This window comes from Roseobacter sp. YIN89, from assembly GCF_057219365.1.
In genome coordinates, this window is the sequence record NZ_JBXVVD010000001.1 from 391,687 (window position 1) to 616,298 (window position 224,612).

Below are 224,612 nucleotides of genomic sequence, written 5' to 3' on the forward strand. Positions count from 1 at the left end.
ATGCCGGCACGCTTAGATTGCTGCAGGTCCCGTGTTTGCGCCACTGGTGCCATGCAAGACCCGACGTGCCCATAATATCAGCCATCGCACGTGTCAGGCTGCGCGGCGGTGGCCGCTTGGCCGTCTGGCAATACGCAGGATAACCACGTTCGAATTGCGGCCATAACCCGTGCAATATCCAACCATGATCGTGTTTTGGATCACACTGGTCGGAACCTTTGGCGTCGCCTTCCAGCGCGCACCAGTTCGGAGACCAGCTGAGACTAAGCACGTAGTAGTCGAACTCTCCGGCGACGTCGGCGGTACCTGCCGTGGACCATGCCAAAAAGAGGGCGGCGACAAGCCTTCGCATTGGGTCTTTCCTTATCCGGACTTCCAGCTTATAACCGCGCGCAAGTTCCCCCACAATGGTAACCCGTTCCGGACCACCGGGACCGCCAATTCAGGCGAAGCTAAAGGCGTGGGGCAAGAGATGCAAAAGGAGTAGCGCAATGGCGAAACCAATTATGGCGAAAGCCACCGCCGTCTGGCTGGTCGACAACACCACGATCAGTTTCAAGCAGATTGCGGATTTTGTCGGAATGCACGAGTTGGAGGTTCAGGGGATCGCCGACGGTGATGTTGCGCAAGGGGTCAAAGGGTTTGATCCGATTGCCAACAATCAGCTGACACAAGACGAGATTGATGCAGCGCAGGCAGAACCGCTGCACAAGCTGAAGCTCAAATTCAACGCCGCCGCGCAGGGCGAGGAAAAACGCCGCGGTCCACGGTATACACCACTGTCAAAACGGCAGGATCGTCCGGCATCCATTCTCTGGCTGGTGAAGTTCCATCCGGAGCTGAGCGACGGCCAAATCAGCAAGCTTGTTGGTACGACCAAACCCACGATCCAGGCGATCCGTGAGCGTACACACTGGAACATTGCAAACATTCAGCCGATCGATCCGGTTGCATTGGGCCTGTGCAAACAGTCCGAGCTTGATGCCGCTGTACAAAAGGCAGCCGCTAAAAAGGCGGCAGACGCACCTGTCATGAGCGACGATGAACGCCGCAAGCTGGTCAGCACCGAGCAAAGCCTTGGCATGGACGCAGAGCCGAAAATCCCGACAGCGATTGAGGGGCTCGAGACCTTCACCTTGTCCGGAGAGGAAGACACCGAGGAAGACGAAAAAGAAAGCGCCGGCGATTTTTCCGACGCAGACAGCTTCTTTAACTTGCCAGACGGTGCGCATGGCGACGAGGAAGAAGATACCAAGCCCTAAGGCGCGATCGAGAGCGATTAATTCACACCCCGGTGCGCGCGCGCCGGGGTGTTTTCGTTGCGCCCGATGCATCCGAAAAATCACATGTTTGGCGCGCATAAAGAATTCGAAACTCTTTTGAAGAATTTTCTTGCACGAATCCAAAATGAGCGTAAACGCCGCGTAACAGACGCCAACGCACGCGCCTCTGGCCGGTCAATCCACACCTGACTGACCCGCGTTTATGTAGCGACGGTAACGTCTCTTGAAATGACTTTGGGGTCCTTGCGCCCCACTTGCTCTTTGGAGATGACCATGAACGCTACAAACTCGGGCGCACAGCGCGCCGCGTCACCTGTTTTTGCTGATCAAGCGGCGGCTTTCATTGCCGCTAACGCCTTTGACAAACCAACGCTGGTCATTTCGCGCAGCCGTGTTGCTGCGCAGTATGACGCGCTGAACGCCGGCTTGGGCAGGGCGCAAATCCACTATGCGGTAAAGGCGAACCCCGCGCCCGAAATTATCCGCATGTTGGTCAAGAAGGGATCAGGCTTTGATTGCGCATCGCGTCAGGAAATCGAATTGTGCCTCAGTCAAGGTGCGCGCGCGGAAAACATCTCTTTCGGAAACACCATCAAGCGCGCATCTGATATCTCTTTTGCCTATTCTGCTGGCGTGAGCCTGTTCGCGGCGGATTGCGAAGCCGAACTGGACAAGATCGCCCGTCATGCGCCGGGCGCACGGGTGTATATCCGCCTGATCGTGGAAAACAGCCTCGCGGATTGGCCTTTGAGCCGAAAGTTTGGCTGCGCTGCGTCTTTGTTGCCGGCGCTGCTGGATCATGCCGCAGCGGTTGGGCTGCGTCCTCATGGTCTGTCATTTCACGTGGGATCGCAGACGAAAAACGCCGCTTATTGGAACCCGGTTTTGGATCAGGTTGCGCCGCTTTGGCATGCTGGTCGGGCCGCTGGTCACGATCTGAAGTTACTCAATATCGGTGGAGGGTTTCCGGCATTCTACGGGCAGGTGGTACAGGCACCGCGGGCCTATGCCGCGGCGGTGATGGCCGCTGTCGCTGAGAGATTTGGAGATGTGGCGGAGATCATGGCCGAACCGGGCCGAGGCATGGTGGCAGAAGCGGGCCACATTGTGGCGGAGGTAATGCTGGTTTCAAAGAAATCTGCCGACGATCTGCATCGCTGGGTATATTTGGATATCGGTCGTTTTTCCGGACTGGCCGAAACCGAAGACGAAGCAATCCGCTATCAGTTCACAACCGCGCATGATGGGGGCGAGACCGGTCCGTGCGTACTGGCAGGGCCGTCTTGTGACAGTGCTGACATTTTGTACGAAAAACGCCCCGTGCAGTTGCCGTTGGCGTTGCGCGACGGAGACCGCATCGTGATCCGCAACTGTGGTGCCTATACGTCGAGCTATGCTTCTGTAGGGTTTAATGGTTTTCCGCCGCTTGATGTGATCGTCTTGTAGCCGCGATCCTGTCACGAGGAAAAGAGCCGCCTGCCTTGGGAGGGGTAGGCGGCTCGAATTTCAAGTGGCCGGAGCTTGTGGAGGGCGGGCAAGGTGGCCACGCTTGACCCAGACCTTGGTACCCGCGTCGCTGGCAACAGCGATGGATTTTGCCGCCTTGGGCAGGCGCAGCCAAGATTGGGCGCCGTAGTCTTCGCCGCCTTCAGAAAACCCACCTTCCAACACCAGAACTTCCAATCCGTCGGGCGCGTCCAACGTGACCTCGGTGCCGGGCGCCCAGTGCTCTGTACATACTTCTTCGTTGTCATCTTTGTGCAACGGCAATCGGGTGACGCCCGGTTGATCCGGTACGTCGGCATAGTCCCCGTTATTGGTGTCTACGCTAAATTGCGTACGATCATCCAAGTCGAATTGCCACAGCTTTACAAAGATTGTGCAGCCTGCGTCCGAACCGGGTGTGTGGCTGGTGGTTGGCGGATTGCGCACATAGGTTCCAGCTGGAAAATCGCCATGTTCATCCTGAAAGACCCCCTCCAACACTAGAAATTCTTCGCCACCAGTGTGGGTATGCGCCGAGAATTTGCTGCCCGGCGCGTAACGGACGATAGATGTTGCACGCGCGACTTCGTCTCCGATGCGGTCGAGCATGCGGCGGTCGACGCCTGCCATAGGCGACGGTTTCCACGGTATCTTGGCACCATGGACGACCGCGCGCTTGGTAAAATCTGCATTGAGTTCCATAACGTGCTCCTCAGGCGGCAATGCTTGGGCGCTCGGACACCCGTGCGCGCCATTCGATGAGATTACCGTATTCAGGGGGAATGTCGATTTGCGCGAAATCTGCAAAAATCAGCCCTGCAAACGCGGTGATGTCAGCCATGGAGAACGCGTCACCTGCAACGTATTCCTGAGCGGCGAGCAGGGTGTCGAAGTAGCGCATGCCAGCCAAAGCGCGTTGCTTTTGCATCTCGCCCCATTCGACGCACTGTTGCTTTTCGATATCTGGTCCAAGACCGGGTGTGGCGTGATGGAAGTATGCCGCGACTGCATCGAGCAGGTCTGCCTCTGCGCGCCTTTGCATCATGTGTATGACGGCTCTTTGCTTCGTGGTTGTGCCTGTCAGGGTCGGTGCGCCATCAATGCCGTCGATATATTCGGTGATCGCTGTGCATTCCGCAATGACTGTGCCGTCCTCCAACTCTAGTGCGGGCACCAGCCCGTTTGGGTTTTTGGCCCGATAGGCTGCTGATTTGTGCTCGCCATTGGGTACGTCGATGCTGATGAATTCAACCTCATCAGTCATGTTCTTCTCCGCTAAAGCGATGCGAATGCGGGCAGGGTTCGGGAACCCTTCATACTCATAGACCTTCATAGTAAATCCTCTATTTACCTATCTAGTGATAGATAGTTGGTAATCTTGACGAGCGCATGTGTCAAGCCTATCTGTAGGTAGGTAGGGTCACGAAAGGGTGATGGAATGGCGGGGACGAAAGATGCATTGCTGGACGCAGCGGAGGCAGGCGTTCGCAGAAACGGCTATAATGCGGTCAGCTTCCGCGAGCTTGCGGATACATTGGGGATAAAAAGCGCGAGCGTACATTACCATTTTCGACGCAAGGAAGACTTGGGAACAGCTCTGGTTGCGCGCTACGCGGACGGTTTTTTCGACGCGCTAGCGCGAGAAACAGCGCAGGCGCAGTCGCCGCGCGCAAAAATTTCTGGCTATTGCGCGACCTATCGTGCGGCCTTGCGTGCGTCGGACGCGATGTGTCTGTGCGGGGTTCTCGGCGCCGAGATTTCAAGCTTGCCCGATGCGATCGCACGTTCTGTAGATGATTTTTTTCAGCGCAATATCGCGTGGCTTGAAGCTGCTTTGCCACGGGACTGGACCGCAGAAAAAAGACGTTCGCAAGCCGTTCACATCCTTGCCGCAATGCAAGGCAGCATGATGCTCAGTCATGTGATGAAAGACTTGGAAATTCTGGATCGGACCGCGGCTGAGATCGTATCCGGAACCGCTGATTAATGGCTATACTGACTTGCGCGCACGCATGGCAGCCGAGATGGTTCCGTCATCGAGGTAATCAAGCTCTCCGCCAATGGGAACGCCTTGCGCAAGGGACGTAAGTTTTACCTGACTTTCAAGCTGGTCTGCGATGTAATGTGCGGTGGTCTGGCCATCGATAGTAGCATTCAGGGCAAGGATCACTTCGGTGATGCTTTCTGCTGGTATGCGATCTATCAGTCTTGGAATGCGCAATTCCTGTGGGCCAACGGCATCCAGCGCGGAAAGCGTTCCGCCCAACACATGATACCTGCCCTTGAAGACGCCAGAGCGTTCCATCGCCCAAAGGTCGGCCACATCTTCAATGACGCATAGTTCGCCATTGGCACGTTTTTCAGACGTACAGATATCGCAGATATCCGTGGTGCCGACGTTGCCGCAATTGAGGCATTCTCTGGCGGTCTCTGCGACGGTTCTGATTGTATCCGCAAGCGGCATCAGAAGCAGGCTGCGCTTGCGGATGAGGTGCAGCACCGCGCGGCGCGCGGACCGCGGCCCAAGCCCTGGCAGTTTTGCCATGAGATCGATCAGAGCATCTATGTCCTTGGTGCTGCTCACGCCGGATCCTTGCTGAAGGGCCCCGCCACTGGATTTGCGGCCTCCGGCGGGGACGTTTGGAGGTCAAAGGAAAGCCCTAGAAGGGCAGTTTCATATCCGCGGGCAGGCCCATGCCTTCAGTCAGTTTTGCCATCTCTTCCTGCGCGCGCTCTGTGGCCTTTGTCTGGGCGTCCTTGATTGCGGCGAGGATCAGGTCTTCGACAACTTCCTTGTCGTCGGAATTGAAGATGGACGGATCAATGTCGAGCGACTTCAACTCGCCTTTGGCCGTGCATGTGGCTTTGACCAAGCCGGCACCGGATTCCCCGGTCACCATCAGGTTTTGCAGCTCTTCCTGCATTTGCGCCATCTTGCCTTGCATTTCCTGCGCTTTTTTCATCATGCCGGCCATATCGCCGAGTGCGCCAAGTCCTTTGAGCATCTTGCTGATCCTTATCTATGGGTCGTTGGTGTGGATATGCGCGTTCACGCGCGGGCAGGCAAGGGCGTCAGTCATCCTCAAACGGATCCCATTCGTCCTCAACCTCCGGCAGCGCCTCTTCGGTGGCGGCCGCTGCGATATCTGCGGCCGTCCGGATACCGGTGATGCGTGCCTTCGGGAAAGCGTTAAAGACAGCCTGAACCAGTGGGTGATCTTCGGCAGAACGGTGCAAGGCAATTTCTTGCGCATCGCGAACTTCGGCGATTGTCTTGGTGCCACTGTCGTTCACGACCGTGATGGCCCATCGGTTGCCGGTCCAAGCCTGCAGGCGCTGGCCAAGGATTTGCGCGAGGTTCGCCGCGGCGTTGTCCGTGGGGGTGAATTCGATCCGGCCCGGGCGGTAGCTGGCAAGCCGAAGGCAGGTTTCAACTTCGATCAGCAGCTTGCCATCGCGGTTGGCGCGGATCAGTTCCACCACGTGGTCGAAAGTTGGGAACCTTGCCAGAGCCGTTTCGGCATCTACGGCCGGCGCGACCGCTTGTGCCCCTGCATGTCCGGTGGAGGATGTCGGGGATTGCACGGTGCCGGATGCGCGGGCGCTTGTACCTGAACCCTGTTGCCCTCCGGTCGGACCAGGGGCCGGCGGTGGTGTTGGCGTTGGCCCACCATTCAGTCGGCGAACAAGCTCTTCGGGCGAGGGTAAATCGGCTACGTGCGTCAATCGGATAACGGCCATTTCTGCCGCCATCATCGCGTTTGGGGCATTGCCGACCTCTTCAAGCGCCTTGAGCAGCATCTGCCAAAGGCGCGTCAGCACGCGCATCGCCAACTGGTCGGCCATTGCCAGCCCGCGGCTGCGCTCGTCCGGCGATATTGTCGGATCGTCCGCGGCTTCCGGAGTGATCTTTACGACAGACACCCAATGAGTGATCTCTGCGAGGTCGCGCAGGACAGCCATCGGGTCGGCGCCTTCTGCGTATTGTGCAGACAGCTCTGTCAGGGCGCTCGCCGCATCGCCCTTGAGGATCATGTCAAATAGATCGAGAACGCGCCCACGATCCGCCAACCCCAGCATCGCCCGGACTTGTTCGGCGGTCGTCTCGCCTGCGCCGTGGCTGATCGCCTGATCCAACAGCGAAGTTGCGTCGCGTGCCGACCCTTCCGCGGCGCGGGCGATCAGCGCCAACGCGTCATCGGCAATCGCCGCACCTTCGGAGGAGGCAATGCGCTGAAGCATGTCGATCATGACTTCGGGTTCGATCCTGCGCAGGTCGAACCGCTGGCAGCGCGACAGGACCGTGACCGGAACCTTGCGGATCTCTGTCGTGGCGAAGATAAACTTTACATGTTCTGGCGGCTCTTCCAGCGTCTTGAGAAGCGCGTTGAACGCGCCAGTTGACAACATGTGCACCTCGTCGATGATGTACACTTTGTACCGGGCCGATGCTGCGCGGTAATGCACCGAATCGATAATTTCGCGAATATTCGCAACCCCGGTATTCGAAGCGGCGTCCATTTCCATCACATCGACATGGCGGCCTTCCATGATTGCTGTGCAGTGTTCGCAGATGCCGCAGGGCTCTGTAGTCGGCCCGCCGGAGCCATCGGGCCCGATGCAGTTCATTCCTTTTGCGATGATCCGTGCTGTGGTCGTTTTACCGGTGCCACGGATACCCGTCATGATAAAGGCTTGCGCGATACGATCGGCTTCGAACGCGTTTTTCAGAGTGCGCACCATCGCATCCTGGCCCACAAGGTCGGCAAATGTCTCAGGGCGGTACTTTCGGGCAAGCACCTGATATGGCGCGGAGGGGGCGTCGTTCATTGCTGTCCTGTTGAGCCAAGGATTCGGGGCGTGGTCAGCCTAGGCGGTACACGCAGATAGGTAAACTAGAGCCACCACAGAATAATGCCCGTGGCAACCGCAGCGATGCTCAGAAAAATGCTCAGTCGCGTGAAATAGTCCGAAGACTGAGCCCTCGCGTCGTGTTGCTCAAGCCGATCAAGTGTGTTGCAGGCCTGTCGCCTTGCTGACCAGAACACAAACACCGCAATACCAATAAAGGCCGAGGCCACCAGCTTGGGCACCCAAGTCGGCTCGAACGGACCGAAAACCGCTTTGAGACCGAGCGCCAGTGCAACCGAAGCCATGCCGGTGCGCATCCAGCCTGCGAAGGTTCGTTCGTTCGCAAGGGTTGTGCGGTCTTCCGCCCAGTCCGTACGATCCTTGGCCATGTCATTATTGTTGGGCATGAAACCAACTTGTGCTTTATTCGTTGTCCTACAGCAAGGAGTTTGCCGTCAGGAGGTTCAAATGCGATTGCGTGGTATCAAATCCAGTCGGAATGTCAGTGTTCGCCGAGGCGGCGGCATGCGTCGCGGCGGTGGGATTGGTCTGGTCGGCGTTTTGGCGGTCCTTGCGTTCGGCTACTTTACAGGCATCGACATCACGCCGCTGCTTAACGAGCAAGGCACAGGTGTGCAGCAGCAGTCTACACCGGTGACTGCTGAGGATGAGCAGGTGATTCAGTTCGCTTCGCGTGTATTGACGACAACCGAAGAGGTCTGGGGAGGCATTTTCCCACAACAGGTAGGAAAACCGTACGAGCCGCCACAGCTCATCATTTTTTCCGGTGTAACCCAAAGCGCTTGCGGAGGAGCCTCCGGTGCAACAGGACCGTTTTACTGCCCGGCCGATGAAAGCGCTTATCTGGACACTCAGTTTTTTGTTCAAATGGAACGACAACTCGGTGCAGGAGGGGATTTTGCTGCAGCTTATGTGATTGCGCATGAGGTGGCGCATCACGTCCAGAACGAGCTTGGCATCCTGGGTCAAGTCAGCCAGCTGAGGTCACAAGTGTCGCAAGTCGAGTCGAACCGGTTGACTGTGCGTCTGGAATTGATGGCCGACTGCCTGTCCGGTGTTTGGGCCCGATCGGTGCGTGGGCTGATGGAGCGCGGCGATCTGGAAGAGGCGCTGAATGCGGCGCGGATGATTGGCGATGATCGCCTGCAGCGCCAAGCCGGGCGCGTGCCACAACCACACACATTTACTCACGGCACATCCGAGCAGCGCGCCCGCTGGTTTGAGCGCGGTTTTGACAGCGGCCAGATTAATAGCTGCGATACCTTCGGCACCGACAATCTGTGATGCGCCATCCGATCCAGAGGGAGGTGGTGAGAGGCTGGACAACGACCCAAGCGGGGCTCGTTACGGCTGCTTCCTTCCGGACCTGACCGGGTTGGCGAGGCGCTCACCCGCGCCAACCTCTCAGAGCTGCATATAGTCGTAGCACAATCGGTGTGCAAGCCCTGCCAAGCGCATCAAAAGCGGAGTCTTAGGCGAAGAAACCCGTCTTCTGTTTCACCCGTCGGTTCGGGGTGCAGGTGTGCGATGTCGTCAAGATTTTTGATCGCTTCGGGTGCGGTTAGTAGATCCGCTGCTGCGCCCTGCGGATGCACCAGGCGCCATGGACGCACCCCGCGAACGGCATTGCAGTCTGGGTTCTTTAGATAATTGATGAGCGCGTCTTTGATCGGCGCGTGGCCTTTGACCACCACTTGATGTGGGGAAAATTGCTGGTACAGGCCGCCGCCGCCCACCCGGTGATCTGTCGTAGCAACCAGAAATTCTGCATCCGGATCCAGTGGCGCGCCTTGCCACATGACATTTTTGACCCGCCGTTGTGCTGTTTCCCGTTTACGACCCGACACGGTATAGGACGCCTCCACAGCGAGGTCGATTTCGTATTGCAGCCCGTAGAAGGCATCAAACCGGAACCCGGGGATATGTGGGTTTGTAAGCATTTGCCCGTCCGCGAACGGTTGGAGCTTGTTGAAGATAACCGCCGACCGTTCCAGCCAGTCCAGCAGGCGCGCGCCGCGTGTCCGGACAGCCCAGACCTGATTTGCGTATCGCGTCATGCCGGCAATATGACGCGACTGTATCTCGCCTTCATTCAACGCGATGAAATTTTCCGGACCATCGAAGCCGCCGGTCAGGGTTGCTGATGCCACAGCGAGCAATGGTAGCTCTGCAAGCGAAGTGCCTGCGACGGCCCCTGCGATGGCTCGATGCTTTGCAGCAGCCATAAGCGCCACGACAGGGCTGGGGTCGGCCAGCGCAAAATAGGTGTTCATAGGGCGTCTGAGGACTGCTTCCGGCTTGGCAAGATGGCGCCGCACACAGCTTTGGGCCGAGGCCTGAATTTCTTCGACGTGTTTGTCCGCCGCCGAGCAATTGGCCGGAACGAGCTGTGCTGATGCCAGCGACACCTGCCAAGGCGTGTCTGGTGCCGTCTGTTCTATTGTCAGGTCAATCTGCCCCAGATCGGACCCCGAAGCACCGGGTTGCACCACCGGAACATTCCAGACGAAACCACGGTCGTTATCGACGCCACCGATTCCATCATGGTCGGGACCGGGAAATCGCAGATGCGTATGACCGCCGACAACCGCGTCGATGTCATCGAGCTTGGCAACCTCTGAAATGAGGTTTTGCGCGTCGTCACCTTCGTCAAAGAATGCGATACCCATGTGCGCCAGCACAAATATCAGGTCGACACCCGATGTCTTTAGCCGCCGGGCTTCAGCCTTCAATGCCCCAATAGGGGGATGCAGCCTCGCCCTGCCCGAAAGGTGATGACGGCTCCAGGCGGCGGTCTTGTCCGGCAAGCTGGACACCACGCCGATCTTAAGCTCCACCGACGAGCCATCAGAAGCTATGATCTCTCGCGACAGAACAACGCTCTTTTTCACGTCCTCAAGCTCATTACAGTCCAGGTTCGTGCAAATCACTGGCATTTTGTGTTGCCGCAGGCATTGGCCCAGATACGTCAGCCCGAAATCGATGTCGTGATTGCCAAGACCGCCCGCGTCATAGGAAAGAGCATTCATGCAGGCGACCATCGGATGACTTTGGGCGAGATTTTCCTCTGCAAGAACATCAGCCATTGGATTTCCCTGAAGCGTGTCCCCGTTATCGAACAGCAGGCAAAGACGGTTTTCGGCTTCGGCCTCGCGACGCGCATGATCGATCAGCGTTGCCAGTCGCGCGAGACTGCCGCCATCGCTTTGCTTGTCCTGAATGTAGTCGAAAGAAGTGATTTGCATGTGCAGATCACTGGTGGCCAGCAGGCGCAAGTTGGCTGTGCGACAGGTCGCAAAGGTGGAGACGGAGGCGTCGATATCTTTTACCTCTTGTTGGACTTCGGCAAAGCAACCATCGGATGAGTCCAATCCCATCAGATCACGCAAGGGTTGGCAAGGCTTGCCCCGATAAAATCCTTGTCTATTTGGTTGTGGCACCTGCCAATCCATGGCACGGCTATTTGGCAGGCAGAACGGGGGACTATGAAACACGCAGAAACAGTCACCTTCGGCGGCTCGGCGCTGGATCGGGCTGGTGAGATACGAGCCGATGCTGACGCCGTTGCCGCCGCCCGAAGCGATCCCGAGGCGCGTGCCATCCTGTTCTGGAAGGGCAAACCACTTATTGACCCGGAGAACCCTGCCAGCTTAGTGCGCCTCGCTCTTGATCATCCGGTACTGGACGATGCTGCTCCCGATCCAATTTTGTTGGGGCGCGAAGACGGCGCGGCGCGGTTTGCATATGACTTGTCGCTCTGGACACCTTCGGATGTGGATATGTCGCAACTGGGCGGTTTTCTGGACACCACCGAACAGCAGCACCCGCACCTGCCTGAAACGATGATTTTTGCAGAGCTGCGCCGGGTGATGACATGGCTCTCGCCGCGCGACGCGGAATTGGCGGCCACCGGCAAGGCAATTCTGGGATGGCATGAAACACACGGGTTTTGTGCGAAATGCGGTGCCGCATCTACCATCACCCAAGCTGGCTGGCAGCGTGTGTGCCCGTCCTGCGGCGCGGGCCATTTTCCCCGAACCGACCCGGTAGTGATCATGTTGATTACACACGGCAACTCCGTCCTGATGGGGCGGTCGCCAGGCTGGCCGGAAGGAATGTATTCTTTGCTGGCAGGGTTTGTGGAACCGGGCGAAACGTTAGAAGCCGCTGTGCGGCGCGAGGTATTCGAAGAAGCTGGGATCAAGGTTGGCGAAGTCGAGTATCTTGCGAGCCAGCCTTGGCCCTTTCCCGCATCGCTCATGTTTGGCTGCGCAGGACGTGCCCTGAGCACCGACATCACCATCGATCCGGTCGAGATCGAAGCCGCTATGTGGGTGACACGCGAGGACATGATGGCTGCCTTTGCAGGTGAACATCCTGTAATCTTGCCTGCGCGAAAGGGTGCAATTGCGCGCTTCCTGCTGGAAAACTGGTTGGCTGACCGGCTAGACTGAACCAAAGATGAGATAGGGCGCTCCTTTGAGCCGCAAGACTGGGGCATCGATGAAGTTTTCGACACGAGAGGACATTGAAGCGCCCATTGGGGACGTGTTCGACATGCTTTGCGAGTTCAACAAGTTTGAGCGCGCCGCGATGCGCCGAGGTGCCGAGGTGCGCCGGTTGGACACGCTGACAACTGCGGGCGAGGGCGCAGAATGGTTTGTCCGGTTTATGCTGCGCGGAAAAGAGCGGGAGATGAATTTGACCATCTCGCAATTCAACCGCCCCGAAGAGATGGTTGTGAATGTTTCGTCGCAAGGGATTCTAGGCGAGATGACCTTCGAGCTAATCGCCCTGTCGCTTCGGAAAACGCGGATGATCGTAGCGTTGGAGCTCAGGCCCCTGACACTGCCCGCACGCCTATTACTGCAATCCTTGAAGCTGACCAAAACAACCCTGAACCGGCGCTATAAAGAGCGGGTGGCAGAATACGCATCGACCTTGCAGCAGCGGATATCGGACAAAGCCTAGTGGCGGTCGGGATGCGCAGGATACACGCCTAAAATTTCCAGCATGTTCGTGAAATAACCCAATTCTTCCAAAGCGAGTTGGACACCGGGGTCGTCGGGATGTCCCTCGATATCGGCGTAGAACTGCGTTGCAGTGAAAGAGCCACCAACCATGTAGCTTTCGAGCTTTGTCATGTTGATTCCGTTGGTCGCAAACCCGCCCATTGCCTTGTAAAGCGCAGCCGGAATGTTGCGTACTTCGAATACAAATGTGGTGATCATGCCGTGCGCGCCGCGTCTTGAGTGATCGGCATGCGGCGACATCAGCAAAAAGCGAGTGGTATTGTTGCCCTGATCCTCGATGTGTCGCGCCAAAAGGTCGAGGCCGTAAATTTCACCGGCCAGTTCGCTGGCCAGAGCAGCCATGCGAGGATCGCCTGCAGCCGCCACTTCACGCGCAGATCCCGCGGTGTCGGCCCCGGTGACACGTGCGATGCCATGCTGCGCCAGAAAGCTGCGGCACTGCCCCAACAATACAGTATGGCTTTTTGCAGATTTGACCTGATCTATCGAGACACCGGGCAGACCCAACAGGTTGATGTGTACCCGCACAAAGGCTTCTTCGATGATGTGCAGACCCGAACGTGGCAACAGCGAATGAATGTCGGCGACCCGACCGTAGGTCGAATTCTCGACCGGAAGCATCGCGAGTTCCGCGTCACCTGAGCGCACGGCTTCTATGGCACCTTCAAATGTCGAACAGGGTACAGGGGTCATGTCCGGGCGCGCCGACCGGCATGCTTCGTGGCTGTAGGCGCCCAATTCACCCTGAAAAGCGATACGGGCTTGGCTTTGCTCTGTCATAAGGATTTCCTAACGGCCAAATGCGACAAAAGAGGCGTTTCGTCGCGGTAACTACACCTTGCCACCGCCAAGGTGAAGACGTAGATAGCCGTGAAACAACACAGCAATGGACCTTTGCCATGTTCGATACAATGACATTCACCAAGGCAGCTGGCGGCATTTGCGGCGCGCTGCTTGTGTTTCTTCTGGGTAAGTGGGCTGCCGAAGAGCTGTACCACGTGGAAAGTTATGGTGAAGCGTCATACGTCATCGAAGTGGCGGATAGCGGCGAAGCAGAAGAAGTCGAAGAGGTGGACTTCAACACTGTTCTGGCCTCGGCAGACATCGACAAAGGCGCGCGTGTTTTCCGGAAATGTTCTGCCTGCCACAAGCTGGAACCAGGCGCGAACGGCGCTGGCCCGTACTTGCACGGTGTTGTCGGTCGCGACATCGCTGCCGCCGATGGCTTTGGTTATTCCGACGCGCTTGCATCGAAGGACGGTGTTTGGACGCCCGAAGAGTTGAACGGTTTCCTTGAAAAACCGTCTTCTTATGCGCCGGGCACGTCTATGGGCTTTGCTGGTCTGCGCGATGTACAGGAACGCGCCGATGTCATTGCGTACATCGACAGCATTGACGACTAGGATTTACCGGATTTTAACTCAAAAAGCCGCTTGCTTGGTCGCAGGCGGCTTTTTTGTTGCGCAAATCACTCTGGGCGGACGTGGATCACATTTTCGCAACTTGTATCTTGGCGCACAGTCCCTTTAGCTTACATCAGAGCATATTCACGAAGAATTCGGCCGTATACAGGAGGACCCCCCGATGAGAGAACCCCGCTGTCGCGCGCGTGCAGAACACATGCCTTTGCAAAAGCTTTGGGTCGGCTTGTCTGGGCTGATGATGCTAATTGCGCTTATTTGGGCCAGCCCGATACTCGCGCAGGACAATATGGTTGTCAGCCACGGGTACTCGTTTTACGGCGATCTGAAATACCCTGCCGACTTTACGCATTTTGACTATGTAAACCCTGACGCGCCCAAGGGCGGTGAAATCGCTCTAAGCGTCGTTGGCACCTTCGATTCCATGCATCCTTACACGCGGAAAGGTCGCGCAGGCGCTCTGTCTACCGTCATGTACGAGAGCTTGCTGGGAGACGGCACAGGCGGGGCATCGGCACCGGCAGATGTTTATGGTGAGTCCTACTGCCTGCTATGCGAACGCCTCGAATACCCGGAGACAAAAGACTGGGTCATCTTTTACATGCGACCCGAGGCGCGGTTCTCGGACGGAACACCGGTAACTGCACATGACATCGCATTCAGCCACAACCTGCTTCTTGATGAAGGGCTGAAGTCTTACGCTGATGCTGTGCGCAAACGCATCCCCAAAGTCGAAGTCATCGATGACTACACGATCAAATTCTATTTTACCGAAGGGATTTCGCGCCGCAGCCTTATCGATCAGGTGGGTTTTGTGCCAGCGTGGTCGAAAAAGTGGTATGAGGAAACTGGCGCGGGACTCGATGAAAGTCGCCTTGAAATTTCACCCGGATCGGGCCCCTACATGGTCGATAGTGTCGATGTAAATCGCCGGATTGTCTACAAACGCAATCCCGATTACTGGGGCAAAGACCTGCCTTTCAATGTCGGACGCAACAATTTCGACGAGATTCGCATCGAGTACTTTGGTGATGACACAGCCGCTTTTGAGGCTTTCAAGGCAGGCGAGTACACCTTCCGCAGCGAGGGCGACTCCAAAAAGTGGGCGACCGGGTATGACTTCCCGAAAACGCGGGAAGGCCTAGTCGTGACAAAGGAACTGCCCAACGGTTCGCCTCCCACGCCCTCAGGGATTGTATTCAATCTTGGCTCAGAAGTGCTGCAGGACCGGCGGGTGCGCCAAGCCATTGCACTTGCATTCAATTTCGAGTGGACCAACGAAAGCTTGCAGTACGGATTGTTCAAGCAACGCGCGTCCTTTACGCAGGATACGCCCCTGATGGCGATGGGGCTGCCAGAGGGAGCCGAACTTGAACTATTGCAAAGCCTTGGTGATCTGGTCCCGGCGCCGATGTTGTCAGAGCCTGCTTTGGTGCCGCATACATCTCGCGCCGAAAGGCTGCTGGACAGGCGCAACGCGCGCGCTGCGATGAAGTTGCTGGACGAGGCCGGTTGGGTCGTGGGGGATGATGGTGTGCGACGCAAGGATGGCCAATCGCTCAAGATCAACTTCCTGTTCAACAGTGCGTCATCGCCGACCGCCAGCGCGGTGATGGAAAACTTTGTGTCGAACGTCAAAACGCTAGGTGTGGACATCACATTTGAGAAGGTTGACCCGGCGCAGTACACGACCCGTGAACGTGATCGGGATTATGACCTCGTGTTTGACGCCTATGGCGCGTTTTTAGGCACTGGTACCGGATTGATGCAACGCTACGGGTCAGAAGCGGCGGCATTCTCGTTGTTCAACCCCGCGGGCCTTGCCAGCCCGTTGATCGACGAAATTATCAATCGATCCCTGAACGCATCCACTCGGGAAGAAGAGCAGGCATCGCTGATGGCGCTGGACCGTGCGTTGCGGTATGAATTCATTATGGTCCCGGTGTGGTACAATCCCAGCCACTGGGTCGCATTCTATGACCAATACGAGCATCCAGAAGAGATCCCGGCGTTCTCGCTCGGTCAGTTGGATTTCTGGTGGTACAATCAGGACAAGGCAGACGCTCTGCGCGCGGCGGGGGCGCTGAGATAAGCCAATGGGCGCCTATATAATCAGACGGCTGCTGCTCATTATCCCCACGCTTCTGGGCATAATGCTGATCAACTTTGCACTGGTGCAATTTGTGCCTGGAGGACCGGTCGAGCAGGCCATCGCGCGCATTCAGGGCGGTGGTGACGTGTTCGAAGGTTTTGCCGGAACCAACAATGACGCCGGTGCTGCTGATTTAGGCAGTAACGAAACTGAATATATCGGTGCACGTGGATTGCCACCGGAATTCATTGCCGAGCTCGAAGCCGAATTTGGTTTTGACAAACCGCCAGTCGAGCGGTTCCTGACAATGATATGGAATTATATGCGGTTCGACTTCGGCGAAAGCTATTTCCGGTCGATTTCAGTGATTGATCTGATCAAGGAAAAGTTGCCGGTGTCGATCACTTTGGGTCTGTGGTCGACCCTGATCGCCTATCTGGTTTCGATCCCTTTAGGAATTCGCAAGGCAGTGCGCGATGGAACCCGCTTTGACACTTGGACATCGGGGGCGATTATTGCCGCCTACGCTATTCCCGGGTTCTTGTTCGCGATCTTGTTGCTGGTGCTTTTCGCTGGCGGCTCTTACTACCAGATTTTTCCACTACGCGGCCTAACCTCCGATAACTGGGAAGAGCTTTCCGCATGGGGCAAGGTCATAGACTATTTCTGGCACATCACGTTGCCGGTGCTCGCCTCCACCATCTCAGCTTTTGCAACGTTGACCTTGCTGACCAAGAACAGTTTTCTTGATGAGATCAAGAAACACTATGTGATGACGGCGCGCGCCAAGGGCCTGTCCGAAAGCAAGGTTCTGTACGGCCACGTCTTCCGCAATGCGATGCTGATTGTCATTGCAGGATTTCCGGCTGTGTTCATCGGCGTTTTCTTTGGCGGATCGCTGATAATCGAAACAATCTTCAGCCTTGATGGTCTTGGGCGTCTTGGCTTTGAGGCCGCTGTCGCGCGGGATTACCCGATCGTGTTTGGCACCCTGTTCATATTCGGCCTTATCGGTCTGATCGTCGGCTTGTTGTCGGACCTGATGTATGTGCTCGTGGATCCGCGTATCGATTTCGAACGGCGGGAGGGTTGAGGCAATGGCGTTGACAGATCCTTTGCCAGAACCGATGCCCGGTCAGGATGCACCGCCTGCGGTTATTGAGACAGAGCGCAAGTCGCGGTTGTCACCGCTGAACCAGCGTCGCTGGCGCAACTTCAAACGTAACCGTCGCGCATATTGGTCGCTATGGGTTTTCGCAATTTTGTTTGGCCTGTCACTCTTTGCTGAGTTTCTGGCGTATGACAAACCGATCCTGGTGCAGTACCGCGGCGAGTTTTACACGCCGATTTGGAACTTCTACCCGGAGACGGAGTTTGGCGGCGATTTTCAGACAGAGGCGGTCTACCGTGACCCAGAGGTAAAATGCCTGATTGCCACCGGCGGGATGGATCTGTGTTTCGATGATCCCAAAGGATATATCGAAGATGCGCAAGATGGTGAAATCGACGGCGAACAGATTCAAAAGGGTTGGGCGATCTGGCCACTGATCCCTTATTCTTTCAACACAGCGGTTGATCGTCCGGGTGCCGCGCCTTTGCCCCCAAACGGTGAAAATCTGCTAGGTACAGACGGCACCAAGCGCGATGTGCTGGCGCGGGTCATTCATGGCTTCAGACTGTCAATCTTTTTCACGCTGATTGTGACAGGGCTGTCGAGCATCATTGGCATCATCGCAGGCGCTGTGCAGGGGTTTTTTGGCGGCAAGACAGACCTTATTTTTCAGCGCATCATCGAGATTTGGTCCTCCACGCCATCGCTTTACATCATCATCATCATGTTTGCGATTCTGGGGCGCAGCTTCTGGCTCCTTGTGTTCCTTATGGTGCTGTTCGGTTGGATGTCGCTTGTTGGCGTGGTGCGCGCCGAGTTTTTGCGGGCGCGGAATCTGGAATACGTGCGTGCGGCGCGGGCGCTCGGGGTTAGCAATCTGACGATCATGTTCCGGCATATGCTGCCCAATGCGATGGTCGCCACGCTGACCATGTTGCCCTTTATTGTGACGGGCACGATTGGCACCCTTGCAGGTCTCGATTTTCTTGGCTTTGGGTTGCCGTCTTCGGCACCCTCTCTTGGTGAACTGACGCTGCAGGCAAAACAGAACCTTCAAGCGCCGTGGCTGGCATTTACGGCCTTTTTCACCTTCGCGATCATGCTGTCGCTGCTGGTTTTCATTTTTGAAGGCATCCGCGACGCGTTTGACCCCAGAAAGACCTTCTCATGACCGCATTACTGGAAGTGACTGACCTGCATGTGGGTTTTCGTCAGGATGGCAGGCTGACGCCTGCGGTAAAGGGTGTCAGTTTTTCGGTTGAAAGGGGCGAAACCGTTGCACTTGTGGGCGAGTCCGGATCGGGCAAGTCCGTATCCGCTCTTTCGACGGTGTCGCTGCTAGGGGACAGCGCAGAAGTTTCCGGATCGGTAACTTATGACGGCCAGCAAATGATTGGTGCCGACGAAACCTTGTTGCGCAAGGTGCGGGGTAACGACATCAGTTTTATCTTTCAGGAACCGATGACGTCGCTAAATCCGCTGCACACAATTGAAAAGCAGCTGGGCGAAAGCCTTGCCTTGCATCAGGGCGTTGTAGGCTCGGAGGCGCGCGCACGCATCATCGAGCTTTTGGAGCAAGTGGGCATCCAAGACGCAGAAACCCGGCTGACAAGCTATCCACACCAATTATCCGGGGGCCAGCGTCAACGGGTGATGATTGCCATGGCATTGGCCAACAAGCCGGATGTTCTGATTGCCGATGAGCCGACCACCGCTCTGGACGTGACCATTCAGGCGCAAATTCTGGACCTTTTGAAAGACCTGAAAGATCGCCTCGGAATGGGGCTTTTGTTTATCACGCATGATCTGGGTATTGTTCGCCGGATCGCCGACAAGGTCTGCGTCATGCAGCATGGCGAGATCGTCGAAAGTGGCCCCACGCAGGAGATTTTCGGAAACCCGCAACACCCTTATACGCAAAAGCTGCTGGGTGCCGAACCATCGGGCGGCCCAACACCGGTGCCGGATGACGCAGACACGATTGCGCAGACCGACAATCTCAAGGTCTGGTTCCCGATACAGGCGGGCTTGCTGCGGCGAACTGTCGGCTACGTAAAGGCGGTCAATGATTCCAGTTTGAGCGTGCGTGCCGGAGAGACGATCGGCATCGTCGGCGAATCCGGTTCTGGCAAAACCACGATGGCGCTAGCAATCATGCGGCTTATCTCGTCCGAAGGCCAGATAACCTTTATGGGCGATGATGTGCGCCGCTGGTCTACACGGCAACTGCGCAGCCTGCGCAAAGACATGCAGATCGTCTTTCAGGATCCGTTCGGCTCTCTCAGCCCTCGGATGACCTGTGCACAGATCATTTCCGAGGGTCTGGGCATCCACAATGTCGATCCGGAGCGCGATCCCCGTGATCTGGTGCGCGATGTGATGGAGGAAGTGGGGCTGGACCCCGCGACGATGGATCGCTACCCGCATGAATTCTCGGGCGGTCAACGCCAACGCATCGCAATCGCCCGTGCGATGGTCCTGCGGCCCCGCCTTTTGGTGCTGGATGAACCGACATCCGCACTGGATATGACAGTGCAGGTTCAGATTGTTGACCTGCTGCGAAAGCTTCAGGAAAAATACAAGCTGGCTTACATCTTCATCAGTCACGACCTGAAGGTCGTCCGCGCGATGTCGCATCAGGTGATTGTCATGAAGCGCGGTGATGTGATGGAATCCGGCCTGGTCGATCAGGTCTTTGATGCGCCACAAAATGACTATACGCGCAGCCTTTTGCAGGCCACTGCATAGCCGTCAAATAGCAGATGCGTGCCCTGCGCTCGACATATCATAGGCGTCGAAATGGCGTGCGATGATGCGGGTCAGAGGTTCGCCCTGCGGCAAAATGCGAAGACCGACCTCGTTCAGTTCCACGAGGTCGCCAAAATAGGCAGCGGCGCCTGACAGCAAGCCTCGTATATAGGTTTCACGCGTTGGAAACTGCGCTACCATCTCGTGCAGGTTGACGCGGAAATCGCACATCAGTGCTTCGATCAGGCGGCCACGTAAAAGATCGTCTTGGCTGAATGTATGGCCGCGCACCGTGGTCAGTTCCCCCGCACGTACCGACTTGGTATATCCCGACGTCGCAGCGTTATTCTGGGCATAGCCTTGCGGGAATTTTGAGATCGCGGACGCACCAAGACCTATCAGAACATCTGCCGTGTCGTCGGTGTACCCTTGGAAATTGCGGCGCAAACCGCCGCTCTGCGCTGCAATCGAAAGGCCGTCATGCGGGACCGCAAAGTGATCAATGCCGATCTGCCGATACCCATCCCATTCGAATAACTGGCGGGCTGTCTCAAACAGTCTGAGCCGCTCTTCAGGCGGTGGGAGCGTGTCTGACGGAATCAACGACTGTCGCCGCGCCATCCATGGCACATGTGCGTAACCGTAAAGGGCAACGCGGTCCGGGCTGAGGGTTAGCAGTTTCTGGACCGATGCAGCAATTTTTTCGGTGCTTTGATGCGGTAAACCGAACAAGATATCCGTGTTCAGCGACGTTATACCTGCAGCGCGTAGCATGTCTGCCGCAGCGCGGGTGACTTCAAAACTCTGTAGCCGACCGATTGTGGTTTGAATTTCGGTGTCAAAATCCTGTACGCCGATCGAAGCACGCGTCATGCCTGCTTTGGCCAGGGCATCAATCCGCGTCTGATCCACTTCATTTGGATCAATCTCTACCGAAAATTCGCCATTAGGCGCCAGCGGCGCAAGATCGAATACTGTGTCGGCCAAATCGGCAATCATATCGGCACTCAAAAGCGTCGGCGTGCCACCTCCCCAATGTACCCGGCTAAAGCGCACTCCGGTCGGCAACAACTGCTTCACCAGACGAATTTCGTCTTTTAGAGTAGACAGATAGGTCGCGACCGGTTCAATATTGGAGGTGCCTTGAGTGCGACAGGCGCAGAACCAGCACAGACGACGGCAAAATGGAATGTGCAGATACAGCGAAATGGCGGAGCCGGGCTTGATCGCGGTAAGCCAGTCGCGCATTTGGTCCGCGCTGACGTGCGAAGAGAACTGAGGCGCAGTTGGATAGCTGGTGTAACGCGGTACTTTCGCGTCAAAAAGCCCCAGTTTGGCGAGTTTGGATGTGACTGTCATAAGGGCGATATATAAACGTCCGTGTCAGGAAACCTTGACACAGATCAAGCAGGGACAATTTTGATGCAGAAAGAAATCGCGCCAAACATCAACGACTGTAGTGATTGCCCCATTCGACATCGGGCAGTTTGTGCAAAGTGTGATGCGGACGAACTGGCGCTTTTGGAAGACATCAAATACTACCGCAGCTTTTCCGCTGGTCAGACGATCATGTGGGCTGGCGACCGGATGGATTTTGTCGCCTCTGTTGTGTCCGGCGTGGCATCCTTGACGCAGACAATGGAAGACGGTCGCACACAAATGGTCGGTCTGTTGCTGCCGTCTGATTTTGTTGGTCGACCCGGACGAGATAACGCGGCCTATACAGTGACTGCGACCAGCGACCTTGTGATGTGCTGTTTCCGCAGAAAACCATTTGAACAGATGATTTCGACCACGCCGCACATTGCGCACCGTCTTCTTGAGATGACGCTGGACGAACTGGACGCTGCGCGCGAATGGATGCTTGTCCTCGGCCGCAAAACCGCCCGGGAAAAGATTGCAAGTTTGCTCGCGATCATCGCGCGCCGTGATGCGGTGATCGGTATGGTGCCTGAAGCAGACACATTAACCTTTGATCTGCCTCTCACACGCGAGGCAATGTCGGACTACCTCGGTCTCACTCTGGAAACCGTCAGTCGCCAGATCTCTGCATTGAAAAAAGACGGGGTTATCCGATTGGAAAGCAAGCGCCGCGTTGTCGTGCCGGACATGAGCCGCCTGATGGAAGAAGCCGGCGACGACAGCGATGGCGGATTTCTTTCATGATGTGATGCCGATGCAGGGTATCAGTGCGCCATCAAGACGGGCACGGCTGCGTGTTCCAACATGTCGCGGGTTGCGCCGCCCAATATTGCTTCGCGAAACCGGGTGTGACCGTAGCCTCCCATGACCATCATGTTGGCCGATTTCTCACGCACATGTTGCGCCAGACGCTCACTGACTCTGAGATCGCCACTGTTCAAGACCTGAATGTCGCTGGAAATCCCATGACGCGACAGAAAGACGGCGAGCGGGCCACCGGGATCCGATCTCTCAGGGCCATGAGGCGAAGGATCAATCACAGCGATATGAACCAGATCAGCCGACTTGAGCAAAGGTAAAGCCGCGCGGACTGCGCGCAGCGCTTGTGCGCTTTCGTTCCAACCGATCACCACGCGGCTCGCATTCTTAAAGGTAGCATTTGGCGGCACGATAATGGTTGGGCAATCCGCCTGAAACAAAAGCCCTTCCAGCATCAGCGCCTCTTCAACCCGTTTGGTTGGTCCATAAGGTTGGCCGATGATCGCAAGATCGGTAAATCGCGCCTGGTTTGCAACTGAATGCCCAATGCCGGACATCGCCCAGATGCTGGAAAACACGTCCCAGCGCAGGCTTTCACGTGAAAGCCGTTCCGACACGCGCTGGGCAAGAGCGGCTGCTTTTTCATCCGCTTCTTCCAGCGCGTTCTGGACGATCATCGCGTTCGCCCCGACCTCATAATAGTTCGACTGAATGCGATCCAACCCAATGCACATGACGTCCAGATGCGCATCCTGCGATGCGACACAGGCGGCCGCATATTCCAACGTATTCTCGTCATATTGGGTCATTGCAGTGAAAACGGTCTTGTAGGCCATCAGAGTTTCCTTCCACGTCAATCGTATCTTGTTGAGAAGGTGACACAAACGAACCCGTCCTACCTTGATCCGGGTCATCAAAAAACCTTCGGTAGCTTGATGCAGATCAAGGAATCGTCACGCGAGTTGGATGAAATAGCTGATATAAAAACAGCTGTGCGCGGGAGAAGTCCGTCTGCTGCGCGTGTCGACGACGGAAGGGACATCGTAAAAATGAATAATGAAACATCCGGTTATGCAAAGCTAATCGGCTTTGGCCTGATTACGCTCTTTGCGATGATCGCTGCGAGCTACGCCCGCGATCTGGCATATCAGGTTCACATGCTGATTTTCATGGTCGTCGCAGGCGGCCTCTTTTTGGTTACGCTGCGGTCGATTGACGAGCCAGTGACACCTGTCCGAAAGGACGAGTACTTCGACAGTGTCGTACGTGCCGGCGTGATCGCAACAGCCTTTTGGGGCGTGGTCGGCTTTCTCGTAGGTGTCTACATCGCCTTTCAACTGGCCTTTCCGGCGCTTAATTTCCAATGGGCTGAGCCATTCGGAAACTTTGGGCGTCTGCGTCCGTTGCATACATCGGCTGTGATCTTTGCCTTTGGTGGCAACGCGCTGATTGCGTCGTCGTTCTTTATCGTGCAGCGGACATCCGCAGCACGGCTCTGGGGCGGCAATCTGGGATGGTTTGTGTTTTGGGGCTATCAGCTCTTTATCGTGCTGGCGGCAACGGGTTACCTGCTGGGCGGCACGCAATCCAAGGAATACGCCGAACCTGAGTGGTACGTCGACATCTGGTTAACCATCGTCTGGTTGGCATTTCTGGCTTGTTTTCTCGGAACAATCATCAAGCGCAAAGAACCGCACATTTACGTGGCAAACTGGTTTTTGCTGTCGTTCATCGTGACCGTTGCGATGCTCCACGTGGTGAACAATATCTCTATCCCAGTATCGATCTGGGGCAGTAAGTCCGTTCAGGTCTTTGCCGGTGTTCAGGATGCCATGGTGCAATGGTGGTATGGCCACAATGCCGTAGGATTTTTTCTGACCGCGGGCTTTCTGGGAATGATGTACTATTTCGTGCCCAAGCAGGCTGAACGGCCTGTCTTCAGCTACAAGCTGTCGATCATCCACTTCTGGGCGCTGATCTTTCTGTACATCTGGGCCGGTCCGCACCACCTGCATTACACTGCGTTGCCCGACTGGGCGTCGACACTGGGCATGGTCTTTTCGATCATCCTGTGGATGCCAAGCTGGGGCGGCATGATTAACGGTTTGATGACGTTGCAAGGCGCGTGGGACAAACTGCGGACCGATCCGATCTTGCGGATGATGGTCACATCCCTGGCGTTCTACGGCATGTCCACCTTCGAAGGTCCGATGATGTCGATCCGCTCGGTCAACTCCCTGTCACACTATACTGACTGGACGATCGGACACGTGCACTCGGGTGCCTTGGGCTGGAACGGTCTGATCACCTTCGGCGCGCTTTACTACCTTGTGCCGGTCCTGTGGAAACGCGAACGCCTGTACAGCCTGCGATTGGTCAGCTGGCATTTCTGGCTCGCGACCATTGGTATCGTGCTCTACGCCGCTTCGATGTGGGTCACCGGTATTATGGAAGGGCTGATGTGGCGTGAGGTCGATGCAAACGGCTTCCTCGTGAACAGCTTTGCCGACACCGTCAGCGCCAAATTCCCCATGTATGTGGTGCGTGGCCTGGGTGGGGTTCTGTTCCTCGCCGGCGCGTTGATCATGTGCTACAACCTGTGGATGACTGTCCGCGCGGCCCCTGCCAAGGCGTCGCTCGGCACAGCTGTCCCCGCTGAATAAGGAGGGGTCGACATGTCTTCTATCCTGAGCAAACACAAACTCATTGAAACCAACGCGACCCTCTTGCTGATCCTCAGCTTTCTCGTGGTAACGATTGGTGGGCTGGTGCAGATCGTACCGCTCTTCTATCTCGAAAACACCATCGAGAAAGTAGAGGGGATGCGGCCTTATTCGCCGCTGGAACTGACCGGGCGCGACATCTACGTCCGTGAAGGATGCTATGTCTGCCATAGCCAGATGATCCGTCCCATGCGCGACGAGGTCGAACGTTATGGTCATTACTCGCTTGCGGCGGAATCGATGTACGACCATCCGTTCCAATGGGGTTCTAAGCGTACCGGGCCTGATCTTGCCCGCGTGGGCGGACGCTACTCGGATGATTGGCACATTGTTCACCTGCGTAATCCGCAATCGGTCGTGCCGGAATCCATCATGCCAGCGTACGGGTTTTTGGAAGAGACGCTGATCTCTCCGGAATACGTCGAGGAGCTGATGGCGACGCACCGTATGGTTGGCGTTCCCTATACCGACGACATGCTTGCCGAGGCGCGCGCAGACTTTCGTGCACAGGCCGATCCTGACAGCGACTTTGACGGGTTGCTGGAGCGCTATCCCGGTGCCCAGGTGCGCAACTTTGACTCGCAGCCTGGGATCTCGGAGGCGGATGCTCTGGTTGCCTATCTGCAGATGCTCGGCACGCTGGTCGATTTTTCGACCTTCACACCTGATGCAAGCCGCTAGAATTGGAGGAACGATAGATGGAAACCTATTCCTTCCTGCGTGAGTTTGCGGATAGCTGGATGCTTTTGCTGCTGTTCTGCGTTTTCATCGGCATCTGGTTCTGGGTGATCAGGCCCGGATCCAGTGCCGTGCACGACGAAGCCAAGAACATGATTTTTCGAAACGATGAAAGACCCGCCCCGACCGAGGAGGCAGAAAAATGAACGACAAGGTACCACCAAAACAAGAAGGCGATCCGAATACCACCGGCCACAGCTGGGACGGGATTGAGGAATTTGACAACCCAATGCCGCGCTGGTGGCTGTGGACCTTCTACATCACAATCATCTGGGGCATCGGATACACGATCGCCTATCCAGCCTGGCCTTTGGTCTCTTCTGCTACTGCCGGGCTGCTCGGCTATGCGACGCGCGATGAAGTCGCGCGCGAAATCGAGGCGGTTGCGGAAGCCAACGAAGGCATCAACATGCGTCTGGCCAGCGCGGAGCTGACAGAGGTACCAGCTGACCCCGAATTAAACGGCTATGCGGTTTCGGCGGGTGCTGCCGTCTACCGGACATGGTGTACACAGTGTCACGGTTCCGGTGCTGCTGGTGTTCAGGCTTCGGGCTACCCGAACCTGCTGGACGATGATTGGCTGTGGGGCGGTGACGTAGAGGCGATCTACACGACCGTCGCGCATGGTATTCGCAACGAAGATGATCCGGACGCGCGGTTTTCGCAAATGCCCGCCTATGGCGACATTTTCGAAACTGAAGAGATCGATGCGGTCGTGAACTACGTTATGCAATTGTCCGGCCAGGAGCCTGCCGACGCATCTGCCGCTGCCGCCGGAGAGGAGTTGTTCCTCGACAACTGTGCCGCGTGCCACATGGAAAACGGTTTGGGCAACACCGATCTTGGTGCGCCTAGTCTGGCCGATGCCATCTGGCTTTATGGGGGCGACTACGACACGCTGATCGAAACGGTCACCTACTCGCGCTATGGCGTCATGCCACCGTGGACGACGCGCCTATCCGAGGCGGAGATTCGCGCGGTTGCGCTGTACGTTCACCAATTGGGAGGCGGTGAATAATCGTCGCAGTTTGCTGAATAGGTCGCGCGCCTGAGTGTCTCTTTGGGCGCGCGACCCTACCTTTGTAAGATACTTCGTAACCGCTCTTCTGAAAGGCAGTTTCTTGTCTGATCAAGTAGACCCTCCCAGCCTCTACGCCGCGCGCGAGCCGATCTTTCCGCGCCGCGTGTCGGGGTATTTCCGTAACCTCAAGTGGGTCATCATGGCGATCACGCTGGGCATCTACTATGCGGTGCCGTGGATTCGCTGGGACAGAGGCCCTGATCTGCCCGATCAAGCGGTGTTGCTCGATCTTGCGAACCGCCGTTTCTACTTCTTCTGGATCGATATCTGGAGCCATGAGTTCTATTTTGTAGCCGGCCTTTTGATAATGGCAGGTCTGGGCCTTTTCCTGTTCACCTCGGCATTGGGCCGGGTCTGGTGCGGGTATGCTTGCCCGCAAACCGTTTGGACGGACTTGTTTATCCTTGTGGAGCGTTGGATCGAAGGGGATCGAAACGCCCGGCTGAGGCTGCACCGTCAAAAGAAGATGGATTTCCGCAAACTACGGCTCAGGCTCACCAAGTGGACGCTTTGGCTTTTGATTGCAGTGGCAACTGGCGGGGCGTGGGTGTTCTATTTCGCCGATGCTCCAACGCTGTTTGTCGACCTGTTTACCGGTCAGGCAGCGGCTGTTGCGTATATTACGGTCGCAATTCTCACAGCGACGACCTTTGTGTTCGGCGGGTTCGCGCGCGAACAGATTTGTGTCTACGCGTGCCCATGGCCGCGCATCCAGGCCGCCATGATGGATGAAGACACACTGACCGTGGCGTATCGTGAATGGCGCGGTGAGCCACGCAAGCACTCTGAGGCCGTAAAGCAAGGCGCAGAGATGGGAGATTGTATCGATTGCATGGCCTGCGTGAATGTGTGCCCCATGGGGATCGATATTCGCGACGGGCAGCAGCTCGAATGCATCACCTGCGCGCTTTGCATTGATGCCTGTGATGACGTGATGGAAAAGATCGGAAAACCGCGCGGGCTAATCGACTACATAGCTCTGTCTGATGAAGAATTGGAACGCGGCGGCGCAGCGCCAAGGCCAACCTGGAAGCATATTTTCCGGCCGCGGACAATGCTCTATACTGCTCTGTGGGCTGCTGTTGGTCTTGCTCTTTTGGTCGCATTGTTCGTGCGCGCGGACATCGAGGTAACCGTTGCTCCGGTAAGAAACCCGACTTTTGTAACTCTGTCTGACGGATCGATCCGCAACACGTACGACATTCGGGTGCGCAACAAGAACAACGATCCACGCCTGTTCCGACTGACCGTGCAGGGCGACCCGACACTGCGCATACAGCTCGAAGGCACTCCTTACGGGTCAGTCGAGGTTCCTGCGGATCAAAGCCTGGCGCAGCGCGTATACGTGATCGCGCCCCCCACGTCCGCCCCTGCATCAGGTGGGTTGACGGATGTGCGTTTCTGGATCGAGGATCTGACCAACGGTGACCGGGCCTATAAGGACAGCACATTCAATGGCACAGGAGGCTGAAATGACAAAGCAACTGACAGGGCGCCACGTGGCAGCTATCTTTGGCGGTGCATTCAGCATCATTATCGCGGTCAACCTCCTGCTCGCCTATAGCGCTGTCAGCACCTTTCCTGGTCTGGAGGTGAAGAATTCCTACGTGGCGAGCCAGAGCTTTGATGTAGATCGATCCGCGCAGGAAAGCCTCGGGTGGTCGGTCAGTGCGCAGGCACAGGATGGTGAGGTCATTCTCAGTCTGACAGACGCCGCGGGTGCGCCCGTAGAGGCAGCAAAGCTGCAAGCTACTCTTGGCCGTGCCACGCATGTGCGTGACGACAGCACGCCTGATTTCAGGTTCGATGGGCACCGCTACGTGGCCAAGGCAGCCTTGTCGCCCGGAAATTGGAACATCCGCATGCAGGCGGAAGCAAGTGACGGGACGATTTTCCGCCAGCGTGTCGTGTTGCACGTGGTCAAGGACAAGTCTTGAACGCACTGAGCACAAATACGACAGCGGGTTGCCCGGGATGTCTTGCAGCACCAGCGCAACGGGTCGAACCGCCTGTCGTTGATGCGCAGATCGCGCTTTCCTTGCCCACAATCCACTGCCAGTCCTGTATCGCAAAGGTCGAAAAAGCGTTGCTCGCGCAGCCCGGCGTGCAAGCTGCACGGGTCAATCTGACACGCAAGCGGGTGATGATCGACGCCGCACCCGAGGTGACGGCCGCGGAACTGATCGCATGTGTCAGCCAAGCCGGGTTCGAGGCGCATGAACTGGATACAGGCGCGCTGAACCAGACCCGTACCGATGCTGCAAGCCGCGATATCCTGATGCGTCTGGCCGTTGCCGGATTTGCTGCGATGAACGTCATGCTGCTGTCAGTTGCGGTATGGTCGGGTGCGGCAGATGCGACGCGCGATCTATTCCACTGGATTTCAGCGGCGATTACGCTGCCCGCGCTGGCGTTTTCCGCACAGCCGTTTTTCCGCAACGCGTGGCACGCTCTACGCGTTGGAAAGCTGAATATGGATGTCCCGATCAGCCTTGCGATTGCATTGGCCGTCGTCACATCGTTGTGGGAAACCGGCCTGTCCGGTAAACACGCATATTTTGATGCCGCCATGGCGCTGACGTTCTTCCTGCTGGCGGGGCGTTGGCTGGATGCGCGGGCGCGCTCTGCTGCGCGGTCGGCTGCCGAAGAACTCACCGCACTTGAAGTTCCGCGCGCGCTCAAGCTGGTTGACGGAAAGCCGTCAGAAGTGGCTTTGGCAGCACTCCGCGTCGATGATCTGGTGCTGGTGCGCCCGGGCGCTCGTGCGCCCGTCGACGGGATGATTGTCGAAGGGGCCTCCGAGGTTGACCGCTCAGCCCTGACCGGGGAAACGATGCCGGTGTCCCGTGCGCAGGGCGATACCATGAGCGCAGGCGAGATCAATCTGACCGGGCCGCTGACGCTGCGCGCGACCGCTGTCGGCAGGGACAGTTCTTTGCACCGGCTGAGTGCGCTGGTCGCCATCGCGGAAAGTGGTCGGTCGCGTTACACCTCCCTCGCTGATCAAGCAGCGAAGCTTTATGCGCCCGGTGTACACATTCTGTCGGCACTGGCCTTTCTTGGATGGCTTATATGGTCAGGAGACATGCGCGTCTCGCTGAATATCGCGGCTGCGGTTTTGATTATCACGTGTCCATGTGCGTTGGGCCTTGCTGTGCCAGCGGTGACAACCGCTGCATCGGGCCGGCTTTTTGCCAAGGGGCTTCTCATCAAGAATGCAACAGCGCTTGAACGTCTGGCAGAGGTAGACACCGTCGTTTTTGACAAGACCGGCACGGTCACCATGGGCGCACCAAAGGTGACCAATTGGCACACGCTGCCAAAAGAGGCGCAACGCATCGCGGTCGCGTTGGCGCAAGGATCATCACACCCTCTGTCGCTGGCGATCGCCAATTGCGGCAGGGATGCCGGTGTTACGCCCGCGGTTTTGGACGAAGTAACCGAGCAAGCGGGTTTCGGCACCCGAGCACATTTCGAAGGTCGCCAAGTGCGATTGGGTCGCGCGAGTTGGATCGATGCCGCGCCGCAGACACCCGGCGTGAGCAGCGCGCTTGATCTGGGTGATGGCCGTGCCTTTACCATCGCGTTTCAGGACAGTTTGCGGCCGGGTGCGCGCGCGCTGGTCGCACGGCTGACCGCGCGAGGTATAAAGGTGATGTTGTTGTCGGGAGACCGCAACAGCCCCGTAGCGGATACTGCCAAGACGCTGGGAATTGGCAGCTTCAAGTCAGACATGCTCCCGGAAGAAAAACTTCGCTACATCACAAAGTTGGCCAAGGATGAGTGTCGCAAAGTCCTGATGGTGGGGGATGGTTTGAACGATACCGGCGCGCTCGCGGCGGCACATGTATCAATCAGCCCTGCTCAGGCACTTGATGCCGCGCGGGCTGCCTCAGACATCGTGTTGCTTGGAAATGATCTGGAGCCGGTGGCCGACGCAATGGATCTGGCGCGTGTGGCCCGTAAACGGATATCTGAGAACTTCAGAATCGCGACGATTTACAACGTTGTGGCGGTCCCGCTGGCGGTAGCCGGGCTCGCCACTCCGCTGATTGCGGCATTAGCGATGTCGGCGTCATCGCTCACCGTTTCGCTCAATGCTCTGCGACTGGGGCGCAAACGCACATGAATGTATTGGCCTACCTTATTCCGATTTCGCTTGTTCTTGGCGGATTGGGCCTATGGGGCTTTGTATATACCCTGCGAAGTCGTCAATATGACGACCCAGAAGGTGACAGCCGTCGCATTCTCAGCGATGAATTCGACGACCGCCCAAAGCCGGACTGATCGAAACTACGAAGGTCCGACAGTAGAGCATTCGATGTTTCGCGCGACCAAACGGCGACACGCCAGCTGCGCACTTTCCTCGCTCATACCGAGAAAGTTGGCATCAAACCCTGTCGGGCGTTTGACCACTTTGCGCAACGTGCCGTCGAGGGTTGAGATTTCTGCCAGCGCTGTTTTCAGCAAAGCTTTTTCCGCCAGATATCTGCTGCTGTACTGGCCAACGTTGACGCCCCATTGGCGGCCGCCCGACGTCGACAAGCGCGTCACGACTTCGTTTTGAACAGGGACAGCGCCGTTCTGGGCGGTTTCGTCATCTTGGCCGGGCCTGACCAAAGGCCTCAGAGACACCAGCACCCCCTTGCCCGCAGTTGATGCGGTTGGCTTCGCCACGGATTGCGGATCGGCTTTTGGTTCTTGTGCCGCTGTCAGAGCCGAAGTGATGTCGGTGTCAAGAATGCCACTTGTGCTGGCGGCTGCGGCTGCCGGGACTGCGGCGGGCTTTTGTGCTGCTTCCACAGCGGCCACGATGTCGCGGGCGTCCACGGATGCAAGGCGCGGAGCGTCAACCGGGCGTGCCTTTGGGCGTAGGCTGGCTGTCAGAACCTGCGTAAACCGGACGCCGCCGCCGGGTGAATACGCAGGTTTTTTGGGCTTGCGCAGGGCCACCCGCGAAGGTGCCCTTTGGAACCCCATGTCCAGCAGTTCGGCAATGCGTTTGTTGCGCGCGGATGTTGATGTTCCGCCAAAAACCGTTGCGATGATACGCTCGTTGCCGCGCTCTGCCGAGGACACAAGGTTAAAGCCTGCCGCGCGCGTGTAGCCTGTCTTGATCCCGTCTGCACCGCGGTAGTTTGCCAGCAGGCGCCGGTTGGTGTTGGCCACGTTACGTACACCTGCATGTGTCGATCTGCGCGAGAAGAGATTATAGTATTGCGGGTAGTCATACAGAACATGCCGACCGAGAATGGTCATGTCGCGGGCCGTCGACATATGGCCTTTTTCAGTGAGGCCATGAGCGTTTTTGAATGTGGTGCGCGACATGCCAAGTGCCTTGGCAGTGCGGTTCATACGGCGGGCAAAGGCTGCTTCAGACCCTTCCAGCGCCTCACCGATTGCCGTGGCGGCATCGTTCGCCGACTTCACCGCAGCTGCACGGATCAGGTAGCGAAAAGCGATGCGCTGTCCCGATTTCAAACCCAGTTTGGAGGGCGGCTCTGACGCGGCGTGTCGGGAAATCTTAACTTTCGTGTCGAGAGAAATTTCGCCGTTCTCAACCGCCTGAAAAGCAATGTAGAGCGTCATCATCTTGGTCAAAGATGCAGGGTGCAGACGTGTATCTGCGTTGCGGGAGTGCAAAATTTTGCCGTTTCTCGCGTCCATCACGACTGCGGCGTAGGGTGCCGCTGCTGCGCTGAGTGGGAGGATAACCAGCATCCAGAGTGCTGCGAATACAAATAGCCCGTACCGGGCCGGCCAAGAGCGCCGTGCCTTCATGATTTCCGCCTTTTCTGCCTCATGCCGCCGGATTTGCCCAGCGTGCTTTATTAGCGAGAACGCTAGCACAAGTATTTTATGCAATAAAGCGTAAGATTAGACCGGGTCTCATTAAGTTTCCGTGAAGCAACACCAAGCTTAATTATTGACACCCTTTAGCTGTCAATTTCAGCAATCAGCTCTTGCAGGCCGGATAGGTTTTCCAAAGCACGATACCGTCGCGCCATACGGGGAGCAGGGGCCGCCTCGATCTCCCATTCCAGACCATGCGGAACAAATACGCCCCACCCGCCGGCCTCGATCATGGGAAGTACATCAGATTTCATAGAATTGCCGACCATCATTCCTCGGTCTACGCCGTCTCCCAGCCGTGAAAAGATGGTGTGATAGGCGCCTGCCGTCTTGTCCGATACGATTTCAACACCGTCGAATAGTTCACCCAGTCCTGATTGTGCCAGTTTGCGTTCCTGATCGAGCAGGTCGCCTTTCGTGATTAGAATAACGCGATGGGTTCTTTTTGCTGCTTCAACAGCTTCGCGCGCAAAGGGCAAAAGATCCACCGGATGGCGGAGCATTTCTCTGCCCGCCGACAGGATTTCGGATATTTCCCGACCGGTAACGCATCCGTCGGTCACTTCGACTGCCGTTTCGATCATCGACAGCGTGAAGCCTTTGATTCCAAAGCCATAGTGACCCAGATTACGACGCTCTGCTTCGAGCAGGCGCGCCATCAGTGTCGTTTCGTCGGTATACTCTGAAAGCAGTTCAGCAAAGTGCGCTTGCGTAAGTTGAAAAAATCGCTCGTTATCCCACAAAGTGTCGTCTGCATCGAAACCAATCGTTGTAAGATGTCGCGACATGCAAGCAGACCCTTCCCTAATCGCCTTGAGAGGTTATATAGACGCTCTAACGGAATTCCATGTAGCCAATCCAGGATCAGCAATGAACCTAGACGCCCTGATTATGTCCAGCAAGTCAGAGGATGACGGAGACGCGTCAATTCTGACGGCGACCAAGCCCAAGACCAAGCGACCCCCGCTTTACAAGGTCTTGCTGCTTAATGACGATTTTACGCCAATGGAGTTTGTCGTGCATGTGCTGGAGCGTTTCTTTGGCCTCAATCACGCTCAGGCGTTCGAAATCATGTTGACGGTGCACAAAAAGGGCGTCGCGGTTGTTGGCGTGTTCAGTCACGAAATCGCCGAGACCAAGGTCGCGCAGGTAATGGATTTTGCACGACGGCATCAGCACCCGTTGCAATGCACAATGGAAAAAGAAGAATAACTGCGTGATAGATACGCGACTGGCCTTGGCCCTAGAAGAGCACGCGCTGGCGCTGCCACGCGATGGCGTTATCGCCGTGGTGAACCCACCGGCCGATGCCGTGCTTGATATCCTGAAAGACTATGACATCGAGATTGTTGATGGGTTCAAACCCTCGCATGACGCGTGGCGCGCGCGGGGTTTTAACGCGACTGTCTCTATGGTGAATGAATATAGCGCGGTGCTTGTTTGTTTGCCTCGTGCCAAAGCAGACGCTCGTGCAATGATCGCAGACGCAATGCATGCGACTGCCGGGCCGGTGTTGATTGACGGTCAAAAGACCGATGGCGTGGACAGCCTGCTTAAGAATATGCGCAAACTGTTGCCTGTATCGGGTCCGATCTCGAAGGCGCATGGAAAGCTATTCTGGTGCGCGCACCCCATGCCGGATGCTTTTGAGGACTGGCGCGCCGGGCCACAACTGACAACTGGGGGCTTCTGGACCGCACCGGGCGTATTCTCGGCGGACGCGGTTGATCCTGCATCTGCCCTATTGGTCTCGTCACTGCCAGATACGCTCGGGCGTCAGGTTGGAGATTTTGGGGCTGGGTGGGGCTATCTCTCAGCACACATCCTGACGCGCGAAAGCGTCGAGGCAGTGCATTTGGTCGAAGCAAACCACATGGCGTTAGAGTGCGCCCGCCGGAATGTCACTGACCCGCGGGCGCATTATCACTGGTCGGACGTTGGCGCATGGCATCCGCCGCAAAAGCTGGATGCTGTGGTTATGAACCCCCCGTTTCACAAAGGCCGCGCGGCCGATCCCGGTTTGGGACAGGAGTTTGCCAGGGCTGCGGCTGGTGCGCTGACCACGGGCGGGAGCCTATGGATGGTTGCTAACCGTCACCTGCCCTACGAAGAAACGCTGCAACGTCACTTTGCAAAAGTACTGGACGTGGGCGGCGATAATCGCTTCAAGCTCTTTCACGCATCTCGTCCGGTACGCACTGCGGGTCGCCGCGGCTGACGGCAGAGCAGCCGGAAGAAAGGAAGACCATGTCATTTTCGATTAACGGTAAAACCGCGATTGTCACCGGTGCCGCAAATGGTATCGGGCTGGCGATCGCGCGCCAGTTCGCTGACCGTGGCGCCAACGTTATGTGCGCGGATATGGATGAAAAGAAGCTAAGCGAAGAGTGGCGTGATGTTTCTGATGACGGAAATTTGCGCTATTTCGCAGGCGATCTGCGGCAAAGGCTGACCATAGCCAATCTTGTGTCAGCCACGATCGACGGATTTGACCGCGTTGATATTCTGGTGAACGCGTCACGTCAGGTGATGGAGACAGATGCACTGGATGTCGAAGACACCTCTGTTGCACTATTGTTGGAGCAAAATCTGATGACCGCGCTCCATCTTACCCAGCAAGTTGCAAAGCGCATGATCAAGCAAGGCAGCGATCAGCCAGAAGGGCAGCTTGGCTCGATCATCAATCTCAGCTCGATCGCTTCGCGCAATACGCGCCCTGAATTGATGGGATATTCGATTGCCTCTGCTGCGCTTGAACAGATGACCCGCTCGATGGCGCTGGCGCTGGCACCAGAGCGGATCAGGGTCAACGCCGTTGCGTTTGGCTCGGTGATGAGCGCCTCTTTGAAGTCATCGGTCGTGGAACATAGTGACTGGCGCGAAGACATCACGTCGCATACGCCGCTGGGCAGAATTGCAGGCCCCGCAGAGCTTACCGATGCGGTGCAGTTTCTTGCGGCAGAAAGCTCGGGCTTTATGACGGGTGAGGTAATTACCGTCGACGGTGGGCGCAGTTTGCTGGATGTTGTCTCCGCACCAGCACATTGAGAATTCTGCTTTGCCAGTCTTCTCAAAGCTGGTTAAGACTGGGTGTCAGAAAAAAATGACACTTTAGGCCTGCTAATGACTCAAGAATTTGCCACTGAAAAACGCCGTGCCGCTGCATGGTTTCGCAGCTTGCGCGACGACATCGTCGCGGCCTTCGAAAAATTAGAGGATGACCATGCGCAGGGCCCCCTGTCGGACGCCGCGCCTGCGCGCTTCGAAGTCACGGAAACAAAAAGGCATGCCGATGACGGGTCTGACGCTGGTGGCGGGTTGATGAGCGTTATGCGTGGCGGCCGTGTTTTTGAAAAAGTCGGTGTCAACGTGTCAGAGGTGTATGGCACCTTGGGTGAGCGCGCTCAGATGGCGATGGCCGCACGAAAAGGTATTCCGGGGATGAAGGAAGATCCTCGGTTCTGGGCATCTGGCATCAGCCTTGTCGCTCACATGCAAAACCCCCATGCCCCAGCCGTTCACATGAATACGCGCATGTTCTGGACGCCGCACGCCTGGTGGTTTGGTGGCGGGTCGGATTTGAACCCGTGCATTGAATACGAGGAAGATACGCAACACTTTCATGCCACGCAGCGCGATCACCTGGATCCTCACGATGCAGAACTCTATCCCAAGCTCAAGGCATGGGCGGACGAGTATTTTTATGTGCCACATCGCAACCGTGCGCGTGGCGTTGGTGGCATTTTCATGGATGACCACAACAGTGGTGATTGGGAGGCGGATTTTTCGCTGACGCAAGACATCGGCCGGGCGTTTTTGCCTGCCTATATTCCGCTAGTGCGTAAACGCAGGACGCAGGAATGGGATGGTGCTGACAAGGATGCACAGTTGGTTCACCGCGGGCTTTATGCCGAATACAACCTCGTTTATGACCGCGGGACAAAATTCGGCCTTGAAACCGGACATGATGCAAATGCGGTTCTGATGAGCTTGCCACCATTGGCAAAATGGATTTAGGCGGCCTTGCCGCCGGCCTTTCAGGCTTCCCCATAAATATTTTCAAGACAAAGAAGCTGCGGTCAGTGCCAGTCGAAGAAGTCAGTCGAAGCGCGTGACAAAAGCTCCTGTGCGAGATCGCGCCCCATGTCGGCGCCATCGCTGACCGGACCTTGGCGCGCACCTGACAATGCCTCGGACCCGTCCGGCCGCAAGACCTCTCCGCGCAGCGTGAGTTGGTCACCTTCAAGGGTGGCAAGCCCGGCGATTGGGGTTTCGCAAGAGCCATCGAGTTCGAGTAGAAAGCTGCGCTCAGCCGCGAGACGTTTTCCAGTCTCGTGATGATGGATCGCGGCCAGCAAGCCTTGGGTATTCTCGTCGTCGAGACGCCTCTCAATCCCAATTGCGCCCTGTGCCACAGCAGGCAGCATATCGTTCGTATCGATGGGGGTGGCTGGCACGTCGTCCATCGCCAGACGGTTCAGGCCGGCTGCCGCCAAGAAGGTACATTCGGCCACCCCATCGGCGAGTTTTTTCAGGCGGGTTTGGACATTCCCGCGAAATTCGACCACCTGAAGATCCGGGCGGCGATGCAGTAATTGTGCGCGACGTCTCAGGCTCGAAGTGCCGACAACAGCGCCCTGCGCAAGCTCCGTCAATGCAGAGAGCTTTGGTGAGACGAAAGCGTCGCGCACATCCTCACGGGGCAGATAGGTATCGAGGATCAGGCCGTTGGGCTGGACCGTCGGCATATCCTTCATCGAGTGAACCGCGATGTCAATTTTTTCTGACAGTAAGTCTTCTTCGATTTCGCGGGTAAAAAGCCCTTTGCCGCCGATGTCCTTGAGGGGACGGTCCTGGATTGCGTCGCCGGTGACTTTGATGACGATAATCTCGAAGGCATCTTCGCCTAAGTCGTGCGCCTTGCACAGTCTTTCTCGGGTCTCGTAGGCTTGGGCGAGCGCGAGCGGTGAGCCGCGCGTTCCAATCTTGAGGGGCGTGTCGGGGGTCGGAAGATGCACTGTCATGGGTTTATCTTTTAAATGTGTCAACTTAAACTGACAACTGGAATGATTGAGAATCTCACGGTAGAAGCAAGTAGGGCGACATGAAAGACGGAAATCACGCGATGAGCCAGACCAAAACAATCCTGCGTGCACTTGCTGGTGAGCGCCAAGCGGTGCCGCCCATCTGGATGATGCGCCAAGCCGGGCGTTACCTGCCAGAGTATCGGGCCACGCGAGCGCAGGCGGGAGACTTTTTGTCCCTGTGCTATAATCCCGAACTTGCCGCCGAGGTCACGCTGCAGCCCATCCGCCGATACGGGTTCGACGCTGCAATCCTGTTCGCTGACATTTTGCTGCTGCCGCAAGCGCTGGGCGCGGAATTGTGGTTTGTGACCGGTGAAGGGCCGCGGCTGTCGACGATTACCGAGCAAGCAGATTTCGACAAGCTGGGTCCGGTTGACGACATCGACGAGACACTGGGCCCGATTTACGAGACGGTGCGCATCCTTCGACGCGAGTTGCCAAGTGAAACGACACTGATCGGTTTTGCCGGTGCGCCGTGGACAGTTGCCACCTACATGATTGCAGGGCGCGGCACACCGGATCAAGGGCCCGCACATGCTCTGAAAGATGAAAACCGACCGCTCTTTGAAGCTTTGCTGGACCGGATCACACAAGGCACCATTGCTTATTTGTCCCGGCAGATCGATGCAGGAGCGGAGGTCGTCAAGATCTTTGACAGTTGGGTCGGATCTCTGAAGGGGGACGACTTTCGCAAATATGCAGTCGAACCAGCGCGGGTGATTACTGCGGCGTTGAAAGAGCGCCACCCCGGTATTCCGGTGATCGGGTTCCCTCGGGAAGCGGGCGATGGTTATATTGGTTTCGCCAAAGCGACTGGCGTGGATTGCGTGGCTCTGGACAACTCCGTGTCAGCAGAGTGGGCTGCCAAGCATGTCCAAAATGACGGCTGCGTTCAGGGAAACCTTGCTTCAAGCCACATGGTCACGGGCGGAGCGCCTTTGGTCGCCGAAACCAAGCAGATCGTAAAAGCATTCTCCGGCGGGCCGCATATCTTTAACTTGGGCCACGGGATCACGCCAGATGCGGACCCTGACAACGTGCAGCGCATGATTGACGCGGTTCGCGAGCAATAATCGCTGTTTCGGTCTTGACGTACCAGCGTGCCTGTCATAGTGCACGCTCCGATGGCGTTATAGCTCAGTTGGTTAGAGCGAACGACTCATAATCGTTAGGTCGGTGGTTCAAGTCCACCTAACGCCACCACCCTCCTTCCTCCCCGAGCCACTGTTTGCAAATCGCAGTGGCTGGCTCTGCCTGATAGTTACAAACACGGGTGACAACGGCAGCGTCTTCGCTTAGCAATTTAAGCAGATTTCAGAGTCAGAGACTGCGGATTACGCAGCGTGACCAGTTTCAGGGAGGAAACGCAAATGATCTCACGCAAAGGTTTTTTGAGTATGGCCGCGAGCGCCGCGTTGGCGGTCGGCATCGGGTCGACACCTGTTGCAGCGCAGGACGTGACGCTGACACTTCACCAATTCCTGCCGCCGCAAGCCAACGTACCCAAGCTGGTGCTGGACGTGTGGGCGGACAATGTCGAAAAGGACAGCGGCGGTCGTATCAAAGTTGATCGCTACCCGTCCATGCAACTGGGTGGCAAACCTCCGGAGCTGATGGATCAGGCAATCGACGGTGTTGCCGATATCGTTTGGACAGTTGTCGGGTACACGCCCGGCCGCTTCCCCAGCACCGAGGTATTCGAACTGCCTTTCATGATGACCAACGCGCGTGCCGCATCTCGCGCGTATTGGGAAATGTTTGAAAAGCATATGAAGGACACCGAATTCAAGGACGTGCATATCCTTGGCACATGGGTTCACGGACCTGGTTTGATCCACGCCAACAAGGAAATTCGCACGCCATCTGACATGGAAGGCATGAAAATACGTGGCGGCTCGCGATTGGCGAACGCCCTGCTTGAAAAAGTCGGTGCCACACCGGTTGGCATGCCTGTACCCGCGGTTCCCGAAGGGCTGTCCAAGGGGGTGATCGACGGCACAACGATCCCGTGGGAAGTCACGGCTGCGCTGAAGGTGCCGGAACTTGTGACCAACCACACAGAGTTCACCGGCAACGCTCTTTATGTGCTCACTTTTGTTTTGGCGATGAACAAGGACCGCTACGAAAGTTTGCCCGATGACCTGAAAAAGGTGATCGACGACAACTCTGGGCTGGAGTTTTCGGTTTTCGCAGGTGGCACGCAGGCCGATAGTGACGGGCCGGCACGCAAGTTGGCAGCTGACCGCGGTAATAATATCGTGACGCTCAACGAGGAAGAAACCGCAGTCTGGAAGGAAGTTGCACAACCGATCTACGACGAGTGGGTTGCCGAGATGAACGAGAAAGGCATCGACGGGCAGGCGCTGATCGACGAAGCCCGGATGTTGATCGACAAATACACCGAGTAAGCTGAAAGAACCCAAGCCTGCGGCCAAACCCGGCCGCGGGCTTTTTTGCACCCAACCGCCGGAGCGCGTGAATGCACAAGGCCATGATACTACTTGCGCGGGCCACTGCGATTATTGGTGGCCTCGTTCTGGTTGGGCTCATTCTTCTGACGACCGCTTCGATCATCGGCCGATCTGTCAACAAATGGCTGCATGGCGATTTTGCACAGTCCGCTTTCGGCAGCGTTTCGCAATGGCTGCTGGATCTGGGGATAGGTGAGGTGAACGGCAGTTATGAACTGCTCGAAGCAGGTGTGGCCTTTGCGATATTTTCTTTTTTCCCGATCTGCCAGCTCTATACCGGGCATGCGACGGTGGATGTGTTCACGTCTCGCCTGCCAATCCGCATTACCCGTGCGATCATGTGTTTTTGGGAATTGGCGCTGACCGCGGCCCTGTTACTGATCACGGTTCAATTGTTCGGCGGCGTACAACGCTATTACGGCAATGGCGAGACCACATTGTTTTTGCAATTCCCGGTCTGGTGGGCTTACGCGGCCAGCTTTGCGGCCTCGGTGGTGACCTGTATCGTTGCGCTCTACTGTGCCGCCATGCGTTTGGTCGAAGCTGCGACCGGCCGCGTGATCCTGCCAAACATGTGATGCGGCAATGGACCTGATACTCGATCTTTTACCCTTTGCGGACATGAGCCGGCTTGAGCTTGGCTTCTGGTCTTTTGCGGTATTGCTCGTAATGGTTTTTCTTCGGGCCCCAATCGGCTTGGCCATGCTATTGTGCGGTTTCGGTGGTTGGTACTACGCGATGAACGGCAATCCGACACCGCTGCTGGCCAAGCTGAAATCCGAGACCTACACAACATTTTCAAGCTACTCGCTCAGTATCATTCCGATGTTCCTGCTGATGGGTCAATTCGCGACTCTGTCCGGTATGTCGTCGTCGCTTTTCCGTGCGGCAGAAAGCTTTCTGGGCCACCGGCGTGGCGGGGTTGCGATGGCCGCTGTTGGCGCCTGTGCCGGTTTCGGGGCCATTTGCGGGTCGTCACTCGCAACTGCCGCCACCATGTCCAAAGTTGCGCTGCCTGAACTGCGCCGATACGGCTATTCCGGTGGCTTTTCGACGGCCACGCTCGCTGCGGGCGGTACCTTGGGCATACTGATCCCGCCCTCTGTTATCCTCGTGATCTACGCGATAATCACCGAGCAGAACATCGCCAAACTATTTCTGGCGGCCTTTATTCCGGGTATTCTGGCCGCGCTCGGGTATATGTTGACGATCTCCGTCTATGTGCGCCTTTACCCTGCCTCAGCCGGCACGCGCGCCGCTGTCCCCATGGCCGAACGCTGGCGTGCACTGGGGGCAACATGGCCGGTGCTCGTGATCTTTGGCGTTGTGGTCGGCGGTATCTACCTTGGCTGGTTTACACCTACGGAGGGGTCCGCCATTGGCGCGGCGGGAACTGGCCTCGTTGCGCTGCTTTCAGGTAGTTTGAACCGGTCAGCCTTTGTCGAAGCGCTGCTAGGCACGGCCCGTACGACCGCGATGATCTTCTTTATCGTTCTCGGTGCGAGCTTCTACAACGGGTTCCTTGCACTGTCCGGGGTGCCGCAGTTCATGGCGGACTGGGTTCTGGGCCAAGGCTTTAGCCCGTGGTTTGTGCTCTCTGTCATACTGGTGTTTTACCTGATTTTTGGCTGCCTGATGGATAGCCTTTCAATGATCCTTTTGACGGTCCCGATCTTCTTCCCGGTTATTTCGGCGATGGATTTCGGCCTGACGACTGAACAGGTGGCAATCTGGTTCGGCATCTTGGTGCTCATCGTGGTTGAAGTGGGCCTGATCACGCCCCCTGTTGGAATGAACCTTTTCATTATCAATGCGATGGACCGCGAAACCCCCATGACGGAAACCTACAAGGCAGTCCTGTTCTTCGTGGGGTCTGACATTCTGCGGGTTGTTCTCCTTGTTGCGTTCCCCGCCATCACGCTGTTCTTATTACCCTGACGCCTCGCGTATTGGCATTAAAGTGCACAACTGGCGCTGATTGCTTGCGGCGTGAAATGCCTCATGCAGGATGGCATCGGTGTCGTCCGCTGAATCTTGGGAGGGATTCGTGACCAGCATCGCCGAAAACGCAGCGAGCTATTTTGTCGACCGCCATCTGGAGGAGAGGCGCGGAGACAGGATCGCGTATCGCGAAGCCGGGAGCGGACGTACACTTTCCTATCACGATCTGGCCAAAGGGGCGGCGCAGTGTGCAGGTAGCCTGCGCCGCGCCGGTGTTCGCCGCGAAGAACGCGTCGCTGTGCTGGTCCATGATACGCTGGAGTTTCCGCAGATTTTTTTCGGTGCGCTGAAAGCAGGGGTTATACCGATCCCGGTGAATACGTTGCTTACGGCGTCTGTTTACGATCACATTTTGAGAGACAGCCGTGCGGTTTGTCTCTTTGTTTCTGCGGCTCTCTACGAAACCGTTGCGCCGATCCTTAATGACAATCCCTATCTGCGCCAAATTATCGTCATTGGTGGCGGGGATGAGCCTGAAACAACGCAGTATGACGCTTTCGTCAAAGGCGCGGAGCGGTTGGATACGCAGCCCGTGTCCGCCGACGAGGTGGCATTCTGGCTGTATTCGTCCGGCTCCACCGGTCAGCCCAAAGGTGTTGCCCACGTTCACGCCAGCTTGCGCGCGACTGCTGATACCTACGGCGCTCATATTTTGCAGTTGTCGCAAGAGGACACCGTCTTTTCAGCAGCCAAGTTGTTTTTTGCCTACGGCTTGGGGAACGCACTCACCTTCCCGCTCGCCGTTGGTGCCACGGCTGTGCTGTTTCCGGGGCGCCCGACGCCGCAAGACATGCTTGATACGTTGAACGCCGAGAAGCCAACCGTGTTTTACGGCGTGCCAACACTTTTTGCTGCGATGAACGCGGAAATGGATAAATCCGGGCGCCCCGATGCGCCCTTGCGACGTGCGGTGTCCGCGGGTGAGGCATTGCCGGAGGATGTGGGTAAGAGATGGCAGGACCACACTGGCGTGCCGATCCTCGACGGCGTTGGATCCACGGAGATGCTTCACATCTTTCTGAGTAACGCACCGGACGACGTTGTCTATGGAACATCTGGCACGCCGGTACCCGGTTACGAAATGCGCCTCGTGGGTGATAACGGCGAAGAAGTCGAAACCGGAGAGATCGGTGAGTTGGTCGTCAGCGGCGCGTCTTCTGCGGCTTGCTACTGGAACCAGCGACGCAAGTCGCAAGCAACATTCGAAGGTGCCTGGACCCATACGGGCGACAAATACGAACAGAGGCCCGACGGGCGTTATATTTACTGCGGCCGCACCGACGACATGTTCAAGGTATCGGGCATCTGGGTGTCGCCGTTCGAAGTGGAGCAGGCTCTGTCCAGTCATCCCGCCGTTCTTGAAGCGGCCGTCATCGCAAAGCAGGACGAGGATGGTCTGGAAAAGCCAAAAGCTTTTATTGTTCTTCGTGATGCAAGGTCCGAGGGGCTTTGCAGCGCGTTACAGGAATATGTCAAAGAACGTGTCGGCACGTGGAAATACCCACGCTGGATCGATTTTGTGGATGACCTGCCAAAGACCGCGACCGGAAAAATCCAGCGGTTCAAACTGCGCGAGGCAGAAGAATGAGTTTTGAATGGACTTCCGCACCGGGATTGATGCTGCGCGCCGGTGGTCACAATCTGGAATACGCCTGTTACGGGCCTGCCCCAAAAGACGCGCCGACGATTGTACTTTTGCATGAAGGCTTGGGCTGCATCGCTCTGTGGCGAGATTTGCCGCAACGCCTTGCCGATGAAACAGGTTATGGCGTGCTGGTCTATTCTCGCGCGGGGTACGGCGGTTCCGATCCTGCGCCGCTGCCCCGGCCCTTGGACTACATGACCCGTGAAGCAACAGTCACCTTGGCTGACGTTATCAATGCGGCGGGCTTGGACAATGTTGTTCTTATGGGACATTCAGACGGGGCCACGATTGCTGCCATTTACGCAGGATCGGTCAGCGATCTCCGAGTACGCGGGCTGGTTCTCATTGCACCGCACTTCTTCACCGAAGAAGGTGGATTGCAAGCGATCCGCGAAGCCGGGCGCGCGTTTGAAGAGGGTGATCTGCGCGCCCGTTTGGAGCGGTACCACAGCCATGTGGATGTGGCATTTCGCGGCTGGTACGATGCGTGGACAGCACCGGGTTTTAAAGACTGGAACGTCGCTGATTGTATCGACCATCTGCGCATCCCCGTTCTGGCAGTGCAGGGTAACGCAGATCCGTATGGTACGCTGGCGCAGGTCGAAGAAATTGCAACGCGTATCTATTCGCCGCTCGAGACCGCCATTCTCGAAGGCTGCGGACACGCACCACACACAGAAGCGCCCGACGCGTTAATGGCTGCGGTTGTGGAGTTTACGGCGCGATTGCGCAGGATCGAACAGGTCGAGGTCGTCCTTGGCTGATCTTTCAGACGACATACCCCTGCCGCCGCACGTCTACGTGCCGGGGCGTAGTCCGCGTCATCCGGATGCGTGGTTTGACGAGATCAAGGCGTCGGTCACGCCGGACGTCAAGCCGGCGGAACTGGATCGCACGCGGGCGTTCAAGGCCGGTCTGAAATATCTGGAAAATGGCTATTACTGGGAGTGCCATGAGGTTCTCGAGGCTGTCTGGATGCAAACCAAGGACCCTAGTCCCGAACGTGACATGGTGCTGGCGATCATTCAGCTTGCAAACGCACGTCTCAAGATACTCATGGGGCTGCCCCGCGCCGCAAACCGTTTGTGCGAAATGGTCGAAACCCACCTTTCCCGTTGCCCGCAAGCCGAACCGACGCTTGGTCAGAAAGTGTCCAGCATACTCGATAAGGTTAATGAAACGCGCGAAATGGTGAGAAGTGCAATTTAATGCGCCTATTTGAAAGCGCATACGCGTTAAATTGCAATTTTTGGCCCGTCGTGGCCATAGTGCCGAAAGCCTGATGCGCTGCGCCGGAGTTGAGTAATGCCAAGCCGAATAGACTTTCAGGTCGATCCTGACGCAATGCGCCACTGGCGCGTTTCGGTTGAGGGCAGCGTTGCTGATGTCACGATGGACGTCGACGAAGATGGCGGGTTGTTCGACGGATATGCTCTCAAGCTGAACTCATACGATCTCGGGGTGGATATTGAGCTTGCGGACGTGGTCCAGCGTCTGCGTTTTGAGCACCCCGAAGTCAGCGTTGTTGTATTGCGCTCTGGCAAGGATAAGGTCTTTTGCGCCGGAGCAAACATACGAATGCTGGGTGGTGCGAGCCACGCGCACAAAGTCAATTTTTGCAAGTTCACAAACGAGACGCGCAACGCATTCGAGGCCGCGTTAGAGGACAGCGGCCAGATGTATGTCGCGGCAGTTCGCGGGTCATGCGCCGGAGGAGGATATGAACTTGCACTTGCGTGCAACCACATCATTCTGACCGACGACAGCACCTCGTCAGTGGCCTTGCCAGAAGTCCCTCTTCTGGCGGTACTGCCGGGCACCGGGGGGCTGACGCGGGTCACGGACAAGCGCGGCGTGCGCCGTGACCTCGCGGACGTGTTTTGCACGTTGGAAGAGGGCGTAAAAGGCAAGAGAGCGCAGCAATGGCGACTCGTTGACGAAGTGGTGCCCAACGCAAAGTTCGAAGATGCTGTGGCCGCGCGCGCACAGGCATTTGCCGCGCAGGCGAACAAGCCGCGTGACCTGCAAGGTATTGCACTGAAACCGCTGCAAAGAGATTTTTCTGCGGACGGCGTTGTGTATTCCACCGTCGAAGTTCTCATCAACAGGCCGGCTGGCACTGCGACCGTGCGCATTAGCGGGCCCGGCGATGATGCTGCTGACACAGTGGCTGAATTTCATGCGCAAGGCGCTGATGCATGGCTGCTGCGATGCGCCCGAGAGTTGGACGACGCGATTTTGCATCTGCGCAGCAACGAGCCGGAAATCGGGTTGCTGATCTTTGAAAGCCAAGGAAATCCCGACAAGGTAGCGGCGCATGAGGCGTTGTTGCTGGCCAACGATGATGACTGGCTGGCGAATGAGGTTTTGTGCTTGTGGAAACGCGTTTTGAAGCGGCTCGACATGACCGCGCGCAGCACCGCCGCCTTGGTCGAACATGGTTCGTGCTTTGCCGGCGTACTGGCAGAGATTCTCTGGTCGGTAGACCGCAGCTATATGATGCTGGATACGTTTGACGACGATGACCGCCCGCTTGCAACGGTTCTACTGACGCAGGCCAATTTTGGGCGGTATCCGATGGGCAATGGGATAAGCCGTCTGGCAACGCGGTTTTGGGGCGATCCTGATGCGCTGAGTTCCATTGAAGCCGAGACTGGCAATGCTCTCGCAGCTGAAGCAGCCGAAGAATTCGGATTGGTCACCTACGCGTACGACGACATCGATTGGGAAGACGAGGTCCGCCTGTTTGTCGAGGAAAGAGCGAGCTTTTCGCCCGATGCCCTCACCGGAATGGAAGCCAATCTGAGGTTTGCGGGGCCAGAAACAATGGAAACACGCATCTTTGGCAGGCTGACCGCTTGGCAGAACTGGATATTCCAAAGACCGAATGCAGTAGGGCCGGAAGGGGCACTGCAACGCTACGGTACCGGCTTGCGCGGGCAATACGACAAGGGCCGCGTCTGAAGATAACCGAAATCCGCACCGCCTGAATGCGGCGGCACTTGTGAAAGGACATGAAATGCTCGACCTGATCAATGTCAGCTACGACAGTCAAATCCCAAACAACGTTGGCCTGTCATCCGACAAAAAGGTGCTGAAAGCGTTAGAGAAATGGCATCCGGGGTACATCAACTGGTGGAATGATCTGATTCCGCAGAATTTTCAGGAAAGCATGGTCTATCTCCGGACGGCGGTGTCGGTCGACCCGAAGGGTTGGGCAAAATTTGATTACGTTAAAATGCCGGAATATCGCTGGGGCGTGTTGCTCGCGCCCGCGGTCGAAGACCGCAAAATCCCGATGGGCGAACACTGTGGCGAACCGGCATGGCAGGAAGTGCCGGGAGAATACCGGAACATTCTCAAACGCTTAATCGTCATTCAAGGCGATACCGAGCCGGGATCGGTCGAGCAGCAGCGCTTTTTGGGTCTCACAGCGCCTTCGCTCTATGACATGCGTAATTTGTTTCAGGTAAACGTAGAAGAAGGCCGCCACCTGTGGGCCATGGTTTACTTGCTTCAGAAATATTTTGGGCGGGACGGTCGTGAAGAAGCGGATGATCTGCTTGTCCGCTCATCCGGTTCGGAAGAAGCACCGCGTATGCTGGGAGCATTCAACGAAGAAACACCAGACTGGCTGTCTTTTTTCATGTTCACGTACTTCACCGATCGTGATGGAAAGATGCAGCTGGAAAGCCTTGCGCAGTCAGGTTTCGACCCGTTGTCTCGGACCTGTCGGTTTATGCTGACGGAAGAAGCGCATCATATGTTTGTGGGCGAAACCGGTGTTGGTCGGACGATTCAAGCGACATTGGAAGCGATGAACGCCAATGGCATCAGCGATCCATATGACATTAACAAGATACGTGACTTGGGTGTGATTGACCTGCCAACAATCCAGAAAAAGTTAAACCTTCACTACACCCTCAGCCTCGACCTCTTTGGCCAAGAGGTATCGACCAACGCGGCCAATGCGTTCAACGCAGGGATCAAGGGGCGATACATGGAATTGCGTATAGATGACGATCATAGGCTGGAAAGTGACACGTATCCTGTGACATCGATCACCGATGGCCAAATTCTCACCCAAGACGTGCCCGCTCTGACCGCCATCAACATGCGCTTGCGTGACGATTACATCCGTGACGCGTCGGGCGGTGTGGGCCGCTGGAACAAGGCGATTCAAAAGGCGGGCGTATCCTTTGAGCTGAAACTGCCGCACGAAGGGTTTCACCGTCAGATCGGAGTATTTTCCAGCGTTGCCGTCGATCCTGACGGCAACATCCTGTCGTCCGAGGAGTGGGAAAAGCGCCGCGATGAATGGCTTCCGACCAAAGCTGACGGCGACTTTATCCAGTCGCTGATGCAGCCTTGTTTCGAACCGGGAAAATATGCCTCGTGGATCGCACCACCCAAAGTCGGTATCGACAACAAGCCGGGTGATTTCGAATACGTGAAACTCCACATGGCTTGATCCAGATCAAAGAAACTTCGCCGTGTTGGCGCATACTCATGCGTCAACGCACTTCGCAACGACTTATCAGGAGATCGGATCAATGCATCATCAACCGCAAAATTCTGCGCGTGAGCAAACCCTGAACTGTCTCGGCTGTGCGGATTGCAAAGGACTGTGCCAAGCACTGTTCGATCTTGCCCTGTTGCCCGAGTTGGTGCTGCAGCGCTCCGCAAGAGGTTCATGACAGCACCCGTCAAGCAGCACCTTATAGACCCAGAAATCTGCATTCGCTGTTACACATGCGAAATGACCTGTCCGATCGGCGCGATCGAACACGACGACCAAAATGTGGTTGTCGACCCTGACAAGTGTAATTTCTGCATGGATTGCATCCCTGTTTGCCCAACAGGGTCAATCGACGAGTGGCGTGTCGTTGAAACGCCATACAGTCTCGAAGAGCAATACGCGTTTGAAGAGCTTCCTGAACAGGAAGATATCGACTTCGCAGCTGAGGCTGAGCAGGGGGACGGGATCGAGGCGCATGATGACGCCGTAGCGCAATTACTGGCCGAAGCACACAAAGGAGCAGGCGGGAAAGCAATGGCGCCCGCAAGTGCGTCGAAACCGGTTATCAATCTGCATTCGCTGGCGCATCCTGTTACGGCGACGGTGCAGGGGAACTACCGGCTGACCGATCCGGCGACGGATAACGATGTTCGGCACATCGTGCTGGACTTCGCGCAAGAGCCGTTTCCATTTCTCGAAGGCCAGAGTATCGGGGTCATTGCCCCCGGCGTTGACAAGGAAGGCAAGCCGCACCTTCCGCGATTGTATTCGATTTCCAGCCCGCGCGACGGCGAAAGACCTGGTTTCAGCAACCTGTCGCTTACTGTAAAACGTGAAGCCGAGGGCGTTTGTTCGAATTACGTTTGCGACCTGAAAAAGGGCGACAGAGTTCAGGTGACGGGCCCTTTCGGCTCTACCTTTCTGCTGCCGTCCGATCCAGATGCGCATGTCCTGATGATTTGTACCGGTACCGGTTCGGCGCCGTTCCGCGCTTTCACAATGCGGCGTCAGCGTGAGATGCCCGCTGCGCGAAACAGCATGACGCTGTTCTTTGGCGCGCGCAGCACGCAGGATCTGCCGTACTTTGGCCCGTTAAAGAAAGTACCGGATGCTTTTCTGAAGAAGGTATTCGCATTCAGCCGCCAAAAGGAGGCTGAAAAGCAATATGTACAGGACCAGATGCGCCTGCATGCTACGGACGTTGCAGCACTTTTGCAGGCACCTAGAACACATCTCTACATCTGTGGGCGCAAGGACATGGAAGAGGGTGTCGAAGCGGCATTAGTTGATATTGCAAAGGGCGTTGGCCTGTCATGGGCCGAAAAACGCAACGAAATGCGCGAAGAGGGCCGATTTCACGTAGAGACCTATTAGATGCGAAGTTCTGCAAAATAGTGCGAAGCAGAGTGTTGCCGAGCCACGGTAGCCGCCTAAATCCGCAGTATAATGAAATGGAACTGGCCCAAATGACCGCGCCCTTTAATCAGAGCGATCCGTCCAGAAATGTTATGTCGCGGCTTGCCGTGCGCGTGCGCGAAATGCGCAAGGCACGAAAAATGCCTCGGCGTGTGCTGTCTGAAAAGTCCGGTGTCTCGCCGCGGTATCTGGCTCAACTTGAAGCCGGAGAGGGCAATATCTCCATCGCTTTGCTGCAAAGGGTGGCGGCCGCCTTGGATACCCGTGCCGAAGACCTTATCGCCGATGTGCCATTACCGGGCAGCGAGGCCATGCAGATCGCCAACCGATACCAAGCGGCGCCCGAGACGGTGCGGGCGGAGGTGCGGCGTTTGTTAGTGACGCCGGGAAGCCCGCGTTCGCGGGCAGGGCGCATTTGCCTTGTCGGCTTGCGCGGTGCCGGCAAGACGACGCTTGGGCGCATGGCGAGCGAGGCACTCGGACTTCGCTTTGTCGAACTGACATCCGAAATTGAAGCTGCCAACGAAATGCCGGTGCCAGAAATATTGGCTCTATATGGAGCCGACGGGTACCGGCGGTTGGAGGCAGAAGTGCTGGAGAAGGTGTTGTCGGCACATGACCGGTTTATCCTGGCCGTCGCTGGCGGGATCGTCGCTGCGCCAAAAACATACGAAAGCGTACTGAAATCCTGCCATACGATCTGGTTGCGCGCTACACCGGGTGAACATATGGAGCGGGTCCGCGCCCAAGGTGATCTCAGGCCAATGGCAGGTAATCCCAAAGCGATGACGCAACTGCGCGAACTGCTTGTTACCCGATCCGCTGATTACGAGCGCGCCGAAGCGCAGCTTGATACCTCGAACCGCTCTGCAAGCACATCGCTAAACGATCTTTTGGCTGTAATCGCATCGCACGGCTTTCTGGATCAATGACCGCAGGTATGACGGTTCAGGCGCAGCTCTGGACGGCAATCACTGATATACTTTTTTATCACGGCTCGCCTTGGGAACTGGATGATGCGCTGTTGGCGTCCGGATTGTTTTGCCCGCCCTGCCTGACCATGGACCAAAACGGTCTGGATGGGGTCGCCGCGATTGTCACGACGGCGACGGCCAAAAGCGTACTATCGCGTATGGTTGCGGAAGGCAGACTTGGCCGCAAGACAAGCTGGGGATTTTACCGCTATACCCAGAGCGGCGGCGCGCTGGCTGACCCTCTGATCGAAGACCTGATCCGCGAAGAGACGTATTTCGCGGGGCAGACCCGCGATGAGTTGGACGAAGCCGGGTTGGTGGCAAAAACCAAAGCCGCATGTCGCACTATTGAAGCGCGCGGATCAGATGGTGCCGACGAGCGAAGTGAAATTCTGGTCGCGCTGCTTGGATGCAAAAGGCCAGATTGGTGGCGGCGTTAATTGCCCTGAGCCAGCAGGATCAGTGTGCCGATGCCCCACAGGGCCATCTGGTAGTGTGTATTTTGCGCGCCTTCGTGACACAACCAATAACAAAAGTAGTTCCCGACGATGAGCATGCCCGCCCAAACCGCAAGAAACGCACTTGCGCCCAAGATAGCGACGGTTCGCGCGGTGTCAGGCGCAACTGCCGCAAACATCGCCAAAAACAGAAACAGCGCGCCGACCCAGAGTAGTACCGAAGCGACAAGCTCTATCGTGATGACGGCGCGAAAAGCTGTTTGCTGAACTTTTCGGTCCGATATTGCCCTATGAGAGACCTGTGCGAATACTTCAGGGTATTCGGTGCGCATGCGGGTCATGTCCATGACTTCCGCGGTATACGTCTCGTTGATCGAAGGGTGCAGGATATTGTCTCTGACACCCAGCGTGAGCCATCCCGCCAAGGCACCGGTGCCAATCAGTTGCGCGAACAAAAGTGCGGTTTCCATCCTGTTTCTCACCTTCCAGACGTAAAAAGGGCCGCAGTTTCCCGCGGCCCAATTTCATGCAGTGATCAGGTCCAGGCGATCTCGGCTGGGCGGATCTCAAAGCTGATGTGGTGGCCGCCGCCAACCAGACCTTCCTTGGTGTGGTTGTAAAGCGAGCGCCAGTAAGGCTGAATCGTAACACCCTCTTCCTGGATCATCGCGGAACCAGTCTTGACGATCTCGGCGCGCTTGGCTGTGTCGGCTGTTGCGAGCGCTTCGTCCAGCAGTGCGTCAAACTCCGCGTTCGACCAGCCAAACTCGTTCCACGCTTCACCTGAACGGTACGCGAGCGCCCAGATCTGAACGCCCAGCGGGCGGTGGTTCCAGTTCGTCGACGAGAACGGGTACTTGACCCAATCGTTCCAGAAGGTCGACCCGGGCAGGATTGTCCGTTTTACCGGAATACCCGCATCACGCAGTTGGGCTGCCACCGCGTCGGTGGTGTCCTTGCGCCACGCATCGTCGATCGAGAACAGCTCGTGTTCAAAATCGCCCATGCCCGCTTCGTCCATCAGAGCCTTGGCGGCCGCAGGATCATGCGGTTGTGCGGGCAGTTCTGCGTAGTCAGGGTGCATCGGGCCAACATGGTGGTTTTCAGCCACAATGCCACGTCCGGCATAGCCGAGTTCAAGTAGAACCGCATTGTCGACGGCCATTTGTATCGCCTTGCGAACACGCTTGTCAGCGTAGGGCTGCATACCGTCGACTTCCGCCAGCTGGTTCGGGCGGATGACGATGGTCGCGGCGGTCGCGATCGAGTTCTCGACCCAGCCATCCAATGTGCTGAAGATGTCGATGAAGTCGCCTTCGATCGAGTATGTCATGTCGATCTCTTCGGCTTCGGCTGCGGCCACAAACGCCGACGGGTCGGTGCCGTAGTCGATGAACTCGATGGTGTCGAGATACGGACCACCATAAACCTCGGTGCCCCACCATGTGTGCTCGTTGTTTTTCACCAGTACGGCTTTTACACCGACTTCGAGCATCTCTGGCAGGTACGGACCTGTGCCGACCGGGTTGGCCATCGGGTCAGCGGCGTCGTAAGACGCAGGCACGATAGCGGCGGGGTAGTCTGCCATGCCGGGGATCAGTGAGATGTCGGACTTTGGCAGCATCAGCTTGACGGTGTGGCTGTCGACCACTTGGATCGCGCCGTCGATCGCCTTGCCGGTATTCTCGTCAATCAGCGTGCCAAAGCGGCCCGCCATGGAGTTACCTTCAAGATCCTTCTCGCACCAGCCTTCGATGTTGCGGGCAACATCTTCGGCAGTAAAGTCGGCGCCATCGTTCCACTTGACGCCCTTGCGGACATTCAACGTGTACTCTGTCGCATCGTCGTTGATTTCCCAGCTTTCAAGCAGGGATGGACGGAAGGTACCGTCGTTCTCGTAGGTGACGAGATACTCAAGCCAGCCACGGCTGAAGTTCGCAATTTGCGACCAGTCATAGGTGCGGGGATCTTTCAGAGCGCGGACCTCTTGCTGGATACGGACGGTGCCGCCAGCCTGATGGCCGCCAGCGCGGGCCGCAGGGGCTGTCATGCCCAGCATTGCGTAGGCTGTCGCCGCGGTGGCGCCGAATGCGCTTGCTGTCGCAAGAAACTCACGACGTGAGATCGCGTCGTTTTCAATCTTGCTGGCCGAGTCGACCACAGCTTGGGGCAGTGGCTTCCCGGTACGGTTTAGAAATGTCATTTTCTTCCTCTCTGTTGGGGCGAATTTCTTTGAATACGCCGACGGCATTTTTGCCGGTTTTGGTGTGCGCAGTTATCCTGCTTTTTTCTGTGCCCTTTCGGGGACGCGGTGATACTCAAACACTCAGGCGCATGGCGTCAACCCCATCTGGCGGCGTGCATGATACACAAATACTCGAGAGTTTCCGTGGTAAGGTATAATTCCATGGCGTGGCGCGGTGCAGAACTGCGCGCTGATCCCAGATCAGCACGTCACCCACCTCCCATTTGTGGCTGTAGACATACGCAGATTGTGTCACAAATGACGTTAAAACGTCAATCAATGTCGCAGATGAACCTTGATCCAAGCCATCGATTTTGAATGCGTGACTGGCGATATACAGCGCTTCGTGACCGTTGACAGGGTTCATCCAGACGGATTTCCAATGCTGATCCGGCCACTTGTGAAACATTGGTAATTTTGACAATTCCTCGGAAATTTTCGCCCGAGAGTGCGCATATCGGTGCCAGATACCCTTTCCGCGAATCTTTTCGCGCAGTGTTTCAGGCATGTCCGCCCACGCCGCGCGCGTCGACGCAAGCTGCGTTTCGCCGCCTTTTTCCGTGACCACCCGCCCGATCAGAATATTGGCCAGCGCAGGCACTGGCAGAAACGTGCTGTCTGCGTGCCACAGCATATTCGCCTTGAGGTTCAGGGTGTGCAAATCCATCCCGTCGGCCGTACTGCCATCTTCGAGGATATTTGAGACCTCGGGCACTTCAAACGCTTCGCCGGGTGCCCGTTCATCCGCTTTGCGGTCCTCTATGGGGCCGAACATCTTGGCCAGTCGCATGTGATCTGCGTCATTAATCTGCTGATTTCGAAACAGCAATGCCGAGTGGTTTTCAAAGGCCGCGCGGATATGCGCAAAATCATCCTCGGTCAGCTCGGCAAGCTGAATGTCGTGAATCTCAACACCGAAGGTGGCGGAAAGCGGAGTTGTCTTCATCATCATTCACCTGTCGCTTTCGCTGCGATTTCTTCCGGGGTGAGATGCTTGACCCCATCCCAAGCCGCCGACTTCGCCGCATTTAACAAACCTTTTGGATCCAGCCGCTTTTTCATCGCCAAGTGGCGGTAATCGGCGTTCTTCAGACCGCCCCCTTCGACTTGCCACGTATGCGCATCGTAAACAGGAAAGCCGTTCGCCTCGTAGGTTGCATTGATTTCTGCCAGCCGCTCTTGGCTGGAAAACCAGATGATCGGCAGGTCAAAGGTCACGATCTCGCCACCGACACGCGCAAATTCATGGTGCATCCAGACATCTTCGCCAAGTTTGGGCCGCAGATCGGCAATCGCTGCAGGGTCCGGAGGGATTGGGCAGCCCACCTGTTGGTAGGTGGCGCTGCGGTCGGCTTTGAGTACCTGAAGCGTGGTGTGGTTATAGGAAAAGTCGAAAACATGCGGCAGTTTCGCAGCGATGCGTTCTTCTTCGGTCAAAGTAAGATCGACATAGCCGCCAGCAGCGTCGATCAGCTCCTTGAAGCGGCTTACGTCTTCGCGCGGCACCAGCGAGACGACGAGGTGTTTGTCTGGCCTGATGTGCCCGTCTAGCTTTGGAAAATAGGCGCAGATGCGTGCGTCCACCGTCGTCAGCAGTTTGCGTCCGACGTCATCGGCTTCTGCGATGGAAAGCGCCGCTGCGTAAGCTGCTGAATAGTGGTCAAACGTGGCAAGACAACCGACCCAGTCGCGCGTAGGCACGGTCCGCAGGGTCACCTCGGTAATCACACCATTCAGGCCCCACGCATGATGGATTTGCAGCGTTTCAGCCCCCTCGAAAACGTGTTCTTGCGGGGTGGCTTCCACCGACTGCACCTTTAGCGCGATGATATTGCCCGGATCGCGCAGCGCACCGTTCGCGATGGAGCCGATACCGGCTGAGCCGCCCGCGACAAAGCCTCCGACTGTGGCGATGTCCTGCGTCGACGGAAACATTGCCATCTCCCAGCCTTGCGGGATCAATGCGGCATTGATGTCTGCCATCAATGCACCCGCCTCCACGCGCACGTAGCCTTCTCCGATTTCCAATATCCGTTTCATCCCTGTGGTCTCGATGATGAGACCGCCCTGCATCGGTACGGACTGGCCATAGTTGCCGGTGCCGCCGCCCCGCAATACGATCGGTGCGTCATGGGCATAGGCCACTGCGAGTACGTGGCGCATCTCTTCCGGCGTCGTGGGGCGCGCAACAAGATCGCCGAAAGCGCGGCGCAACTCGGCATTTAGGATCGGGCTGTACCAAAAGAAATCCCGGCTGCGTTTTTTGACCAGAACGGGCTCGTCAATGATCTCTACTGGTGCGAGTTCATTGGCGAACGCGGCCCAGTCGATGTCAGTTTTTCCTGAAATAGATGTCATGGGGTCAACTCACTGAACAAGGGAAAGAGAAAGAGGAAGAAGCGGCGCGCGACCTGCAATCAGGTCAGCGGTGGTTGCGACCGCGCAGATGCGAAGCGCCGACGCAGGCGCGGTATCGACATACTGGGGGTCAGTGCCCAGTGCTGCGGCAGCATGGGTTGTGATTGCGGGCAACCATTGCGCGGCGGGCGGGTCCAGATGTGCGGCGAGCATCGCAAGATGCAGCGCCGCGCGCGGATCATGTTGTCCTACCGGACAGAAGGCGTCATCCACGTTGTCCGAGGCCACCACGATAGGCACGCCTGCTGCGTGCAGCTCCAAAAGACGTGTCAGCCCGCGCCGGTCTGGTGTGCCGTGGCGCCGCCCCTGCAGATAAAGGTTCGTTGTCGGCAGCGCACAGACTGTCGCCCCCGTTTGTGCCAGCTTGTCTGTGATGCGTTCCAAGTCTGACGGGGCTTTATCGATCAACGCGACCGCGTGTCCGCACATGATCGGGCCATCAAAACCGGCGGTGATTGCCGCATCGCAAACATGCTCAACGCCGTGAAAGTCACCCAAGCCTTCGTCGACGTGAAAATCCACAGGCAAGTCATACTCTTTTGCGGCATCAAAAATATTGCGCAGGCCAGCCTGCGTCTGTTCATGGTGCAGAACAAAGCTGCCCAGCACGCCGCCCGGGGTCTCTGCCGCATGGCGCGCAACTTTGAAACAAAACTCGCGGTCGGCAAACTGGTCAATGCCGGTAAGCGGGGACAGCTGAATGTTCATTTCCGGCATGTCCGCTGCCGTTTCACGCAATACGTGCCACGCCAGTGGAGGGGCGGCGTCGTCCCCCCAGTCGATGTGGCTGCGCACCTGCCGGCAACCTGCCTGCATCAGATCATCGAGACCACGGCGTATCCGGCGGCGCAGGTCTTCTTCTGTCCAGTTTTTCTTGTCGGCCATCTGCGCGTTGATTGCCGCGCTCAGATCACCACCGACGGGGCCAAGCCTCGGCCCGCTGTGACACTTATCCAGATGGCAGTGCGCTTCGACGGGCGCGGGGATGACCATGCGCGGGGCATCCGTTGGCGTTGACTTGGCCAGCCGGCAGGTACCGCCAGGCGTAAAGGTCAGATCACCGCGCATGCATTCGCCCGCCGCAGTACCGCCAAAGCGTACGGAGTCGCGTACCACCTCGCGCGGCACAAGGATATCGCGCAACACCGTCATAAGGACGTGCACGCCATGCAAAGGTAGCAGATAGAAAGTGGTTTATCGTACACGGTCGCCTCCTTTATGCGTAAAGGATAAGAGTGGCGGCCCTGAGAGATCCGAGATCTGTGCCCAAATATCCCCTAAAGGGTTTCAAATTTGCGATCGATGCGCAAGGCTTAAATGACCCAGCGACAAGGAGCCACAGGATGCGCGCATTGAACCCGCCTCGGATTTTTCCGCCGTTTGCACGCTATTCCCACGGGGTAGAAGTGCCAGCAGGTGCGCGGTTTGTGCGCACGTCGGGCCAGCTTGGACTTGCCGGAGATGGGGCAATTCCGGAGGGCGCGCGCGCTCAGGCTGATATTTGCTTTGCCAATATCGCGCAGATACTTGGCGACGCTGGCATGAACGCCACAAACGTGCTGCATGTTTCCGCCTTTGTCACGGATCGCGCCCATATGGCGGGCTACATGGCTGCGCGGGATGCGTTTCTGGCAGACGTAACCGTTTTGCCCAGTTCGACACTTGTGATCGTTTCGGGCTTTACGCGGCCGGAATTTGTCGTCGAAGTCGAGCTCTGGGCTGCTGGCTAGTCACTGTCACGTGCGGCGCGGTCGATTTTGCGCAGCTTCAAAATGCTCCACACAAAAGTGCCGCCAAAAAAAGCCCCGGCGATGCCGATAACCTCGAACATGGCGGGGCCTTTCGGCATACCGCGGTAAAGCACTGCTGCAACCAGCAGGGCCAGACCGGCAATCGAGACCCTCAACCGAAAAACGATCTCTTGGCGCGACGGGCCAAATTTGTCAGATGAGCCCACGTCAGGTTTCGCTGCTATCTCGGTCCTGACCGTCTTTGGTCTTTTTCCGCTTTTGCAGCCATCTAAAGCCGTAAAAGAAGACGACAAAGACGACGACCCAAAACAACAGTTCGGTGAGTGCTTCGCTCATTTCGTGCCTTTCGTTGCCCGGTTGGGTGTAAGTGTAGCAGCCGACCCGAGAATGGCCAGAACGAGAGATGGACCGCAAGCGGGTCTTGTAGTTTACCTCAAGGCGCGATTAGTTACATTTGCAACAGTCAGCGGAACATCGATGCCTGAAGAAATCGAATTCGATCTGCAGGATTTCCTGCCCTACCTTCTGAACCAGGCTGCGGAAGTCTCCAGTCTCGAATTCCAACAGGTCTACAGGGATCGCTATGGAATGCTGCGCACGGAATGGCGCGTGCTGTTTCACCTTGGTCTTTACGGGACAATGACTGCGGCGCAGATCGGCAACAGGGCAAAGATGCACAAGACCAAGATCAGCCGCGCGGTTCAGCGTTTGGCAGAACGCCGGTTCATTTCGCGCCACCGCGACGCGGGCGACCGCCGGGTCGAGCATCTGGCCCTGACAGCGCAGGGGCAATCCGCCTACCGCGATCTGAGTGCGATTGCACGGGACTACGACGCAGCGCTTGCGGCCAAGCTGACAGAAGCGGAACTCAAGGCATTGCGGCGTGCGCTGCGAAAACTGGCGCGGTCGTGACGCAATCACTTTACAGATGTTGCCGAACCGGTCACCGCTGATCCCATGAACACGCAAACCAAAGGATTATTGATCACGACGCTGGGCGTCCTGCTGGTGGTGCCGGATTCGCTCTTTGTGCGCCTGATCGATGCAGATGCATGGACCATCGCATTTTGGCGCCAGCTTCTTGCCGGCGGATTGCTGATGCTGCTTCTCTTCCTCTGGCAGGGCGCGGCCCCTTTCCGTGCGGTCGCTGCAACGGGGCGTTACGGTGCGATATATACTGTCGGGGTCGGTGCCAGCGGGCTGACATTCACACTGGCTGTCAGCCTGACGTCGGTGGCCAACGTGGTATTCATCATTGCGTCACTGCCGGTTTTTGCCGCGGTTTTCAGCCGTATCTATCTGTCAGAACCGCTGCGCCCTCGGATGGTTTTCACCATGCTTGCCGTCGCCGCGGGCTTGGCGGTGATTGCCTACGGGTCATCCGAGACGGAAAGATCAAGCTTTACCGGCGATGCACTGGCGCTTGCCACGTCGGCAATGTTCGCCGCGGCGCTGACCGCGGCACGCAAGGTTCGCGCCACCTCAATGGTGCCCGCTGCCGCGATGGGGTACGTCGGCTGTTCCGCCCTCATCCTGCCGTTCGCCGCGCCGCTGTCGATCGCGCCGGATCAGGTGTGGCTGGTGGGCCTGCACGGGCTGTTCATCTTGGGCAGTTCGGCGCTGTTGGCCATCGGGCCGCGCTATATCACCTCGGCCGAGGTCGGGCTGCTGGTGCTGTTGGAAAGCACGCTCGCGCCGCTGCTGGCGTGGATCGTGATCGACGAAAACCCCGGCAAATATGCAGTTGCCGGCGGGATTATCGTCATTGGTGCATTGTTTATCTCTAACCTGATCGCGCTGCGGCGAGCCCGCCTCAGAAGTCCGGCGTCACGCCCGGCAGATTGAGCGCTTTCATCAGGTCGCGCAGTTCCTGCCGCGCAGCCACATTCGATATGTTCAGCTGCTTGACCCCAATGTCTTTCAGATCAAGCAGCGTGAGGCCGCGCGGAAACAATTCGCGAAAGACGACGCGCTCGGAAAAACCCGGTGCGATCCGGAAACCGATCCGCTTTGACAGGTTCTTGATCGCGCGTTCCATCTTTTCTTTGTTCACCATGCGCTGGGCGCCCATGCGGTTGCGCACGACGATCCAGTCGATTGGAGTAAGACCGGCTTGTGCGCGCAACTGCCGCGCGTTCCACACCATTTCAGAGTAGACGGACGGGCCAAGTATCTCTTCTCCGGTAGGGTCGGTGCGTGCCAGCAGGTCGAAATCGACAAAGCTGTCATTCAGCGGGGTGATCAGCGTATCAGCAAGGCTGTGCGCGACCTGGCTCAGCCGCGTGTGAGATCCGGGGCAGTCGATCAGAATGAAGTCATTATGCGGCTCCAACTGCGCGACGGCGGCGGACAAGCGGTGATCGTAGATGTTTTCGCCCGGTTTCAGCGTTTCCGGGGCGATTTCAGGCAGCGCATGCGTGCTCGGGCTTGGCAGTGCGAGACCGGATTTCTTCATAAAAGCCGCGCGGTTTTCAGTATAGCGCCCGAAGGTGCGCTGCCGAAGGTCCAGATCCAGCGCGCTGACCTTATGGCCGAGCCGTGCCAGTGCAGTGGCCACGTGCATCGATACTGTCGATTTGCCCGCGCCGCCTTTTTCGTTGCCCACAACGATGATATGCGCCATTCGCCCGATCCTTTGCCCCGACTGCTTTGTCGCAGCCTTTTCGTTGCGCAGACTATAAGGGCTTGGCCTGCCTTTGCAAAGCGTGGATCAGTCAAATCAGTCTCTATATTGCCCAATATGGCAGATTTGCAGCGCGACGGTTTTGCATTGCATCTTGGCAACGGAATACGCAGGCTGAGCGCCGATAAAGGGAGATACCGATGCCTCAGTCATCACAGAAAAACCGCCGTATCGTGCTTGCCGAACGACCAAAGGGAGAGCCGGACGAGAACACCTTGCGGCTGGAAACCGCGGATGTGCCAACAGCCGAGGCGGGTCAGATGTTGCTGCGCACAGAATACCTGTCGATCGACCCCTATATGCGCGGGCGGATGAACGACGCGAAATCCTATGCCGAACCAGTGGCGATTGGCGAGGTGATGACCGGGCAGGTGGTGGCCGAGGTCGTGGACTCACACCTTGACGGGTTCACGCCCGGCGACAGGGTGCTGAATCTGTCGGGCTGGCAGGATTTTGCGGTGTCTGACGGTCAAGGCGTAATGAACTTGGGGCCAGCGCCTGACAATCCCTCTTGGGCGCTGGGGCTGCTTGGGATGCCCGGCTACACGGCCTATGCCGGATTGCTCAAAATCGGTGAACCGAAAGAAGGCGAAACGGTCGTGGTCGCCGCAGCCTCTGGCCCGGTTGGGGCCACAGTGGGGCAAATCGCCAAGATCAAGGGATGCCGGGTGGTCGGTGTCGCGGGCGGACCCGACAAATGCGCCCATGTCGTCGATAATCTCGGCTTTGATGCCTGCATCGATCACCGTGCCGATGACTTCAAGGATCAGCTTGCCGCGGCCTGTCCCGATGGCATTGACGTCTATTTCGAAAATGTCGGCGGCAAGGTGCTATTCGGCGTGCTGCCGCTTTTGAATCCCTTTGCGCGGATACCGGTGTGTGGCGTTGTTTCGTGGTACAACCTGCCCGGCTTGCCCGACGGCCCCGATCGTAGCGCGATGATCATGGGCACCATCCTGAGGATGAAGGTCAAAGTGCAAGGCTTCATCATTTTTGACAGCTTTCCACCGGAAACCTACAAAGCGTTTCGCCGTGATATGACAGAATGGCTGGAGGCGGGAAAAATCCAGTACAAAGAACAGATCGTTGACGGCTTGGAAAATGCGCCAGATGCTCTGTACGACGTGCTGGCCGGACGCAGTTTTGGCAAAATGGTGGTTAAGGTAGGGTAGCCTGAACAATGAGCATTGCAGACAAGAGCATAGAAGTTCTTGGCAGCCAGATGGCCTATTTCGAACAGGGGGAGGGGCGGCCCATTGTGCTCTTGCACGGCAATCCCACCTCTTCGTACCTGTGGCGTGCCGTGATCCCTGAACTGGCCGGAATGGGGCGGTTGATCGCACCCGATCTGATTGGCATGGGCCGGAGCGACAAGCTGCCGGACGCTGGCCCGGACACGTACACTTTCGATACGCATTCCAAGTACCTTGCGGGTTTTATGACGGCCATGGGTCTGGACCGGGATGTGGTTCTGGTGATCCACGACTGGGGGTCGGCGCTGGGGTTTGATTGGGCCAATGCGCACCGCGAGGCCGTGGCGGGGATCGCCTATATGGAAGGGATTGTGCGGCCTTTCCCTAAGTGGAGCGACTTTTCTGCTGCGGCGACCCCGCTGTTTCAGGCGTTTCGGTCGGAAGCGGGTGAAAACCTGATCCTCGACAAGAACGTGTTTATCGAAAGAGTGCTGCCGGGGTCGGTGCTGCGCGGTCTCTCGGAGGCAGAGATGGGCGTCTATCGTACGCCGTTTGAAAACCGCGAGGACCGCTGGCCGACGCTGACATGGCCGCGCCAGATACCCATCGAAGGCGCGCCGGCTGAAGTTGTGGAACGGGTGCAAGCCTACGCCGACTGGATGGCGGAAAACGAAATGCCCAAGCTGTTCATCGACGCCGACCCGGGCGCGATCCTGATCGGACCACAGCGCGACTTTTGTCGTGGCTGGAAGAACCAAACCGAAACGCAAGTCGCGGGCAGCCATTTCATCCAAGAGGATTCCGGCCCGGAAATTGGTCGTGCTATTGCGCAGTGGCTGACACAGCAACAGGTGTGAACTGGCCTGACGCCACGTTTGCATTATCTTGAGCAAAAAGCTGGAAGGAGGATGGCGATGCCGCTGTCTCGTCGTCAATTCATCGCTGCCGGATCGGCCAGCCTTGGTATGCTCCGCGCAGGGTCTGCTGCTGCGCTCGGTCTGACGACCCTGCGCGCGGAACCCGTTACCGCGCAAGTTCTGCCTGAAGGCGACGGCGCAACTGCGCTTTGGGGGTTCAACGGCTCCAGCCCGGGCCCGGAATTACGGTTCCGCAGGGGCGACACGCTGTCGGTGCGCTTTGAAAACGGAATAGACCAAGGATCGGCGGTGCATTGGCATGGCATCCGGTTGCAAAATGCGATGGACGGCGTACCGTACCTGACACAACCGATGGTCGAGAGCGGAGACAGCTTTGACTACAAGTTCGTGCTGCCGGATGCAGGCACCTACTGGTACCACTCGCATAACCGATCATGGGAACAAGTGGCGCGCGGTTTGTACGGCCCCTTGATCATCGAGGAAGAGACGCCGCCCGAGGTGAACCACGACATTACCGTCATGATCGACGACTGGCGGATCGAACGCACCGGCGAGATGATCGAGGACTTTGGCAACCGGCACGATTTTTCTCATGCCGGGCGGTTGGGGACTTTTGCCCGTATTCTGGCGCCGCGCGACTCGGTGCAGCGCGGGGACAAAGTACGGCTGCGTCTCATCAACGTCGCTACGGCGCGCGTCTTTCCGTTGCAGATAACAGGGCTTGCCGGGAAAGTCGTGGCGCTCGACGGTATGCCCGTGACAAAGCCGCAAGAGCTTGGGCAGACATTTCTGGCACCCGCTCAGCGCATGGATGTCATCGGCCACGTGGATGACACGCTGCGCTTTATATTTCCCACGCGGGGCGAGCCCTACGAACTGGGAGAGATTGCTGTCAGCGGGTCAAACCCTTCCCCGCTCCCACGGGAAATCGCTGCGTTGGCGTCACCCGATCTTCCCCGCCCGAATGCCGCCCCCGACCGGGAACTGACGCTCGCCATGCAGGGCGGCGCGATGGGCGGGGCGCATGGCGGTGACGACATCTGGAGTTTTAACGGCATCTCCGGCTTGTCGGATGCGCCTTGGGAACAGGTTGAACGCGGCCAGACGGTGCGGATTACCCTGAAGAACGAGACCAGCTTTCCGCATGGTATCCACCTGCATGGACACCACTTTTACGAAGTAGACGCGGATGGCACACTGGGGGCTTTGCGTGACACCACGCTGCTGCAAAGAAATGAGCAGCGCGATATCCTGTGCGTCTTTGACAATCCGGGCAAGTGGTTAATGCATTGTCATATGCTGGGCCATCAGGCGTCCGGCATGAAAACCTGGATAGAAGTCACTTGAGCACCTCCGGTCGGGCGTGCTCGCTGCGAAGAAAGAGACCACATGCCGTCATCTGATCTGCTGATCGCCTTCGTGCTTGCCACCAGCATATTTGCCTACATGCCCGGTCCTTCCACGCTTTATGCCGCGGCGCGCACCATCGCGGGCGGGCGTCGCGCAGGATGGTTCGCTGCCTTGGGTATACATGTGGGCGGCTATGTTCACGTGCTTGCAGCGGCCGCCGGACTGGCCGTTGTCTTTCAGGCGATCCCCACGCTCTATCTGGCGGTCAAACTGGCTGGTGCGGCGTATCTGATCTGGCTTGGGGTCTCTATGATCCGCGGCGGCGGCAAAGCCGTGGCGCTGCCTGACGGTCCAGCACCGCAGAACCCGCACCGCGCGTTCTGGCAAAGCGCAGCTGTCGAAATCCTCAACCCGAAAACTGCGCTTTTCTACGTGGCGTTTCTGCCCCAGTTCGTGGACCCGGCCGCCACGCTGTCGGTCTGGCTGCAACTGGTGGTGCTGGGAACGGTGGTCAACCTGATGTTTTCAAGCGCGGATGTGATCTGCGTACTGTTGGCAGACCGCGTGGCACGCTATTTTCGGTCCTCGAATGCGGCGGGCCGATGGGCGCAGTGGTTCGGTGGCAGCGTGCTGGTTCTGTTGGGCCTTCATCTGGTGCTTGACCGTCGCTAGACCCGCTTGAAGGCAACAAAAAAAGGCCACGCGATCTGCGTGGCCTTTTGTTCGGTCAAGAGGCGGCTGATTAAAAGCCGAGACCTGCATATTTGTTTTTGAACTTGGATACGCGGCCGCCGGTATCCATCAGGCGAGACGAACCGCCTGTCCATGCAGGGTGCACGGATGGATCGATATCCAGCGACAGCTGGTCGCCTTCCTTGCCCCATGTGGATTTCATCTGAACCACGGTGCCATCGGTCATTTTGACGTCGATGATGTGATATTCGGGATGTGTATCTGCTTTCATCGTATCTGTCCTTATGCGCCGGCGAGCGGTTTGTAGTTGGAATTCTCTGCGATACGTGCGGATTTGCCCCGACGGGACCGCAGGTAGTACAGTTTGGCGCGACGCACACGGCCGCGGCGGACCACGGTGATGCTGTCGATATTGGTGGAGTGCAGCGGGAAAACACGCTCAACACCTTCGCCAAAGGAAATCTTGCGAACAGTAAACGAACCGGCAATGCCAGCGCCATTCTTGCGCGAGATGCAAACGCCTTCGTAGTTCTGCACACGGGTACGTGTGCCTTCTGTCACTTTAAAACCAACGCGGACGGTATCGCCTGCGCGGAAATCAGGGATATCTTTCCCCAGAGCGGCGACTTGTTCCGCTTCAATCTCTGCAATCAGATCCATTGGATCATCTCCTATGATGCTCGTGGTATTCCACGAAGTTTTTGCGCGACCCAAGAGCTTCGGTTTGTGCCGGGACTTCGCGATGTGCGGCCCGCCGGAGGTAGCATCGTCATTCCTTGTCTGCTGCGCATAGCACAACACACCGCAACCGCTTGCCGCGATTCCGGTTGCGCGGGGTATAGGGGGGAAATCTGCTTGGATCAAGCCTGATTTGGCACAAACCCGACCCGCCTAGTGATCTGTGTCTGACGGGGACGCGGGAAAGACATTATAAGGTTGTTTCCCGGTCCAGTCATGGTGGCCCCGGGCGTTCATGATCGACTTCATGCAAAAGCGGTTGTCATGGATACGCAGGAGTGCCGAAGAGGTGTAGGGGGCTGTTGCGCGCGCACCGCGACTGAGCAAATTGGTTTCGTAGGTGCCAATAAAGCTGCCGTCCTTGCAGTCTTCCAGACTGATCGGGGTGCGGTAGATGTCATCAAGACGCATGATCGTACAGGCCTGAAGATAAAGGCCGAAGTTTTCCCGCGCCTCCGGTTCGCTGGAAAGTATCACCGGCCCCTGAGCCGTAATAAGTGACATGGGATAGATGATCCGCCTGTCCCACATCGCAAAGTCATGCTCGATGAAACATCTGGAGATGTCATCAAGGAAGTCTGTGAACATCTGGTCATGCTTGAGACCCATAACCCGCTCCGAGACAAATGTGGCCTCAAAATAGAGGTGGTACGCGATCATTACGAAGCGCGCGCGTAAATCATAAACAGTGCAGCATACCGGGGCCGCCAGTTCGTATCATCAGTACAGGCACACAAGGTTGACGATGCGTTGGGTCTTCTGTGCCATCACTCGCTTATTGAAAGACAAACTCGTCTTCTTCTTTTGGCATCTCGGCGAACCGTTGCGGCAACGCTTTTTGGAATACCCAAAGCGGGATCTGATTGCTTGCGTGCAGATGCGCGTTTTCGTTGATCCGCGCTTTTGGCTTGGCCGTGCGCTGGACCGGTTGCTTGGTGCGCGCGGTTGCAGGCTGGCGCACCTGCGCGTGGTGTTGCTGGTGCTGCGGTTGCGCAAGCGGTTGTTGCCGGTGCTGCGGTTGCGCATGCGATTGTTGCTGGTGCTGCGGTTGCGCGTACGATTGTTGCTGGTGCCGCGCTTCCGGTTCCGGCTGAGGCTGCGGCGCAGGTGCGGCGTCCACGGGTGATTGTGTCACGCGCGGGGGAACAGGTTTTGGTTCGAACCGCGTCAGAGGTTCGCTGTCTTCCATCATGATGCGGTGCGAACTATCCGGTTCGAACCGTGTGTAGGATATCGATAGGTCCGACTGCGCGGATTCTGCTGCCGTTTTGTCAGATGACTTGAATAGCCCGAACATCTGCTGCTCCCGGTTGTGTCCGAATTCTTAATTATTGGTGAAAGAATCTGTCTATTTTTGGCCAAAAGCAATATAAATTGTGGCAATTACAACCTGTGGGTAATTTACCAGAAAAGATACTCGCATGAGTATAATTTTTAGGGATGATTCACGGTAAATGACCGATTTTTCAGCTTTTGCCGTCAGCAGTATCTTTTCGCTTTTGCCACAAATCCGGGCGGCGACTGCGTGTGAGCGCCTCTGACATTTCACGGCGCCAACGCGCAATCTCTGCGTGATTGCCCGACATCAGGACATCCGGTATCGCGCGATCTTGCCATGTCGCAGGGCGGGTATATTGCGGATGCTCCAACAGACCGTCCGAGTGGCTTTCTTCGATCATGCTTTCCGCGTTGCCCAGAACACCCGGCAACAAGCGGACGGTTGCGTCGAGCATGGCCTGAGCGGCCAGTTCGCCGCCGGTCATGACAAAATCGCCCAGCGAGACCTCGGCTATGCCGTAGTGTTCAAGCACCCGTTCATCAACGCCCTCAAAGCGACCGCAGAGCAGGGTAACCCCGTCGCAGCGGGCCAGATCGCGGGCCATGGACTGTGTAAAGGGACGCCCGCGCGGCGACATGTAAAGCACCGGCCAGCGGCCTCTAGCATGCGCTTGCGCCGCCTCGATAGCCGGACCGACCACATCGGCGCGCAGGACCATGCCGGCACCGCCCCCCGCTGGCGTGTCGTCTACGTTGCGGTGTTTGCCCAGACCGTGCGCGCGCAGGTCGTGCGTGTGCAGTTGCCACTTGCCCTCTTGCAGGGCCTTGCCGGTCAGAGAAAGACCCAGAACGCCGGGAAAAGCGTCTGGAAACAACGTGATGACGCGCGCCTGCCAGACGCCTGCCAATTCTTCCCCGCCGTCCATGAGCGACCGTGGCTTGAGCGTCGGGCGGATGGTCTTGCGCCCGTGACTGCGGGGGGTATCGCTCATGTCAGAACAGCCCGTCCGGCGGGTCTGCCACGATGCGACCCGCCGCAAGATCGACTGTCGGAACTGCGGCAAGGGTAAAAGGCAGCAGCACGGTTTCGGAACTGCCGGGGCGTTGGACTTCGAGAATGTCGCCGGCACCGTGATCGAGCACAGTTTTGACCCGGCCGAGCGGAGCACCGCCGGCGTCAAACACTTCAAGTCCGATGAGGTCGGCGTGGTAATACTCGTCATCCGGCAGGGTGGGAAGCTGCGACCGCTCGGCGAAAAGCTGGGTGCCCTTTAGCGCGTCGGCTTCTTCCTTGGTGGTCACCTCGACAATTCGCGCCACAAAGCCGTTCTTGATTGTATGGATCAAGGCGAGGTGAAACTGGCGGCTGCCGTTCTCGTCGGTCAGCGGGCTGTAGGATTCGATGTCTTCGGGTGTCGCGCAGAAGCTTTTGATGCGCAGTTCGCCGCGCACGCCATACGCGCCTCCGATTGCACCGACGCAAACCTTCTGTGTGCTCATTCCTCGACTCCCAAACAGAGGCCTTCCGACATCTCGCCGCCGCGCGCGTTGCAGTTTTCCTTGTGCGCGGCCCGCTCGTAGACGACACCGGCCACAAAGACAATCAGGGTCAGGATGATCATGCGCACGGGGCGGAACATGTCAGTCTCCGGCTCTATGGGCGCGTGCCCGTTCCTTGCGGCAGGGTCTGTGTCCCCGCGGGGACAACAGGCCGCGCCCTGTAGAGCGCGGCCCGAACGCGGTCATTATTCCGCGGTTTCTTCGGCTGCCGGCTCTTCGGCGGGTGCTGCGGCTGCTTCTGCAGCGGCTGCGGCCTTGTCGGCTTTCTCTTGTGCGCGTTCCTGCGCTTTCTTGCCGGGCATGCCCTTTTTAGGGTTGTTGCGCTCGGCTTTGTCCATGACGCCTGCTGCTTCGAGCATGCGGGCGACGCGGTCTGTAGGCTGGGCGCCCTTGGAGATCCATTCCTGGATTTTCTCGACGTCCATTTTTACGCGCTCTTCGCTGTCTTTTGGCAGCAAGGGGTTGTAAGTGCCCAGTTTTTCGATGAAGCGGCCGTCGCGTGGCATGCGGCTGTCCGCAGCAACGATACGATAGAAGGGGCGCTTTTTGGAGCCGCCGCGGGCGAGACGAATTTTCATAGCCATGGTGTGTTTTCCTTTGTTGATATGTCGGACCTGCCGGTCCTCAAGACTGGTGTTGTTTGTGGTGCTGAATCACTTCAGCGATGATGAAGTTGAGAAACTTCTTGGCGAATTCAGGGTCCAGTTGGGCCTGACGCGCCAAATCTTCGAGCCGTGCGATCTGCGCCGCTTCGCGGCCTGGATCGGACGGGGGAAGGTCGTGTTCGGCTTTGAGTTTCCCCACAGCCTGTGTATGGGCGAACCGCTCGCCCAGCGTGTAGACGAGGATCGCGTCGAGCCGGTCGATGGAGGCGCGATGTTCCTTGAGCACCTCGGCGGCGCGGGTAGCGGCATCTGTCATGCGGGGTCTCCGAAAAGCGGTGATTTCAGCGTCGGTATCGCGTCGGTATCGCATCGGTAAGACGTCGGTGCGATGCGCGCGGTGAGGTAAGGATCAGTCAAGCGCCCATCCTTTCGGTTTGAACTTCGGATCGGCGTAGTAACCGATCTCCATTTCGATGGCGTCGTTCAACTGACTGCCGGCAAGCGTGGCAGGCGCAGGGTGGCGGTATACCGCGTCGTTGCCATCGATGGAGGGGGCGGACGGATCTTTGAGCGCGCCGAGCCGCTCTGCCAGCCGGATACTGTCGAGGTTCTTGGGGTCGATGTAGCTGACCGCTCCGTCCCAGCCGCCGGTTGTGTAAAGGTAGTGGCGCACGGCGTGGGTCGCTTCGAGCGCGTAGCCGTGGCCTGCCTTGTCGGGCCAGATCACCCAGGCGATTTCGGCCTCTGGCCATTTGGCGGGTTTCCACCCGCCTGCCATGCCGTAGGTTTCGTCGGTGGTGCGGTCATGGATCATCCACATGCCATAGCCGCGGATCTGCCAGTGGCCGATCTCGGCAGCGTAGAGCATCCATGCCTCGTAGGCGTTCAGCGGCCCGCCCATGAAGCGGGCGCGGTAGCTGGTAAAGGTCGCCTTGAAATCCGGGTAATCATCGGGTTCCGGGCCACGCAGGACCAGCCGCTTTGTCTGCAGGGTGGGGATCAGCGTATCGGTCATTGGGCGGACCTTGCGCTTGTGGCCGGCTGCGCGAGCGGCCGGCGGGGAAAATTTGGGGACAGGGAACGCCGGGACGTCATGCGCGGGCCTCCTGTGGGTGGTGGCGGAACACAAGGCAAGGTGCGTCTGGAGTCGGCTGTGCCGCCGCATCGTCGCGGGTCGCGCCGAGGCGTTGGGCAAGGCGCACCGAGGCGTCGTTGCCCGGTTTGATGTAGCTGACCACGGTGTCCCACCCCAGCACGTCCCACGCGTGGGTAATGCAGGCACGGGCGGCTTCTTGGGCATAGCCCTTGCCTTCGCTGGCGGGGTCGAAAAGGACCCAGCCCACTTCGGTTTCGGGCCAGCCGTGGGGATACCAGTGGCCGACGATGCCCAAAGGCGTGTCGTCCTCTTGCCGGGTCACGGTGAACATGCCGTATCCGCGCAGTTCCCAGTGACCCAGTTCGGTACCAAAGAAGTTCCACGCTTGCCGCGGGGTCATCGGGCCGCCGACGTATTGTGCGCGGTCGGTGGCGTAAAAATCCATGAAGGCGTCGATATCCGCAGCGACGGGTTTGCGCAGGGTCAGCCGGTCTGTGTGCAGGGTTGGTGTCATGCGGCCAGCTCCCGGTGCGTATAGCGCCAGACCTGTGCGCCATCCACCGTGCCGTCGGGTTTGCCGCCAAGGGCTGCGGCGAGCGTCGCGGCGCGGGTGTTGGCAGGGTCGATGTAGCTCACCAGCGAAGGCCAGCCCAATTCGCCAAAGGCATGGGTCAGCGCGCAGGTAGCGGCCTCAAAGGCGATGCCTTTGCCTTCGGCGCTGTCCGTCATCATGAAGCCCAGTTCGGGCTCAAGGTCGCCCGGCTCGAACCCCAGCACGACAAAGCCCGCAATGCCGCCGCCGTGTCCGATCGTCCACAGGCCGTGGCCGTGCAGCAACCATGTCGAGGTCATCTGGGCGAAGTCCGCCCAAGCCTCTTCGCGGGTCATCGGGCCGCCGAAGAAGGTGCCGCGCGCGGAGCAGGCGATATCGGCATAAGTGTCGAAATCGCTGACCCGGGGCGCGCGCAGGATGAGCCGGTCGGTTGTCAGCGTCGGCAGTTGCCTTTGCAGGTTCAGCGCAAAAAGCGCGGCAGCCCCGTCACGGGGTGTTTCGCAGGCGTGCTTCATTGTGCCGCCTCCGGGTGGTGCCAGATGCGGGCGTCGGGCTCGTGCGCCGGCGCTTCGCCAAGGGTGGTTGCGCCGAGGCGCTGGGCCACCCGCTGGGATTTGACGTTGTCGCGGTGGATGTAGCTGACGAGCCTGTTCAAGCCGAGGCTTTCTGCGGCCCATTCCTTGACGGCGCGCGCCGCCTCGGTGGCAAAGCCTTTGCCTTCGGCACCGTCAAAAAGATGCCATGCGAGTTCTTCTTGGGGCCAGTCCACGTGCTTGAGGATGCCTGCGCGTCCGACCGCAGTGGCGTCATCTGCCTTCAGCGTAATCGTGAAAAAGCCAAAACCGTGCCACTGCCAGTGGCCGACGCCCGTCATGAAGGCGTACCACGCCTGTGGCGCAGTGGCCTCTTCGCCTTGCGCTTTCATCCGCGGGCTGTCTGTCAGAAATGCCGTGAACGGCGCAAGGTCCGCGCGGTGCGGACCGCGCAGGATCAGCCGTTCTGTTTCCAGACGGGGCGCGTATGTCAGCGCAGTGTTCACTTTTTCTTGCCAAAACCGGACAGGCCGGGCGGCAACGGCATGCCGCCGCCGGGGCCACCCATGCCGCCAAGGCCGCCGGGCAGTTTGCCGCCCATCTGCTTGGCAGCAGCTTCGAGCGCTTTTGGGTCCATGCCTGCGGCCATCTCTTCGGGTGACGGGCCGCCTTTGCCAAACATGCCCTTGAGGGCCTGTTTCATCATGCCGCCTTTGCCCATTTTGCCCATCTTCTTCATCATGTCGCCCATCTGGCGGTGCATCTTGAGAAGCTTGTTGAGCTCGGAGACTTCCATGCCCGCGCCTTTTGCAATGCGTTTTTTGCGGGAGGCTTGCAGGATTTGCGGATTGGCGCGTTCGCGTTTGGTCATCGACTGGATCAGGGCGATCTGACGTTTGAGGATGCTGTCGTCAAAGCCCGCTTCCTCGACCTGTTTGGCCATTTTGTTCATGCCGGGCATCATGCCCATCATGCCCTGCATGCCGCCCATCTTTTGCATCTGTTCCAACTGCATGCGCAGGTCGTTCATCGTGAACTGACCTTTCATCATGCGCTTGACCATCTTTTCGGATTGCTCAAGCTCGAGCGTTTCCTGTGCTTTTTCGACAAGCGCCACGATGTCGCCCATGCCGAGGATACGGCCGGCGATGCGGTCAGGTTCGAAGGTTTCCAGCGCGTCCATCTTTTCGCCCAGACCGACGAACTTGATGGGCTTGCCGGTGACGGCGCGCATCGACAGTGCGGCACCGCCGCGGCCGTCACCGTCCATCCGTGTCAGCACGACGCCGGAGATGCCGATGCGGTCGTCGAAGTTTTCGGCGGTGTGCACCGCGTCCTGACCGGTGAGGCCATCGACCACCAGCAGGGTTTCGCGCGGGTTGGAGACGTTGCGAACGGCCTCGACCTGCGCCATAAGCTCTTCGTCGATGGACAGACGGCCCGCGGTGTCGAGCATGTAGACGTCATAGCCGCCCAGACCTGCCTGCGTTTTGGCTCGCTTGGCGATGGCCACGGGGTCTTCGCCCTTTACGATCGGCAGCGTATCGACGCCGATCTGGTTGCCAAGGATTGCGAGTTGCTCCATCGCCGCGGGGCGGTTGACGTCGAGGGAGGCCATGAGCACCTTTTTGCCGTCACGCTCTTTCAGCCGTTTCGCCAGCTTTGCCGTGGTGGTTGTCTTGCCACCGCCTTGCAGGCCGACCATCAGGATCGGGGCGGGCGGGTTGTCGACCTTGAGCGTACCGGGTTCGCCTTCGCCTTTCAGCACATCAATCAGCGCGTCGTGCACGATCTTGACGACCTGCTGGCCGGGGGTGATTGACTTGGTAACGGCCTGACCGGTTGCCTTTTCCTGTACGACTTTGACGAAGTCGCGCGCCACGGGCAGCGACACGTCGGCCTCGAGCAGGGCGACACGCACCTCACGCAGGGCGGTCTTGACGTCCTCTTCGGACAGCGCACCCTGTTTCGTCAGACGGTCAAAGACACCTGACAGGCGTTCGGACAGATTTTCAAACATGGGCAAAAGCCCCCTTCTGGTCGGTTGCGGTTGCCGTCGAGATAAGGGCAGACCGCGCGCATTGCGATGTTCCCGGCGACCGGCGAAACGAAAAGCGCCCCCGTGGGCGCAACGCGCTGACGGAGGGCGATCCCGCTAGTGTCGGGACCGGAAGGACTGAGCTTCCGGATGTTGGCGGTCGTTTAGGCCCTGAGACCGCGGCTGTCAAGCATCAGACGCGGTGCGCTGCTGTGCCAGCCAGCCGTTGATCCGGTCAACAAGTGCGGCGGCGGCTGTGCCAGATGCGTAGCCTGTCGTCAGGGGGTGGCGGTGGTGCGGGCCGCCCGGATTGATCTCGAGTGCCACGCGGTGCGCGCCTGCCGCGTCAGAGGGGCCCTTGTGCGTCTGAACCAGAGCGCGCTTGACCGCCCCCAGCGGATGCATCTCGGAGGTCGTTCCGGCAAGCGTGCGCGTATCAATCGTGACGCTGCCGGACCGGGCATCGAAGCGCACATCGACCCTTTCGGCGGCGAACCAGAGCGCGGGTGCAAGCAGGCCCAGCGTGCAAAGCGCGCCCAGCCCGGCCTTGAGCCAGTCGGCATTGCCGAGGTTCCACACGGTGACCCCGGCGAGAAAAAGCGTACCTGCAAGCAAGACGGTGCAGAGCACGACGGGCCGATGCAGTAGGATCAATTCGTCAGAGGAGTGGCGCAGCATCTTCATGCGGTAGAGATTACGCAGCGATGGGACGATTGACCAGTTGCAGGGCGCGCCGATGCGCCGCGGGGCGGCGGCACACCGGTTGCGGATGTCAGGCGGCGAGCGCGTCGATGGCGCTGTCTGCACGGGCAGCGGCGGCTTCGCCGTCGACTACCTGACGATCTGCGGCGACGATTTCGACATCGTGGATGCCGATGAAGCCCAGGAAGTGCTTCATGTAGCCGGTGGCAAAATCGATGTCCGATCCCATTTGGGTGCCGCCGCTGGTGACAGCGAGAATGGCACGCTTGCCTTTCAGCAGACCTTCGGGGCCGTTTTCGGTATAGCGGAAGGTGACACCGGCGCGGGCCACCAGATCGACCCATGCCTTGAGTGCGGCGGGCACCCCGAAGTTGTAGATCGGCACGCCGATCACCAGTACATCCGCCTTCCTGATCTCTTCGATCAGTGCGTCAGAGAGGGCCAGCGCCTCTTTCTGTTCATCGGTTCTGTCGTCTGCCGGGGTGAAATTTGAATTGACCCAGGTCTCGTCGATCTGGGGCAGCGCCATGGCGAGGTCGCGTGTGACCACCGTGTCGCCAAGCTTGTCCGCGATGCGTTTGGTGAGGGCGCGGCTGGTTGAACCGGTATGCCGTGCCGATGCGTCGATGTGCAAAACAGTCTGAGTCATAAGTGCCTCCGCGAGGGTAAAGTGTTTAGCTGTGCGGTAGATTTGGGAATTGCAAAAAAGAACGCAATATGCCAAAATGAACGTGTTATGTGCGTAAATGCGAAGGGGCGCGCGGGGCGGTGCCGCGGTCGGTCTGGCAGGCGCGGTGAGAATTGCACCAAACCTGAGGGCAGTGAAAAGATATCGGGTTTGCAGGGTTGCAACGGTGGCGCAACTGGTCGACCGTTGGAATGGTATTGCAAGAGAGTTTCGCCGGGTACGAGATGGATAACTGGGACGAGATAAAAACAGCCTACCAAGTCGCGCGCATGGGGACTGTCAGCGGTGCGGCAGAGGTTTTGGGCGTGCACCATGCGACGGTCATCCGACACATTGACGCGCTGGAGGGGCGTCTGGGCGTCAAGCTGTTTCAGCGCCACGCGCGCGGCTACACGGCAACTGAAGCGGGGCAGGATCTGCTGCGTGTCGCGCAGGCAACTGACGACCAGTTCAGCCAACTGGCCGGTCGTATCCGCGGTCGCGGCAGCGAGGTTTCTGGCGATCTGGTTGTCACGTCGCTGATCGAAATCACACCGATGCTGGCGCCTGTACTGGTCGCTTTTCAGGAGGCCTATCCCGCGGTCACTGTGCGTTACCTGACGGGCGAGCGGCTTTTCCGGCTGGAATACGGCGAGGCCCATGTGGCGGTGCGGGCCGGATCCCCGCCGGATCAGCCTGACAACGTGGTGCAGGAATTTCACTATGAGCGGTTTGGCCTGTTCGGGTCGCGCGCCTATGTGGCGAAACACGGCACACCCGAGACCGAGGCTGATTTGGCCGACCACCGGTTTGTCTGCTTTGACGGTGACGACAGTCGCGCCCCGTTTGACGTATGGCTGCATAACGTGGTGCCCGAGGTCAATCTGAGCTTTCGCAGCAATGACACGCGGGCAATCCATGATGCCGTACGTGCCGGTGCCGGGCTGGGCTTTATGCCGGCGGTCGAGGCGGCGCGCAGCGGTGATCTGGTCGAAGCCTACCCGCAGCAGCAGGAATGGAGCGGACCGCTGTGGCTGGTCACCCATGTGGACCTGCACCGCACGACCAAGGTGCAGACCTTTCTCAGCTTTCTCAAGGACGCGGCGCGCGATTGGGCGGAGTGAGCCCGCGCCTGCAAGGGCATGCCGCAATGCTTGCGTTTTCTGCGCTGGTGGCGGGTTCTTTTGCGCTGGGTGCTCTTGTGGCCAACGACATCGCGCCGACGGCGCTGAATGCGCTGCGGTTCTGGCTGGCGGCTGTGATCATCGGGGCGGTCGCGCTGGCCACGGGCGGGCTGACCCGCACCGCCTTTGCCGCACCGTGGCGGTACGTGGTGCTGGGTGGGCTTTTTGCGATCTACTTCGTGCTGATGTTCGAAGGGTTGAAGACCGCCGCACCGGTCAGTGCTGCGGCAGTATTCACCCTTACCCCCGTGGTGGCGGCGGCATTCGGCTGGATTTTGCTGCGTCAGGTAACGACCCCGCGTATGGCGCTGGCGCTGGCCATCGGAGCAGCCGGTGCGCTTTGGGTGATCTTTCGCGGTGATCTGGCTGCGCTGAAAGCCTTTGAGATCGGCCGTGGCGAGATCATTTACTTTTGCGGGTGTGTGGCGCACGCAATCTACACACCGATGGTGCGCAAGCTGAACCGTGGAGAGCCTGCCGTCGTGTTTACTTTTGGCACCCTGATTGCCGGAGCCGTCTTGCTTACGCTGGTCGGCGCGCGAGATTTGGGCGCGGTCGACTGGGGTGGGCTGTCGCCACTGGTCTGGGTGACGCTTGTGTATCTGGCGGTATTCGCTTCCTCCGCCACTTTTGTCCTGCTTCAATTCGCAACGTTGCGCCTGCCATCGGCCAAAGTCATGGCGTACACCTATCTGACCCCCTCTTGGGTGATCCTTTGGGAAGTCGCGCTGGGAAACGGGGCGCCGGGGGCGATCATACTGGGAGGCGTGTTGCTCACTATTGTGGCGCTGGGCATGTTGCTGCGTGACGACGAGGCGACATCGTCAAGGGAACCACTTTCGCAGACAGCGCGTTAATATCCTGAACAACAAAGTAGGAGATTAACAATGAATAGCGTAATTTACATCGTTGGCCTGATCGTCGTTGTACTGGCAATCCTGAGCTTTCTTGGCATTGCCTGAGCCGTCTCAGGTCTTGGCGGGGTCTGTCTTTGGCAGTTCCTGTGCCAGAAACCTTTCAAATGCATCGAGGTTCACAGGCTCGAACTGCCCGAACCCCTGCATCCAGACTGAAGCCGCGCGCAAGGCGTCCGGCTCCAGTTTGCACCATTTTACCCGACCGCGCTTTTCCTGACTGATCAGACCGGCAGCGGTCAGCACCCCCAAATGTTTTGAAATCGCCGCGAGCGACATCTCGAACGGTTCGGCCACATCGGTGACCGCCATGTCGTCTTCGAGCAGCATTGTCAGTATTTCGCGCCGGGTCGGGTCGGCGAGGGCTGCAAAGGTCTGGTCAAGATCGCGGGTCATGGCCTGTCATACCCGTCAGAGCCGCCACTGGAAAGGTTTTGCGTTGTCTTGACCTGTTGCTGCGACAGGCTCTGCACGGTCGCGGCTTTGGCGCGTCGCGCAGTGTTTGAGACGTCGCGATACGCGGCCTCAGATCGGACGTGGCGGAAAATCAACCAAACGGTTGAATATGGATTTTGCCGGAAAACCAGCCCGGACGGGCCTGCGACAGGGTGACCCGCATCCAGTGAAAGATAAATAAATGATTGTAAAGCAATCACTTAATCAGGTTTGCGCCGTGGTGTGCGTGCTGTTGACTCAGGCGATGCTGCGACATAGCAACATGCCAACACCGCAAAGGGGTGAATTCGTGTGACCGATCCCGACCAAAAGCAGCAACTTGAGCAGCTAGAGGCACGGATCGCCGCCGCGAAACAGGCGCAAGAGCCAGCCCCCCGCGCGGACGAGCATTATTCGCAGGCACAGCTTGCATGGCGGATGGTGATCGAGCTTGTGGCCGGTCTGGGGATCGGCTTTGGCATGGGATACGGGTTGGATGTTCTGTTCGGAACGATACCTATTTTCCTTGTCATATTTACATTTCTGGGCCTTGCCGCCGGGGTGAAGACGATGCTCCGCTCGGCACAGGAAATCCAGGAGAAGAAGCTGGCCCAAGAGGCCGAAGATCGAAGCGAGGGAGCCTGAGATGGCGGAAAAAGGCGAAGAAGGTTTGGTGTTCAAGCCAATGGACCAGTTCCTGATCAAGCCAATTTTTGGCGGTGACGTGACATGGTACACGCCAACGAACGCAGCGCTGTGGATGGGGCTGTCCATCGTTGCCGTTATCCTGCTGCTGGTTGTTGGAAGCGCAAAACGGTCCGTCGTACCGAACCGCTCGCAATCGATCGCCGAGCTTGCCTACGGCTTTGTTTACAAGATGGTCGAGGACATTTGCGGCAAAGAAGGGCTGAAATTCTTCCCCTACATCATGACCCTGTTCATGTTCATCGTCTGCGCGAACTTTCTCGGCCTGATCCCTGCGTCCTTTACGCCAACCTCGCACTTTGCGGTAACGGTTGTTCTGGCGCTGGCAGTTTTTATCACCGTGACGGTCGTCGGTTTTGTCAAGAACGGCGCAGGGTTCCTCAGCCTGTTCTGGGTATCGTCGGCACCTCTGGCGCTGCGCCCGATACTCGCGATCATCGAACTCATTTCCTACTTCGTGCGCCCTGTCAGCCACTCCATTCGTCTGGCGGGCAACGTCATGGCGGGCCACGCAGTTATCAAGGTGTTTGCAGGCTTTGCCGCGCTGACGGTTGTCAGCCCCGTGGCGATCCTTGGCATCACGGCGATGTATGGCCTCGAAGTCCTCGTGTCTTTCATTCAGGCATACGTCTTTACCATTCTGACGTGCGTCTATCTCAAGGACGCGCTTCACCCGCATCACTAATTCGGACGGAAACGCCCGTTCAAATACTCAACTTCCAATCGTAAGGAGAATTCACATGGAAGGCGAACTCGCACACATCGGCGCAGGTCTGGCAGCTATCGGTTCTGGTGCCGCGGCTATCGGGGTTGGTAACGTTGCCGGTAACTACCTCGCAGGCGCACTGCGTAACCCATCCGCTGCTGCAAGCCAGACAGCAACTCTCTTCATCGGCATCGCGTTTGCCGAGGCTCTGGGCATCTTTGCCTTCCTCGTCGCGCTGCTGCTGATGTTCGCCGTCTAAGACACCCGACGACGATCCTTACGCTCGGGGTGTGCAGATGTTTTGCGCACCCCGATGTAGGCCCCGAGCGGGCCACAGCCCTTTTTCGTTCAGGAGACGAACATGGCAACCGAAACAAAAGGCGCAGAAGCCGCAGCCTCCACACCGGGCATGCCACAGCTGGATTTCTCGACCTGGGGCAACCAGATTTTCTGGTTGGTGATTACGCTTGTCGTGATCTACTTTGTCCTGTCGCGGATCGCGCTGCCGCGCATTGCGGCCGTTCTGGCGGAACGTCAGGGCACCATCACAAATGATATTGCTGCCGCCGAGGACCTGAAGGCCAAGGCGCAGGAAGCGGAAGCCGCCTATGACAAGGCGCTGGCGGATGCGCGTACTGAAGCGCATCGCATCGTGGCAGAGGCCAAGGCGGAAATTCAGAGCGGGCTGGACGCAGCCATGGCCAAGGCAGACGAAGAGATTGCAGCGAAATCTGCGGAATCCGAGAAAGCGATTGCTGAAATCCGCGCCGGTGCAACCGAGGCGATCCAGCAGGTTGCCAAGGACACCGCACAAGAGATTGTGTCAGCGATGGGCAGTTCGGCGGATCCGGCCACCGTTGATGCCGCTGTTAACGCCCGGCTGAAGGGGTAAGACCATGCGCAACTTCATTCAGACCACAACAGTTGCCGCAGGCGCCGTGATCGCGGCATCCCCTGCGTGGGCCGCTGGCGGTGGCATCTCGCTGAAGAACACCGACTTTGTCGTGCTTCTGGGCCTGCTCGTCTTTATTGGCATCCTGCTGTATTTCAAGGTGCCCGGTATGATCGGCAAGATGCTGGACAGCCGCGCCGAAGGTATTCAGGCCGAATTGAACGAAGCGCGCGCGCTGCGCGACGAAGCTCAGAGCCTGCTGGCCAGTTACGAACGCAAGCAGCGTGAAGTGCAGGAGCAGGCAGACCGCATCGTCGAGGCCGCCAAGGAAGAGGCCAAAGCCGCAGCGGAAGTCGCCAAGGCCGATCTGGAAGTATCGCTGGCGCGCCGCATTGCCGCCGCCGAAGAGCAGATCGACAACGCGCAAGCTGCCGCGATCAAGGACGTGCGCGACCAGTCCATCGCCGTGGCGATAGCAGTTGCGCGCAGTGTGATTGCAGACAAGATGTCTGCCAGCGAAGGCAACAACCTGATCGACGCGGGCATCGCGGAAGTCGACGCCAAGCTGCACTGATCAGACCAGCGCACCACAGTTTTTGTAAAACGCCTCGTCCTGTGACGGGGCGTTTTGCGTTTGATGAGGCGGTATAGGGTTCTGTCAGGTGTCAGGGGCGACGTGGTCGAGGCGCAGTTTTGCCACCTTTTCGTTGGCTTCGGCGCGCACCTCGTTCTGCAGGCAGTCCGCGACGTAGTCGAGATGTGCCTCGACCGCGGCCCGTGCCCCGGCCGGATCGCGCGCCTGCAGTGCGGCGTTGATCGCCCTGTGCTGATCCAGAAGATGCGCGCGCGTGATGCGGTGCTTGAACATCACCTTTCGATTGTAAAACACGCCATCCTGCAGCAACTGATACATTGAGCGCATCATATGCAGCATGATGACATTGTGGCTCGCTTCGATGATCGCCATGTGAAACTGCGCATCCAGCTGTGCTTCTGCTTCGGCCTGCCGTGTCGTCGCGCTGGCCGTTTCCATCTTGTCAAAGATTGTCTGGATCACCGTGAGGTCGGTGTCAGAGGCTTGTCGCGCGGCGCGTTCTGCGGCCAAGCCTTCCATGTCGCGCCGAAACGACAGGTAATCAAAGACTGCCTCACGGTGGTGGGCAAACAAATCCATCAGGGCGGGAGAGAAGGCCGCGCCCAGAGCTTCGTCTATATAGACCCCGGCCCCCGCACGTGTGCTGAGCAGACCCTTGGCCTGCATCTCTGACAGCGCGTCGCGCAGGCTGGGGCGTGAGACCTGCAACCGGTCGGCCAGTTCGCGCTCTGATGGCAATCGCTCGCCCGGTCGCAGAACACCGCGCAGGATCAACTCTTCGATCTGTTTGATAACGGCCGACGACAGTTTCTCGGCCTGAATGGGGCGAAAGGGCATAAACTCTCCTATTGGTCAAAATATATGACCACTTTCCCCGCCTCGCAATGATTTCCGGTAAGGGGAGGTTTACCAATATCCAAGAAGGTGGCGGGATGAGACGGACACGCGCGACTTTACCCGTAAGGATGCTGTTACCGGTGTGCACGCTGGCGGCCTGTAACGCGGCCGGTCCGCACTTTCGGCACCTGCCTGCCACGCAGATCACCGTTGAGGGATCGGTGTTTGATGTGAGGGTCAACCGGCGACTGGCCGAAGCCATTCGGGTAACGCGCGAATACGCACCGCGCCTTGGGCCTGTGGCGGGGCGTGCGGCGCTGGCGATGGAACTGGTCAGCGGGTGCGAGGTGACGCAGGTCCGCGGGGACGCGGCCCAAGTGACAGGGTTGCTGGATTGTGGCGCGGGGCCGCCCCCACCGATTCTGGTGCCCGACTATTCCTATGAATGCTATGCGGACAGCCGCTATGTCCGGCCGGACGACGATGATCCATTTGAAGATTACACCTGCGACCCGGTGGCGTACTGAGCCTTGCGATCAGGTAGCGGGTGCTGCGCGCAACCGCCGTGCGATCAGGCCCGACCCCAGCGCCATGGCCGACTGCGTCACACACAGCCCCAGCAGGTAGCCTGCAAAGGCTTCGACAGCGGCACCGCTGCCTTGTGACACGATTGTCGCGCCAAAACCTGCGCCGTAGAGCAGCCCCAGACCGGCAAAGAACATGGCCAGCAACAGGCGCGACAAACGCCGCTGAGAGGCCACGATCACGCACAGGCTGATTACAGCGAAACCCACGAGCATTTCCTGCACGGGCAATCCGCTGGGCAGACCGATCAAAAAACAGCCCAGCATCATTGCAGCAATGGCTGCGAGTGATCCTGCGAGCAAAACGCCGGAAAGCGCGGCTGCGGCTCCCATGGCAAGGACGAAGATAAGATGATTGACGCCTAGGATCGGATGCCCGATGCCCGAAAGCAGTGCCTGCTCGAAACTGCCCAAAGAAAGCCCGGGCACTGCGTGGTGCGCGATGGCGGGGGCAGACAGAATAATTAATAAAACAGCCCCGAGAGCCAGTGTTGTCGCGCGCATGTCCTGTGACCTGAAGGTAGTGCGCACCTATCGGACGATGCACCGCCCGGATTGTCAACGCGCACCGTGACGCAGGGGGCAAAAATCACAATATCTTGTGGATAAAGCCGCCTATGCGCGCACATTGTGGGGCTGATCTGTTGACACAGCAGGGTGCGGGGCGCAACGCTAGGGGTCTCATGGGAATCACGGGAGCGTCCAGTGCGCTTTTCAAAACTCAGGCTCACCGGCTTTAAAAGCTTTGTCGATCCCACCGACCTGATCATCGCGGATGGTCTGACCGGTGTGGTAGGCCCGAACGGGTGCGGCAAGTCGAACTTGCTGGAGGCGCTACGGTGGGTGATGGGCGAAAACCGCCCGACCGCGATGCGCGGCGGTGGCATGGAAGACGTGATCTTTGCCGGCGCGGCCACCCGGCCTGCGCGCAACTTTGCCGAGGTGTCATTGCACATCGACAACAGCGAGCGGCTTGCCCCTGCCGGATTCAATGACAGTGACACCTTGGAGATTGTGCGCCGGATTACCCGCGACGTGGGCTCTGCCTATAAGGTCGGTGCCAAGGACGTGCGGGCGCGTGATGTACAGATGCTATTTGCCGACGCCTCGACCGGGGCGCATTCGCCTGCGCTGGTGCGGCAGGGGCAGATTGCAGAACTGATCAACGCCAAACCCAAGAGCCGCCGCCGGATCCTCGAAGAAGCCGCGGGTATCTCGGGGCTTTACCAGCGCCGCCATGAAGCAGAACTCAAGCTCAAGGGGGCCGAGACGAACCTCGCGCGTGTTGACGATGTGATCGAGCAGTTGGCCAGCCAGTTGGCGCAGCTTGCGCGTCAGGCACGGCAGGCTGCCCGGTACCGCGAGATCGGCAACGAGTTGCGACGGACAGAGGGCATGTTGCTGTACCGCCGCTGGCGTGAGGCGGATGATGCGCGTGCGAGCGCCGAGGAAGTGCTGCGCGAGCGGGTTACAGCGACCGCGCAGGCCGAAGCGGCGGTGCGTGTAGCGGCCAAGGCTCGCGGATCTGCAGAGGAAGGCCTGCCGCCGCTGCGCGAGGAAGAGGCCATTGCCGCCGCCGTTGTACAGCGCCTGCTGGTGCAGCGTGACACGCTGAGCGATCAGGAGGCCCGAGCGCTGGCGCTGATCGAGACGTTGACGGGGCGTATCGCGCAGCTTGGCCACGACATCGAACGCGAGGGTGGGCTGAACCGCGATGCGGGAGAGACCATCGAGCGGTTGGAGTGGGAAGCGCGGGAACTGGAAAAGGCCGGTTTGGGGCACGACGAGAAGCTGGCCGAAGCTGCCGAGGCGGCGCGAGAGGCGGCATCTGTGCTGGAAGAGCGCGAAGGCGACATGTCGCGCCAGACCGAGGACGTGGCGCGGCTGGTTGCACGGCACGGTTCGGCGCAGCGTCTGCTGGACGACAGCCGCAAGACGCAGGCCAAGGCGGAAAGCGAGGCAGAAAAAGCGCGCGAGGCCGTCGCACGGTCGCAGGAGGCGCTGGCCAAGGCTGCGACGGATTTTGCGCAAGCGGAGGCTGCAGAGGCCAAGGCGGTCGAAACTGCCGCTGATGCCGACAAAGCACTCATAGAGGCGGACGAGGCCCGTGGAGATACCGCGGCGCTGGAAGCCGAAGCGCGTGCCAACCGGTCAGAGGCCGAAGGCGAAGTGAACGCATTGCGCGCAGAAACCGGCGCGCTGGCCAAGCTGGTCGAGCGGGAAACAGCCGAGGGCGGGCAAATCCTCGATCAGTTGCAGGTGAACGCGGGGTTTGAGAAAGCGCTTGGCGCAGCACTGGCAGATGATCTGCGCGCCCCGCAAGTGTCGGCTGACGGGCCATCGGGTTGGGCGGTGCTGCCGGGGTATGACGCGGATCAGGCGCTGCCGGCAGGGATCGTGCCCTTGTCGCAACACGTCACCGTGCCGCCCGCGTTGATCCGTCGGATCAGCCAGATCGGTTTGGTTGATGCCGACGAAGGCCCCGGCTTGCAAGCGGCGCTTAAACCGGGACAGCGGCTTGTATCGCTCGAGGGTGATCTGTGGCGGTGGGACGGGTTCCGTGCATGGGCCGAAGACGCGCCATCAGCGGCGGCGCTTCGGCTGCAGCAGTTGAACCGATTGGAGGAGTTGAAGCAGTCGCTGGAGCAGGCGACCGCACGGGCCGACGGTGCGCGGGCGGCACATGACACGCTGACGGCGCGCTTGGCAGACCTCACGCGGGCCGATGCCATGGCGCGGGATGCGCGTCGCGCCGCAGACCGGCTGGTGGCCGAAGCCGGGCGTGCGCTGTCACGCGCAGAGGCCGACCGCAATCTGGCAGAGGGGCGGCTGGAATCTCTCGGGCTGGCTGTTGCGCGCCACGAAGAAGAGGCGATGGCGGCACGTACCCGGTTGAAGGAAGCAGAACGCGCCCTTGAGGAACTGGGTGACCTTGACGAGGCCCGTGCGCAGGTCGAAGCGGTGCGCATGGCGGTCGAAGCCGCGCGCATCACGATGATGTCGCGCCGGTCCGGGCATGATGAATTGCGGCGCGAGGGCGAGGCACGTGTGAAGCGCGGGCAGGAGATCGTCAAAGAGATCAGCGGCTGGCGGCACCGGCTCGAGACGGCAGAAAAGCGCAGCGCGGAACTGGTGGAACGCAAGGCCGCGGCAGAGGCGGAGCTTGCGCAGGCCACTTCGGCGCCCGAAGAGATCGCTGCCAAACGCGCCGAGTTGAGCGAAGCGATTGATGCCGCAGAAGCGCGCAAGGCCGAGGCATCTGACGCACTTTCCAAGGCCGAAGCAGTGTTGCGCGAAGCCACGGCAGCAGAACGCGAAGCGGAGCGCGAAGCCTCAGAAGCACGCGAAGCACGTGCGCGCGCCGAAGCCCGCAGCGATGCGGCCCGCGAGACGGTCGCCGTGGCGGCAGAGCGGATTGCCGAGGAAAGTCAGGTCACGCCCAGCCAGCTCTTGGCGCAGCTTGATGTGTCGCCGGAGTCCATGCCGCGCGCGGAACAGTTGGAGGCGGACGTCAACCGGCTCAAGCGTCAGCGCGATGCCTTGGGTGCCGTGAACCTGCGTGCCGAAGAAGACGCGCAAGAGGTTCAGCAAGAGCATGATACCCTGACGAAGGAGAAGAACGATCTCGAAGAGGCGATCCGCACCTTGCGCAGCGGGATCGCCAGTCTCAACAAGGAGGGCCGCGAGCGTTTGTTGACGGCATTCGAGCAGGTCAATACGAACTTTTCCATGCTGTTCCGCCACCTTTTTGGCGGTGGTGAAGCCAACCTCGTTATGGTTGAAAGCGATGACCCGCTTGAAGCGGGGCTAGAGATCATGTGCCAGCCACCGGGCAAGAAGCTGTCGACGCTGAGCCTGTTGTCGGGCGGAGAGCAGACGTTGACGGCCATGGCGCTTATCTTTGCGGTATTCCTCGCCAATCCAGCGCCGATCTGTGTGCTCGACGAGGTGGATGCGCCGCTGGACGATGCGAATGTGACACGTTTCTGTGACCTGCTCGACGAGATGTGCCGCCAGACCGAGACGCGCTTTCTGATCATCACGCACCACGCCGTGACGATGTCGCGGATGGATCGGCTGTTCGGTGTAACCATGGCAGAGCAGGGCGTGAGCCAGCTTGTGTCGGTTGACCTGAAAAAGGCTGAAACCCTCGTCGCCTGATCGCGGGCGGCTCACTCAATCGTGTCGTGCAAGGTCGTGCCGTGTCGCGGTAGTGTCGGGTATGTACCTGCTGACCTTTATGCTTTTGTACGTTCTATCTGGTGCCGCGATGGCCGACGGCTGGGCGCTGCGTGACAGTGACCGCATTCTCGACCAGGCCGAGGTGGCAGCGCTCACCAGCGGGCAGACGATCGAATTCTACGATGACGGGCAATCACGCTATTTCGAGGATGGTGGATACTCTTACACCTACGCCTCTGGCGCACAGGCCTTCGGGCAATATAACATCGCCGAAGACGGGACAGTTTGCATCGACTACCGCAACGGGTTTTCGCGCTGCGACCGTTATATTGAGGCCGACGGCCGTATTGTGCTGCTGACCGAGAACGGCTTGCGCTTTCCCGTTCGCCCCGCGCGCAAATAAGACACTTTGCCGGGCACGGATGTGCGAGGTTAAGTGGCGGAAACAAAATTGAAAAATATTTCAGCGGCGACTTTTGCTGCACGCGCGTTACAATGGTTAACAGCGCCCGTTACAGCTTGGACAGGAGCGCCGGGGTCGGCCATGCATCGGCGGGAAGCCCAAGGCGTTTTTGCTCCTTCTGCACCGCGACACGGGTTTTGGCTCCGAGGATGCCGTCGACCTTGCCGACGTCATGACCCCGCGCGCGCAGCTTTGTTTGCAAGGCTTCCATCTGGCTTGGGCTGAGACCCTTATCCGGCTTGCCTGCATTGAACCGCGGTGCGCCTTCGATGCGCGTGGCAAAGTAGGCGGCGGTGACAACATAGGTAAAGCTCTGGTTCCAGTCGAAATAGACGTTGAAGTTCGGGTAAGTCAGGAACGCCGGCCCCTTATGCCCTTGTGGCAGGATCAGTGAGGCGGGCAGGTTGCTGGGCAGGTTTCCTGACCGTGCGCGGACGCCCATAGCCGCCCATTCGCGGACCGGTTTGGTGGTGTCGATCCCCGATTGCGACCAGTCCAGATTGGCCGGCACAGTCACCTCCTGAAGCCATGGCTCTCCGGGGCGCCAGCCAAACTTTGACAACATGGCCGCGCCGGACAAAAGCGCATCGGGCGCGGAAGTTTTCAGCCGGACATGCCCGTCGCCATCGCCGTCCTGCCCGCTTTCAAGGATGTCGCGCGGCAGTTTCTGCAACATGCCGATCTCGCCTGCCCAAGCGCCTGTGGTGGTGGCCGGGTCAAAATCACCGTTCTCATAGAGTTCGATCGCGGCAAATACCTGTGGCCGGAACAGATCAGGCCTGCGGCAGTCATGCGCCAGCGTGACGAGGGCGTTGGCGGTGTTGAAGTCTCCCTGATAGGAGCCATAAGCCGTCTCGAAGGCCCAGAACGCCAAGAGGACGCCACGGTTGACCCCGTACCGGCGGTCAATCAAATCGAACATCGCGTCGTACTGGCGACCGAGTTGCTGACCCTTCTTCAACCGCGCATCCGAGATCAGGTTGCGGGCGAAGTCCAGAAACGGCTTTTGAAACACGCCCTGGCTGCGGTCTGCGCGCAGCACGCTTTGGCTTTGCCGGACGGAGGCGAAAAAACGATCTACCGCCGCCTTGTCATGACCGCGCGCAACCGCCTCGGTCTTGAGGCCATTCACAAAACCCGAAAAGCTGCCGCCGCAGGCTGCATTTGCGGTCGACGGGGCCATCAGAACGCAGGCAGCACAGGCCAGAACGAAATTGCGCATTGTTACTCTCCTATATCAACGTGGCGGCAGCCAAGGCCGCCACCAGCACCAGCATGACCCCCCACGCTTGCCACAGAATGGCGATACTGGCGTCGATGTCCACTGTCTTCAGGTGACGCCGCCCGTCGGGATTGACCCACGGAAAATGCTGAAGCCGCCCGTCGTAAGAGCGCGGCCCCGAGAGTGCGATCCCCAGAGCGCGCGACATTGCAGCTTCTGGCCATCCGGCATTGGGAGACCGGTGCAAACCCGCATCTGCCGCAATACCACGCAAATCCCACACACGGGCAGGCAGGGCGATCATCAGTGCGGTGAGCCGTGCGGGGAAGATATTGAGCATGTCGTCAAGCCGGGCCGCGGCCCAGCCAAAGTCGCGGTAGGTTTCGTTACGGTACCCGATCATGCTGTCGGCAGTGTTGATCCACTTGTAAACGACCAGAGCGGGCAAGCCGCCCAGCAGAAACCAAAACGCCGGGGCGACAACGCCGTCCGACATGTTCTCGGCAGCGCTTTCAATCGCACCGCGCGCCACTTGGGATTCGTCCATCTGTGCGGTTTCACGGCTGACGATCATCGCGACGGCAGCGCGGCCCTGATCCAGCGAGCCACGCAACCCGCTGGCAACAGCGGCCACGTGGCTGACGAGGCTGCGGTGCGCCAGCAGGATGGCCGCCGCGATCACCTCGGCAACCGGTCCGGCGAGGCTGATGAGCCAGCCCGCCGCCCACCCGGCGCCCATCAGTACAGCGACCGTGGCGATGCCGTTGCGTGTCTTGTGCCGGCCACTGTTCAGGCGGTTGTCGAGTGCCGAGACCAGCCGGCCCATGAGCACAGCCGGATGTGGCAGGCGCGACCACAGCCAGCGCGGTTCGCCCAGTGCTGCATCCAGCAGTAAGGCCAGAACGAGCAGTGCGGCAAAGCTCATGCGAGCGCCGCCGCAAGCCGGTTCCAGCCGTCTTCAGGCGGCAGACCCAGTCTCAGCCAGCGCGGGTTGTAGGGGAAAACGCGTGACCAGATATGATGTCGTGCCAGCCTGTCTTGCCAGTCAGACGCGCTTTCCACGTCGTATAGGCGAAACAGGCTGGTTCCGCCGGCAACAGCTGCACCTGCCTTGGTCATCATCTCGTCAAGCCGGGCGCTGTCCTGCGCCAGCCTTACGCGGGTTGCATCGGCCCATGCCGTATCGTCGAGCGCTGCTGCGCCAATTTCCAGCGCGGGGCCCGATACGGCCCATGGCCCCAGACGTTCGCCCAGCAGATTGACCAGCGCAGGATCGCCAATGGCAAATCCGAGACGCAGTCCAGCCAGCCCCCAGAACTTTCCAAAACTCTTCAGGATGAGCGTGCCGGGCCGTGTGGCGGCGCTGATGCAGGAGTGCTGCGGCATCACATCGCAAAAGCTTTCGTCGATGACAGTCAGACCGGCCTGTTCTGCGGGCAGGGACTGGATGGACCAGCTATGCCCGTCTGGATTGTTGGGGTGAACGACGACCTGCGCATCAGCTTGCGCGCCGCTTTCTGCCTGCTGCCAGCCGTGATGGGCGAAGGCGGCGGCGTGTTCGTTGTAGGTGGGAGCAGGGATCACCACCGTTCCGGCGGGGATCAAGGCGGGGATTTGGGCAATGATGCTGGACGCACCGGGCGCGGCGAGCACGCTTGCGCCCTCTGGAACGTTCCAGAATCGTCGCGCGGCTGCGATCAGCGTTTGCGAGGCGGCCTTGTCCGGCAGCGCGGCCCACGCGTTGGCACTTGGATGCGGCGCCCTGAACGGGATTGGATTGATCCCCGTGGACAAGTCCAGCCAGCCGATTCGCGTGCCCCCGTATTCGGCTACCGCCAAATCGAGCCCGCCGCCGTGGTCGCGTCCGGGCTTCGTCACCAATCCGTTCATATTTGCACCATTTGGCACGATTTCGCGTTTTCTCTCGCACGACAAAGCGGAAAGCCGCCGGTAATTCAAGCCGGATCAATGCTTTTAAGCGTTGAGCTAAAACATTAACCCTTTGTTAATCAATACGGCAGACCACAGTAGGATCGGAATTAAACCCAGTGCGCGCCAGAACGGAGGCAATATGAGAGTTCTCATTGTCGAAAGTGAAAATGGACTGGCGGATTTGTGGCAAAAGCACCTTGAGCGTTTGGGCATGGAGGTCAGCAGATGCGGGGGGCAAACAGACGCCATATGGCATCTGAGCAGCCGCCCGACGGACATCATCATCCTTGATCTGGTGCTTAGTGACGGTTCTGCTCTTGCTGTCGCAGATTATGCCAGTTATCGCTTGCCCGAAGCGAGAGTGATTTTCGTGACCAGCACGTCATTTTTTTCGGATGGTTCGATTTTTTCCTTCGCTCCGAACGCCTGCGCGTTTGTCCGCACAGGCACGCGGCCCGAAGACCTTGCTGCCATGGTCGAACACTACGGGTCGGAGAACAATCCGCTGGATGCGCACCCGGCGTGATCCAGTTGCGCGCCTGACGGCGCATGACATTCAGGAATATGCAGCTGGCGCCGGTCGGGTCTTTGTACCCGGCCGGTGCATCAGTCGCGGCCGTGCGGCGCGTCAAAATCGAGAATTGGGTTGGTCGGGATGATCCGGTGCGGATTGATGCTTTCATGGCTGTAATGGTAGTGGCGCACAATGTGATCAAAGTTCACCGTCTCTTTGACACCGGGCACTTGATACAACTCGCGCGTAAATCCCCAGATGTTCGGGTAATCGATAATCCTGCGGCGGTTGCATTTGAAATGCAGATGGTAAACCGGGTCAAACCGGACAAGGGTCGTGAACAGCCGCCAGTCCGCCTCGGTCTGGGTATCGCCCATCAGGTAGCGGTTGTCTGCCAGCCGTGTCTCCAGCCAGTCCAGCGTATCAAACAACGGGCCGACCGCCTCGTCGTATGCGGCCTGCGTGGTGGCGAAACCGCATTTGTAGACGCCGTTGTTCAGCGTGTCGTAGATGCGGTCATTCACCGGGGCGATGTCATCGCGCAAAGCTTCGGGCCAGAAATCACGTTCATTCCCTGTCAGCCCGTCGAAGGCGCTGTTGAACATTCGGATAATTTCGGCGCTTTCGTTTGATACGATCGTTTCACGCTCCTTGTCCCACAGGATCGGCACCGTGACGCGTCCGGTGTAGTCGGGTTTGGCCTTCACGTAGAGGTCGCGGGCAAAGGGGAAATCGTAAAGGTGATCGCCGGTTGCGCCATGTTCGTCCGTCTCGAACGTCCAGCCCTCCCCAAGCATGTCCGGATGCACGGCAGAGATGGAAATGTGGTCTTCCAATCCCTTTAGCGCGCGAAAGATCAGCGTGCGATGTGCCCAGGGGCAAGCATAGCTGACGTAAAGGTGGTAGCGCCCCGAATCGGCTTTGAAACCACCCTCTCCAGAAGGGCCGGCGCTGCCATCAGCGGTGATCCAGTTACGGAAACCGGCATCCTTGCGTACAAATTTTCCGCCGGTTGACTTGGTATCGTACCATTGGTCATGCCAGACGCCATCGACAAGCAAACCCATGAGCAGCTCCTTATTTCCTTAGGTGAATCTATACATGGCGCGTTTGCACAGTAAGGCCAGTCACCGCGCAGAAACCGTGCATCGCCGCACAGCGGCGACCGGCGCATCATAAAATCTTGTCTTGCTTTTTGCGAAAATGCGGCCATTTCTGGGCGTAGGGGATGAAGGAGTTTGGTATTGTGGAAACGGTTTTTTCCAAGGAAATTCAAGCAGGTTTGGATCACGCACGGGTAGAAAGCCTGAAGAAGTCTTCGCGGTTGCGCGTCGACGTTGATGGTAAGATTTATCCAGTGCTTCGGCTGTGGAAAACGGGGTTTTCGATGGCGGCAGATGCGCCATCGCTGCGCGGCTTTGTCGATCTTTACGATGGCGCGGTTCACCTGTTCCAGTGCCTGATCGTGGCCAGCGACGACGAGACCGCGGGCGAGCGCGTTTACGAATTCAAACGTGCAACCGCCGTGGCGCAAAAACCCGCGCTGGATTTCGAAAAAGCGCCCGACGCGCCGATTGCGTTGATCGAAACCGGCCGTAGGGCCTGATTACTGCAAATCGTCGAAGGCCGCGACGAGGCGGGCGCAAGCCTCCTCAACCGTGGCGCGCTGCGTTGCCAGATTGAAGCGGATAAAGCTTTCTCCTCCGGGCCCGAATACAGGGCCGGGCGACGGCGCGATCCGTGCGGTTTTTCGGATGCGCTGCGAGACTTCTTCATGTGACATTCCGGTGCCGGAAAAATCCACCCAAGCCAGATAGGTGGATTGCAGCGGCAGCGATTTGGCGCCGGGGATCTTGTCGATGGCGGCGTCAAAGAGGGCCTTGTTCTGGGCAAGATGTTCCATCTGCGCGTCAACCCAAGCAGCACCTTCGGGGGAGTAGGCCGCAGTGATCATAAACAATGCAAGGCTGCCGGGCTTGTAATCCAGCGCATTCAACCGATCCTGCATCGCGCGCCGCAGTTTCGGGTCGGGGATAATGAGGTTGCCGGTGCGTTGGCCCGCGATATTGAATGTCTTTGATGCAGCCGTAAGCAGCACCAGACGGTCGCTGTATTCCGGTGCGGCCACATGCATCGGTACAAAGGTTTCACCAGAGTAGACAAGGTCCTGATGAATTTCGTCGGAGATCAGGATCAGGTCGTTGCGCTTTGCAAAGGCTGCCAGCGCACGTAACTCCTCTGCGGTCCAGATCCGGCCGGATGGGTTCTGTGGAGAACACCAGATCAACATGACCTCATCGCCTGACAACTGATCCTGCGCGGCGTCGAGATCGAGCTCGTAGCGCCCGTCCTTGAGCGGCAATTCAATCTGTACCGCTGTGCGTCCTGCCTTTTCGATCTTTGCCTGAAATTCCATATACACCGGATTGAAGGTCACAATCCTGTCGCCGGGCTGGGTATAGACATCGAGACACAGAGCGACGGCATTCCCCAGCCCCTGCGCTGTCAGTATCCAGTCTTTTTCGATTTGCCAGCCGTGACGGTTCTTCATCCACCACTGAATGGCGGACAGGTAGTCGTCGTTGATGTGAACATATCCAAAGACGCCGTGATCCGCCGCGCGGCGTACCGCGTCGATCACGCATGGTGCTGTGGCAAAGTCACTGTCGGCGGTCCACATGGCCAATCCGTCGTCCGGTGATACGCCGTATAGTGCCTGCATCTTGTCCCATTTTGTTGAATGGGTGCCGCGCCGTTCGATGGGGTCGTTGAAACTCATAGATAATCCGCCTCTGTGTTGCACGGCAACTTAGCCGTGCGCGCGGCAGGTACAAGGGCTGAGTTCTGTTGCACGCGCGCGGGCTTTCACCTAAATCACAAGGTATGAAACGCACTATTCTATTGCACCCCGATCCAAGACTGAAGAAGGTCGCAACGCCCGTGGATGATCTGAGCGACGAGCTTCGGACGCTGGCTGATGATATGCTGGCGACGATGTATGACGCGCCCGGTATCGGGTTGGCCGCGCCGCAGGTTGGCGTGGGCAAGCGGGTGATTGTGTTGGACTGTGTCAAGGAAGAGGGTGCCGCGCCGCGCCCGCTGGTGATGTTCAACCCGCAGATTATCGCCGCGTCAGACGAGACAAGCGTCTACGAGGAGGGGTGCCTTTCCATCCCCGATCAATACGCTGATGTGACCCGGCCCGCCGAAGTCGAGGTGGCGTGGATGGACCGCGACGGGAATCCGCAGCAAGAGGTGTTTACCGATCTCTGGGCCACCTGCGCACAACACGAGATCGACCATCTCGAAGGCAAGCTTTTCATCGACTACCTCAAACCGCTCAAGCGGCAGATGATCACGCGCAAGATGGTGAAGCTCAAGCGCGAGATGGCACGTTCATGAGCCTGCGCGGTATCCTGCGCTGGCCTGATGCTCGGCTTGGTGCGATCTGTGCGCCGATAGCTGCGGTCTCGCCCGAGATCGAGGTTCTGGCACACGATATGATCGAGACGATGTATGCAGCGCCGGGGCGCGGGCTTGCGGCGCCGCAGGTCGGGGAACTTGTGCGGCTCTTTGTGATGGACGCCACCTGGAAAGACGGGGCGGACCGCGCGCCTGAAGTTTTCATCAATCCGCAGATTGTTGACCGGGACGACGCGGAGACCACGCGTGCAGAAGGCTGTCTTTCCCTGCCCGGGATCACGGTGCCTGTCAGCCGCCCCGCGCGTGTCGAGACGGTGTGGCTGGGTCTTGATGGTCAGTCGCGGCGTGCTTGGTTCGAAGGTTTTGCCGCCGCCTGCGTGCAGCACGAAATCGACCACCTAGATGGCGTCGTGACGCTGGACAGGGTCGACGCAGACACCCACGCGCGCGTGCTCAAGGCATATAGCGAGGCCCTGGCGTGACTGTTCGTGACTGCCTCAGATGGCCCGACGCGCGCTTGTCGCGCCCCGCCGAACCGGTGGCGGAGATCACGGACGAAGTGCGCCGCATCTGGGACGACATGATCGACACTATGGATGCAATGCCCGGTGTTGGCCTCGCGGCCCCTCAGATCGGCGTTATGCTGCAACTCGCAGTCGTTGACGCCTCTGATGCACGTGACAGGCGCATCCGCATGGCCAATCCAGAGATCATCGATTCATCGGCCATCATGAATGAACATGAAGAGGCCAGCCCAAACCTGCCGGGCGTATATGCCAAGATCAAACGGCCCCGCGGCGTGTCGGTGAAGTTCATGGACGAGACGGGTATGGTCGTGCGCCGCGATTTTGTCGGACTGGAAGCCACCAGCGTGCAGCACCAGATCGACCATTTGCAAGGGCGCATGTATTTCGACCGGCTCAGCAAGCTCAAACGCGACATGCTCCTGCGCCGCGCGCGCAAGGCGCAGGGTTAGTGGACGCGATGCGTATCGTCTTCATGGGGTCGCCCGAATTTTCCGTCCCGGTGCTTGCAGCACTGGTCAAGGCTGGCCATGAGATCGCCTGTGTCTACTGCCAGCCGCCAAGACCGGCGGGACGGGGCAAGAAGGAACGCCCCACGCCCGTGCACGCCCATGCCGCGGCGGCGGGCCTGCAGGTGCGCCATCCAAGGTCGCTGAAAACCGAAGAGGCACAGGCCGAATTTGCAGCCCTCGACGCGGATATCGCGGTTGTCGTGGCCTATGGGCTCATCCTGCCGCAGGCCATTCTGGATGCTCCGCGCAGGGGGTGCCTGAACATTCACGCCAGCCTTCTGCCGAGGTGGCGCGGCGCGGCGCCGATCCATCGCGCGATTATGTCCGGCGACACCGAGACCGGTGTATGTATCATGCAAATGGATGCGGGGCTGGACACCGGGCCGGTGTTGTCGCGCGCGCGCATACCCATCGGCGACGAAGAGACGACAGGTACCCTGCATGATCGTCTTTCGGCGTTGGGTGCGGCCGAAATCGTCAGCGCACTGGACCGCCTTGATACCCTGACGGCGGTGACGCAACCACGCTCCGGCGTCACCTACGCCGAAAAGATCGACAAGGCCGAGGCGCGGATAGACTGGACCTGCGCGGCTGCGCAGATCGACCGCCAAATCCGCGGCCTGTCGCCCTTTCCCGGTGCGTGGAGCACGCAGGATGGCGAGCGGATCAAGTTTCTTGCGTCGCGTCTGGCTGACGGCAGCGGACCGGCAGGCACCGTAATGCACGCGCCCCTGCGCGTGGCCTGCGGGAGTGGTGCGGTCGAAATCACCCGGCTGCAACGCGCAGGCAAGGGCGCGCAGGACGCGGCAACATTCCTGACCGGCGGCAGCCTGCCGCAGGGCACCGTATTAGGAGAAGATGGCTGATGTTTCCAACCATGATCGGCACTGTCGTCATCGCCGGGCTTGTCGGCTTCTTTTGTGAAAAGACCGGATTTACCCATAACGGTTATCTTCAGAGCATCATCATCTGCGTCGGTGGCGCCTTTCTGTTTTACTTTGTGCGCCTGATGTTCGGCTTTGGCTTTGCCAGCCCCGGAATGAATGCGATCGCGGCCTCCATCGGTGCGCTGATCATCGTGCCGTTTCACTGGCGCAAGTAATCACTCCGCCGGTTTTACGACCGAAACCTCTTCGGCATCAGGCTCGGGTGCGCGGACGCAGAGCCGCAGCAGCGGCGGTACCGTAAGCAGCGTCAGAAAAGCCGACATCGACAGGCCGCCGACAACGACAGCACCAAGACCGCGGTAAAGCTCGGACCCTTCGCCGGGGAACACCACCAGAGGCAGCATCCCGAACACGGATGTCAGCGTGGACATGAAAATCGGCCGGATCCGGTTACGCGTTGCCTCCTCGATAGCATCTATCGGGGCCATGCCCTCGTCGCGCAGATGGTACAGCGTCTGATGCACGATCAGGATCGCATTGTTGACCACGATACCCACAAGAATGATGAAGCCGAGCAGCGTGAGCATGTCGAGCGGCTGCACCTGAAATGTATTGAGCAGCGCCAACCCGCCAACACCGCCCGCGGCCGCCACCGGAACCGAGATCAGGATCACCAACGGCAGCACAAAGCTTTCAAAGAGGATGGCCATGACAAGGAAGACGATGACCAGCGCCACGGCGAGGTTGATCTGTATGGCCTCCCATGTCTGGCTGAGCTGATCGGCTGTGCCGGAAACGGTAACCCGGATGCCATTGGGCAACCCGCGTTCTTCCAGCACATCGACAACTTCGGTCTGCAACAGCTCTACAGCGGCCTCAAGCGGCAGGGCATCCGACGGGCGGACTTCCAGCGTGACGGTGCGCAACCGGTCGCGGTGGCGTATCTCGGTGGGGCCTGCGGTGACGATCACCTCTGCCAGTGCAGACACCGGCACGATCTCTCCGGATGGGGTCACAACCGGAAAGTTGCCGATATCCTGCGTCCGTTGGCCCAGTTGCAGCCCCGGATCCCCTTTGAGCATCAGATTGACGCGCTCTGCGCCCACCGTGATTTCGGCAACCCGCAGGCCGTCATTAAAGGCGTCTACCGTTGTCGCCAGATCAGAGCCGGTCAATCCCGCATCGGCGAGGCGCAGCCGGTCTGGCACCAACCGGACCTCTGGCGCGCCCAGTTCAAGGCCCGGGATCGGGCGGAACTGGTGGCCTTCTGACCGGGGCAGCAGTTGCGAGATCGTGCCCGCTGCCTGACCGGCAACCGAAAGAATATCGTCAAGGTCCTGACCGGAAATGTTCAATTCGATTGTGCGTCCACCCCCGACGCCACGTCCAAAAAGAGACGGCTGCGTCATAAAACCGAATGTGCCCGGTTCGGCAAAGATCGGGCGCGACAGCACCGGGATCAGGTCACCTGCGCGCGTCCCGTCAACCGCTGATGCACCGACAAAACTGTTGCCCGGTGTTGCGACAAAAAAGAAGTTGTCGATGGTGGGGGTGCCGTTCTCCGTGGTGGTGGCAGGCGCTGCTTCCCAAAGCGGTTGCGCCACGGTTTCAATGCGCTGGGCGATGGTTTGGGTGGTATCGAGATTGTAGCCCGGCGGGGGGATGATCAGGCCGAAAACGAGGTTGCGGTTGCCCTCGGGCAGGTACTCCAGACGGGGTAGAAAGATGATGCTGGCCGCCGCCGCGCCGCCTGCGATGGCGGCGACCATCAGCAGGCCGATCGCCCGAAAGCGGACGGTCATGCGCACATAAGACATGACGAGGAAATGGAATCCGCGGGCCAGATGATCAATCCCCGGCAGGGGTATCTTCTTTTGCTGGCCGCTCTTGAGCAACCGGCTCGCGAGGGCAGGGATGACGGTGACCGCAACCACCAGTGACAGCATAACCGACACAGAAATGGCCACCGCGATATCACGGAACAACTGACCCGCCTCAAGTTGCATGATCAGGATGGGGATAAACACCAGCACTGTTGTCAGCGCAGAGACAAGGATTGCGCCCCAGACCTGCTTGGCCCCCAGATAAGCCGCTTCGCGGCGCGATTTGCCCTCTTCGCGCAGCCTGTAGATGTTTTCCAGAACCACGATGGCCGCATCGACGATCATGCCCACGGCAAAGGCTATTCCGGCCAGCGAGATCACGTTCAGCGTTCGTCCCGTCGCGGCCATCGCGACAAAGGTTGCAACGATGCTGACGGGAATGGCGAGCGAGACGACCAGCGTGGCCCGCGCGCTGCGCAGAAACAGCAATAGCACCAGTGCAGCCAATGCGCCGCCGATCCAGATGTTCTGGGTTACAAGCTCGATGGCGCCGTTGATATAAATGGTTTCGTCATAGGCCTGTCGCATCCTGAGGCCCGCATCTGCCACCGGGCCTTCGGCGAGTTCGGCAAGCACGGTTTTTACGGCAGCCATCGTTTCGATAACGTTGGCACCGGGCTCGCGCACGATGTTAAAGGCCAGCCCCGGCGCCCCGCGAAACCGCAACCGCGCCGTTGGGTCCTGATAGGCAAATCCGACCTCGGCCACATCGCCGACGCGTACACGGCCCGTACCAACGCCCCCGATACCGGAGCGCAGCACGACTTCTTCGATCGCGGCGGCGGTATTCAGGTTGCCTTCGGCGCGGACCACATAGCGGCGCTTGCCTTCCTCGACATCGCCTGCAGAAAGAGAGATGTTCTCGCTGCGCAAAATCCTCACGACTTCGGGAACGGTCAGGTCAAACCGGGCGAGTTGGCGCGGGTCCACGACGATCTGAAGCTCTCGCGTCACGCCGCCAAAGACGTTTACCGCCGAGACGCCCTCGATCCGCTCCACCCGATCCTGAATGACATCTTCAACGAAATCGCCATAGGTGGGCATCTCGCGCGTGTTGCCCTCTTGTGCGGTCAGCAAAACCCACGCAATCGGGCTGTCATCGGCGCCGGAGGTGTCCAGCGTCGGCTCTCCGGCCTCGTCGGGGTAGTCGCCGACCCTGTCCAGACGGTTCGACACCAGCAGCAGCGACTGCCCCATATCGGTGCCGATCCCGAATTCCAGGGTGATTTCCGCCTCGCCGGTACGGGCGCGGGATGTCATGATGTCCAATCCGTCCAAGCCGCGCAGCGCCTCTTCCTGCGGGTTGACGATCTCGCGTTCGATTTCCGACGGGGCAGCACCGGGCCAGTTGGTGGTGATCACAACAATCGGTTTGCGCACATCCGGCGCCAACTGGATTGGAATGCGGCTGACCGCTAGCGCGCCAAAAAGAACGGCCATGATGACGGCCGCCATAACCGCCACAGGCCGGTCAATCGCAAAGCGGATGATGTCCATACCGTCTAGCCCCCCTGCGTGCCGCCGCCCATCGGGGCGATATCCTGACCGGGACGCAGCCGCTCATTGCCGCGCGTCACGACCACGTCGCCTTCCACCAACCCGTCGAGCACCTCGAACCGATCACCCAACGCGACCCCGATCTGCACCGGTCTCGGCTGCGCCTTGCCATCGGCATTGACGAAAACCATCCATCCGCCACGCGCCTGCACCAGCGCATCCTTCGGCACCGACAGCACATCGCGTGGCGCGCTGATCGGGATCGATACGGTAATCGACTGGCCGATCGCCAAGGCATCGAGTTCGCTCAACTGGTCAGAGACAAAGCGAACAGGCCGGGTTCGGGTTGCCTGATTTTCCACCGGCAGCAAAACCCGCACCTCAAGCGCCAGTTCCTCGCCGACCTCGGTGACCCCTTCCACTTTCAGGCCCGGGGCCAACACGCGGATATACTTGGAGGGTACGCTCGCTTCGATTTCGAATGACTGGGTGTCCAGCAGCGACACCACAGCAGCACCGGCGCTGATAAACTCCCCCGGATTGACGTCCACATCCAGTACGATGCCTGTGTAGGGTGCATTGATGGTTGCACGGTCCAACTGGTAGCGCGCCTCGGCCAGTGCGGCCTCACCGCTTTTGACCCGCGCCTCGGCCTCTGCCTTCAGGCCCTGCGCTTCGAAAAAATCGCCCTGCGCATCGTCAAACCGGCTGGAGGAGAACGACGTGGTGTTGCGCAAGCCTTCAATCCGGTTCAGCGCGTTCTGCGCACGTTCGACCCGCGCCGTCGCGGTCGTGATCCCGGCGCGCGCCTCGGCAATGCGCGCCTCGGCCTGCCGGACGAGAATTTCCAGCAAATCCGTGTTTAGCGTCGCCAAAACGTCGCCCGCCTCGACGGCGGCACCGGCGAGCACGCGGACCTCGTCCACTGTCCCTGCAATGCGGCTGGCAATCGTCCCTTCGCGCGCCGTGACAACCTCGGCAAACAGCGGCACGGTCTCTGCAATTTGCTGAATTTCAACGGTTTCCACTCCGACAGAGGCAGCGCGCCCCTGGGCAGACAGCCCAGTAGGCGACAGCACGACCAGAGCCAGCGCCAAACCGGCAAAAAGCCCCTGCAGAGAGTGGGATCGGAATATCATAGTCATCTTTCGGAGTATTCATGGAACAGCCTTGCCACGTTAGGTAGCGCATATTCGATTGCGTCAACTATAGCCAGCGCACAGTCAACCTGCAAAATCAGAGATACACGCTCGCAATTTAAGCAGGTTGAACAGATAGTTCCCCAGATTCAAGTGCGACGGCATAGGCCCGCAGCGCGGTCACCTCTTCGGGTTTCGGATGCTGACCGGTGAAGCCCACCAGATAGGCCGGCATCAGTGCGTTACGCACCGCCATCGGCTCGCCCAGTTGCGCGTCGTCATAGCCGATTTGCATGTAATAGAGAATCCGCGCGCGCGCCACCGCCTCCAGTTCCGGATAGCCAAAGCGGTCAAACATCTGCTGTAAGGCGGCCAGCCGCTGGTTTTCGGAAGCCTCCATCGCACGGCGGACCGTCGCGGACCGGCGCGCCCAGTCCCGAACGGCAAAATCCAGCCGCGTGTCAAACAGCGCAGGGTTGATCACGCAGCGAAAGACGTTGCACACACTTTCGGTAATCGTAGCCGCAGGTTTTTCTGCCATGGAAACAAGCGCGGCGGTATTCGTTTGCTGCCAGTGGTCCAGCAGGGCATCGAGCAAATCCTGCCGCGACTTGAAGTACCAGTAAAAACTCGACCGCGACACACCCAGTTGACTGCCAAGAACCTGCACCTTCACACCTTCGACGCCATGGGCGATCAACGCCTCCATCGCTGCGGCCAGCCAATCCTCTCGGGTGGCCTTGATGTTGCCGGTTGCGGCAGGCTGCGACACGTCTTGCATGCTCAGCTTTCCGGTGCTGCACCGCCTTCGGCGGTTCGCCGTGCGATGAATTCCTGCAAAGCGCCCAGCCTGTCTTCATTCACCGGTGGTCGCACATCGGCGGCCAGAATATCTTTCCAGACCTGCGTTGCGCGCACCGTTGCGTCCTGTGCCCCGCGTTCGGTCCATGTGCCGAAATTCGCGTAGTCGTGAACGACGGGCTCGTAAAACTCGGTGGCATAGCGTTCCATCGTTTGCGGCGCGTCAAAAAAGTGCCCGCCCGGGGTGACCGCTGCCAATGCGCTGTCAAACCCGATCTCTGCGCGGCCCGCCTGCGCCCCGGCGCACAACTCTGCAATCATATTGAGTACTTCTGCATCGGTGATGAGTTTTTCATACGATACCGTCAGCCCGCCTTCGAGCCACCCTGCCGAATGGATGATCACGGTCGCCCCCGCCATCAGGCACCCCCACAGGCCCATCTGGTTCTCGTTTGCCGCCTGCACGTCGTTGCTGGTCGCGGCAGAACCGGCGGCGCTGCGCCACGGCAATCCTGTCAGTCGCGCCAACTGTCCTGCGGCAAGTGACGCCTGAAAATGGGCAGGTGTGCCAAAGGCGGGCGCGCCCGACTTCATGTCGACGTTCGACGTAAAAGTGCCATAGCACACCGGCGCGCCGGGCCGTGTTAATTGCGTCAGGGTAATGCCGGCCAAGGCTTCGGCATGGCTCAGCGTGATTGCCCCCGCCACGGTGATCGGTGCCATGGCCCCCATGAGCGTGAATGGCGTCACGATGGAAAGCTGGCCCGCGCGGGCAAAATCGATCAGTCCCTGCGCCATCGGTATGTCGAGCATGCGCGGGCTGTTCGTGTTGATGATGGTATAGCAGCACGGGTCGGCCTGAAATGTGTCATCGCTCAGCCCGCGGAAGTCGCGGATCATTTCAAAGCAGTCCATCGCCTGAGGCGTGCCCCGTGCAAAGATGAACGGGAACTTGTCGGTCAGCTGCATCTGCGTTTCGGTGGTGAAATAGTGGCGCAGATGAATGGGAACATCCTGCGGTTCGACCGACGGTGACATCATCTGAAAGACGTCAAAGTGATGGGCAATCTTGGTGTATTCGCGGAAATCCTGCGCTGATCCCGCCCGCCGCCCGCGCTCTCGGTCTGTTGCATGCGGCGCACCGGCTCCGGGCTGAAAGACCAGACTGCCCAGTTCCAGCGTTATATCCCTTGCGCGCGCTCCGGCGCGTCCCGTGATCGACTTTGGCGCGGAACTAAGTGCCGCGTCGACCATGTCGCGCCCGATGTAGACCATGTCGCCGTCCACACGCGCGCCGCCGCGCCGGAATATGTCGACGGCTTCGGGCAGGAGGACTTTCATCCCGAGTTCTTGCAACGTGCGCAGCGCGGTCTCGTGCATCGCGTTTGCCTCGTCATCCGAAAAGACCGACATCTGCGGAAACGGATTACGAAGATTTCGATAATTCACCGTGCGCTGCGTCCCCGCGGGGACAGCGCCCGCGCGCCTTTTCCGGCGCCGGGGTTTGCTGTCTGGCTGGCTCATCCGCGCATGGCCTTGCCCTCGGGATCATAAGGCGAGGGGTCGATCACATGTGCGGCGCGTTCTACCCCGACCACATGTACCGTTACCTCAGAGCCGGGCTGCGCCTTGTCCCTGTCAATAAGCGCCATGGCAAGCGACTTGCCGGTACAGTGCCCGAAACCGCCCGAGGTCACAAAGCCGACCTGCGCGCCGTCCGACCAGATCGGCTCATAGCCGCTGGCATCCGCGCCGTCGGCTTCGATTTCCAGCGTGACCTGCACCTGTGCAGGGCCGTTGCCGTCTCGCTCGGCGACGGCGGCGGGCTTGCCGATGAACTCCTTGTTCCAGTCGATCCAGCGATCCATGCCCGTCATGCCCGGGGTGTAGCCTTGGGTGAACTCGGCATTCCAGATGCCAAAGCTCTTTTCCAGCCGCAGACTGAGCAATGCGTTGAAACCGTATTCGCGAATGCCCTCGTCTGCGCCAGCCTCTAGCAGGATCCTGCGCAAGACGGCGTGATCGCCTGCGCGGCAGTGAATTTCGTAACCCAACTCGCCCGCCACGGACAGCCTGCCGACCTTGCACCGCAGCAGCCCTATGTCGAAAGCGCCGCAGCCCATAAACGGCAAATCGCCCACCGCGCCGTCTGTCAGCTTTTCGATGACCTTGCGCGAGGCGGGGCCGGCAAGCGAGAAGCCCGAGGTATCATCGCCCAGATCGCGCACTGTGACGCCTTCGGCCATGTGATCGTCAAACCAGCGCATGTGCCAGGCGCGCAGGTAGTAGCTGCCCATGATCCACCATGTGCCGTCGCCCCAGTTAAAGACGGTGAGGTCTCCCTTCAGACGTCCGTCTTCGGCCAGCATCGGCGCAAGCTTGGCCCGGCCCGGTTTGGGCAGCGCCGACGCCATGAGCCCATCAAGCCACTGTTGCGCGTTGGGGCCTGTGACCTCGAAGCGGGAAAAACCGGTGATGTCCAGCAATCCCACGCCTTCGCGTACAGCCTTGCACTCGGCGGCGACGATGTCATGTGCGTTTGATCGCTTTAGCGAAGGTGTTTCCTCAAAGCCGGGCTCGGCGAAGTAGAGAGGCACCTCCAGATCCCAGCTTTGCCCCCATTGGCAGCCCGCAGCGGTCATGTCGGCATAAGCGCCAGCCGTCTTGATGGGCCGCCCCGCGGGGAGCTGCTCGTTCGGGTAGGTCATGACAAAGCGTCGGGTATAGAACTGCCCGGTGGTTTCCTTGATGTACTGTTTGTTCTCTGCCCATATACCGTAGCGCGCGACATCCATGCCGTAGACATCGGCCTCGGGAGCGCCGTGGATCATCCATTCGGCCAGCGATTTGCCAACGCCACCGCCCTGCAAAAAGCCCGCCATCACCGCACAGGCCGACCAGTAGCCCCGTTTGCCGGGCACCGGACCCACGAGCGGGTTGCCGTCGGGCGAAAAGGTAAAGGCGCCGTTCACCCATGTCTTGACACCCACCTCCTGCAGGCAGGGGTAGCGTTCGAAACCGAGCGTCAGTTCGTGCTCGATACGGTCGGGGTCTTCCTGTTGCAGTTCGAACCCGTATTCCCAAGGCGCGCCGTCCATCATCCAGTGTTGGTGATTGATCTCGTAGATGCCCAGCAGCACACCCTTCTGATCCTGCCGAAGATAAGTAAACCCTTCCAGATCGACCGTCATTGGCACTTCGAAGTCCAGTTCTTCGAGTTGCGGGATCGTGTCGGAGATCAGGTAGTGGTGATTGAGCGGCGACACCGGCAGCTCGATCCCGGCCATGCGGCCCACCTGTTTGGCCCAGAGCCCTGCTGCGTTGACAACATGCTCGCAGTTAACGGTACCCTTTTCAGTGACAACCTCCCACCCCTCGAGGGTCTGGTTGAGTTCGAGCACGCGATTGTGCTCGATGACTTCTGCGCCGTGCTTTTTCGCGGCCCCCGCATAGGCGTGAACTGTCCCCGTGGTGTCAATGTAGCCCTCGCGGTCGGCCCACATGCCGCCCAGCAAGCCGTCGCCGGACATGATCGGGTTCAGTTCCAGTGCTTCTTCGACGCTGACCAGACGGCAGTCGTCAATCCCGATCGACTGGAATGTCCGATAGGCCGACTGCAGCCATTCCCACCGGTCGGGCGTGCCTGCCATTGTCAGGCCGCCGGTCATGTGCAGACCGATGTTCTGGCCGCTTTCCTTTTCGATCTCGGACAAAAGGTCGATCGTATAGGCCTGCAACGCGGCAATGTTCGGGTCTGCATTCAGTGCATGGATGCCGCCGGCGGCGTGCCAACTGGACCCGGCCGTCAGCACGGATCGTTCGATCAGGCACACGTCCTTCCAGCCCATCTTTGCCAAATGGTAGAGAACCGACGCCCCGACGACGCCGCCACCGATTACCACGACCCTGTAATTCGATTTCATTGCTGATCTCCCTTGCGCCCAGCACTGTACAGTGGTGTCTAGTGCTGCCCCGACGGTAAATCCGAAATGATTTTCGCGTCAACAGATTCCTTTCATTTGTGCCGCACCGCGCTAGCTGCTGGCATTCGGGATGAAAGGACGAGATATGAAAATACTGACAACGGTAGTGACGCTGGCGGCGATGAGTGCACCCGCAGCAGCGGAATTGGTCGTACGCTTTGACGAAGGTGCACCAAAAGACCGGTTTTCCATCGTGAACACGGGAGCCTGCGCCTTTGGTGCCATGACGGTAAAAATTGAACTGAACGGGTCCGCCGGCGGATTGATTTTCGATGTCACGGGGCAGGGCGCCGGGGTAGAAGTATTCCAACCTCTTGAGCTTGTCGCGGGCCGCGATGTGGTGGCCGAAGTGCCCAACGTTGCGGACGGAGACACAGAAGTGTCGCTGAAGCTGACGGGGCTTGGTCCCAATGCCTCTGTGGCGTTCACCATTGACGTTGATGATACAGCAGGCCGCAGCGAGACGATGGTCAACAGCTCTGAGATCAGCGGCGCATCGGTTGTCGTGTCATACGACGGCGGTGACGTGACCGGCAGCTTTGACGCAGCCCCTGTTGCCAATGTCCCTTTGGTGGGCTGCAACGCCTGACCGGGCAGCACAAAAAAGGGCGGCCGATTTCCCGGCCACCCCATTCCCTCCCCAGAGGTTCTCTGTGATCAGGCTGCCTGCTTTGGGTTCTTGCCAAGAATGATCATCGACAGGATGTCGTCCTCGGTCACGTCCTCGACCCTTTCGGTGCCGACCATCTTGCCGTTTTTCATGACGGCCACACGGTCGCACAACTCCATCATTTCGCGGGTGTCGTGACTGATCAGGAAGATGCCGAGCCCTTGCTTTTTCAGTTCTTGGATCAGCTCGGCAACCATGGCGGTCTCGTGCACGCCAAGTGCGGCCGTCGGCTCGTCCATGATCAGGATCTTTGCGTTAAAGTAGACCGCGCGGGCAATCGCCACAGACTGCCGCTGCCCCCCGGAAAGTGCCGAAACCGGTTCTTTCAGCTTGCGAAAGTTCGGATTGAGCTTGGCCATGATCTTGCGCGTCTCTGCTTCCATCCGGTCGTCATCGACAAAGCCAAGCGGCGTGGTCAGTTCGCGGCCCAGAAAGAGGTTGGAGGCGGCATCAAGATTATCCGCCAGCGCCAGCGTCTGGTAGATCGTTTCGATGTTGTGATCGCGCGCGTCGCGCGGGCTGGCGATATGGGCCCGCTCGCCGTTGATCCAGATTTCGCCGCTGTCCATCTTGTAGGCACCCGACAGCATCTTGATCAGTGTGGACTTGCCTGCGCCGTTGTGGCCCAGAAGGCCCACAACCTCGCCTGCGTTCAGTGATATCGACACATTATCAACCGCCTGAATGCCGCCAAAGGCGATGGAGACGTTTTTCATTTCGACCAGAGGTGCCATGATTACTTGCCTCCCGTGCGTTTGCGGTACTGGATATCGATGAAGACGGCCGCGACCAGAACAGCGCCTACAACGATGTTTTGGAATGGTGCGTCGACACCAACCATGGCCATGCCCGATTGCAGAGACTGCATGATCAGGGCCCCCAGAATTGCGCCGTAGATCGTGCCGATGCCGCCCGAAAGAGCGGTGCCGCCGATGACCGCTGCTGCAATGACGCGCAACTCGTCCAGCGTGCCAAGGTCATTGGAGTGGTTGGCCAGACGCGAGGATGCGACAACGGCTGCGATCGCGCAGAGCACGCCCATCAGCGCAAAGATTTTCACGGTCAGCATGCGTGTGTTGATGCCCGAGAGTTCCGCAGCGTCCGGATTGCCGCCATTGGCAAAGATATACCGGCCAAATCGGGTCTTGCGGGCGATGACTGTCATAATGGTGGCGATGGCGATCAGCAGCAGGACCGATATTGGCAGGCCGTAGACGGCGTTGCAGCCTTCTGCCACGTCACATCCGTATTTGGCCGGATCACGCGCCACGACCCTTGCGGGCACCTCGTAGCTTGTCAGAATGGCAATAAAACCCGCGATTGCTGCTGACAGAATGCCTGTCAGCGTCAGTTCGGCCCAGAGCGGTTTGACCGGAAAGCCGTGCGAGGTTTTGGTGCGCCGTGCGTTGAAGATCAGTGCAATGGTGCATGCGATGGCAATAAGCCCGATGATCCAACTGATCGTTCCGCCCAGTGTGCCGTTGATCCCGCCGAACATCATGAAGGTCTGGTCGAGCGGGCCAATCGTCTGGCCGCCTGTCTGGTACCAGCCGACGTTGCGCCAGATCAGAAATCCGCCGAGCGTTACGATGAAAGCCGGAATGCCCTGATAGCCCACCAGCCAGCCGTTGAATGCGCCGATGATGGCGCCCAGCAGGATGCCAGCACCGATGGCGATCCACGGGATCATCCAGTGGCCGATCTCGAACCCGAAGGTGCCCGGCAGGATGCGGACCTGCAGCATTGCCATGGCCGCAGAGCAGGCAGCCAGAACGGCACCGACGCTCAGGTCGATGTGGCGGCTGACAATGATGAACACCATGCCGGTGGCCATGATCGCAACACTCACCGTCTGGATGGTCAGGTTGAAGATGTTCCGCGGTGTCAGAAACCGGCCCTCGGTGAGGATATTGAACACCAGTGCCACCAGAATGAAGGCACCCACCATGCCGAGGAGGCGGGTGTCCAGTTCAAGCGTCTGGAAAAAGCTGCGCTTTGCGGGCGCATCGGGCATGTCTGTTGCCTGATCGGACATAGATCATCTCCTGCCGCTGCCGATATGGGTCGAGCGAAGTCGAAAAAACCGGGGTGAAGGAAAAAACAAGGTCTCCGGCCCGCAAAACGCGCAGGCCGGAGCAGGGAGAAAGCTTAGTTACAAGGCGCGGGTCCGCCGGAGACGCCTTGGCAGAGTTTGTCGAGCGCGATCCAGCCTGCGTCGACGACCAGCGAGAGGTTGTCCTTGGTCACCGGCACCGGTGCGAGGAACATCGCTGTCATGTCGGTACCGGCGGGCGAGGTCCATGTGACCGCACCGTCAACACCGGACAGGTCGCCGTCATTGCCAGCCAGTGTCGCGGCGATTTCGCCGGCAGCCTTGCCAAGCTCGCGTGCGTCTTTCCAGACAGACACAGTCTGCGTGCCAAGCGCAACACGGTTGAGCGCTGCGTGGTCGCCATCCTGACCGGAAACCGGGATACCTTCCATGCCCTGTGCGGTCAGCGCTGCCACAACGCCGCCGGCGGTGCCGTCGTTCGAGGCCACGACCGCGTCAACGTTGTTGTCGTTGGCTGTCAGGATCTGTTCCATGTTGCGCTGTGCGTTCGCAGGCAGCCAGCCATCTGTGTAGGCTTCATCAACAATGACAACCTTGCCCGCGTCGATCGCATCCTGCAGCACTTCTTGCTGACCGCCACGCAGGAAGTCCGCGTTCGGATCTGTGGGCGAACCCTTGATCATGACGTAGTTGCCTTCGGGCTGCGCTTCGAGCACCGCGCGGGCCTGCATGCGGCCGACTTCCACGTTGTCAAAGGTCAGGTAAAAGGCGCGGGAATCTTCGATCAGGCGGTCATAGCCGATCACCGGAATGCCTTCTGCGGCAGCGGCATCAACCGCAGGGCCGATCGCCGCGCTGTCTTGTGCGAGGATGATCAGTGCGTCGACGCCTTGGGCAATCAGGCTTTCCACGTCAGCGAGTTGCTTGGCGGAAGAAGATTGCGCATCTGCTGAAATATACTTGGCGCCTGCCGCGTCGAGCGCTGCTTTGATCGCTGCTTCATCAGTCTTCCAGCGCTCTTCCTGAAAGTTGGACCAGCTGACGCCAACAGTCATGCCATGGCCGTCCGCGTAAACAGTTGTTCCAAGCGATGTAGCGGTCAGCGCGGCCGCCAAAAGAAATCTTTTCATGAGTTCCTCCCATTATGTTCCCGCACCGTTTTCGATTGCAGGGCGAGTCGCGTGACCCGATAGCTAAAGCTGACAAACTTTTTTTTAGCTGTCAAAATAAAAATTCTCATACTGCGTAAAAATTAGCTCGCCACAGGCAATTTTCTCGCCTAGCATCAGATTTGCCGCGGCTGGATCGCAGGATTCATGCCATTTAATTACGGGGGGTGAATTAATGGGGGAGGCAGGCGCAATCGATACTCAGCAGGGCCCCCTTGGCTGTGGGCCGCTGATGCAATCGGCGCGTGTGGCGGGAAAATCTTTGCGGCAGGAGGTATTCGAGTACGTCCGTGGCCGTGGTCGCGCCGCCCGCGCGGATGTGACGGACGCACTGCAGATCAGTGCCGGATCTGCCACGACCCTGACCGCTGATCTGATTGCTGCGGGTTTCCTGCACGAGGTCGAAGGCCGTTCGCGCGAATTGGGGCGGGGCCGGCCCCGCATCTCGCTTGAGGTGACGCCGGATGCCGCTTTCGTCGTGGGGGTCAAGCTGGCTTTCAAGCGCCACACGGCAGTGCTGTCAGACTTTGCCGGAAATGTGGTCGCCAGCGTTTCGCTTCCGTCCGGTGACGGCCGCCGTTCGGTGCCGCAGATTGTATCAGAGACGGAGCAACTGATTGGCGCGCTTCTGCAAAAGGCGGGCAAGACGCTGGGTGATGTGCGTGCCGTTGGGCTGGGCGTTCCGGGCGTGATGGATCACAAAACCAAGCGGCTGGCGTGGTCGCCGCTGCTTTCGAGCCGTGATGCGGACCTCTCAGGCGGGGTCCATGACCGGCTTGGTGTGCCTGTGGTGCTGGATAACGACGCCAACATGCTCACCTTGGCCGAACTTTGGTTTGGCGAAGGTCGGGCCATGCTCAACTTCGCTGTGGTCACGATCGAAAGCGGTGTCGGCATGGGGCTGGCGCTGGATAACTCTCTGTATCGGGGGGCCCACGGAATGGGGTTGGAACTGGGGCATACAAAGGTCGCGTTGGACGGTGCGCTTTGTCAATGTGGCCGGCGCGGATGTCTTGAGGCCTATCTTGCCGATTTTGCCCTGGTCCGCGAAGCTCTGACTGCTTTTGCCCACCGGTTCGACGGAGAGGAGACGCCCGAAGAAGTTTTGGAGTACCTTTTTGACCGCGCGCGAAAAGGTGACGCGGTTGCAAAGGATATTTTCAGCCGTGCTGGCAGGTATCTCGCGCTGGGACTGTCGAATGTCGTACAATTGTTTGATCCTTCGCTGATCATCCTTTCAGGCGGTAATATGCGGTATGACTATCTTTACGCGCAGGACGTGCTGGATGAAATGCAGCGGCAGGCACTGGTGGAGGGCCGGAAACCCTGTCGTGTGTCATTCAATAAATGGGATGATCTGGTTTGGGCGCGTGGGGCTTCTGCGCTTGCGCTGTCCTTTGTTACCGACCGCTTGATCGGTGGCGAGGCATGGGCTGCCTGATGCGTCTGGCGTTGCTTTTGCTGGTTCTGGCGGCGCCGTTGCAGGCCAGCCCGGTATTATTCGAAGACCGCTCTGCCGCCGTGGCAGGGCATGTTTACGCCGGTGGGTGGGAACACTTTGTCGGTGGCGGTGTGGCGGTCTTTGACTGCAACGATGACACGCTGCCGGATGTTTTCGCCGCCGGTGGAGAAACACCAGCGACGGTTTTCATCAACCATGGCGCATTCCAGTTTGCTGCGACCGCGTTAGAGGATCTGACCCGCGTTGTGGGAGCCTATCCTCTGGATATCGACGGGGATGGCCAGCTTGATCTTTTCGTGTTGCGAGCAGGTCCAAATCTGGTGCTCCGCGGACTTGGTGATTGTCGCTTTGACGATGTAACCGAGCAGTGGGGGATACCGCAGACAGACCGTTGGAGCACAGCTTTTACGGCGTGGTGGGATACCGGGCATGACCGGCCAACGTTTGCGGTTGGCAATTACGTCGACCGGACAGACCCGGACGGCCCGTTCGAGGCCTGCGATGTCAACGAACTGCTGGTGCCGGTGCAGGGGGGCTATCGTTTGCAAGAGTTGTCGCCGGGGTTCTGCGCCTTGTCGATCCTCACTGCTCGTGATGCGCGTGGGCGGGTCACGCTACGGCTTTCGAACGACCGCCATTATTACGTGCGTGACGGGTACGAACAGATGTGGGATGTCCGTGATAAACGGTTTCTGACCGAAGCGGACGGCTGGCCGACTGTATCGCTTTGGGGGATGGGCATTGCCAGCCGGGATCTGACAGGCGACGGGCGCGACGAGGTGATGCTGACCTCCATGGGAGATCAACTGTTGCAGATCGCCGGTGCGGATGGTGCTTATGTTGCGGCACCTTTCAGCCAAGGCACCTATGCGCAGCGACCCCATGTCGGTGACGACGGGCGCCCCTCTACAGGCTGGCACGCCGAGTTTGCCGATGTCGATAACGACGGTCTGGTCGATTTGTTTCTGGCCAAAGGCAATGTTGACCAGATGCCCGGTATGGCCATGGAAGACCCCAACAATCTGTTGATGCAGGCCGCCGATGGTACATTCGTTGAGGCGGCAGCTACAGCCGGTGTCGCCAGCACGGCCAGATCACGCGGCGCGGCGCTGGCCGATTTTGACGGCGACGGCCGGCTTGATCTGATTGTTTCGAACCGGCGCGCACCCCTGGAACTGTACCGCAACGTCACGCGGCAGGCGGGCGATTGGGTCGCTGTTCAATTGCGTCAGGAGGGCGGCAACCGCGATGCGGTTGGTGCGATTGTCACTGTTGAGGCAGGTCCGGTCAGGCAGAGTGTTCAACATGTTGTCGGTGGCGGGCACGCTGGCGGCCAGATGCTGCCGCGACACTTTGGGCTGGGGCAGGCAACGCAAGCTCTGGTACTGGTCATGTGGCCGGACGGATCACGCAGCACGCATGTGCTGGCCGCGGGGCGCAGTCATCTGGTGACGAAACCCTAAGGCACGGGCAGGCCGCTGGGCACCGTCTCAGGCACGCCAAGCCGTCCGGCCATTGCCACCGGATCGGTGAGCGTTTCCAGAAAAGCCATGAGCGCGTCCAGTTGATGGTCATCGAGTTTCTGCGGTGCAATCGATACAGACGCGGCGATCTGGGCCATCAGCTCGGGGTCTTTCAGCACCTCGGTGTCTTTGTGTTCCAGAGCAGGCAGAGTTGCCGCAGAAACGTCGTAGCGCTGCAACCCGGAGGCGGGGTCTGCGTGGTAGGACAGGTAGGCCCGCAGGTCGCTGTGCGCGCCCGCGTGCCCATAGGGCCCGGTATGCGCGATGTTGCGCAGGGATGGTGTTCGAAATGCGTAGCGGTCCTCGGGCCTGCCCGTCACACGGTATCGCCCGTCGTCACGAAAATGATCTTCGAAGGTGGCGGATTTTCCCGGACCGATCTGCGGATCGCCCATCGCATGAAACCCATGGTCTGTCAGGAAAGGACCGCTGTGGCAGGACGCGCAGCCCAATGCGCCGTAAAACAGCTCCATCCCCTCAGCCGCCTGACCTTCAAGGCGCAAATTCCCTCGCAGCACAGCATCGAACGGGGCGCTATCGGAACGCCATTCATGTTCCATGAAAACCGCGATGGCGTTGGATATATCGGTAAAGGCGATGTCATCCGCGCTCTGGATATGTGCGTAGGCAGAGACGAAGGCCTCGGCATAAGCTGGTATTTCTGCGACACGCCGCGCCAGATGGTCCCATGCGCCGCCGGGCCCGCTGATGCGACCCTGACGGATCAGCTTGCCCAACGGGTTTTCGTCGTAGCTGCCAGCCATTTCATCGCGGCTCAACACGGGAAACATGGTTTGCGCGGAGAGAACCGAAGCAAATCCTTGCGCCATGTCCTCGCCCATTGGCGTGCGTATGCCCGATGGTTTGCTGGCGTCAGCTTCCAGTCTTCCATCGTGGAACATGACGCTAAACTCTTGCGCGCCAAGATTGAATAGTGCCGGTGCGTTGCGGGGGATACGCTCTTCGGGTTGGTTTTCGGGGTCAGCCGTGCGAGCCGGACCCAACCCGATACCGCCATCGCCAATGCCAAGAGACAGGCCGTCGGAGGTGCCAAATTTCGGGTGGTGGCAAGTCGCACAAGCGACAGTCTTGTTTCCGGAAAGGATCGGGTCATAGAACAGCAATTGTCCCAGACGCGCCTCGGTTATCGACACGGCACGGTAATCTGCGTCAGACACAGGTGCGGGCAGATTTTGCGCCACAGCGCCAGTGACGCAAACCGAAATCAAAACAGTAGCAATCGAACGGATCATCAGGCGGCCTACACAGAAATCAACGCCCAAGCTAGGGCGGGTCAGTTGTGAAAGCCATACGAAAAAGCGCGGCCCATCGACCGCGCTTTTAAAAAGGTTGCGTTGCGCCTTTCAGCGCCCGCTGGGGTCAGTCAACGCCGAGCAATTTTGCCAGCGCGTCGCCGGTTTCTTCGCTTGGGTCCTTGACGGCCATTTCCAGCGCGTCTTGTTCTTCCTCAGCTTTTTGATCGGCCACGTCCTGCGCGGCATCCGCTTCGCCTTGTTCGGCAATCGCGAGATCAGTGGCAGCATCCGCGTCGTCTTGTGCTGAGTCAGCAGCAGCCTGTGCGTTTTCTGCGACAGTCTGAGCCATTTCCGCGTCGGATTGTGCCATGTCGGCTTCCGCCTGTGCGGCGTTTGCCTTGCTCAGCGCGGTATCGGCGTCGTCCTGAGCGGCATCGGCGAGATCCTGAGCCATTTCCGCCTCTTCAAGCGCCTCATCGGCAAGTTCCTGATCTTCCTCCTCGCCGGATTCGTCTGCCTTTTCTTGCGCCAGTTCGGCATCAGTGGCCGCTTGATCCGCCGTATCCTGCAAATCATCCGCCGCCGTCTGCGCGGATGCAGCAGCAGATTGAAGCACGTCGGCTTCGTCCTGCGCGGCGATGGCCTCGTTCAGCGCAATATTGGCTTCATCCTGACGGTCATCGGCTGTTGATTGCGCAGTATCGGCGACTTCCTGCGCCTCTACAGCGGCTGCTGCCGCGGCTTCTGCCTCAGCTTGCTCTGTGTCTGCCGTTTCCTGCGCTTCTGTGGCGGCTACCCGCGCCTCGCCATAAGCAACTGCCGTCGCCACGGCAGAGCCGGGTGCTGCATTGGCTTTGGCCGGGGCTGCGGCGCGACCAGCGTTGCCGCGACCCAGCGCCGATGCGATGGCACCGTTGCCGTTCCCATTTCCGCCTGCGTTGCTGTTGCTACCCGCGTTGCTGCTGTTGCCGCCTGCGTTGCTGTTGCTACCCGCGTTGCTGCTGTTGCCGCCTGCGTTGCTGTTGCCGCCCGCGTTGCTGCTGTTGCCGCCCGCGTTGCTGTTACCACCGGCGTTACCATTGCTACCCGCGCTGCTGCTGGCTGCGCCGCCGTTCCCTTTGCCCTTGCCGTTGCCGCCCGCGTTGCTTTTGCCTTCGCTTTTTCCCTGCGCATAGGCAGCAGACAGCCCGATACCATCTGCGGTGAAAGTTACCGGCGCCGTGGCCAGTGCAAGCGCCAGAATTGCTGTGCTTGTGGTGAAAATGGGTTTGCGTGTCATATCCGTCTCCCTAAAGCGTTGACCGCGAGTTGCGCGGCTTTTCTTGCTTGTTGGATGCTGTAAGCGCATCGAATTGCTGAAAAAGGCAGCAAATTCAGCGCTTTTTGGCAAGGATGTTCCACATTAAGCCGTGAAATGGCGAATTTTTCGGGTATTGCGAACAGTTAACCAAATCAATGGCGCCTCAGGCGGAGAATTGTCGCTATTCTGGGGATAATGTTTTGACTCAGGTGGCGCATATCAGTCGATCAGAGTCGCCTTGCGCAAAAACCGCTACACCTGCTTGTCGGTCAGGGCTGGTGTATCAGGGGATTTTGACAGCAGAGCATCGTTATGGGCATCGCAGTCCAGAATTGCATAGAGGCTGGATACCAAAAGCCATTTGTTTCCAAAGCGGCGGATGATCGAATAGACCGGAAAGGGGCACCGTTTCTCGGCCCCGTTTTCCTGCGTCAAAAGCGTGACGTGCGTCGAGCCGATCGTGTCGGCATCGATAAAGTTCGCATCGACCACCGTGCGAACCATGTCCACATAGCTTTCATTGCGCATGTATTGGCGGAAATCGGCAAGGATCGTACACACCTCTTTGCGTTTGGTGATCAATCGTTGGCCGGTCGTTGTCTCGAGCAGAAGCGGTAAGTGAACGCACGCCAAGAACAATGCGTCATCACCTTGCAGAATAGCCTTGCCGGTCTGAACAAGCAGATCTTCAGCGATGGATTCTGCCGCGATTTCTAAACTCATGAGCTCTGGCTATTCATGGGCGTTCACGAAAAGTATATCACTTTACGCGCGCCGGGTCATCATACTGCAATGCGGCGGCGATATCCCGCTTGATCTCGCTTTGCGTCGCAATGGGTGACTGTTTCGCGCAAGCCTTAAGAGGCGCGCAATTTCTCGATTTGAATCTCGAGCGGTGCCGGTTCTTCGGACCAAGGACACTGGCCGTAATCGCAATGCGCGGTGTACCAGACGTTCATGAAAAACGCGCCGTAAAAGGCGATGAGAAGCGAGTTGATAATTGTAATGACGCGTCCCATGCAACACCGTGTTGAAGGTCTTCATTCGGGCGTTTCCGGCGATGGAGTCACCCTGCTATTGTCACAGAGTATAGGGATAAAATTTCCAATTTAAACACATTGTTGCCGCAAAGGGGCCATATTTCCCATTATTTTCAGTGCATTGGCGCCGTTGCGCGAACAAACGAACGTCACGGGCGCGATTGTTTCTCGGAAGTTGAAAGGTTAACGCCGTGTCGTCTTGTGGGCGGAAAGGCACGGTTGACCGGATGCCGGGCTTTGTTTCTGCGCGCATCTTTGGGCTTTGAGCCGAAAAGAGGCCACCGACGACGAGGCGCAATGCGAGCACGTGCGTGTCTGTCGGGACGTGTGGCAGGAACGGGTTAACACCTGCGGTGGCGACAGCGGGTGTATGGGCGGACAGGCTCATCATCCTGTTTGCGCGCGACAGAAAAGCATGCCGAGAAAAACGCACAGGCAAGAAACGGTGCGTGACTCATCCAGACCGTGTGGCCCGCCGCGTCAGCGGGGCACCACAAAGGACAAAAGGCGCCCTCTGCGATACTAGCGCAGGACGCGCATTGCCTGCGTGGGCCTGAAAGGGGCCGCTATTGACGAGGTCGAAAAATTTCAGGTCGGGGCTGTCACGATCGCTCTGGTGGCAAGCGCAGATTTCGCGGTCTCGGGGAAGTCCGGTGTCCGGACCAGAGGCGAGATGCAGGGGTATATCCAAGTGATTGTATCGGGACCCGGCGCACGGGATTACCTAAAATGCCTGCCGTTTACACGCCGTTCGTATTCAAGCGCACCGGCTGTCCGGTGAAGCACACTACGAAAATTGTTCGAAAAGCCGCGTCGGAGGATGCCACACCGAGCAGCTATACGGTGCGCGGCGGCTGCAGGTTTAAGCGCCAAGGTGACGTCCATTGCAAGGGCAGCATTGGGCCATGAGGGCGGGAACGTTGTGTTTCCGCCGCGCTGGGTGGCCGCTCGAGGGCGTTCTATCATGCGAAGATGAAGTCTTCCTCGATCATGCCCGTTACGCCAGCAATGTTGATAAAGTTGTCGTCAGCCGAGCCGCCCGCCGCGGCACCAAGGTCGATGCGCGTATCGTCTCCGTCGACGCCAAGGAGGGTAAGATCGCCGACCTCAACGAAGGCATCCCCGTTATCCAGCACGCCATTCCCGTTGCTGTCGAGATCGGCAAAGCTCAGCGCGTCGACCGATCCATTCAACGCCGCTGTCAAGTCGATCTGGTCGCCGTCACTGTTTCGAAAATCGCCGATCGTCGCGGTGCCATTCTCAGATCCAAAGACGAACGTGTCCGCCCCGCCGGTGATCTCAAGGAATTGTTTGGCGTCGCCGTAAAGGGTATTGTTGTCCCCGGTCGCCGTCAGGATGTCATCGCCGCCGGTAGCGTCGATAGACCCTACAAACGATCTGGCGTCGCCGTAAAGCGTATTGTCGTCCCCAATCGCCGTCAGGATGTCATCGCCGCCAGAGGCGGATTCCACCACTAGACCTGCGTCACCGCGTATTTCGAAGCCGCTACCTTCGACCGTAATGGTGTCGTCGCCACCTTGGCTTTCGTCTTGAATATTATTAAGGCTGTCGCCGGCGATTTTGAAGCCGGGAGTGCCGTCTCTCTGTATTACGGTGATGGTGTCATTGCCACCAATTGCCTGACCCTGCAAATTGCCATCGCCGACGATACCGACGGCGGAAAGATTGGTGAAGTCGAATACGTCATCGCCGCCGACGCTTTTATCACGAAGTCTATTCCCATCGCCAAAAACTACGCGGACCGTACCGCTGCCATTGAAAACGTCGTCTCCCCCACGGCTCCTGCCTGACAATTCCTCGGCGTCGCCAAAAAAATCCCCTCCGGTAGGTCCGACTGTGCTTGCAAAATGGAACGTGTCATCGCCGCCAACACTCTTGTCGGACATCAACTCGGCATCGCCGTAGACCGTGCCGGGGCCCCCAGAAATCGTGAACGTGTCGTTGCCACCGACGCTCACGTCGAACATCTCAAAGGCATCGCCGTAGACCGTGCCGGAGAGCCCAGAAATCGCGAACGTGTCATCACCGCCATCAGCGCTTAACAGGAGTGTCCGGGCATCTCCGAACACCAGCCCCGTTCCGCTCACGGTGAAGTCGTCATCCCCACCGCCGCCGTTTTGCGTGATCGTCAGCGCATCGCCATAGAGTGTGCCCCCGGTCGATGTCAGAGAGTCGTCGCCGCCCTCGGCATTTGCACGGATTTCAGCAACATCACCGACGACAATCTGATCAGCCTGCGCTGTAAGCGTGTCGTCGCCACCCTCTTTATTGCCACCAAGCGATGATTCCAGATCACCTGCTACCGCGTCTCCAAAAATTGGTTCCATCTGTGTGCTCCTTTTTCAAAATAAACTCAAAAAAAATGAACGGTTTCAGTGCCACCTGCCAAAAGCCGTGGGGCTGTGAAAAACAAATCGCCCGGCGCGCGGCATCCACCTGCGATCTAGGATACAGTTCGCGCGCGATCTTTTTCGGATTTATCGCGGGCATTCATTACGAAAAACGGATTGAAAACTGTCTGCGGAGTAAGAAAATCAGAAAGATGCGTAACACTTGATTCGAGAGAGGATGGATGGGTCAGCCAGATTTCGATGCGTTTGACAGACAAATCCTGTCTTTGCTGCAGGCAAACAACCGCATCACCGCTCAGGGCCTTGCCGAAAAGGTTGGCCTGTCGTCGGCTGCATGCCAGAAGCGCTTGAAACGGCTTCGCAAAAGCGGGGTTGTTACTGCCGAGGTTGCCGTACTGGCCCCCGAGATGCTTGGATTGTCCGTTACTGTTGTGGTGCAGGTACTTGTCTCGCCTGACGGGGTGGAGGAACTGGACCGTTTCAAAACCACCATGTCAGACGCGCCGGAAGTTATGCAATGTTACTATGTGACAGGCGAGCATAACTTTACGCTGATCCTCGTTCTGCCTGACACAGCGGCGTATGAAGAGTTCTCGCGCCGTCACTTCATAGAAAACCCTGATGTCGCGAGCTTTAAGAGCAGCGTTGTGATGAGCAGGGTGAAGACCGGCAATCAAATTCGTATCGAACCGGTCTGTTAGAGCGTCGTGCGGCGCCCCCGGCGCCGTCGCCGCAAGTGCACCGTTTGTTTGTTGCCGCGACGCACAAACTGTATCGACGCTAAAATGCTTTGGGCTTTACGCGTCAATGGCTTAGACGGACCGCGTGATCCCCCCATCGACCCGGATATTCTGGCCGGTGATGTAGGCCCCACCTTCCGAAGCCAGAAAGGCGACCACGCTTGCGATCTCGCCGAGTGAGTTGCCATAGCGGCCCATCGGGATCATTGCGCGGAATTCTTCCTTTTCCGGCAAGCTGTCAATAAAGCCCGGCAGCACGTTGTTCATGCGGATGTTTTCGCCTGCGTATTTGTCAGCGAAGAGTTTTGTAAATGCGGCAAGCCCGGCGCGCATCACTCCGGACGTTGGAAAGACCGGGTTCGGTTCAAATGCGGCAAAGGTCGAGATATTGATGATCGTCCCGCCACCCTGATTTTGCATGATTGGTGTGACAAGCCGTGTCGGGCGCACGGCATTCAGGAAGTAGACTTCCATGCCTTCGTGCCAGTCTTCGTCACTCAGTTCCAGCACCGGTGCCCGTGGCCCGTGACCGGCGGAGTTCACCAAAACGTCGATGCGACCCCAGTGGTTCATCGCCGCATCGATCAACTTTTGAAGGTCTTCTTGGGATTTGTTGGTGCCTGTAACGCCAACACCGCCGAGTTCTTTGGCAAGCGCCTCGCCTTTGCCGGAAGAGGAGAGAATGCCGACTTTGAAGCCGTCCGCGGCAAGGGCCCGTGCGCTGTCTGCGCCCATGCCGGAACCTCCAGCGGTGATCAATGCGACTTTGTCCATGAGATTAATCCTTTGCTGTATCGTCTGCGCTGAGGTTCAGATGTGCGACCCCGCTATTGCCCAGTTCGACGGCTGCGAACGGGCCGCCGTGGTGCGTATTGGCTGGATCGCCGGGGTCAAGCGGTCCGTCGTTTGCGTAAATTTCGGTCGCGAATTGCTCGGCATTGTCTTTGGGGCGGTATCCCAGATGCCGGGCTTTGGCATTATCGACAGGTGCCCGGTCATTGTTGGACACACCGTAAACCACGCTGAAACCGGTGATGGGCGTGTTGATCGCCTGTTCCACCATATGGATCAGGTCATCATAGCTAAGCCAAGTGCCCACCGCGCGAGAGTTGGTCGGGTGCGCGCAGGAAAGGATGCGCATGCAGACTGACTCCAATCCCCGTTTGTCCCAGTAGAGTGAGGCCAGATCCTCGGCAAAGCATTTTGCCAGCCCGTAGAAGGTGTCGGGTTTGTGCGGTGCGTCAATGCCGATGAAGTCAGTCTTCTTGTGCATCCCCACGGCGTGGATGGACGATGCGTAGACGACGCGGCGCAATCTGTTTCGATAGGCGGCTTCCCAGACGGTGTAAGCGCCGTAGAAATTTGGCCCCCAAAGCACCTCCATTGGGGCTTCATCCCCCACCGCTCCGAAATGAACCACCATGTCCGCCCCCTCAAGAAGTGCAACCATCGCGTCGAGGTCAGTGATGTCTGCCTTCACGTAGGTTTCATTCGGCGCAAGATTCGAGACGCTGTCGGCAAGGTCCGAGGATACGAACGCGTCGCAGAGCTTGGAAAGTGGCGCGCGGAGATAGGAGCCGAGACGGCCAGCCGCGCCAGTGAGTACGATTTTCTTCATGGGTGAAGTCCTTTTAGGTCGGTGGCAGCCGTTGCGATGCAGTCGTTCACGATGCGTCGAAAATCGTGTGGCGTGTTGCGTATTGCTTGGCCCGCCAGTTTGGCCGGTTCCACCGAGAGGGTCGTCGGGAACAGTAAATCAGGCGTGCCAAGATGCGACTGCCGCCCGACCGTTGCCGCGTCGTTCTCCTCTGCCTGCAGCACCGCAGCCTTGGGGGGTACCGTCGACGATTGAAACCGGTCTGCGAGGCTGAAGTCGTCAAACGCACCGCGCGTTGTACCGATCTGCATCAGGCCGCACCCTTGTTTGGGCACGACCTCAGCTTCGAAGTTGTCGCACGCACGGCTCCGACGCCCGACCTGCTTTTCGCCGCCCGAAGCTGCGCAGCCAGACTGGTTGGTGGGAAGTGCCATCAAATAACAGCTTTCTCAATGATCGGATTGCCCGCGGGGATCCGTTCGTAGTGGAATGGCGTCATGTCCAGCGCACGATACTCCCCATAGGTGAGCCATTCCGCGGTGCCGCGGCCCATGGCGGGCGACTGTTGCAGCCCGTGACCGGAAAAGCCGTTGAGGAAGATGAAATTCGACAGTTCGGTGTGCGGGCCCATGATCGCGTTGTGATCGAATGTGTTCATCGCATAGTGACCAACCCATTCGGCCTGTACTTTGATCGCCTCGAATTGCGGGATACGGGTCGCCAGGACGGGCCAGATGTGGTTTTCCCATATGGCATGATCCATGGCATGATCGTCATATTCTACCGCTGGATCATGATCAGAATGCCCGCCGCACTGATAAGTCCCGCCGCCGTTTTCGCGCACATGGACACCAGAGGGGTCGATTGTGAGAGGCAGGTCTTGGTCAATCGGTTGTTCTGCCTTGAAGATCCACGAATAGCGTTTACGCGGCTCCACCGGCACATCGATGCCCGCCATCTGCGCGGTGCGGGCCGCACGCGGCCCCGAGGCGTTGACAACCTGACCGCAAGCGATCACTTCGCCCGATGCAAGGGTAACGGTTTCCACTTTGGTTCCTGCGGCATTGCGCGTGATGGCGACCACTTCGTTCTGGATCCATTCGATCCCACGCTCGCGGCTTTGCCTGCGCCACCAGTCATTTACAGCGGCGCCATCCCAATACCCTTCATCTACCAGATTGATAGACCCCAGCACGATGTCATCCAGATTGTAAAACGGATAGGCGGCTTTGATCTGATCGGGTGTCATAAGCTGGGTTGCGGCACCGGCGGCCAGTTGCACCTTCTGGTTTTCGCGAAGCACATCGGCAAAACCTTCGCTGTCGGCAAAGTACATGTACCCGAAGGAGCGGATGCCAAGCTCGGGCACCCGTTCATCGCCGCCCATATAGCTACGAATGTTCTTGACGAAATTGGCGGCAAACTGGCTGATACGCACGTTGAGTTCGGTTGAAAACTGTTGCCGCATGCAGGAGTTGGTATGACTTGTAGAGCATTTCTCGTAGGTCATGTCGCGTTCGACAACCAGCACCGAACCGTCGAAGTCGGGATTGTCCGACAAGAACCACGCGGTCGACGCGCCCATAATGGCACCGCCAACGATGACAACGTCATAGCTTTGCCGGGTCGGGGTCTGGTTGCTCATATCTGTTCTCCCTGTGTGACGGCGGATTGAACCGCCGCAATGTCTTTGTCGGTGAGCCCGTATTCCCGCTGCGCTGTCTCTTTCGAAATATACCCGCGGGCGAGATCGCGTTTCACGCGTTCTTTCGAGCGTTCGGCCGGATCGCCGTAGCCCGCTCCGCCGGGGAAAGCCATTACCACCTTGCGACCGTGTGGCACGAATTGTTTGCCCTTTGTACGCATGGCCGTGCCGTCATCTAGGGCGATGGTTGTGGGCTCACCGTTTTGCCCGCCGCGTCGGCCCCGAGCTGGGTGCGCGCTGCGGTCGAACATTGCTTGGATATCGAACTCGTAGCCTTCCTGCGCGCCGACCTCCATGTATTGCCCCAATCCGCCGCGGGTTTTGCCCGCCCCGCCGCTGTCGGGGCGCAGTTCTTTGCGCCAGATGATGACGGGGCCTGCGTGTTCGGTGGCCTCGATGGGCATTGTCATGACGCCGGATGGGAAAGCTGTTGCGTTCATGCCGTCGTGGTCGGGACGTGCGCCGGAGCCACCGGAATTGAATGTCAGCACTTCAGACCGACGGGCATCTGCGGGTGCTGGCGCGTCGCTGCGCGGGCGCAGACTGACCTGAAAGTTGCACAGGCATCCGGCACCTTCGGCAGGGACCAGTCCTGGCACGATCTTGTCAAACGCGTCATAGACGGCATCCGGCACAAAATGCCCGACGATATGGCGCAGGGCGACCGGTGCAGGGTGCACAGCATTAACGATGGAGTTCTCGGGCGCTGTGATTTCAAACGGAGCGAGCGAGGCCGCGTTGTTCGGTATCTCGGGTGCAATCGCGACTTTGAGTGCATAGCAGGCATAGGCCTTGGTATAGACGAGCGGGCAGTTGATACCTTTTTTGTCGACACCGGAGGTGCCGGTAAAGTCGGTGACAATGCGATCTCCCTGCACACTCACTTTGACCTTCAGCGTGATCGGGACGTCGAACCCGTCCATCGTCATCCCGCCTGTAGCCGACGTCTGCGGCAGGGCCGCAATTGCCGCGATCGTGGCGCGGCGCGAGTTTTCGAGGATGAAAGCTGCGATGCCATCCAGATGGTCGAGGTCGAACTCCGCCATCATGTCAATCAGGCGACGATGGCCGATTTCGTTGCACGTAGCGAGCGCATAGATGTCGCCGATCAGTTGGTCCGGTTCGCGGACATTTCCACGGATGATACGGACGAGTGTTTCGTCGACGTCACCGCGATCTGCGAACTTCATGATTGGAATGTAGAGGCCTTCCTCGTAGACGCTTTGCGCATCTGCACCAAAGCCGCGGCCACCGATGTCCACAATATGTGCCGTGCAGGCAAAGAACCCGACCAGATTGCCCTTGTGAAAAGACGGCGTAACCATTGTGATGTCGTGCAAGTGGCCCGTACCTTCCCAAGGGTCGTTGGTGATATACACGTCGCCTTCGAACATATTCTGCCGCCCGATACGGCGGATGAAATGGGCCACGGCATCAGCCATCGCGTTGACGTGGCCGGGCGTGCCGGTCACGGCCTGTGCCAGCATGTTGCCGTGAGTGTCATATACCCCTGCTGACAGGTCGCCGGCCTCGCGCACCGAGGTTGAGAAAGCGGTGCGTACCAACGCCTGCGCCTGCTCCTCGACAACCGAGATCAGGCGGTTCCACATAACCTGATAGGCAACGTTCGCGTGTTCTTGGGGCATGCGCCTTAACCTTTCGTCACTACATCGATGCAGCCGTCAGGCTGACAGATTGCATCCCTGCTGGCAGGGACAATGATTGTGGTTTCTGCCTCGGTTACAGCCGCCGGGCCCGGCGTGCGCTGACCAATTCCCAATGAGGTCCGGTCGATGGTGTGCGCTTCAAGATATGCGCCGGTAGCGGCGTCAAAGACCTGCCGCGTGCCGGTCGACGCGGCCGGCGTGTGGCCATCCGTTATTGAGATCGGCTCCACAGCTTCGGGAGGAGTCGTGGCGTTTGCAGACCAGACGGTAATCTCGATATCCATTCCAGCGACTGGGCGGCCAAAAAGCTTTGTGTAATCTTCTTTGAAACGCGCTTCAAAAGTTTGTACGTCGGGGTTCATCGCCTGCTCTTCGGTTAGCTCGATCGGGATTTCCCAACCCTGCCCAACGTAGCGCATGTAGACCTTGAACTCTGACTGGATCGGGCTGTCCTCGTCGCAGGTACGCACGAACCCTGTCGCTTCGGCTTTCAGATCTGTGAGAAGGCTTTTGATTTTGTCCGCATCAAAATCGCTCAGTTTCATATAGACCGACCGGTTGGCCTCAAAGCTGAAAGGCGCGCGCAGAAAACCGATAGCCGAACCCACACCGGCACCGGGCGGGACCAACAATCGATTGACACCCAACTTTTCGCAAAGGCGTCCGGCATGAAGCGGGGCTGCCCCTCCGAAGGCGATCATCGTGTATTCGCTGAGGTCTTCACCGTTTTCAACGGCATGAACCCGCGCTGCATTGGCCATGTTTTCATCTACCACCTCTACAACACCAAACGCCGCCTCGACCGGATCCATGGCCAGCGTATCGCCCACGTGCGCAGTTAATGCGGTTCTTGAACTATCGGGGTGAAGGGTGATCGAGCCGCCGGCAAAATTGCCAGGGTCCAACTTGCCCAGCACAAGATCGGCATCCGTCACAGCCGGCCGTTTCCCCCCGTGCCCATAGCAGGCAGGCCCCGGTTCGGAACCGGCACTTTCGGGGCCAACGCGGATTTGTCGCATACCGTCGACATGCGCGAGGCTTCCGCCACCTGCGCCGATCTCTACCATATCGATCACGGGGATCGAGATCGGCATGCCTGAGCCCTTTTTGAATCGGTAGGTGCGTGCGACCTCAAAGACACGGCTGGTCTTGGGTGTTTGGTTCTTGATCAGACAAATCTTGGCGGTGGTCCCACCCATGTCGAACGACAGCACCTTGTCCAGAGAGTAGCGGGCCGCAATGTGGGCCGCAAAGACCGCTCCACCCGCCGGCCCACTTTCCACCAGACGCACCGGAAAATCGGCGGCATTTTTGATCGAAATGATCCCGCCACCGGAATGCATCAGGAAAACACGGCACCTTACCCCTTCGCCGCGCAACCGATCTTCCAACCGTCCAAGGTATGAGGCCATCAAGGGTTTGATATACGCGTTGGCAACGACAGTGTTGAACCGTTCGTATTCACGCATCTGCGGCGAAACCTCGGACGAGATTGAAACCGTAACATCAGGAAGCCTCTCGGCTAACACGTCGCGCACCAAAAGCTCATGCTTGGGGTTGAGGTAAGAGTGGATCAAACCGACTGCGACGCTGTCAAACCCCGCTTGAGCGATGCGCTCGACCACGGCTTCGACATCGGCGCGTTCAAGCTCGATCAGGATTTCGCCTTGTGCACTGACGCGGCCGGGGACAGTGAACCGCATCTGACGCGGCAAGAGCGGATCGGGCAGGTTGAGGTTCAGGTCATATTGCTCAAACCTGCTTTCGGTGCGCATTTCGATCACGTCGCGAAAGCCTTCAGTCGTGATGAACGCGGTTTTGGCACCGCGCCGTTCAATCAGAGCATTGGTCGCAAGCGTTGTTCCGTGGATGATCTGGTCGATTTCCGAGGGTTCAATACCTGCCTTGGCGCAGACCTGATGCATTCCGTCAATGATTGCATTTTCTGGTGCCGCGTAGGTGGTCAGTACTTTGCAGGAGTACTGCTCGCTCGCCTTTTCCAGAACGACATCGGTAAATGTGCCTCCAATGTCGACGCCCATTCGAACAGAGCCGGTTTTCATCTGCCTCTCCACATCCACACCCGTGTGATATGCCGACATGGGGCCACAGCGGGTCAGGAATCAAATCAATTGATTTTCTATACCTGATTAATTTTATTTATCGTCCGTTTCGTACGGCCGGATACAAGTTGCTATATCACTCGCCTTTGCGACAAAACGGGGCGCGCGGTCAGCGTTGAAGCGCGCAAAAAAAGCCAAGGGCGGTGCAATCCAATCCGCGTCCGGAGACGTCAACCGGCCTGCGTCCAGTTCGCTTTGCACCAGCGATCTTGGCAGAAGCGCCACGCCCATCCCCTCGCTGACCATCGGCAGACAAGCAGACAATGAACTGGAATGGACAATCTTTCCGGCATCATAGCCGCGCGTCTTTGCCAGTTCGTGCAAGGCTGTTCCCGCAGCCGTATGGCGCGCGTGGGTCATGACCGCGTGATCAAAGAAGCGGCCAACCGAGTTTCCGCCCGCAAGGTGATCTGCGACGTCGTTGTTTGCGACCCAGATGTAAGTTTCGCTGGAAAGCATCCGTTCGCCCGTCGTCCGCGAGGTAAACGGACCGTTCTGCAAGGCGAGGTCAAGTTGGCCTTCGCGCAGGCGCTCTTCGATATGGCGAGACAGGTCGACTTGAAGCTCAACCCGGAGACTGGGATATTCGCGCCGCAACTGGCGCAGGAAAGACTGAAGCCAGGTGCAGGCGACCAGTTCTGTCACGCCAAGCCGCAATCTTTCCTCGATGAGTTCCTGCCGACCCGCCGTTTCAAGCAATGCTTCGCCCGCCCGTAGAACATCGCGCGTGCGCTCAAGAAGCTCTTTGCCCTTGGAAGTCAGGCGCACAGATCCGGCGTCGCGATAGAGAAGAGTGACATTCAAGGCCGCTTCCAACGCAGATATCCGCGATGACACGTTTGGTTGGGTTGTGCCGAGGGCAGATGCCGCCGCTCTAAAGGTGCCTGCATCCACAACAAACGAGAATGCTTCCAGCTGCTTGAGCGTGATTTGACTTTTTATCATTTTGTCTCTTGTGATCAGTTTTCTTGATCATGCACATCGTCTTGCCCTGCGCAACGCCGATACCAGGCAACGCTTTTGCAAAGCATCGTTGTCGTCGCGAAAAATGCAAAGCGGCCGGTTATTTTTACCCGCAAAAGATCGCTTTTGTCCCGCGAAGCAAACCCACTGATGCATCTGACTCCGGCGGCAGAGATTTACTGGTCTGGGTTGCAGAGTGATTTATTTGAAGCGGTCAACCAGCCCGCGTCTGATAGCTCTTGTGAGAAAGGTCGCACTGCCTGATACATAAGCATATGACAAAGCCACAGGGGGACTGCGCATGTTTCAGAGTATTGTGCAAAGTTATCGTTACGCGCTCAGGCTTTGGGCGCCACTGCTGGCGTCGCATGTCTTTGTCCGGTTAGTCGCGACTGCGGTCCTGTTGCCGCTTATTGGTCTTGTACTGGCTTTTACCCTTTCGTTCTCGGATCAATCAGCTTTGACCGATCAGGATATCGCCCGTTTTCTGTTCACGCCGGTAGGAGCCATTGGCGCGGTCATTGTGGGTGCCACCATCATCATTGCGGCTGTGGTCGACGTTGCATTTATGACTGCGGTGATCCGTTCCGAACAAGGAACAATTGCCAGATCACTGCGTGTGGCCGCGGGCTTTTTGGTCAGCGCGCTGCCACGTCTGTTCGCCTTCGCTGTGGGGCTTCTGATCCGCGTTCTGCTGATATTGCTACCGTTTCTTGCAGTTGTCGGCGTGGCCGCGTCCCTTTTGCTGACCGAATTCGATATCAATTATTATCTCGCTAACCGCCCCCCTGCATTCCTATGGGTTTTGGCCATTGGCGGCGTCAGCGCTGCCGCTTTGGTCTTGGTGCTGTTGGAACGGTTTTCAGGATGGGCCGTGGCCTTGCATCTGGCGCTATTTGACAACCTGCGCCCCACGCAAGCTTTTTCCACCAGCCGCCAGAAGATGAAGGGCCACCGTTTGGTGTTTTTACGTGAGATACTCTTTTGGGTGCTGATCCGCATCGTTTTGGCTTCGATCGTGCTTGGCATTATGGGCTTTCTGATTGCCGAGGTGCCGCAGCTTTTCGACGGGAACATGCGCGTTTTCTTCACGGTCATGGCTGTATTGATTGCTCTTTGGATATTTGCGAACGGGTTTGTGAATGCGGTGTCTAATGGTGCCTTGTCCGATATTCTGAATGACGAATTCCGCCGCACCTTGGCGGCACGGCCCGCGGCAGTGGATCTGAAATCCAGACAGCCTGATGTCGTGGTCAAGTCGATCCCCCTTGTCATTGCAGTTGTTTCTGTCGTGGCCGTGTTTTTTGGAACGCTCGCGATCAATCGGGTGGGCGGCGTCGAGAAGGTCGAGGTTATCGGCCACCGCGGGGCTGCTGCAAGCAGGCCTGAGAACACGATGGCGGCTGTTGAAAAAGCGATCGAAGACGGTGCCGACTGGGTCGAGATTGACGTACAAGAGACGGCTGATGGTGAAATAATTGTGGTTCATGACAGCGATTTCATGAAGTCGTCCTCCGTGCCGACCAAGGTCTGGGACGTGACGATGGAGGAGATCGCCGAGATTGATATCGGCAGTTGGTTTGATCCGGCTTATGCCGACCAGCGTGCACCTTTGTTGTACGATGTGCTGCGCGCCGTGAAAGACCGTTCAAAGCTCATTATCGAGCTTAAGTATTACGGCCATGACGTCGATCTGGAAAACCGTGTCATCGCCTTGGTTGAAGAGGCCGGCATGGACGAGCAGATCGCGACGATGTCGCTCAAGTACCCGGCGGTGCAGAAGATGCTGCAGCTTCGCCCCGACTGGCGCACTGGCGTGCTGGCGGCCACGTCGGTGGGTGATTTAACGGGGCTTGAAGGTGATTTTGTGGCTGTGAGCGCGGCGAGCCTAACAACGCGTCTTATCAGACGCGCGGACGCGGCAGGTAAAGACGTTTATGTCTGGACGGTAAATGATGCGGCCATGATGTCGCGCATGATTTCAATGGGTGTCAACGGATTGATCACAGACGAACCGGCGCTGGCGCGAGAAGTGATCTCATATTACCAGACGCTGAGCACGGCGGAGCGGTTATTAATGCGCGTGGGCGACTTGATCGGATTTGCATTTGATCTGACACCTGATGTGAAGGACGAAGTATAACCCGTCTCCGCATACCTTGGCTTCACCCGAGATTACTGCCCAAGGTAGAGTGCCTTGCCCTAATCAAGGCTCCCGATACCGAGAGTTCACAGAGTGAATCCGGTGGTAGCAGCGGTGCAATGCAATAAAGTCGGCGGCTTGCCTTTCGTCTTTCCCAAGGTTCGAATTGGTGCACGGCAAAACCGTCTTGCGAGAGAAGCGCCGCAGGATACATGACGCGCCAGTCCCAACGAGGCGGTATAAGCGCCGCAGCACATAGCTTTACCAGTTGGATTGCTGCAGATCCCGCCTTGTACCGGCGCTCCTCGCAAAAGGGGGTTGGATGACGTCGCGGCGCAAGAAGAGCAATACGATCTCTCGCGTCGCGTGGAGCGACACAGTGCTTCTGTGGCGGGTATCGCAGTCGGGGCACCTCCGAAGCAGGAGTATCCGACCAAAGCTGGAAAGACCTGTTCTAAGCCAGAGCGTCGCGCCATGAATATTTTGGCTGGAAGCCTACCAACTTCTTGGCCTTCTTGTTGGAGAAGAACGTTTCGTTCTCGTCCATTTCGCCGCGAACCTCGACGCCCTGATAGAACTGTTCGATCACCTGGTCGGAGGTGATCGCCACGGACATGTCGTCGTTCGATACGTTGAACACCTCATAACCCAAGCCGTCCGTTTTCAGGCAGCAATCGACCATGTGCCCTAAATCGCGCGCATCGATATAAGCAAAAATATTACGGCGGCGCAGAGCGGGGTTTTCCATGAAGGCCGGGAACATCTCTGCGTACTCGTGCGGCTCGATTACGTTGTTGATCCGCAAACCGTAGACGTCGGCGCCCGTCCGAGCCTGAAAAGACCGAGCAGTTACCTCGTTGCAGATTTTCGACATGGCGTAACTGTCGTGGGGAACGGTCGGGTGGGTTTCATCAACCGGTACGAAGTCAGGCTTCAACTCTCCGTCGGCGAAGCAAACGGCATAGGTCGTTTCCGAGCTTGCGAAAATGACTTTCGGGATCCCCAGCTTCACTGCCGCCTCGATCACGTTATACGTGGTCAAAGTGTTCTGCCGAAAGCATTCGCCGTCGGTGCCGATCATAACGCGCGGAACAGCCGCGAAATGCACAACGGCGTCATAGGTCGGAACACCGGTACCCGCGTCCAGTTCTGCGCTGTCGATGAACTGGGACATGGCGCCGATTACCTGACCCGCATCGCACAGATCCACAAGCAACTCGGGACAATCCAGGCCGGAGGGTGATTGGTCTACATTCACCACGTGGTGGCCCTGATCCTGCAAGTGCCGGATCGCCCATTTACCTGCCTTACCACTGCCGCCTGTAAAGAAAACTCTCATTTCATCCTCCGATTTTCAGCGCTTGAGTGCCGACCTTATTTGATCCCCATGATGAACTGCCGGAGGATTGCATAACAAGGCTTGGCCGAGAAAAGACGCAATATTTCTCATTTCTGCCGTCCGGCATTTGCAGTTTTAGGACGGGATACTGAGAAACCTTCACGATGCACTTCACGAGCCGCAGGACGTCTGCAGGTAGGACCCATGAAGATTCGGTGGCTGCCAGAGCGCGCTTTCCCTCTTGGTCTTACCCCAATTTTATTTCGCCAAGAAACAAAGGTTTCCTCCGGATTGATCGTGGAAATGCTGGAAATCATTGCCGTGACCTGAGAGTTGACCTCGTGGGGAGGGTAAAAGCCGGCGACAACAGCCACAATTCCAATTTCATAAGTGTTTTCGGCTTTGTGCATTCCGCGATCCGCTTCTGGGACATAAACCGCAAGTTAGAGACAAAGAGCCTAGCCAGACAGTTGCTCGGGTCCCCTTGGTTCAACTTTATCTGATACCGGTTTCTGACCAACGACCACTCTTGACCCAACTGTACCCCATGCTTCAAGGACTAGGAGCGATCAGGTCGAACGCAAAGGAGCTGTTTCCACGTAGTTCTTCGTTTCAAAAGCGTAACATCAAAAGCGACTAGAAAATGCGCGGCGATTCTATCGTTTGACTTCAAAACCTGCCCCGCTCGGATCGCGGCAACAAGGACAGAACACATGCCAAAGAACAGTTTTAAGATCGCAGTCATCCCAGGCGACGGGATCGGGAAAGAAACCACACCGGAAGGCATTCGCGTTTTGGAGGCTGCGTCGAAACGGTTCGATCTTGGTATTGATTTTGAAGATCATGAATTTGCCTCTGCCGACTATTTCGTCAAGCACGGGCAGATGCTTCCCGATGATTGGAAAGACCATTTGAGTGGGTGTGATGCCCTGTTTTTCGGGGCCGTAGGCTGGCCCGAAGTTGTACCCGATCACATCTCGCTTTGGGGGTCGTTAATCCAGTTCAGACGGGAATTCGACCAATATGTGAGTCTGCGCCCGGCGCGCGCAATGCCTGGCGTTCCGCTTCCATTGGCAGGGCGCGCGCCAGGTGACATTGACATGATGATCGTGCGAGAGAACACCGAAGGCGAGTACTCGTCCATCGGTGGCAAGATGTTCCCCGACACAGATCGAGAGATTGTAGTGCAAGAAACAGTGATGAGCCGCGTCGGTGTCGACCGCATCCTGAAATATGCATTTGAACTGGCGGCAAAACGCGGCAAGCATCTGACATCCGCTACCAAATCCAACGGTATCTCGATCACGATGCCTTATTGGGACGAGCGGGTCGCGGAAATGGCGAAGAATTATCCAGACATCGAGGTCGACAAGTACCACATAGATATTCTGACCGCCCAATTTGTCCTGCATCCGGACTGGTTTGACGTCGTCGTGGCGTCAAATCTTTTTGGCGACATATTGTCTGATCTGGGCCCTGCCTGCACCGGTACGATCGGGATCGCACCTTCTGGGAATATTAACCCTGAAGGGAAGTTTCCTTCGCTGTTTGAACCGGTCCATGGTTCCGCGCCGGACATCGCCGGTCAGGGTATCGCCAATCCGGTGGGGCAGATATGGGCAGGGGCCATGATGCTGGAACATCTGGGCGCGCAGGAGGCAAGCGCCTCGATTATCGCCGCTATTGAAAGGGTTTTGTCAGAGGCGGCTCTGCGCACGCGCGACCTTGGAGGGCCGGCTGACACCAAAACATGTGGTACGGCAATTGCGGACGCTGTCTTGGAAGGGCTGTAAGTGGTCGCCTCAGCTTTTCTTGAGGGCTTTGACGTTCAAAGAATTCAATTGCCTGATCTTACCATAAACTGCGCCACTGCAGGGACCGGGCCACCGATCTTGCTGTTGCACGGCCATCCGCAAACCCATGTGGTCTGGCGCAAGGTTGCCCCGCGCCTTGTGGAGGCCGGTTATCGAGTGATTGCGCCCGATCTCAGGGGCTATGGCGACAGCGACAAGCCTGAAAGCGATCCATCACATTTTCCATATTCCAAAAGGGTCATGGCGGCCGACCAGATTGCCCTGATGAAGCATTTGGGACATGAAACGTTTTCGGTAGTTGGCCATGATCGTGGTGGCCGGGTGGCGCATCGCCTCGCACTTGATTTTCCAGACGCGGTCGAACGGCTGATCGTTCTGGACATAGCCCCGACACTCACGATGTATACGCAAACCAATCAAGAATTTGCGACACGCTATTTTTGGTGGTTTTTCTTGGTACAGCCTGATGGGCTCCCTGAAAAAATGATCGCCTCAGACCCGGAGTATTTCCTGCGCAGACATGTTGCGGGCCAAGTCAAGGTTGAGGGATCTGTGGACGAAACGGCAATCGCTGAATACCTGCGCAGTTACCGTGATCCTGCCACTTTGCATGCGATTTGCGAAGACTACCGAGCGGCGGCCAGCATTGATCTCGACCACGATAAGGCAGACCGGACCAGTCGTATAACCGCACCGTTGTTGGCTGTCTGGGGTGAACAAAGCGTAGTTGGTGAACTATACGACGTCGCAGCGACCTGGCGGGAAAAAGCAATTCAGGTCACAGGCGTCGCCCTGCCATGTGGCCATGCAATCCCAGAGGAAGCACCAACAGAACTCACCGGACAGATACTTGAGTTTCTGGCGGGCTGACGCGTATCGCACAGCGCCAAGCTGAGAACAGCGACCGTGCCAAACTGTTAACATTCCGTCGAAGGCCTATGGTGCGCTCGTCGGGAAAAAGATTGAACTCCCAGTTCGATTCCCTAACCGATGAAGAAATAACACTTTTGTTCGAAACGCTCGAACTTTGGGAATACCATCTCGTACGATCAGACATGCCAAGTCTGGAGTGCGATGATGAGCACTTTAGACCATAACTTCAACGAGATAGCAGAGGATAAGGCACGTAGTGCCAACTATCCGCCGCCGTTTTCGATCCGCTTTACCTTTGAAGAACGGGCGCGTCTGGATGCTGAGCGCGGCAGGCATTCTCTGGCTGCGCATATCAGAGAGCGCCTGTTCGGCGATGAGGCCTCTGTCCGTAAGAAGCCAGGGAACACAGCTGTCGAAGATGCGGAGGCATTGGGGCGTGTACTGGGGGCTTTGGGCGGCTCACGCCTATCTCAGAACCTCAACCAGCTTGCCAAAGCCGTGAACACAGGTTCGCTGCCCGTTACGCCAGAGACGGAGGCTGATCTGGTCGCCGCGTGCAAGGAAGTCAGGGAACTGCGCAATGATCTGCTGCGCGCGCTCGGCAAATTGCCAGGAGCCGCGCCATGATCCTAAAGGCCAAAGAACGGGGCGATGGTGGACAACTCGCGCGCTATCTTCTGGCCACGCGCGACAATGAGCATGTCGAGTTGCACGAGGTCTCAGGGTTCGTCAGTGATGATCTTCTTGATGCCTTCCATGAAGCCGATGCCATCGCGCGCGGGACGCGCTGTAAGAACTATCTGTTCTCGATTAGCCTGAATCCACCCGAGGGCGCTTACGTCGAAACCGAAGTCTTCGAAAAGACAGCAGGCCTGATCGAAAAAAAGCTCGGTCTCGAAAACCAACCCCGCGCCATCGTCTTTCATGAAAAAGATGGCAGACGCCATGCACATGTTGTCTGGTCGCGTATCGATAGTGAAAAGATGCGCGCAATCAATTTACCGCACTACAAGACGAAGCTCCGCGATGTCTCGCGTTCGCTTTATCTCGAACATGGCTGGGACATGCCGCGCGGTTTGCAAGATCGACGCCTTCGTGATCCGCTGAACTTCACGCGGGAAGAATGGCAACAGGCCAAGCGCGCAGGTGTCGATCCGCGTGAGATCAAGGTCGCGCTTCAAGATGCCTGGAAGCACTCTGACAATCGCGGGTCGTTCGAAGCAGCGCTGAAAGAGCGTGGCTTCTGGCTGGCAAGAGGAGATCGTCGCGGATTTGTGGCGCTGGATTATCGCGGTGAGATTTATTCGCTCTCGCGCTATGCAGGGGTCAAGACCAAAGAGCTCGAAGCCCGTCTTGGTGATCGTGAAGCCCTTCCATCCGCTGAGCAGGTTAAAGCGACGATTGCGCAGACCATGACGCGCAAGTTGCAGGAGTTCGTCAAAGAAGTCGAAGCCAGCACAAAGCAGCGCCTTGCCATGCTGGACTTCAGAAGAACCGAGATGGTCGCGCGGCATCAAGACGAGCGCGCTATGATCAACAGGGCCCATGAGATGCGTTGGCAGGCTGAAAGCCAACAGCGCGCTCATCGCCTGCCAAGTGGGTTCTCAGGGATATGGCATCGACTTACTGGTCAATATGCCAAGATCAAAGATCAGAATGAGCAAGAGACACTGCTCGCATGGCAGCGTGATCGCGCGGAGAAAGACGCGCTCATCTTCAAGCAGATCGAAGAGCGTGAAGCCCTACAGCGCGATATCAAGCGTCAGAGATCACTTGCCAGCGGCGAACTGATGCAACTGCGCAAAGACGTCGCGAACTATCGTGAAATTGAGCGCCCTGATCCTGAGCGAGGCCGCGAAGAAGAGCGGCGTCGATCTCGCCAAAGAACTCGCCGCCCATCGGGGCCGTAGGCACTGGCAAGGGGCGCTTATGCGCGCCCCTCGGTTTGCTCTTCAGGGGCATCTTCGAGTGGAAGCCGCAGGACGATGCGCCCATTGATCGGACAAGTTTCAAGCTGGAGCGTGTAGCCTTTGCCGTCTTTGTGCGGCCAGGCTGCACCGACCTTGTTCCAGTAGGATTTCTCGCCCCTCTCGGTGACGTGCCATGCCAGATATTCAGGGGCGTTTTGTGCTGGGGTGTTGTTTTTATTTTCGCGTGCCATGGTGTCATCTCCTTTGTTTGGGTTGGCTTGCTAACGCCCTCCCGATAGGCCGAAGGCAAAGGGTCGCAGGTCATGGTCAACACGGCTGCCGTCAGGCAGGTGGTGCGGGCAGGCCATTGAAATGCGACGCCGCATTCGGTCAGGGATTCATGGGTGTTCTCTTGCATGCCGACCCAGACCAAGGGGATCAGGGGTACGGGTGACGCAAAGACATGGCGCGCCCACGCCGAACGATCCTCTTGGGCCAACTTCGCTTTTCCCGAGTTCGATAATCCGTATGGAGCAAAGTCGCGTGCCGCTCGCTTCGAGAAGGCAAAGCCGTAGCGCGACAACTGCGTTTTCTTCCGCCCAATCAGATAGTCCAGAGCTGCTGCCATAGCGGTGCTAGCTGCAAACCAGTGATGCGACCATCGCGCATCCTTGCCCTTTGTCCGTAGAGACGCCCGACCCATCAGAGCCTTCATAGGCGGATGATGATGTGCGGGGCCGAAAGGCCCTGAGCGGTTCGGGGCCTCCTTGAACAAAAGGAGGATACGATGAAACTCGTCTCACGATTTGAAGCGGCAACACTTGGCACCGCAGAACTATATGGATTGCGCAAAGAAGCGTTCATCGCTTTTTCTGGCTCTGCGCGTGGCTCTCAGGAGCAGCGCAACGCACTTGCCTCGATGTGCGCTATCGAGAGCGAACTCGCGAAGCGAAAGCCAACGATGACGTGGCGCTAAAGTCTATTGATTATCTGTATGTCTAAGCTCGATGCTGCTTGGGTCGGACCTGACAGATTGCTTTTGCGCTATGAGAAGACCCTGATAGACAATAATCGTAGCCGTAATGAGTACAGCCATCAAAATAGCCGTAACCTTCAAAATCTTTCTTACCCTCTCGTGCAATTAGTTACCCCTATTTGATGTCAATATAGCGCCCTGCATCATTCACATTCATCCCATGCTTCGTGAAGGACGTGTGATCTCCAGAAGAAGGGGTTTTTGTAAATTGCAAATAACCGTAAACGGCACAGGCTAAAGTTAGAACTAATCCGATTGCTAGACCTGTCAGCCTGACTGCTTTCTGTAAATTAGAAACATTTTTCATTGCGCGTCTATTTTACCTTTGGTCGCAAAGCGTTAACCGTGGGCTTGAGGCCATTGGTCTGTTCGGTACTACTTTTGTGTGGCTCTTTTTACACAACAAGAACCAATGACAAAATGGGGCCGACGACCGCAACAATGATGGCGGTAAGAAGAATTCTTTTTTGACCAAATTTGTTCATTTCTCATTATAGCACAAATCTCTTTAATCAGAAAAATACTTATGTTTTTCAGCGTGATGTAGGGGTTCTGCGCTGCCGCAAAACAACTCCATCTGATCATTGCTCCAGCCCGTGCGTTCGGCTTCATGATCGAGCCATGCGGTGACAAAAGCCGCGGCGTTTGCACGCTAAGCAACCCTTGCTGCTGGTCTACGAAAATCTCGAACATGATCTGTGGCTAGGTGCTCCATCTGCATCTTGTCGCGATAAAACCGTGTGAGAGTCGGCGAATGCGTTTCGTGCTGAGACCAGTAGACAATATCGTTCTCAGCAAAGTGTTTCGCGAAGATCATCTCGAAGAAGGCCTTGCCTCGCCCGCCTCCTTCGTTGCCAGGGAAGAGCCCCAGATTGTCGATCTCCAAGACACGAACATCATTGGCCGCCGACCAGAAGCGACCCTTGAGCGGTTGCTGCACACGTGACACCAGCGCATAGCCGATGATGGGTTCGGCTTCCCGTTCATCACGTAGTCGATAGAGAGTTGTCCCTGATTGTGCGAGCTTCGCGCGCAGAGCAGCTTCGTTGTAGCGCTCCTGATCTTTCCAGCCCCATTTTTCACTCACGCGGCTCATGAGCGGATCGAGGTTCTCAAACGTCGGCTCTATCTGTTCGATAGACAAAGCGTTTGACCAATTGCGGTTATAGATGCCAGCAAGAAGACCTTGCTCGTATCGCAGTTTGGTCAGTTGCCAGTGATGCTTAGGAACTAACGACATGCGCCTTGTCCCATGAGTTAAGCATTAGCTGGCTGATTGAAGACGCAACACCTTGTTGCTCGATCACTGTGACTGTCAGTTCGTTGGAAAAATCAACAATGGCCAGAACTCCGCAGAACACGAAGATCGTCTTGTCATTAAACTGATCACTTGGAATGGCGCGATACTCGGCGTAAGCGGAGCCGAATGCGGTTTCGTCGCCTTCTTCCACGATCACGCGGTAAGTGAAGCGATCTTTGATCTTTTCCATCCGCTCCTTGTGCACTGATAAGAATTCAGCACCGAGCGCGTCGATGAAGTTTTGAGAAACGCCGTTATAGAGCCATATGTCGCCACCAAACTTGCGCAACTTCTCATATTGGTAGTCGTAGAAATCGCGGAATCCTTTTTTTCCCGTGAAGGTCAATATTCCGGATGGGGCTTGCCGGACGCCGTCAAAATCCAAGAATTCAATGCCCTTCGAGGTATAGAAAAGCTCTAGGTTTCGATGGTTTTCCGACGAAAGGCTGCTTTTCTCGCTTTCTGCGGCCGAAAGCGTGTTTGTAGAGACGCCAATGGCCTCTGCAACCTCACCTTGGCTTAAGTTTAATTTGGCTCTCGCCATTCTCATTTGCGCTGAATTCATGAATTTTTCTAAGTAAACTTTAAATAATTACAAAGCATTAACCAATTCTTTACCATTTGTCTATAAAAACATTCAATATATTGAATATGTAAATTATTTGAACGGGGAAATACTATGATTGCATTGAAAAAGATTGGAAGCAGAGCGTGGAAAGCTCTTCATCCGAAAAATGACAATAGCTGCGAAATCTCGCTTTTTGATGTCAAAGAACTCTATGACGCGGCCTATGCTGAGAAAGCCAAAGCGCGGGTGAGCTTGAAGCGCTTCCGCGCATTACTCGACAAGGCAGAAAAGCTGGATGCGGCTTATCGCTTACAACTCGCCCAGGCCAAAACGGTTCGCTATGGGAGGGCAGCATAATGAAGACAACATACCAAACAGGCTCACGCCTCGAATATGATCTGCGCTTTCAGAACTTTCTAAACAAGCTGATCAGCGTCTCGAACTTGCACCCGAGAGAACTCTACCTCTACCCCTTGATGGACAAGGTGGTGTTCAAGGACTTTGAAACCGCCATCGGCGGCACCATTGCCGACTTTGCGAGAGCATCGAACGACAACGATCCAGCGCTCCCTTAACCGAACTCACGACTATCCCCTTAATGTGAAGCGGCTGGCCGAGAGGCCAGCCAATCGGTCTAGGCTGGCACACTCAGCACATTGGTGAGTGATATCTCGTCAATCGTGTCGTCCTCGACATGATAGGCGAGCAGCGGGCCGTCTTTTCCGGCGGAATAGTCCAGGCATAATGCGTTCTCTGACTGCATGACCGGCGTTCCTGTGAGCCAGTAGTGACCAAAGAAGACGGGTTTCGACTTGCGCGAATATGTCGAGCCAACAATCTCTGGCGGTATCGGTGTTTGTGGCAGATCGTTTATGTCGGGAACCGACATCGCGATGTCCCGCCAGTGTTTGGCATCGTCGTTCCACCATTTGACTCTAACGTCGCTTCGTACGGTGCCGTCCTTGTCGGCAAATGAATAGCCATCCGGCAATGGGACCTCGGGTCCCTTTGTGATTGTTTCTGCAAGCGAAAACAGTGCATCCGCCTTGTCAGCTGCTTTGATGAATTGCTCTTCTGAGAGCACGCCGTTCGAGCTGATGCTAGCGAGTTGGTCAACGGCGCCTTCATTCCAACACGCATGCACAGCACGGAAGCCATCGAATTCTCGGAACAACGGCAAGGTGCGCATCCATTCGATGACCTCGCGGGCTTCTCGGCTCCCGTGCGAAAACTCATTCAAGAAGCTGGCGTGCTGGCGCAGATTCTTTTCAGAGTGCGCGCGTAGCGGCTCGCCTGTTTCTGGATGCAGCGTGTGGAAATGAATAGCGTTCAGTTCATGGTTGCCCATCACGGCATGCGCCTTGCCGGAGTCGATCAAGTCGCGAACAGTTGAAATCACCTCAGCATTCTTGGGGCCACGGTCGATGAAATCGCCCAAGAAGACGATTTCTTGGTCTGGATGTGCGCTTACCCATCCTGACGCGCCTTTCTTCCAGCCCAGATGTGCGAGCAAGCCGTGCAGCTTCTCGGCTTGGCCGTGAATATCAGGGATGATCAGATACTGAATTTCGAACTCCTTTTTTTCAAACTTGCGCGTCGCCGCAAGTAATTGAATTATAATATAATTACACTGCCATCATCGCACTATCTTGTCCATGGACTCGATGCTTTCCTCGCGTCTTCCACGAAGGGTACGGCTGGCCGAATGGCCAGCCGAAAATTTCCCCCTCTACTCAAAACAAACTCAACTGATCATTGCTCCAGCCCGTGCACGCGGCTTCATGATCAAGCCATGCGGTGACAAAGGCGACTGCGCCTCCGTAATGCGCGACTGTGCCAGCGTTCACAAAGTGTGAGCGGTATCCCGTCTCGGTGACGGGCAGCGCGGCCTTGTTCTTCGTTCGCAGTTCGACGTGATCGACCATGCCGAATTTCTCGGGCGTGAAGGTGATCTCGATTTCGACGTGCCGCCATGTGATATTGTGCTGTTCCATGTCCTTACCTCCCCTTGCGGGGAGCCGCCGCTTTACGCGGCGACTCCTTCTTCTTGGTTTTCAGGAGTAGCTTGGAAGCTGTGCAGGAAGTCGGCTGCGCGCTGCGCATGCGCCGCAGCGGAAAAAATCGCGCGCTTGTCGTCTTTCAAGACTTTGAGCCAGCTCTGAATATAAGCCGCATGATCGGTGCCCGCCTCTGGGGTCAGTCCCAGATCAGCGCACAAGAAGGCCGCGCCAAGCTCGGCAACAAGCTCTTCGCGCGCGTAGCCTTCATCGCCCCACTTCTTGCGTCCGAATTCACGGTCAAGGCGTTTGGGGTGCTTCGTCCAATGGGTCAGCTCATGCGCTAGGGTCGCATAGTAGCTCTCAGGGCAATTGAAGCATTCAAAGGGCGGCATCTGCACATGATCGCTGCCGCCTGAGTAGAAAGCACGATTGCCACCATGACGGATATCAGCACGGGTTGTGGCAAAGAACTCTTCCGCATGGTTGATGCGCTGCGCCCCATTGATCACGGGCTCGGGCTTGACGTAGTAGTGTTCGGGCAAGCCGTCGATCTGCTCGACGTTGAACACGGTGTAAGCCTTCATGAAGGCAATTGAGCGCTCGTCCTCGCTGCCGTCGTCTTGCTCTTCTGTCTTGGTGATTGTGTTGGCATAGACCACCTGATTGCCGCGCTCGCCTTTGCGGACATGCGCGCCAAGTTCCTTGGCTTGCTTGAAGGTCATCCAGTACGGCGAGAAAAACCCTGCTTCGATTGCTGCTCCCCAGAGCATCAGCACGTTGATACCACTGTAGGCCATGCCGTTGTGACGGAGTGGCTTTACAATCCGCCCCTCCATGTTTCCGGCTGACCAAGGCTTGAGCCAAGTCAGCTCGCCGTGCTCCAGATCGGCAATAATCTTGTCGGTCACTTTTTGATAAATATCTTGTTTCATTGGCTTTTCCTTCTCTTTGGTTAGTCGGTTGCGCGTGCAACCGGACTAGGCCCGCGCCAATGAGCGGGGGGAGAGCCGTCCAGACCGTAGCCAGCGGAGGGGGATCACCCGCCCTGCACAAATCGAAGATGCGGAAGGTCGGGGAGACCGCTGGATGCGCCCGAAGATCAAACGAAGGGCTCGGTCTTGACGGAGGACGGGGTCGCAGACCCCAAAAAAGAAAAAAGAGGAAGTCAGCCCGCCTAGGCTGGCATCAGATCACGCGCAAGGGATGGAAGCCGCATGGCCGAGACCTCAGGCTCGGTTCACGACAGCCCGACCTGAAAGGGGGCGCCGAAGAAGAATAAAAAGTATCTTAAGAAAGACTTTGACCCGCAATGAGCTAGACAAAAAGCTCCGCCAACGGTTCTGGCCCAATATATCGCACATTGAGAATGTCAGGGTCTGCACTCATCTTGGCAATAACAACCCCCTGCGGAGCGCTTGCCAGATTGCCATTTAATCTTCCAATAGCTGTCATGGACGCAGATAACAGAAGGACTTCTTCACCTGTCTTCAAGAGGCGGACGCTTGCACCCTCGACAAAGTCCTTCTCGGTATCGAACAGCTCTATCGAAACGGCAGTGTCTTGGGCTTTCCAAATGGATCTTTCTGGAGGAATGTACTCTCTTGTGAACTCAACCCAGAGACCACGACTTTCAGGAGTTGGCCAGTTTTCATCCTCACTGAGCACGTGAACCAAATCCGAGTCTAACCAAGCTTTTAGTTCCTGAGAGTTGATAAACTTCGCCTGTGTATCCTCTACAGCTTTTATCGCAGCAAGTCGCGACGTAAAGCCTGCCTGCATTAGGGTCGCGGCACTCAGATTCAGTGTTCCTGTTTCAATAGCTGGCACGGCTAACCCGACCTCAAAGTCATCAATTGTAAACAAGCCATCGTCATCGAAGGTGTCTCCGTTCGCCTCCGCTCGCACTCTCACAGACTCGATGCCCCATGGCAGCTTGTAGATCAGTCCATTCTCTACAAAGCGGAGAGCATCCGACGCGTTCCCTGCCGTGAACTCAGCGAGAGGCCTACCCTCCAACCAGGCCTGAAGGATATTCTTCCAGTTATCCGGAAAGGGGTCAGGGACAAACGGGTGAATGCCAAAAATGATCTCTGCCAGACCGGTGATTGCGGCTATTGCGTCCTCAGCCTCTCCGTCATTAATGTGAGCGTTTGCCGCCACCAAGAGATCGTTGGCATTTCCAGCCGCTGCATCAAGCATTTGCCCGGTCCGCAGTCCTACACCAGCAAGGAAGTATCCACGCCTTTGCGGCGCTGTACTTTGCTCCCAGATAGCGTTGGCACGCGCTTTTAATGTACCCGTTAGCAGGGACTGGATGTCCTCGTTGTGATGTTGAAGGCGTCGATGCCAGAGCGATGACTGCAATATATCGTCCAACTGTGCGGATATCTCCGCCGCGTCTAGTTCTTGATCCCCGAGGAGGCTCAAGAGCGCCGTATCCAAAATGGTGATGTATCTTTCCCAATCTTGAGCTTCGGCCTCGCGCTCATCCTCGTCTTCTCCAGCTATCTCTGGAAAATCCCACGCGGCAGCATTGTTGACGATGTATTCAAGAAGGTCATCTGTATCCGCGAGACCAAGCGCTTTGCTTAGCCGCACAATGAGCGTAACCACCAAACGAAGAAGGCCGCTTTCGAGACTATGTTTGCTCGCTTGGCCAATCAGGGTCTCCCATTGGTTTCGCCGGTAATCATGATTGTTAAATATCGGAAACAGGACTAGGCCTTCCACATCGATAAATGCCCGACCTGCGCGACCAATAACATTCTTAAATTCCGAAGCTGGTATAATCTCCCCGCTTCTGTGAAGCGAATGGATCACGACCGCAGTTGCGGTCAGGTTGAGCCCCTGCGCAAGCGTTGGCGAAGACACGGTGATCTTGAGGACACCGTCTCTCAGCAACCGCTCCATTTCTTTTCGAAACGGCGTTGGCAGAGCGCCATGATGGATCGCTATCCCCAGAGATAGACATTTCAGGATTGGATGACCTTCACCAAGCCATTCCTGGCCGATGCTCATTGCTGAGGCTAGAACTTCCTGATCGGCGGCCAGTACGGATTGCAAAAACCCTCTTTGCGCCAGATCGACAATGGCCTTAGCAAACGGCTCTACAGAGCGCCTCATCGGGCAGTAAATCAAGACCGACTGGCCGTCTTCGACAAGCCGCCATGCTGTGGCTAAAACTAGTTCGCGCTGATCGCGTGGGAATGGGGCTGTTCTCTGCCCGCTGGTCGGATGCCTTTGCCCAAAGAAAGTCGGGACGAAGGGTTTTTCTTCACCGACGCGAAGCTCAAGGCGTGCGCGGTTTGTTCGCCAAAGGACCTCTCCAAAGCGTATGCGCGTTGGCCGCCAATCGACAGAGACGGCGTCCCCCTCCTGATCTCGACGGAGCCAACCTACAAAATCATCAAACTGATCACCATCTGGAAGAATGGCCGAAAGACAAACGATGCGCCTTTGATCGGCGTCAGGTCTCTTTAGCAACCTTTGAATCTGTAGCTCATAACGAACTTCGCGCTCACCAAGTCCGATCATGTGCCCTTCGTCGAGGACGACGAGACCGACATCATCCAATATTGCCGGATCATTCCGCAGTGCAAAGTCGAGCTTTTCAGGCGTCGCCACGACGATGTGTCTGCTTTTCAAAGCATCTTCTTCAAATCCGCTGGTTCCCATGCTGCCGTAGAGAGCCGAAATTGTCTTTCCGAGTGGTCCGAAAGTTCTGCGGAGGCCGGCTTCGGTCTGCGCAGAAAGGGCGCGCAGCGGCGTTACAAAAACAACGCGCTTTCCCTGAGCCAGACACCGCAGGATACAAAGCTCAGCGACACGCGTCTTTCCTGCGCTTGTTGGCAGTGAGACGACAAGGTTGTCGGTCGTATCAATGGAGCGGCGTGCACCTTCGAGTTGCGAGGGCCACAGCTCGATCTCGGATCGTTTTCTTCGGAACAAAGAGGAAATCAGAAGTGAGCGGAGCTCTCCCCATGCCTCATTGTCGTCACTAGGGACGTCCGGCGGCAGAATTTCGTGGAAGCTTGAATGCCAAAGATCATCCAACAAGTGGATCGCCAAACGAAAACACCACCACTGCGGAACCATGTTCGATGCACCAGCGCCTTCCAACCCACTTGTCAGTTCCTCCCGCGCCTGTTGCACAAGTGCTGGCTCGCCTGTCTCCAGAGCAAGGAGATATGCCCCTAAGCCGCCGTAGAAGACATCAAGGAGTGCTCGATCCAAAGCGTCTGACAGCGGGTCGGCGTCCTGGTCACTTTCTGACGCTTGATCTAGTTGGTTGAGTCCCTCAATGAGAGCTTCATCCGAACCCAAACCGCCCAATCGCCATTCAAATATATCTCCTTCGAGGTCATCTAAGGAACGGAGAATGAGCAAGGCAAGGCCTCGCTCCATCTTGGATAGATTGGCGTCATCTATGGTTTCATTCAGCAAAGAGAAAGCCCGAGCTGACAGACGTGCCAGATGAAATGCTGCTGCTGCCAGGAGTCTGAAGAACCCCTTGCGCGGATCGTCGGGCTTCCCCTTCGAAACGACGGCTTCAATTGCTTCGCCTGCGCGCTCAAAAGCGGAGCGCATTAGAGCTTCATCGCCGCCTTCTTCTCGAAGGCGAATACCGAGTAAAAGCAATGAGTTCCCGTAGCTGAGAAGATCGTACGAAAGGGTTGGAATGAATGCTGGTGCGCCTTCGGGTAACTCCCCGTCTCGCCAGATCATCGCCCGCGCTTGCCCGCGCGCTAGCAAACTTCCTCGATAGCCAGGTTCGATTGCACCTGCGACAAGCTCCTGAACCTCTTCAAGATTCATCGTCGCCACCTATCGCCTTATAGATCGCCCTGATGAAGTCCTGATGCTCCGGCACGACAAGTCCGACGCTGGATTGAGAAATTGCTCCTGCGTAAGTTTCCAAGTCGGCTCGCAGAAGACCTTTGGTATCGTTGCCGCTAAAAGTGAAGAGCATATGCTGTGCTTGAGCTGCTGAGATTTCTCCGACTAGCTGCGCTCTTCGTATTTGATCTGAGAGGCCAACTTCACCAATCTCGCTAAGCCTATCGCCAACAAATGCGAGAGCATGTGGGGATGGTAATCCATTGTCGCCATCCAGAGCTGTTCTGGCTTTGGAAACGGTGTCCTCGTCCATGTCCTTTTTGCTCTTCGCTTCCACTTTGAGAAATCGAATCGGATGCGGATCATTAGCTGGACAAACGCCAATGACGTCGTCGCCTTTCATCGCCCAATTGCGATTGTCCCGCCACCACAGCTTCTTTATCGGAGCTTCGAATTCCGTCTTCTCAGAAATGAATTCGGATGCAAAAATCTCTCCCAGATCACCTGAGCGGAGATTTTGCTTCGGGGGTAGCTTTCCGCGCAAGTGCTTTGCTGCGGCATCCTTCCCAAGTTTCTCAAGAATGTCTGCGACGTCCGCCGCACGTGCATAGTGGTCGGGAACTACGGCTACCGTGTTGTCGTGCGCTACTTGTTCATGGCCGTTTCGTAGGATCAAGACACGTAAGGTGTGCCCATTGACCTCGTGTTCTGTTTCGTCGCTCCACTCGTCGAACGAGGCCATGAATACTAAACACCTTTTTCGTTGATAACTCGTTCCATACTTTGCTGCCAAGCTGCTTTAAACGCTGGATCGTTAGCAAAGAGCTTGTAGAGTTCAAGCTCATCCTTTCGCCGTTTGAGCATGACTTCACGTAGCATCTTTTCGAAAGCAAGCTCCCGATTATGCGGGTCTGGGTTGTTCTCATACTTGGTTTCAAAGTCTGGGTGCGCGCGAACACTCTCTGCGATATTGATGAATTTTACGCGCTGCTCTTCAGGTGTCGCGCTCCAACCCTGGAACCATCTCTCGTTGAACGTCCTGATAATCTCATCAAGCGCCTCAGTCTCGGGCTCACCTTCACGATGGCCGCGTGGGTTGGGGTTCTGGGGATCGACCTCGGTGGGGGAGTCATCAAGCCCTATGGAGTGACTGAGCTTGACGCGTTCCAGTCCATAAGACGACAGATCAACGGATTCCAGCAACGCGTCGAGCGCATCCCGACTGGGGTCTTCGATCTTGAGCTTTGGAACGAGGAACTTGAGGAACCAAAAGAGTTTTTCCCACTCAATGATTTCGAAGGGCATGATGGCGGCCATCTGCCCGTAAATTTTTACAAACTGCTTGGCTTTAATCTTGAAATCGATCTTTGCTTGGTCGTCTAGCTCAAGCTCGGAGTTGAAGCGCGCGGCCGCAACATCAATTATCGGGCTCAACTGCTGTGCATCTTCGTCATTGAAGTAGCGTGTAACAAAATCCTCGACTTCGCCTGCCTCATAGACGCCGACATCGTCCAGCATCGCTTTGAGTTCATGAAGTACATTGACGTCTGTCGCCTCGGACAAGCTGGTCGCGGTATAGAACGGATCAAAGGCTGTCTTGATGTCCTCGACGCTATTGAAGAAGTCGAGAACGAAGAGGTCTTCGGTTCGCTTGCCAAGCTTGGGTGCAGAGCGGTTCAAACGCGAAAGCGCCTGAACGGCCAGGACGTGCTGGAGCTTCTTATCAACATACATCGCAGTGAGTTTTGGTTGGTCAAAGCCAGTCAAATACTTGTTCGCAACGATCAGAAGTCGGTACGTGTTTTCGACGCTCTGGCCGTTTAACTTCATTGGCTTGCCGTCTTTGTCGTAGCCGTCAAAGTAGTCGCGTGTGTCTGCATCGGAAAAGCCGTTCATGCCAGATTCTGTGTAGGCAATACCGTCCACGGTCTTCTCTCCTGAGAAGGCGATGATGGCTTTGAACGGCCAGCCGCGTTCTTCCAGAAGTCGCATCACCGCCTTGTAGTATCGGATCGCTGCCTCAATGTTCTGAGTGATGATCATGCCTCTAGCACGGCCACGCAGTTTCTTGGCATTGACCACATTTGGAATGAAGTGATCGAGAATGATCTCGGCTTTGGTGTCGATGGTTTGCTGGCTACGCTCGACATAGGCACGCAGTTTCTTCTGTGCCTTCTTCGTGTCAAAGTCAGGATTATCCTGAATGGATTTCTGGATTTCGTAGTAGCTTTTGTAGGTCGTGTAATTGGCTAAGACATTGAGAATAAACTCTTCCTCGATGGCTTGCTTCATACTGTAGAGGTGGAAGGGCTCGAAACTACCATCAGCCTGCTGTTCTCCGAACTTTTCAAGCGTGGTGTTCTTCGGCGTAGCTGTAAAGGCAAAGTAAGAAGCGTTACCGCGCATCTTGCGGGATTGCATCGCTTTCAAAATCTTGTCCTGCGCATCCTCTGCATCGGCTTCTTCACCATCTGCACCCATTGCGCGGTTCATGTTGTCGTGCGCGAGACCACTCTGGCCGCTATGCGCCTCATCAATGATCACGGCAAAACGCTTGTCGCTGAGATCAGCAATCCCATCGATGATGAAGGGGAACTTCTGGATAGTTGTGATAATGATCTTCTTGCCGCCTTCAAGTGCGGCTTTGAGGTCTGATGACTTGAACGCGGGCGCGACGATGTTTTTCACTTCGGAGAAGTTGCTGATGTTTTCGCGCAGCTGTTTGTCCAGCAACCGCCTGTCAGTTACGACGATCACAGAGTCAAAAAGCGGCTGATCTAGATCAAGACCGCCCGCTGCCTTCTTGGTCTTTGGATAGCTTTCGATCAGCTGGTACGCGCTCCAAGTGATCGAATGGGACTTACCAGAGCCAGCGGAGTGCTGGATCAGGTAGCTATGTCCGACGCCAGTTTGCGCTGTATGTGCAATCAGCTTCCGCACGACGTCGAGCTGATGATAACGCGGAAAGATCAGCGTCTTTTTTGCAAGCGGATCGCTTTTCTTACCTTCAAGCAAGGCGAAGTGCTGGATGATCCCAGCAAGGCTTTCCTTGGTGAATACCTCTTCCCAGAGATAGGCGGTCTTGTGTCCGTTCGGGTTGGGCGGGTTGCCCTCACCATGATTGAAGCCCTTGTTGAAGGGCAGGAAGAAGGTGGACTGTCCAGCCAGCTTCGTGGCCATGAAGACCTCGTCGGTATCCACGGCCATGTGAACCAGCGCCCGCCCGAATTGCAGCAAGGGCTGCATTGCGTCCCGATCTTTCTGATACTGCTTGCGCCCATGAAAACGGGCGGTCTGTCCCGTCCAGGCATTTTTGAGCTCCAGTGTGATAAGCGGTAGCCCGTTTAGGAAGAGAACCATGTCGATTTCTTCGAGCGGGTTGGATTTCGAGTAGCGAACCTGCCGCGTCACGCTGAAGATGTTCGCTGAGAAGTTGTCATGCACCTTGACCGACGAGCTGGCCAAGGGCGCGGGATACATCAGGACAAAGAACGCATCATCGACCTGCAAACCCTTCTTCAGAAGGTGCAGCACGCCGTGCTTCTTGATCATGCGGTCGAAGCGTTCGAGGATTTTGCGCTCCCAGTCGGAAGGGTTGCGCGTCTTGAGCTTCTCCAGCTCTTTGCCTTGTGTTTCTTCAAGGAACTGCCAAAAGAGTTTGGTATCGAGCGCGTACTGCGCATTGAAGTCGAGCGGACTACCGATCCGATACCTTGCTGCATCCTCGGGCTGAGGCTGGCCTGCAAGCTCTTCAGTCGTGACGCCTGTCAGATGCTTTTGTATCGCCTGCTCAAGTGCAATCTCTTTTGTGTTACTGACCATGCCCGCCCCTCAAATCACTTTAATTTTGCCTGTAACTGCCGCATTTATCAGCGTGGACTTGTATTCTCTCAGCGCATCAATCTGGCGCTGTTTCAATTCAATTGCAGCCTCAACCTTACCAACCTCTCGATCAATGTGCCGCACGATCTCTTGTTGCTCCTTAATCGGTGGAATAGTAATCGGTGCCCGCTTTAGTTTTGGCCAGTACAAATTCCTTTGGATAGTACCGACTCCCTTCGAGTTCATTAGATAGTGCGCGACAGTTGTACCTACTCTGAAATAGTAATTCGAAAAATCGCTATCGAATGCTTCGCTGAGCCTCAGCACGATATAGGCCGGACTGACAATGCCAGTGTGACTGGAAACACCAACAGAGCCCCTCCAGGCTTGTTGGTTGTTCAAAACCAAATCACCAGGCTCAACTGCCTGGTAATTCGATAGATCAAGGCTGGTGGCGTTCGTCCGTTTTTCATCCACATCAGAGAAGCGGATGACACCTTTGTCGAGATAGACCGAAAGCAGCTCCCAATCAGCGCAGTTTGTTATCGACTTGATTTTAGCCTTTGTCAGCAACGGCAAGACCTCCCAATGCGCCGGGATTTGGCCGATCCAATCGATACCGCTGTCTTTCGTGGGGGCGTCGGGGTTCAGGCCCTTGGTGACGGCCTCTTGGATGATGATCTGCTTGCGCTCGCGCAAAAGGGCAATCTGCCCTTCCTTGATCTTCACCGCGCGATCAATCTTGTTGTTCTTCTCGTCAAGAAAACGGGCGATGGCTTGTTGCTCGGGTAACTCTGGAAACCAAGCAAAGTTCGACTTTAGCAGCGCGTTCGTAACGCTAAAGACCTTAACCCCTTTAACCTTTCGGCGCGTTTGGTTGCGGGCTGTTTCTGATGCCAATACATAAGCTACAAACCTGGGTGAAATACTCGCGAATGGCCGTGCAACGATTGTATGGTACCCAGCAAATGTCTTTGTGTCGCTATCAAGAACCGTGAAATTTCCCGCCCCTTCCAAGTCTTCGGAAGTGTCTGCGAAAACAAAATCACCTCTGCGCAAAAGTGATTTTGGAGATTCCGATAGATAGCTTTCATCAACACATTTAAGGTCATGCCTTTCGGGGGCTACCTCGAAGGGGTACTTTGAATGGACCTCACCATAGCTCACACAAGGAATTCCTGTATCTTGCAAGTTTTCCTTGGTAATGGTTAACCCTTTCGAAAATTTGAAAATGTCCCGAAGGCGCATCACATTCCAGCCGCTGGGTATTTTACCAAGCCAGTCTAAGCCACTATCTTTATAGCTCTCATATCGCGGATATTGTGGCAGCTGCATTATGCCACCTCCACGGTGGGCTTTTCCTCAAGGCCAAGGATATCCGCGATCAACCCGTCTGCCTGCGTCTCCAGGTCCAGAAGATCGGTTGTCACATCCTCCAGCGCGCGCAGCGGTTTGTGGCGGTAGAAGTATTTGTTGAAGCTGATCTCATACCCGATCTTGACGCTATCCATATTGATCCATGCCTCGGGCACGTAAGGTTGCACCTCGGTCAGGAAATAGTCGTGGATGCCATCCTTCAGCGGCACGCTTTCCGCATCGCGCAGATCAGAATTGTTCTCGTAGATCAGGTAGCTGCCATCTGCTTGCTTGTAGTAGCCGAAGTCAGCGAGGTCATCTTCGGAGCAACCATAGCGATGGGTTAGCTCGGATATATCACTGGAAGAGAGCTTGGACTTCTTCTTGATGACCTTCTCGGCGCCTTCATCGTACCAACTCACCACATTCAGGATCGCGTTCTTCTCAGAGGCTGAAAGCTTAATCTTCTCAGCCTTTAGCGTCTTTTCGACCTGTGCTTTGAAGATGTTGTAGTCGTCAGTCTCTTTGGTACCGATCTTCTTCATCAAGGTGTGCGCGTTTTGGAGAAGCTCGCGGAGCTGATGCCAATACTTGGTGTCGAGCAGCTTGCCGCGTGCCTTCGCGTTCAAGCTGATGTCATTGTCTTCGCACCAAGTGAGGATTGTCTTTGTGCGCTCTTTGAGGAAGCCTGTCTCGTAGACCTGATCACCATGTTCATGCCAAAGGTGCTCCATAGGCTCACGCAAGGATTTGTCGAAGCGAAGAGGTTCGAGGCGTTCCGCGCTGAAGCCAGCCCGTCTGCGGTCTGGGCGTTCGATGGTGACTTTGTGGTAGCCAAAATCCTCGTTGTCGAAGATTTGCACCGCAATGCCCTGCGGGTCGTCGTTTTCATCCAGCTTCCGCTCAATGGGAGTGAAATCGAGATATGCCTTCGTGATTTCGTCAACGTGTTCCGGTGCAAACTCGCAGTTCTTGTCCCCTAAGTTCTTGCGAAGCTTGCGGAAGAGTAGGTTAGCATCGAGCAACTGTACCTTGCCCTTGCGGTCGTTAGGCTTCGCGTTCGATAGAAGCCAGATGTAGGTGGTGATGCCTGTATTGTAGAAGAGGTTGTTCGGCAGCTGGATGATCGTGTCGAGCAGATCATTCTCGATGATGTAGCGTCGGATGTTGCTCTCGCCGCCGCCTGCATCGCCCGTAAAGAGGCTTGAGCCGTTGTGAACGGAAGCGATCCGAGAGCCAGTCGGACTGTCCGACACGGGCTTCATCTTGTTGACCATCTCCATCAAGAAAAGGAGCTGGCCGTCGCTTGAGCGTGGGGTGGCGTCGCATGTCTCTTTGTTGCCCCAGTAGTCTATCAGATCGACCTTGAAGCGACTATCGATGACATCCTTGCCGTCCTTGATGAACTTCTGCTCGCTCGACCAGCTCTTACCGTAGGGAGGATTGGAGAGCATGAAGTCGAAGCGTTTGCCCGCAAACTCGTCGGTGGAGAGCGTCGAGCCGACCTTGATGTTCTCGGGGTTGTTGCCCTTGATCATCATATCGGACTTACAGATCGCGTAGGTCTCGTCGTTGATTTCTTTGCCATAAAGATAGACGTCACCCGTCGCGCGGATCGCCCCCTCAACATCGGTGATGTAGTTCTGCGCTTCAGTGAGCATGCCGCCGCTACCGCAAGCAGGGTCGTAGATAGTCATGACGCTCGGCAGCTGATCCTTGATCGGATCGAAAATTAGATGCGTCATCAGATGGATCACCTCGCGCGGCGTAAAGTGCTCCCCTGCTTCCTCGTTGTTCTCTTCGTTGAACTTGCGGATCAGCTCTTCAAAAACGTAGCCCATGCCAAGGTTCGAAAGGCCAGGCAAGTGGTTCCCGTCTGGGTCTTCACGGTCATGCGGCGTCAGGTTGATCCGAGGCGAAACGAATTTCTCAATAACGTCCAAGAGCACATTTTTGTTGGCCATATGACGCATTTGCTCAAGGAGTTTGAAGCGCTCAACGATTTCTTTGACGTTGTCGCTGAAGCCGCCGAGATATTCCTCGACATTGGCCAATAGAATTTGCTGGTTGTTGGTCGCTGTCCCGTAAATCTTTTGGAGCGTCCATTTGCTTGTGTTGTAGAAGACATAACCTGAAGCCGCTTTAAGAGGTTCTTCGTCGAGTTCGACCGCGTCCATTTCCTTGCGCTGAAACTCGACCTCCTCAAGAACGGCATCCTTCGTATCCTCAAGAAGCGTATCTAGTCTCCGCAATACGACCATTGGCAAAATGACGTCGCGATATTTTCCTCGTACGTAAACGTCGCGAAGGCAGTCGTCTGCGATAGACCAAATGAAGGATACTAGTTTGTTATGAGAAACGGTGTTCATGTCTTCTTCTGCTCTTTCGGGCTGTTCAGTTTGCGGTCTAACTGCATGCCACGTCTGTCGGATTTGATGGCTACACCTTAGCAAAAAGCCCAAGCTCCGCCAGCCTCTGTGAAAGGAATATCCACAGGCCAGGTCTCGATGAAGTCGTCTCCACGATGTGGTCATGGGGGTATCGGGGGTAGCAGGAACGCTCCCCTGATCGGGGATCAATCGAGCGCTCGATTGTGCATGGTTCGGTGTCGGTGGAGAAGCAGTTCTCCAAGTCCGACGAGCTGGGTTCGGGGGCGGCGATAGGCCCCTGGGAGTGATCCATCTTCGGCAAGATGGCGGCATCCAAACCGCGCAGGGTTGGTCTCGATGAAATCGCCTCCATGGCATGGTCTGGGGTCTTGGGGGCAGGAACGCCTGCCAAGTCGATGGGTGCAGGGAGAGCGAAGTCTCCTTGCTGAGTGATTGATCGGCGATACGATCCATTGGCTCTGAAACGGGTTCAACGCCCTGAAAGAGCCAGAGCCTGGGGGATGCAACGGGGGTGCGCAGCGGCCCCCTTGCCAAGATGGTTTTGTACTACAAAACACATCTTGCGGGTGCGGATGAATAGCCAAAATCTGCTCTCTCTGGGTGTCGTTGCGCAGGTCTATGGCCATGAGAGTTCAATGGATTCTCTCTAGGTGTCAAAGCCTAGCGGTGTAGTACACGATACGAGATGAAGAGATGGCGCGATTTGCCGACGCAGTGTCGCCTTGGGTGATCAGCCTCGGCTCCGCGTCTCTCGACTAAACGGGCCGGATGTTCGGTTCTTGCCAGTTCATGTCGGGATGACGATGTTTCATAATTCGCCTGACGATTTGCGGAAAAGGACGTGCATGCAGGAGAGCATCCTTGCCAAAGTCATCCGTGATCGTTGTGTCGATGTCGGGCTTGGTTAGTAGATGCGCTACCATCCTTTCAAGACCTCTGCCCGATGCTGCCATGAGTGCCGTCAGCCCGCTATCTTCGCGTTGCGCGTTAATCTGGGTAGGATCATAGGATAAGATGCGATCTACGCCTTTGAAGTCGTTGCGGATCGCGCAAGATACAATATCTCCGCCTACATCGCTTGTTGTTGTACCATAGTCACTCATAACAATATGTTTTGGCTTGGCGGTCATCTCTAAACCTCCGAGCCCAAGGTGTTTTTCATTTCAAATGCAATATTAATGAAATCAGCACTTAAGCTGATTTCTTTATTCATATTAGCATAGTGATTGGCGTCTTTGCAAAAGGCAAAACCACGCCACATATCTTGCCCTGAACCTTCTAGCGCTCCGTGAGTGACGTATTCAAACTCATCTGGACTCCCGCTGCCAACGCGCTGGATTTGGAGATTGGTCAGGCAAGGAGTATAAAGTACTCGGTCACGAAGAACGCACGATAAGGTGGCGCTACTTGAATTAGAGCTAGGCATTGAGAGCATGCCAATGCCACTGAAAATCTTGGTATCCTCTGGGGCTTTCCTGTCTAGCCTGGAACGCAATTTCTCCATTGCGCCATGTTCTGCAGTATCAGCACGCAGGTATTTCCCCAATAGCGGAAACTCGACTTTATGCACGATGCAAAATTCTTTGCTTAGACTGGCTCTTACCATGAATACTGGAATTGTTGTTTCCCAAATGTCCTCGCCAGTCCTCCCTTTTCGGAACTGTGAGATCGATATCTTTGGGTTTGAGACAAAAATTCCGTCGATTGATTGAAGGACGTCCAGCCTGTCGCTCGAACTTTGCTGCGCATCAGGTTCACGGGATAGGAATGCTCTGAAAACAGAAACCAGCTCTACGATGGGTGTTTCTGTGCCAAAGGATGCGGCAAGAGAAGGATACTTCTTCTGGAAAAATGCATCGAGAACAGAGAACTTCGCGGTTTCGATCTTTCTCTTTGGGCCTGATGGCTCTTGGTCTTTCTTTCCAAGAAACCCATAGATGTCATCCTTGGATAGCGTATCTGTTGTAAGTTGTCGGCCTTTGGCGTTTTGGAAGTGAACGCCTTCGGCCTCCCAAGCTCTGAAGCTCTCAAAGATGTGCGAGTGATACGCACGGTGCCCCATGCCGAGAAGCTCCATGTCCTCGACCAACGCGACCCATAGCCGAAAACGGTATGTTTGCGAATAATCGGTTCGCGTTCGGATAACGTTCTTTCTTAGCTCGACCGCTCTCAACTGATCCTCCATCGCCGAATTCACTTTTCAGTTGCTCAAGCCCTTGGTCAACCGCTTGTAGCTTTCCTCTCTTGATCTTCAGCGCTTGTTAAGCGGTTTCAGCGCTTCCTCAGCGGGCGGGCGAGAAATCTTCCTGACATCCTTGGTGATACGGCCAACGCACAAGCGCTGGCCAGTCAAACTGAGGAAGACACCATGATTTTCATGCTCACGAGGCGCTTGTTCTTCAGGCGCAAGAAGAAGGCCAGCAAGGCCAGTCCGTCACCTGAACCCAAGACCAAGCCTGCCATGCAGGTTGCCACAAAGCGCGACGTTCCCGCGTGGCAGCAAGTCTTGACCGCGTCTCTCAAGGCGAACGCGCTCGCCCCGTCAGAAGAGGTGATTCTGCATGCGTATGATCTCTACTGCGAGGAACTGAACGCACCGTTCAATGAGCGCCGCCAGCTGATGAGCGAGCGCTTTTCGAACATCGCTTCTGGCTTTGCCCGCATCCAGTCCCTCGCGCCCGACATGGTCGAGCGAGCGGCAGCAAAGCATCGCCTCGAACTGAACCGCACGCTCGATCACAAGGGGGATTTCTGATGCCTGCCTTTCGAACGGGAAGTGGTCTGGACAAGCTCATGATTGTCCTGAGCGGCCTAGAACATGAAGTGCGCATCGCGATCCACCGCAGGCGCGTGGCCGTGATCGTCGGCAGCTTTTTCGCTGCGATCTTTGTCGCGTTGCTGATCGGCGAAACGCTGTTTGCGACGCTGATGTTTTCGATCATTCAGGTCGAAGTCTTGGGCAAAGTCGTCTCGGGCGCTGCCTTTGCTTTGATGGTACCCGTGGTGATTGCCACGGTGCATGTGAAGCTCCACCATGAGAGCGACTACTTCACCAAAATGTGGCTGAAGAATCTGAGCGCGATTGGCGTTCTCGTTTTCGCGCTCGGCATGTCGCTGATGGTGGGCTACTCGGCATGGCAAGCGGCGCGCGATGCTGTCTCGTTCGTATCAACGGGTCCAACGGGAATGCTGGGCGCGCGCGCCATCGATGCGGCTCCAGCCGAGACAGCGGGCTTTGCCAGTTGGATCAGCGTTATCCCCAACGGCCTGCTGTTTCTTGGTCTGTCCTTCGGGATGATCATCACGATCTACTTTGCCTCGTTCTGCCTCGGACGGGCACTGCAGGCCTTCAATCTCTTGACCCTCACGCCGCCGATCAGCGCAGAGCTCAAGATGAGCGTCGATGCAATCAAGAGCGAAATGACCGCTTTCCGCGCAATGCAAAGCGAAGACGAAGCGGCGCGGTGGAAGATGCCTCTCGATATGAAGCACAAGTTCGCCCGTGAAGCGTTTCATGCGTGTTGGGAGGTCCTGCAGGCCAAGCTTGCAGCGGCGCAGCGCAATTTTGATCCGATGCGCATGGATGACCCGCTGGCGCTGGCCTTCCACGACGCCGATGCGGCCACCATCCCAAGCAGGTTCAAAACCGAAGAAGAGTTCTGCCGCCACATGGCGGATCAGATCGACCAGATGCGCATCCACAATGTGCTGCGCATCCTCACAGGCCTTCCCGAAAAAGGAGATACGCAATGACTTTCAAAGAGATCACTTTGGCTGCCAGCCTCACGTTGGCAGCAAGTAGCGCCACGGCTCAAGACGATGTCAGCGCAACACTATTTGCCGTCGATATCTCGGGCTCAGTCGGCCACCTGTTTGATCAGATCGTGGCCGATGAAACGGCAGAATATGCCGAAGGCTATATTGCAAGGCTCGATCATCCGCACAGGCTTTGGATGCTGTCTTTCGGTGAGCCAGGTTTGGCTCACCGTATCATCAACATCAAAGCAACCTTATCGGATCGACGCGCCTCGAACGCGCGCACTTTGTCAGCGCAGTTCGGCGGATATTTTCGCGCCCTGCCTGGGCTTGTGCAAAGCGGTGATCTGAGCCCGCAAAACACAACCTCGATCATCGAGTTTTTGGAGGCTATCGAACCTGTCTGCGCACGCGGTGGCACGCGCATTGTCATGTTTACCGATGGCATCGAATGGAGTTCCACGGTCGATGGCCGTGCCTTGATGAGCGGCGCTGCGTCTCTCCCTGCGCCGCGCGATGAATACTTGCGCGGCTGTCATGTCGAGATGCTTGGCGTTGGCCAAGTCAAAGGCACGCTGAGCGCCGAAGGTTTGGCAGGCCGTCTTGTTCCTCAGTGGGAAGAATTCCTCGAAGCGGCAGGCGCGGAGACGGTTCTCGTCACTGGCAGCTTCTTCAACTTCTAAGGAGGGTTCTTCCGATGGAAATCAGCGCGCCATCCAAAAGCGGCATCCTGATCATCAACGGCTATCTGCTCCAAGCCTTTTTGTTTGGTGCGTGTGCTTGGTGGCTCTGGCCGTCTTCACCTGAATGGTGGGGATTTGGCGCGCTGAGTATCGGCCTTGGGGCGGCCTCCTTGAACAAGCTGCTGATGGCGCTGCGCGCGATGGTCAAACTCTATGCCCGCGAAAAAGAACTGGCACGATTTGCGGCTACAAGCCGCGCGCCTGCGCCGTCTGACCTTGCCGATCACAATGCCCTGAAAGATGCGGGTATGATCGATGACTAAACCCGTCAAACGACTGCTTGGAACAACATTTCTGACGGGTGAACCGATATTCGCGCCGCGTGACTCTCATAGTGTGCTGCTCTCTGCGGCTGGCGGTGGAAAGAGTACCTGCGGGGCAATGTCGTGGCTGCTGTCTCTATTGCCAGATATCAACAGAGCAATAATCATAAATGACTGCAAAGATGGCGAATTGGCCATTCAGTCTGCAGAGACATGCGCACGTTACGGGCGCAATGTTGCGATCCTGGATGAAACGGCCATCACAGGCGAAGATAATCCGTTTCGCGTTGACTTGTCTCCCTATGGCAGCGTGCGCGATGCTTTTGAAAAAGAAAATGGGGAGTTGGTCTTTGCCATCGATAATGCCAACCATGCGCTGATCCCTGAGCCGCCAAATGATGGCAAGAACCAATATTTCAGGGACGAGCCGCGCACGCTTTTGGAGTTCTGCAAGAACGAACTCTTAAGCGGTGATCCCCGCATGCTGACCCCTGGCATGGTGTGGTCGATGCTGGCCAATCCTGACGTGCTATTGAGCGCTGCGCGCATTGCCGTCGAAGATGGTGATGAGGTGCGCAAAGCCCTCGGCGTGCATGTTCTCGACATGCACGAGAATAAAGAACATTGGGGGCAGCACCGCGCTGCTGCCCTAAAATCCCTACGAATTTACAGCGCAGGCAGTCCGCTCCATCGGGCAGGGCGTCATGCAAAGCTAACGCACGAAGACCTTATCCGTGGCCGTTATGTGGTCTTCATCGTCGGACCGCAGCGTCATATGGCGCGCCTCGGCCCGCATTATGCGTTGCACCTGCAATCCTTCATCGATGTTGTGTTGTCGGGCGCGGGCGTGCCAGTTGATTTCATCCTGGATGAGGCAACCAACGCGCCGCTCAAGTCCCTGATCTCGGCCATGACGGTTATTCGCGGCTACGGCGGCAACCTGCATTTTATCGCGCAGTCACGTTCCGAGATTCAGCGCGCATACTCCGATAAGGAGACGGCCACGATTGAAGAGAATGCTGTTGTAAAACAGTATTTTGGTTTCTCATCCTTTGAAGAGTGCGAGCGCGTCTCGCGCGCCATCGGCGAAACCCTGGTGCAGCAACACAGCCTCAGCCTGAGCAGCGCGGGGCTCGACTACAATGCGAGCATTGGCACCAGCAAGGATCGCCGCATTCCTGCTGAGCGTCTCATGCGGATGAAACCGAATGAGCAACTGATCCATGTGAAAAATGTCGGCTGGATACTCTGCGAAAAAGTTGGCCAGCACCAAATTGCCCCGTTCTGTCACGGCGAGCTTGCGGCCAACCCTTTGGAAGGCTCGCAACGGCCAGCCGATCCGAAAGTTACCATCGATATTGAGAAGGTGAGCGGATCATGAAGCCGCGTTTCATCAAGCTCAGCTATTTCTTCTGGCTCATCGTGCCCGTGAGCCTCTGGCTGACCTATCAGGCGTTCGGTCTGCCGCATGCGATCTGGTCCTACGCGTGGATCGATGAGGGGCAAGGCCAGGACGTTTTTGCGCATCGCACCTACACGCGCTGCCTCTTCATCGGTCCCTACGGTGAATTCGAGCGGCCTGCCGTGAACGGCAAGTGCGGCTGGGTTCGGTTTTTCAAAAAGGAGGCGCGCTAATGCACGGCATGAGAAGGCATGGGCTCTCGCCATTCGAGCTTCAGGATGGAGGCAAGCTCAATGCGCACAAGGTTCTTCATGACGTAGAGAACAGTTTCTTCGTCCGTTTTGCCGCTCGCAATATCGCGGTCGCACTTTTCGCGGGGGATCAGGATCAAGCCGAAGGGTTTGATTTCCTTCCAGAAGGTCTCGTAATCCATTGGCTCAAGCCACGCCACTACATCATCGGCATCTTTAAATTTCATCGCGAGACGATCCTACCAGATCGGATTCTTCGAACGCAAATTTCGCTCTCTTTGGGCGGGCTGATCTGATGGCCAGCTTGTCTCAGGAAGTCAGGGAGTTGTTCGAACCGCGCACTGAATTGCAAAAGCTGCGCATTCAGGCCGCCAAGCTTTTGAACGATGATGAATGGGCCTCTTACAAGAAAGTCACGGGAGCGCTCCATCAGGAGCGCAGCGCTGCTCAGCGTGCCTATGAGGAAGAGTTTGACGGACGCGTTGCCAAAGTCAGTCAAAGGCTGATCAACGAAGCAGGTTCGGTAAGACGCCACCTTACGCCGCGTGGTTTTGGCGGCGATAGGTTCAACCGCGATCAGATTTTTCGCCAAGCCAAGCTTGAAGTGCGCGCTGCGCACAAGTCCGACATTGCGAAAATCGATCTGCGAGAGACCGAAGCAACGCGTCTTTGCCTGGATAAGGCGCTGCAGCGCGGCCAGCAGCGCGAGAAGCTGATCGGTGATTTTCAGACATCAACTGATCGGCGGTTGGGTCAGGAACGGCGCACGCGTTCATGGAGCCGATGATGATAAATCCAAGACGCAAAAACCGCTGTAACCCGCAGAAATTAGGGATTTTTCGCGGATTATGGTATAATGGGGCAAGGTGTAAAAACCTGCCTCCGAAAGGAGGAAGTGATGTATGACGATGATAAAAACAAATCAGGCCAAGACGGCCTGAGCCCTAAATTTGACCTTTCCGCAAGGCCGACTATGGCGGTCGATGTGGAGAGATACCAAAAGTTTCTCGATGGATCGGATATGAGCCCAGCGGAGAAGGAAGAGTTCCTTCAAACGCTCTGGCAGATCATCGTGAACTTTGTCGAGCTCGGCTACGGTGTCCATCCACTCCAAGAAGTCTGTGGAAAAGATGCGGGAACGGTCTCTGGCCGTGCCAAAGAGGCGATGGATGCGGTAAGCTCAGGGAAAGCTGAACAAGAAGAACAACCGAAGAGGCCGACCCCATAAGGGCGGTCTGGAGATGCCATGAAGGATGAATACACAAAAAGCACTGAACTGAGACACGCGCTGATCTATTGCCGCGTGTCTTCGACCAAGCAACGGCTGGAAGGCAGTGGCCTTGAGAGTCAGGAACAGCGCTGCCGCGCCTATGCTGACGAGAAAGGCTACAACGTCGAAGCGGTCTTTCCTGATGATGTCAGCGGCGGCGGTGATTTCATGCGCCGCCCTGGGATGGTGGCGCTGCTCAGCTACCTCGATGCGCAGCGTGGCAAGCCGTATGTTGTGATCTTTGATGATCTCAAGCGCTTCGCCCGCGATACCGAATTCCACCTCAAGCTCCGCCGCGAGTTCGCAACACGCGGCGCGACCATCGAGTGTCTGAATTTTCGCATTGAAGACTCGCCCGAGGGCAAGTTCATCGAAACCGTGATCGCCGCGCAAGGCGAGTTGGAGCGTGAACAAAACCGCCGTCAGGTCGTCCAGAAAATGAAGGCGCGAGTTGAGAATGGCTTTTGGGTCTTCCGTGCGCCTGTAGGCTATCGCTACGTGAACGCCCCCTCAGGTGGCGGCAAGGTGCTTGTCCCTGATGAGGTACTTGGTCCCATCGTGCGCGAAGCGCTCGAAGGCTATGCGAGAGGGCACTTTGCGTCTCAAGCCGAAGTGCAGCGCTTCTTGGAGAGCAAGCCGCAATATCCCAAAGATAAGAAGGACGGCACGCTGCGTCCAATGACGGTGAACAGGCTTCTCAAGAAGGCCGTCTATGCGGGCTATGTCGAAGCCCCGAATTGGGGCGTGAGCCTGCGCAAGGGCCAGCATGAAGGGCTGATCAGTTTCGAGACCTTCCAGAAGACTCAGGATGTCCTTGAAGGCAAGAAGCGGCGCTATCCAGCGCGCAAAGACCACAACGAAGATTTTCCGCTGCGTGGGTTCGTGCGTTGTGACTGCTGCGGCAACGCCATGACGGCGGCGTGGTCAAAGGGCATGACCAAGTACTACGCCTATTATCGATGTGAGACGCGCGGCTGCGAAGCCAAGAGCAAGTCGGTGCCACGCGCCAAGATGGAAGACGCCTTTGCCGAGATCATGAAAGCGCTGACGCCTGCAGAGGGGTTCTTTGAACTCGCCAAGGCCATGATGCGCGATGCCTGGGACAAGCGTTTCGCCATCGCGCAAGGTGAGAAGACGGCGCTCAAGAACCAGATTGATGATCTGAACCGTCAGATCGAAAGCCTTTTGGATCGCATAGTTGAGGCCAACAACGCCTCGGTCGTCAGCGCCTATGAGGACAAGATCGAGAAGCTCGAACGAGACAAGATTCTGCTCAAGGAGAAGATCGACAATGCCGTCCCTGAAAAGGGTCGTTTCGAGGATTGTATGGAACTCGCCTTGCGGTTCCTTTCAAGCCCTTGGAAAATATACAATAATGGTGACTACGCTATGCGCCAAACCGTGCTTCGGTTGGCGTTTGCTGAGCCACTTCGATACTGTCCAAATGGTATGTATGGAACTCCCGAATTATCCTTCCCTTTCAAGTACTTAGGGGGATTCTTGGGGCAAAAAAGCGAGATGGTGCTGCTGCGGAGATTTGAACTCCGGACCTCTCCCTTACCAAGGGAGTGCTCTACCCCTGAGCTACAGCAGCGCCGATGCGCTGGGTGATTAGACCTTATCCTTGATCGGTGCAAGCCTAATCTGGACCCTTCCGAGCCCCTGAGATAGACAGCGCTCATGGCATCGAAAAAGACTGATGAAACAGACAAGAAATCCGGAGCGTCGCGTGAAGACAGGCTGAAGTCTGCGCTGAAGGCAAACCTTGCGCGGAGAAAGGCTCAAAACCGGACCCGTAAGGCGTTGGACGGCGACAACGAGACCCATCCGGCAGCATCCGGGCAGGACAAGGAAAACTAACATGGACTCGATTCTCGTAAGGGGCGGTAACCCGTTGAAAGGGCAAATCCCGATCGCTGGCGCAAAGAATGCCTGCCTGACACTGATGCCCGCGACGCTACTATCGGAAGAGCCGCTGACGCTGACCAATGCGCCCCGTCTGAGCGACATTCGAACCATGTCGCAGTTGTTGCAATCGCTTGGTGCCGAGGTGACGTCCTTGCAGGGTGGTAAAGTACTGGCGATGTCGAGCCACGATATCAACAACCTGACCGCAGACTATGAAATCGTGCGCAAGATGCGCGCCTCTATCCTCGTTCTGGGGCCTTTGCTGGCCCGCTTTGGTCAGGCAGTCGTATCGTTGCCCGGCGGTTGTGCCATTGGTGCCCGTCCGGTTGATCTGCATCTCAAGGCTTTGGAAACGATGGGTGCGGAACTGGATCTGCGGGATGGGTACGTTCACGCCAAAGCGCCGAAAGGTCTTAAGGGGGGCACGGTGGATTTCGACTTTGCTTCCGTGGGTGCTACCGAAAACGCACTGATGGCTGCAAGTCTGGCCAAAGGAACGACCGTGCTGAACAATGCCGCACGGGAACCGGAAATTGTGGATCTGGCCCGCTGCCTGAGATCCATGGGCGCGCGGATTGACGGAGAGGGCACGTCGACGATCACAATTGAAGGGGTAGACCGGCTGGGTGGTGCCACTCATTCCGTGGTGACTGACAGAATCGAACTGGGCACCTATATGCTTGCACCAGCCATTTGTGGCGGCGAGGTTGAGCTATTGGGCGGGCGCATCGAATTGCTGCAGGCGTTTTGCGAAAAGCTCGACGCGGCCGGGATCGATATTACCGAAACCAAGAACGGTCTGAGCGTGAAGCGCCGCGACGACGATATCGCGGCAGTAGATGTCACGACCGAACCGTTTCCCGGTTTTCCGACAGATTTGCAGGCGCAGATGATGGCCTTGCTTTGCACCGCGCGGGGCACGTCAGTTCTGGAAGAAAAGATTTTCGAGAACCGATTCATGCACGCACCTGAACTGATGCGCATGGGCGCGGATATCGACGTGCACGGCGGCACTGCTACCGTACGCGGTGTCAGTCGCCTGAAAGGCGCCCCGGTCATGGCAACTGATTTGCGCGCTTCAGTATCGCTCATTCTGGCTGGCCTCGCGGCTGAGGGAGAAACCCGTGTCTCGCGGGTGTACCATCTTGATCGCGGATACGAGCACGTGGTGAGCAAACTTTCCGGCGTTGGCGCGGATATCGAAAGGATTTCTGACGCATGACGGATGCACGATTTGAAGATGGACGCGAGGCTCCGTTGAACCTTGGCGCGATGGATGCCGAAGATCTTTCGGTTTTGTCGGGCCTGGTTCAGGATTCCGTTTTTCCTACGACCGAAATGCGGTGGAACCGCAAAACCGGCCAATTTGCCCTTTTGCTGAACCGTTTCCGCTGGGAGGAGGGGGTCGCACGCAATACACGACCAGAACGGGTGCAGTCGGTACTGGCCTTTGAAACCGTGCGCGGTGCTGCAAGCAGTGGCTTTGATCGTAATGACGCAGACCTGGTTCTTTCGATCCTTTCGATGTCGTTTGAGGCACAAGAGGCGCCTTCAGGCTTTATATTGTTGACCCTTGCCGGCGATGGCGCCATCCGTCTCGAAGTAGAGGCAATTGAGGTCACATTGAAAGATGTCACCAAGCCCTACATTGCGCCATCGGGCAAGACGCCCGATCATCCGGACTGAAGGTATGCCCCAATTTCTCTCTGCCAGTGACCCGGACTTCGCCTCTCGGTTCGAAGCCCTTTTAAACGCTAAACGTGAGGACAGCCCTGACGTGGATGACACTGTGGCTGCCATCATTGCCGATGTGCGGGCGCGTGGCGACGCGGCGCTGCTGGAATTAACCGCGCGTTTCGACCGGTTGGATTTGGCGGCGGACCAGTTGCAGATCAGTGCTTCAGAAATCGACGAGGCGGTAGCCAACACTCAGTCAGAGGAAATCGAGGCTCTCGAACTGGCGGCACATCGTATCCGGGCGTACCATGACAAACAGCGCCCGGAAAACGCCTCGTGGAAGGATGATACCGGCGCAACACTTGGATGGAGATGGACACCTGTGTCGGCCGCAGGCTTGTATGTGCCCGGTGGTCTGGCGTCATATCCCTCTTCGGTTCTGATGAATGCCATCCCAGCCAAGGTGGCGGGAGTGCCGCGTCTGGCCATGGTGGTCCCCAGCCCGGATGGTGTTCTTAATCCGCTGGTGCTGGCTGCCGCGCGCTTGGCCGGTGTGGATGAAATCTACCGTATCGGCGGCGCACAGGCGATTGCCGCGCTCGCCTACGGCACGCAAACCATTCAACCGGTCGACAAGATTACAGGACCCGGCAATGCATTTGTCGCAGCTGCCAAGCGTCGGGTTTTTGGCAAAGTCGGTATCGACATGATCGCTGGCCCCTCGGAAATTCTTGTCGTTGCTGATGGTGACAATGATCCTGACTGGATCGCGCTGGACCTTCTCAGTCAGGCAGAACATGACGAAAGCGCCCAGTCGATCCTGATCACAACTGATGCGCAGTTTGGCGTGGCCGTCGCAGAGGCCGTGGAAAAAAGGCTGGAAACGTTGCAACGGCGCGAGATCGCCGGGGCGTCGTGGCGCGATTTTGGGGCGATTATCACGGTGCCTGATCTGGAGGTAGCGGTGCGCCTCACGGATCGCATTGCGCCTGAGCACCTTGAGCTTTGTGTGGCGGATGCCGAAGGGTTGAGCGACAAGATCACTCATGCTGGGGCAATCTTTCTTGGTCCTTGGACGCCAGAGGCGATTGGAGACTACATCGGTGGCCCCAACCACGTTTTGCCAACCGCACGGTCGGCGCGGTTCTCGTCCGGACTGTCGGTGATGGACTTTGTCAAGCGCACGACCTTGGCCCGAATGACGCCTGCGTCTCTCAGGGCGATCGGACCGGGCGCAGAAACTCTGGCGCGCACCGAGAGCCTTGAAGCACACGGCTTGTCTGTGACAGCCCGTTTGCGCAAACTAAACGACTGATATTATGGCGACACTGTTGCCAGACGCGGCTGAACCAGTTTAATCAGGCCGGGTTCACCAACCTCGGGAAATCTAACCCACATGTCTTATATTTCGCACATCTTCCTCGATGATTCCGGCTTGCCGCCTCCCACGCCGGAGATCGAGCAGGAACGCAAGGTCGCTATGTTCGATCTATTGGAAGAGAACACCTTTGTTCTGCCCGTACGCGATGGCCGCGCAGTGCCGGAAGGGCCGTACCGCGTCGGGCTTGCGATACGCGACAAACGTCTTGTCTTTGATGTTATGACCGAGACGGACGAAAAGGCCGCAGAATTCCATCTTTCGCTGGGACCGTTTCGACAAGTCGTAAAGGATTACTTTCAAATCTGCGAAAGCTATTTTGATGCCGTCAAAAAGCTGCCACCAAGCCAGATCGAAACAATCGATATGGCGCGGCGCGGTATCCACAATGAGGGTAGTCGGGTGCTGCAAGAGCGGCTGGATGGCAAGGCCGAGGTGGATACCGATACGGCGCGCAGACTTTTCACCCTGATCTGTGTGCTTCATTTCGGGGGTTGAATGAGCGACAGCCTGCCACAATCGGTTTTGTTTTGTTGCGATCACAACGCAGTCCGGTCTCCCATGGCCGAAGGCATCATGAAAAAATTCTACGGCACCGGCACATATGTGCAATCAGCCGGGGTCACGAATGACTTGGAGATTGACGGCTTTTCCATTGCAGTTTGTCAGGAAATGGACGTCGAACTCTCAAGGCATCGCAGCCGCAGCTTTGACGAAATGGAAAATTGGGGCGACGATCTGGGATCATTTGATCTGGTCATAGCTTTGAGTCCGGCAAGCCAGCGGCGCGCGCTGGAATTGACGCGTTATTATAGCCTTGAGGTCGAGTACTGGCCGATCTTGGACCCAACAGGGCTCGGTGAGACACGCGATGCAAAGCTGGCAAGCTACCGACAGGCCAGAGACCAGATTCGCGACAAGCTGGTGGAGCGTTTCGGGCAGCCAACTGAAATGATTTGACCGGCGATAGCGGAGACAACGGAATGCCTGCGATAGTTCGACGTTATTTTAACGCCTTCAACGCAAAGGACGTAGACGCGATGCTTGCGTGCTTGACTGATGATGTTGCACATCACGTCAACGAAGGTGGAACACGCCATGGCAAGCAGGCCTTCAAAGAGTTTTGCGCTCACATGAACCGCTGCTACGACGAGACGCTATCGGACATCGTATTCATGACATCTGCTGACGGAGCGCGCGCCGCAGCTGAATTTACCGTAAACGGCACATATCTGGAGACAGACGGAAGTTTGCCTGCTGCCAGCAAGCAGACATATGTCCTGCCCGCGGGTTCATTCTTTGACATCCGTGACGGGCTGATTTCGCGGGTGACAACGCGCTACAACCTCTCTGACTGGATCGCACAGGTGTCAGGAAAAACCTGATATGCTTGACGTGCGCCGATTGTCCCGACCGCAAGTGGTTGGCGCGCTGCCGGAGCTTGCGCAACTGCGTATCGAGGTCTTTCGCGATTTTCCCTATCTCTACGTTGGAGACGCCGAATACGAGGAAGCGTATCTCGCGCCATACGCTGACAGCGACGATGCGGTTATCATCGGCGCTTACGATGGGCAGTCATTGGTCGGCGCGGCAACAGGAATGCCGCTGTTGATGCATGACGATAACTTTGCCGCCGCTTTTGCCGAAAAAGACTATGACCTGTCGCAGGTTTTTTACTGTGCGGAAAGCGTGCTGCGCCCTGCGTATCGGGGGCGCGGCGTCGGGCACGCTTTTTTTGATCACCGCGAAGCGGCCGCACGTGCAATGGGCTGCACTTTCAGTACTTTTTGCGCGGTGTTGCGCGCCGAAGATCATCCTGCGCGTCCTGCTGGCTACCGTTCACTGGAGCCTTTCTGGCTGACGAGGGGGTATCGATTGCTACCGGGTATTGAGGCAAAGTTCGAATGGAAAGATGAAGGCGACCAAGTGCAGACCGCAAAGCGCATGCAGTTCTGGGGCAGGCCGATCTGATCGCATATGCTAGGCTGTGCAGAGCTCTCGCGCGGTATCGGCAAATACCTTCCAGTTGTCCCAGAAGCGGCGGTCACCTGAGGCGTCGGATTGTCTTGTTTCCTGCAGCGCATCGATGTTGCCAAAATATCGGGCGCCACGCGCCTGATCAGACGGTGATAGCGTGAGGTCTGCAGCGGCCTGAATACATGTACAACGCACTCTGGTGGCCTGCGGGCGTCCATGAAACAGACATGCCTCGCTGATTGGGCCAGTTGCACGGCGCGTTGTCGTGTCGTTTATCTGTGGCACTGTTGCGACGCCAGACGCTCCGGTGCTGCTTGCTCCGGAAGAACCGCCACATCCCGCAAGTGACATCAGGCCGACCAAGGCAAAAGACAAAGAAACCATGCGCAATCTCATGAGCAAACTATGGCGCATACAAACGGGCCACGCAATCATATCGAGATCACGAATTGGCCGTGTCTTGGCATTATCGAAAGATGGGAAAGTGCAGTATGATCAACAGTCCGAAAGAGGACCTTTTGATCCGCACAAAAAGCGAAAGGCGCCAGGGGATCGGACCGAAATCCAGACCCGTGCCTTGCGGCACATCCTGACGCCTTCTTGAACCTCAGCATCCCCCCAGAGGGCGACATTTGGCCCAGCTTGCAACGCGCGTCTCCACCCGCTGCCGGACCGCCGGTGTTTCAGCACCCACGTCCCCCGCATCAACCCCGTCATCGCTGCAGTGACCAAGTTCTTCTTGCGAAGTTCCTTACCACTACCTTGCGCTGACCCCCGCTGCCCATTCGCTACAAGGCTTTCACCCTCATGCGATCCGACCTGCTTCCAAGTGCCCGTTACACCGACAGCTGCATCAATGATCCGTCTGTCTATGCCCGTGTGCTCTTGGGGCCTTTGCGTCCACCTCTTCCGACCGAAGCCTTCTGAAGCGGTGATTACAGACTGCATCCAAAATCCTTGTTGTGGCAAACAAAAACTGTTCGCTTGGCGCATTTTTCTGTGGATAAAGTATTGAATTCAATGGTATTTTCGCTGTGGATAACTTGGGGAAGAACTTGAAAACCCCATTGTCTGCATAGGTTTGCACAAGGATTAAATTTCAGGAACTATTTGCGTTTGCATTGGTTTTCTGATCGCAACTTCACCAGATTTCATACGCGCGACAGGTAGCAAATTGCGACTCACCTAGATGTTCAAGGGACGGTGCGCCGACTCATTAAAGGGGTTCGTCGGCTCTTTTTCATGGTCAAGATAGGTCAGAGCAAAAGCAGATTCGCGCTTTGTTTTCAGCAGAGCTTGTTGCAGACTCGGTTTGGCGAAACATCTGCAGAGGTTGATTATGCCATCCGTTACAGTGGACCCTTCGGGTACATTCTTGACTGTGGATACGCAGGATGGGTCGCGGCGGTACCACGCAATGTGGCTGCGTGACAATGCCCAAGATGCCGATACAAGAGATCAGGGAAATGGCCAGCGCCTGATTGCTCTCAATGACATACCCGCGAGCACACAAATCTCCAAAGCCGAAGTAGACACTGCAGGCAATTTGCGCGTCTCGTTTCAGCCGGAAGGGAAAACCATCAGGTATGAACTGAGTTGGCTGGCAGCGAATGCATACGACGGGCCAAAACCGAATGATGTCGGCTGGCTGCCAGACACAACTACGCCTTGGCGCGCAGACCTGAGCGCTTCAATGCCGCGCGCGGACTATGACCTGCTGCAAACGGGCAGTACTCACTTGCGCGCCTGGTTGGCAGACATTCTGAAATATGGATTTGCCAAAGTTGAAAACGGTCCCGCTGAACCACTTGCCCTGTTTTCAATTGTCGACCTCTTTGGTTTTGTGCGCGAGACAAATTACGGTCGGCATTTCGAGGTGCGCACTGAAATCAATCCGACCAACCTTGCCTACACGGGGCAGGGTCTACAGGCCCATACCGACAATCCTTACCGTGATCCGGTGCCGACGGTACAAGTTTTGTACTGCCTTGAAAGCTCGGCCACGGGCGGAGACAGCATGGTTGTCGACGGCTTTGCCGCCGCGCTGCGCCTCAAAGATGAAAATCCACAGATGTTTGACTTGCTGTCACAATATTCTGCCCGGTTTGAATATGTTGGCGGCGAGGGTGTCTGCCTGAGTGCCCGTCGCCCCATGATCGAAATCGCACCGGACGGTGAATTGATTGCCATACGCTTTAACAACAGATCGCTTGCAGCGCAGACCGAGGTGCCTTTTGACAAGATGGATGCCTATTACCGGGCATACAGGCGTTTTGGTGCAATAATTGATGATCCTGCTATGGCGGTCACATTCCGGCTTGAACCGGGGGACGCCTTTGTCGTCGACAACACCCGCGTACTACATGCGCGCAAAGCCTACTCGGGGGAAGGCACACGGTGGCTTCAGGGGTGCTATGCGGACAAGGATGGCATCCGTTCGACACACGATGCTATGGTACGCGCCGCCGCTGTGGAGGCCGCAGAATGACCGAGAACATACAAGCGCTGACTGCTGACACTATTGTTGATTTTATCGGGTCAATATTCGAGCGACGTGGCGGCGAGGAATATCTGGGTGAACCTGTCACAATGGGAGAGCACATGCTGCAGGGCGCGACCTTGGCTCAGCAGGCCGGGCATAGCGATGAGATTGTTGTGGGTGCTCTGCTGCATGACATCGGCCATTTCACCAGCGAGTTTGGAACCTTCTCCATGGACGATACTGAGGACAAGCATCACGAAGATGCGGGTGCAGCAGTGTTGGAGCGTTTCTTTCCTTCGGTTGTGACTGATTGCTGTAGGTATCACGTAGCGGCCAAGCGATATCTTTGCGCCACCCGTCCAGACTACTTTGACCGGTTGTCCGAGGCATCTATTCACTCTCTTGAGCTACAGGGAGGGCCGATGAGCAGTGACGAGGTTGCAGCTTTCGAGGAAAACCCGAACCTGGATGCGATCATAACCGTCCGTTATCTGGATGAGGCGGGAAAGCGACCAGACATGCAGACCCCCGGTTTTGCGCATTTTGCCCCGATGGTTCAGCAGTTGGTGGATCAGCACGCGGCGAGAAAACGCGTTCGCTGACCGCTGGAGCTATTTTGGGACACCAGCGGGGTTTCAGGTGGCTCAATAGCTGCGCTCAAGCCCCAATACATGTTGGCCGATATACGCAAAGATCATGTTCTTGGATATCGGTGCTGTCTGGTACAGCCGCGCTTCGCGCCATTTTCGCTCTATCCCGTACTCTCTTGCAAAGGCGAAACCGCCATGTGTCTGCATGCACATTTCGGCAGCTTCCCATGACGCATCTGCCGCGAGCAGCTTGGCCATGTTTGCCTCTGCCGCGGCTTGAGCCCCGCCGTCAAAAAGAGCAGCGGCCTTGTTAACCATAAGTTCTGCAGCTTGTGCGTGCGCGTGCGCCTGCGCGATTGGGAACTGTATTCCTTGGTTGGCGCTGATCGGCCTGCCAAAGACTTGCCGTTGATTGGCATATTCGCAGGCTTTTTCGACAAAGAACTTTGCATCACCAATGCATTCGTAAGCGATCAGGATGCGTTCGGCATTCATGCTGTCCACGATGTATCGAAATCCCTTGCCTTCTTCGCCCACGAGTGCGTCGGCCGGAATTTCCACGTTGTCGAAAAAGACCTCGCAGGTGTTGTGATTGATCATCGCGTCGATCTTGGACAGTGACAGCCCGTTTTGCCGGGCTTCATTCATGTCAATGAGAAACGCAGAAATGCCGTCAGAGCGTTTCTGGCATTGATCTGCGGGTGTAGTGCGCGCGAGCAGCAACATCAGATCGGACTCAAAAGCGCGGCTCGTCCAGACCTTTTGACCGTTGATCAAGTATCCGCCGCCCTCGGTCTTGTCTGCTCTGGTTTTGAGCTGCGTTGTGTCACTGCCGGTGGTGGGTTCGGTGACGCCAAAGGCTTGCAGCCTCAATGCCCCCGAAGCGATCTTTGGCAGGTATTTCTGCTTCATGGCTTCAGACCCGTGTCGTAGAACCGTGCCCATGGTGTACATCTGAGCATGGCAGGCGGCGGCGTTGCATCCTGTGGCGTGAATGGTTTCGAGAACAGCGCCCGCCGCTGAAATGGGCAGGCCCGAACCGCCATATTCCTCCGGGATCAAGGCTGCCAAGAAACCTGACGCGGTCAACGCGTCCACGAATTCGGTTGGGTAGGCGTCTTTTTTGTCGAGTTCCTGCCAATAGGCGTTCGGGAAACCGGCACAGAGCTTCGCTACGGCATCGCGAATATCAGGCCACATAAGACCAAGAGGCATATTCGTTGTATCGCTCGTTGTGTGGTTCACACCGATACCTTTCCAGTCATTTGCCGTTCCGCGCCGGGCTTGGGCCGAAGACTACCTTTTGGCAGTTGTCAGGCGCTGTTTTGGGCGCGTTCAGCAACAGGCTTGTTGAATTGAGGTTTGTCGTCGCGGCAGCGATCGGCGTTGCGCCAACCGTCATTTCGCCTCGTACTAGGGTTAAACATTGGCTGTCTTCTTTACATGTTGCGCCTGCGGATGTTCGAATACTTAACCTATGGTGTAAATAGGTTTTCCGCGGTCTGGGCGACCGCTGAGGACGGCAAGGTCAGAGACCACTTGCCGATGATCGCGGGCCTTCCGAAGGACGGGGTTCTGGAGAAGGTGGGGGAGCCGTCCCAAGACAGCGTGATGCGACTGGGAGGGATTAGTGATGACCAAACATCTGTGCGAAGCCTTGATTGGGAACAAGATCGAGTAGAAGGATATTCTTCCCGTCGCTCAAGACGCACCAAAGTTGAGCTGTGGGGCAGCGTGTGGCGCGCCTTGCGGCCCCATTGGTCGAAGCAGGGGCGGCGAAAGGAAACCGCCTCGCCGTGCAGGTCGCGAAAAGTGAGAACGGTTTGCACTTCTGGTGTGACCATTCGATTCAAAGGCGCGATGCTTGCCCTGAAAGAAGTTATGTCAGCCGGTCCCGCGCATTTGGTCAATTACAAGCAACCCAAAAAGCTTGTAATTGACGGGGCTTGCCGCGCAGCACCATGAGAAAGGTGCAAAACATCCTTTTCCGCGACGCGTATGCGGTGATGTTTGGTCGCCAAGATTAACGGGTTGATAAAGGGATTTGTCGATTTAGCGGGATCGCTGCGTTGAACATAACGCTGGTCTTCTCGTGGTTTCACATGTGTTGCCCCGCAATTGAGGTCTTGATCGTGTCGAGCGGCCTTGGTTGCAGGCCTTGGTGCGCGGTTTTCTTGGGGGCCTACATTTGAAAAAACGGTAGGACCTACGTTTGAACCTCACAGCGACCTGAATGGTGATTGGCGCGATCTGAACGCACAAACTGGCCATTTCTTGGATGCCGCCGCAGGCTGGTCGACAGGCTTGAGATCATGTCGTTGCGTTGCTCGACACCCATTCAACAAGCGCAAGTATTTTAATTGCGCTATAACCCCTTCTAGAAAGGCGTAATTTGGGAAAGAGCACACGGGGAACGGCATGTTTGGTATGATCGAAGGAACGGGATTTGAAATCATCGAGCCTGCATTCGAAGCCTGCATTGTGGGCCATGCGCGAGTGGACCGGCTTTGGACGGGCGCACGGTGGTCCGAAGGGGCCGTGTGGTGCGCGTCAGGCAGATACCTGTTGTGGTCGGATATCCCAAACAATCGGATTCTGCGTTGGGACGACACGGACGGTTCGGTCTCGACGTTTCGCCAACCGTCCAACCATTCAAATGGTCAGACAGTGGACAGGCAAGGGCGGCTCGTCACCTGTGAACATCTCAGCAGGCGCGTGACGCGCACGGAACTGGACGGCAGCATAACCGTTATTGCAGATCGCTTTGAGGGGAAGAGATTTAATTCGCCAAATGATGTTGTGGTCAAATCCGATGGATCGATCTGGTTTACAGATCCCAGCTATGGGATTCTGACGGACTATGAAGGCCAGCGATCAGACCCCGAGTTGGACGGATGCCACGTCTATAGGGTGGGAACGGATGGGCACATTTCGCGTGTGGCTGACGACTATGTAAAACCGAACGGCCTTGCGTTTTCACCTGATGAAAGCCTGCTTTATGTCGCTGATACGGGCGCATCGCACCAAAAAGACGGACCGCACCACATTAGACGGCACACTGTCAATGACGATGGCACACTTTCCGGTGGCGATGTCTTTGCCACCTGTTCCGAGGGCCTGTTTGACGGGTTTCGCGTTGATCGGGATGGGCGCATTTGGAGTTCGGCTGCCGACGGCGTCCATTGCCTTTCCACGGACGGTCAACTCATTGGCAAAATCCTAATTCCAGAGTTGGTGGCCAACGTCTGTTTCGGCGGTGACAAATTGAACCGCTTGTTCATTTGTGGCACTACGTCTCTTTATTCGGCCTATCTGGGCGTAAACGGTGTCTCGCCCGTTTGACAGGTGCAACTGCAGGACGGTTTGTGCCTAGCTCAGATGCTGGTTAAGCCATGGGCCGTGAAAATTCTCGCCGTCTCGGTCGGTGCGTTTGAAGCCATGCGCCCCAAAGTAATCACGCTGCGCTTGTATCATGTTTGCTGTGCCGCGGGCTTGTGTCACTGTATCGAAATAGGTCAATGCAGCGGCCAGTGCAGGAACCGGTAAGCCAGCACCTGCCGCCGTGACCACTACTTTTCGTAGTATGGGCAGTTTGTCTGCGATTATTTCAGCAAAATACGGCGCGAGGATAAGGTTGTCGGGCGCATCGGCCAAGGCTTTGGCCATGTCATTCAGCATCGAAGACCGAATGATGCAGCCTTCGCGCCATACTTCCGCGATGGCTGGCATCGGCAAGTCCCAGCCATTTTCATCGGCGGCCTTGTCCAACAGATCAAATCCTTGCGCGTAGCAAAGTATCTTGCCGACAGTCAGGGCATCGCGCAGATCATCTTCGGTCAGGGTATCTGAACTCAGGCTGGTATCGGGGCGGCCGAAACGCTCTTCACCCTTGGCCCGTAAAGTCAAACCAGCGGATAGGTTCCGTGCTGCGACCGCCGCTTCGATAACAGTCACTGGCGCTCCCAGCATCTGTGCCTCGATCGCGGTCCAGCGGCCCGTGCCTTTCTGCCCCGCACTATCCAGAATTTTATCCAGCATCGGTGCTGCGGTATCGGGGTCGGTGGCTGCGGCGACCTTTCCAGATATCTCGATCAGATAGCTTTGCAGAATGCTGTCATTCCAACGGGTAAAGACTTCGCCGCAGTCTTCTGGCGTCATGCCAAATCCATCGCGCATGATGCCGAAAGTTTCGGCAATCAACTGCATGTCGGCGTACTCGATGCCATTGTGAACCGTTTTGACAAAATGGCCCGCACCTCCATCGCCCATAAAGGTTGCGCAGGGTTGCCCTTCGTATTTTGCGGCAATCGCCTTCAGCATCGGGGCGACCCTGTCCCAAGCAGCGCGGTCGCCGCCGCCCATAATGGCCGGACCAAATCGCGCACCTTCAGCGCCACCGGATACTCCAACCCCCAAGAACGGTACGCCATCGGCTTTTGCCGCCTGAGCCCGCCGCGTTGAATCGTGGAAGTTTGCATTGCCCGCATCAATGATCAAATCACTCTCGTCAAGCAGTGGGCGCAGCGCCGCAATCTGGTCATCCACGGGTTTTCCGGCCGGAACCATCAGAATGATATTGCGCGGCGGTGTCAGCGCGGCAACGAGGTCTTCGAGGTTCTCGCACGGTATCAGCTTGTCCCTGAGCGGGCCTGCACTTTCAATAAATTCAGAGATTTTCGACGTCGTCCGGTTGTGGACAGCGATCTGAAACCCGTTGTCAGCAATGTTCAGTGACAACATTGCCCCCATTGTCCCCAGCCCGATTAATCCGTAGCTTGCCTGTTCTGACATGTGGCTTCCCTTCGCATATGCGCAGATCTGATTTCGCGAACGTAGCTGTGCTGTTGCGGAAACAGAAGCGGAAAACCTTTCCTTTCCGATGGCTGCCGTGAACCATACGATGACGAATTCCGTACCAAAAGCAGAAGAAGCGGAACCGCACCTACGCGTTAAACCGTGGATCGCGAATGCGGCAGCTGCCACTGACGATGCGTGCGACCAGAGTTACATTTGATGGGCCGCTATGTTGGCCTTGCCTAGGTGGTCGCTTGGAAGTGGGGTACGGTGCAAAACCTGCTAACACGTTATTGTATGACAAGCATGTTGCCGATACCAAGGTGCGAGCGCCGCATGAGATTTTTTCACGGCAACACGGGGGACCAAAATGGCGGGTACAGATCTTTTCTCTTTGTCGGGCAAACGCGCACTGATTACCGGATCATCGCAAGGGATTGGTTTTGCGCTTGCGCGCGGTTTGGCATCCGCAGGTGCTGAAGTGATCCTGAACGGGCGGGATGAGAGCAAGCTGGCAGCCGCGGCGGCGAAGATTGATGCTGCGAAGACGCTGGCATTCGATGTGACCGATCACGCGGCGGTGCGCCGCGCTGTCGACGCGCATGAAGCGGAAACCGGCGCGATTGACATTCTGATTAATAACGCCGGAATGCAGCACAGAACGGCACTGGAGGAGTTTCCGGCCGATGCGTTTGAACGTTTGTTGCAGACCAATATTGCCAGTGTCTTTCACGTCGGACAGGCGTGCGCCCGCCATATGATCGGACGTGGTGCAGGCAAGATTATCAACATTGCTTCTGTTCAGACCGCGCTGGCCCGGCCCGGCATCGCGCCCTACACAGCCACAAAGGGCGCGGTTGGAAACCTGACCAAGGGCATGGCCACTGACTGGGCGCAACACGGGCTTCAGTGTAATGCAATCGCGCCAGGATACTTTGACACACCACTTAACGCAGCCCTCGTAGCTGATGCGGATTTCAGCGCATGGCTGGAAAAACGCACACCGGCAGGGCGGTGGGGCAATGTAGAAGAGCTGGTTGGGGCGGCGATCTTTCTCGCTTCAGATGCGTCCAGTTTTGTGAATGGTCACACACTCTACGTAGATGGTGGCATTACGGCGTCATTGTAACGCAACGTATCGCGTGCACTGGGTTTTCCGGAAGTTCAAAGCCAGTCTGCAGCAAGGGATTGCAGGCAGAGCAGCGTTTACGCTTATCCATGGTTATCTTTCCTGCCGGGGGTAAAATTTTCTGATAATCACTCGATGAACTATGCAGGTGGTTTAGCGTGTCCTGTTAGTGTTTGGCTGGTGCTTGGCCGAAAAGGTTAGCCCGTTTACAGGCCACTTGCGTACGACTGCGTTTCGCGGCATCCGTGATTATTCTGACCAATCAGGGGATCGCGGGTTGCTTGGGACTTTCGCGTTGACCGCGCAAATTGACAACGGGTTAGACGTGCCGGAAATGCTGACCGCTTGTTAGGTGGCGCGTGCAATCGAAACTACGGGACTCATATATCACACCGTGCGCTTGCGACACGACTGGGTCACCTGAGGCAGTCGGGTTGCTTTCTGGGACAGGGGGCGCGCCTGATCGTACCGCTGGGGGCTCTACCGAACTGCCATTTTCGACGACGTCCAGTACGATCTGCTGACGGACAGTCTGCTTGATCGGGGTCTGCATGACATGCTTTACTCAGACGGCGCAGCGGTCGGGAATGGATGGTAGTGATGCAGCATACAGCTTTGTACGGGGCCGCTTTGTTACTCGTGATAAGTGCAGCAGAGACTGGCTATGCGCAGCAATTGCCGGATGGCACCTATCGTAATGGGTCTCAGGACGGCATGAGCCTTCAGGTAACTTTGCAAAATAACCGCGTCGAAGTATCGACTAGCACGATCGGATGTCTGGGCGTTGTTGAAGGATGGTTGGGACACAACACTTCAGGCCAGCTGTTTGTCGTCGCTGATGACTATGAACAGTCACAGTGTGTGATCCAGCTTTTTCCTGAAAGCGGGAGGGGTTTTCGCATGCAGCAGGGGCAGGGGTGCAGCTACCATCACGGCGCTGCGTGCAGTTTTGAGGGAACAGTCTGGTTGCAATAACCAAGGCTTTGCGCCCCGTACGGGCGTCGTACAGGCGACCGACGCTTGTGGCCTGCAAATCTTTTCCTGCGAGCAGCAGATTCCTGAAAGGAATTGAGAGTATTTGCTGGCGCCTTTGCCGCCGGAATTTCACCGCGCCGCTCAGACACTACCGCTGTTTGGTATTTTGGCGCGGAAAACTTACTCTTTGAGGCGAGTCGATCCGGCAATACGCGCGACGGCGCTAGCTGTCCATTTTCAGCGCGGAGATGAAAGCTTCTTGCGGGATATCGACTTTTCCGAACTGGCGCATCTTCTTCTTGCCCGCCTTTTGCTTGTCCAGCAGCTTGCGTTTGCGGGTAGCGTCACCGCCATAGCATTTTGCAGTCACATCCTTGCGCATAGCCGACAAGGTTTCGCGTGCGATCACCTTGCCACCGATCGCCGCCTGAATCGGAATCTTGAACATGTGGCGGGGGATCAGGTCTTTGAGCTTTTCGACCATGGCGCGGCCGCGCTGTTCTGCACGGTCGCGGTGCACCATGGTCGAGAGCGCGTCAACCGGCTCGTCGTTCACGAGGATAGACATCTTGACCAGCTTGTCTTCCCGATAGCCGATCATCTGGTAATCAAAGCTGGCATACCCTTTGGTCACCGACTTCAGCCGGTCGTAAAAATCGAACACGACCTCGTTCAATGGAAGGTCATAGACAACCATGGCGCGGGAGCCTGCATAGGTGAGGTCGAGTTGGATGCCGCGGCGGTCCTGGCAGAGCTTGAGCACGTCACCAAGGAACTCGTCCGGCACAAGAATTGTTGCCTTGATCCGCGGTTCTTCGAGATGGTCGACGAGTGTAAGGTCGGGCATGTCCGCAGGATTGTGTAATTCCATCATCTCACCGTCTTTGAGATAGACGTGATAGATGACCGACGGTGCGGTGGTGATGAGCTCGATGTCATATTCGCGCTCGATCCGGTCGCGGATGACCTCAAGGTGCAACAGGCCCAGAAACCCGCAGCGAAAGCCAAATCCGAGCGCGGCAGAGGTTTCCATCTCGTAAGAGAACGACGCATCATTCAGTGCCAGCTTTTCAATTGCGTCGCGCAGATCTTCGAATTCGGCACTATCAACAGGAAAGAGGCCGCAGAACACAACTGGTTGCGAAGGCTTGAAACCGGGCAGGGCGTCTTCGGTGCCCTTCTTTTCATGCGTGATGGTGTCGCCCACACGCGTGTCGCGGACTTGTTTGATTGAAGCCGTCAAAAAACCAAGCTCGCCCGGCCCCAATTCGTCTATCACGGTCATTTCCGGACGGAACACACCAATGCGGTCAACGTGGTAAGTTGCGCCGGTTTGCATCATGCGAATGCGCTCTCCCTTTTTGAGCACGCCATCCATGATGCGGACCAGAACGATGACCCCGAGGTAGCTGTCATACCAGCTGTCCACCAGCATCGCCTTGAGCGGCGCATCACGCGTGCCGGTGGGAGCAGGAAGCTTGTTTACAATGGCTTCAAGCGTTTCAACAATGCCCTGTCCGGTTTTGGCAGAGACCTGAATAGCTTCGGACGCGTCAATGCCGATCACGTCCTCGATCTGTTCGGCAACGCGATCACAATCGGATGCTGGCAGGTCAATCTTGTTGAGCACGGGTACGATTTCGTGGTCCGCTTCGATGGCGTGGTAAACGTTGGCGAGTGTTTGCGCCTCGACCCCTTGGGTACTGTCCACAACCAGCAGCGACCCTTCGACCGCACGCATCGAGCGGGAAACCTCATAGGCAAAGTCGACGTGACCCGGCGTATCAATCAGATTTAGCACATACTCTTCGCCGTTTTGTGCTGTGTAATTGATGCGAACCGTTTGGGCTTTGATGGTGATGCCGCGCTCGCGCTCGATGTCCATGTTGTCGAGCATCTGCTCTTTCATGTCGCGATCCGCCACCGTGTTCGTGGACTGGATCAGCCGATCAGCAAGCGTCGACTTACCGTGGTCGATATGCGCCACGATGGAAAAATTACGGATATGCGAAAGCGGTGTCATGGTCGGGATATGGAGCGGATTCGAGGGACGGTCAAGCAAGATAGGGGCCGAGGATGTCGGGTCGTACGATTTTCGGGTTAAGCGCTGGCAGATATCCAGACTTCGTGCAGTTTAGTTTCAATTCTACCGTCGAACCGAAGATTGGCGCGGCATATGAAACACCGCGCCGTAATCCTGCCCGAATGCGGGGTTTTTGGCTCAAATTTGACTTAAATTAACCTTTGCAACTCCCCGATGAGGTCGGAACGGTGCCTAAATCCCTGAGCATAAACGATGCTGAGACGAGATTAGGAGATGACCATGGACGGTCAAAAACAGCCCCGTAGACAACCACCCCGCCGTTGGGTCAGCTTGCAAGTGACCGAGACGCGCAGCAGCTATGTGTTACAAACACGCCCCAAGCATGATGACGCACGCAAAACTGCTGAGACAGTGATGTGTGGCGCCGCGGCTTTGTTGTTGGTCGGAGCATACCTGATGTTGCTTTTGCCGCAGGCGTTGCTCGTCAGTGCGGTAGGCATGCCCGAGTTTCTGTTTCCGATGCTGATGGTTGCAGCGGCGCTGGGTATTTATGCCACCGCAACGCGCGGCCATGCACCGGAAGTCCGTTATGACAAGGCGCGCAACCAGATATGGGTTTGCTCGCGTAACTCTAACGGTGACGCGCGTGTGCAGACACGACTGTCAAAGTCAGATATTCAAAGCATCTTTATCAAACGCCCTGAGAACAAGCGTCATGACGCTGAAATCGTTGCGCGGCTAAAGGGCAAGGCGCGCCCGGTCTGCCTCGCTCGTGGGCGGCTTGATGAGGTCGAAGTTGCCATGAAAGACCTTTGCGCGGTACTGCGTGCGCAACCCAAAAAACCAGCGCGTCAGTTTTCCTCTGCTGTCACACCACGTCGTGTCTTTAAGAAAGCAGGGATCGGCGCGGTCGCCTGATACCGCATGTCACTTACGTCTTGCTGAACGCTGTCTTGACCCACATCAAGGCAGCGTCGACGTTTTTCCTGTCCTTTGTTCCCGTTGAGGATCAAAGGAGGACACCATGACCAAGTCAGAGCAAGAATGCATTCTTATCTCCCGCCGGGCGGAACTGGTCGGGAAACTTCAAGAGGTCGAACACCTTCTTGATGCGCCGGCCACCAAGGACGCTGAAGATTTTGCCACAGAACGCCAGGGCGACGAAGTGCTTGAAGCATTGGGACATGTCGAACTGGCAGAGCTAAAGCGCATCGACGCGGCCCTCGCCCGTTGCGCAGATGGAACGTACGGGCTCTGCATGGCTTGCGGTGAACAAATATCTCTGGAACGGCTGTCGGTGATCCCCGAAGCCGCATTGTGCAAGGCCTGCGCTCAGGCGTAGACATAAGAGAATGGCAGTTTAGAACGCCTGATCCAGCGCTTCGCCTGCGTTTTGAACGTCGCGGCCGACGCCTTTGGTTGTTTCACATGCTGCCAGAGCCAGAACGGTGGTGAGAAGGAGTGCAATCCTGAGCATGGCGGATGTCCTTTATTAATGCCTGTGTGTCATCGTTCTATACCTAAATCTCTGGCGATTTCACGAAAAAAAGCACTTTGGCGGCATCCGTATACGTCGTTGCATCAAAAAAAAGAGCGGCGCAAAAGCCGCTCTCTTACTCGGTACTCAAATTCCGTTTTAAACAGCGTCGTCAAGCGCTTGGCCTGCATCCTGTATGTCTCGGCCGACACCCTTTGTCGTTTCGCACGCGGCAAGCGCTGTCAGGGCGCAGATGAATGCAGCAATTCTCAACATGGTCTTTCCTTTCCAATAGCTCATCAAGCAAGCGCTAGCCTACGTGAAAGGTTCCAGCACTTATAGCGATTTATAAAAAAGGTACCTTTCAGGGTCGATTGTATCGGGCCCTTTGACCTGCTCGAATCCCACCAGCGGTTGCTGGCTGACGACCAGACCGCCAGGTATCATCAAGTTGGCGATCAGAGGTGACAGTTTTGCACCTTCGGCCACGTCGCGTTCTTTGACGCCATACCCGAAGTCATAATGCGCCAGTTGCATCCGCGCACCGCGATCTGCAAGGCTCGCCAGCATTTCTTCGGCCTCGCCCTGCAGGAAGTTCTCTTCGGGTGGCACACATGAGGGATGTGGATTGAGTTGGCGGTCGATAACCCAGATGCGTCGGTCAGGCAGGTTTTCACGCAAATGATCGTATGTGCGCCCGTTGCCCAAACCGAGCTCTAAAACGTCGCCGGGGTGGTCCTTGATGAATTCAAAAGCCCAGTTCAGCCCATCAATCTGAGCAGTCAGGCGGCGGCGCATCGATTCCAATCGGCTCATGGGGCAGGCTCCAGCAGAGGGTGCAGCGGTTGCGGAAACGCGCCGCCGTCCAGAAGTTCTTTAATTAGCTGATCGCAGAAGGACCAGACCGCTTGGCTGTGTACGAGGTGGTGCGTCAGCAGGCCCAGCGGCTCGGTGGCGTCGGCGTCTCCTGTGCTTCGCGCCACAAGCAGGTCAGCTGTATGCGCAATTAGCATGTCCGGATCGGCAAGGTCGCGGCTGCTGCGCCACGCGACAGGGTCGATATGCGTATTGATCTGCACGATCCCGGGATGTGGTTGCGGCGCGGAACGGGGTAGAAACTGCGACACGCCGCGGTACCCCGAACGGGCAAGCTCTGGAAGAAAGCCCATGTCCATCCGGTTCCAAGGCGGGACAAAGACTGGCAACAGTTGTTCGCCGAACAATTCGGAAAGCCGATCGATCGCGGCTTTTAATTCGATAGCCCCGCCTTCCCGCATTTGGCCGAACTCCGATTTTTTCACTTCAGGTGGCGCGTGGTTGATGTGCTGCCATCCATGAACCAGCGGCACAAATGCTGACGTATCTCTCACAAGACCGGCCAATGCTTGCGTCGCCGGTTTAGGAATGATGGCAAGATGCACCGGTAATCCGGTGCCTTCGGAAAAGCGATACAGGCGATCCAGAGCCGGTGACGGTTCTGTCGCGTCATCGTCACGGCACCAAAGCGGAAGCGGTACACCGTTCTGGCGCAACTCGGCAAGCGCACGCTTAAGCGGTGTCCAATCCGTCGCTGTCATGGTTGCGATCCTTTCCCCCATGCCATCACGATCTCGACAGATCGTTGGGCACCCGCCATCTGCACTTGGTCTCCACCGCGCTTTGGTGCAGCGATCACGCGGTCCACCGCGCGACGCAAGGAGTCGCTGGTGATGTCTGCTGCGGCCAGGAATTCGAACCCGTCCCGCCGCGCCAGGGCACGGGCGCGAAGGCTCTGTTCAACCTCTGCACCTGCGTCGAACGGGACCAAGACTGCAGGTGTTCCTGCCTGCAGAAGATCAAGTGCCGTGTTGTATCCGCACATCGATACAGATGCCGCTGCATGTCGCAACATTTGACGAAAGTCGGCGCGCGCTGGCTCTGCAATGACGTTGGCAGGCGCTGTGGCGCATAGCGCCGCGGCACGTTCCCGCGCATCGGTACCGCCGATCAATATGCGCCAGCGACGCGAAGCGTCTTGCGCAGCGGCCTCTAATGCGATCGCATAGAGCGCAGCACCCACATTCCCGCCGCCTGCCGATACCAATACCTCACCTTTGCCAAGCTGCGCTGGATGATCAGACGCAGGTGGACTGGTGACGTAGCCAGTGTAGTGCAACCTTGAGGCCAATGCAGGCGTCACAGGCCAACTGTCTTCGAGCGTGGTGATGTCCGGATCAGCGTGGACCAGAACGCCATCGTAGTGTTCCGCGACAAGAGCATGGGTGGCATCGGCTTTAGCGGGCTTCGATGGCGGCGCGAGGATATCCCGTATTGAGCAGAAAATCTTCGGGCGCGGGGTCATCGCCGCTGCCATTTCCAACAAGTCAGTAAACTCTGTGCGCAGAACGCGGCGACCGAATGGAAAGAGTTCTGTGATCATCACATCAGGCGCAAAATCATGCACAGACTGCCGGAGCTTTGCGCAGCGTGCGGCCTTGTAGCTGCTATCTGCTTCGGTGCCTTCTGCAGTGAGCAGCCGGGTAAAGTTCACCCCGTCAGAGCGCAAAGGCGGCAATTGTTCAAAGGTGATGCCAGATGTGTCGAAGTGGGGAACGGGCACACCGCCAGATAGAACAAGTGTTTTGTTGCCCGCATCGGAAAAGGCGCGCGCCAAGACCAGAGCGCGTGCAAGGTGGCCAGTTCCCAGCAGGTGCGTCACAACAATCGCAACGCGCGTCATCCCTTTGGCTCCAAACGGACAATGGTATCGTCGAACGATAGTCTGCCATCGTGCACGTTCAGCACAAATAGCCTGTTACGTTTGACCTGAAATGGCGCTGGGCCTTCAAAATCCCAACCTGTGGCCATTGCCAATAGCACGCGCATTATGCCGATGTGGCAAACGGCCACGGTATCGGTTTGCAGCGAGGCAACCCATGGGGTCAGCCGCGCCCGCAACGCTGCGGGGGTCTCGCCGCCGGGCGGAGAATAATGCCACCCCCAGTCTTCGATGTGGCGAAAGCCAGAACCGGGTGTCGCGGCCAGTTCCGCGCCATGCGCGCCTTCCCAATCACCCCAATTCATTTCTAGGAGTTCAGGCACCGTTGCGGGCTGCCGACCGGTGACCAATACAGCGGTATCAACAGCGCGCAGCAACGGGCTTGATACCAGATCGGCCGCGTCCCACGGTTTGGGCAATCGAAGTGCCTGCAGCTGCGCGACCGCTTCCTCATCGAGGGGAATATCTGTGCGGCCTTGGATGCGCCCCGCACGGTTCCAATGCGTGTAACCGTGGCGCAAAAGGGCGAGGCGGATCATGACAGCAACTCCTTTAGACTAACGTCCAGTGTTCGTGCGGCTGACGCGATAAGATGATGCTCCGCTATATAGTCACGCGCCTGCTGCGCGGCCGACTGGCGCAGCGCCGTATCTTCGAGCAGCCGGTCGATTTGCCGGGCCAAGGCAGCAGGGCCCGCCGCCGGCGCAGGGCGCGCGACACCGGGTGCCAGTACATCACATACGCCAGGCCGGGCCTGAGCCACTGCAACGAGACCTGCGGCCTGCGCTTCGAGATAGACCATGCCAAAGGCTTCGTTCACGCCGGGCCAGAGAAGAATATCCGATGCATCGTAGGCTGCAGCCATGCCACTGGCGTCCAATGCACCCAGATAGCGAATACGATCTTCAAAGGGCGCAAGCAGGCGACGAACGGTCTGCTCTGCGGGCCCGCTCCCCACAACTGAAAGCTGCCATTCCTTGGTCTTGAGCAAAGAAAGCGTCTGCGCGATCAACTCATAGGATGCGACCTTGTCGCCTGCGCGGAACATACCCACGCTGATCAATCCTGACCCACCGCGATTTCGGGCGGGAAGCTTCTTGTATGTAAGGAACGGGCGCAGGTGAACCTGTCGCTGAGCTGCTGGGGCATAGGCAGCAAGTGCCTCGGCATCCCGCTGGGTTAGGTAAAACACAAGCGCCGCTTTATCGCAGGCATCTTCGGCGATACGTGCAAACCGTGCCCACGGCCCAGAAAGGCGTTTGCGCGCGCGGGTCGCTTCGATTTGCACATAAGGAATGTCGAGCGCTTTTGCGACGTGAGGACCCAAGAGGTCGGGAGCCTTGTAATAGCTGTGATATGTGATCCAGACCTGCCAGCTTTGCTCGCGGCCGCGCGCGATTATCTTGTCGGTCATGGCGGCGGCCTCAGACACTAGTTTTCGCTGAATGGCATCGTCGCCCGCGCCATCGCGCGATTGCATCCGCGAAGCCAGATCAACGCTGTGACCGCTGTATTCCAAGGCCGCAACAAGTGCACGTGCCATGGTCCGGTCACCTGACGGCACAGGGTGATCAGGCGCTTTCAGCGGTGCGTAATACCCGCAACGGATCACGAAACGGCCCCGAGCATGCCGTTCAGTCGATTTGCCAGCCGTTTGATGCCCGGTTCCATTCTGAACTCAGACAAAAGGCGGGCATAGGCAGCCTCGGCAAGAGGGGCGCCACCGTCTTTGCGTGCGGCAAAGCCAGTAATTTCTGCTGCCAGTGCTGCAGGGCTATCATCACTCAAAAGCCCGTGCGTGCCAGCGGAAATAAACTCGGGGATGGCGGATACCGGTGTCGAAAGTATGGGCAGCCTTTGACTTGCTGCTTCCATCAGAACATTTGGCAGACCGTCACGATCACCATCTGCGGCCACGCGGCTTGGCAAAACGAAAAGGTCTGCGCGCCGCATCTCTTCGATGACCTCGGGCTGATCGCAGGCGCCGCGCCACGTGATCCTGCCTGCTACCATTCGGGCGTGCGCCTGAGCGGCCAAATCGTCTTTTAAGGTACCGCCACCAATATGTACCCAGTGCCAGTCAAGCGTGTCAGGCAACAGCGATAACGCGTCAATCAGCCTGTCAAAGCCCTTTTTCTCGACCAACCGCCCCACCGACATCAGGCGCAGCGGGGCATCCGGCTGTCGGGGCGTACGCGTTGGTGGCGCGGGAAAACGTGACAGGTCGAGGCCGTGATAGACAAGATCGACACGGGCTGCATCATCAGACAGGCGGCGCAAGTGGTCGGCCCCAAATGCGGTACAGGTTGCCCCGAATGCCGCACCGTAGTGCGCCGCGCTGAGCTTCTCAGTCAGTTCCCACGTCGGAGAGGTCCAGATGTCTTTCGCATGGGCAGAAAATGACCATGGCAAGCCCCGCAGGATCGCCGCGTAACGTGCAACTGAAGAAGGTGTATGCAAGAAGTGCGCGTATAGCCCCTTGGTTTCAGCAGGCAATTCATGCGCCAAAACGCAGGCCTGACCGAAACGTCGCGCACGGTTCGGCGTGCGGTCGCGCGCGTAGTCCTGCCGAAATGCCGCCCAGGCGTTGCCGAACGATTGCAAGCGGCGAGCGTGCAGGAAAGCGCGCGCAACACGCGCGGGTTCGTCCTTCAAATATTCCGGCAGGTAGTGCACCGGGGCCTGAAGCCGGTCGTGCAGCGGGTGCGTTTTCGTATCCGTCGGGTGACGCAAAGACCAGATTTCAAAATCCATGCCCGCTTCTTCTAGGGCAACCAGTTCCTGAGCAATAAATGTCTCTGACAGGCGCGGCCAGCCTTTGACGACCACGGCAAGACGCGATGTGCTTGCGTTCATCAATCCGCCATCAACTCTTTCGCGCGGGCTACAACGACTTCCAACCCGTCAAGAAGCCCGTCTGCGCCGGCTTCGGAAGGTTTTTTCTGATCAGGCAGCGCGCGGATTGCAGAGACCATTGCCTCTGCTGTCATCCCATCACGGGTGTCATCCAACATGCGCACAAGGCCCAAATTTTCGGCGCGAGACGCACGTATCCACTGTTCCAACCGTGGCACGGTGCGGGGCACAATGACTGCACGCTTGTCGAAAGAGAGCACTTCGCAAAATGTGTTATAGCCGCCCATACAAACGACGCCTTCAGCACCGGCAAACAGCGCCTCGATCCGTGCATCAAAACCGGTGGTTGTCACTCGGCCCCCCAATTTTTCGACACGCGCCTCAAAGGCGTCGCGCACATCGCCCGACAGAAACGGGCCATACACAAGAACTGCGTCGGGTTTGAGTTTTGGATCTTTCTCGTAGGCTTGTATCACCAGGTCAACCAACGCTTGCCCGTCGCCCCCGCCGCCGGGTGTGACGAGCACGTAGGGTGCGTCGGGCGTATCGGCCTCGTCGATGATTTCGCGCCGTAAATAACCGGTCCAGTGGATGCGATCTCGCGTCGCTTCGCTTAGCGGCAGCCCCTCAGTTGGGTCGTAAACTTCGCGGGGCCCGTAAACCCAGATTTCATCATAGAATTCTTCGGTCGCGGCGATGGCATTTTTACGCGCCCACTCTGCTTCCAGTACGCTGGCTTCATCAAGCACATCGCGCAGCCCCAAGACGATCTTTGCTCTGCCGTGGTCGCGTAACCATTCAAGCGTCTGCAGCAGTTCGCCGCGAAACCCTGTGGGCTCTTTGTCGACGATAAAAAGATCTGGGTCGTACTGCTCGACGGTGCTCTTGATGATGCCCGCGCGCAATGATGTGGTCTCGTCAATATCCAAGCCCAGGGTCTGGCTGTCATAGCTGCCGTCCTGTCGCTTTGTCACGCCGGGCAAGCGCACGTGATCCACACCTTCGGGAAAAGTAAATCGGCCTGCGACAGGTGAGCCGGTCAGAATAATGGCCGAAGATGACGGATCGCTGGAGGTGATTGCTGACGCCAGTGCCCGCGAACGCCGCAGGTGACCCAGCCCGAATGTGTCATGGCTATAAAGGATTATGCGACGCGCGCGGGTATCCCGCTCTCCGGCAAGCCCATCAAGGTCGTGCGCGTGCTGTTGTTGCCGGTCGGCTATGTTCATTCGGTATTCTCGTAAACACGTGTTGCGCAAAGGGCCATGCTCGCGAAAGGCACCGTCTGGCTGAGCTGATCCCACGATTTCAATGTCAGCCCCATGAGCCGCTCCTTAATGTTTATGGCGAGCGGGCGCCATTAACACATCTTTCTTGGCACAAAAGTTTGCGTGTTGCAAAACACCTCATAGCACTATCGCTTGATCTATTCATGATTTGCATTGCAAAACTCACTGCCCTAACGTCCGAAGCCACTGGCAAAGCGAAAGTATTAGGCGATGCGCGCGGGTTACACGGCTTTTTTCCTTCTGATTTCATTTATTTTTTCGTTCTGGCTGGCAGGTGATGTTCATGCGCAGGGCCTGGGTTCGCTGCTGACGCAAACGTCACCCGAACCCGACGTCGAAAGCGAAGATGCGATGTCTGAAATTATCAGGCGTGCAACTGAAAGCGGCGTTGGTGTGGTTGTGATCAATAATGACGGGAGTATCGGCGCCGGATCAAATACAGTCGACACCCCGGAAATTTCAACACCGAACCAGCCTTCCGCGCTGATGCAGGCACAAGACAGCGTCGTTAAGTTCCGCACGACGTTGGTGCAAAGGCTGATTGACCTGCCAATCGCCTGGAACGAGGTCTTGTACATCCTGCGTGCTACCAGCCCGGACGGAACCATCTGGGCCTATTTCAAAGTGTTGTACCTGTCCCTTGTGCTTTTCGGGATTGGTATGGTTGTCGAAGCGCAAATCTATGGCAAGCGGCTGGTGAAACGATTTGTGGTTGCGCGGATCAAAGCGGACCCGCACGGGTATTCTGAGAAGATGCCCTTTTTGGTGTTCCGCTTTTTTATGGGCGTAATCGGAATTCTGGTTTCTATGACCGTCGCCTATGCCTTGGGTTTTCTGATTTGGGGACCGCTGGAAGACACGGCACTGCAATTTACGGCAAGTGTGGTCAACATGGCCTATTTCTGCAGCAGGCTGGTTGCGGTGACGTGGCGGATGATATTGTCACCTTATTTGCCACAGTACCGCGTCCCGCTTTTAAGCACACGAGATGCGCAGCATTTGCACTATTGGCTGGTACTGGTCGGTACGTTCGATATCTGCCGTTTGCTGTCCATCATGTGGCTGCGAGAACTCGGCTTGAACTACGATATCGCTGCTTTCTTCGGCGCCACGTCAGGTGCGATTGCGGTAATACTTAACATCCTGATGATCCTGGTGAACCGGACGGCAATATCCGATGCGATACGCCGAAACCAACCGCGTGAGAGGTTGAGCTGGATGCAGCGCACCCTGTCCAATCTCTGGGCGCCTGCAGCGATCATCTACATGATCTACGCATGGGGTCAGGTGACGTATGATCTGGTGGTGGGCCAGCCTCCGGTTGTTCCGTTGATTGCCGGGGCCTATGCAATCCTGCTTTCGATAATTGTAGTCTTTGGGGCCATTAACTTTGCCATTGAGCGCAGCTTTGCCCGTGCCCGGGCGCTGCGGGATCTCAATGATGCCAAACAGGAGTTGAACGAAGATGATGAGGTGGATCCGGAACTGGTCGCCGAACTGGAAGCGCGTGAAAAGTTCTATCGTCCGAACCAACTGAACAGTTTTGAGGCGCTGGCGCGCCGCGTGGCCGGCATTCTCGCCTTTGTCGCCGGCATCTATGCCTTCTTTTACATCTGGGACAACGACAGTGCCAAGATGGTCGAAAGTGCAACCAACCGATTGCTGGATGTGATCGTCATCCTGTTTATCGGGTACATCGTTTATCAGGCATTTCGCATCTGGATCGACAACAAGATCGCAGAAGAGCAGGGCGATGATGAAGAGGGCGAATTGGGTGATGAGGGCGGCGGGTCATCTGCATCGCGGTTGGCAACCTTGCTGCCGCTGTTTCGGAATTTCATTCTGATCGTTTTGATTGCATCCATTTTCTTGATCGTCTTGATGGAACTTGGGGTGAATGTGGGGCCGCTCTTTGCCGGTGCGGGTGTGGTCGGCGTTGCTGTCGGTTTCGGCTCGCAGGCGCTGGTGCGCGACATATTCTCTGGCGGCTTCTTCTTGTTCGATGATGCCTTCCGCAAGGGAGAGTACCTTGATGTCGGTGGTGTGAAGGGCACGGTGGAAAAGATCTCTGTCCGGTCATTTCAGTTACGACATCACCTCGGCGCACTTCACACAATTCCGTTTGGTGAAATCCAAGTGATGACGAACTACTCGCGCGACTGGGTGATCATGAAACTGCCGCTCAGGGTGACCTATGACACGGACGTGGAAAAGGTGCGTAAACTCATCAAGAAACTGGGCGTTGAGTTGCTGGACGACCCCGTGATTGGCGACAATTTTATCCAACCACTAAAGTCACAAGGCGTTATCCAGATGGAAGATAGCGCGATGATCATTCGTGTGAAATTCATGACCAAGCCCGGTGATCAATGGCTGGTGCGCAAGAAGGTGTACGAAGAAATTCGTATCCTGTTCGAGCGCGAAGGCGTCAAATTCGCGCACAAAGAAGTCACGGTCCGTCTTGCTGACGGCAAGACGGAAGAGTTGAGCGAAGACGACAGAAAAGCGATCACAGCCGCCGCTCAGGCTTCAATTGAAGAGGATATGATGGAAGGGGGCATCGATGACGGGGATGATCGCTGACACCCCTGCTGAAGCATAACTCGACGACAGACGTGACGCCAATGCACCCCCGCGCAGGGTCTACTGTGTAACGGTCGGAAAATGCGACGTGTCCAGCCCGTTCTCTGCCCCGACATGCGCACAATACGCCATCCATTCGGGGTACGAGGCCATGCTGTCGATACTGCCAATCTGACCGGCCCAGTTCTCGACCTTGGCTTCCCAAACTTCCGCGCCGGGTATTTCCCCTTCGGTGCTCGCCATGTCACCAGACGCCGCAAACCATACGCCCGCAGCGTTTTCCATGTTGTTGCGTTGCACAAAATTATTGGAGGCAGAGGAGGCCACCGCGAGGATGGAAGCGCATTCCGCCAGCCCATCGGACGGGTTCATCTCACCGTTCTGGTCGTCCGGACGCATGGGGACAGCGTCCTCGGCGGCGATCTCTGTTTCCTCAGGTTGCTCGGCGGTTTGCGCAGTTCCCAATTCTGGTGTCGCAGCCATGAGAGCAAGCATAGCGGTCCAGCAAATATGTTTCATAGAATCCTCAAAGCCAAATTGTTTTGCTGGGACATAGCAGACAAAAGAGGCAAGTTTGGGGCAGTCCTGAAACAGGTCAAGTCGCGGTTAAGGCTCAGCCCTTGTAAGGGTCGAGCGACGCGCGGAGCCCATCCCCGAGGAAGTTGAACGCCAGCACCACGAATATGATGGGTAACATCGGAATCGCCGTCCACGGATAGATTTCGATCGATGCGAGGTTTTGTGCGTCATTCAGCATCACACCCCAACTGACGGCAGGGGCACGCAAGCCAAGCCCAAGAAAGCTGAGAGCCGTCTCACCGAGAATCATCGCCGGAATCGACAGCGTTGCCGAGGCAATCAGGTGCGACATGAAATTGGGCAGCAGGTGTCGGCGAATAACCCTGCCAGGTTTTGCGCCCATCATTTCGGCGGCGCGTACATATTCTTCTTCTCGCAAGGAGAGGAACTTGCTTCGCACAGCACGCGCAAGGCCGGGCCAATCAAGGATGCCCAGAATGATTGAGATAATGAAAAATACAGAGACAGGCGACCAGTTCGAGGGCACCGCCGCAGAAAGCGCAAGCCAAAGTGGGAGTTCCGGTAACGAGCGCAGGATTTCAATGACCCGGTTGATGATCCAATCCGTGCGTCCGCCAAAATACCCGGCGATAGAGCCAAAGAAGATGCCAAGTACAAAAGAAACGGTGATGCCGATCAAACCCACGGTCAAAGATAACTGTGCGCCGTACAAAATGCGGCTGAACACGTCGCGTCCTAATCGGTCTGATCCCCACAGAAACACTGTTGCGCCATCCGGGGCGCAGAAGAAGTGGGTGTTTGACCGCACCAGCCCAAACAGCTTGTATGTTTCGCCTTCGCAGAAATACTCCAGCCGCATCGGGGTCGAGGTGTCCGTTTCGTATGTCCACCTGTAGTTTTCCAAATCAGCGGTTGCTGTGATCGGATACACATAAGGGCCAACAAAGCGGCCCTCGTGCCACAGGTTGATCGACTGCGGCGGCGCGTAAAGATAATCGGCACTACGCTCGTTCGGCGTGTACGGGGCGATGAAGCCGGCGATCGGCAACATCAGGTAACAGGTCAACAGAAAGATGCCCGAGATAAGACCAAGCTTGTGACGCTTGAACTTTCGCCAGACCAGCACCCAGTTCGGCGCATCCATATCCGACCGTTCCAGAGCACTGAGGTCCACGTCATCGGAATAAGGGGCGTCGTCGATGTAACGACCGTCTGGCAGTTGTGTCATGATCCACGCGCTCCGTATCTGATCCGGGGATCAAGCAGTACAAGCAACAGGTCAGATATCATTGTGCCTATCAGCGTCAGCAATGCCACGAACATCAATACGAAACCCGCAAGGAATTGATCCTGCGACTTCAGCGCGGTCAAAAGAGAGGGCCCAATCGTCTGGAGGCCGAGTACGACGGACACCAGAACCGACCCGGAAACCATTGCGGGCAGCAGGTTCCCAATGTCTGCAACAAAGGGATTGAAGGCCATGCGCAGCGGGTATTTCGCCAACAGTTTTGAAGGTGCGAGCCCTTTGGCTTTGGCCGTTTCCACATAGGGTTTGCTCAATTCGTCAAGCATGTTTGCACGCAATCGCTGCATCATTGCCGCCGCGCCGGATGTCCCGATGACAAATGTCGGCACGATCAAATGAAGTAGAACAGATTTCACCTTGTCCCACGACATCGGCTCGCCTTCGAACTCAGGTGCCATCAGCCCCCCGATAGGAAGATCGAAATACTTGTTGCCGTAGTAGAAAAGCATCAGCGCCAGCAGGAAGTTTGGTGTGGCTAGCCCCAGATAACCAACGAAGGCGGCCGTGTAATCAACCCAGGTTTCAGACTTGGCCGCAGCAATTACTCCGAGCGGCAGCGCGACCATATATACGAAGAGTACGGCGGCCAGATTGACCAAAACCGTCAACCACAGCGCGTCACCGACGATCTCACTCACAGGGCGGTCAAATTCGAACGACCAGCCAAAGTTACCTTGAATAAGGCCATACCAACCTTGCGGACCCGGCGCAAAGCCGACCCAGATCAGGTACTGTTCCCATATTGGTCGATCCAGTGCGTATTCTGTCCGCAGGAATTCTGCCTTTGCGACACCTTCCGCCTGCCCGGTTGCGCGAAGCTCGGCAATCTGGTTGGACAGATAATCACCGGGGGGCAGGTTTATGATCACAAAGATTAGGATCGACACCACCCAAAGGGTGATCAGCATCGTAAAGAACCGATAGATGGCGTAGCGGATGAACATCATTGTGAAAGCTGCTGGAACGGTTCTTCGTAATAAAATTCATCAACGCGGTGAATACCGAAATGTGCGCCAGGATCCCAAGCCCACTTGCCGGTTTTAGGTACGTTTCGCAGCATATTGGAGACCACAACAGGCTGCGGTGCTTCTGCAAGAATACCGATGCCGTATTGCTGTTCGGCATGGATTGTCAGCATTTCGTTCCAAATGGCTTCTCGTTCCGACGGATCGCGGGACTGCATCCACTGGTGATTCAGTTCCATCAACCGTTTCGGTTCAGGCATGTCTGGTGCTTCGCCAACCTGTCCTTTGGTCTGGTAGTACTGGCCCCACTTAGGCCAAGCAAAGAATTCCTGATGCGTGGGCGCCAGGTACTCAGGAGGGGTGTCATGCTGCGGAAGGCCATTATCCCACCCGTACCAGACAGCCGCCATAGACAGGCCGGAATAGACACGGTTGCGCAGGATATCACGGTCGAGCGGGCGCATGATCAGCTTGATCCCGACTTCGCGCCAGGTATCGGTGACGATTGCGAGAGCATTCTCAACTTCCTGACGCTCGCCTGCCGTTTCGATGATAAACTCCATCGGGCGACCATCGGGCAGTTTGCGAATGCCGTCTGGCGTGCGCTCGGTCAGACCCATCTCGTCCAGCAGTGCGTTGGCCTTGGCGGGGTAGTAGACCGACCACTTGAACAGATTGGCGGTGTCATAGAAGGGGCTGCGTGACAGCGCGGTCATCCCGCCTTCTTTCGCCAGTCCAAAGTACAAGGCGCGGTTGATCATTCGACGGTCAATGGCCATCGACAGGGCGCGCCGGAACCGGACGTCACGGATCACCTCACGCCAGACTGGATCAGCGAAGTTCAGATTGGGGTAAATCGCGATCTGGTTCGCAGCGCCGTTCGCCCACAAGAGCGTATCGTAACCCGCGCCATCAACCTCGCCTTTCTTGAGGATAGAAACATCGGGAAAATCAAGACCGCGCGCCTGCAGATCGACCTCGCCCGCGTTTGCCTTGGCAGCAATCAAGCCGCCGCCAACGATCGTCATCTGCACCACATCGATGTACGGCAATTGCACACCGCGAGCGTCCACACGGTGATAGTATGGATTGCGAACAAACAGTTTCCGGCTCGATTCCGCTTTGGACGCATTCATCCACGGTTGCAGCGTTGGCAGGTCCGGATTGTCGAACTTGTACATGTTGTCCTTGCCGTTGTGCAGCGCGGCCCATGTACGAACACGTGCCTTTTTGATGGCGCGGCGCAGGGTTTTGGCGTCGTTGAATTCGGCGTGGAACTGTTTGAGATAATGCGCAGGGCGGTAAATGTAGAATGGGCTCGCCTGTGCCAGAAGCTGAAGAAATTGCGGATTGGGCTTGGGCCATTCGATCACGACCGTGTACTCGTCGGGAAAACGCATTTCCGCCAGTACATCGTCAACAAACAGATTTCTCGGAGGTCCTGCCGGGCTTAGCTCGTCGTTTTGGGCAACGTATTTCCAATAGTACTCAAAGTCGGCCGACGTAAAAGGATGGCCGTCTGACCACTTGTGACCGCGCCGCAGATGTAGTGTGAATTTACGGCCCTCTTCGACTTCGATATCGCGTAAAATATCGGGATAAAGCTCGTAATCTTCGTCGTACCCCACCAGCCGGGCATAGCCATAAACAACCATCTGACGGACGTCTTTGGATCGCGAGACAAGCGTGCGTAGCGTGCCACCTTGCGTGCCGTAGGTGCGTCCCTTTTCAGTCAGGTTAACCACAAGCGCATCTTGAGGAAGCCGCTCTTCAACCGGCGGCAAATTGCCGTTCGAGACTTCCTGTGCCCAAAAGCTGCTTTCTTCAAGGCTGGCGGGCCGTTCAGCAGCAACTGGCAAACAGAATGCAAAGGTCAGAAGAAGGGCAAAAATCGATCTAAACATGACACCTTACCTTGTGGCCGGGCGCGCGCTCAGTCAATGCCGGAGCGTCGACGCCTTCAAAACGAAATTCTTCGGGCCAACTGGATGGCGAGCCGGCTCCTTTAGAGACGAGAGTCAAATCAATTGGTCTGTTTACGTCAGGTTCTGGCTGAGCGGCAATGAGGGCGCGCGTGTAAGGATGCAATGGTTCATAGAACAGCGCGTCCGGTGCCGCCTGTTCGACAACCACACCTTGGCGCATAACAGCGACCTCGTCGGCAATGCGCGCAACAACGGCCAGATCGTGGCTGATAAACAGATAGCTCAGGCCCATGCCATCGCGAATTTCTTCGAGTAAGCTAAGTATCTGCTCTTGCACTGACACATCAAGCGCAGAGGTGGGTTCGTCACACACCAAAAGTTGCGGATCAAGCGTGAGCGCGCGAGCGATCGACAATCGCTGGCGTTGACCGCCGGAGAAAGCGTGCGGGTAGCGCGACAGCATGGAGGGATCGAGACCGACCCATCGCAGCATCTCCGTCGCTTTCTCGCGCTGTTCTGCGCGGGTGCCCAGATTGTGGATTTCCAGCGGTTCGGTCAGGGCCTGTCCAATTCGCATTCGGGGCGACAAGGAAGAATAAGGATCCTGAAAAACCATCTGTGCCTGGCGCTGGAAAGCAATGCGTTCGCCCGGGGTCATTCTGTTGACCAATAGCGGCTCACTATCCTTTGTGGCGCGAAACAGGACTTCGCTGCCCTCATCGGGTATTTCAGCACCCAAGGCGATACGCGCACAAGTCGTTTTGCCCGACCCGCTTTCGCCGACTACAGCCAGCGTCTTGCCGCGTTCAAGTTGCAAATTGACTTCGTGACAGGCGGTGACTTTAACCGGCTGACGCCAGCCACCTGCACGCATTGTAAAGGTCTTTGATACGTTCTTGAGATCAAGAATGATGTCATCACCTTTCTCGGTGCGCGCTGGCGCGGCCACCTCAGGGATCATCGGCGCGGCCGCGAAAAGCTTTTTGGTATAGCCATGAGCCGGATCGCCCAGAACCACAGGCGCCGGGCCGCTTTCCATGACGCGGCCCTTGTTCATGACGACAACGCTTTCTGCCATATTCGCCACGACGCCCAGATCATGCGTGACCAGAATAACGGCCATGCCGATATCACGCTGCAGATCCTTGATCAGGCCCAGTACCTGCGCCTGCGTGGTTACGTCCAATGCGGTCGTCGGTTCGTCTGCAATGAGCAGATCAGGTTTCGCCACCATCGCCATTGCGATCATCGCACGCTGCCGCATACCGCCCGACATCTCGAACGGGTAAGCGCGCCAGACGCGCACCGGATCGGGAAATCCGACGCGCTCAAAGGTGTCAAGAACCGCTTTCTTGGCCTCGGCCGAGCTCATGTCGCGGTGCAGTTTCAGCACCTCGGACACTTGGTCTCCTAGTCTGTGCAGCGGTGACAGCGATCTCATCGGTTCCTGAAAGATCATGGAGACTTCGTCACCGCGAATACCGCGCATGGACCGTTCGGGGATTTCCAGCAAATTGATCGGCGGCTTGTCATTCAACGAAAGCAGTATCTCGCCCGACCGGATTTGCGCTGTCTCTGGTAAGATTCGCAAAACTGACCGGCATGTGATCGTTTTGCCTGACCCGCTTTCGCCCACCAGTGCCAACGTCTCGCCGGGCATGACACGAAAGTTCACGCCCCGCACCACAGGCTCAGCCGAGCCAAAGCCAATGCTTAAATCTCTGACCTCAAGCAGCGGTGTCATCGCGCGCGCATCGATTCCTTACTAGTCCCAACCCATCGGACCACCAAAAAGCGGTCACGGTAGCATTCGTAGTGAACGCGATTTCTGCGCCGCCGTCCAGCACTGGGGCACAAGATTGTTATGGGGGTACCATCTTTCGCCGTAAAAGGGCATCAGTTTTGCAAACAGAGTAAGAGGAATGTTTCATGAGCCGACTGGATCTTTTCATCGACCGTATGGTGTCGCAGCGTGCATGCCTGAATCATGCTGCCGCGTTGACCTCCGATCTGGATGGCCCGGTTTTCGAGTTGGGATTGGGCAACGGCCGTACCTACCACCACATGTGCCAGATCATGGACCCGCGCGACATTTGGGTCTTTGAAAGGGCAATTGCTTCGCACCCCGACAGCACGCCGCCCGAAAACCGCGTCTTCTTGGGGGATGTGTTTGATACTTTGACTTTAGCATTCGAAAAATTTGGTAGAACGGCGCGGTTGATTCATGCTGACCTTGGCGGTCACAACGCCGAAAAAAATGTAACATTCGCGCGCGAGGTTTCGCCCGTTATAGAGCCGTTGCTCGCGCCCGGTGGCCTGATGGTTTCGAGTGACCGGATGTTCTTTGCCAACCTTGAAGAAGTCGCTCTGCCCGAGGATGCAGTTCCCGGCCGCTGTTTCATTTATCGAGCAAGCTAATCAAAAATCGACCTCAAAAAGGTTGAAATCCTAGCACATGGTTGCGGAGCGCGCCTGATCGCCGAAACCTGCAATGTCCCGACCGACCTGAATGCTGTCCGCAATGAGATACCTAACGCACCATCACCGCAACGGGAAATCATGCTTAAGGCCAGCAGCAATAGCGATGGGTACGGTCGCGAGAGTGCCTAAACCTTACTTAAATTGCATGGACGATGACATGTAGGATCGATCTGATAAAGCCGGATGTCTGGGGCTTGTTCACACGACCTTTGGCGTCAAGATGCTGATGATCAGGACATGGCACCCAGCTCAAGGCGCCGCGGTCAACCACAGCGCCGGGAGCGGCCCGGTTTTCTGAGGCGGTGTTTCCTACTATTCGGAGCCTGTTGCAGGACTTGTTGGCTTTTCCTGCGGGAACACCCCTGATAGGTTGATCGTAGAAAGAATAACTACTGAAATCGGGCCCAAGCTGCGCGACTTGATAAGGTCGCAGAAAAAACAGACGGGTCAGTTGGCTGCTTTGACGCGACGAGGCTGACACCCTATCGCGGCGCCCGGGGAGGGGAAATGTCTGACAAAGTCGCCTATGAGCGTCACGGTGCCGTCGCCGTCATCCGGATCGAGAATCCACCAGTAAACGCGTTGAGCCAGCCAGTTCGTGCCGGGCTTTTGGCGCGCGTCGTTGAGGCTGAAAACGATACCGGCGTCCGCGCTGTCGTGATCGTCGGGGCAGGGCGCGCTTTCATTGCGGGCGCTGACATCAAAGAGTTCGGCAAAACGCCGATGGAGCCGCATCTTCCGGATGTGTGCAATCGTATCGAAGCATCCCCGCTCATGGTCATCGCTTCCATGCACGGGGTCAGCCTTGGCGGTGGTCTCGAAGTGGCGCTTTCCACCCATTACCGCATAGCACAGCCTGATGCCCGCGTTGGGCTGCCCGAAGTGCACCTCGGCCTTATTCCGGGTGCTGGCGGCACCCAGCGATTACCACGCCTGACAGGTGCGAGCTCTGCGATAGATGCAATCACCTCGGGTCGTCACATTACGGCACCTGAAGCGCTGGACATGGGGATCATTGACGAGGTCGAAGATGGTGACCCGCAATCTGTCGGATTGGCCTATGCCGCCAGATTGCTAAGCGATGGCGCCAAGCGTCGGGCCGTAAGCGAATTGCCCGGACCTGCTCCTTTGAAATGGGATGAAGTTTACGCGCAGACGCTTAAAAAGGGTCGTGGTCAAATCTCTCCGGCGCAGGCAGTTCGTGCAGTGCAAGCCAGTTCGGAATTGCCTTTTGCCGAGGGGTTGCGTGCCGAGCGCGCGATGTTCTGGCAGTTGATGGAAACCGATCAGCGGCAGGGCATGATCCACAGCTTTTTTTCCGAACGTGCGGTCAGCAATTTGCCCGAACTGAAAGATGTGGCCCCGCGAGACGTCACTCATGCTGGTGTGGTTGGCGGCGGTACGATGGGCGCTGGAATTGCCGCATCTCTGCTCTTGGCGGGCCTACGCGTCACGCTAATCGAACAAAATGAAGACGCCTGCTCTGCCGCTTGTGAGCGCGTGAGTGCGGCTCTCTCCGGTGCTCTCAGACGCAGAAAAATCACGCAAGGCCTGTTCGACAACATGATGTCCGAGGCATTTGCCGTACACACCAAATACGACGCTCTGGGCAGCGTTGATATTGTGATCGAAGCGGTTTTCGAAGACATGGAGATCAAAAAGACGGTGTTTGCTGAACTGGACGCAAAGTGCAAACCCGAAGCGATCCTTGCGACAAATACATCCTATCTGGATATCAACGAAATTGCCGCCTCAACCAGCCGCCCTTCTCAAATTCTGGGCCTTCATTTCTTTTCGCCGGCGCATGTCATGAAATTGTTGGAAGTCGTTGTGCCGGACGCTGCCGCACTGGATGTGGTGGCGACCGGTTTTGCTCTTGGCAAGCGTCTGGGGAAAGTTGCTGTTCGGACCGGAGTTTGTGACGGCTTTATCGGCAACCGGATATTGAACGCATATCGAACAGCCGCAGACCACATGATTCTGGACGGGGCATCGCCCTTTGAAATTGACGCGGTTATCACCTCGTTTGGCTTTCCCATGGGGCCCTACGCGGTTGCCGATCTTGCGGGCCTCGATATTGGCTGGGCCATGCGTAAAAGGCGGGCGCCGACGCGCGACCCGCGCGAGCGGATTGGAAGGTATCCTGACAAACTCTGCGAAGCTGGCCACTTCGGGCAAAAGACCGGCAAGGGGTTTTATGTTTACCAAAAAGGGCAACGTACTGGTAAGCCCAACGAACAGTTGCTGGATATGATTGAAGATGAGCGCGCCGCGCGCGGCATCTCTGCGCGCAGGTTTAGCGACGATGAAATTCTGCGCCGCTACTTGTGTGCAATGGTCAACGAGGCAGCCAAGATTCTGCAAGAAGGGATCGCCCAAAGACCGCGTGATATCGATATGGTACTTGTCTTTGGCTACGGCTTTCCGCGTTTCTGGGGTGGGCCTATGAAATGGGCCGATCTGACGGGATTGGACACGGTTTTGCGTGACATCGAGGAATTTGCGAAATCTGATGACTTCTTCTGGGCTCCGGCGCCGTTATTGCGCGAGTTGGTTGCAAATGGACGATCCTTCGATGATCTGAACAAGTCGTAACAGTGCACGGGTGACACATGGATTTGACGTTTTCGCCAGAGGATGAAGCATTCCGCCGCGATGTACGCAATTTTCTTGCCGAAAAGCTTCCTGCAGACTTGGCAGCCAAGGTGCGCGACAGGCGTTCACTGGCCAAGTCTGACTACGAAACCTGGCATGCGATCCTGAACGAAAGAGGCTGGCTTGCGGGCAACTGGCCTGTCGAATTTGGTGGTGCTGCATGGACTGCCATGCAACGGCACATCTTTGAGGAAGAGGCCGCACTGGCGCACGCACCCCGTATCGTTCCCTTTGGGCTGACGATGCTTGGCCCTGTTTTACAGCGTTTCGGGTCACCCGCACAGCAGTCGTATTGGCTGCCTCGGATTCTGTCCGGCGATGATTGGTGGTGTCAGGGCTATTCCGAGCCGGGTGCAGGGTCGGACCTTGCTTCACTCAAAACACGGGCTGATCGGAATGGCGACCACTATGTCGTAAATGGCCAAAAGACATGGACGACCTTAGGGCAGCACGCAAACATGATTTTCTGTCTCGTGCGCACTGATCATTCGGTCAAGCCACAAGAAGGCATTTCCTTTTTGTTGATTGACATGAACTCACCCGGTGTCGAGGTGCGGCCCATCGTGCTGCTGGATGGCACGGCCGAGGTAAATGAGGTGTGGTTTACCGATGTCAAAGTGCCGGTTGAAAATCTTGTCGGCGCCGAAAACGAAGGATGGACCTATGCAAAATACCTGCTGACGCACGAACGCACAAATATCGCGGGTGTCGGGTTTGCAAAGGCTGGGCTCTTGGCCGTCAAAGGAATCGCCGCACGTGCGAGCCATAGGGGTAAACCGCTTTCACAAAATCCGCATTTCGCAGCACGCATCGCCAGGGCAGAGATTGAATTGATGGCGCTGGAAACCACGAACCTGAGAGTGCTGTCGCGCACGGCTGCGGGGGCGGCGCCGGGCGTAGAAAGTTCGATGCTGAAGGTCAAAGGAACAGTGCTGCGCCAAGAGATCAACGATCTGGCGCGGCGCGCGGCGGGCCCGCATGCGCTGCCTTTCGCTTCTGAGTTGCTTGATGGCGCAAATCATGCGCCACCTGATCCAACAGGGGCAGGCCCGGTGGCGGCGGATTATTTCAATATGCGGAAAACCTCGATCTATGGCGGAAGCAATGAAATCCAGCGGCAGATTATTGCAAAATCCTACCTATCGGGCACCTCATGAACTTTGAATTGGGCGAGGATCAAAAGCTATTTGAGAATAGCCTTTCCCGGTTTCTGGAGGATCGCGCTCCTGCTGCGACACCTGAGGCAAACGCGGGTGATGCGGCCCAATTTTGGCGTGAGCTCTGTGAGATCGGGGTTCTGGGGGCGCTCCTTGACGAAGAGCAGGGGGGTTTTGGCGGTCATAGCAGTTATCTGATCGTGATTTTCGAAGCTTTAGGGCGTGCGGGCGTCGTGGCGCCGGTGCTCGAGCATGGGCTCGTGGCGGTGCGTCTGCTGGCGAACCTTGGCAGCACAGCGCAACACGATGTACTTTCGCAGGCCATCGCGGGGGAGACCCGAGTTGCTTTTGTGCATGACGAGCCGGACAGCCGTTACGATCCGTTGCATGTCACACTTCGTTCCAATGGCGGTGTTGACGGCAACACGTACATCACGGGCCGCAAGTCGCTGGTAATTGATGCCAAGGAAGCAAACTGGTTGATTGTATCGGTCCGAGACGAAGGACACGCGGATGCTCGTGAAGGCTTGTCGCTTTATTTGGTTCCCGCCTATGCGCCGGGTGTTGAAATCCGCCAATATGAGACCATCTCCGGCGGCACCGCAGCAGAAATCAACTTTGACAGGGTGGCGGTCTCAGAAGAACACCTGCTCGGTGCCGCGGGCTCTGCAGGTGCCGCGATCGAAGCCGTGATCGCTGCTGCGATTGCGGCACAGTGTGCCCAAACGTTAGGTGCAATGGAAACCGCCATGGAAATGACTGCGGAGTATCTAAAAACGCGAAAGCAATTTGGCAGGCCACTTGCCACGTTTCAGGTGCTGGCGCATCGTTACGCCGATCTGCTGATCGAAATGGAGCAAGCCCGGTCTGCAGTAATCAACGCTGTAGGTCATCTGGATGCGAATGAAACAATGCGCGACCGACATGTTTCGGCTGCAAAAAACCTGATCGGAAGGATTGGCCGCCAAGTCGCGGAAGAATGCATTCAGATGCACGGCGGCATCGCAATGACGCAGGAATATGCGCTGTCGTCATATGCCAAACAGATCGTGATGGCCGACCATCGATACGGAGACTGCGATTACCATCTGGAGCGATTCATTGACCTTACCGCAGAATGAAAAAGTGATCCTGAACGAAACCGGCACCCAAAAGCTGGTGGGCTACGTGATCGACGTCTCTGCGGGTGATGGGGTGGCAAAGTGTTGGCTTGATATCGGACCGCAGCATCTTAACCGGCATCACGTCTTGCACGGAGGGGTCGCAACGATGCTGCTCGACAGCGCCTCGGGTGCTGCCGCATCTCTGACCATCGATGAAAAGGGTCGTGCTCCGTTCCTCACGGTGTCTTTGACCACTCAATTCGTCGCACCAGCGCGTGGCGGTCGCGTGACAGCGTCGGCACATGTAACCGGAGGTGGGCGCAGTCTGCTCTATATCTCTGCGCGGTTGGAGACAGAGGCAGGGGATCTGATAGCAAACTCCACCGGGGTTTTTAAAAGAGTACCGCAAGAGAGGGTAAAGTGAGCGAAACGGTCCAGGACTTTGTTGTGCGCCAGACCCTAGAGCGTCCGGATGCTGCAGCGATGTCCGACGAAACCGGTGTGAGCCTGACATGGGCCGGCGTCGCGCAGGCCATCAACGACCTTGCAGCAAATCTCAAATCGGCCCACGTGCGGCCGGGGGATCGCGTCATGATCCTCTGCGAGAATAGCGTCGCGGCTGTCGTCGCGCTTTTTGCGACGTGGACATGTGGCGCCGTGGCGGTGCCAGTCAATGCGCGGCAGAGCGAACATGAAGTCAACCGTGTGCTGACCCACGTATCACCGCGTGTTTTGTTGTTGACCACCGAAGTTTCCGTCGACGCAAAAGAGCATGCACGTCGCTACAAGGCCGCCCCGGTGACCGGAGGTTTCGGCACTCTGCATATGGCACTGCCATATGAGTCAAATCCCGATGCGCTCGATGGATGCGCGGTCATGTTATTCACCACAGGCACGACCGGTACACCCAAGGGCGTAATGCTCAGCCACGCAAACCTTTGCTTTGGCGGGCAGGCCTCCGCCTCGCTGCGCGAGATGACCGCTGCTGACGTGATCTATGGCGTTTTGCCGATCAGCCATGTTTTTGGCCTCGCCTCCATCGTTGTGGCTGCGGCGTCCACAGGAGCAAACATCAAGTTTGCGGCAAGGTTTTCTGAAAAGGCTCTGTTCGAGGCGCTCGGAGAAGGGATCACGTTGTTTTCCGGTGTTCCCCAGATGCACGCGTTACTAATGCACTATGCGCAACAGAACGGTTTGAAGGATCTGTGCTCTTCAGGGCTTCGCTATGTATCTTCGGGCGCGGCCCCGCTTGATCCGGCTTGGAAACGTCAGGCCGAAGCTTTTTACGGTCTGCCGCTGCAGAACGGATACGGCATGACAGAAACAACTGCCGGCGTCACAATCACCAAAAACGAAATCGGCACCAAGGACATATCAGCGGGTCCGCCGCTGCCGGGTGTCGAGATTGCGATCAAGAATGCCGATGCAGATGATGGCGTCGGTGAGGTCCTGACAAGAGGGGCGCATGTGATGATGGGGTATTACAAAAACCCCAATGACACGAAGGCGGTACTGGATGACGAGGGGTGGATGCACACTGGCGATCTGGGGCGGATCGATACCAACGGGTGCTTGCATATTGTCGGCCGCGCAAAGGAGTTGATTATTCGTGGCGGTTTCAACGTGTACCCGCCTGAGGTCGAAGCCGCGATCAATGCGCACCCAGACGTGGTTCAATGCGCGGTGCTGGGCCGCCACCGTCACGGGGACGAAGACATTATCGCGTTCGTTCAGGTCGGGCAGGACAGTACGCTCGATCAGGAAGTGTTACACCACTTCCTCCGTCAGCGACTTGCCGGTTACAAACGACCCACACATGTTGTGTTGAGCGAAAAGCTACCTGCAGCCCCGACGGGCAAAGTGCTGCGGCATCGGCTCATGACGCATTTCGCAAACGAGCTCGACCGCCGATAGCTGTTTCAGACAGTTGTAGTTTGAACCGCGTCTCGGATCGCCTTGATGTTTGCGCCGTAAGGTGACGGATCAGATACCGACCCGCCTCTGAATACGGCTGACCCTGCAACCAGCACATCTGCGCCGGCCTTGGTTACAAGCGGCGCCGTCGATGGGTCGACCCCGCCATCAATTTCAATGTGGATCGGGCGGTCTCCGATCATGGCGCGCAACTGGCGCACCTTTTCAACCTGGCTGTGAATGAACTTCTGCCCGCCAAATCCGGGGTTGACCGTCATTACACAAACGAGATCCACCATATCGAGCAGATACTCAACCGCGCTTGCCGGTGTGCCGGGATTTAACGCAACGCCAGCCTTCGCCCCAGCGCCTCGGATCGCCTGAAGGGTACGGTGGATGTGCGGGCCCGCTTCGACGTGCGCGGTGATGACATCTGCGCCTGCATTGGCAAATGCATCTATGTAGGCATCGACGGGAGAGATCATCAGGTGCACGTCCATCACGCCCTTGATGTGCGGACGGATCGCTGCACAGGTCGATGGACCAAATGTAATGTTCGGTACAAAGTGGCCATCCATCACGTCCACATGCACCCAGTCCGCGCCTTGTGCCTCCACAGCTTCACACTCTGCGCCAAAGTTGGCGAAATCCGCCGAGAGGATGGAAGGTGCAATCTTCAATGAGCGGTCAAATGCCATGGGGGGACGCCTTTTGTGCGGTGGAAACCATGCGCTCGCTATATCCGGCGCGGAACGATCAGGGCAAGGGGTGTTACGTGCTATTGTGGTGCTGGAAGGACCAAAGACAGCATATCGCGGAACATATGATCCGCAGTCAGCATCTTGTCCGTCATCTGCCAAAGTGCTTGAGACCGTACTTCGCCCAAAACCGGCGCGGCAAACAGTGAAAACTTCGAAGCGACCTCCTCGCGGCTCATAGGATCTTCAGGCCCCCCACGTGCGTCTTGGTCACCGCTGTCAATCACGCGCCCATCTCTCAGCTCTAGCGAAATGTCGGCAAAGCGGTGTTTGGGAAACCGTTCTGAATGGCGCGCCTCTTCGGTCACGTTGATCTTTTCCAGCATTTTGGCCACCCGGCTGTCAGTTAGGCCGGATCCTGATATCTGCTCTGGTCCGACGTGACCGTGAACGATCATGGCGGCCAAAGAAAAGCCCAGCGAATACTGAGCCTGACCAGTTGTTTCTGGTACGCCGGGATAGAGTGCCGCACTTTCCCGAAAGGTGTTCACCCGCAAAGCAGCGACCTGATCAGCTTTGACATCGTGTTCACGTATCAGCCGCTGAAGAGCGTCGAGCGGTGAATGGGCCCAGCGGCAAACGGGATAGGGTTTGATGTAGTTTTTCTCGATGGTCCAGTCGGTTCCGAGTGTGGCCCAGATATCTGCGACACGGGGCTCCTCAACTGTTATTGCCGGAGCGCCCTGAAAACCGCGCATCGCAAGCAGTGCCGCCATTGACCCAGTGAGCGCCCCCATCCCTGACCCATCGTGCAGCATCGTGGGATTGGCAATTTCGCGCATCATTTGGCTTCGTGGCCCGTGATACTCGGCGATACCCAGGGCCTCACGCAATTGCGTCGCGGACGCGCCCAGCAACCGGCAGCCAATGGCAGCAACGGCCAATGCGTTCCACGCGCCGGATGTGTGGTAATCCGTCACCGTGCGGTGCAGCGCTATAGCAGCGCGTGCACCGACCTCGTAGGACATCACTAAGATGTCGAGAGCATCGCGCGAGCGTAAATCCGGGTGGTGTTCAGCGAAGGCGCAAAGCGCAGGTACAACAGCGCAGCCGATATGGCCCTTGGTCGGGTTGTAGCCATCGTGCGCGTCCAGATTGTCGATCTGCGTCGCTGCGGCGAATGCCGCCCCCGGAATAGAGACCCGCCTTCCGTCAAAAGGAAGTGCGGCCGAGAAGCGCGTTTCGCGTGCGCTGTGAAAATCCACGGCGAAGTCTCGGGCAATCCTTGCTGGTTCCAGATCGCGCGCGGCCGCAGCCACGCCCAGTGTGTCGATGAGCAACATCGCAGCCATTGCGCGCGCGCTTTCGGGAACTTGCGGGTTCTTTACGAACGCGGCGATCGGGGCAAATTCGTCTGACATCCGGCGATCCTTGGTTGTTTGGCGACATGTCCAGTGGAGGCGTTGCGGCTTCTGACATCTTGTCCGTTTGCGACACGTGCTCACAGCGCGAACACCCAGACGTGATACGTTCAGGCTGGTACTAAGCCGCGATCAGTGAAAAAGATTTCCCTAAATTCATCGAAAGGAATAACAAAATGTTGCTGCCACGCCAAAAAACTCCCGATCTGAGCGCGCCGACGCTTCAACATGGCGATTTTGATCTTGGGGCCGATGAGGCCAAAACCGGTACGGTAGTATGCTTTTATCGCGGGTTGCATTGCCCGCTATGTGCGACCTATCTCAAAGAGCTTGAACGGCTGACGCCCGCATTCGCGGAACGCGGTGTCAAGACCATCGCGATAAGTTCCGACGGAGAAGACCGGACCAGTCAAATGGCTGAAAAGATCGGCGCTGATACTTTACGGATGGGCTACGGTCTGAGCCTCAAAAAAGCGCGTGAATGGGGCCTGTATATTTCTACGTCGCGCGGGAAAACGTCGATTGGCATCGAAGAGCCTGCGCTTTTTTCCGAACCCGGTCTGTTCATGGTGACACCGCAACAGACGCTTTACTATGGGTCGGTTCAAACCATGCCGTTTGTGCGCCCGCACTTTTCGGAATTGATCGGTGCACTCGATTTTGCCATCGAAAACGACTACCCCGCACGTGGAGAATATACCGGCGATGTTTGAACGCTCCGGTTATTTGGCAAGATCGGCCAACATCTGATCGCGCATAACGAATTTTTGCGGCTTGCCGGTGACTGTCATCGGTAATTCGTCCTTAAATCGGACGTGCTCGGGCACTTTGAAATGGGCAATGTGTCGCCGGCAATAGTCCCGGATGTCGTCCTCTGTCGGCGTGCTACCGGCTTTTGCCACGATCCAGGCACAGACAGTTTCTCCAAGTCGATCGTCGGGAATACCAAAGACCTGTGCCTGCGCCACCTTTGGATGTGTGTACAAAAACTCTTCTATTTCTCGTGGATAGATGTTTTCGCCGCCGCGTAGGATCATGTCTTTTACGCGACCGGTGATCGCGCAATATCCTTGAGCGTCCATGACGGCTAAATCCCCGGTGTGCATCCAGCCGTCTGTGTCGATTGAAGCTGCGGTCTGATCGGGCGCCCCCCAATACCCTTGCATGACCGAATAACCGCGCGTCAGCAGCTCTCCTTGTGCGCCCGGAGCCACAGTCGCCCCTGCATCGTCTACGATCTTGACTTCCACATGCGGATGCACGCGCCCAACAGACGAAACTCTCTGCTCAAGCGGGTCATCCATATTGCTTTGGAAAGATACAGGCGAGGTTTCGGTCATGCCGTAGGCGATGGTCACCTGATGCATGTGCATTTTTGCCTGTACCTGACGCATGACCTCGATGGGGCAGGGCGCACCTGCCATGATCCCGGTGCGCAGGTTGCTGAGGTCGAATGTGTCAAAGTCCGGCAGGGCAAGCGCTGTTACAAACATTGTGGGAACGCCGTACAGCGCGGTGCATTTTTCATTCGACACTGCGCGCAGCGTGTCAGCTGCATCAAATCCTTCGCCGGGGACGACCATTGTCGCCCCTTTTGTTACGCAACCCAATGTCCCCATCACCATGCCGAAGCAATGGTAGAAGGGCACAGGAATGCACAGACGATCCTCATGGGTGAAATCCATCGTGGCCGTAACAAAATGCGCGTTGTTTACAATATTATGATGCGTCAGACAGGCGCCTTTGGGGCTGCCTGTCGTCCCTGACGTAAACTGAATGTTTATGGGGTCCTGCGGCGAAAGCCGGGACGAAATCTGATCTAGCGTGGCCCGATCACAGGGGCCGCCATCGGCACAGACCGCATCGAAGGCGTGCATGCCGCGGGGGACGTCGTCGCCCATCACGATGATGTGGCGCAGATCAGGCAGCCGCTCCAGTTGGAGTGGCCCGCCACCGGACGCTGCAATCTCGGGGGCCAGCGTTGCCAACATGCCGGTGTAGTCCGATCCCTTGAAGGCCCGCGCCGTCACCAAAGCGACACAACCTACGTTGTTTAGCGCATACTCCAACTCGGTGAGGCGATAGGCTGGATTGATGCACACAAGGATTGCGCCAATCCGTGCCGTCGCGAACTGCGTCAGCAGCCACTCCACGCGGTTCGGAGACCAGATACCGACCCTGTCGCCCTTGATGATCCCAAGGGCCAACAGCCCGGACGCGAGCCGGTCTACCTGCTGAGAGAATTCGCGATACGACCAGCGTATTCCCTGCTGCGGGAAAACCGCGGCTGGCTGATCGGGCATCTCGCTGACCGTCTGCGCCAGCAAATCGCTAATGGTAAGGTTCAAAAGCGGTGCATCCCTGTCGCCGATCACATGGCACTGGTTATTCCGGGGGATGCGACAGAGGTCTGTCATGGCAATTCTCCTGAAGGCACCTGTGCAGTATCAGTGCTGCTGGTTAATTCTGCAATGTGCTGCTCTTGGCATTGTCAGAGACGGCGCGTAAGGCTTGGCAATCGACACCCACCGCAAAGGCTGCGCCATGACACTGACTGCCAATTGGTCCTATCCCACCTCCATCCGCTTTGGCGCTGGGCGCATTTCCGAATTGGCGGAGGCTTGCAAGTTGGCCGGAATGGCGCGTCCGCTGCTCGTTACCGACAAGGGGCTTGCCGATTTACCGATGACCTCTGATGCTTTGGACCGGTTGCAAGAGGCGGGTCTTGGCCGTGCTGTGTTTTCGCAAGTAGACCCGAACCCCAACGAGATGAACGTGTCTGCTGGCGTGCAGGCATTTCGTGACGGAGGCCATGATGGCGTAGTTGGCTTCGGCGGCGGCTCTGGTCTCGATCTGGCTAAAGCGGTTGCCTTTATGGCCGGGCAAACCCGTCCGCTGTGGGATTTCGAAGATGTTGATGACTGGTGGACACGTGCCAATGCGGACACAATCGCACCGGTTGTCGCTGTCCCGACCACGGCGGGTACGGGGTCGGAAGTTGGACGCGCCAGCGTGATCACGAATTCGCAGACCCATGAGAAAAAGATTATCTTTCACCCAAAGATGCTGCCGGTGCAGGTAATCTGCGATCCGGAACTGACCGTTGGTATGCCACCTGCCATCACTGCTGGAACAGGAATGGACGCCTTTGCGCACTGTCTGGAGGCCTATTGTTCGCCGCACTATCACCCGATGAGCCAAGGCATCGCACTTGAGGGAATGAAACTGGTCAAAGATTTCCTTCCGCGTGCTTTTGAAGACGGCAATGATATCGAGGCACGAGCGCATATGATGTCTGCTGCCGCCATGGGGGCAACGGCTTTTCAGAAAGGGTTGGGTGCCATCCATGCGCTGTCTCACCCGATTGGCGCAGTACACAATACGCATCACGGCACCACCAACGCTGTCGTGATGCGCGAGGTGCTTCAATTCAACAAGCCGAAAGTTCGTCGTTCTCTTGCACGCGCAGCAAATTACCTCAGTATCTCCGGAGGGTTCGATGGCTTTTGCAACTACGTCGATACGCTGAATACACAGTTGGGCATCCCGGCGAACCTCACCGCGCTGGGGGTAAACGATCCTGACATTGATGCGTTGGTTGATGCGGCGCTGAAAGATCCCAGCTGCGGCGGCAACCCCGTGAAAATGACACGCAGCAACACGACCAAGCTTTTGCAAGCCTGCTTTTGATTTATTTCACGCGTACCAGATCGCCCGTCGCAACAGGTTAAGCCCCAGTACTGCAAAAAGTATCAAAATAGCGGTGCGAAAATTTTCTGGCGACATGCGTGCGCGAATTGCTTCACCTATGGAAAACCCCAGCAGCGTAGGGACGAGCATGGCCGCGGATACCCCGGCAAGCGTGCCATTCATGAATCCCAGGTTGATGTAGGCGACAACTAACGGGACCGAGCCGACCGTAATCATAAATCCGGTTGCGCGTACAAACTCGTCTTTGTCCACACCCTTGGCTGACAAATACATCGCCATTGGCGGCGCCCAAGCAGCGGTCATGCCTCCGATCACGCCGGCAAATGCGCCGAATCCGATTTGGGCAGCGTTGTCAAAACGGTCGCTGATCCGCGGCACAAGCTGGCGCCAACTCAACAGGACAAAGATCAGAACAACGATGCCAAGAGCAGCAAGCAGCAACTGGTCAGAGGCATCTCGCGTTGCATAAGCGGTGCTCCCCACGCCCAAAACGAGAATGACCGCAAAAAGACCGTAGCGTCGTGCAGTTCGGCCCAAATGGCCCGATCTTAGCAGTTGCCACAGGTTTGACCCCAGCATTGGAAACATGACCAGCGCGATGGCGACCCGTGGATCCAAAACGAGGGTCATCAATGCAATCGACGCGGTTGGCAGCCCGATCCCAGCGATCCCCTTGATAGTTCCTGCAACTAGAAATGCGGCGCCGGCGATAAGAAAGACAGTTGTCAGTTCCATGAAGCCCTTCCGGCACGACACCTTCTGATCCGGTCACACCCGCAAGTGATTACTGCCGTCTGGACAGACATGTTGCCCAGTCTGCCGGATGCAAGGTCAGCCAAAGGAAATCTGCGCCTTCATCGCTTGCGTGCGATCACTCGCCAATTCGAATGCGGCAACTGCATCAGTCAGCGGGAGGGTCTGGGTGATCAGAGGCTTTACGTCGATCAGCCCCTTCTGCATCAATTCAACACCGGTGAAAAACTCCTCGTGGAACCGAAATGAGCCGCGCAACTGTAGCTCTTTTGCGGTCAGCGCCTGCATGGGAATTTGCATATCACCACCCAATCCCAGTTGCGCAATCACAGCACCAGGTCGCAGTGCGGGTATTGCCGCGCTCAAAGCTGCTGCAACGCCAGTGCATTCAAACAATACGTCAAAATATCCTTTGTCCGCGCCGTAGGGTGCGAGAGCATCAGGGTTTAAGCGGGTGTTAAGCGTGTGGTCCGCACCGCAGCGTGCTGCCATGTCGAGGGTAAAACTGGTCAGATCGGTGGTGACGATTTCGGCGGCTCCCGCGCGTCGCGCAATCAGGACGCACAAAATGCCTATGGGGCCGCATCCCGTGATCAGAACACGCTTTCCCAACAAGGGCCCGGCCTGGCGGGCACCATGAAGGCATACGGCCAGCGGCTCTGCCATCGCAGCCTCGCCTGCTGAAAGCCCGGTAGCTGGTGCACACTGCGCCTCATCCGCAACCAGAACTTCGCGAAAAGCCCCTTGGATATGTGGAAACGGCATAGCGGAGCCATAAAACCTCATGTTGAGGCAGTGGTTCTGCTTCCCCTCTGCGCAGTACGCACACGTATGGCACGCACGTGAAGGAGACACCGCGACCAGTTGACCTTCTGAAAGACTGGTCACGCCTTCTCCCAACGCCACAACATGCCCTGCAACTTCGTGTCCAAGGATCATGGGTTCCTTGATCCGGATCGTGCCAAAGCCGCCATGATTGTAATAATGCAGATCGGAACCGCAGATGCCGCCGGCAGCGATAGCCACTTTGACTTCACCCGGTCCCGGGTCTTGCACTTCGTGATCTTCGACGCGCAAGTCGCGTGCAGCGTGGATGACGAGCGATTTCATTGGATGTCTCTTTCCGCTGGCCTGACGGTATGGTGCTGCCGGCCGGCTTGAATTCAGGATGCCAGAGTAAAATAAGCGGGGGCGTCCAACCTTGTCGAGGGCAAAGAGGTTAGAGGTGTCGTGAGCCATTCAATCTGACGGGCCGCCGTGCCTTGATCACTGAAACATCACAAGGCAGCAGATTTGGGCTGGATAAAGGTTTGTCTGGTGATGGCGATGAGATGGTACTGAACGCACGGGGCATTAACAAACGCACGCAAGTTGCGCAGAGCCTGAACAGGGCCACGCGACACCTGCGCGCTGACCGGACAGATTTTGATGTCGTGCAGTTCGCAGCCGACCAGTTCGAGACCGAAGTAGGCTCGATTGAAATTTTGGTTAACAATGCCGGAATGTAGCATCGCGCCACGTTAAAGAAATTTTGGCAGTGCGCCTTTGAAGGACTGATGCAGACCGATATGGCAAGCGTACTCATTGTGGGGCAGTCTTGTGCGCGCCACGTGGTCAAAACTCGGAGGGAAAGATCATCAATAAAGCATCCATGCAAACGGCACTCGCCCGTGTAGGCATAACCCTATGCTCAACGACCAAAGGGGCTGTTGCCAATGTCACTCAGGGAACGGCAACAGGCTGGGCGCACTTTGGTTCGCGATACAAGTTGCAGGGGCTGGGGTGTTTCGGCGCGCGGCTGAATTCAGAAATGGTCGCAGACCCGGAATCTTCAGCTTGGTTGGAAGAACAGACACCAACAGGCCGTCGGAGGAAAGGTGAAAAGCTCTGCGGCACCTGCATCCATCTGGCGTCTGCTGTGTCTTCTATTGCGAATGGCACAACCGGTTTTGCCGATGGCGGGATAACCGCGTCGCCGTGACAGAGGCTGGAGGCAGGCAAAGCACGTTCCGGCAGACGGCAGGTGTCTTGTGTCTGATACTTTTGGCGTCTCCTTTCGCCGTCTACGCGATCGGGCGTGGATTATTGGGGTTCGATCAGGTTGAGCAGTCGACTTCGCGTTTCTTTAACGTGGGTAGTCCGGCGGCGAGTTTTGTACTCTACGCGCATATGGGAGTTGGCGGCGGGATCACCTTCCTAGCGCCCTTGCAGTTGCTTAGCGTGGTCCGGCGGTGGGTTCCGGCTATGCACAGGGTTATGGGGTACCTGGTCGCTACCGCAGCTCTCGGCACCGCATCGGCTGGCTTGTTCTACATTGCCAAGGCGGGCACAATTGGTGGCCTGTGGATGGATGCGGGGTTTGCGCTCTACGGTATTTTAATGATCGTTTGCGCAGTTCAAACGATCCGGCATGCCCGCCATCGCCTTGCGTCCCACCCCGTTTGGGCGACACGCCTCGTTATACTGGTACTCGCGTCCTGGCTTTATCGTGTGCATTACGGCCTGTGGGAGATTGCTACGGGAGGTATCGCCTCAAATGACGCCTTTACCGGTGTCTTTGACCGCGTTCAGGTTTTTGCCTTCTACCTGCCGTACCTCATATTGTTTGAACTTTGGCGGCGCAGACAGGCTTCCACCCGCTAGGTTTCGACTGTCAAAATCCGCTGGTGTTTCAGTGCCTCCGCCCGCACTGCGCCAAAAGTCGATAGCCCGCGTTCTTCCAAGATCGGAATCATGGCCACAAATGCCTGTGCGGTCGCCATTGCATCGCCCAGTCCGGTATGGCGCACATCATCCGGTATTGTGACCCCCAGCCGCTGGCACAAGGCATCAAGCGTATGCTCTTGAGAGCCCCCGAAAACGATTGCGGACAGGTGCACGGAATCGAGCACCGAGTTGTCAAATTCGTAATCCGCCGTGGCGCATTCGCGTCGAAGAAAAGACATGTCGAAGGGCGCGTTGTGCGCCAGCAGGACAGCATTTTGTGAAAACTGATGGAACGTCCGGCAAACCTCATCAAAGGATGGTGCATGCGCCACGGCCTTGTCGTCGATGCCGTGCACGCGCGTTGAGGATGCCGGGATACTTCTGCCTGGATGCACCAACGCGTCGAAAGCTTCTCCGGCGACGATCTTGCCGTTCACGACACGGACAGCCCCGATTTGAACAACGGCATCCTTTTCGGGGTCAAGGCCTGTCGTTTCGCAATCAAAAACCACAAAGTTTAGATCGCGCAAAGGCGTGTCTTCGTTGGCGGCGGACGGGCTTTTGGCAAGCAAATCAAGATCGAATACCAGCGGCCGCGCGGCATCAGGGCGCAGCGGTTCAAGCATCAGCATATAGCCGGCGTCATCTTCGAAACGGCGTAGATGACCACTGAATTGGGCACCAGAACGCCCTTTTGGCAGGATTTCACGCCTGAGTTCGCTGTTGGCCTGCATAGCCTCCAGTGTGGATTGAACAGCCGTTTCGTCGATGTAGTCAAAGACCGATCCGCCAAGCCTTGCGGGACATTCGCTTTCCATCAACTCGGCGGCTTGTCCGTCATACAGGACGATCTGATGGTCGTTGCGTGCCACGATCACAGCGACCGGAATATCGGACAAAATCCGCAACAGCTGCGCGCGTTGGGTGCGTAGCCTTTCGGTTTCTTGCGCGACAGTTGTGGCAGTGGCCTGCTGCCCATCCTTGAGCTTGTCACGCAGCGCGACCGCTGCCGGAGCAAGATCGCCTAGATATTTAGCCGCCTTGAGCGCTGTTCCACCCGGCGCGAAGCTATGAGAAACGACGCGCAAATCAGCGGCAATTGCTTCGATTGGTTTGCTGACATGTTCGTCGAAAAGCAGCCAAACCAACAAGACGATTCCGGTTGTGCAAAATCCTGCGATCAGCAAAACGCTGATAAAAGCCGACGCTGCTTCAGGGTCACCAAGCTGACGGTACCCGACAACAGATGCTCCGCCCACTGCCACCAGACTTGATGCAGCGATGAAGCAGAAAAACAGGAATATTCGCGCTCTTAACCCCATGGCGCCGACCTCACGTCCGCGCGCAGGCGGCTGTGAGTACCGGGTCGTCGGCTGCCATTTTGATCCACTCCGCGTTGGTCACTTCGCCACCGTTCCCGAATGTGATGCCGTCTACAATGTCGGCCCTTTGGGCACCTGCGCAGTCAAACAGCATCGGAACCTTGGCCGTCCGGCTCCACCTGCCATAAAAAACCAAGTCTACAATGCGTTGATCGGGCTGGTCGGGATGTGTCCTCACGCTGGCCTGATCCACGGCGACAAAACGTGTTACGAAGGGGCGGGCGTAGGTCCATGGCCGATAAAAAGCTTGTTCCTCTACAGTTTCGGCAACCACCATGCCCGCAGGCATTGCTGCGGCAGTGCGATTGTACCATCCGTATTCACTTGAAATAGTGGCAACGATCATTGCCAGCCCTGCACCGACGGGTATCATCCAAGACGGCAAGCGCCCCTTGAGCACGCGATTGAGCGCCCAGATGATCAACGCCATGGCGGCGCCCGCCATTATGGTCCCGATTAATTCGAAAAACATGTCTCAAGCCTCCCCCTTGCGTTTCTGTGGCCGTCTTTAGGCCAATACGCCGCGTCCCTGCATCAGTGCAGACTGCATCGTTTTAATGACCACGAAAGCATCGCGCAAATGACTGCGATCAAAGTCTGATAAAGTTTCTGGCGGCAAATAGTTGTCGGGCTTCTCTCCGCGCTTGATCTGCGAAGCCTGATGTTCCAGCCGCGTTTGTGCTACCAGATCATACGCGTCCAGAAGGTTGCGCCCGCCTTTCTGGCTCACCGCTCCCGTGTCTATCGCGGCACACAAGCGCGCACGCGTATTTGCGACGGTAATTTGCCCCTGCAGCGCATACATGCGGCCCAAATCCACCACCGGCACCACGCCATTGTGTTTCATGTCTATGGTCTTGCGATGCACGCCTGACGAGATCGTCGCCAGGTTGCGGAGCAAGCCAAGAGGTGTGGCATGACTCAATGCGTTGCTCGCCATATGCGCTGTGAAAAACGAGTTCGCAGAAGCTTTTTGCAACGTGTCTTTGTGCAGACCGTCAAATAGTTGCGCATCTCCGCCAATGGGCCTGAGGTCAAACATGACAGAGGACAGCATTTGGGCCTCCTTGCTGGGCTGATCAATCCAGCCAGCAAAGTAGGAACGCCATACCGACAGAGGCTGCCGCCATCTGGGGTTGGTCGCCATCATGTCGCCGGGGCAATAGACGTACCCACATGCGTCGAGCCCGTCACAGACAAAATGCGCTAACTTCTCAAAATAGGCCTTTGCGCTGTCGTCAATGCTGTCTTCGAGAATGAGGCAGTTATCCTGATCGGAAACGCCAGTCTGTTCCTGCCTGCCCTGAGAGCCGCAGGCGAGCCACAGGTAGCGCGCAGGGGGTGGGCCGAGCTGTTTTTCGGCAAGGCGCAATAGCTGGCGGGTAACCACATCGGCTACATCCGTGATCATCCGGGTTACCACATCGTGCCGATGTCCTGCTGCAACAAGCTGGGCTAGCAGTAGTGGAATGCGCGCAGTGATTTCCGCCATCTCGGTCACGGATGTCGCGCGCGCAGCGTCGGACACAAGACCGGCGGCGGTGTTCGCCTGGTATCGGGTCAAGTCCGTTTGCGTCACAATACCGATCAGCTGGTTATCCTGAACCACAGGTAAGTGGCCAAAGCGATACTCCATCATCAAATGCAAAACATCCGATCCGATAGCAGATGGGGGCAGGGCGCGAGGGTTGCAGGTCATGATCGTTGATACCGGCGCAGCCGGGGCGCACCCCGTTGCCAGCGCTTTGCCCACAAGATCGCGTAGCGTGACTATACCGGTCAGCCGATCATCTTGTGTGACGCAAAGACATGAGATGCGTTTGGAGTGCATGGTAAGCGCGGCTTGTTGCACCGAAGTCTCCGGGCCGCAGGTGACAGGGCTGCGCGCCATAAGGGCCTCGACCGTGACCTGTGCAAGCGACGGCGGGTGCGCCGTTGTTTTTTGCGATCCATCCTGACGTGCAAAAAAGCGCTGAAAGGCGCCGTGATCATTCCTAAGCTGGTGAAAAACCGCCGCAGGCAAACAGAGAAGAAGCGTGTCGGCAGCTGCGGTCGCAGACGTCAGGGCGATGCCATCCCGCAGTAGTCCACGTTCGCCAAAGGAGTTGCCTCGCTCGAGCAACGAGATTTGCTGACCAGCAGGGTCAGTCACTGATACAAGGCCGTTCTGAACAATAAAGATACCGGCGAGCTGATCGTCCAGCCGGTAGATGAGTTCACCCTCATCCACACTGATTTGCTCGACTTGCGATGCAACTCTTTGAAGCATTTCCGCAGGCAGCGCGTTGTAGGGATGCTGCTGCGACAGGAATGTCAGCGCGTCTTCATTCATCAGACTGTCCTTGTCAGATGAGGTGAGCCCCGCATGGTGCGGGGCCAACCAAAAGTGCAAAGGCCGGATACATCAAACGTGTGTCCGGCCTCGCTGTTTTTAGTGGTCGACTGCCCCTCCGGCACCAGCTGGCACGCGGACGCTTTCCACCAGTTCCTTGATTTCGTCTGGCGTATCCGCAGTGGACATCGAGACGATGTAGGCAACTGCAAAGTTGATGCATGCACCGACCGCACCGATAGCGGTTGACTGGATCCCAAAGAGGGAGCCGTCAACTGTGTCAGGGAACGAGTTCGTACCTGCGATAAACAGCCAGCCCTTGTGCAGGAAGATGTACACGAGAGTGAAGCCGAGACCCGCGAGCATGCCCGATACAGCACCCACATTGTTGATGCGCTTGGAGAAGATGCCCATCATCAGTGCAGGGAAGATCGATGCAGCCGCCAGACCGAAGGCCAGAGCCACAGTTTGCGCCGCAAACCCGGGAGGGTTGAGACCAAGGATCGTCGCAATGACGATGGCAACGGCCATGGCAATCCGGGCTGACATCAATTCTGCCTTTTCAGACATGTTCGGTGTCAGTTGACCCTTCAACAAGTCATGGCTTACGGCAGTAGAGATCGCGAGAAGCAAGCCCGCAGCCGTGGACAACGCAGCCGCGAGGCCACCTGCAGCCACCAGACCGATCACCCAACCCGGAAGGTTGGCAATCTCTGGATTGGCCAGCACAAGGATGTCGCGATTGAACTTGGTCAGTTCGTTGCCCGTCCACCCATTTGCCGCAGCCTTTTCAGCCATCGCGTCAGACTTGTCGTTGTAGTATTGAATTTTGCCGTCGCCGTTCTTGTCTTCCCAGTCGAGAAGGCCGGTTTTCTGCCACGTCAGCATCCAATTGTACTTTTTATCTGACTCGATGGTTTCGACAGAGACCGCTTCGCCGTTCACGCCGTTTGGCCACATCATTTCAGAGATGTTCAGACGAGCCATCGCGCCAACCGCGGGGGCCGTCAGGTAGAGCAGGGCGATAAACACCAGCGCCCAGCCTGCTGACCAGCGTGCGTCAGACACTTTGGGCACTGTAAAGAAGCGCATGATGACGTGCGGCAGACCTGCCGTACCGATCATGAGCGACAGCGTGAAAAGAACCATGTTGAGGTTGTCTTTGTGCGCCTCTGTGTAGCTGGCAAAGCCAAGGTCGGTCACGATCTGGTCGAGCTTGGTCAACAGGTAGACCGAGCCTTCGCCACCCGTGGCCGTCGTTTCGCCAAAGAGGCCAAGGGCCGGGATAGGCGTTCCTGTCAGTTGCAGCGAGATGAACACGGCGGGAATTGTGTAAGCCATGATCAGAACGCAATACTGCGCCACCTGAGTGTAGGTCACGCCCTTCATGCCGCCGAAAACCGCGTAGGCAAAAACCACACAGGCGCCGATCAGAAGACCCGACGTATTGGAAATCTCAAGGAACCGCCCAAAAGCCACGCCAACGCCGGTCATCTGGCCAATCACATACGTCGTGGACGCTACGATAAGACAGATGACTGCGACGAGGCGCGCAGTTGGGGAGTAAAACCGATCACCGATGAATTCAGAGACTGTGAACTTACCGAACTTGCGCAGGTAAGGAGCAAGCAACAAGGCCAGCAACACATAGCCACCGGTCCAGCCCATCAGGAAGGACGAGTTGTCGTATCCTGTAAATGCAATCAGACCAGCCATGGAGATGAAGGAGGCCGCCGACATCCAGTCAGCAGCAGTGGCCATACCATTGGTGACGGGGTGAACGCCCCGACCAGCAGCATAGAATTCAGATGTGGAACCCGCGCGGGCCCACACCGCGATGCCGATGTAAAGCGCAAAAGAAGCGCCCACAAACAGCAAGTTAAGCGTAAACTGGTCCATTAGATCAGTCCTCCTCTACGCCGTATTCACGGTCGAGTTTGTTCATGCGCCAGGCGTAGAAAAAGATCAGGCCGAGAAACACGAGAATTGAACCCTGCTGGGCGAACCAAAAGCCAAGATCGGTTCCACCGACCTCGATTCCGGCCAGCATTGGCCGCAGCAAGATGCCAAAGCCAAAGGACACAAGGGCCCAAATGATTAGGCTGATGACAATGATGCGGATGTTCGCGGCCCAGTATCCGCCGGCGTCCTCCGCAGCCTTTGTCTCAGCGGCTGAATTTACTGATTGATCTGCCATTTCAATGCTTCCTCCATAAATGACATGTGAATGGGAATGGCGTGCATGCCTTTCCCGTTGGCTACGCCGTTTCTTTCGCCACGATGTCGGCGATCTGCATCCGGATGTTCTGGATGTCGCCCATCGCATTGACGGGTCTTAAGGCTCCCTTGTCGGCGTAATAAGCAATCAGGGGAGCGGTTTGCGATTGATAAGCATCAAGACGAGACATCACCGTTTTGGCGTTGTCGTCTGCACGCCGCGTCATATTGGTGCCACCGCAGATGTCGCAGGTATCAGCCAGTTTTGTTGGCTTGAACGTGTCGTGATACCCTTCGCCACAATCGCCGCAGGTAAAGCGGCCGGCGATGCGGATGACCATTTTGGCATCGTCCACTTCAAGCGAAACAGCCGCATTGATGCGTTGGCCGGTACGCTCTAACAGTTCGTCGAGCGCTTCGGCCTGTGCGGTTGTCCGAGGAAAACCATCCAGCACGACGCCGTTGGCGCAATCCGGCTCTGCCAGGCGGTCAGCAAGGATTGCCAGCACGATATCGTCGCTGACCAGCCCACCGCTTTCCATGACTGATTTGGCGATCTTCCCGGCCTCTGTGCCGGCGGCAACAGCGGCGCGGAGCAGGTCGCCAGTGGAAAGCTGGACCAGTCCAAATTGCTCTTGAAGCATACGTGCCTGAGTGCCCTTCCCGGCCCCTGGAGGGCCGAGAAGGATCAGGATAGGGGCGGTTTCAGGGAGAGTTGTACCGTCCATGTTATGCGTCCTCGCGGTTCATGCGGTTATCGATCAGGTCGTCAACGACCGATGGATCCGCGAGGGTCGAAGTGTCGCCCAGTGATGCAAAGTCGTCTTCGGCAATTTTGCGCAGAATGCGCCGCATGATCTTGCCGGAGCGGGTTTTCGGCAGGCCGGGTGCCCATTGGATGAGGTCAGGCGAGGCAATTGGCCCGATTTCCTGACGCACCCAGACACGAAGCTCTTTGCGCAGGTCTTCTGTTGGCGTTTCGCCATTCATCAAGGTCACATAGCAGTAGATGCCTTGCCCCTTGATGTCGTGCGGGTACCCGACAACAGCGGCTTCGGCGACTTTCTCATGAGCAACCAGGGCGCTTTCGACCTCGGCCGTGCCCATACGGTGGCCAGACACGTTGATCACGTCATCCACACGGCCCGTGATCCAATAGTCGCCGTCGGCATCGCGCTTGCAGCCGTCACCGGTAAAGTAATAGCCCGGGTAGTCGCTGAAGTACGTCTTTTCAAACCGTTCGTGATCGCCCCAGACCGTACGCATCTGGCCGGGCCAGCTGTCTGCAATGACCAAAACGCCTTCGACATCGTTGCCCTCAACAACTTCGCCTGACGCTGGTTCGAGCACCAAGGGCTCGATGCCAAAGAAAGGTTGCTGCGCTGAGCCGGGTTTCAGTTCGGTCGCACCGGGTAGAGGCGTCATCAGATGACCGCCAGTTTCAGTCTGCCACCAGGTGTCTACGATTGGGCAGCGGCCACCGCCGACCACATCGTTGTACCAGTTCCACGCTTCGGGGTTGATGGGTTCACCCACCGTGCCCAGCGTCCGCAGGCTGGACAGATTATAGGCTTTCACCGGCTCGTCGCCCGCCGCCATCAAGGCGCGGATCGCGGTTGGTGCCGTGTAGAACTGGTTCACCTTGTACTTTTCACAGACGTCCCAAAACCGCCCTGCGTCAGGGAATGTGGGCACGCCCTCGAACATCACGGTTGTGGCACCGTTCGCAAGCGGCCCGTAAACAATATAGCTGTGTCCGGTGACCCAACCGACGTCGGCTGTACACCAGAAAACATCGCCCTCGTGATAATCAAAGACAATTTCATGGGTCATTGCTGCATAGGTCAGGTAACCGCCTGACGTGTGGACAACGCCTTTTGGCTGCCCGGTCGAGCCAGATGTATAAAGGATGAACAGCGGGTCTTCGGCGTTCATTGGTTCCGTCGGGCAACTGCTCGCAGCCAGAGAGGCCAGTTCATTGTAGTCGCGGTCGCGAGGTGTCCACGCGATTGCGCCGCCGGTGCGTTTGACCACAAGGCACTGAACATCGCTGTCGCAAGACATCAGCGCCTGATCGGTGTTGGCCTTCAAAGCGGTCATGCGCCCGCCGCGCGGCGCTTCATCAGCTGTGATGACGACTTTGGCGTCACAGCCGTTGATGCGAGCGGCGAGCGCATCCGGGGAGAAACCGGCAAACACAATTGAGTGAATGGCGCCGATGCGGGCGCAAGCCAGCATCGCATACGCAGCCTCAGGGATCATGGGCAAATAGATGACGACGCGGTCGCCTTTGGACACGCCAAGTTCTTTGAGAACGTTAGCCATCTTGCAAACGTTTTTGTGTAGCTCGCGGTAAGAGATGTGCAGCGCTTCGTCTTTCGGGTCGTCAGGCTCCCAAATGATCGCTGTCTGATCGCCGCGCGTGTCGAGATGACGGTCTATGCAGTTGGCAGCGACATTTAAAACCCCGTCCTCGTACCACTTGATGGAAACGGACCCGAGGGTGTAATCCACATTCTTGACTTTGGAATAGGGTTTGATCCAGTCCAGCCGCTTGCCCTGAGCAGCCCAGAACGTTTCAGGGTCCGCGATTGAGGCGGCGTATGTTTGCTGGTACTGCATCGCGTTCACGTGCGGAACGGGTGCGCCTTCTGTCGTGTCGGGATGGTCTCGCGATTCCAAGGTCATTTTGACTCCTCCAGATCGTTTGCTTGCATTGCGCTGGGGAGTTCGAGTGTTATGCCGACCCTCCCAAGTTAACATCAGAGATACGGCAAATCTGAAAATTCATAACTATATTACTGAAAAACAGTGATTAATTTGTAAAATGATTTCAATTGGTTTTGTATTTTTGTAAATTTCAAGTGCGACAATCTGCCAAAATGTAATATTCACAATGGATTGACAGTTAAGGTGTCAACTAGGTGTGACGGGGCGGATTTGCCGTTAGCGCCTGACAGTTTTTGCGGGAAAATTGCCCATACAGATAGCAATGCACAAAGTGGCGTGGCGAGATGTGTCGCGGAACTGCCAATTTTTGAGATTTTCGATTCGGCTGGTTTTGTGGAGCGCCAGGTTCCGGTCATTGGGGGCCATTGAGGTTCGATGACCTGGTGGCTTGGACGCAAACCTGAGCGGTGCAACTGTGTTTGCGATGACAAACTGCCCCTGAAAGAGACATCGACTGAGGAGACTTTGTCGTGGCTCCACAGCTACAGGAGCCTTTCAAGCGGGTTCTCTAACCGATATGTCCGTTCTGGAAGGGGCTAACTTGGAATGGCGGGCCAAATCTGCTCCCTATCGATGCAACCGATCAGAAGTGAACAGGCGAGATGATGAGTGACAATTACGCGGTTTTGATGGGGACCAAGGGTGGCCCGGCAATTCGCCCTGGGTCCAGCATGCCGACGTCGCACCTGTTTTGCCTCGAAGGTCACAGATTTGTCGTCGACTGCGGATTGGGCGTAACACGCGGCCTCGTCGATCAGGGCATCGAATTAAAGACGCTTTCGACAATATTTATCACGCACCTTCATTCTGACCATTATCTGGAACTTGGTCCTTTGCTTCACACAGCTTGGACGGCTGGTCTGAAAACTCCAGTCGACATCTGGGGCCCACCGGGCCTCGAACGCTACTGGCAGGGCTTTATTCTCTCCATGAAAGACGATGTCGATTTGCGCATTTCAGATGAAGGACGGCCCGATCTGGCAAGTCTTGTTTCGGTTCATCAGATTGATCCCATGGCGCCGGTTCAGATCGGAAGCGTCGTCGTTTCTGCTATTAAAACCCGTCACCCGCCGCTGGTGGATTGCTATGCGTTGTCGTTCAAGTGCGATGGCTGCCATATCGTTTTTTCAGGCGATACCGCGCCTCTGCCGGAATTGGAAACCTTTGCAGCCGGCGCAGATCTATTGGTCCACGAAGCCATGTTAGAGGCGGCCTTGCCAAGTCTGGTAGCGCGTGTGGGCAATGGCACCGACAAGCTGATGCAGCACCTCAAGAAATCGCATACAGCAGCCCATCAGGTTGCAGCCTGCGCCACGGCTGCACGAGTGAAAAGGCTGGCGCTTGCGCATCTCGTTCCAGCGGATGATCCACATTTTACACACGAGGACTGGAAGGCCGCCGTCGTACCGCACTGGAAAGGCCCTCTGTTTATCGGGGTGGATGGGCTGCGCATTGATTTGTAAAAGCAAAGACGCAAACACGCTTGGCTCCCTCACACAAGGAAATGGACATGGCGACAACTGGCTTTGAAAAGCAAACGGCTATCGTGACTGGTGGCGCGCAGGGGATCGGTTTGGCCGTCGCACAAAACCTCAGTGCAAGGGGCGTACGCGTGGCAGTTTGGGACATGGATGAAGCGCTGGCCTCAAAGGCCGCCAAACAGCTTGGCAATAACGCATTATCAATTCACGCAGACATCGCGGATTGGTCCAGTGTCAGTGGCGCATACCAAAAAACACGTGATGCGTTTGGACATGTAGATATTGTCGTCAACTCCGCAGGGATCGCTGGATCAAATGCGACGGTGTCTGAGTATGACGTAGAAGAGTTCGCGCAGATCGTTTCGATCAATCTCAATGGCACTTTTCACGTTATGAAGGCCGTAGTGGCAGACATGCGCGCCCGAAATTACGGCCGGATCGTTAATATTGCTTCGGTGGCGGGCAAAGAAGGGAACCCGAACGCTTCGGCTTATTCGGCGTCAAAAGCAGGTGTTATCGGATTGACGAAGTCGCTTGGCAAAGAATTGGCAGACGTGAATGTAGCTGTGAATTGCGTGACGCCTGCCGCGGCGCGTACCCGCATTTTTGACCAGATGAGTGAAGAGCACATCAATTACATGCTCTCGAAAATTCCGCGCGGACGCTTTCTAGAACTTGAAGAAGCTGCGGCAATGATCAGCTGGCTTGTTTCGCCCGAGAACAGTTTTACCACCGCAGGCACGTTCGACTTGTCGGGCGGACGCGCAACATACTAAGAGAGCGCAAGGATGCCCGGGCCGGTCCCGCGCGCATGAAGGACAGGCAGCACATGAAACGCTCAACCATTAACGACATCATGTCCGAAGCGGACGAAATGATCCGGTCTTACGGCTTTGTCTTGCCGCCGTTTGCCTATTGGACACCCGAGGAATTCCAGTCCTGCAAAGACGTCGCTCGCCGGGTCATTGATGCGCGATGCGGTTGGGATGTCACGGACTATGGGGCCGGGCGTTTTGATGAGATGGGACTGTTCTTGTTCACGCTGCGCAACGGTCGTTTGGAAGACCTCCAACGCGGAGGTGGGATGTGCTACGCGGAAAAGCTTCTGATCTCGCGTCAGGACCAGCTCAGCCCAATGCATACACATGTCATCAAGGCCGAAGATATTATCAATCGCGGTGGCGCCACGCTCATTATCGAGTTGTTTGGTTCCGACGATGAAGGCGGTTTTGCCGAGGACCGCGGCGGTACGGTCTGGTGCGATGGCATACGCCGAGATTTTGCAGCGGGTGAAAAACTTGCGTTGGCGCCGGGCGAAAGCGTGACCTTGATGCCCGGAGACTGGCATGCCTTCTGGGGCGAAGGCGGCGATGTACTTGTAGGCGAAGTCTCGACAGTGAACGATGACGAAACAGACAATATCTTTCGCGAACCGATTGGCCGGTTCTCTGACATTGAAGAAGATACCGACCCAAAGCATTTATTGGTGAGCGACTACGCTCGTTGGCTGGCCTAGCGGTTTACCGCGGGGTTGACGGTTCGGCCAAAATATCGCGGGCGATCTGGTTGCGTAGAATTTGGGCAGTGCCGCCGCCGATCGTGAACATGCGTACGTCGCGGTACATTCTTTCCAGCGGTTCTTGGTCTCCGTAGCCGCGCGCCCCGAACATCTGCAGAGCGTCGTTCACGACAGATATTGCCGCTTCTGATGCGAAAAGTTTTGCACGCGCGGCCAGTGCTTTTTCTGGAAAACCACCGGCACCGCCAGAGCGGGCCGCGTCATGCAGCATCAGGCGCGAGGCGTGGACACGTGTGTCCATGTCTGCAAGCATCCATTGCAACCCTTGAAACTCAGACAGCGGCTGCCCGAACTGGGAGCGCTCCTTCAGGTATCTTTTGGCGTGATCCAAGGCGCCGGCGGCTACCCCCATGGCAATTGTTCCTGCGCCGACACGCTGGCTGTTGTAGGCGCCCATGAGATGGGCAAACCCTTTTTCGTGCCCGCCAGGGGTACGCAACATTTGCTCTTCCGGCACAAATAGGTCTTCAAAGTGCAGTTCCGCTTCGGGCATACCACACAGACCCATTGTCCGTTCCAGCCGGGCCACGCGAAAACCTTCGGTCATTGGAGTGCTTTCATTAGCGTGATGAAGCACGAACCCGCCGATACCTTGTTCCACGCCGCCGGTATCAAAAACACGCGCAAAAATGAGATACAGTTTCGAGATGCCGCCACCGGTGATCCAGTGTTTGCAGCCGTTGATCCGGTATCCCCCGGCAACCTTGTGCGCGGTTGTGGCCATTTGGGTCGCCGCGCTTCCCGCATCTGGCTCTGTTATGCAGATTGCCGGCTTGTCGCCCGCAAGGACAAGATCTGCAGCCATCCGCTTTGTCGCGTCGGTTCCAAAGGCCATAATGGCACTAATGGCTCCCATGTTGGCTTCGACCAGTACACGTGCGGTTAGCGTACAGGCTTTTGCGATTTCTTCGACCGCCAGAACCGTGTCGTAAAAACTGGC

Annotated in this window: 223 protein-coding genes, 2 tRNA genes, 1 other RNA gene and 1 pseudogene (2 of these 227 only partly in view); 112 read left to right on the forward strand and 115 right to left on the reverse strand. The window is 57.2% G+C overall.

The genetic code is table 11. The features are described from left to right. A protein-coding gene (locus AC2D8V_RS01950; RefSeq protein ID WP_484731829.1) for a ribonuclease T2 family protein crosses the window boundary here: on the reverse strand, positions 1–352 show its 5' portion. It extends 278 nt beyond the left edge of the window; only the first 352 of its 630 coding nucleotides appear in the window; its start codon is at positions 350–352; the stop codon falls past the left edge of the window. Positions 353–491: 139 nt separating this feature from the next. On the opposite strand from AC2D8V_RS01950, the gene AC2D8V_RS01955 reads away from it, so the two are divergent. Together AC2D8V_RS01955 and AC2D8V_RS01960 are read left to right on the forward strand one after the other, a co-directional pair. After that, positions 492–1,262, forward strand: a complete 771-nt coding sequence (locus AC2D8V_RS01955) for a DUF1013 domain-containing protein (RefSeq protein WP_484731830.1) — start codon at positions 492–494, stop codon at positions 1,260–1,262. Positions 1,263–1,550: 288 nt separating this feature from the next. Beyond that, positions 1,551–2,729, forward strand: a complete 1,179-nt coding sequence (locus AC2D8V_RS01960) for a type III PLP-dependent enzyme (RefSeq protein ID WP_484731831.1) — start codon at positions 1,551–1,553, stop codon at positions 2,727–2,729. 60 nt (positions 2,730–2,789) lie between these two features. On the opposite strand, the gene AC2D8V_RS01965 is transcribed toward AC2D8V_RS01960, so the two are convergent. Further along, entirely contained in the window at positions 2,790–3,470 is a 681-nt protein-coding gene (locus tag AC2D8V_RS01965) for a cupin domain-containing protein (protein WP_484731832.1), read from the reverse strand. Between the two features lie 10 nt (positions 3,471–3,480). Beyond that, positions 3,481–4,101, reverse strand: a complete 621-nt coding sequence (locus AC2D8V_RS01970; RefSeq protein ID WP_484731833.1) for a glutathione S-transferase family protein — start codon at positions 4,099–4,101, stop codon at positions 3,481–3,483. Positions 4,102–4,206: 105 nt separating this feature from the next. Here AC2D8V_RS01970 and AC2D8V_RS01975 point away from each other — a divergent pair, with 105 nt between their 5' ends. Continuing rightward, positions 4,207–4,755, forward strand: coding sequence for a TetR/AcrR family transcriptional regulator (locus AC2D8V_RS01975; RefSeq protein ID WP_484731834.1), 549 nt, complete (start codon positions 4,207–4,209; stop codon positions 4,753–4,755). A gap of 3 nt (positions 4,756–4,758) precedes the next feature. Here the strand turns inward: AC2D8V_RS01975 and recR are convergent, their stop codons facing one another. The 4 genes from recR to AC2D8V_RS01995 form a co-directional block, all read right to left on the reverse strand. After that, positions 4,759–5,352, reverse strand: coding sequence for a recombination mediator RecR (gene recR, locus AC2D8V_RS01980; RefSeq protein ID WP_484731835.1), 594 nt, complete (start codon positions 5,350–5,352; stop codon positions 4,759–4,761). 76 nt (positions 5,353–5,428) lie between these two features. After that, positions 5,429–5,773 carry a YbaB/EbfC family nucleoid-associated protein gene (locus AC2D8V_RS01985; protein WP_484731836.1) on the reverse strand — a complete coding sequence of 115 codons (345 nt, stop codon included), beginning with the start codon at positions 5,771–5,773 and terminating at the stop codon, positions 5,429–5,431. A 67-nt stretch (positions 5,774–5,840) separates the two neighbouring features. Continuing rightward, positions 5,841–7,598 (reverse strand): DNA polymerase III subunit gamma/tau, encoded by a 1,758-nt coding sequence (locus AC2D8V_RS01990; protein WP_484731837.1) that lies wholly within the window; start codon positions 7,596–7,598, stop codon positions 5,841–5,843. 65 nt (positions 7,599–7,663) lie between these two features. Then, positions 7,664–8,026: a YidH family protein gene (locus tag AC2D8V_RS01995; protein WP_484731838.1), complete on the reverse strand. Its 363-nt coding sequence runs from the start codon at positions 8,024–8,026 to the stop codon at positions 7,664–7,666. A 61-nt stretch (positions 8,027–8,087) separates the two neighbouring features. On the opposite strand from AC2D8V_RS01995, the gene ypfJ reads away from it, so the two are divergent. Beyond that, the gene (gene ypfJ / locus AC2D8V_RS02000) at positions 8,088–8,924 is read left to right on the forward strand and encodes a KPN_02809 family neutral zinc metallopeptidase (protein ID WP_484731839.1); all 837 of its coding nucleotides are present in this window, start codon (positions 8,088–8,090) and stop codon (positions 8,922–8,924) included. A gap of 24 nt (positions 8,925–8,948) precedes the next feature. Here the strand turns inward: ypfJ and ffs are convergent. After that, positions 8,949–9,047: signal recognition particle sRNA small type (gene ffs, locus AC2D8V_RS02005), an RNA gene on the reverse strand. A 50-nt stretch (positions 9,048–9,097) separates the two neighbouring features. Further along, on the reverse strand, positions 9,098–11,017 hold the full coding sequence (locus AC2D8V_RS02010) for a 5'-nucleotidase C-terminal domain-containing protein (protein ID WP_484731840.1): 1,920 nt from the start codon (positions 11,015–11,017) through the stop codon (positions 9,098–9,100). Between the two features lie 108 nt (positions 11,018–11,125). Here AC2D8V_RS02010 and nudC point away from each other — a divergent pair, with 108 nt between their 5' ends. Together nudC and AC2D8V_RS02020 are read left to right on the forward strand one after the other, a co-directional pair. Further along, entirely contained in the window at positions 11,126–12,094 is a 969-nt protein-coding gene (gene nudC, locus AC2D8V_RS02015; protein WP_484731841.1) for an NAD(+) diphosphatase, read from the forward strand. A gap of 49 nt (positions 12,095–12,143) precedes the next feature. Next, complete coding sequence (locus AC2D8V_RS02020; protein ID WP_484731842.1) at positions 12,144–12,611, forward strand: SRPBCC family protein; 468 nt, start codon at positions 12,144–12,146, stop codon at positions 12,609–12,611. On the opposite strand, the gene AC2D8V_RS02025 is transcribed toward AC2D8V_RS02020, so the two are convergent. Next, positions 12,608–13,453, reverse strand: a complete 846-nt coding sequence (locus tag AC2D8V_RS02025; RefSeq protein ID WP_484731843.1) for a prephenate dehydratase — start codon at positions 13,451–13,453, stop codon at positions 12,608–12,610. The genes AC2D8V_RS02020 and AC2D8V_RS02025 overlap by 4 nt on opposite strands. Positions 13,454–13,572: 119 nt before the next feature. Here AC2D8V_RS02025 and AC2D8V_RS02030 point away from each other — a divergent pair, with 119 nt between their 5' ends. From AC2D8V_RS02030 to AC2D8V_RS02050, 5 genes are all read left to right on the forward strand, one after another. Next, complete coding sequence (locus AC2D8V_RS02030; protein ID WP_484731844.1) at positions 13,573–14,076, forward strand: c-type cytochrome; 504 nt, start codon at positions 13,573–13,575, stop codon at positions 14,074–14,076. A gap of 256 nt (positions 14,077–14,332) precedes the next feature. Beyond that, positions 14,333–16,186 carry an extracellular solute-binding protein gene (locus tag AC2D8V_RS02035; RefSeq protein ID WP_484732643.1) on the forward strand — a complete coding sequence of 618 codons (1,854 nt, stop codon included), beginning with the start codon at positions 14,333–14,335 and terminating at the stop codon, positions 16,184–16,186. A gap of 4 nt (positions 16,187–16,190) precedes the next feature. Then, the gene (locus AC2D8V_RS02040) at positions 16,191–17,279 is read left to right on the forward strand and encodes a microcin C ABC transporter permease YejB (protein WP_484731845.1); all 1,089 of its coding nucleotides are present in this window, start codon (positions 16,191–16,193) and stop codon (positions 17,277–17,279) included. 34 nt (positions 17,280–17,313) lie between these two features. Continuing rightward, the gene (locus AC2D8V_RS02045) at positions 17,314–18,468 is read left to right on the forward strand and encodes an ABC transporter permease (protein WP_484732644.1); all 1,155 of its coding nucleotides are present in this window, start codon (positions 17,314–17,316) and stop codon (positions 18,466–18,468) included. Next, a complete protein-coding gene (locus AC2D8V_RS02050) occupies positions 18,465–20,045 on the forward strand; it encodes an ABC transporter ATP-binding protein (RefSeq protein WP_484731846.1) in 1,581 nt (526 codons plus the stop codon). Before AC2D8V_RS02045 ends, AC2D8V_RS02050 begins: the two co-directional genes overlap by 4 nt. Before the next feature lie 3 nt (positions 20,046–20,048). Here AC2D8V_RS02050 and hemN read toward each other — a convergent pair whose 3' ends face one another. Then, positions 20,049–21,404 (reverse strand): oxygen-independent coproporphyrinogen III oxidase, encoded by a 1,356-nt coding sequence (hemN, locus tag AC2D8V_RS02055; protein ID WP_484731847.1) that lies wholly within the window; start codon positions 21,402–21,404, stop codon positions 20,049–20,051. Positions 21,405–21,467: 63 nt separating this feature from the next. Here hemN and fnrL point away from each other — a divergent pair, with 63 nt between their 5' ends. Continuing rightward, on the forward strand, positions 21,468–22,211 hold the full coding sequence (gene fnrL, locus AC2D8V_RS02060) for a transcriptional regulator FnrL (RefSeq protein WP_484731848.1): 744 nt from the start codon (positions 21,468–21,470) through the stop codon (positions 22,209–22,211). A 20-nt stretch (positions 22,212–22,231) separates the two neighbouring features. On the opposite strand, the gene AC2D8V_RS02065 is transcribed toward fnrL, so the two are convergent. Next, on the reverse strand, positions 22,232–23,140 hold the full coding sequence (locus tag AC2D8V_RS02065; protein ID WP_484731849.1) for a universal stress protein: 909 nt from the start codon (positions 23,138–23,140) through the stop codon (positions 22,232–22,234). Positions 23,141–23,275: 135 nt separating this feature from the next. Between AC2D8V_RS02065 and ccoN the strand changes: the two genes are divergently transcribed. The 8 genes from ccoN to ccoS all read left to right on the forward strand — a co-directional run bounded on the left by ccoN (position 23,276) and on the right by ccoS (position 31,055). Next, entirely contained in the window at positions 23,276–24,889 is a 1,614-nt protein-coding gene (ccoN, locus tag AC2D8V_RS02070) for a cytochrome-c oxidase, cbb3-type subunit I (protein ID WP_484731850.1), read from the forward strand. A gap of 12 nt (positions 24,890–24,901) precedes the next feature. Further along, positions 24,902–25,630, forward strand: coding sequence for a cytochrome-c oxidase, cbb3-type subunit II (gene ccoO, locus AC2D8V_RS02075; RefSeq protein WP_484731851.1), 729 nt, complete (start codon positions 24,902–24,904; stop codon positions 25,628–25,630). Between the two features lie 17 nt (positions 25,631–25,647). Next, on the forward strand, positions 25,648–25,833 hold the full coding sequence (locus AC2D8V_RS02080; RefSeq protein ID WP_484731852.1) for a cbb3-type cytochrome c oxidase subunit 3: 186 nt from the start codon (positions 25,648–25,650) through the stop codon (positions 25,831–25,833). Next, complete coding sequence (gene ccoP / locus AC2D8V_RS02085) at positions 25,830–26,705, forward strand: cytochrome-c oxidase, cbb3-type subunit III (protein ID WP_484731853.1); 876 nt, start codon at positions 25,830–25,832, stop codon at positions 26,703–26,705. Before AC2D8V_RS02080 ends, ccoP begins: the two co-directional genes overlap by 4 nt. Positions 26,706–26,808: 103 nt before the next feature. Next, on the forward strand, positions 26,809–28,239 hold the full coding sequence (gene ccoG, locus AC2D8V_RS02090; RefSeq protein WP_484731854.1) for a cytochrome c oxidase accessory protein CcoG: 1,431 nt from the start codon (positions 26,809–26,811) through the stop codon (positions 28,237–28,239). Between the two features lies 1 nt (position 28,240). Continuing rightward, a complete protein-coding gene (locus AC2D8V_RS02095; protein WP_484731855.1) occupies positions 28,241–28,705 on the forward strand; it encodes a FixH family protein in 465 nt (154 codons plus the stop codon). Next, the gene (locus tag AC2D8V_RS02100; protein WP_484731856.1) at positions 28,702–30,897 is read left to right on the forward strand and encodes a heavy metal translocating P-type ATPase; all 2,196 of its coding nucleotides are present in this window, start codon (positions 28,702–28,704) and stop codon (positions 30,895–30,897) included. Before AC2D8V_RS02095 ends, AC2D8V_RS02100 begins: the two co-directional genes overlap by 4 nt. After that, entirely contained in the window at positions 30,894–31,055 is a 162-nt protein-coding gene (gene ccoS / locus AC2D8V_RS02105) for a cbb3-type cytochrome oxidase assembly protein CcoS (protein WP_484731857.1), read from the forward strand. Before AC2D8V_RS02100 ends, ccoS begins: the two co-directional genes overlap by 4 nt. A gap of 6 nt (positions 31,056–31,061) precedes the next feature. Here ccoS and AC2D8V_RS02110 read toward each other — a convergent pair whose 3' ends face one another. Both AC2D8V_RS02110 and AC2D8V_RS02115 read right to left on the reverse strand, forming a co-directional pair. Next, complete coding sequence (locus AC2D8V_RS02110) at positions 31,062–32,549, reverse strand: D-alanyl-D-alanine carboxypeptidase family protein (RefSeq protein WP_484731858.1); 1,488 nt, start codon at positions 32,547–32,549, stop codon at positions 31,062–31,064. Positions 32,550–32,704: 155 nt separating this feature from the next. After that, positions 32,705–33,409, reverse strand: a complete 705-nt coding sequence (locus tag AC2D8V_RS02115) for an HAD family hydrolase (RefSeq protein ID WP_484731859.1) — start codon at positions 33,407–33,409, stop codon at positions 32,705–32,707. Between the two features lie 82 nt (positions 33,410–33,491). On the opposite strand from AC2D8V_RS02115, the gene clpS reads away from it, so the two are divergent. From clpS to hemF, 4 genes are all read left to right on the forward strand, one after another. After that, the gene (clpS, locus tag AC2D8V_RS02120; RefSeq protein ID WP_484731860.1) at positions 33,492–33,833 is read left to right on the forward strand and encodes an ATP-dependent Clp protease adapter ClpS; all 342 of its coding nucleotides are present in this window, start codon (positions 33,492–33,494) and stop codon (positions 33,831–33,833) included. 4 nt (positions 33,834–33,837) lie between these two features. Then, on the forward strand, positions 33,838–34,839 hold the full coding sequence (locus AC2D8V_RS02125; protein ID WP_484731861.1) for a class I SAM-dependent methyltransferase: 1,002 nt from the start codon (positions 33,838–33,840) through the stop codon (positions 34,837–34,839). Between the two features lie 29 nt (positions 34,840–34,868). Then, the gene (locus AC2D8V_RS02130; RefSeq protein ID WP_484731862.1) at positions 34,869–35,669 is read left to right on the forward strand and encodes an SDR family NAD(P)-dependent oxidoreductase; all 801 of its coding nucleotides are present in this window, start codon (positions 34,869–34,871) and stop codon (positions 35,667–35,669) included. Positions 35,670–35,744: 75 nt separating this feature from the next. Further along, on the forward strand, positions 35,745–36,638 hold the full coding sequence (gene hemF / locus AC2D8V_RS02135; RefSeq protein ID WP_484731863.1) for an oxygen-dependent coproporphyrinogen oxidase: 894 nt from the start codon (positions 35,745–35,747) through the stop codon (positions 36,636–36,638). 62 nt (positions 36,639–36,700) lie between these two features. Here the strand turns inward: hemF and hemC are convergent, their stop codons facing one another. Continuing rightward, positions 36,701–37,645, reverse strand: a complete 945-nt coding sequence (gene hemC / locus AC2D8V_RS02140; RefSeq protein ID WP_484731864.1) for a hydroxymethylbilane synthase — start codon at positions 37,643–37,645, stop codon at positions 36,701–36,703. Between the two features lie 101 nt (positions 37,646–37,746). On the opposite strand from hemC, the gene hemE reads away from it, so the two are divergent. The 13 genes from hemE to AC2D8V_RS02205 all read left to right on the forward strand — a co-directional run bounded on the left by hemE (position 37,747) and on the right by AC2D8V_RS02205 (position 51,174). Further along, positions 37,747–38,781 (forward strand): uroporphyrinogen decarboxylase, encoded by a 1,035-nt coding sequence (hemE, locus tag AC2D8V_RS02145; RefSeq protein WP_484732645.1) that lies wholly within the window; start codon positions 37,747–37,749, stop codon positions 38,779–38,781. A gap of 53 nt (positions 38,782–38,834) precedes the next feature. Beyond that, a tRNA-Met gene (locus tag AC2D8V_RS02150) sits at positions 38,835–38,911 on the forward strand. A 167-nt stretch (positions 38,912–39,078) separates the two neighbouring features. Continuing rightward, positions 39,079–40,116 carry a TRAP transporter substrate-binding protein gene (locus tag AC2D8V_RS02155; RefSeq protein ID WP_484731865.1) on the forward strand — a complete coding sequence of 346 codons (1,038 nt, stop codon included), beginning with the start codon at positions 39,079–39,081 and terminating at the stop codon, positions 40,114–40,116. A 71-nt stretch (positions 40,117–40,187) separates the two neighbouring features. Continuing rightward, on the forward strand, positions 40,188–40,757 hold the full coding sequence (locus tag AC2D8V_RS02160; RefSeq protein WP_484731866.1) for a TRAP transporter small permease: 570 nt from the start codon (positions 40,188–40,190) through the stop codon (positions 40,755–40,757). A 43-nt stretch (positions 40,758–40,800) separates the two neighbouring features. Beyond that, a complete protein-coding gene (locus tag AC2D8V_RS02165; protein ID WP_484732646.1) occupies positions 40,801–42,117 on the forward strand; it encodes a TRAP transporter large permease in 1,317 nt (438 codons plus the stop codon). A 109-nt stretch (positions 42,118–42,226) separates the two neighbouring features. Then, positions 42,227–43,768, forward strand: coding sequence for a benzoate-CoA ligase family protein (locus tag AC2D8V_RS02170; protein ID WP_484731867.1), 1,542 nt, complete (start codon positions 42,227–42,229; stop codon positions 43,766–43,768). After that, positions 43,765–44,589 carry an alpha/beta fold hydrolase gene (locus AC2D8V_RS02175; RefSeq protein WP_484731868.1) on the forward strand — a complete coding sequence of 275 codons (825 nt, stop codon included), beginning with the start codon at positions 43,765–43,767 and terminating at the stop codon, positions 44,587–44,589. The genes AC2D8V_RS02170 and AC2D8V_RS02175 overlap by 4 nt, the downstream gene beginning before the upstream one ends. Beyond that, a complete protein-coding gene (locus AC2D8V_RS02180) occupies positions 44,582–45,034 on the forward strand; it encodes a DUF309 domain-containing protein (RefSeq protein ID WP_484731869.1) in 453 nt (150 codons plus the stop codon). Before AC2D8V_RS02175 ends, AC2D8V_RS02180 begins: the two co-directional genes overlap by 8 nt. Positions 45,035–45,130: 96 nt before the next feature. Continuing rightward, complete coding sequence (gene boxC / locus AC2D8V_RS02185; RefSeq protein WP_484731870.1) at positions 45,131–46,789, forward strand: 2,3-epoxybenzoyl-CoA dihydrolase; 1,659 nt, start codon at positions 45,131–45,133, stop codon at positions 46,787–46,789. 55 nt (positions 46,790–46,844) lie between these two features. Beyond that, on the forward strand, positions 46,845–48,296 hold the full coding sequence (gene boxB / locus AC2D8V_RS02190; RefSeq protein WP_484731871.1) for a benzoyl-CoA 2,3-epoxidase subunit BoxB: 1,452 nt from the start codon (positions 46,845–46,847) through the stop codon (positions 48,294–48,296). 222 nt (positions 48,297–48,518) lie between these two features. Continuing rightward, the gene (gene boxA, locus AC2D8V_RS02195; RefSeq protein WP_484731872.1) at positions 48,519–49,718 is read left to right on the forward strand and encodes a benzoyl-CoA 2,3-epoxidase subunit BoxA; all 1,200 of its coding nucleotides are present in this window, start codon (positions 48,519–48,521) and stop codon (positions 49,716–49,718) included. A 92-nt stretch (positions 49,719–49,810) separates the two neighbouring features. Continuing rightward, on the forward strand, positions 49,811–50,692 hold the full coding sequence (locus tag AC2D8V_RS02200; protein WP_484731873.1) for a helix-turn-helix transcriptional regulator: 882 nt from the start codon (positions 49,811–49,813) through the stop codon (positions 50,690–50,692). Then, positions 50,689–51,174 (forward strand): 3-hydroxyacyl-CoA dehydrogenase family protein, encoded by a 486-nt coding sequence (locus tag AC2D8V_RS02205; RefSeq protein ID WP_484731874.1) that lies wholly within the window; start codon positions 50,689–50,691, stop codon positions 51,172–51,174. The genes AC2D8V_RS02200 and AC2D8V_RS02205 overlap by 4 nt, the downstream gene beginning before the upstream one ends. On the opposite strand, the gene AC2D8V_RS02210 is transcribed toward AC2D8V_RS02205, so the two are convergent. The 5 genes from AC2D8V_RS02210 to AC2D8V_RS02230 form a co-directional block, all read right to left on the reverse strand. Beyond that, positions 51,171–51,662: a DUF2165 domain-containing protein gene (locus AC2D8V_RS02210; RefSeq protein ID WP_484731875.1), complete on the reverse strand. Its 492-nt coding sequence runs from the start codon at positions 51,660–51,662 to the stop codon at positions 51,171–51,173. The two genes, AC2D8V_RS02205 and AC2D8V_RS02210, sit on opposite strands and share 4 nt — an antisense overlap. Positions 51,663–51,727: 65 nt before the next feature. Beyond that, positions 51,728–53,395 carry an ABC transporter substrate-binding protein gene (locus AC2D8V_RS02215; protein WP_484731876.1) on the reverse strand — a complete coding sequence of 556 codons (1,668 nt, stop codon included), beginning with the start codon at positions 53,393–53,395 and terminating at the stop codon, positions 51,728–51,730. Between the two features lie 115 nt (positions 53,396–53,510). Further along, positions 53,511–54,383, reverse strand: coding sequence for a TauD/TfdA dioxygenase family protein (locus AC2D8V_RS02220; RefSeq protein ID WP_484731877.1), 873 nt, complete (start codon positions 54,381–54,383; stop codon positions 53,511–53,513). Positions 54,384–54,385: 2 nt separating this feature from the next. After that, positions 54,386–55,795, reverse strand: coding sequence for an FAD-binding oxidoreductase (locus tag AC2D8V_RS02225; RefSeq protein ID WP_484731878.1), 1,410 nt, complete (start codon positions 55,793–55,795; stop codon positions 54,386–54,388). Between the two features lie 9 nt (positions 55,796–55,804). Continuing rightward, complete coding sequence (locus AC2D8V_RS02230) at positions 55,805–57,007, reverse strand: amidohydrolase family protein (RefSeq protein ID WP_484731879.1); 1,203 nt, start codon at positions 57,005–57,007, stop codon at positions 55,805–55,807. 191 nt (positions 57,008–57,198) lie between these two features. Here AC2D8V_RS02230 and AC2D8V_RS02235 point away from each other — a divergent pair, with 191 nt between their 5' ends. Then, a complete protein-coding gene (locus tag AC2D8V_RS02235) occupies positions 57,199–57,585 on the forward strand; it encodes a RidA family protein (RefSeq protein WP_484731880.1) in 387 nt (128 codons plus the stop codon). Here the strand turns inward: AC2D8V_RS02235 and AC2D8V_RS02240 are convergent. Both AC2D8V_RS02240 and AC2D8V_RS02245 read right to left on the reverse strand, forming a co-directional pair. After that, complete coding sequence (locus AC2D8V_RS02240) at positions 57,582–57,812, reverse strand: hypothetical protein (RefSeq protein ID WP_484731881.1); 231 nt, start codon at positions 57,810–57,812, stop codon at positions 57,582–57,584. The two genes, AC2D8V_RS02235 and AC2D8V_RS02240, sit on opposite strands and share 4 nt — an antisense overlap. Position 57,813: 1 nt before the next feature. After that, on the reverse strand, positions 57,814–57,942 hold the full coding sequence (locus AC2D8V_RS02245; RefSeq protein ID WP_484731882.1) for a hypothetical protein: 129 nt from the start codon (positions 57,940–57,942) through the stop codon (positions 57,814–57,816). Between the two features lie 141 nt (positions 57,943–58,083). On the opposite strand from AC2D8V_RS02245, the gene AC2D8V_RS02250 reads away from it, so the two are divergent. Beyond that, complete coding sequence (locus tag AC2D8V_RS02250; RefSeq protein WP_484731883.1) at positions 58,084–58,518, forward strand: MarR family winged helix-turn-helix transcriptional regulator; 435 nt, start codon at positions 58,084–58,086, stop codon at positions 58,516–58,518. A 45-nt stretch (positions 58,519–58,563) separates the two neighbouring features. Further along, positions 58,564–59,451: a DMT family transporter gene (locus AC2D8V_RS02255; RefSeq protein WP_484731884.1), complete on the forward strand. Its 888-nt coding sequence runs from the start codon at positions 58,564–58,566 to the stop codon at positions 59,449–59,451. Here AC2D8V_RS02255 and AC2D8V_RS02260 read toward each other — a convergent pair. Continuing rightward, complete coding sequence (locus AC2D8V_RS02260) at positions 59,420–60,229, reverse strand: division plane positioning ATPase MipZ (RefSeq protein ID WP_484731885.1); 810 nt, start codon at positions 60,227–60,229, stop codon at positions 59,420–59,422. The genes AC2D8V_RS02255 and AC2D8V_RS02260 overlap by 32 nt on opposite strands. 200 nt (positions 60,230–60,429) lie before the next feature. On the opposite strand from AC2D8V_RS02260, the gene AC2D8V_RS02265 reads away from it, so the two are divergent. The 4 genes from AC2D8V_RS02265 to AC2D8V_RS02280 are packed head-to-tail and all read left to right on the forward strand — an operon-like array spanning position 60,430 to position 64,382. Further along, the gene (locus tag AC2D8V_RS02265) at positions 60,430–61,461 is read left to right on the forward strand and encodes an NADP-dependent oxidoreductase (protein WP_484731886.1); all 1,032 of its coding nucleotides are present in this window, start codon (positions 60,430–60,432) and stop codon (positions 61,459–61,461) included. An 8-nt stretch (positions 61,462–61,469) separates the two neighbouring features. Continuing rightward, positions 61,470–62,339: a haloalkane dehalogenase gene (locus AC2D8V_RS02270; RefSeq protein ID WP_484731887.1), complete on the forward strand. Its 870-nt coding sequence runs from the start codon at positions 61,470–61,472 to the stop codon at positions 62,337–62,339. Positions 62,340–62,396: 57 nt separating this feature from the next. Next, the gene (locus tag AC2D8V_RS02275) at positions 62,397–63,707 is read left to right on the forward strand and encodes a multicopper oxidase family protein (protein WP_484731888.1); all 1,311 of its coding nucleotides are present in this window, start codon (positions 62,397–62,399) and stop codon (positions 63,705–63,707) included. A 42-nt stretch (positions 63,708–63,749) separates the two neighbouring features. Next, entirely contained in the window at positions 63,750–64,382 is a 633-nt protein-coding gene (locus tag AC2D8V_RS02280; protein ID WP_484731889.1) for a LysE family translocator, read from the forward strand. Positions 64,383–64,452: 70 nt separating this feature from the next. On the opposite strand, the gene rpmE is transcribed toward AC2D8V_RS02280, so the two are convergent. The 16 genes from rpmE to AC2D8V_RS02360 form a co-directional block, all read right to left on the reverse strand. Next, positions 64,453–64,674 (reverse strand): 50S ribosomal protein L31, encoded by a 222-nt coding sequence (gene rpmE, locus AC2D8V_RS02285; RefSeq protein WP_159977188.1) that lies wholly within the window; start codon positions 64,672–64,674, stop codon positions 64,453–64,455. A gap of 11 nt (positions 64,675–64,685) precedes the next feature. Beyond that, entirely contained in the window at positions 64,686–65,063 is a 378-nt protein-coding gene (rplS, locus tag AC2D8V_RS02290; RefSeq protein ID WP_484731890.1) for a 50S ribosomal protein L19, read from the reverse strand. Between the two features lie 231 nt (positions 65,064–65,294). Further along, entirely contained in the window at positions 65,295–65,801 is a 507-nt protein-coding gene (locus AC2D8V_RS02295) for a hypothetical protein (RefSeq protein ID WP_484731891.1), read from the reverse strand. Between the two features lie 115 nt (positions 65,802–65,916). Then, a complete protein-coding gene (locus AC2D8V_RS02300) occupies positions 65,917–66,438 on the reverse strand; it encodes a hypothetical protein (protein WP_484731892.1) in 522 nt (173 codons plus the stop codon). A 169-nt stretch (positions 66,439–66,607) separates the two neighbouring features. Further along, positions 66,608–67,411, reverse strand: a complete 804-nt coding sequence (trmD, locus tag AC2D8V_RS02305; RefSeq protein WP_484731893.1) for a tRNA (guanosine(37)-N1)-methyltransferase TrmD — start codon at positions 67,409–67,411, stop codon at positions 66,608–66,610. A gap of 1 nt (position 67,412) precedes the next feature. Further along, entirely contained in the window at positions 67,413–67,919 is a 507-nt protein-coding gene (rimM, locus tag AC2D8V_RS02310) for a ribosome maturation factor RimM (RefSeq protein ID WP_484731894.1), read from the reverse strand. Then, positions 67,916–68,059 carry a hypothetical protein gene (locus AC2D8V_RS02315; protein ID WP_484731895.1) on the reverse strand — a complete coding sequence of 48 codons (144 nt, stop codon included), beginning with the start codon at positions 68,057–68,059 and terminating at the stop codon, positions 67,916–67,918. Before AC2D8V_RS02315 ends, rimM begins: the two co-directional genes overlap by 4 nt. 105 nt (positions 68,060–68,164) lie before the next feature. Beyond that, positions 68,165–68,563, reverse strand: a complete 399-nt coding sequence (rpsP, locus tag AC2D8V_RS02320; protein WP_484731896.1) for a 30S ribosomal protein S16 — start codon at positions 68,561–68,563, stop codon at positions 68,165–68,167. 40 nt (positions 68,564–68,603) lie between these two features. Further along, the gene (locus AC2D8V_RS02325; protein ID WP_484731897.1) at positions 68,604–68,900 is read right to left on the reverse strand and encodes a chorismate mutase; all 297 of its coding nucleotides are present in this window, start codon (positions 68,898–68,900) and stop codon (positions 68,604–68,606) included. Positions 68,901–68,993: 93 nt separating this feature from the next. Further along, complete coding sequence (locus tag AC2D8V_RS02330) at positions 68,994–69,599, reverse strand: GNAT family N-acetyltransferase (protein WP_484731898.1); 606 nt, start codon at positions 69,597–69,599, stop codon at positions 68,994–68,996. Positions 69,600–69,675: 76 nt separating this feature from the next. Beyond that, positions 69,676–70,194 carry a GNAT family N-acetyltransferase gene (locus AC2D8V_RS02335; RefSeq protein WP_484731899.1) on the reverse strand — a complete coding sequence of 173 codons (519 nt, stop codon included), beginning with the start codon at positions 70,192–70,194 and terminating at the stop codon, positions 69,676–69,678. Further along, complete coding sequence (locus AC2D8V_RS02340; protein WP_484731900.1) at positions 70,191–70,748, reverse strand: GNAT family N-acetyltransferase; 558 nt, start codon at positions 70,746–70,748, stop codon at positions 70,191–70,193. The genes AC2D8V_RS02335 and AC2D8V_RS02340 overlap by 4 nt, the downstream gene beginning before the upstream one ends. Further along, on the reverse strand, positions 70,745–71,272 hold the full coding sequence (locus AC2D8V_RS02345; RefSeq protein WP_484731901.1) for a GNAT family N-acetyltransferase: 528 nt from the start codon (positions 71,270–71,272) through the stop codon (positions 70,745–70,747). The genes AC2D8V_RS02340 and AC2D8V_RS02345 overlap by 4 nt, the downstream gene beginning before the upstream one ends. Next, positions 71,269–72,786, reverse strand: a complete 1,518-nt coding sequence (gene ffh / locus AC2D8V_RS02350; protein WP_484731902.1) for a signal recognition particle protein — start codon at positions 72,784–72,786, stop codon at positions 71,269–71,271. Before ffh ends, AC2D8V_RS02345 begins: the two co-directional genes overlap by 4 nt. Before the next feature lie 204 nt (positions 72,787–72,990). Then, positions 72,991–73,488, reverse strand: a complete 498-nt coding sequence (locus tag AC2D8V_RS02355) for a hypothetical protein (RefSeq protein ID WP_484731903.1) — start codon at positions 73,486–73,488, stop codon at positions 72,991–72,993. A gap of 88 nt (positions 73,489–73,576) precedes the next feature. Beyond that, positions 73,577–74,155, reverse strand: a complete 579-nt coding sequence (locus tag AC2D8V_RS02360; RefSeq protein WP_484731904.1) for an FMN-dependent NADH-azoreductase — start codon at positions 74,153–74,155, stop codon at positions 73,577–73,579. Between the two features lie 263 nt (positions 74,156–74,418). Between AC2D8V_RS02360 and AC2D8V_RS02365 the strand changes: the two genes are divergently transcribed. Both AC2D8V_RS02365 and AC2D8V_RS02370 read left to right on the forward strand, forming a co-directional pair. Further along, on the forward strand, positions 74,419–75,297 hold the full coding sequence (locus AC2D8V_RS02365) for a LysR family transcriptional regulator (protein WP_484732647.1): 879 nt from the start codon (positions 74,419–74,421) through the stop codon (positions 75,295–75,297). A gap of 26 nt (positions 75,298–75,323) precedes the next feature. Beyond that, positions 75,324–76,214, forward strand: coding sequence for a DMT family transporter (locus tag AC2D8V_RS02370; RefSeq protein ID WP_484731905.1), 891 nt, complete (start codon positions 75,324–75,326; stop codon positions 76,212–76,214). A gap of 111 nt (positions 76,215–76,325) precedes the next feature. On the opposite strand, the gene AC2D8V_RS02375 is transcribed toward AC2D8V_RS02370, so the two are convergent. Beyond that, positions 76,326–76,667, reverse strand: coding sequence for an ArsR/SmtB family transcription factor (locus tag AC2D8V_RS02375; protein WP_484731906.1), 342 nt, complete (start codon positions 76,665–76,667; stop codon positions 76,326–76,328). 351 nt (positions 76,668–77,018) lie between these two features. On the opposite strand from AC2D8V_RS02375, the gene AC2D8V_RS02380 reads away from it, so the two are divergent. From AC2D8V_RS02380 to AC2D8V_RS02400, 5 genes are all read left to right on the forward strand, one after another. After that, the gene (locus tag AC2D8V_RS02380) at positions 77,019–77,351 is read left to right on the forward strand and encodes an AtpZ/AtpI family protein (RefSeq protein ID WP_484731907.1); all 333 of its coding nucleotides are present in this window, start codon (positions 77,019–77,021) and stop codon (positions 77,349–77,351) included. Position 77,352: 1 nt separating this feature from the next. Then, positions 77,353–78,096 carry a F0F1 ATP synthase subunit A gene (locus AC2D8V_RS02385; protein WP_484731908.1) on the forward strand — a complete coding sequence of 248 codons (744 nt, stop codon included), beginning with the start codon at positions 77,353–77,355 and terminating at the stop codon, positions 78,094–78,096. A 55-nt stretch (positions 78,097–78,151) separates the two neighbouring features. Further along, positions 78,152–78,376: a F0F1 ATP synthase subunit C gene (locus AC2D8V_RS02390; RefSeq protein WP_011567586.1), complete on the forward strand. Its 225-nt coding sequence runs from the start codon at positions 78,152–78,154 to the stop codon at positions 78,374–78,376. A gap of 102 nt (positions 78,377–78,478) precedes the next feature. Then, positions 78,479–79,009 carry a F0F1 ATP synthase subunit B' gene (locus tag AC2D8V_RS02395; RefSeq protein ID WP_484731909.1) on the forward strand — a complete coding sequence of 177 codons (531 nt, stop codon included), beginning with the start codon at positions 78,479–78,481 and terminating at the stop codon, positions 79,007–79,009. A 4-nt stretch (positions 79,010–79,013) separates the two neighbouring features. After that, positions 79,014–79,583: a F0F1 ATP synthase subunit B gene (locus tag AC2D8V_RS02400; RefSeq protein WP_484731910.1), complete on the forward strand. Its 570-nt coding sequence runs from the start codon at positions 79,014–79,016 to the stop codon at positions 79,581–79,583. A gap of 84 nt (positions 79,584–79,667) precedes the next feature. Here AC2D8V_RS02400 and AC2D8V_RS02405 read toward each other — a convergent pair whose 3' ends face one another. Then, complete coding sequence (locus AC2D8V_RS02405) at positions 79,668–80,441, reverse strand: FadR/GntR family transcriptional regulator (RefSeq protein WP_484731911.1); 774 nt, start codon at positions 80,439–80,441, stop codon at positions 79,668–79,670. Between the two features lie 95 nt (positions 80,442–80,536). Between AC2D8V_RS02405 and AC2D8V_RS02410 the strand changes: the two genes are divergently transcribed. Then, positions 80,537–80,968: a hypothetical protein gene (locus AC2D8V_RS02410; RefSeq protein ID WP_484731912.1), complete on the forward strand. Its 432-nt coding sequence runs from the start codon at positions 80,537–80,539 to the stop codon at positions 80,966–80,968. Positions 80,969–80,977: 9 nt separating this feature from the next. Here AC2D8V_RS02410 and AC2D8V_RS02415 read toward each other — a convergent pair whose 3' ends face one another. After that, positions 80,978–81,529 carry a HupE/UreJ family protein gene (locus tag AC2D8V_RS02415; RefSeq protein WP_484731913.1) on the reverse strand — a complete coding sequence of 184 codons (552 nt, stop codon included), beginning with the start codon at positions 81,527–81,529 and terminating at the stop codon, positions 80,978–80,980. 201 nt (positions 81,530–81,730) lie between these two features. On the opposite strand from AC2D8V_RS02415, the gene AC2D8V_RS02420 reads away from it, so the two are divergent. Both AC2D8V_RS02420 and AC2D8V_RS02425 read left to right on the forward strand, forming a co-directional pair. After that, entirely contained in the window at positions 81,731–85,186 is a 3,456-nt protein-coding gene (locus AC2D8V_RS02420; RefSeq protein ID WP_484731914.1) for a chromosome segregation SMC family protein, read from the forward strand. A gap of 61 nt (positions 85,187–85,247) precedes the next feature. Continuing rightward, the gene (locus AC2D8V_RS02425; RefSeq protein WP_484731915.1) at positions 85,248–85,610 is read left to right on the forward strand and encodes a hypothetical protein; all 363 of its coding nucleotides are present in this window, start codon (positions 85,248–85,250) and stop codon (positions 85,608–85,610) included. A 109-nt stretch (positions 85,611–85,719) separates the two neighbouring features. Here AC2D8V_RS02425 and AC2D8V_RS02430 read toward each other — a convergent pair whose 3' ends face one another. From AC2D8V_RS02430 to cobD, 3 genes are read right to left on the reverse strand one after another with little or no spacing between them, the layout of a single operon-like run. Next, a complete protein-coding gene (locus tag AC2D8V_RS02430; RefSeq protein ID WP_484731916.1) occupies positions 85,720–86,892 on the reverse strand; it encodes a lytic murein transglycosylase in 1,173 nt (390 codons plus the stop codon). A 10-nt stretch (positions 86,893–86,902) separates the two neighbouring features. Further along, the gene (gene cbiB / locus AC2D8V_RS02435) at positions 86,903–87,817 is read right to left on the reverse strand and encodes an adenosylcobinamide-phosphate synthase CbiB (protein WP_484731917.1); all 915 of its coding nucleotides are present in this window, start codon (positions 87,815–87,817) and stop codon (positions 86,903–86,905) included. Then, positions 87,814–88,770: a threonine-phosphate decarboxylase CobD gene (gene cobD / locus AC2D8V_RS02440; RefSeq protein ID WP_484731918.1), complete on the reverse strand. Its 957-nt coding sequence runs from the start codon at positions 88,768–88,770 to the stop codon at positions 87,814–87,816. Before cobD ends, cbiB begins: the two co-directional genes overlap by 4 nt. Before the next feature lie 193 nt (positions 88,771–88,963). Between cobD and AC2D8V_RS02445 the strand changes: the two genes are divergently transcribed. Then, positions 88,964–89,350, forward strand: coding sequence for a response regulator (locus AC2D8V_RS02445; RefSeq protein ID WP_484731919.1), 387 nt, complete (start codon positions 88,964–88,966; stop codon positions 89,348–89,350). An 80-nt stretch (positions 89,351–89,430) separates the two neighbouring features. On the opposite strand, the gene AC2D8V_RS02450 is transcribed toward AC2D8V_RS02445, so the two are convergent. Continuing rightward, positions 89,431–90,405, reverse strand: coding sequence for a glutathione S-transferase family protein (locus AC2D8V_RS02450; protein ID WP_484731920.1), 975 nt, complete (start codon positions 90,403–90,405; stop codon positions 89,431–89,433). Positions 90,406–90,566: 161 nt separating this feature from the next. On the opposite strand from AC2D8V_RS02450, the gene AC2D8V_RS02455 reads away from it, so the two are divergent. Further along, positions 90,567–90,944, forward strand: a complete 378-nt coding sequence (locus tag AC2D8V_RS02455) for a hypothetical protein (protein ID WP_484731921.1) — start codon at positions 90,567–90,569, stop codon at positions 90,942–90,944. On the opposite strand, the gene AC2D8V_RS02460 is transcribed toward AC2D8V_RS02455, so the two are convergent. Further along, on the reverse strand, positions 90,945–92,117 hold the full coding sequence (locus AC2D8V_RS02460; protein WP_484731922.1) for a MalY/PatB family protein: 1,173 nt from the start codon (positions 92,115–92,117) through the stop codon (positions 90,945–90,947). A 104-nt stretch (positions 92,118–92,221) separates the two neighbouring features. Between AC2D8V_RS02460 and def (AC2D8V_RS02465) the strand changes: the two genes are divergently transcribed. Genes def (AC2D8V_RS02465) through AC2D8V_RS02485 form a run of 5 tightly spaced genes read left to right on the forward strand, consistent with a single transcriptional unit; the run spans position 92,222 to position 94,899 of the window. Beyond that, positions 92,222–92,740, forward strand: a complete 519-nt coding sequence (gene def / locus AC2D8V_RS02465; RefSeq protein ID WP_484731923.1) for a peptide deformylase — start codon at positions 92,222–92,224, stop codon at positions 92,738–92,740. Then, a complete protein-coding gene (gene def / locus AC2D8V_RS02470; RefSeq protein WP_484731924.1) occupies positions 92,737–93,243 on the forward strand; it encodes a peptide deformylase in 507 nt (168 codons plus the stop codon). The genes def (AC2D8V_RS02465) and def (AC2D8V_RS02470) overlap by 4 nt, the downstream gene beginning before the upstream one ends. Continuing rightward, the gene (gene def / locus AC2D8V_RS02475) at positions 93,240–93,737 is read left to right on the forward strand and encodes a peptide deformylase (RefSeq protein ID WP_484731925.1); all 498 of its coding nucleotides are present in this window, start codon (positions 93,240–93,242) and stop codon (positions 93,735–93,737) included. Before def (AC2D8V_RS02470) ends, def (AC2D8V_RS02475) begins: the two co-directional genes overlap by 4 nt. Positions 93,738–93,745: 8 nt before the next feature. After that, on the forward strand, positions 93,746–94,663 hold the full coding sequence (gene fmt, locus AC2D8V_RS02480) for a methionyl-tRNA formyltransferase (protein WP_484732648.1): 918 nt from the start codon (positions 93,746–93,748) through the stop codon (positions 94,661–94,663). Then, on the forward strand, positions 94,663–94,899 hold the full coding sequence (locus AC2D8V_RS02485) for a hypothetical protein (protein ID WP_484731926.1): 237 nt from the start codon (positions 94,663–94,665) through the stop codon (positions 94,897–94,899). Before fmt ends, AC2D8V_RS02485 begins: the two co-directional genes overlap by 1 nt. Here AC2D8V_RS02485 and AC2D8V_RS02490 read toward each other — a convergent pair whose 3' ends face one another. The 5 genes from AC2D8V_RS02490 to AC2D8V_RS02510 form a co-directional block, all read right to left on the reverse strand. After that, entirely contained in the window at positions 94,900–98,064 is a 3,165-nt protein-coding gene (locus AC2D8V_RS02490; RefSeq protein ID WP_484731927.1) for an efflux RND transporter permease subunit, read from the reverse strand. Between the two features lie 5 nt (positions 98,065–98,069). Beyond that, positions 98,070–99,209 carry an efflux RND transporter periplasmic adaptor subunit gene (locus AC2D8V_RS02495; protein WP_484731928.1) on the reverse strand — a complete coding sequence of 380 codons (1,140 nt, stop codon included), beginning with the start codon at positions 99,207–99,209 and terminating at the stop codon, positions 98,070–98,072. Between the two features lie 112 nt (positions 99,210–99,321). Continuing rightward, positions 99,322–99,984: a TetR/AcrR family transcriptional regulator gene (locus AC2D8V_RS02500; RefSeq protein ID WP_484731929.1), complete on the reverse strand. Its 663-nt coding sequence runs from the start codon at positions 99,982–99,984 to the stop codon at positions 99,322–99,324. A 2-nt stretch (positions 99,985–99,986) separates the two neighbouring features. Further along, a complete protein-coding gene (locus AC2D8V_RS02505) occupies positions 99,987–101,528 on the reverse strand; it encodes a trimethylamine methyltransferase family protein (RefSeq protein ID WP_484731930.1) in 1,542 nt (513 codons plus the stop codon). After that, positions 101,525–103,927, reverse strand: a complete 2,403-nt coding sequence (locus AC2D8V_RS02510; protein WP_484731931.1) for a GcvT family protein — start codon at positions 103,925–103,927, stop codon at positions 101,525–101,527. The genes AC2D8V_RS02505 and AC2D8V_RS02510 overlap by 4 nt, the downstream gene beginning before the upstream one ends. A 145-nt stretch (positions 103,928–104,072) precedes the next feature. On the opposite strand from AC2D8V_RS02510, the gene AC2D8V_RS02515 reads away from it, so the two are divergent. Continuing rightward, positions 104,073–104,576, forward strand: a complete 504-nt coding sequence (locus tag AC2D8V_RS02515) for an aggregation factor core (RefSeq protein WP_484731932.1) — start codon at positions 104,073–104,075, stop codon at positions 104,574–104,576. 68 nt (positions 104,577–104,644) lie between these two features. Here AC2D8V_RS02515 and AC2D8V_RS02520 read toward each other — a convergent pair whose 3' ends face one another. The 3 genes from AC2D8V_RS02520 to xylF all read right to left on the reverse strand — a co-directional run bounded on the left by AC2D8V_RS02520 (position 104,645) and on the right by xylF (position 107,840). Beyond that, entirely contained in the window at positions 104,645–105,391 is a 747-nt protein-coding gene (locus tag AC2D8V_RS02520) for an ATP-binding cassette domain-containing protein (protein ID WP_484731933.1), read from the reverse strand. A gap of 2 nt (positions 105,392–105,393) precedes the next feature. Beyond that, positions 105,394–106,692 carry a sugar ABC transporter permease gene (locus AC2D8V_RS02525; protein ID WP_484731934.1) on the reverse strand — a complete coding sequence of 433 codons (1,299 nt, stop codon included), beginning with the start codon at positions 106,690–106,692 and terminating at the stop codon, positions 105,394–105,396. A gap of 113 nt (positions 106,693–106,805) precedes the next feature. After that, a complete protein-coding gene (gene xylF / locus AC2D8V_RS02530; protein ID WP_484731935.1) occupies positions 106,806–107,840 on the reverse strand; it encodes a D-xylose ABC transporter substrate-binding protein in 1,035 nt (344 codons plus the stop codon). Positions 107,841–108,054: 214 nt separating this feature from the next. On the opposite strand from xylF, the gene AC2D8V_RS02535 reads away from it, so the two are divergent. Next, a complete protein-coding gene (locus tag AC2D8V_RS02535; protein ID WP_484731936.1) occupies positions 108,055–109,320 on the forward strand; it encodes an ROK family protein in 1,266 nt (421 codons plus the stop codon). Next, positions 109,308–110,804, forward strand: a complete 1,497-nt coding sequence (locus tag AC2D8V_RS02540) for a CRTAC1 family protein (protein WP_484731937.1) — start codon at positions 109,308–109,310, stop codon at positions 110,802–110,804. The genes AC2D8V_RS02535 and AC2D8V_RS02540 overlap by 13 nt, the downstream gene beginning before the upstream one ends. Here the strand turns inward: AC2D8V_RS02540 and AC2D8V_RS02545 are convergent. The 5 genes from AC2D8V_RS02545 to AC2D8V_RS02565 all read right to left on the reverse strand — a co-directional run bounded on the left by AC2D8V_RS02545 (position 110,801) and on the right by AC2D8V_RS02565 (position 116,808). Beyond that, the gene (locus tag AC2D8V_RS02545; protein WP_484731938.1) at positions 110,801–112,117 is read right to left on the reverse strand and encodes a cytochrome-c peroxidase; all 1,317 of its coding nucleotides are present in this window, start codon (positions 112,115–112,117) and stop codon (positions 110,801–110,803) included. The two genes, AC2D8V_RS02540 and AC2D8V_RS02545, sit on opposite strands and share 4 nt — an antisense overlap. 127 nt (positions 112,118–112,244) lie before the next feature. Then, positions 112,245–113,399 (reverse strand): hypothetical protein, encoded by a 1,155-nt coding sequence (locus tag AC2D8V_RS02550; protein ID WP_484731939.1) that lies wholly within the window; start codon positions 113,397–113,399, stop codon positions 112,245–112,247. Between the two features lie 273 nt (positions 113,400–113,672). After that, positions 113,673–114,143 carry a hypothetical protein gene (locus AC2D8V_RS02555; protein ID WP_484731940.1) on the reverse strand — a complete coding sequence of 157 codons (471 nt, stop codon included), beginning with the start codon at positions 114,141–114,143 and terminating at the stop codon, positions 113,673–113,675. A gap of 134 nt (positions 114,144–114,277) precedes the next feature. Next, positions 114,278–114,439, reverse strand: a complete 162-nt coding sequence (locus AC2D8V_RS02560; RefSeq protein WP_484731941.1) for a hypothetical protein — start codon at positions 114,437–114,439, stop codon at positions 114,278–114,280. 983 nt (positions 114,440–115,422) lie between these two features. Next, complete coding sequence (locus tag AC2D8V_RS02565; RefSeq protein WP_484731942.1) at positions 115,423–116,808, reverse strand: calcium-binding protein; 1,386 nt, start codon at positions 116,806–116,808, stop codon at positions 115,423–115,425. Positions 116,809–117,053: 245 nt separating this feature from the next. Here AC2D8V_RS02565 and AC2D8V_RS02570 point away from each other — a divergent pair, with 245 nt between their 5' ends. After that, the gene (locus AC2D8V_RS02570) at positions 117,054–117,533 is read left to right on the forward strand and encodes an Lrp/AsnC family transcriptional regulator (protein ID WP_484731943.1); all 480 of its coding nucleotides are present in this window, start codon (positions 117,054–117,056) and stop codon (positions 117,531–117,533) included. A 111-nt stretch (positions 117,534–117,644) separates the two neighbouring features. Here AC2D8V_RS02570 and AC2D8V_RS02575 read toward each other — a convergent pair whose 3' ends face one another. The 7 genes from AC2D8V_RS02575 to AC2D8V_RS02605 are packed head-to-tail and all read right to left on the reverse strand — an operon-like array spanning position 117,645 to position 125,609. Next, positions 117,645–118,346 (reverse strand): SDR family oxidoreductase, encoded by a 702-nt coding sequence (locus AC2D8V_RS02575; RefSeq protein ID WP_484731944.1) that lies wholly within the window; start codon positions 118,344–118,346, stop codon positions 117,645–117,647. 4 nt (positions 118,347–118,350) lie between these two features. Next, positions 118,351–119,190, reverse strand: coding sequence for an NAD-dependent epimerase/dehydratase family protein (locus tag AC2D8V_RS02580; RefSeq protein WP_484731945.1), 840 nt, complete (start codon positions 119,188–119,190; stop codon positions 118,351–118,353). Beyond that, on the reverse strand, positions 119,187–119,603 hold the full coding sequence (locus tag AC2D8V_RS02585) for a hypothetical protein (RefSeq protein ID WP_484731946.1): 417 nt from the start codon (positions 119,601–119,603) through the stop codon (positions 119,187–119,189). Before AC2D8V_RS02585 ends, AC2D8V_RS02580 begins: the two co-directional genes overlap by 4 nt. Continuing rightward, the gene (locus tag AC2D8V_RS02590; protein WP_484731947.1) at positions 119,603–120,814 is read right to left on the reverse strand and encodes an NAD(P)/FAD-dependent oxidoreductase; all 1,212 of its coding nucleotides are present in this window, start codon (positions 120,812–120,814) and stop codon (positions 119,603–119,605) included. Before AC2D8V_RS02590 ends, AC2D8V_RS02585 begins: the two co-directional genes overlap by 1 nt. Further along, positions 120,811–122,520, reverse strand: a complete 1,710-nt coding sequence (locus tag AC2D8V_RS02595; protein ID WP_484731948.1) for a hydantoinase B/oxoprolinase family protein — start codon at positions 122,518–122,520, stop codon at positions 120,811–120,813. The genes AC2D8V_RS02590 and AC2D8V_RS02595 overlap by 4 nt, the downstream gene beginning before the upstream one ends. 5 nt (positions 122,521–122,525) lie before the next feature. Further along, positions 122,526–124,643, reverse strand: a complete 2,118-nt coding sequence (locus AC2D8V_RS02600; RefSeq protein ID WP_484731949.1) for a hydantoinase/oxoprolinase family protein — start codon at positions 124,641–124,643, stop codon at positions 122,526–122,528. A 54-nt stretch (positions 124,644–124,697) separates the two neighbouring features. Then, a complete protein-coding gene (locus tag AC2D8V_RS02605; protein WP_484731950.1) occupies positions 124,698–125,609 on the reverse strand; it encodes a LysR family transcriptional regulator in 912 nt (303 codons plus the stop codon). 319 nt (positions 125,610–125,928) lie between these two features. Here AC2D8V_RS02605 and AC2D8V_RS02610 point away from each other — a divergent pair, with 319 nt between their 5' ends. After that, complete coding sequence (locus AC2D8V_RS02610) at positions 125,929–127,770, forward strand: glycerophosphodiester phosphodiesterase family protein (RefSeq protein WP_484731951.1); 1,842 nt, start codon at positions 125,929–125,931, stop codon at positions 127,768–127,770. A 454-nt stretch (positions 127,771–128,224) separates the two neighbouring features. Here AC2D8V_RS02610 and AC2D8V_RS02615 read toward each other — a convergent pair whose 3' ends face one another. After that, the gene (locus AC2D8V_RS02615) at positions 128,225–129,109 is read right to left on the reverse strand and encodes an NAD-dependent epimerase/dehydratase family protein (protein WP_484731952.1); all 885 of its coding nucleotides are present in this window, start codon (positions 129,107–129,109) and stop codon (positions 128,225–128,227) included. 107 nt (positions 129,110–129,216) lie between these two features. Next, complete coding sequence (locus AC2D8V_RS02620; RefSeq protein ID WP_484731953.1) at positions 129,217–129,519, reverse strand: hypothetical protein; 303 nt, start codon at positions 129,517–129,519, stop codon at positions 129,217–129,219. Between the two features lie 303 nt (positions 129,520–129,822). Between AC2D8V_RS02620 and AC2D8V_RS02625 the strand changes: the two genes are divergently transcribed. The 4 genes from AC2D8V_RS02625 to AC2D8V_RS02640 all read left to right on the forward strand — a co-directional run bounded on the left by AC2D8V_RS02625 (position 129,823) and on the right by AC2D8V_RS02640 (position 133,706). Then, positions 129,823–130,902, forward strand: a complete 1,080-nt coding sequence (locus AC2D8V_RS02625; RefSeq protein WP_484731954.1) for a tartrate dehydrogenase — start codon at positions 129,823–129,825, stop codon at positions 130,900–130,902. Between the two features lie 48 nt (positions 130,903–130,950). Further along, positions 130,951–131,793, forward strand: a complete 843-nt coding sequence (locus AC2D8V_RS02630) for an alpha/beta fold hydrolase (protein WP_484731955.1) — start codon at positions 130,951–130,953, stop codon at positions 131,791–131,793. A 207-nt stretch (positions 131,794–132,000) separates the two neighbouring features. Next, positions 132,001–132,423, forward strand: a complete 423-nt coding sequence (locus tag AC2D8V_RS02635; protein WP_484731956.1) for a hypothetical protein — start codon at positions 132,001–132,003, stop codon at positions 132,421–132,423. Continuing rightward, entirely contained in the window at positions 132,420–133,706 is a 1,287-nt protein-coding gene (locus AC2D8V_RS02640) for a relaxase/mobilization nuclease domain-containing protein (RefSeq protein WP_484731957.1), read from the forward strand. Before AC2D8V_RS02635 ends, AC2D8V_RS02640 begins: the two co-directional genes overlap by 4 nt. Positions 133,707–133,723: 17 nt before the next feature. On the opposite strand, the gene AC2D8V_RS02645 is transcribed toward AC2D8V_RS02640, so the two are convergent. Beyond that, positions 133,724–133,957, reverse strand: a complete 234-nt coding sequence (locus tag AC2D8V_RS02645) for a hypothetical protein (RefSeq protein WP_484731958.1) — start codon at positions 133,955–133,957, stop codon at positions 133,724–133,726. Positions 133,958–134,493: 536 nt separating this feature from the next. Between AC2D8V_RS02645 and AC2D8V_RS02650 the strand changes: the two genes are divergently transcribed. Further along, positions 134,494–134,682, forward strand: coding sequence for a hypothetical protein (locus AC2D8V_RS02650; protein ID WP_484731959.1), 189 nt, complete (start codon positions 134,494–134,496; stop codon positions 134,680–134,682). 712 nt (positions 134,683–135,394) lie between these two features. On the opposite strand, the gene AC2D8V_RS02655 is transcribed toward AC2D8V_RS02650, so the two are convergent. Beyond that, positions 135,395–135,982 carry a hypothetical protein gene (locus AC2D8V_RS02655; RefSeq protein WP_484731960.1) on the reverse strand — a complete coding sequence of 196 codons (588 nt, stop codon included), beginning with the start codon at positions 135,980–135,982 and terminating at the stop codon, positions 135,395–135,397. Continuing rightward, positions 135,966–136,586, reverse strand: a complete 621-nt coding sequence (locus tag AC2D8V_RS02660; protein ID WP_484731961.1) for a helix-turn-helix domain-containing protein — start codon at positions 136,584–136,586, stop codon at positions 135,966–135,968. The genes AC2D8V_RS02655 and AC2D8V_RS02660 overlap by 17 nt, the downstream gene beginning before the upstream one ends. Before the next feature lie 135 nt (positions 136,587–136,721). Here AC2D8V_RS02660 and AC2D8V_RS02665 point away from each other — a divergent pair, with 135 nt between their 5' ends. Both AC2D8V_RS02665 and AC2D8V_RS02670 read left to right on the forward strand, forming a co-directional pair. Beyond that, positions 136,722–136,967, forward strand: a complete 246-nt coding sequence (locus AC2D8V_RS02665) for a hypothetical protein (RefSeq protein ID WP_484731962.1) — start codon at positions 136,722–136,724, stop codon at positions 136,965–136,967. Further along, complete coding sequence (locus AC2D8V_RS02670) at positions 136,967–137,185, forward strand: hypothetical protein (protein WP_484731963.1); 219 nt, start codon at positions 136,967–136,969, stop codon at positions 137,183–137,185. The genes AC2D8V_RS02665 and AC2D8V_RS02670 overlap by 1 nt, the downstream gene beginning before the upstream one ends. 59 nt (positions 137,186–137,244) lie before the next feature. On the opposite strand, the gene AC2D8V_RS02675 is transcribed toward AC2D8V_RS02670, so the two are convergent. From AC2D8V_RS02675 to AC2D8V_RS02720, 10 genes are all read right to left on the reverse strand, one after another. Continuing rightward, on the reverse strand, positions 137,245–138,231 hold the full coding sequence (locus AC2D8V_RS02675; protein ID WP_484732649.1) for a metallophosphoesterase: 987 nt from the start codon (positions 138,229–138,231) through the stop codon (positions 137,245–137,247). Positions 138,232–138,343: 112 nt separating this feature from the next. Further along, positions 138,344–138,604 (reverse strand): hypothetical protein, encoded by a 261-nt coding sequence (locus AC2D8V_RS02680; RefSeq protein ID WP_484731964.1) that lies wholly within the window; start codon positions 138,602–138,604, stop codon positions 138,344–138,346. A gap of 32 nt (positions 138,605–138,636) precedes the next feature. After that, complete coding sequence (locus AC2D8V_RS02685; protein WP_484731965.1) at positions 138,637–139,542, reverse strand: ArdC family protein; 906 nt, start codon at positions 139,540–139,542, stop codon at positions 138,637–138,639. A gap of 382 nt (positions 139,543–139,924) precedes the next feature. Continuing rightward, complete coding sequence (locus AC2D8V_RS02690; RefSeq protein ID WP_484731966.1) at positions 139,925–143,425, reverse strand: DEAD/DEAH box helicase; 3,501 nt, start codon at positions 143,423–143,425, stop codon at positions 139,925–139,927. Then, entirely contained in the window at positions 143,415–144,188 is a 774-nt protein-coding gene (locus AC2D8V_RS02695; protein WP_484731967.1) for a Hachiman antiphage defense system protein HamA, read from the reverse strand. Before AC2D8V_RS02695 ends, AC2D8V_RS02690 begins: the two co-directional genes overlap by 11 nt. Before the next feature lie 5 nt (positions 144,189–144,193). Then, positions 144,194–146,998 carry a type I restriction endonuclease subunit R gene (locus AC2D8V_RS02700; RefSeq protein ID WP_484731968.1) on the reverse strand — a complete coding sequence of 935 codons (2,805 nt, stop codon included), beginning with the start codon at positions 146,996–146,998 and terminating at the stop codon, positions 144,194–144,196. Positions 146,999–147,277: 279 nt separating this feature from the next. Beyond that, positions 147,278–148,603 (reverse strand): restriction endonuclease subunit S, encoded by a 1,326-nt coding sequence (locus tag AC2D8V_RS02705; protein ID WP_484731969.1) that lies wholly within the window; start codon positions 148,601–148,603, stop codon positions 147,278–147,280. Beyond that, the gene (locus AC2D8V_RS02710; RefSeq protein ID WP_484731970.1) at positions 148,603–150,993 is read right to left on the reverse strand and encodes a type I restriction-modification system subunit M; all 2,391 of its coding nucleotides are present in this window, start codon (positions 150,991–150,993) and stop codon (positions 148,603–148,605) included. Before AC2D8V_RS02710 ends, AC2D8V_RS02705 begins: the two co-directional genes overlap by 1 nt. A 776-nt stretch (positions 150,994–151,769) precedes the next feature. After that, the gene (locus tag AC2D8V_RS02715; protein WP_484731971.1) at positions 151,770–152,144 is read right to left on the reverse strand and encodes a hypothetical protein; all 375 of its coding nucleotides are present in this window, start codon (positions 152,142–152,144) and stop codon (positions 151,770–151,772) included. A gap of 2 nt (positions 152,145–152,146) precedes the next feature. Then, positions 152,147–153,199, reverse strand: coding sequence for a hypothetical protein (locus AC2D8V_RS02720; RefSeq protein ID WP_484731972.1), 1,053 nt, complete (start codon positions 153,197–153,199; stop codon positions 152,147–152,149). Between the two features lie 183 nt (positions 153,200–153,382). Between AC2D8V_RS02720 and AC2D8V_RS02725 the strand changes: the two genes are divergently transcribed. From AC2D8V_RS02725 to AC2D8V_RS02750, 6 genes are read left to right on the forward strand one after another with little or no spacing between them, the layout of a single operon-like run. Next, complete coding sequence (locus AC2D8V_RS02725) at positions 153,383–153,769, forward strand: hypothetical protein (RefSeq protein WP_484731973.1); 387 nt, start codon at positions 153,383–153,385, stop codon at positions 153,767–153,769. Then, on the forward strand, positions 153,769–154,767 hold the full coding sequence (locus AC2D8V_RS02730) for a hypothetical protein (RefSeq protein WP_484731974.1): 999 nt from the start codon (positions 153,769–153,771) through the stop codon (positions 154,765–154,767). Before AC2D8V_RS02725 ends, AC2D8V_RS02730 begins: the two co-directional genes overlap by 1 nt. Continuing rightward, positions 154,764–155,453 (forward strand): hypothetical protein, encoded by a 690-nt coding sequence (locus tag AC2D8V_RS02735; RefSeq protein WP_484731975.1) that lies wholly within the window; start codon positions 154,764–154,766, stop codon positions 155,451–155,453. Before AC2D8V_RS02730 ends, AC2D8V_RS02735 begins: the two co-directional genes overlap by 4 nt. A gap of 14 nt (positions 155,454–155,467) precedes the next feature. Then, entirely contained in the window at positions 155,468–155,776 is a 309-nt protein-coding gene (locus AC2D8V_RS02740; protein WP_484731976.1) for a hypothetical protein, read from the forward strand. Further along, the gene (locus tag AC2D8V_RS02745) at positions 155,769–157,157 is read left to right on the forward strand and encodes a type IV secretory system conjugative DNA transfer family protein (protein ID WP_484731977.1); all 1,389 of its coding nucleotides are present in this window, start codon (positions 155,769–155,771) and stop codon (positions 157,155–157,157) included. The genes AC2D8V_RS02740 and AC2D8V_RS02745 overlap by 8 nt, the downstream gene beginning before the upstream one ends. Then, complete coding sequence (locus AC2D8V_RS02750; protein ID WP_484731978.1) at positions 157,154–157,411, forward strand: hypothetical protein; 258 nt, start codon at positions 157,154–157,156, stop codon at positions 157,409–157,411. Before AC2D8V_RS02745 ends, AC2D8V_RS02750 begins: the two co-directional genes overlap by 4 nt. On the opposite strand, the gene AC2D8V_RS02755 is transcribed toward AC2D8V_RS02750, so the two are convergent. Further along, positions 157,408–157,656 carry a hypothetical protein gene (locus AC2D8V_RS02755; protein ID WP_484731979.1) on the reverse strand — a complete coding sequence of 83 codons (249 nt, stop codon included), beginning with the start codon at positions 157,654–157,656 and terminating at the stop codon, positions 157,408–157,410. The two genes, AC2D8V_RS02750 and AC2D8V_RS02755, sit on opposite strands and share 4 nt — an antisense overlap. Before the next feature lie 68 nt (positions 157,657–157,724). Between AC2D8V_RS02755 and AC2D8V_RS02760 the strand changes: the two genes are divergently transcribed. From AC2D8V_RS02760 to AC2D8V_RS02770, 3 genes and pseudogenes are all read left to right on the forward strand, one after another. Next, positions 157,725–158,216 carry a hypothetical protein gene (locus tag AC2D8V_RS02760; protein ID WP_484731980.1) on the forward strand — a complete coding sequence of 164 codons (492 nt, stop codon included), beginning with the start codon at positions 157,725–157,727 and terminating at the stop codon, positions 158,214–158,216. A 111-nt stretch (positions 158,217–158,327) separates the two neighbouring features. Beyond that, complete coding sequence (locus AC2D8V_RS02765; protein WP_484731981.1) at positions 158,328–158,657, forward strand: hypothetical protein; 330 nt, start codon at positions 158,328–158,330, stop codon at positions 158,655–158,657. Between the two features lie 18 nt (positions 158,658–158,675). Continuing rightward, positions 158,676–159,719, forward strand: a pseudogene (locus AC2D8V_RS02770) (recombinase family protein); the annotation flags it as partial. Positions 159,720–160,218: 499 nt separating this feature from the next. Here the strand turns inward: AC2D8V_RS02770 and AC2D8V_RS02775 are convergent. Continuing rightward, positions 160,219–160,293: transfer RNA gene (locus AC2D8V_RS02775), tRNA-Thr, on the reverse strand. Between the two features lie 86 nt (positions 160,294–160,379). Between AC2D8V_RS02775 and AC2D8V_RS02780 the strand changes: the two genes are divergently transcribed. The 8 genes from AC2D8V_RS02780 (at position 160,380) to AC2D8V_RS02815 (ending at position 165,633) form a co-directional block, all read left to right on the forward strand. Then, complete coding sequence (locus tag AC2D8V_RS02780) at positions 160,380–160,559, forward strand: hypothetical protein (RefSeq protein WP_484731982.1); 180 nt, start codon at positions 160,380–160,382, stop codon at positions 160,557–160,559. Between the two features lies 1 nt (position 160,560). Further along, entirely contained in the window at positions 160,561–161,829 is a 1,269-nt protein-coding gene (gene murA, locus AC2D8V_RS02785) for a UDP-N-acetylglucosamine 1-carboxyvinyltransferase (RefSeq protein WP_484731983.1), read from the forward strand. Then, a complete protein-coding gene (locus AC2D8V_RS02790; RefSeq protein ID WP_484731984.1) occupies positions 161,826–162,293 on the forward strand; it encodes a DUF2948 family protein in 468 nt (155 codons plus the stop codon). The genes murA and AC2D8V_RS02790 overlap by 4 nt, the downstream gene beginning before the upstream one ends. A gap of 4 nt (positions 162,294–162,297) precedes the next feature. Then, positions 162,298–163,599 (forward strand): histidinol dehydrogenase, encoded by a 1,302-nt coding sequence (hisD, locus tag AC2D8V_RS02795; protein WP_484731985.1) that lies wholly within the window; start codon positions 162,298–162,300, stop codon positions 163,597–163,599. A gap of 81 nt (positions 163,600–163,680) precedes the next feature. Then, complete coding sequence (locus AC2D8V_RS02800) at positions 163,681–164,160, forward strand: UPF0262 family protein (RefSeq protein WP_484731986.1); 480 nt, start codon at positions 163,681–163,683, stop codon at positions 164,158–164,160. Then, positions 164,161–164,622, forward strand: a complete 462-nt coding sequence (locus tag AC2D8V_RS02805; protein WP_484731987.1) for an arsenate-mycothiol transferase ArsC — start codon at positions 164,161–164,163, stop codon at positions 164,620–164,622. Between the two features lie 23 nt (positions 164,623–164,645). Next, positions 164,646–165,047, forward strand: coding sequence for a ketosteroid isomerase-related protein (locus AC2D8V_RS02810; RefSeq protein ID WP_484731988.1), 402 nt, complete (start codon positions 164,646–164,648; stop codon positions 165,045–165,047). 1 nt (position 165,048) lies between these two features. Continuing rightward, positions 165,049–165,633 carry a GNAT family N-acetyltransferase gene (locus tag AC2D8V_RS02815; protein ID WP_484731989.1) on the forward strand — a complete coding sequence of 195 codons (585 nt, stop codon included), beginning with the start codon at positions 165,049–165,051 and terminating at the stop codon, positions 165,631–165,633. 9 nt (positions 165,634–165,642) lie between these two features. Here AC2D8V_RS02815 and AC2D8V_RS02820 read toward each other — a convergent pair whose 3' ends face one another. After that, a complete protein-coding gene (locus AC2D8V_RS02820) occupies positions 165,643–166,035 on the reverse strand; it encodes a hypothetical protein (RefSeq protein WP_484731990.1) in 393 nt (130 codons plus the stop codon). Positions 166,036–166,978: 943 nt separating this feature from the next. Between AC2D8V_RS02820 and tmpA the strand changes: the two genes are divergently transcribed. Beyond that, positions 166,979–168,127 (forward strand): 2-trimethylaminoethylphosphonate dioxygenase, encoded by a 1,149-nt coding sequence (tmpA, locus tag AC2D8V_RS02825; RefSeq protein WP_484731991.1) that lies wholly within the window; start codon positions 166,979–166,981, stop codon positions 168,125–168,127. After that, a complete protein-coding gene (gene tmpB / locus AC2D8V_RS02830) occupies positions 168,124–168,723 on the forward strand; it encodes a (R)-1-hydroxy-2-trimethylaminoethylphosphonate oxygenase (RefSeq protein WP_484731992.1) in 600 nt (199 codons plus the stop codon). The genes tmpA and tmpB overlap by 4 nt, the downstream gene beginning before the upstream one ends. A 42-nt stretch (positions 168,724–168,765) precedes the next feature. Here the strand turns inward: tmpB and AC2D8V_RS02835 are convergent, their stop codons facing one another. Then, on the reverse strand, positions 168,766–169,926 hold the full coding sequence (locus tag AC2D8V_RS02835; RefSeq protein WP_484731993.1) for an acyl-CoA dehydrogenase family protein: 1,161 nt from the start codon (positions 169,924–169,926) through the stop codon (positions 168,766–168,768). Positions 169,927–171,129: 1,203 nt separating this feature from the next. On the opposite strand from AC2D8V_RS02835, the gene AC2D8V_RS02840 reads away from it, so the two are divergent. Beyond that, entirely contained in the window at positions 171,130–172,053 is a 924-nt protein-coding gene (locus AC2D8V_RS02840; protein WP_484731994.1) for an SMP-30/gluconolactonase/LRE family protein, read from the forward strand. A gap of 27 nt (positions 172,054–172,080) precedes the next feature. On the opposite strand, the gene gndA is transcribed toward AC2D8V_RS02840, so the two are convergent. After that, positions 172,081–173,502 (reverse strand): NADP-dependent phosphogluconate dehydrogenase, encoded by a 1,422-nt coding sequence (gndA, locus tag AC2D8V_RS02845; RefSeq protein ID WP_484731995.1) that lies wholly within the window; start codon positions 173,500–173,502, stop codon positions 172,081–172,083. 373 nt (positions 173,503–173,875) lie between these two features. Here gndA and AC2D8V_RS02850 point away from each other — a divergent pair, with 373 nt between their 5' ends. Together AC2D8V_RS02850 and AC2D8V_RS02855 are read left to right on the forward strand one after the other, a co-directional pair. Next, positions 173,876–174,634: an SDR family oxidoreductase gene (locus tag AC2D8V_RS02850; RefSeq protein ID WP_484731996.1), complete on the forward strand. Its 759-nt coding sequence runs from the start codon at positions 173,876–173,878 to the stop codon at positions 174,632–174,634. A gap of 600 nt (positions 174,635–175,234) precedes the next feature. Then, positions 175,235–175,609: a hypothetical protein gene (locus AC2D8V_RS02855; RefSeq protein WP_484731997.1), complete on the forward strand. Its 375-nt coding sequence runs from the start codon at positions 175,235–175,237 to the stop codon at positions 175,607–175,609. Between the two features lie 223 nt (positions 175,610–175,832). On the opposite strand, the gene lepA is transcribed toward AC2D8V_RS02855, so the two are convergent. Continuing rightward, a complete protein-coding gene (gene lepA, locus AC2D8V_RS02860) occupies positions 175,833–177,632 on the reverse strand; it encodes a translation elongation factor 4 (RefSeq protein ID WP_484731998.1) in 1,800 nt (599 codons plus the stop codon). Between the two features lie 300 nt (positions 177,633–177,932). Between lepA and AC2D8V_RS02865 the strand changes: the two genes are divergently transcribed. Next, entirely contained in the window at positions 177,933–178,571 is a 639-nt protein-coding gene (locus AC2D8V_RS02865; protein WP_484731999.1) for a hypothetical protein, read from the forward strand. A 106-nt stretch (positions 178,572–178,677) separates the two neighbouring features. Further along, the gene (locus AC2D8V_RS02870; protein WP_484732000.1) at positions 178,678–178,995 is read left to right on the forward strand and encodes a TraR/DksA family transcriptional regulator; all 318 of its coding nucleotides are present in this window, start codon (positions 178,678–178,680) and stop codon (positions 178,993–178,995) included. A gap of 18 nt (positions 178,996–179,013) precedes the next feature. Here AC2D8V_RS02870 and AC2D8V_RS02875 read toward each other — a convergent pair whose 3' ends face one another. From AC2D8V_RS02875 to AC2D8V_RS02915, 9 genes are all read right to left on the reverse strand, one after another. After that, positions 179,014–179,130, reverse strand: a complete 117-nt coding sequence (locus tag AC2D8V_RS02875; RefSeq protein WP_484732001.1) for an entericidin A/B family lipoprotein — start codon at positions 179,128–179,130, stop codon at positions 179,014–179,016. 159 nt (positions 179,131–179,289) lie between these two features. After that, entirely contained in the window at positions 179,290–179,406 is a 117-nt protein-coding gene (locus tag AC2D8V_RS02880; protein ID WP_484732002.1) for an entericidin A/B family lipoprotein, read from the reverse strand. Between the two features lie 60 nt (positions 179,407–179,466). Further along, on the reverse strand, positions 179,467–179,946 hold the full coding sequence (locus AC2D8V_RS02885; protein WP_484732003.1) for a class I SAM-dependent methyltransferase: 480 nt from the start codon (positions 179,944–179,946) through the stop codon (positions 179,467–179,469). After that, on the reverse strand, positions 179,943–180,707 hold the full coding sequence (locus tag AC2D8V_RS02890; protein WP_484732004.1) for a polysaccharide deacetylase family protein: 765 nt from the start codon (positions 180,705–180,707) through the stop codon (positions 179,943–179,945). Before AC2D8V_RS02890 ends, AC2D8V_RS02885 begins: the two co-directional genes overlap by 4 nt. Beyond that, positions 180,704–181,849, reverse strand: coding sequence for a glycosyltransferase family protein (locus AC2D8V_RS02895; RefSeq protein WP_484732005.1), 1,146 nt, complete (start codon positions 181,847–181,849; stop codon positions 180,704–180,706). Before AC2D8V_RS02895 ends, AC2D8V_RS02890 begins: the two co-directional genes overlap by 4 nt. Then, positions 181,846–182,427: a histidine phosphatase family protein gene (locus AC2D8V_RS02900; RefSeq protein WP_484732006.1), complete on the reverse strand. Its 582-nt coding sequence runs from the start codon at positions 182,425–182,427 to the stop codon at positions 181,846–181,848. The genes AC2D8V_RS02895 and AC2D8V_RS02900 overlap by 4 nt, the downstream gene beginning before the upstream one ends. Next, complete coding sequence (locus AC2D8V_RS02905; protein ID WP_484732007.1) at positions 182,424–183,431, reverse strand: glycosyltransferase family 4 protein; 1,008 nt, start codon at positions 183,429–183,431, stop codon at positions 182,424–182,426. Before AC2D8V_RS02905 ends, AC2D8V_RS02900 begins: the two co-directional genes overlap by 4 nt. Positions 183,432–183,496: 65 nt before the next feature. After that, on the reverse strand, positions 183,497–184,744 hold the full coding sequence (locus AC2D8V_RS02910; RefSeq protein WP_484732008.1) for a glycosyltransferase family 4 protein: 1,248 nt from the start codon (positions 184,742–184,744) through the stop codon (positions 183,497–183,499). Next, positions 184,744–185,973: a glycosyltransferase family protein gene (locus AC2D8V_RS02915; RefSeq protein ID WP_484732009.1), complete on the reverse strand. Its 1,230-nt coding sequence runs from the start codon at positions 185,971–185,973 to the stop codon at positions 184,744–184,746. Before AC2D8V_RS02915 ends, AC2D8V_RS02910 begins: the two co-directional genes overlap by 1 nt. Before the next feature lie 270 nt (positions 185,974–186,243). Between AC2D8V_RS02915 and AC2D8V_RS02920 the strand changes: the two genes are divergently transcribed. After that, positions 186,244–188,616, forward strand: a complete 2,373-nt coding sequence (locus tag AC2D8V_RS02920) for a mechanosensitive ion channel family protein (protein ID WP_484732010.1) — start codon at positions 186,244–186,246, stop codon at positions 188,614–188,616. Between the two features lie 60 nt (positions 188,617–188,676). Here AC2D8V_RS02920 and AC2D8V_RS02925 read toward each other — a convergent pair whose 3' ends face one another. The 5 genes from AC2D8V_RS02925 to AC2D8V_RS02945 all read right to left on the reverse strand — a co-directional run bounded on the left by AC2D8V_RS02925 (position 188,677) and on the right by AC2D8V_RS02945 (position 195,096). Next, positions 188,677–189,099 carry a hypothetical protein gene (locus tag AC2D8V_RS02925; RefSeq protein ID WP_484732011.1) on the reverse strand — a complete coding sequence of 141 codons (423 nt, stop codon included), beginning with the start codon at positions 189,097–189,099 and terminating at the stop codon, positions 188,677–188,679. A 130-nt stretch (positions 189,100–189,229) separates the two neighbouring features. Further along, a complete protein-coding gene (locus AC2D8V_RS02930; RefSeq protein WP_484732012.1) occupies positions 189,230–190,384 on the reverse strand; it encodes an ABC transporter permease in 1,155 nt (384 codons plus the stop codon). After that, complete coding sequence (locus AC2D8V_RS02935) at positions 190,381–191,409, reverse strand: ABC transporter permease (protein ID WP_484732013.1); 1,029 nt, start codon at positions 191,407–191,409, stop codon at positions 190,381–190,383. Before AC2D8V_RS02935 ends, AC2D8V_RS02930 begins: the two co-directional genes overlap by 4 nt. Continuing rightward, positions 191,406–193,331, reverse strand: a complete 1,926-nt coding sequence (locus AC2D8V_RS02940) for an ABC transporter substrate-binding protein (protein ID WP_484732014.1) — start codon at positions 193,329–193,331, stop codon at positions 191,406–191,408. The genes AC2D8V_RS02935 and AC2D8V_RS02940 overlap by 4 nt, the downstream gene beginning before the upstream one ends. Further along, positions 193,324–195,096, reverse strand: a complete 1,773-nt coding sequence (locus tag AC2D8V_RS02945) for an ABC transporter ATP-binding protein (RefSeq protein WP_484732015.1) — start codon at positions 195,094–195,096, stop codon at positions 193,324–193,326. Before AC2D8V_RS02945 ends, AC2D8V_RS02940 begins: the two co-directional genes overlap by 8 nt. 185 nt (positions 195,097–195,281) lie before the next feature. On the opposite strand from AC2D8V_RS02945, the gene AC2D8V_RS02950 reads away from it, so the two are divergent. The 6 genes from AC2D8V_RS02950 to AC2D8V_RS02975 all read left to right on the forward strand — a co-directional run bounded on the left by AC2D8V_RS02950 (position 195,282) and on the right by AC2D8V_RS02975 (position 202,662). Further along, entirely contained in the window at positions 195,282–195,770 is a 489-nt protein-coding gene (locus tag AC2D8V_RS02950) for a class I SAM-dependent methyltransferase (protein WP_484732016.1), read from the forward strand. A 570-nt stretch (positions 195,771–196,340) separates the two neighbouring features. Next, on the forward strand, positions 196,341–198,428 hold the full coding sequence (locus tag AC2D8V_RS02955; protein WP_484732017.1) for a 3-hydroxyacyl-CoA dehydrogenase NAD-binding domain-containing protein: 2,088 nt from the start codon (positions 196,341–196,343) through the stop codon (positions 198,426–198,428). Positions 198,429–198,445: 17 nt separating this feature from the next. Then, positions 198,446–199,645 (forward strand): acyl-CoA dehydrogenase family protein, encoded by a 1,200-nt coding sequence (locus tag AC2D8V_RS02960; protein ID WP_484732018.1) that lies wholly within the window; start codon positions 198,446–198,448, stop codon positions 199,643–199,645. Then, a complete protein-coding gene (locus AC2D8V_RS02965; protein ID WP_484732019.1) occupies positions 199,642–200,766 on the forward strand; it encodes an acyl-CoA dehydrogenase family protein in 1,125 nt (374 codons plus the stop codon). Before AC2D8V_RS02960 ends, AC2D8V_RS02965 begins: the two co-directional genes overlap by 4 nt. Positions 200,767–200,770: 4 nt before the next feature. Next, on the forward strand, positions 200,771–201,172 hold the full coding sequence (locus AC2D8V_RS02970) for a PaaI family thioesterase (RefSeq protein WP_484732020.1): 402 nt from the start codon (positions 200,771–200,773) through the stop codon (positions 201,170–201,172). Next, complete coding sequence (locus tag AC2D8V_RS02975; protein ID WP_484732021.1) at positions 201,169–202,662, forward strand: class I adenylate-forming enzyme family protein; 1,494 nt, start codon at positions 201,169–201,171, stop codon at positions 202,660–202,662. The genes AC2D8V_RS02970 and AC2D8V_RS02975 overlap by 4 nt, the downstream gene beginning before the upstream one ends. Before the next feature lie 5 nt (positions 202,663–202,667). On the opposite strand, the gene rpe is transcribed toward AC2D8V_RS02975, so the two are convergent. Both rpe and AC2D8V_RS02985 read right to left on the reverse strand, forming a co-directional pair. After that, a complete protein-coding gene (gene rpe / locus AC2D8V_RS02980) occupies positions 202,668–203,360 on the reverse strand; it encodes a ribulose-phosphate 3-epimerase (protein ID WP_484732022.1) in 693 nt (230 codons plus the stop codon). Between the two features lie 80 nt (positions 203,361–203,440). Beyond that, complete coding sequence (locus AC2D8V_RS02985; protein ID WP_484732023.1) at positions 203,441–204,781, reverse strand: MmgE/PrpD family protein; 1,341 nt, start codon at positions 204,779–204,781, stop codon at positions 203,441–203,443. 176 nt (positions 204,782–204,957) lie between these two features. On the opposite strand from AC2D8V_RS02985, the gene AC2D8V_RS02990 reads away from it, so the two are divergent. Beyond that, positions 204,958–205,494 carry a peroxiredoxin-like family protein gene (locus tag AC2D8V_RS02990; RefSeq protein ID WP_484732024.1) on the forward strand — a complete coding sequence of 179 codons (537 nt, stop codon included), beginning with the start codon at positions 204,958–204,960 and terminating at the stop codon, positions 205,492–205,494. A 9-nt stretch (positions 205,495–205,503) separates the two neighbouring features. Here AC2D8V_RS02990 and AC2D8V_RS02995 read toward each other — a convergent pair whose 3' ends face one another. After that, positions 205,504–207,198, reverse strand: coding sequence for an AMP-binding protein (locus tag AC2D8V_RS02995; RefSeq protein ID WP_484732025.1), 1,695 nt, complete (start codon positions 207,196–207,198; stop codon positions 205,504–205,506). Positions 207,199–207,325: 127 nt separating this feature from the next. On the opposite strand from AC2D8V_RS02995, the gene AC2D8V_RS03000 reads away from it, so the two are divergent. Further along, on the forward strand, positions 207,326–208,471 hold the full coding sequence (locus tag AC2D8V_RS03000; protein WP_484732026.1) for an iron-containing alcohol dehydrogenase: 1,146 nt from the start codon (positions 207,326–207,328) through the stop codon (positions 208,469–208,471). Between the two features lie 6 nt (positions 208,472–208,477). On the opposite strand, the gene AC2D8V_RS03005 is transcribed toward AC2D8V_RS03000, so the two are convergent. Then, entirely contained in the window at positions 208,478–209,227 is a 750-nt protein-coding gene (locus tag AC2D8V_RS03005) for a sulfite exporter TauE/SafE family protein (protein WP_484732027.1), read from the reverse strand. A gap of 96 nt (positions 209,228–209,323) precedes the next feature. Next, positions 209,324–210,355: an L-idonate 5-dehydrogenase gene (locus AC2D8V_RS03010; RefSeq protein WP_484732028.1), complete on the reverse strand. Its 1,032-nt coding sequence runs from the start codon at positions 210,353–210,355 to the stop codon at positions 209,324–209,326. A gap of 152 nt (positions 210,356–210,507) precedes the next feature. On the opposite strand from AC2D8V_RS03010, the gene AC2D8V_RS03015 reads away from it, so the two are divergent. The 3 genes from AC2D8V_RS03015 (at position 210,508) to AC2D8V_RS03025 (ending at position 211,888) form a co-directional block, all read left to right on the forward strand. Beyond that, on the forward strand, positions 210,508–210,753 hold the full coding sequence (locus AC2D8V_RS03015) for an SDR family NAD(P)-dependent oxidoreductase (protein WP_484732029.1): 246 nt from the start codon (positions 210,508–210,510) through the stop codon (positions 210,751–210,753). A 143-nt stretch (positions 210,754–210,896) separates the two neighbouring features. Continuing rightward, positions 210,897–211,226 carry an SDR family oxidoreductase gene (locus AC2D8V_RS03020; protein ID WP_484732030.1) on the forward strand — a complete coding sequence of 110 codons (330 nt, stop codon included), beginning with the start codon at positions 210,897–210,899 and terminating at the stop codon, positions 211,224–211,226. After that, positions 211,223–211,888 (forward strand): DUF2306 domain-containing protein, encoded by a 666-nt coding sequence (locus AC2D8V_RS03025; protein WP_484732031.1) that lies wholly within the window; start codon positions 211,223–211,225, stop codon positions 211,886–211,888. The genes AC2D8V_RS03020 and AC2D8V_RS03025 overlap by 4 nt, the downstream gene beginning before the upstream one ends. Here AC2D8V_RS03025 and AC2D8V_RS03030 read toward each other — a convergent pair. The 7 genes from AC2D8V_RS03030 to acs form a co-directional block, all read right to left on the reverse strand. Next, the gene (locus tag AC2D8V_RS03030) at positions 211,885–213,273 is read right to left on the reverse strand and encodes a 3'-5' exonuclease (protein WP_484732032.1); all 1,389 of its coding nucleotides are present in this window, start codon (positions 213,271–213,273) and stop codon (positions 211,885–211,887) included. The two genes, AC2D8V_RS03025 and AC2D8V_RS03030, sit on opposite strands and share 4 nt — an antisense overlap. 10 nt (positions 213,274–213,283) lie before the next feature. Then, a complete protein-coding gene (locus AC2D8V_RS03035; RefSeq protein ID WP_484732033.1) occupies positions 213,284–213,805 on the reverse strand; it encodes a hypothetical protein in 522 nt (173 codons plus the stop codon). A 36-nt stretch (positions 213,806–213,841) separates the two neighbouring features. Continuing rightward, positions 213,842–215,665, reverse strand: a complete 1,824-nt coding sequence (locus AC2D8V_RS03040) for a DUF294 nucleotidyltransferase-like domain-containing protein (RefSeq protein WP_484732034.1) — start codon at positions 215,663–215,665, stop codon at positions 213,842–213,844. Between the two features lie 99 nt (positions 215,666–215,764). Continuing rightward, positions 215,765–217,564 carry a sodium:solute symporter family protein gene (locus AC2D8V_RS03045; protein ID WP_484732035.1) on the reverse strand — a complete coding sequence of 600 codons (1,800 nt, stop codon included), beginning with the start codon at positions 217,562–217,564 and terminating at the stop codon, positions 215,765–215,767. 4 nt (positions 217,565–217,568) lie between these two features. Continuing rightward, a complete protein-coding gene (locus tag AC2D8V_RS03050) occupies positions 217,569–217,862 on the reverse strand; it encodes a DUF4212 domain-containing protein (RefSeq protein WP_484732036.1) in 294 nt (97 codons plus the stop codon). 61 nt (positions 217,863–217,923) lie between these two features. Next, on the reverse strand, positions 217,924–218,610 hold the full coding sequence (locus AC2D8V_RS03055) for an adenylate kinase (RefSeq protein WP_484732037.1): 687 nt from the start codon (positions 218,608–218,610) through the stop codon (positions 217,924–217,926). 1 nt (position 218,611) lies between these two features. After that, positions 218,612–220,570, reverse strand: coding sequence for an acetate--CoA ligase (gene acs, locus AC2D8V_RS03060; protein ID WP_484732038.1), 1,959 nt, complete (start codon positions 220,568–220,570; stop codon positions 218,612–218,614). A 647-nt stretch (positions 220,571–221,217) separates the two neighbouring features. Here acs and AC2D8V_RS03065 point away from each other — a divergent pair. Genes AC2D8V_RS03065 through AC2D8V_RS03075 form a run of 3 tightly spaced genes read left to right on the forward strand, consistent with a single transcriptional unit; the run spans position 221,218 to position 223,609 of the window. Then, positions 221,218–222,075, forward strand: coding sequence for an MBL fold metallo-hydrolase (locus tag AC2D8V_RS03065; RefSeq protein ID WP_484732039.1), 858 nt, complete (start codon positions 221,218–221,220; stop codon positions 222,073–222,075). A 47-nt stretch (positions 222,076–222,122) separates the two neighbouring features. Continuing rightward, complete coding sequence (locus AC2D8V_RS03070; protein ID WP_484732040.1) at positions 222,123–222,869, forward strand: SDR family NAD(P)-dependent oxidoreductase; 747 nt, start codon at positions 222,123–222,125, stop codon at positions 222,867–222,869. Positions 222,870–222,922: 53 nt separating this feature from the next. Continuing rightward, positions 222,923–223,609, forward strand: coding sequence for a D-lyxose/D-mannose family sugar isomerase (locus AC2D8V_RS03075; RefSeq protein WP_484732041.1), 687 nt, complete (start codon positions 222,923–222,925; stop codon positions 223,607–223,609). Positions 223,610–223,613: 4 nt separating this feature from the next. On the opposite strand, the gene acdA is transcribed toward AC2D8V_RS03075, so the two are convergent. After that, positions 223,614–224,612, reverse strand: partial view of a 3-sulfinopropanoyl-CoA desulfinase gene (gene acdA / locus AC2D8V_RS03080; protein WP_484732042.1) — the 3' portion only. It continues 180 nt past the right edge of the window; the window shows 999 of its 1,179 coding nt (coding positions 181–1,179); its start codon lies beyond the right edge, outside the window; the stop codon is at positions 223,614–223,616.

Excerpts from the sequence above, each read along its gene's own strand:
- AC2D8V_RS02555 (WP_484731940.1), bottom strand. The coding sequence starts at position 114,143 with ATGAGTTTAGAAATCGCGGCAGAATCCATCGCTGAAGATCTGCTTGTT.
- acs (WP_484732038.1), bottom strand. The coding sequence starts at position 220,570 with ATGACCTTGGAATCGCGAGACCATCCCGACACGACAGAAGGCGCACCC.
- AC2D8V_RS03035 (WP_484732033.1), bottom strand. The coding sequence starts at position 213,805 with ATGTTTTTCGAATTAATCGGGACCATAATGGCGGGCGCCGCCATGGCG.
- AC2D8V_RS02050 (WP_484731846.1), top strand. The coding sequence starts at position 18,465 with ATGACCGCATTACTGGAAGTGACTGACCTGCATGTGGGTTTTCGTCAG.
- rimM (WP_484731894.1), bottom strand. The coding sequence starts at position 67,919 with ATGAGCACACAGAAGGTTTGCGTCGGTGCAATCGGAGGCGCGTATGGC.
- AC2D8V_RS03005 (WP_484732027.1), bottom strand. The coding sequence starts at position 209,227 with ATGGAACTGACAACTGTCTTTCTTATCGCCGGCGCCGCATTTCTAGTT.
- AC2D8V_RS02565 (WP_484731942.1), bottom strand. The coding sequence starts at position 116,808 with ATGGAACCAATTTTTGGAGACGCGGTAGCAGGTGATCTGGAATCATCG.
- AC2D8V_RS02025 (WP_484731843.1), bottom strand. The coding sequence starts at position 13,453 with ATGACAGAGCAAAGCCAAGCCCGTATCGCTTTTCAGGGTGAATTGGGC.
- AC2D8V_RS02920 (WP_484732010.1), top strand. The coding sequence starts at position 186,244 with ATGCGCGCGGGTTACACGGCTTTTTTCCTTCTGATTTCATTTATTTTT.
- rpmE (WP_159977188.1), bottom strand. The coding sequence starts at position 64,674 with ATGAAAGCAGATACACATCCCGAATATCACATCATCGACGTCAAAATG.
- AC2D8V_RS03065 (WP_484732039.1), top strand. The coding sequence starts at position 221,218 with ATGAGTGACAATTACGCGGTTTTGATGGGGACCAAGGGTGGCCCGGCA.
- AC2D8V_RS02280 (WP_484731889.1), top strand. The coding sequence starts at position 63,750 with ATGCCGTCATCTGATCTGCTGATCGCCTTCGTGCTTGCCACCAGCATA.
- AC2D8V_RS02115 (WP_484731859.1), bottom strand. The coding sequence starts at position 33,409 with ATGTCGCGACATCTTACAACGATTGGTTTCGATGCAGACGACACTTTG.
- fnrL (WP_484731848.1), top strand. The coding sequence starts at position 21,468 with ATGCAGAAAGAAATCGCGCCAAACATCAACGACTGTAGTGATTGCCCC.
- tmpB (WP_484731992.1), top strand. The coding sequence starts at position 168,124 with ATGACCGAGAACATACAAGCGCTGACTGCTGACACTATTGTTGATTTT.
- AC2D8V_RS02460 (WP_484731922.1), bottom strand. The coding sequence starts at position 92,117 with ATGAGTTTCAACGACCCCATCGAACGGCGCGGCACCCATTCAACAAAA.
- AC2D8V_RS02255 (WP_484731884.1), top strand. The coding sequence starts at position 58,564 with ATGAACACGCAAACCAAAGGATTATTGATCACGACGCTGGGCGTCCTG.
- AC2D8V_RS02740 (WP_484731976.1), top strand. The coding sequence starts at position 155,468 with ATGGAAATCAGCGCGCCATCCAAAAGCGGCATCCTGATCATCAACGGC.
- AC2D8V_RS02735 (WP_484731975.1), top strand. The coding sequence starts at position 154,764 with ATGACTTTCAAAGAGATCACTTTGGCTGCCAGCCTCACGTTGGCAGCA.
- AC2D8V_RS02835 (WP_484731993.1), bottom strand. The coding sequence starts at position 169,926 with ATGCCTCTTGGTCTTATGTGGCCTGATATTCGCGATGCCGTAGCGAAG.
- AC2D8V_RS02725 (WP_484731973.1), top strand. The coding sequence starts at position 153,383 with ATGATTTTCATGCTCACGAGGCGCTTGTTCTTCAGGCGCAAGAAGAAG.
- AC2D8V_RS02340 (WP_484731900.1), bottom strand. The coding sequence starts at position 70,748 with ATGAAGCACGCCTGCGAAACACCCCGTGACGGGGCTGCCGCGCTTTTT.
- AC2D8V_RS02570 (WP_484731943.1), top strand. The coding sequence starts at position 117,054 with ATGGGTCAGCCAGATTTCGATGCGTTTGACAGACAAATCCTGTCTTTG.
- AC2D8V_RS02995 (WP_484732025.1), bottom strand. The coding sequence starts at position 207,198 with ATGACAGACCTCTGTCGCATCCCCCGGAATAACCAGTGCCATGTGATC.
- AC2D8V_RS02865 (WP_484731999.1), top strand. The coding sequence starts at position 177,933 with ATGGACGGTCAAAAACAGCCCCGTAGACAACCACCCCGCCGTTGGGTC.
- AC2D8V_RS02220 (WP_484731877.1), bottom strand. The coding sequence starts at position 54,383 with ATGAAGACAACTCCGCTTTCCGCCACCTTCGGTGTTGAGATTCACGAC.
- nudC (WP_484731841.1), top strand. The coding sequence starts at position 11,126 with ATGAAACACGCAGAAACAGTCACCTTCGGCGGCTCGGCGCTGGATCGG.
- ccoO (WP_484731851.1), top strand. The coding sequence starts at position 24,902 with ATGTCTTCTATCCTGAGCAAACACAAACTCATTGAAACCAACGCGACC.
- AC2D8V_RS02260 (WP_484731885.1), bottom strand. The coding sequence starts at position 60,229 with ATGGCGCATATCATCGTTGTGGGCAACGAAAAAGGCGGCGCGGGCAAA.
- AC2D8V_RS02960 (WP_484732018.1), top strand. The coding sequence starts at position 198,446 with ATGGATTTGACGTTTTCGCCAGAGGATGAAGCATTCCGCCGCGATGTA.
- AC2D8V_RS02370 (WP_484731905.1), top strand. The coding sequence starts at position 75,324 with ATGCTTGCGTTTTCTGCGCTGGTGGCGGGTTCTTTTGCGCTGGGTGCT.
- AC2D8V_RS02885 (WP_484732003.1), bottom strand. The coding sequence starts at position 179,946 with ATGAGCCGATTGGAATCGATGCGCCGCCGCCTGACTGCTCAGATTGAT.
- AC2D8V_RS02780 (WP_484731982.1), top strand. The coding sequence starts at position 160,380 with ATGGCATCGAAAAAGACTGATGAAACAGACAAGAAATCCGGAGCGTCG.
- AC2D8V_RS02520 (WP_484731933.1), bottom strand. The coding sequence starts at position 105,391 with ATGGCACCTCTGGTCGAAATGAAAAACGTCTCCATCGCCTTTGGCGGC.
- AC2D8V_RS02335 (WP_484731899.1), bottom strand. The coding sequence starts at position 70,194 with ATGACACCAACCCTGCACACAGACCGGCTGACCCTGCGCAAACCCGTC.
- AC2D8V_RS02030 (WP_484731844.1), top strand. The coding sequence starts at position 13,573 with ATGTTCGATACAATGACATTCACCAAGGCAGCTGGCGGCATTTGCGGC.
- AC2D8V_RS02510 (WP_484731931.1), bottom strand. The coding sequence starts at position 103,927 with ATGAAATCGAATTACAGGGTCGTGGTAATCGGTGGCGGCGTCGTCGGG.
- AC2D8V_RS02445 (WP_484731919.1), top strand. The coding sequence starts at position 88,964 with ATGAGAGTTCTCATTGTCGAAAGTGAAAATGGACTGGCGGATTTGTGG.
- AC2D8V_RS02620 (WP_484731953.1), bottom strand. The coding sequence starts at position 129,519 with ATGCACAAAGCCGAAAACACTTATGAAATTGGAATTGTGGCTGTTGTC.
- AC2D8V_RS03030 (WP_484732032.1), bottom strand. The coding sequence starts at position 213,273 with ATGGGGTTAAGAGCGCGAATATTCCTGTTTTTCTGCTTCATCGCTGCA.
- AC2D8V_RS02890 (WP_484732004.1), bottom strand. The coding sequence starts at position 180,707 with ATGACAGCGACGGATTGGACACCGCTTAAGCGTGCGCTTGCCGAGTTG.
- hemC (WP_484731864.1), bottom strand. The coding sequence starts at position 37,645 with ATGACAGTGCATCTTCCGACCCCCGACACGCCCCTCAAGATTGGAACG.
- AC2D8V_RS02670 (WP_484731963.1), top strand. The coding sequence starts at position 136,967 with ATGAAGACAACATACCAAACAGGCTCACGCCTCGAATATGATCTGCGC.
- cbiB (WP_484731917.1), bottom strand. The coding sequence starts at position 87,817 with ATGAGCTTTGCCGCACTGCTCGTTCTGGCCTTACTGCTGGATGCAGCA.
- AC2D8V_RS01975 (WP_484731834.1), top strand. The coding sequence starts at position 4,207 with ATGGCGGGGACGAAAGATGCATTGCTGGACGCAGCGGAGGCAGGCGTT.
- AC2D8V_RS02415 (WP_484731913.1), bottom strand. The coding sequence starts at position 81,529 with ATGCGCGCGACAACACTGGCTCTCGGGGCTGTTTTATTAATTATTCTG.
- AC2D8V_RS02215 (WP_484731876.1), bottom strand. The coding sequence starts at position 53,395 with ATGACATTTCTAAACCGTACCGGGAAGCCACTGCCCCAAGCTGTGGTC.
- AC2D8V_RS02800 (WP_484731986.1), top strand. The coding sequence starts at position 163,681 with ATGTCTTATATTTCGCACATCTTCCTCGATGATTCCGGCTTGCCGCCT.
- AC2D8V_RS02635 (WP_484731956.1), top strand. The coding sequence starts at position 132,001 with ATGAGCACTTTAGACCATAACTTCAACGAGATAGCAGAGGATAAGGCA.
- AC2D8V_RS02585 (WP_484731946.1), bottom strand. The coding sequence starts at position 119,603 with ATGGCACTTCCCACCAACCAGTCTGGCTGCGCAGCTTCGGGCGGCGAA.
- boxB (WP_484731871.1), top strand. The coding sequence starts at position 46,845 with ATGCTCGACCTGATCAATGTCAGCTACGACAGTCAAATCCCAAACAAC.
- ccoP (WP_484731853.1), top strand. The coding sequence starts at position 25,830 with ATGAACGACAAGGTACCACCAAAACAAGAAGGCGATCCGAATACCACC.
- AC2D8V_RS02270 (WP_484731887.1), top strand. The coding sequence starts at position 61,470 with ATGAGCATTGCAGACAAGAGCATAGAAGTTCTTGGCAGCCAGATGGCC.
- AC2D8V_RS02755 (WP_484731979.1), bottom strand. The coding sequence starts at position 157,656 with ATGAAATTTAAAGATGCCGATGATGTAGTGGCGTGGCTTGAGCCAATG.
- AC2D8V_RS02455 (WP_484731921.1), top strand. The coding sequence starts at position 90,567 with ATGAAGGAGTTTGGTATTGTGGAAACGGTTTTTTCCAAGGAAATTCAA.
- AC2D8V_RS02875 (WP_484732001.1), bottom strand. The coding sequence starts at position 179,130 with ATGCTCAGGATTGCACTCCTTCTCACCACCGTTCTGGCTCTGGCAGCA.
- AC2D8V_RS02680 (WP_484731964.1), bottom strand. The coding sequence starts at position 138,604 with ATGGAACAGCACAATATCACATGGCGGCACGTCGAAATCGAGATCACC.
- AC2D8V_RS02610 (WP_484731951.1), top strand. The coding sequence starts at position 125,929 with ATGTTTCAGAGTATTGTGCAAAGTTATCGTTACGCGCTCAGGCTTTGG.
- AC2D8V_RS02390 (WP_011567586.1), top strand. The coding sequence starts at position 78,152 with ATGGAAGGCGAACTCGCACACATCGGCGCAGGTCTGGCAGCTATCGGT.
- AC2D8V_RS02360 (WP_484731904.1), bottom strand. The coding sequence starts at position 74,155 with ATGACTCAGACTGTTTTGCACATCGACGCATCGGCACGGCATACCGGT.
- AC2D8V_RS02225 (WP_484731878.1), bottom strand. The coding sequence starts at position 55,795 with ATGACATCTATTTCAGGAAAAACTGACATCGACTGGGCCGCGTTCGCC.
- AC2D8V_RS02245 (WP_484731882.1), bottom strand. The coding sequence starts at position 57,942 with ATGAGCGAAGCACTCACCGAACTGTTGTTTTGGGTCGTCGTCTTTGTC.
- AC2D8V_RS02080 (WP_484731852.1), top strand. The coding sequence starts at position 25,648 with ATGGAAACCTATTCCTTCCTGCGTGAGTTTGCGGATAGCTGGATGCTT.
- AC2D8V_RS02655 (WP_484731960.1), bottom strand. The coding sequence starts at position 135,982 with ATGTCGTTAGTTCCTAAGCATCACTGGCAACTGACCAAACTGCGATAC.
- gndA (WP_484731995.1), bottom strand. The coding sequence starts at position 173,502 with ATGTCAGAACAGGCAAGCTACGGATTAATCGGGCTGGGGACAATGGGG.
- AC2D8V_RS02650 (WP_484731959.1), top strand. The coding sequence starts at position 134,494 with ATGAAACTCGTCTCACGATTTGAAGCGGCAACACTTGGCACCGCAGAA.
- AC2D8V_RS01965 (WP_484731832.1), bottom strand. The coding sequence starts at position 3,470 with ATGGAACTCAATGCAGATTTTACCAAGCGCGCGGTCGTCCATGGTGCC.
- AC2D8V_RS02790 (WP_484731984.1), top strand. The coding sequence starts at position 161,826 with ATGACGGATGCACGATTTGAAGATGGACGCGAGGCTCCGTTGAACCTT.
- AC2D8V_RS02315 (WP_484731895.1), bottom strand. The coding sequence starts at position 68,059 with ATGTTCCGCCCCGTGCGCATGATCATCCTGACCCTGATTGTCTTTGTG.
- AC2D8V_RS02110 (WP_484731858.1), bottom strand. The coding sequence starts at position 32,549 with ATGAAGGCACGGCGCTCTTGGCCGGCCCGGTACGGGCTATTTGTATTC.
- fmt (WP_484732648.1), top strand. The coding sequence starts at position 93,746 with ATGCGTATCGTCTTCATGGGGTCGCCCGAATTTTCCGTCCCGGTGCTT.
- AC2D8V_RS02700 (WP_484731968.1), bottom strand. The coding sequence starts at position 146,998 with ATGATCAAGAAGCACGGCGTGCTGCACCTTCTGAAGAAGGGTTTGCAG.
- AC2D8V_RS02950 (WP_484732016.1), top strand. The coding sequence starts at position 195,282 with ATGAGCCGACTGGATCTTTTCATCGACCGTATGGTGTCGCAGCGTGCA.
- AC2D8V_RS02595 (WP_484731948.1), bottom strand. The coding sequence starts at position 122,520 with ATGCCCCAAGAACACGCGAACGTTGCCTATCAGGTTATGTGGAACCGC.
- AC2D8V_RS02690 (WP_484731966.1), bottom strand. The coding sequence starts at position 143,425 with ATGAATCTTGAAGAGGTTCAGGAGCTTGTCGCAGGTGCAATCGAACCT.
- AC2D8V_RS02900 (WP_484732006.1), bottom strand. The coding sequence starts at position 182,427 with ATGATCCGCCTCGCCCTTTTGCGCCACGGTTACACGCATTGGAACCGT.
- ccoN (WP_484731850.1), top strand. The coding sequence starts at position 23,276 with ATGAATAATGAAACATCCGGTTATGCAAAGCTAATCGGCTTTGGCCTG.
- AC2D8V_RS02355 (WP_484731903.1), bottom strand. The coding sequence starts at position 73,488 with ATGAAGATGCTGCGCCACTCCTCTGACGAATTGATCCTACTGCATCGG.
- AC2D8V_RS02265 (WP_484731886.1), top strand. The coding sequence starts at position 60,430 with ATGCCTCAGTCATCACAGAAAAACCGCCGTATCGTGCTTGCCGAACGA.
- AC2D8V_RS02870 (WP_484732000.1), top strand. The coding sequence starts at position 178,678 with ATGACCAAGTCAGAGCAAGAATGCATTCTTATCTCCCGCCGGGCGGAA.
- AC2D8V_RS02095 (WP_484731855.1), top strand. The coding sequence starts at position 28,241 with ATGACAAAGCAACTGACAGGGCGCCACGTGGCAGCTATCTTTGGCGGT.
- def (WP_484731923.1), top strand. The coding sequence starts at position 92,222 with ATGAAACGCACTATTCTATTGCACCCCGATCCAAGACTGAAGAAGGTC.
- AC2D8V_RS02990 (WP_484732024.1), top strand. The coding sequence starts at position 204,958 with ATGTTGCTGCCACGCCAAAAAACTCCCGATCTGAGCGCGCCGACGCTT.
- AC2D8V_RS02665 (WP_484731962.1), top strand. The coding sequence starts at position 136,722 with ATGATTGCATTGAAAAAGATTGGAAGCAGAGCGTGGAAAGCTCTTCAT.
- AC2D8V_RS02155 (WP_484731865.1), top strand. The coding sequence starts at position 39,079 with ATGATCTCACGCAAAGGTTTTTTGAGTATGGCCGCGAGCGCCGCGTTG.
- AC2D8V_RS02205 (WP_484731874.1), top strand. The coding sequence starts at position 50,689 with ATGACCGCAGGTATGACGGTTCAGGCGCAGCTCTGGACGGCAATCACT.
- AC2D8V_RS02450 (WP_484731920.1), bottom strand. The coding sequence starts at position 90,405 with ATGGGTTTGCTTGTCGATGGCGTCTGGCATGACCAATGGTACGATACC.
- AC2D8V_RS02200 (WP_484731873.1), top strand. The coding sequence starts at position 49,811 with ATGACCGCGCCCTTTAATCAGAGCGATCCGTCCAGAAATGTTATGTCG.
- AC2D8V_RS02945 (WP_484732015.1), bottom strand. The coding sequence starts at position 195,096 with ATGACACCGCTGCTTGAGGTCAGAGATTTAAGCATTGGCTTTGGCTCG.
- AC2D8V_RS02760 (WP_484731980.1), top strand. The coding sequence starts at position 157,725 with ATGGCCAGCTTGTCTCAGGAAGTCAGGGAGTTGTTCGAACCGCGCACT.
- trmD (WP_484731893.1), bottom strand. The coding sequence starts at position 67,411 with ATGAGCGATACCCCCCGCAGTCACGGGCGCAAGACCATCCGCCCGACG.
- AC2D8V_RS02605 (WP_484731950.1), bottom strand. The coding sequence starts at position 125,609 with ATGATAAAAAGTCAAATCACGCTCAAGCAGCTGGAAGCATTCTCGTTT.
- clpS (WP_484731860.1), top strand. The coding sequence starts at position 33,492 with ATGAACCTAGACGCCCTGATTATGTCCAGCAAGTCAGAGGATGACGGA.
- AC2D8V_RS02615 (WP_484731952.1), bottom strand. The coding sequence starts at position 129,109 with ATGAGAGTTTTCTTTACAGGCGGCAGTGGTAAGGCAGGTAAATGGGCG.
- AC2D8V_RS02535 (WP_484731936.1), top strand. The coding sequence starts at position 108,055 with ATGGGGGAGGCAGGCGCAATCGATACTCAGCAGGGCCCCCTTGGCTGT.
- AC2D8V_RS03045 (WP_484732035.1), bottom strand. The coding sequence starts at position 217,564 with ATGGACCAGTTTACGCTTAACTTGCTGTTTGTGGGCGCTTCTTTTGCG.
- AC2D8V_RS02020 (WP_484731842.1), top strand. The coding sequence starts at position 12,144 with ATGAAGTTTTCGACACGAGAGGACATTGAAGCGCCCATTGGGGACGTG.
- ypfJ (WP_484731839.1), top strand. The coding sequence starts at position 8,088 with ATGCGATTGCGTGGTATCAAATCCAGTCGGAATGTCAGTGTTCGCCGA.
- AC2D8V_RS02515 (WP_484731932.1), top strand. The coding sequence starts at position 104,073 with ATGAAAATACTGACAACGGTAGTGACGCTGGCGGCGATGAGTGCACCC.
- AC2D8V_RS02540 (WP_484731937.1), top strand. The coding sequence starts at position 109,308 with ATGGGCTGCCTGATGCGTCTGGCGTTGCTTTTGCTGGTTCTGGCGGCG.
- AC2D8V_RS01985 (WP_484731836.1), bottom strand. The coding sequence starts at position 5,773 with ATGCTCAAAGGACTTGGCGCACTCGGCGATATGGCCGGCATGATGAAA.
- AC2D8V_RS02710 (WP_484731970.1), bottom strand. The coding sequence starts at position 150,993 with ATGAACACCGTTTCTCATAACAAACTAGTATCCTTCATTTGGTCTATC.
- AC2D8V_RS02590 (WP_484731947.1), bottom strand. The coding sequence starts at position 120,814 with ATGAGCAACCAGACCCCGACCCGGCAAAGCTATGACGTTGTCATCGTT.
- AC2D8V_RS02040 (WP_484731845.1), top strand. The coding sequence starts at position 16,191 with ATGGGCGCCTATATAATCAGACGGCTGCTGCTCATTATCCCCACGCTT.
- AC2D8V_RS02045 (WP_484732644.1), top strand. The coding sequence starts at position 17,314 with ATGCCCGGTCAGGATGCACCGCCTGCGGTTATTGAGACAGAGCGCAAG.
- AC2D8V_RS02715 (WP_484731971.1), bottom strand. The coding sequence starts at position 152,144 with ATGACCGCCAAGCCAAAACATATTGTTATGAGTGACTATGGTACAACA.
- rpsP (WP_484731896.1), bottom strand. The coding sequence starts at position 68,563 with ATGGCTATGAAAATTCGTCTCGCCCGCGGCGGCTCCAAAAAGCGCCCC.
- AC2D8V_RS02545 (WP_484731938.1), bottom strand. The coding sequence starts at position 112,117 with ATGATCCGTTCGATTGCTACTGTTTTGATTTCGGTTTGCGTCACTGGC.
- AC2D8V_RS02065 (WP_484731849.1), bottom strand. The coding sequence starts at position 23,140 with ATGACCCGGATCAAGGTAGGACGGGTTCGTTTGTGTCACCTTCTCAAC.
- AC2D8V_RS03010 (WP_484732028.1), bottom strand. The coding sequence starts at position 210,355 with ATGAAATCGCTCGTCATCCACGCTGCACGCGACTTGCGCGTCGAAGAT.
- rplS (WP_484731890.1), bottom strand. The coding sequence starts at position 65,063 with ATGGATCTGATTGCAGAGATTGAAGCGGAACAAGTCGCCGCTCTGGGG.
- AC2D8V_RS02625 (WP_484731954.1), top strand. The coding sequence starts at position 129,823 with ATGCCAAAGAACAGTTTTAAGATCGCAGTCATCCCAGGCGACGGGATC.
- AC2D8V_RS02640 (WP_484731957.1), top strand. The coding sequence starts at position 132,420 with ATGATCCTAAAGGCCAAAGAACGGGGCGATGGTGGACAACTCGCGCGC.
- AC2D8V_RS02210 (WP_484731875.1), bottom strand. The coding sequence starts at position 51,662 with ATGGAAACCGCACTTTTGTTCGCGCAACTGATTGGCACCGGTGCCTTG.
- AC2D8V_RS02330 (WP_484731898.1), bottom strand. The coding sequence starts at position 69,599 with ATGACCGATACGCTGATCCCCACCCTGCAGACAAAGCGGCTGGTCCTG.
- AC2D8V_RS01955 (WP_484731830.1), top strand. The coding sequence starts at position 492 with ATGGCGAAACCAATTATGGCGAAAGCCACCGCCGTCTGGCTGGTCGAC.
- AC2D8V_RS02175 (WP_484731868.1), top strand. The coding sequence starts at position 43,765 with ATGAGTTTTGAATGGACTTCCGCACCGGGATTGATGCTGCGCGCCGGT.
- AC2D8V_RS02750 (WP_484731978.1), top strand. The coding sequence starts at position 157,154 with ATGAAGCCGCGTTTCATCAAGCTCAGCTATTTCTTCTGGCTCATCGTG.
- AC2D8V_RS02375 (WP_484731906.1), bottom strand. The coding sequence starts at position 76,667 with ATGACCCGCGATCTTGACCAGACCTTTGCAGCCCTCGCCGACCCGACC.
- AC2D8V_RS02935 (WP_484732013.1), bottom strand. The coding sequence starts at position 191,409 with ATGATGTTCATCCGCTACGCCATCTATCGGTTCTTTACGATGCTGATC.
- AC2D8V_RS02965 (WP_484732019.1), top strand. The coding sequence starts at position 199,642 with ATGAACTTTGAATTGGGCGAGGATCAAAAGCTATTTGAGAATAGCCTT.
- AC2D8V_RS02235 (WP_484731880.1), top strand. The coding sequence starts at position 57,199 with ATGCGCGCATTGAACCCGCCTCGGATTTTTCCGCCGTTTGCACGCTAT.
- AC2D8V_RS02720 (WP_484731972.1), bottom strand. The coding sequence starts at position 153,199 with ATGGAGGATCAGTTGAGAGCGGTCGAGCTAAGAAAGAACGTTATCCGA.
- AC2D8V_RS02820 (WP_484731990.1), bottom strand. The coding sequence starts at position 166,035 with ATGAGATTGCGCATGGTTTCTTTGTCTTTTGCCTTGGTCGGCCTGATG.
- ffh (WP_484731902.1), bottom strand. The coding sequence starts at position 72,786 with ATGTTTGAAAATCTGTCCGAACGCCTGTCAGGTGTCTTTGACCGTCTG.
- AC2D8V_RS02165 (WP_484732646.1), top strand. The coding sequence starts at position 40,801 with ATGAGCCGGCTTGAGCTTGGCTTCTGGTCTTTTGCGGTATTGCTCGTA.
- AC2D8V_RS03050 (WP_484732036.1), bottom strand. The coding sequence starts at position 217,862 with ATGGCAGATCAATCAGTAAATTCAGCCGCTGAGACAAAGGCTGCGGAG.
- AC2D8V_RS02490 (WP_484731927.1), bottom strand. The coding sequence starts at position 98,064 with ATGGACATCATCCGCTTTGCGATTGACCGGCCTGTGGCGGTTATGGCG.
- AC2D8V_RS02410 (WP_484731912.1), top strand. The coding sequence starts at position 80,537 with ATGAGACGGACACGCGCGACTTTACCCGTAAGGATGCTGTTACCGGTG.
- AC2D8V_RS02295 (WP_484731891.1), bottom strand. The coding sequence starts at position 65,801 with ATGATCGCGTACCACCTCTATTTTGAGGCCACATTTGTCTCGGAGCGG.
- AC2D8V_RS02745 (WP_484731977.1), top strand. The coding sequence starts at position 155,769 with ATGACTAAACCCGTCAAACGACTGCTTGGAACAACATTTCTGACGGGT.
- hemE (WP_484732645.1), top strand. The coding sequence starts at position 37,747 with ATGAGCCAGACCAAAACAATCCTGCGTGCACTTGCTGGTGAGCGCCAA.
- AC2D8V_RS02805 (WP_484731987.1), top strand. The coding sequence starts at position 164,161 with ATGAGCGACAGCCTGCCACAATCGGTTTTGTTTTGTTGCGATCACAAC.
- AC2D8V_RS02855 (WP_484731997.1), top strand. The coding sequence starts at position 175,235 with ATGCAGCATACAGCTTTGTACGGGGCCGCTTTGTTACTCGTGATAAGT.
- AC2D8V_RS03075 (WP_484732041.1), top strand. The coding sequence starts at position 222,923 with ATGAAACGCTCAACCATTAACGACATCATGTCCGAAGCGGACGAAATG.
- def (WP_484731924.1), top strand. The coding sequence starts at position 92,737 with ATGAGCCTGCGCGGTATCCTGCGCTGGCCTGATGCTCGGCTTGGTGCG.
- AC2D8V_RS02230 (WP_484731879.1), bottom strand. The coding sequence starts at position 57,007 with ATGACGGTGTTGCGCGATATCCTTGTGCCGCGCGAGGTGGTACGCGAC.
- AC2D8V_RS02495 (WP_484731928.1), bottom strand. The coding sequence starts at position 99,209 with ATGACTATGATATTCCGATCCCACTCTCTGCAGGGGCTTTTTGCCGGT.
- AC2D8V_RS02405 (WP_484731911.1), bottom strand. The coding sequence starts at position 80,441 with ATGCCCTTTCGCCCCATTCAGGCCGAGAAACTGTCGTCGGCCGTTATC.
- AC2D8V_RS01960 (WP_484731831.1), top strand. The coding sequence starts at position 1,551 with ATGACCATGAACGCTACAAACTCGGGCGCACAGCGCGCCGCGTCACCT.
- AC2D8V_RS02130 (WP_484731862.1), top strand. The coding sequence starts at position 34,869 with ATGTCATTTTCGATTAACGGTAAAACCGCGATTGTCACCGGTGCCGCA.
- AC2D8V_RS02905 (WP_484732007.1), bottom strand. The coding sequence starts at position 183,431 with ATGGCACGTGCACTTGTTGCGGCCTTGGAATACAGCGGTCACAGCGTT.
- AC2D8V_RS02430 (WP_484731916.1), bottom strand. The coding sequence starts at position 86,892 with ATGCGCAATTTCGTTCTGGCCTGTGCTGCCTGCGTTCTGATGGCCCCG.
- AC2D8V_RS01995 (WP_484731838.1), bottom strand. The coding sequence starts at position 8,026 with ATGCCCAACAATAATGACATGGCCAAGGATCGTACGGACTGGGCGGAA.
- ccoS (WP_484731857.1), top strand. The coding sequence starts at position 30,894 with ATGAATGTATTGGCCTACCTTATTCCGATTTCGCTTGTTCTTGGCGGA.
- AC2D8V_RS03070 (WP_484732040.1), top strand. The coding sequence starts at position 222,123 with ATGGCGACAACTGGCTTTGAAAAGCAAACGGCTATCGTGACTGGTGGC.
- hisD (WP_484731985.1), top strand. The coding sequence starts at position 162,298 with ATGCCCCAATTTCTCTCTGCCAGTGACCCGGACTTCGCCTCTCGGTTC.
- AC2D8V_RS02160 (WP_484731866.1), top strand. The coding sequence starts at position 40,188 with ATGCACAAGGCCATGATACTACTTGCGCGGGCCACTGCGATTATTGGT.
- hemF (WP_484731863.1), top strand. The coding sequence starts at position 35,745 with ATGACTCAAGAATTTGCCACTGAAAAACGCCGTGCCGCTGCATGGTTT.
- AC2D8V_RS03040 (WP_484732034.1), bottom strand. The coding sequence starts at position 215,665 with ATGAATGAAGACGCGCTGACATTCCTGTCGCAGCAGCATCCCTACAAC.
- AC2D8V_RS02580 (WP_484731945.1), bottom strand. The coding sequence starts at position 119,190 with ATGAAGAAAATCGTACTCACTGGCGCGGCTGGCCGTCTCGGCTCCTAT.
- AC2D8V_RS02955 (WP_484732017.1), top strand. The coding sequence starts at position 196,341 with ATGTCTGACAAAGTCGCCTATGAGCGTCACGGTGCCGTCGCCGTCATC.
- AC2D8V_RS02010 (WP_484731840.1), bottom strand. The coding sequence starts at position 11,017 with ATGGGATTGGACTCATCCGATGGTTGCTTTGCCGAAGTCCAACAAGAG.
- AC2D8V_RS02035 (WP_484732643.1), top strand. The coding sequence starts at position 14,333 with ATGATGCTAATTGCGCTTATTTGGGCCAGCCCGATACTCGCGCAGGAC.
- AC2D8V_RS02930 (WP_484732012.1), bottom strand. The coding sequence starts at position 190,384 with ATGACACAACTGCCAGACGGTCGTTACATCGACGACGCCCCTTATTCC.
- AC2D8V_RS02850 (WP_484731996.1), top strand. The coding sequence starts at position 173,876 with ATGGCGGGTACAGATCTTTTCTCTTTGTCGGGCAAACGCGCACTGATT.
- boxA (WP_484731872.1), top strand. The coding sequence starts at position 48,519 with ATGACAGCACCCGTCAAGCAGCACCTTATAGACCCAGAAATCTGCATT.
- AC2D8V_RS02910 (WP_484732008.1), bottom strand. The coding sequence starts at position 184,744 with ATGAACGCAAGCACATCGCGTCTTGCCGTGGTCGTCAAAGGCTGGCCG.
- AC2D8V_RS01970 (WP_484731833.1), bottom strand. The coding sequence starts at position 4,101 with ATGAAGGTCTATGAGTATGAAGGGTTCCCGAACCCTGCCCGCATTCGC.
- AC2D8V_RS02695 (WP_484731967.1), bottom strand. The coding sequence starts at position 144,188 with ATGGCCTCGTTCGACGAGTGGAGCGACGAAACAGAACACGAGGTCAAT.
- AC2D8V_RS02550 (WP_484731939.1), bottom strand. The coding sequence starts at position 113,399 with ATGACACGCAAACCCATTTTCACCACAAGCACAGCAATTCTGGCGCTT.
- AC2D8V_RS02385 (WP_484731908.1), top strand. The coding sequence starts at position 77,353 with ATGGCGGAAAAAGGCGAAGAAGGTTTGGTGTTCAAGCCAATGGACCAG.
- AC2D8V_RS02560 (WP_484731941.1), bottom strand. The coding sequence starts at position 114,439 with ATGGGACGCGTCATTACAATTATCAACTCGCTTCTCATCGCCTTTTAC.
- AC2D8V_RS02880 (WP_484732002.1), bottom strand. The coding sequence starts at position 179,406 with ATGTTGAGAATTGCTGCATTCATCTGCGCCCTGACAGCGCTTGCCGCG.
- AC2D8V_RS02940 (WP_484732014.1), bottom strand. The coding sequence starts at position 193,331 with ATGTTTAGATCGATTTTTGCCCTTCTTCTGACCTTTGCATTCTGTTTG.
- AC2D8V_RS02600 (WP_484731949.1), bottom strand. The coding sequence starts at position 124,643 with ATGTCGGCATATCACACGGGTGTGGATGTGGAGAGGCAGATGAAAACC.
- lepA (WP_484731998.1), bottom strand. The coding sequence starts at position 177,632 with ATGACACCGCTTTCGCATATCCGTAATTTTTCCATCGTGGCGCATATC.
- AC2D8V_RS02705 (WP_484731969.1), bottom strand. The coding sequence starts at position 148,603 with ATGCAGCTGCCACAATATCCGCGATATGAGAGCTATAAAGATAGTGGC.
- AC2D8V_RS02275 (WP_484731888.1), top strand. The coding sequence starts at position 62,397 with ATGCCGCTGTCTCGTCGTCAATTCATCGCTGCCGGATCGGCCAGCCTT.
- AC2D8V_RS03055 (WP_484732037.1), bottom strand. The coding sequence starts at position 218,610 with ATGGACGGTACAACTCTCCCTGAAACCGCCCCTATCCTGATCCTTCTC.
- AC2D8V_RS03020 (WP_484732030.1), top strand. The coding sequence starts at position 210,897 with ATGCAAACGGCACTCGCCCGTGTAGGCATAACCCTATGCTCAACGACC.
- AC2D8V_RS02925 (WP_484732011.1), bottom strand. The coding sequence starts at position 189,099 with ATGGCTGCGACACCAGAATTGGGAACTGCGCAAACCGCCGAGCAACCT.
- AC2D8V_RS02575 (WP_484731944.1), bottom strand. The coding sequence starts at position 118,346 with ATGGACAAAGTCGCATTGATCACCGCTGGAGGTTCCGGCATGGGCGCA.
- AC2D8V_RS02840 (WP_484731994.1), top strand. The coding sequence starts at position 171,130 with ATGTTTGGTATGATCGAAGGAACGGGATTTGAAATCATCGAGCCTGCA.
- rpe (WP_484732022.1), bottom strand. The coding sequence starts at position 203,360 with ATGGCATTTGACCGCTCATTGAAGATTGCACCTTCCATCCTCTCGGCG.
- AC2D8V_RS02810 (WP_484731988.1), top strand. The coding sequence starts at position 164,646 with ATGCCTGCGATAGTTCGACGTTATTTTAACGCCTTCAACGCAAAGGAC.
- AC2D8V_RS02300 (WP_484731892.1), bottom strand. The coding sequence starts at position 66,438 with ATGTTCGGGCTATTCAAGTCATCTGACAAAACGGCAGCAGAATCCGCG.
- AC2D8V_RS02685 (WP_484731965.1), bottom strand. The coding sequence starts at position 139,542 with ATGAAACAAGATATTTATCAAAAAGTGACCGACAAGATTATTGCCGAT.
- AC2D8V_RS02505 (WP_484731930.1), bottom strand. The coding sequence starts at position 101,528 with ATGAGCCAGCCAGACAGCAAACCCCGGCGCCGGAAAAGGCGCGCGGGC.
- AC2D8V_RS02500 (WP_484731929.1), bottom strand. The coding sequence starts at position 99,984 with ATGCAAGACGTGTCGCAGCCTGCCGCAACCGGCAACATCAAGGCCACC.
- AC2D8V_RS02660 (WP_484731961.1), bottom strand. The coding sequence starts at position 136,586 with ATGGCGAGAGCCAAATTAAACTTAAGCCAAGGTGAGGTTGCAGAGGCC.
- xylF (WP_484731935.1), bottom strand. The coding sequence starts at position 107,840 with ATGAAAAGATTTCTTTTGGCGGCCGCGCTGACCGCTACATCGCTTGGA.
- AC2D8V_RS02765 (WP_484731981.1), top strand. The coding sequence starts at position 158,328 with ATGTATGACGATGATAAAAACAAATCAGGCCAAGACGGCCTGAGCCCT.
- murA (WP_484731983.1), top strand. The coding sequence starts at position 160,561 with ATGGACTCGATTCTCGTAAGGGGCGGTAACCCGTTGAAAGGGCAAATC.
- tmpA (WP_484731991.1), top strand. The coding sequence starts at position 166,979 with ATGCCATCCGTTACAGTGGACCCTTCGGGTACATTCTTGACTGTGGAT.
- AC2D8V_RS02365 (WP_484732647.1), top strand. The coding sequence starts at position 74,419 with ATGGATAACTGGGACGAGATAAAAACAGCCTACCAAGTCGCGCGCATG.
- AC2D8V_RS02895 (WP_484732005.1), bottom strand. The coding sequence starts at position 181,849 with ATGACGCGCGTTGCGATTGTTGTGACGCACCTGCTGGGAACTGGCCAC.
- AC2D8V_RS01990 (WP_484731837.1), bottom strand. The coding sequence starts at position 7,598 with ATGAACGACGCCCCCTCCGCGCCATATCAGGTGCTTGCCCGAAAGTAC.
- AC2D8V_RS02525 (WP_484731934.1), bottom strand. The coding sequence starts at position 106,692 with ATGTCCGATCAGGCAACAGACATGCCCGATGCGCCCGCAAAGCGCAGC.
- AC2D8V_RS02730 (WP_484731974.1), top strand. The coding sequence starts at position 153,769 with ATGCCTGCCTTTCGAACGGGAAGTGGTCTGGACAAGCTCATGATTGTC.
- AC2D8V_RS02915 (WP_484732009.1), bottom strand. The coding sequence starts at position 185,973 with ATGAACATAGCCGACCGGCAACAACAGCACGCGCACGACCTTGATGGG.
- AC2D8V_RS02395 (WP_484731909.1), top strand. The coding sequence starts at position 78,479 with ATGGCAACCGAAACAAAAGGCGCAGAAGCCGCAGCCTCCACACCGGGC.
- AC2D8V_RS02250 (WP_484731883.1), top strand. The coding sequence starts at position 58,084 with ATGCCTGAAGAAATCGAATTCGATCTGCAGGATTTCCTGCCCTACCTT.
- AC2D8V_RS02325 (WP_484731897.1), bottom strand. The coding sequence starts at position 68,900 with ATGACAGATGCCGCTACCCGCGCCGCCGAGGTGCTCAAGGAACATCGC.
- AC2D8V_RS02985 (WP_484732023.1), bottom strand. The coding sequence starts at position 204,781 with ATGTCAGACGAATTTGCCCCGATCGCCGCGTTCGTAAAGAACCCGCAA.
- boxC (WP_484731870.1), top strand. The coding sequence starts at position 45,131 with ATGCCAAGCCGAATAGACTTTCAGGTCGATCCTGACGCAATGCGCCAC.
- AC2D8V_RS02815 (WP_484731989.1), top strand. The coding sequence starts at position 165,049 with ATGCTTGACGTGCGCCGATTGTCCCGACCGCAAGTGGTTGGCGCGCTG.
- hemN (WP_484731847.1), bottom strand. The coding sequence starts at position 21,404 with ATGACAGTCACATCCAAACTCGCCAAACTGGGGCTTTTTGACGCGAAA.
- AC2D8V_RS02645 (WP_484731958.1), bottom strand. The coding sequence starts at position 133,957 with ATGGCACGCGAAAATAAAAACAACACCCCAGCACAAAACGCCCCTGAA.
- AC2D8V_RS02400 (WP_484731910.1), top strand. The coding sequence starts at position 79,014 with ATGCGCAACTTCATTCAGACCACAACAGTTGCCGCAGGCGCCGTGATC.
- AC2D8V_RS02485 (WP_484731926.1), top strand. The coding sequence starts at position 94,663 with ATGTTTCCAACCATGATCGGCACTGTCGTCATCGCCGGGCTTGTCGGC.
- AC2D8V_RS03000 (WP_484732026.1), top strand. The coding sequence starts at position 207,326 with ATGACACTGACTGCCAATTGGTCCTATCCCACCTCCATCCGCTTTGGC.
- AC2D8V_RS02425 (WP_484731915.1), top strand. The coding sequence starts at position 85,248 with ATGTACCTGCTGACCTTTATGCTTTTGTACGTTCTATCTGGTGCCGCG.